155 protein-coding genes, 1 tRNA gene and 5 pseudogenes (2 of these 161 cut by a window edge) are annotated in these 230,686 nt (G+C 42.0%); 74 read left to right on the top strand and 87 right to left on the bottom strand.

The genetic code is table 11. From position 1 onward, the window contains the following. The 6 genes and pseudogenes from AK825_RS07145 to AK825_RS07165 form a co-directional block, all read left to right on the top strand. Positions 1-219, top strand: a pseudogene (locus AK825_RS07145) (IS3 family transposase) (its annotated part extends 783 nt beyond the left edge of the window); the annotation flags it as partial. Positions 220-384: 165 nt separating this feature from the next. Next, complete coding sequence (locus AK825_RS07150; RefSeq protein ID WP_068035803.1) at positions 385-2,001, top strand: NAD(P)/FAD-dependent oxidoreductase; 1,617 nt, start codon at positions 385-387, stop codon at positions 1,999-2,001. A gap of 713 nt (positions 2,002-2,714) precedes the next feature. Further along, positions 2,715-3,186: pseudogene (locus AK825_RS07155) on the top strand (DDE-type integrase/transposase/recombinase); the annotation flags it as partial. Positions 3,187-3,735: 549 nt separating this feature from the next. Next, positions 3,736-10,875 carry a SpvB/TcaC N-terminal domain-containing protein gene (locus AK825_RS07160; protein ID WP_068035807.1) on the top strand — a complete coding sequence of 2,380 codons (7,140 nt, stop codon included), beginning with the start codon at positions 3,736-3,738 and terminating at the stop codon, positions 10,873-10,875. 469 nt (positions 10,876-11,344) lie between these two features. Beyond that, positions 11,345-11,533 (top strand): annotated as a pseudogene (locus AK825_RS15030) (ribosomal protein L7/L12); the annotation flags it as partial. Between the two features lie 2,109 nt (positions 11,534-13,642). Next, positions 13,643-20,578: a neuraminidase-like domain-containing protein gene (locus AK825_RS07165; protein ID WP_346243090.1), complete on the top strand. Its 6,936-nt coding sequence runs from the start codon at positions 13,643-13,645 to the stop codon at positions 20,576-20,578. A gap of 356 nt (positions 20,579-20,934) precedes the next feature. Here the strand turns inward: AK825_RS07165 and AK825_RS07170 are convergent. The 5 genes and pseudogenes from AK825_RS07170 to cadR form a co-directional block, all read right to left on the bottom strand. Beyond that, a pseudogene (locus tag AK825_RS07170) lies at positions 20,935-21,208 on the bottom strand (transposase); the annotation flags it as partial. 123 nt (positions 21,209-21,331) lie between these two features. Beyond that, positions 21,332-22,030 (bottom strand): VIT family protein, encoded by a 699-nt coding sequence (locus AK825_RS07175; RefSeq protein WP_068035813.1) that lies wholly within the window; start codon positions 22,028-22,030, stop codon positions 21,332-21,334. 80 nt (positions 22,031-22,110) lie between these two features. Then, positions 22,111-22,443 carry a hypothetical protein gene (locus AK825_RS14885; protein ID WP_227514030.1) on the bottom strand — a complete coding sequence of 111 codons (333 nt, stop codon included), beginning with the start codon at positions 22,441-22,443 and terminating at the stop codon, positions 22,111-22,113. 51 nt (positions 22,444-22,494) lie between these two features. Then, the gene (locus tag AK825_RS14890) at positions 22,495-22,758 is read right to left on the bottom strand and encodes a hypothetical protein (protein WP_227514031.1); all 264 of its coding nucleotides are present in this window, start codon (positions 22,756-22,758) and stop codon (positions 22,495-22,497) included. Positions 22,759-23,061: 303 nt separating this feature from the next. Continuing rightward, positions 23,062-23,469 (bottom strand): Cd(II)/Pb(II)-responsive transcriptional regulator, encoded by a 408-nt coding sequence (cadR, locus tag AK825_RS07185; protein ID WP_203226531.1) that lies wholly within the window; start codon positions 23,467-23,469, stop codon positions 23,062-23,064. A gap of 159 nt (positions 23,470-23,628) precedes the next feature. Between cadR and AK825_RS07190 the strand changes: the two genes are divergently transcribed. Continuing rightward, complete coding sequence (locus AK825_RS07190; RefSeq protein WP_068039150.1) at positions 23,629-25,776, top strand: heavy metal translocating P-type ATPase; 2,148 nt, start codon at positions 23,629-23,631, stop codon at positions 25,774-25,776. A 94-nt stretch (positions 25,777-25,870) separates the two neighbouring features. Here the strand turns inward: AK825_RS07190 and AK825_RS14575 are convergent, their stop codons facing one another. The 4 genes from AK825_RS14575 to AK825_RS07210 form a co-directional block, all read right to left on the bottom strand. Beyond that, entirely contained in the window at positions 25,871-26,353 is a 483-nt protein-coding gene (locus tag AK825_RS14575) for a RidA family protein (RefSeq protein WP_082787197.1), read from the bottom strand. A gap of 41 nt (positions 26,354-26,394) precedes the next feature. Then, positions 26,395-26,470: transfer RNA gene (locus AK825_RS07200), tRNA-Arg, on the bottom strand. Between the two features lie 73 nt (positions 26,471-26,543). Then, complete coding sequence (locus AK825_RS07205) at positions 26,544-27,251, bottom strand: hypothetical protein (protein ID WP_227514032.1); 708 nt, start codon at positions 27,249-27,251, stop codon at positions 26,544-26,546. A gap of 201 nt (positions 27,252-27,452) precedes the next feature. After that, a complete protein-coding gene (locus AK825_RS07210) occupies positions 27,453-27,968 on the bottom strand; it encodes a hypothetical protein (RefSeq protein WP_068035821.1) in 516 nt (171 codons plus the stop codon). 593 nt (positions 27,969-28,561) lie between these two features. Between AK825_RS07210 and AK825_RS07215 the strand changes: the two genes are divergently transcribed. The 3 genes from AK825_RS07215 (at position 28,562) to recD (ending at position 40,033) form a co-directional block, all read left to right on the top strand. Continuing rightward, a complete protein-coding gene (locus AK825_RS07215) occupies positions 28,562-33,079 on the top strand; it encodes an exodeoxyribonuclease V subunit gamma (protein WP_068035822.1) in 4,518 nt (1,505 codons plus the stop codon). 74 nt (positions 33,080-33,153) lie between these two features. After that, positions 33,154-37,725 carry a UvrD-helicase domain-containing protein gene (locus AK825_RS07220; protein ID WP_068035824.1) on the top strand — a complete coding sequence of 1,524 codons (4,572 nt, stop codon included), beginning with the start codon at positions 33,154-33,156 and terminating at the stop codon, positions 37,723-37,725. An 88-nt stretch (positions 37,726-37,813) separates the two neighbouring features. Further along, positions 37,814-40,033, top strand: a complete 2,220-nt coding sequence (gene recD, locus AK825_RS07225) for an exodeoxyribonuclease V subunit alpha (protein WP_203226463.1) — start codon at positions 37,814-37,816, stop codon at positions 40,031-40,033. A 74-nt stretch (positions 40,034-40,107) separates the two neighbouring features. Here the strand turns inward: recD and AK825_RS07230 are convergent, their stop codons facing one another. Beyond that, a complete protein-coding gene (locus AK825_RS07230) occupies positions 40,108-40,671 on the bottom strand; it encodes a hypoxanthine-guanine phosphoribosyltransferase (RefSeq protein WP_068035828.1) in 564 nt (187 codons plus the stop codon). A gap of 111 nt (positions 40,672-40,782) precedes the next feature. Then, on the bottom strand, positions 40,783-41,451 hold the full coding sequence (locus tag AK825_RS07235; protein ID WP_068035830.1) for a hypothetical protein: 669 nt from the start codon (positions 41,449-41,451) through the stop codon (positions 40,783-40,785). Positions 41,452-41,954: 503 nt separating this feature from the next. Here AK825_RS07235 and AK825_RS07240 point away from each other — a divergent pair. From AK825_RS07240 to AK825_RS07250, 3 genes are all read left to right on the top strand, one after another. Beyond that, positions 41,955-43,634, top strand: a complete 1,680-nt coding sequence (locus AK825_RS07240) for a carbon starvation protein A (RefSeq protein WP_068035832.1) — start codon at positions 41,955-41,957, stop codon at positions 43,632-43,634. Positions 43,635-43,787: 153 nt separating this feature from the next. Then, a complete protein-coding gene (locus AK825_RS07245) occupies positions 43,788-44,063 on the top strand; it encodes a cory-CC-star protein (protein ID WP_068035834.1) in 276 nt (91 codons plus the stop codon). Positions 44,064-44,146: 83 nt separating this feature from the next. After that, a complete protein-coding gene (locus AK825_RS07250) occupies positions 44,147-45,175 on the top strand; it encodes an ArsA family ATPase (protein WP_068035835.1) in 1,029 nt (342 codons plus the stop codon). 117 nt (positions 45,176-45,292) lie between these two features. Here AK825_RS07250 and AK825_RS07255 read toward each other — a convergent pair whose 3' ends face one another. The 4 genes from AK825_RS07255 to AK825_RS07270 form a co-directional block, all read right to left on the bottom strand. After that, positions 45,293-46,960, bottom strand: a complete 1,668-nt coding sequence (locus tag AK825_RS07255; RefSeq protein ID WP_068035837.1) for a DUF3482 domain-containing protein — start codon at positions 46,958-46,960, stop codon at positions 45,293-45,295. A 21-nt stretch (positions 46,961-46,981) separates the two neighbouring features. Then, complete coding sequence (locus AK825_RS07260; RefSeq protein WP_068035839.1) at positions 46,982-47,179, bottom strand: hypothetical protein; 198 nt, start codon at positions 47,177-47,179, stop codon at positions 46,982-46,984. 146 nt (positions 47,180-47,325) lie between these two features. Continuing rightward, complete coding sequence (locus AK825_RS07265; RefSeq protein ID WP_082787198.1) at positions 47,326-48,309, bottom strand: sterol desaturase family protein; 984 nt, start codon at positions 48,307-48,309, stop codon at positions 47,326-47,328. Between the two features lie 224 nt (positions 48,310-48,533). Beyond that, positions 48,534-49,934, bottom strand: coding sequence for a DUF2868 domain-containing protein (locus AK825_RS07270; RefSeq protein ID WP_068035841.1), 1,401 nt, complete (start codon positions 49,932-49,934; stop codon positions 48,534-48,536). A gap of 301 nt (positions 49,935-50,235) precedes the next feature. Here AK825_RS07270 and AK825_RS07275 point away from each other — a divergent pair, with 301 nt between their 5' ends. Beyond that, positions 50,236-50,991: an SDR family oxidoreductase gene (locus AK825_RS07275; protein ID WP_068035843.1), complete on the top strand. Its 756-nt coding sequence runs from the start codon at positions 50,236-50,238 to the stop codon at positions 50,989-50,991. 117 nt (positions 50,992-51,108) lie between these two features. Here AK825_RS07275 and AK825_RS07280 read toward each other — a convergent pair whose 3' ends face one another. The 5 genes from AK825_RS07280 to prpF all read right to left on the bottom strand — a co-directional run bounded on the left by AK825_RS07280 (position 51,109) and on the right by prpF (position 57,205). Continuing rightward, on the bottom strand, positions 51,109-52,608 hold the full coding sequence (locus tag AK825_RS07280) for a bifunctional 2-methylcitrate dehydratase/aconitate hydratase (protein ID WP_068035846.1): 1,500 nt from the start codon (positions 52,606-52,608) through the stop codon (positions 51,109-51,111). A gap of 210 nt (positions 52,609-52,818) precedes the next feature. Next, positions 52,819-53,418, bottom strand: coding sequence for a GNAT family N-acetyltransferase (locus AK825_RS07285; RefSeq protein WP_068035848.1), 600 nt, complete (start codon positions 53,416-53,418; stop codon positions 52,819-52,821). Positions 53,419-53,430: 12 nt separating this feature from the next. Beyond that, positions 53,431-53,823, bottom strand: a complete 393-nt coding sequence (locus AK825_RS07290; protein WP_068035849.1) for a hypothetical protein — start codon at positions 53,821-53,823, stop codon at positions 53,431-53,433. A gap of 154 nt (positions 53,824-53,977) precedes the next feature. Further along, a complete protein-coding gene (locus AK825_RS07295) occupies positions 53,978-55,825 on the bottom strand; it encodes an ABC transporter ATP-binding protein (RefSeq protein ID WP_068035852.1) in 1,848 nt (615 codons plus the stop codon). A 132-nt stretch (positions 55,826-55,957) separates the two neighbouring features. Beyond that, positions 55,958-57,205: a 2-methylaconitate cis-trans isomerase PrpF gene (prpF, locus tag AK825_RS07300; protein WP_068035854.1), complete on the bottom strand. Its 1,248-nt coding sequence runs from the start codon at positions 57,203-57,205 to the stop codon at positions 55,958-55,960. A gap of 100 nt (positions 57,206-57,305) precedes the next feature. Between prpF and AK825_RS07305 the strand changes: the two genes are divergently transcribed. After that, positions 57,306-57,527, top strand: a complete 222-nt coding sequence (locus AK825_RS07305; protein WP_068035855.1) for a hypothetical protein — start codon at positions 57,306-57,308, stop codon at positions 57,525-57,527. Positions 57,528-57,544: 17 nt separating this feature from the next. Beyond that, complete coding sequence (locus AK825_RS07310; RefSeq protein WP_068035857.1) at positions 57,545-57,835, top strand: type II toxin-antitoxin system RelE/ParE family toxin; 291 nt, start codon at positions 57,545-57,547, stop codon at positions 57,833-57,835. A 110-nt stretch (positions 57,836-57,945) separates the two neighbouring features. Here the strand turns inward: AK825_RS07310 and acnD are convergent, their stop codons facing one another. The 5 genes from acnD to AK825_RS07335 form a co-directional block, all read right to left on the bottom strand. Then, positions 57,946-60,579, bottom strand: coding sequence for a Fe/S-dependent 2-methylisocitrate dehydratase AcnD (gene acnD / locus AK825_RS07315; RefSeq protein WP_068039156.1), 2,634 nt, complete (start codon positions 60,577-60,579; stop codon positions 57,946-57,948). A gap of 254 nt (positions 60,580-60,833) precedes the next feature. Continuing rightward, complete coding sequence (gene prpC / locus AK825_RS07320) at positions 60,834-61,961, bottom strand: 2-methylcitrate synthase (RefSeq protein ID WP_068035859.1); 1,128 nt, start codon at positions 61,959-61,961, stop codon at positions 60,834-60,836. 106 nt (positions 61,962-62,067) lie between these two features. Then, complete coding sequence (prpB, locus tag AK825_RS07325) at positions 62,068-62,961, bottom strand: methylisocitrate lyase (RefSeq protein ID WP_068035862.1); 894 nt, start codon at positions 62,959-62,961, stop codon at positions 62,068-62,070. 508 nt (positions 62,962-63,469) lie between these two features. Then, on the bottom strand, positions 63,470-64,756 hold the full coding sequence (locus AK825_RS07330; protein WP_068035864.1) for a divalent metal cation transporter: 1,287 nt from the start codon (positions 64,754-64,756) through the stop codon (positions 63,470-63,472). A gap of 309 nt (positions 64,757-65,065) precedes the next feature. Then, positions 65,066-66,046: a LysR family transcriptional regulator gene (locus AK825_RS07335; RefSeq protein ID WP_068035866.1), complete on the bottom strand. Its 981-nt coding sequence runs from the start codon at positions 66,044-66,046 to the stop codon at positions 65,066-65,068. A gap of 228 nt (positions 66,047-66,274) precedes the next feature. Here AK825_RS07335 and AK825_RS07340 point away from each other — a divergent pair, with 228 nt between their 5' ends. Beyond that, a complete protein-coding gene (locus AK825_RS07340) occupies positions 66,275-67,231 on the top strand; it encodes a hypothetical protein (RefSeq protein WP_068035868.1) in 957 nt (318 codons plus the stop codon). A 576-nt stretch (positions 67,232-67,807) separates the two neighbouring features. Further along, positions 67,808-71,038, top strand: coding sequence for an ESPR-type extended signal peptide-containing protein (locus tag AK825_RS07345; RefSeq protein ID WP_068035870.1), 3,231 nt, complete (start codon positions 67,808-67,810; stop codon positions 71,036-71,038). Positions 71,039-71,324: 286 nt separating this feature from the next. Here the strand turns inward: AK825_RS07345 and AK825_RS07350 are convergent, their stop codons facing one another. Further along, positions 71,325-71,759: a hypothetical protein gene (locus AK825_RS07350; protein WP_227514033.1), complete on the bottom strand. Its 435-nt coding sequence runs from the start codon at positions 71,757-71,759 to the stop codon at positions 71,325-71,327. A 206-nt stretch (positions 71,760-71,965) separates the two neighbouring features. Between AK825_RS07350 and AK825_RS07355 the strand changes: the two genes are divergently transcribed. Next, a complete protein-coding gene (locus AK825_RS07355; RefSeq protein ID WP_068035873.1) occupies positions 71,966-72,640 on the top strand; it encodes a hypothetical protein in 675 nt (224 codons plus the stop codon). A 178-nt stretch (positions 72,641-72,818) separates the two neighbouring features. On the opposite strand, the gene AK825_RS07360 is transcribed toward AK825_RS07355, so the two are convergent. Continuing rightward, entirely contained in the window at positions 72,819-73,562 is a 744-nt protein-coding gene (locus tag AK825_RS07360) for a M90 family metallopeptidase (RefSeq protein WP_068035875.1), read from the bottom strand. Positions 73,563-73,663: 101 nt separating this feature from the next. After that, on the bottom strand, positions 73,664-74,014 hold the full coding sequence (locus AK825_RS07365; protein ID WP_149038754.1) for a hypothetical protein: 351 nt from the start codon (positions 74,012-74,014) through the stop codon (positions 73,664-73,666). 179 nt (positions 74,015-74,193) lie between these two features. On the opposite strand from AK825_RS07365, the gene AK825_RS07370 reads away from it, so the two are divergent. Together AK825_RS07370 and AK825_RS07375 are read left to right on the top strand one after the other, a co-directional pair. Further along, entirely contained in the window at positions 74,194-74,952 is a 759-nt protein-coding gene (locus AK825_RS07370; protein ID WP_068035880.1) for a 5-oxoprolinase subunit PxpA, read from the top strand. A gap of 80 nt (positions 74,953-75,032) precedes the next feature. After that, positions 75,033-76,517, top strand: coding sequence for an amidase family protein (locus AK825_RS07375; protein WP_203226464.1), 1,485 nt, complete (start codon positions 75,033-75,035; stop codon positions 76,515-76,517). Positions 76,518-76,728: 211 nt separating this feature from the next. Here the strand turns inward: AK825_RS07375 and rhuM are convergent, their stop codons facing one another. Continuing rightward, positions 76,729-77,736, bottom strand: a complete 1,008-nt coding sequence (gene rhuM, locus AK825_RS07380) for a RhuM family protein (RefSeq protein ID WP_264753618.1) — start codon at positions 77,734-77,736, stop codon at positions 76,729-76,731. 297 nt (positions 77,737-78,033) lie between these two features. Here rhuM and AK825_RS07385 point away from each other — a divergent pair, with 297 nt between their 5' ends. From AK825_RS07385 to AK825_RS07395, 3 genes are all read left to right on the top strand, one after another. Further along, on the top strand, positions 78,034-80,379 hold the full coding sequence (locus tag AK825_RS07385) for a circularly permuted type 2 ATP-grasp protein (RefSeq protein WP_082787200.1): 2,346 nt from the start codon (positions 78,034-78,036) through the stop codon (positions 80,377-80,379). Positions 80,380-80,463: 84 nt separating this feature from the next. Continuing rightward, entirely contained in the window at positions 80,464-81,249 is a 786-nt protein-coding gene (locus tag AK825_RS07390) for a transglutaminase family protein (protein WP_068035885.1), read from the top strand. A 40-nt stretch (positions 81,250-81,289) separates the two neighbouring features. Beyond that, the gene (locus AK825_RS07395) at positions 81,290-82,030 is read left to right on the top strand and encodes a peptidase (RefSeq protein WP_068035887.1); all 741 of its coding nucleotides are present in this window, start codon (positions 81,290-81,292) and stop codon (positions 82,028-82,030) included. 54 nt (positions 82,031-82,084) lie between these two features. Here AK825_RS07395 and uvrA read toward each other — a convergent pair whose 3' ends face one another. From uvrA to AK825_RS07435, 8 genes are all read right to left on the bottom strand, one after another. Next, positions 82,085-84,655, bottom strand: a complete 2,571-nt coding sequence (uvrA, locus tag AK825_RS07400; RefSeq protein ID WP_068035889.1) for an excinuclease ABC subunit UvrA — start codon at positions 84,653-84,655, stop codon at positions 82,085-82,087. 272 nt (positions 84,656-84,927) lie between these two features. Next, positions 84,928-86,172, bottom strand: a complete 1,245-nt coding sequence (locus tag AK825_RS07405; protein WP_068035891.1) for a DUF819 family protein — start codon at positions 86,170-86,172, stop codon at positions 84,928-84,930. 220 nt (positions 86,173-86,392) lie between these two features. Continuing rightward, the gene (locus AK825_RS07410) at positions 86,393-87,451 is read right to left on the bottom strand and encodes a 2Fe-2S iron-sulfur cluster binding domain-containing protein (RefSeq protein ID WP_068035893.1); all 1,059 of its coding nucleotides are present in this window, start codon (positions 87,449-87,451) and stop codon (positions 86,393-86,395) included. A 72-nt stretch (positions 87,452-87,523) separates the two neighbouring features. Further along, positions 87,524-87,886: a phenol hydroxylase subunit P4 gene (locus AK825_RS07415; protein ID WP_068035895.1), complete on the bottom strand. Its 363-nt coding sequence runs from the start codon at positions 87,884-87,886 to the stop codon at positions 87,524-87,526. A 32-nt stretch (positions 87,887-87,918) separates the two neighbouring features. Next, the gene (locus AK825_RS07420) at positions 87,919-89,436 is read right to left on the bottom strand and encodes an aromatic/alkene/methane monooxygenase hydroxylase/oxygenase subunit alpha (protein WP_068035897.1); all 1,518 of its coding nucleotides are present in this window, start codon (positions 89,434-89,436) and stop codon (positions 87,919-87,921) included. A 59-nt stretch (positions 89,437-89,495) separates the two neighbouring features. Next, a complete protein-coding gene (locus AK825_RS07425; RefSeq protein WP_068035900.1) occupies positions 89,496-89,765 on the bottom strand; it encodes an MmoB/DmpM family protein in 270 nt (89 codons plus the stop codon). 47 nt (positions 89,766-89,812) lie between these two features. Continuing rightward, entirely contained in the window at positions 89,813-90,823 is a 1,011-nt protein-coding gene (locus AK825_RS07430; protein WP_068035901.1) for an aromatic/alkene monooxygenase hydroxylase subunit beta, read from the bottom strand. A gap of 70 nt (positions 90,824-90,893) precedes the next feature. After that, a complete protein-coding gene (locus AK825_RS07435; protein ID WP_068035903.1) occupies positions 90,894-91,193 on the bottom strand; it encodes a phenol hydroxylase subunit in 300 nt (99 codons plus the stop codon). Between the two features lie 445 nt (positions 91,194-91,638). On the opposite strand from AK825_RS07435, the gene AK825_RS07440 reads away from it, so the two are divergent. Then, positions 91,639-93,483, top strand: coding sequence for a sigma-54-dependent Fis family transcriptional regulator (locus AK825_RS07440; RefSeq protein WP_082787201.1), 1,845 nt, complete (start codon positions 91,639-91,641; stop codon positions 93,481-93,483). A 142-nt stretch (positions 93,484-93,625) separates the two neighbouring features. Here AK825_RS07440 and AK825_RS07445 read toward each other — a convergent pair whose 3' ends face one another. From AK825_RS07445 to yghU, 3 genes are all read right to left on the bottom strand, one after another. Then, positions 93,626-95,305: a DEAD/DEAH box helicase gene (locus tag AK825_RS07445; RefSeq protein WP_068035907.1), complete on the bottom strand. Its 1,680-nt coding sequence runs from the start codon at positions 95,303-95,305 to the stop codon at positions 93,626-93,628. Between the two features lie 577 nt (positions 95,306-95,882). Continuing rightward, complete coding sequence (locus AK825_RS07450; protein WP_068035909.1) at positions 95,883-97,103, bottom strand: DUF1176 domain-containing protein; 1,221 nt, start codon at positions 97,101-97,103, stop codon at positions 95,883-95,885. Positions 97,104-97,393: 290 nt separating this feature from the next. Continuing rightward, positions 97,394-98,248, bottom strand: coding sequence for a glutathione-dependent disulfide-bond oxidoreductase (yghU, locus tag AK825_RS07455; protein WP_068035910.1), 855 nt, complete (start codon positions 98,246-98,248; stop codon positions 97,394-97,396). A gap of 343 nt (positions 98,249-98,591) precedes the next feature. Between yghU and AK825_RS07460 the strand changes: the two genes are divergently transcribed. Continuing rightward, positions 98,592-99,968: a DHA2 family efflux MFS transporter permease subunit gene (locus AK825_RS07460; RefSeq protein ID WP_068035912.1), complete on the top strand. Its 1,377-nt coding sequence runs from the start codon at positions 98,592-98,594 to the stop codon at positions 99,966-99,968. A gap of 177 nt (positions 99,969-100,145) precedes the next feature. Here AK825_RS07460 and bfr (AK825_RS07465) read toward each other — a convergent pair whose 3' ends face one another. The 3 genes from bfr (AK825_RS07465) to AK825_RS07475 form a co-directional block, all read right to left on the bottom strand. Further along, positions 100,146-100,628 carry a bacterioferritin gene (gene bfr, locus AK825_RS07465; protein WP_068035914.1) on the bottom strand — a complete coding sequence of 161 codons (483 nt, stop codon included), beginning with the start codon at positions 100,626-100,628 and terminating at the stop codon, positions 100,146-100,148. A gap of 72 nt (positions 100,629-100,700) precedes the next feature. After that, positions 100,701-101,189, bottom strand: a complete 489-nt coding sequence (gene bfr, locus AK825_RS07470; protein ID WP_068035916.1) for a bacterioferritin — start codon at positions 101,187-101,189, stop codon at positions 100,701-100,703. A 407-nt stretch (positions 101,190-101,596) separates the two neighbouring features. Then, positions 101,597-101,788 (bottom strand): (2Fe-2S)-binding protein, encoded by a 192-nt coding sequence (locus tag AK825_RS07475; RefSeq protein ID WP_068035918.1) that lies wholly within the window; start codon positions 101,786-101,788, stop codon positions 101,597-101,599. 622 nt (positions 101,789-102,410) lie between these two features. Between AK825_RS07475 and AK825_RS07480 the strand changes: the two genes are divergently transcribed. After that, positions 102,411-102,722 carry a metalloregulator ArsR/SmtB family transcription factor gene (locus AK825_RS07480; protein ID WP_068035920.1) on the top strand — a complete coding sequence of 104 codons (312 nt, stop codon included), beginning with the start codon at positions 102,411-102,413 and terminating at the stop codon, positions 102,720-102,722. Between the two features lie 90 nt (positions 102,723-102,812). Here AK825_RS07480 and cysA read toward each other — a convergent pair whose 3' ends face one another. The 5 genes from cysA to AK825_RS07505 all read right to left on the bottom strand — a co-directional run bounded on the left by cysA (position 102,813) and on the right by AK825_RS07505 (position 108,203). Beyond that, positions 102,813-103,535 (bottom strand): sulfate ABC transporter ATP-binding protein, encoded by a 723-nt coding sequence (cysA, locus tag AK825_RS07485; protein ID WP_082785668.1) that lies wholly within the window; start codon positions 103,533-103,535, stop codon positions 102,813-102,815. Between the two features lie 30 nt (positions 103,536-103,565). Beyond that, entirely contained in the window at positions 103,566-104,504 is a 939-nt protein-coding gene (gene cysW, locus AK825_RS07490) for a sulfate ABC transporter permease subunit CysW (RefSeq protein ID WP_068035924.1), read from the bottom strand. 1 nt (position 104,505) lies between these two features. Further along, complete coding sequence (gene cysT, locus AK825_RS07495) at positions 104,506-105,390, bottom strand: sulfate ABC transporter permease subunit CysT (RefSeq protein WP_068035926.1); 885 nt, start codon at positions 105,388-105,390, stop codon at positions 104,506-104,508. A gap of 258 nt (positions 105,391-105,648) precedes the next feature. Next, on the bottom strand, positions 105,649-106,752 hold the full coding sequence (locus tag AK825_RS07500) for a sulfate ABC transporter substrate-binding protein (RefSeq protein WP_068039166.1): 1,104 nt from the start codon (positions 106,750-106,752) through the stop codon (positions 105,649-105,651). A gap of 311 nt (positions 106,753-107,063) precedes the next feature. Beyond that, on the bottom strand, positions 107,064-108,203 hold the full coding sequence (locus tag AK825_RS07505) for a sulfate ABC transporter substrate-binding protein (RefSeq protein ID WP_082787202.1): 1,140 nt from the start codon (positions 108,201-108,203) through the stop codon (positions 107,064-107,066). 344 nt (positions 108,204-108,547) lie between these two features. Between AK825_RS07505 and AK825_RS07510 the strand changes: the two genes are divergently transcribed. Continuing rightward, positions 108,548-109,066, top strand: coding sequence for a hypothetical protein (locus tag AK825_RS07510; protein ID WP_068035927.1), 519 nt, complete (start codon positions 108,548-108,550; stop codon positions 109,064-109,066). Between the two features lie 267 nt (positions 109,067-109,333). Here the strand turns inward: AK825_RS07510 and sat are convergent, their stop codons facing one another. After that, complete coding sequence (sat, locus tag AK825_RS07515) at positions 109,334-110,587, bottom strand: sulfate adenylyltransferase (RefSeq protein ID WP_068035929.1); 1,254 nt, start codon at positions 110,585-110,587, stop codon at positions 109,334-109,336. A gap of 258 nt (positions 110,588-110,845) precedes the next feature. On the opposite strand from sat, the gene AK825_RS07520 reads away from it, so the two are divergent. The 10 genes from AK825_RS07520 (at position 110,846) to AK825_RS07560 (ending at position 124,253) form a co-directional block, all read left to right on the top strand. Beyond that, on the top strand, positions 110,846-112,537 hold the full coding sequence (locus tag AK825_RS07520; RefSeq protein ID WP_068035931.1) for a nitrite/sulfite reductase: 1,692 nt from the start codon (positions 110,846-110,848) through the stop codon (positions 112,535-112,537). Then, positions 112,530-113,132, top strand: a complete 603-nt coding sequence (locus AK825_RS07525) for a DUF934 domain-containing protein (RefSeq protein ID WP_068035933.1) — start codon at positions 112,530-112,532, stop codon at positions 113,130-113,132. Before AK825_RS07520 ends, AK825_RS07525 begins: the two co-directional genes overlap by 8 nt. A 73-nt stretch (positions 113,133-113,205) precedes the next feature. Next, positions 113,206-113,844, top strand: a complete 639-nt coding sequence (locus AK825_RS07530) for a phosphoadenosine phosphosulfate reductase family protein (protein WP_068035935.1) — start codon at positions 113,206-113,208, stop codon at positions 113,842-113,844. Between the two features lie 63 nt (positions 113,845-113,907). Then, positions 113,908-114,060 (top strand): hypothetical protein, encoded by a 153-nt coding sequence (locus tag AK825_RS14760; protein ID WP_158511268.1) that lies wholly within the window; start codon positions 113,908-113,910, stop codon positions 114,058-114,060. A gap of 15 nt (positions 114,061-114,075) precedes the next feature. Continuing rightward, on the top strand, positions 114,076-115,671 hold the full coding sequence (cysG, locus tag AK825_RS07535; protein ID WP_068035937.1) for a siroheme synthase CysG: 1,596 nt from the start codon (positions 114,076-114,078) through the stop codon (positions 115,669-115,671). 120 nt (positions 115,672-115,791) lie between these two features. Next, positions 115,792-116,286, top strand: coding sequence for a hypothetical protein (locus tag AK825_RS07540; RefSeq protein WP_068035939.1), 495 nt, complete (start codon positions 115,792-115,794; stop codon positions 116,284-116,286). A 540-nt stretch (positions 116,287-116,826) separates the two neighbouring features. Further along, positions 116,827-117,372, top strand: coding sequence for a DUF3841 domain-containing protein (locus AK825_RS07545; RefSeq protein WP_068035941.1), 546 nt, complete (start codon positions 116,827-116,829; stop codon positions 117,370-117,372). A 132-nt stretch (positions 117,373-117,504) separates the two neighbouring features. Next, a complete protein-coding gene (locus AK825_RS07550) occupies positions 117,505-119,085 on the top strand; it encodes an exonuclease SbcCD subunit D C-terminal domain-containing protein (protein ID WP_068035943.1) in 1,581 nt (526 codons plus the stop codon). An 83-nt stretch (positions 119,086-119,168) separates the two neighbouring features. Further along, on the top strand, positions 119,169-123,119 hold the full coding sequence (locus AK825_RS07555) for an AAA family ATPase (RefSeq protein ID WP_068035945.1): 3,951 nt from the start codon (positions 119,169-119,171) through the stop codon (positions 123,117-123,119). A gap of 54 nt (positions 123,120-123,173) precedes the next feature. Then, positions 123,174-124,253 (top strand): WG repeat-containing protein, encoded by a 1,080-nt coding sequence (locus AK825_RS07560; RefSeq protein ID WP_068035947.1) that lies wholly within the window; start codon positions 123,174-123,176, stop codon positions 124,251-124,253. A 167-nt stretch (positions 124,254-124,420) separates the two neighbouring features. Here AK825_RS07560 and AK825_RS07565 read toward each other — a convergent pair whose 3' ends face one another. Next, positions 124,421-129,301 (bottom strand): NAD-glutamate dehydrogenase, encoded by a 4,881-nt coding sequence (locus tag AK825_RS07565; RefSeq protein ID WP_068035949.1) that lies wholly within the window; start codon positions 129,299-129,301, stop codon positions 124,421-124,423. Between the two features lie 551 nt (positions 129,302-129,852). On the opposite strand from AK825_RS07565, the gene purD reads away from it, so the two are divergent. Both purD and AK825_RS07575 read left to right on the top strand, forming a co-directional pair. Beyond that, a complete protein-coding gene (gene purD, locus AK825_RS07570) occupies positions 129,853-131,205 on the top strand; it encodes a phosphoribosylamine--glycine ligase (protein ID WP_068039174.1) in 1,353 nt (450 codons plus the stop codon). Positions 131,206-131,583: 378 nt separating this feature from the next. Then, positions 131,584-132,978 (top strand): AarF/ABC1/UbiB kinase family protein, encoded by a 1,395-nt coding sequence (locus tag AK825_RS07575; RefSeq protein WP_068035950.1) that lies wholly within the window; start codon positions 131,584-131,586, stop codon positions 132,976-132,978. Between the two features lie 152 nt (positions 132,979-133,130). Here AK825_RS07575 and AK825_RS07580 read toward each other — a convergent pair whose 3' ends face one another. Then, a complete protein-coding gene (locus AK825_RS07580) occupies positions 133,131-133,829 on the bottom strand; it encodes a DUF938 domain-containing protein (protein ID WP_068035951.1) in 699 nt (232 codons plus the stop codon). A 245-nt stretch (positions 133,830-134,074) separates the two neighbouring features. Between AK825_RS07580 and AK825_RS07585 the strand changes: the two genes are divergently transcribed. Together AK825_RS07585 and AK825_RS07590 are read left to right on the top strand one after the other, a co-directional pair. Then, positions 134,075-134,266, top strand: a complete 192-nt coding sequence (locus tag AK825_RS07585; RefSeq protein WP_068035953.1) for a DNA gyrase inhibitor YacG — start codon at positions 134,075-134,077, stop codon at positions 134,264-134,266. Between the two features lie 81 nt (positions 134,267-134,347). Then, entirely contained in the window at positions 134,348-135,529 is a 1,182-nt protein-coding gene (locus tag AK825_RS07590; RefSeq protein WP_068035955.1) for an aspartate aminotransferase family protein, read from the top strand. A gap of 108 nt (positions 135,530-135,637) precedes the next feature. On the opposite strand, the gene AK825_RS07595 is transcribed toward AK825_RS07590, so the two are convergent. The 5 genes from AK825_RS07595 to AK825_RS07615 form a co-directional block, all read right to left on the bottom strand. After that, positions 135,638-136,537: a LysR family transcriptional regulator gene (locus AK825_RS07595; protein WP_068035957.1), complete on the bottom strand. Its 900-nt coding sequence runs from the start codon at positions 136,535-136,537 to the stop codon at positions 135,638-135,640. A 396-nt stretch (positions 136,538-136,933) separates the two neighbouring features. Further along, positions 136,934-139,027: a DNA polymerase III subunit gamma/tau gene (gene dnaX / locus AK825_RS07600; protein WP_068035958.1), complete on the bottom strand. Its 2,094-nt coding sequence runs from the start codon at positions 139,025-139,027 to the stop codon at positions 136,934-136,936. Between the two features lie 171 nt (positions 139,028-139,198). Then, the gene (gene lysS, locus AK825_RS07605; RefSeq protein WP_068035960.1) at positions 139,199-140,734 is read right to left on the bottom strand and encodes a lysine--tRNA ligase; all 1,536 of its coding nucleotides are present in this window, start codon (positions 140,732-140,734) and stop codon (positions 139,199-139,201) included. Positions 140,735-140,856: 122 nt separating this feature from the next. Continuing rightward, entirely contained in the window at positions 140,857-141,945 is a 1,089-nt protein-coding gene (gene prfA, locus AK825_RS07610; protein ID WP_068035963.1) for a peptide chain release factor 1, read from the bottom strand. Positions 141,946-142,152: 207 nt separating this feature from the next. Next, positions 142,153-143,298: a beta-ketoacyl-ACP synthase III gene (locus AK825_RS07615; RefSeq protein WP_068035965.1), complete on the bottom strand. Its 1,146-nt coding sequence runs from the start codon at positions 143,296-143,298 to the stop codon at positions 142,153-142,155. 268 nt (positions 143,299-143,566) lie between these two features. On the opposite strand from AK825_RS07615, the gene pnuC reads away from it, so the two are divergent. The 5 genes from pnuC to creD all read left to right on the top strand — a co-directional run bounded on the left by pnuC (position 143,567) and on the right by creD (position 148,496). Next, a complete protein-coding gene (gene pnuC / locus AK825_RS07620; protein WP_068035967.1) occupies positions 143,567-144,277 on the top strand; it encodes a nicotinamide riboside transporter PnuC in 711 nt (236 codons plus the stop codon). After that, positions 144,228-144,854, top strand: coding sequence for an ATP-binding protein (locus tag AK825_RS07625; protein ID WP_068035969.1), 627 nt, complete (start codon positions 144,228-144,230; stop codon positions 144,852-144,854). Before pnuC ends, AK825_RS07625 begins: the two co-directional genes overlap by 50 nt. Before the next feature lie 99 nt (positions 144,855-144,953). Further along, complete coding sequence (locus tag AK825_RS07630; RefSeq protein WP_068035971.1) at positions 144,954-145,892, top strand: DMT family transporter; 939 nt, start codon at positions 144,954-144,956, stop codon at positions 145,890-145,892. 155 nt (positions 145,893-146,047) lie between these two features. Further along, on the top strand, positions 146,048-146,419 hold the full coding sequence (locus tag AK825_RS07635; RefSeq protein WP_068035973.1) for an MliC family protein: 372 nt from the start codon (positions 146,048-146,050) through the stop codon (positions 146,417-146,419). 364 nt (positions 146,420-146,783) lie between these two features. After that, the gene (gene creD / locus AK825_RS07640; RefSeq protein ID WP_068035975.1) at positions 146,784-148,496 is read left to right on the top strand and encodes a cell envelope integrity protein CreD; all 1,713 of its coding nucleotides are present in this window, start codon (positions 146,784-146,786) and stop codon (positions 148,494-148,496) included. Positions 148,497-148,631: 135 nt separating this feature from the next. On the opposite strand, the gene AK825_RS07645 is transcribed toward creD, so the two are convergent. Then, positions 148,632-149,231, bottom strand: a complete 600-nt coding sequence (locus AK825_RS07645; RefSeq protein ID WP_068035978.1) for a class I SAM-dependent methyltransferase — start codon at positions 149,229-149,231, stop codon at positions 148,632-148,634. A 401-nt stretch (positions 149,232-149,632) separates the two neighbouring features. On the opposite strand from AK825_RS07645, the pseudogene AK825_RS07650 reads away from it, so the two are divergent. Then, positions 149,633-150,226: pseudogene (locus AK825_RS07650) on the top strand (cytochrome b). Between the two features lie 554 nt (positions 150,227-150,780). On the opposite strand, the gene hrpA reads toward AK825_RS07650, so the two are convergent. From hrpA to AK825_RS07705, 11 genes are all read right to left on the bottom strand, one after another. Then, entirely contained in the window at positions 150,781-155,064 is a 4,284-nt protein-coding gene (gene hrpA / locus AK825_RS07655; protein ID WP_227514034.1) for an ATP-dependent RNA helicase HrpA, read from the bottom strand. 233 nt (positions 155,065-155,297) lie between these two features. Next, entirely contained in the window at positions 155,298-155,615 is a 318-nt protein-coding gene (locus AK825_RS07660) for a hypothetical protein (RefSeq protein WP_068035980.1), read from the bottom strand. 1 nt (position 155,616) lies between these two features. Then, the gene (locus AK825_RS07665; protein ID WP_068035982.1) at positions 155,617-156,210 is read right to left on the bottom strand and encodes a DUF1543 domain-containing protein; all 594 of its coding nucleotides are present in this window, start codon (positions 156,208-156,210) and stop codon (positions 155,617-155,619) included. A gap of 77 nt (positions 156,211-156,287) precedes the next feature. Next, positions 156,288-157,718 (bottom strand): guanine deaminase, encoded by a 1,431-nt coding sequence (gene guaD, locus AK825_RS07670; RefSeq protein WP_082787205.1) that lies wholly within the window; start codon positions 157,716-157,718, stop codon positions 156,288-156,290. Positions 157,719-157,812: 94 nt separating this feature from the next. Then, positions 157,813-158,934: an XdhC family protein gene (locus AK825_RS07675; RefSeq protein WP_068035984.1), complete on the bottom strand. Its 1,122-nt coding sequence runs from the start codon at positions 158,932-158,934 to the stop codon at positions 157,813-157,815. Then, positions 158,927-161,515, bottom strand: coding sequence for a xanthine dehydrogenase molybdopterin binding subunit (gene xdhB, locus AK825_RS07680; protein WP_068035986.1), 2,589 nt, complete (start codon positions 161,513-161,515; stop codon positions 158,927-158,929). Before xdhB ends, AK825_RS07675 begins: the two co-directional genes overlap by 8 nt. Next, complete coding sequence (locus AK825_RS07685; RefSeq protein WP_068035988.1) at positions 161,512-163,278, bottom strand: FAD binding domain-containing protein; 1,767 nt, start codon at positions 163,276-163,278, stop codon at positions 161,512-161,514. The genes xdhB and AK825_RS07685 overlap by 4 nt, the downstream gene beginning before the upstream one ends. A gap of 305 nt (positions 163,279-163,583) precedes the next feature. Further along, a complete protein-coding gene (locus AK825_RS07690) occupies positions 163,584-164,945 on the bottom strand; it encodes a nucleobase:cation symporter-2 family protein (RefSeq protein WP_068035990.1) in 1,362 nt (453 codons plus the stop codon). Positions 164,946-165,380: 435 nt separating this feature from the next. Beyond that, positions 165,381-166,070, bottom strand: coding sequence for a 1-pyrroline-5-carboxylate dehydrogenase (locus AK825_RS07695; RefSeq protein WP_068035993.1), 690 nt, complete (start codon positions 166,068-166,070; stop codon positions 165,381-165,383). A gap of 11 nt (positions 166,071-166,081) precedes the next feature. Next, on the bottom strand, positions 166,082-169,366 hold the full coding sequence (gene putA / locus AK825_RS07700; RefSeq protein WP_068035996.1) for a bifunctional proline dehydrogenase/L-glutamate gamma-semialdehyde dehydrogenase PutA: 3,285 nt from the start codon (positions 169,364-169,366) through the stop codon (positions 166,082-166,084). 926 nt (positions 169,367-170,292) lie between these two features. Next, on the bottom strand, positions 170,293-171,588 hold the full coding sequence (locus AK825_RS07705; RefSeq protein WP_068035998.1) for an NCS2 family permease: 1,296 nt from the start codon (positions 171,586-171,588) through the stop codon (positions 170,293-170,295). Positions 171,589-172,114: 526 nt separating this feature from the next. Here AK825_RS07705 and tolQ point away from each other — a divergent pair. From tolQ to AK825_RS07725, 4 genes are all read left to right on the top strand, one after another. Beyond that, the gene (gene tolQ, locus AK825_RS07710) at positions 172,115-172,852 is read left to right on the top strand and encodes a protein TolQ (protein ID WP_068036000.1); all 738 of its coding nucleotides are present in this window, start codon (positions 172,115-172,117) and stop codon (positions 172,850-172,852) included. Next, complete coding sequence (tolR, locus tag AK825_RS07715) at positions 172,849-173,307, top strand: protein TolR (RefSeq protein ID WP_068036002.1); 459 nt, start codon at positions 172,849-172,851, stop codon at positions 173,305-173,307. Before tolQ ends, tolR begins: the two co-directional genes overlap by 4 nt. A gap of 92 nt (positions 173,308-173,399) precedes the next feature. Then, positions 173,400-174,416 carry a cell envelope integrity protein TolA gene (locus AK825_RS07720; RefSeq protein ID WP_227514035.1) on the top strand — a complete coding sequence of 339 codons (1,017 nt, stop codon included), beginning with the start codon at positions 173,400-173,402 and terminating at the stop codon, positions 174,414-174,416. A gap of 136 nt (positions 174,417-174,552) precedes the next feature. Next, positions 174,553-175,845, top strand: a complete 1,293-nt coding sequence (locus AK825_RS07725) for a PD40 domain-containing protein (protein ID WP_068036006.1) — start codon at positions 174,553-174,555, stop codon at positions 175,843-175,845. A gap of 80 nt (positions 175,846-175,925) precedes the next feature. Here the strand turns inward: AK825_RS07725 and AK825_RS07730 are convergent, their stop codons facing one another. From AK825_RS07730 to AK825_RS07760, 7 genes are all read right to left on the bottom strand, one after another. Then, positions 175,926-176,585 carry a cytochrome c gene (locus AK825_RS07730; RefSeq protein WP_149038793.1) on the bottom strand — a complete coding sequence of 220 codons (660 nt, stop codon included), beginning with the start codon at positions 176,583-176,585 and terminating at the stop codon, positions 175,926-175,928. A gap of 58 nt (positions 176,586-176,643) precedes the next feature. Then, positions 176,644-178,245, bottom strand: a complete 1,602-nt coding sequence (locus AK825_RS07735; RefSeq protein ID WP_068036008.1) for a flavin monoamine oxidase family protein — start codon at positions 178,243-178,245, stop codon at positions 176,644-176,646. An 81-nt stretch (positions 178,246-178,326) separates the two neighbouring features. Further along, a complete protein-coding gene (locus tag AK825_RS07740) occupies positions 178,327-179,655 on the bottom strand; it encodes a cytochrome c (RefSeq protein WP_068036010.1) in 1,329 nt (442 codons plus the stop codon). A gap of 323 nt (positions 179,656-179,978) precedes the next feature. Next, the gene (locus AK825_RS07745; RefSeq protein WP_227514036.1) at positions 179,979-180,593 is read right to left on the bottom strand and encodes a cytochrome c; all 615 of its coding nucleotides are present in this window, start codon (positions 180,591-180,593) and stop codon (positions 179,979-179,981) included. 56 nt (positions 180,594-180,649) lie between these two features. Beyond that, entirely contained in the window at positions 180,650-182,251 is a 1,602-nt protein-coding gene (locus AK825_RS07750) for a flavin monoamine oxidase family protein (protein ID WP_068036012.1), read from the bottom strand. 200 nt (positions 182,252-182,451) lie between these two features. Beyond that, positions 182,452-183,891 (bottom strand): cytochrome c, encoded by a 1,440-nt coding sequence (locus tag AK825_RS07755; protein WP_068036014.1) that lies wholly within the window; start codon positions 183,889-183,891, stop codon positions 182,452-182,454. Between the two features lie 1,002 nt (positions 183,892-184,893). Further along, positions 184,894-185,502, bottom strand: a complete 609-nt coding sequence (locus tag AK825_RS07760; RefSeq protein WP_068036016.1) for a flavodoxin family protein — start codon at positions 185,500-185,502, stop codon at positions 184,894-184,896. Between the two features lie 642 nt (positions 185,503-186,144). Between AK825_RS07760 and AK825_RS07765 the strand changes: the two genes are divergently transcribed. Then, positions 186,145-187,404, top strand: a complete 1,260-nt coding sequence (locus tag AK825_RS07765; RefSeq protein ID WP_068036018.1) for a YeeE/YedE family protein — start codon at positions 186,145-186,147, stop codon at positions 187,402-187,404. Between the two features lie 98 nt (positions 187,405-187,502). Here the strand turns inward: AK825_RS07765 and pgeF are convergent, their stop codons facing one another. Together pgeF and AK825_RS07775 are read right to left on the bottom strand one after the other, a co-directional pair. After that, positions 187,503-188,447: a peptidoglycan editing factor PgeF gene (gene pgeF / locus AK825_RS07770; protein WP_068036020.1), complete on the bottom strand. Its 945-nt coding sequence runs from the start codon at positions 188,445-188,447 to the stop codon at positions 187,503-187,505. Positions 188,448-188,450: 3 nt separating this feature from the next. Next, the gene (locus AK825_RS07775) at positions 188,451-189,647 is read right to left on the bottom strand and encodes an RluA family pseudouridine synthase (RefSeq protein WP_082787280.1); all 1,197 of its coding nucleotides are present in this window, start codon (positions 189,645-189,647) and stop codon (positions 188,451-188,453) included. A gap of 697 nt (positions 189,648-190,344) precedes the next feature. On the opposite strand from AK825_RS07775, the gene AK825_RS07780 reads away from it, so the two are divergent. The 3 genes from AK825_RS07780 (at position 190,345) to rpoD (ending at position 196,361) form a co-directional block, all read left to right on the top strand. Further along, positions 190,345-191,523 carry an outer membrane protein assembly factor BamD gene (locus AK825_RS07780; protein ID WP_068036023.1) on the top strand — a complete coding sequence of 393 codons (1,179 nt, stop codon included), beginning with the start codon at positions 190,345-190,347 and terminating at the stop codon, positions 191,521-191,523. Between the two features lie 307 nt (positions 191,524-191,830). After that, on the top strand, positions 191,831-194,044 hold the full coding sequence (locus AK825_RS07785; RefSeq protein WP_068036025.1) for a CHC2 zinc finger domain-containing protein: 2,214 nt from the start codon (positions 191,831-191,833) through the stop codon (positions 194,042-194,044). 418 nt (positions 194,045-194,462) lie between these two features. Further along, complete coding sequence (gene rpoD, locus AK825_RS07790; RefSeq protein ID WP_068036027.1) at positions 194,463-196,361, top strand: RNA polymerase sigma factor RpoD; 1,899 nt, start codon at positions 194,463-194,465, stop codon at positions 196,359-196,361. Positions 196,362-197,189: 828 nt separating this feature from the next. On the opposite strand, the gene AK825_RS07795 is transcribed toward rpoD, so the two are convergent. Genes AK825_RS07795 through AK825_RS07805 form a run of 3 tightly spaced genes read right to left on the bottom strand, consistent with a single transcriptional unit; the run spans position 197,190 to position 200,264 of the window. Continuing rightward, positions 197,190-197,735 carry a DUF3124 domain-containing protein gene (locus AK825_RS07795; RefSeq protein ID WP_068036028.1) on the bottom strand — a complete coding sequence of 182 codons (546 nt, stop codon included), beginning with the start codon at positions 197,733-197,735 and terminating at the stop codon, positions 197,190-197,192. Positions 197,736-197,753: 18 nt separating this feature from the next. Then, positions 197,754-198,455 carry a TrkA family potassium uptake protein gene (locus AK825_RS07800; RefSeq protein WP_068036030.1) on the bottom strand — a complete coding sequence of 234 codons (702 nt, stop codon included), beginning with the start codon at positions 198,453-198,455 and terminating at the stop codon, positions 197,754-197,756. Positions 198,456-198,503: 48 nt separating this feature from the next. Beyond that, positions 198,504-200,264: a potassium transporter TrkG gene (locus AK825_RS07805; RefSeq protein WP_068036032.1), complete on the bottom strand. Its 1,761-nt coding sequence runs from the start codon at positions 200,262-200,264 to the stop codon at positions 198,504-198,506. 411 nt (positions 200,265-200,675) lie between these two features. Here AK825_RS07805 and ampC point away from each other — a divergent pair, with 411 nt between their 5' ends. Then, complete coding sequence (ampC, locus tag AK825_RS07810; RefSeq protein WP_068036033.1) at positions 200,676-201,851, top strand: class C beta-lactamase; 1,176 nt, start codon at positions 200,676-200,678, stop codon at positions 201,849-201,851. A gap of 90 nt (positions 201,852-201,941) precedes the next feature. Here ampC and AK825_RS07815 read toward each other — a convergent pair whose 3' ends face one another. Then, complete coding sequence (locus tag AK825_RS07815) at positions 201,942-202,775, bottom strand: hypothetical protein (RefSeq protein ID WP_068036035.1); 834 nt, start codon at positions 202,773-202,775, stop codon at positions 201,942-201,944. A gap of 114 nt (positions 202,776-202,889) precedes the next feature. Then, positions 202,890-203,816: a bestrophin family ion channel gene (locus tag AK825_RS07820; RefSeq protein ID WP_068036037.1), complete on the bottom strand. Its 927-nt coding sequence runs from the start codon at positions 203,814-203,816 to the stop codon at positions 202,890-202,892. A gap of 477 nt (positions 203,817-204,293) precedes the next feature. On the opposite strand from AK825_RS07820, the gene AK825_RS07825 reads away from it, so the two are divergent. The 9 genes from AK825_RS07825 to yfaE all read left to right on the top strand — a co-directional run bounded on the left by AK825_RS07825 (position 204,294) and on the right by yfaE (position 212,164). After that, positions 204,294-204,674 carry a DUF493 domain-containing protein gene (locus AK825_RS07825; protein WP_082787206.1) on the top strand — a complete coding sequence of 127 codons (381 nt, stop codon included), beginning with the start codon at positions 204,294-204,296 and terminating at the stop codon, positions 204,672-204,674. A 516-nt stretch (positions 204,675-205,190) separates the two neighbouring features. Beyond that, positions 205,191-207,467, top strand: a complete 2,277-nt coding sequence (gene nrdA, locus AK825_RS07830; protein ID WP_068036039.1) for a class 1a ribonucleoside-diphosphate reductase subunit alpha — start codon at positions 205,191-205,193, stop codon at positions 207,465-207,467. Positions 207,468-207,573: 106 nt separating this feature from the next. Continuing rightward, entirely contained in the window at positions 207,574-208,131 is a 558-nt protein-coding gene (locus tag AK825_RS07835; protein ID WP_068036041.1) for a hypothetical protein, read from the top strand. A 241-nt stretch (positions 208,132-208,372) separates the two neighbouring features. Continuing rightward, entirely contained in the window at positions 208,373-208,723 is a 351-nt protein-coding gene (locus AK825_RS07840; RefSeq protein ID WP_068036043.1) for a hypothetical protein, read from the top strand. A gap of 733 nt (positions 208,724-209,456) precedes the next feature. Next, positions 209,457-209,708, top strand: coding sequence for a type II toxin-antitoxin system Phd/YefM family antitoxin (locus AK825_RS07845; protein WP_068036045.1), 252 nt, complete (start codon positions 209,457-209,459; stop codon positions 209,706-209,708). Next, positions 209,698-209,985, top strand: coding sequence for a type II toxin-antitoxin system mRNA interferase toxin, RelE/StbE family (locus AK825_RS07850; protein ID WP_068036048.1), 288 nt, complete (start codon positions 209,698-209,700; stop codon positions 209,983-209,985). Before AK825_RS07845 ends, AK825_RS07850 begins: the two co-directional genes overlap by 11 nt. A 38-nt stretch (positions 209,986-210,023) precedes the next feature. Beyond that, a complete protein-coding gene (locus AK825_RS07855; RefSeq protein ID WP_068039194.1) occupies positions 210,024-210,404 on the top strand; it encodes a hypothetical protein in 381 nt (126 codons plus the stop codon). Positions 210,405-210,516: 112 nt separating this feature from the next. Then, complete coding sequence (gene nrdB / locus AK825_RS07860; protein WP_068036050.1) at positions 210,517-211,650, top strand: class Ia ribonucleoside-diphosphate reductase subunit beta; 1,134 nt, start codon at positions 210,517-210,519, stop codon at positions 211,648-211,650. A gap of 247 nt (positions 211,651-211,897) precedes the next feature. Then, positions 211,898-212,164: a class I ribonucleotide reductase maintenance protein YfaE gene (yfaE, locus tag AK825_RS07865; RefSeq protein WP_068036052.1), complete on the top strand. Its 267-nt coding sequence runs from the start codon at positions 211,898-211,900 to the stop codon at positions 212,162-212,164. A 101-nt stretch (positions 212,165-212,265) separates the two neighbouring features. Here yfaE and AK825_RS07870 read toward each other — a convergent pair whose 3' ends face one another. Beyond that, positions 212,266-213,612, bottom strand: a complete 1,347-nt coding sequence (locus AK825_RS07870) for a trypsin-like peptidase domain-containing protein (protein WP_068036054.1) — start codon at positions 213,610-213,612, stop codon at positions 212,266-212,268. A gap of 348 nt (positions 213,613-213,960) precedes the next feature. Here AK825_RS07870 and AK825_RS07875 point away from each other — a divergent pair, with 348 nt between their 5' ends. Beyond that, positions 213,961-214,803, top strand: a complete 843-nt coding sequence (locus AK825_RS07875) for a Nif3-like dinuclear metal center hexameric protein (protein ID WP_068036055.1) — start codon at positions 213,961-213,963, stop codon at positions 214,801-214,803. A gap of 1,001 nt (positions 214,804-215,804) precedes the next feature. Next, positions 215,805-217,010 carry a transglycosylase SLT domain-containing protein gene (locus AK825_RS07880; RefSeq protein WP_068036057.1) on the top strand — a complete coding sequence of 402 codons (1,206 nt, stop codon included), beginning with the start codon at positions 215,805-215,807 and terminating at the stop codon, positions 217,008-217,010. Positions 217,011-217,132: 122 nt separating this feature from the next. Here the strand turns inward: AK825_RS07880 and AK825_RS07885 are convergent, their stop codons facing one another. From AK825_RS07885 to AK825_RS07895, 3 genes are all read right to left on the bottom strand, one after another. Next, positions 217,133-220,129: a LysM peptidoglycan-binding domain-containing protein gene (locus AK825_RS07885; protein ID WP_068036059.1), complete on the bottom strand. Its 2,997-nt coding sequence runs from the start codon at positions 220,127-220,129 to the stop codon at positions 217,133-217,135. Between the two features lie 331 nt (positions 220,130-220,460). Next, positions 220,461-220,955 (bottom strand): hypothetical protein, encoded by a 495-nt coding sequence (locus AK825_RS07890; RefSeq protein ID WP_068036061.1) that lies wholly within the window; start codon positions 220,953-220,955, stop codon positions 220,461-220,463. 364 nt (positions 220,956-221,319) lie between these two features. Beyond that, positions 221,320-222,624, bottom strand: coding sequence for a hemolysin family protein (locus tag AK825_RS07895; RefSeq protein WP_227514037.1), 1,305 nt, complete (start codon positions 222,622-222,624; stop codon positions 221,320-221,322). Between the two features lie 512 nt (positions 222,625-223,136). Between AK825_RS07895 and yajC the strand changes: the two genes are divergently transcribed. The 6 genes from yajC to AK825_RS07925 all read left to right on the top strand — a co-directional run bounded on the left by yajC (position 223,137) and on the right by AK825_RS07925 (position 229,746). After that, positions 223,137-223,415, top strand: coding sequence for a preprotein translocase subunit YajC (yajC, locus tag AK825_RS07900; RefSeq protein ID WP_068036063.1), 279 nt, complete (start codon positions 223,137-223,139; stop codon positions 223,413-223,415). Between the two features lie 345 nt (positions 223,416-223,760). Next, positions 223,761-225,638, top strand: a complete 1,878-nt coding sequence (gene secD / locus AK825_RS07905) for a protein translocase subunit SecD (protein ID WP_068036066.1) — start codon at positions 223,761-223,763, stop codon at positions 225,636-225,638. A 9-nt stretch (positions 225,639-225,647) separates the two neighbouring features. Further along, on the top strand, positions 225,648-226,925 hold the full coding sequence (gene secF / locus AK825_RS07910; RefSeq protein ID WP_068036068.1) for a protein translocase subunit SecF: 1,278 nt from the start codon (positions 225,648-225,650) through the stop codon (positions 226,923-226,925). 209 nt (positions 226,926-227,134) lie between these two features. Further along, a complete protein-coding gene (locus AK825_RS07915; protein WP_068036070.1) occupies positions 227,135-228,535 on the top strand; it encodes an MATE family efflux transporter in 1,401 nt (466 codons plus the stop codon). Between the two features lie 217 nt (positions 228,536-228,752). After that, positions 228,753-229,394, top strand: coding sequence for an AzlC family ABC transporter permease (locus AK825_RS07920; protein WP_227514154.1), 642 nt, complete (start codon positions 228,753-228,755; stop codon positions 229,392-229,394). Further along, positions 229,387-229,746 carry an AzlD domain-containing protein gene (locus AK825_RS07925; RefSeq protein WP_068036074.1) on the top strand — a complete coding sequence of 120 codons (360 nt, stop codon included), beginning with the start codon at positions 229,387-229,389 and terminating at the stop codon, positions 229,744-229,746. The genes AK825_RS07920 and AK825_RS07925 overlap by 8 nt, the downstream gene beginning before the upstream one ends. A gap of 111 nt (positions 229,747-229,857) precedes the next feature. Here AK825_RS07925 and purF read toward each other — a convergent pair whose 3' ends face one another. Next, positions 229,858-230,686 carry the 3' portion of an amidophosphoribosyltransferase gene (gene purF / locus AK825_RS07930; RefSeq protein WP_068036077.1) on the bottom strand. Its footprint extends 707 nt past the window's final position, so only the last 829 of its 1,536 coding nucleotides appear in the window; its start codon lies beyond the right edge, outside the window — the gene reads right to left on this strand; the stop codon is at positions 229,858-229,860.

The following is a 230,686-nucleotide window of genomic DNA, read 5'->3' on the forward strand; positions in this document are numbered from 1 at the left end:
GAGATTATGTATTACCAAGACTATAAAAAAAGGTTTACAGCGATCAACGAGATTACACAATATATCGAGCTTGAGTACAATGAGGGGCGATTAGCAAAGCACTGCTTTGCAGCAACGCAAGACAAGAGCTATGCTCGCAGTGGGACTAGAATTCAAAAGGGTTTGGGTTATAGATCGCCAAGACAAGTGTGGTTTGATTATTATCGTCAGGTTGCGTGACTAAAATCCCCAAGTTTAATTGTACGGATTTGACGGCAGGGGTCATTTTCAAACTACAATACAAATCCGTAAATTTACCCTGCATAAGTAAAATATTTATTCGCTTATTTGTATCAGTACCAGTAAAATGCGAGACTGTTTTCTACACTAGTTTATGAGTAACCAATGATACGTTTAACTGAAATTAAATTGCCATTAAATCATGCACCTGAAGATCTAACTACTGCTATAATGACAAAACTTAAAATTTCTGCTGAGCAAATGGCTTCATTTGTGATGTTTAAACGTGGTTATGATGCTCGTAATAAAAGAAATATCCAATTAATTTATACGCTAGACATCACACTTACCGACTTGGATTTAACCAATGATTTACTGGTTCAATTTGAGTCAGACAACCATGTTAAAGCAACACCAGACACAAGCTATAACTATGTTGGCCAAGCGCCAGAGAATTTAACTGAGCGTCCTGTTGTTATTGGTTTTGGTCCTTGTGGTTTATTAGCAGGACTCACCCTTGCTCAAATGGGTTTTAAACCTATCATTATTGAACGTGGTAATGAAGTAAGACAACGCACCAAAGACACCTTTGGCTTTTGGCGTCAACGTAAATTAAACACAGAATCAAACGTACAATTCGGTGAAGGCGGAGCAGGTACCTTTTCCGACGGTAAATTATATAGCCAAGTGAAAGATCCAAATCATTATGGCCGTAAAGTAATGACAGAATTTGTTAAAGCCGGCGCACCAGAGGAAATTTTATTTGTTAGTAAACCGCACATAGGTACTTATAAGTTAGTCAGCATGGTAGAAAAAATGCGTGCCGAGATCATAGAACTCGGTGGTGAAGTCCGTTTTGCTACTCGCGTAGACGACTTGCATATAACTGACTCAAAAGTAACTGGCGTGACACTTAATAGTGGCGAAACCTTAAAAACTAACCATGTTGTTCTTGCTGTTGGTCATAGCGCCCGAGACACTTTTGAAATGATCCATGATAAAGGCGTGTATGTTGAAGCAAAACCTTTCTCGATTGGTTTTAGGATTGAACATAAACAGTCAACCATAGACCAAGCACGCTTTGGTGACAATGCTGGAAACGAAATACTTGGCGCTGCGGATTACAAACTGGTTCATCACTGTAAAAATGGTCGTTCTGTTTATAGCTTCTGTATGTGTCCAGGCGGAACCGTTGTTGCCGCAACATCAGAAGAAGGCCGTGTTGTCACTAACGGCATGAGCCAATATTCAAGAAACGAACGTAACGCCAACAGTGCTATTGTTGTAGGCATCGACCCAGAGCGAGATTACCCAAACCACCCTCTTGCTGGTATCGACTTACAAAGAAAACTAGAAACCTTAGCGTTTGAATTAGGCGGCAAAGACTACAATGCACCAGCGCAAACCATTGGCGACTTCTTAAAAGGTAAACCAAATTCAGAATTAGGTGATGTTAACCCGTCTTACACACCGGGCATTACCTTAACCGACTTAAGCAAAGCACTACCTGATTTTGCCGTAGATGCCATACGTGAAGCCATTCCAGCGTTTAATAAAAAAATCCAAGGATTTTCATCTGACGACGGTTTACTAACTGGCGTAGAAACCAGAACATCGTCACCAATCAGCATTAAACGCAATAAAGAATTCCAAAGTATTAACACCAAAGGCTTATTCCCAGCAGGCGAGGGTGCTGGCTATGCAGGTGGTATATTATCAGCAGGGATTGATGGCATTAAAGTGGCCGAAGCCGTGGCAAAATCGATGTTGAACATAGAGTAAGAGTGGCTAAACCCGGATATTAAAATGCTTAACTAGATAAAAATATGTGATCGATAAAGCCCTTCAAGCTATGAAATATAAAGCTTGAAAGGCTTTTTTGTGTTTTTAGGGTGGTGGACTACTCTTGTTGACCTATGCTGTCAAACCTGTAGACATTCACTTGGTAGATTTTAGTTACGCAGCCTGATGCTGAAAGCTAACCCACATCTTTCTTGGCAATAGATAACCTAAACCCTTTTGAATTCTCGTCTCACTGCGAGTACAGCTCTTGCCTTGCGTCGCTGCAAAGCAGTGCTTTGCTAATCGCTCCTCATGTAGTACAGCTCAAACCCCGATTTTCACAAAGACACCTGACAAATCTTATTATTAGCAATTTGTGGTGTAAGACTTATATAAATAGGCTTAGATAAATTATCAATATAGTGTGTTCATATTTTGGTTAGTGATTATTATATCTATAAATACTATTTATAGACCCGTAATATTATATAGTCAGAGAACTACTAAACGGCTACGGCGTTACCCTCCCTAGATGTACTATTTGTACAATCTGCAGTCGGCTGCCTTGTACCCGTTTTAGACTTCTTTGACTATAGGTAGTCACATCTAATAATTTTTAAATATATGTATATAAGTTGATTCTGCAAAAGCTCATTATTTCAAAACTACCTTGCCAGCTATACCATCCATTCGATAGTTTTTAATATCCCTGCGATAACTACACTAAAGAGCTGGTTGGCTATGCCATCAATAAGTATATGACAGCAGACTTAGTCTGTCGTGCACTCAATATGGCAATTAAGCATAGACAACTCAGTCAAGAGCTGATTTGGCATTCTGACAGAAGCGGTCAGTACTATAGCCATGAGTATCATCAAACAGTATAAGTTTACAGGCTCAATGAGTGGTAAAGGCAATTGTTTCGACAACGCTCCGATAGAAAGATTCTGGGGCATATTGAAGAATGAGTGGGTGTATCACCAAGACTATGAAACAAGATCTGGAGCCATCAACGATATCATTAAGTATATTGAGCTTGAGTACAATGAGGGGCGATTAGCAAAGCACTGCTTTGCAGCGACGCAAGGCAAGAGCTGTACTCGCAGTGGGACTAGAATTCAAAAAGATTTGGGTTATAGATCGCCAAGACAAGTGTGGTTTGATTATTATCGTCAGGTTGCGTGACTAAAATCCCCAAGTTTAAAGTGCGGCCTGTCAGAATTCAAAATATGACCTTAAGTCGTCAATAAATAAAGGCTTTATTGGTTTGATTAATGAAAATACCGTAAGTAGCAAAATTCATGAATTGTATTTCACCTTTTGCAACCTTTGCAAAAACTCTGTAAATGTAACTATTTCCTAAAATAATACAATGAGCGATAAATTAGATAACAACATCTGGTTCTGAGTCTTTAAGGTGGTTGATGACTATAACCACGAGGTGTTAGGTATTAATATTAGTATTAGTATGAATATACTGTTGTTAAGAGTGATTTGTTACCTTAATCAATTAGCCGATTGGCATTGCTATCCACAACAAATTCGCTTAGATAACGTCAGTGCTTTTACGTTACATATCTTTAGTAACTGGACAGCTAAAATAGCTAAAATAGCTAAAATAGCTAAAGGACATAAGGAATAAGTAGTTATGCTAAATTCTTACATAAGTAACAGTACATAGGGTATATTGGACATATAAGATAGATTAATCTCTGATTTAGTGGGGAGTTAATAATGTCTGATATAAGTTCAAACATATCGTTGCCAAAAGGTGGAGGTGCTATAGCTGGCTTGGGGGAGACCTTCTCACCAGATCTTTTTACCGGAACGGGTAACTTCTCAGTACCCATCGACATTCCTCCAGGCCGGAATGGCTTTCAACCTCAACTAAGCCTTGTTTACAGCACTGGTAATGGTATCAGTCCCTTTGGCTTAGGGTGGCAGCTCACTATTCCGGGTGTTAGCAGAAAAACGAGCAAAGGTATTCCTCGTTATTTGGGTGAAGATACTTTCATTCTCTCAGGTGCTGAAGACCTTGTTCCCATTCAAAAAGATAAGGGCGTTACTCAATATAGACCTCGTACTGAAGGGCTATTTGCCAAAATATTTAGACATTTAGATGCAAACAATGATTATTGGCAAGTGCGTAGCAAAGAAGGGTTAACCAGTTATTATGGAAATGAAAAATCAAGAAAATCTGATGCTGCGACTATTGCAGACCCACAAAATAACAATAATATTTTTGTATGGAAATTAACTAATACTGTAGACACATTTGGTAATCAAATACGCTATAAGTATTTTGATGACTCTGATGAAGATTATACTCAAAGCTACTTGCATGAGATTCTTTACCTAAATTATGGGGAAGACTCTAATAATAAAAATCCGAAATTTCTCATAACCATTCGTTTCAGTTATGAAGATTTGCCAGAACAAAAAAGTATTTATCCCTCATCAGATCATCGGGCAGGCTTTGAGGTTCGCACCGCTAAACGCTGCTCTTCGATAGAAGTTTACAGCAATCCCGATGCACTACCTCAAGATAAGCTCACAACAAGCCAACTCACCCGAAGTTACCATTTCAAGTACATAGATCAATTAAGTTTAGAACAACAACAAGCCCAAAAAATAAAACCTCCGCAAAACGGCCTTTCTTATTTGTATCAAATCGAAGTCATAGGACATGACAACGATCAAACAGAAATATTGCCTGCCCCTCAATTTAGTTACAGCACTTTTGAGCCAGAACAGCGCAAGTTTACAGCGTTAGATAACCAAAACCTGCCTACACAGTCTCTGACTGATGCTGATTTAGAGCTGGTCGATTTATTTGGTAATGGATTACCCGACTTATTAGAGACAAAAGGCGTAATCCGCTACTGGCGTAACCTCGGTAATGGTAAGTTTGATATACCACGCATAATGAAAGAAGCGCCTATAGGCTTTAATCTTTCTACTGCTGGCGTACAATTATTAGATGCTAATGGTGATGGTAGACCTGATTTGATGGTCAGTAACCACCAAATGAATGGCTATTTCTCCAGTGAAGCCGGTGCATTATGGGATCGTCATTCGTTCCAACCCTATCGCACAGCCCCTTCCTTTAGCTTACAAGACCCACAAGTTAAACTGATTGACCTGAATGGCGATGGCATTACCGACGCAATTCGAAGTGGGAGCCGTTTTGAATTGTTTTATAACGACCCAGACAATGGCTGGTCTGAAACCCAACAAATCCCGCGAAAAGATTTGAAATATTTTCCTAATGTCAATTTCGCCGACCAACGCGTTAAATGGGCAGATATGTCTGGCGATGGACTAACCGACATTGTGCTGGTCCATGATGGCAATATCGAATACTGGCCATATCAAGGTTATGGACAATGGGGCAAGCGTGTGCATATGCATAATAGTCCTAGATTCCCCTACGGCTATGATCCACAACGACTCTATCTTGGCGATATTGATGGCAGTGGTAATGCGGATTTGATTTATGTCGATCATGGCAAAGTGACACTTTGGCTTAATCAGGCAGGAAAAGGTTGGAGTGATGCATTAATAGTTAATGGCACGCCACCTGTTACTCATCCTGCAGCAATTAGAGTGGTTGATTTGTACGGGAGCGGTGTGAGTGGCTTATTGTGGACGGATAACAAAAGCGGAACAGGTCACCATTATTATTTTCTTGATTTCACGGGTGGCGTAAAGCCTTATTTACTCAATGCGATGGATAGCCGGCTCGGTGCTTTAACTCGTGTCTACTATGAGTCCTCTATTCGTTTCTATCTTGAGGATGAAAAGCGGGTCGATACCCGTTGGCAGAGCACCTTACCATTCCCTGTTCAGGTGGTGAGCCGGGTAGAAACAATTGATTTTATCTCCCAAAGCAAACTGACCACTGAATACAGCTATCACCACGGCTATTGGGATGGCAAAGAGAGAGAGTTCCGTGGTTTTGGCCGCGTTGACCAACGGGATACGGAAAGTTTTGACAATTACCACCAATATACTACCGACAGCCAACTATCCTTTCTTGATATTGATTATACCTACTTTTCAGCGCCCACAGAAACGCGTAACTGGTTTCATCAAGGCCCTGTGCGTAAAAAAGAGGGACACTGGAGTAGCTCTGATTTTAGACACGAATATTGGGCAGGGGATCCTGGGCAACTAGACGGACTATACGATCAAGAAAGCTTTCTAAAAACGTTACAACCACAAGACAGACGTGATGCTATACGTACCCTGAGAGGGACTTTACTGCGCTCAGAGACTTATGCGCTGGATGGCAGCGTAAGAGAAACCATTCCCTACACCGTTTCAGAATCTGCCTTTGAGCTTAAAGAAATAGCGGTTCCTACCCAAGTTAAGTCCAATAGACAACGCATATATTTTCCTTTCTCTGTAGCCAGTCGAATCACACAGTGGGAGCGCGGTGATGAGCCGATGACCCAATTTAGCTTCACTAGCCATTACAATGACTATGGTCAACCGCAAAGAAGCTGGCAAGTTGCCTGTCCAAAAGGCTGGATAGATAAGTTCAGTCAGACAGAAAATTACCTTGCTACCTTTGTTCAAAGCTCTTTTGCACAACGTGATGACGAGCAAATTTATATCGTAGACCGACTCGCTGAATCTAAGCGTTATGAGTTATTAATACCAACGTCGCAGACCCTTCTCCAAATTAAACAGGCCGTTGAGAACGAACAGATTAATAAACAGCTAATCGGTCATTCTCTTAATTTTTATGATGGTAATAAATATACCGGCTTGGCATTGGGGGAAATTGGTGAACATGGCGTACTTTCACGTAGTGAATCCTTGGTATTAACGCAAGAGATTCTTAATCATATTTATGATAATCAAATACCCGATGTTTTTGCCAAAAATGGACAGCCTAATTGGTCTAGTGAATATCCGCAACAATTTGTCGATAGCCTGCCTGTGGATAGCTCTCATGATGCGACACGTCCAGACCTAGCTATTACACCGCTTGCATATGGCTTTGCCGATGGATTAACGCCACCCTATACCCATGGTTACTACGCAGCTGGGCAGCGTCAGGAAATAAACGCCCGTGGCATGGTGACCACTAGTGTCAATCCTTTCGGGAGTAAATCGCATATTGAATATGATCAATATGACTTTTTTCCTATCAAGGCAACTAACCCTAGAGGACTTACTATTCAGGCAGAGTATGATTACCGTACTTTGCAAATTGCCTTAATGATTGATGCCAATGGTAATCAAAGCCAAGCAAGCTATTCACCGTTGGGAATGTTACAAAGCATACAAGTTAACGCTAAAGCAGGGGAAAATATCGGCGACCGAGTAGAACAACCTAGCATACGGTATCGATATGATTTTAATGCTTTTGTTGATAGTCAAAAACAGGGGCAAAACCCACAACCAGTGTATGTGCACACCCTGCAGCGGACTGAAGATGCATGGCAGTTAATTGATGAAGAGAACGACAAAAGAGCGGCAGCAAATCTAGCAGAAATGACAGAATCAGAAATCACTGATTTTTTCGATAACGAAGAAGATAAATACCCCGAACGCTTTATACAAATGCGTGAGTATAGTGATGGTTTTGGTAGACAGATACAAACACGTGTACAAGCGGCCGAAACTCGTTTTGGCGATAATAATTTCGGTCATAGCGGATTACCTGCCAATCAATCCGATGAACAAATAACAAAGCAGATAGTAACGGGCACAGTAAATAGAGCCAAATCACAACCTAATGTCATTGTTAGTGGCTGGCAAACCTTTAATAATAAAGGCAGTGTAGTAGAGCAATACGAACCTTTTTATCATGTAGGTTGGGATTATTTAGATAGAAACGAGCATCAAGCTCAAAATGACAAACACGGCAAAGCCGCCAAAATGTTCTATGACCCTAGAGGTCAAGTGATTCGCACCCTTAATCCAGATGGCTCAGAACAGAGAGTGATTTACGGTATTCCTAAACGATTAGACAGTCCGGAAGACTTCATTCCCAGCCCTTGGCAAGCTTATACTTATGATGCCAATGATAATGCAGGGCGAACCCATTTTAACGAAAGTCAGAACTATCAAAACCACTGGGATACGCCAGCACATATTGAACTAGATGCCTTAGGCAGAACCATCAAAGTAGTAGAACGATTAAAAAGTAGTAATGACCCAGTTGATTGGATAGTTACAAAATCGCGTTACGATATTCTGGGCAATCTACTGGAAGTGACCGATGCATTGGGTCGTATTGCATTCAAATACAGCTATTCACTTATACCAGAATCGTCGCCGCTGCGTATCGACAGTATCGATGCTGGAATACGTCAAATAATCACCGACGCCGTAGGGCAAGAAGTTGAACGTAGAGATAGCAAAGGCGCACTGGTCTTACAAAGTTACGATTTGCTGCTGCGTCCGAAATACTTCTGGGCGCGTAATACCGAGCAAGGAGATATTACCCTGCGCCAGCGTAATCACTATGGGGATGATAACGTAGCTGATTTTGATGTCGCTAAGATAAGTAACACTTTAGGGCAATTAACCAAACACTATGATGAAGCCGGTAGCGTGAGTACGTCAGGTTTTGACTTTAAAGGTAATCCGCTAGATAGCACCCGACAAGTCATTGCTGAACAGCATCTTCTAAGCCCTTATGATAGCGCTGCCAATAATAACTGGGACATAAAGCCCTTCCAGGTAAATTGGCAAGCACCAGCTGGCACTAGTGAACAAGACTACGCAACCAGTCTATTAAACCCCTTTCAATACACCAGTAGCTCACGTTTTGATGCGCTCAACCGTGCAACAGAGATTGTCTATCCAGAAGATGTGACAGGCAAACGCGCCAAACTAATCCCATATTACAATCGCTCAGGCGCCCTAGAAAGTGTGGCGCTAGATAATGAGACTTATGTAGAACGCATTGCCTACAATGCCAAAGGGCAGAGAGTTTTGATTGCCTATGGTAATGGCACTCTAACCCGCTATAGCTATGATAATAATACTTTTCGCTTAAATCGTTTGCGCACAGAGCACTTCGATGTAAATATTCATGCATCAAATTCCTCGGCCTATAAACCAACAGGTAAAGTGCTACAAGACTTTGCTTACCAATATGACCTCAATGGCAATATTCTAAAAATAGCAGATCGCTCACCTGAATGTGGCGTGCATAATCCAGCACTAAACATCGACGAGCTCGATAGACTCTTTCAATATGATCCATTATCAAGACTAACCTCTGCAACGGGTAGAGAAAGTGACAGGTCATTATCTACCCCAGATGGCCCTGAATTACCCCACCATAATGACGTTACAAAGACGCGTGCTTATACCCAAAGCTATCAGTATGACAAAATGGGCAATATGCAATTATTGAAGCATACCCATGTCACTAATAGAGGTAATGTAGTTAGCAACAGAGACTCTACTGTTGAAGCGAATAATAACCGACTTGAGCAAGTCAGTTTTAGCGGAACGGAATTTTCTTATGCTTATGATGTCAATGGCAATATGATAAGCGAAGGATTAGCTCGTCATTTTGAATGGAATCATAGTGATCAGCTGACAGTGTTTAGAACCCAAACAGGCTATAGTGAGCCCAGCATCCATGCCCAGTATCTATATGATGCTTCAGGGCTGCGTGTGATGAAACTGGTACGCAAACAAGGTGGTGGCTGGGAAAGCCGAGTTTATATCGGTGAGCTGTTTGAGCATTTTCGCTGGGATAATTCAGGCGCTAGCCCAAAAGCGAATAATGTCTTGCATATCATGGATAATCAACAGCGGATTGCATTAGTGAGAAAAGGAGACGCTCATCAAAACGATGCTGGGCCAGCCGTACAATTTCATCTAAGCGATCATTTGGGAAGCAGTAATCTGGTACTGGATGATGCTGGGGAAATGATAAATCGGGAAGAGCATTATCCCTACGGTGAAACCAGCTTTGGTAGTTTTGCTCGCAAGCGCTATCGGTTTACTGGTAAAGAGCGGGATGAGGAGAGTGGTTTAAATTATCATGCTGCACGGTATTATTCTACTTCTACAGTTAAATGGATTTCCTGTGATCCTATTGGGATTGTCGGTGGAGTTAACCTTTATCTATATGCCGAATGTCAACCTATTGATAAAATTGATACCTCTGGCTATCAGAGTACTGAGCCTGAGGGTAATAACCAAGAAAAACCTGCTGATTGGATTGTATACTCTAATATTGTAATTAGCTACATAGGAATTTATGGGGCAACGGCTATCGGATGGGAGCAAGCAGCGGCCAATGTGAAACATTTTTTAGGAAATACAGGAAATGAAATACAAATTAATGTTGATCAACTAATTAAAGATGTTCCAAGTGCTAGAGAAAGCTTTATCGAGCAATGGTCTGAATTAAGAGAAAAAGCAATTGAGCTATTTTCTGAAAAGAAAGGTGATCTCGATAAACTACTACCAGATAATCGTGAGTTTAAGGTTGATTTAGAAACAAAAAAAAGTACATTTTTTGCAAGTAAGTCTGAAAATAGTGACTGGTTTTATGCGATGGGTAATCATCAAACTTGGGTGACAGCAACATTTACTTTTAAATATAGTTCTGACACTAAAGGATATTTGTTGTTTGAAGAGGCTACTTATAATATTTCTGACAGATATGATTGGCATGAAGATAAGGGAGTTAATTATTTTGGCATCAGATGGTCAGATAAGGAAATGTTAATTATAGAGAATGCTGATAAAGCTAAGCCATTTTATATAGCAGGTTCAAGTGGTATCTATTCAAATAAAAGTGATCCAAACAAAAAAGATCAGTCTTCTATGATTAAGGAAGCACCAATAAAATATAAGGTTTTCGATTGGAGTAAAATAGATATGCCATAAAAAATAATGAAATAGGTTAGATTCAATCGATATCAAAACTGTGTAAAACAGACAATTATAATGAAAGGATAATGATAAAAAATAATAAAGAGGTTTATCAATTAAATAAAAGTGGTAATAATAGCTCTTGTAAGAGGGGGTGTTGTTAATTATAAATATTATTAATAGTTTATACAAGAATTAAACGTAATAGAAATTAATCAAGGTCATTAAACATAACCAAAGGATTGGGACTATGGCTAATTTATATGATGTATCTATTAAACGCGTACCATTATCAGCGCAAAAATTTGTCACTGATGTTTTAAAGGTAATTCTAGGACCAGACGCTGCTAATAAAATCAATACACTACTAGATATTGGTGGTTTTGTATTAGGTGGCTTAAATGAACAGGCAGCCGATGTGTTTGCTACTAAGTTACGAGAAGCAGGAGCAACGGTTTCTATAGAGCTTAGCAATACAATTCTAGACTTATTCAGGGTTCGTTTGATTTCTTTTGGTGAGCAAAAACTACAAGTCATAAAACAAGTCAGAGATATTACTGGACTGGGCTTAAAAGAAGCCAAAGTACTGGTTGAGAACAATGGCGTCGTCAAAGATAATTTAGATAAACCCTCTGCGGTGAAAGTCCACCAAAGGTTGTCTAGTGTCGGCGCTACCGTGGTTATTGAAGCTATGTCAGGCACTGATAGTGATGAAGATCCTGAAAAACCCGAACCTGTTGAAGACGATAGCTACTTAGTAAAAGGTAAAGTTAGTCTTGCCAATGGAGAGCCGGCTAGCAGCTTGCTGGTTCGAGCTTATGATAAGGACTTACGCAGTGAGCAACACCTAGGCGAGGCATCGACATTAGAGACGGGTGAATATGCTATCTCATATAAACAAGAGCAGTTTTCTCGCAGTGAAAAAAATAATGCCGATCTATTATTGCGAGTGTTCAACGAAGTCGGTGTAGAGCTAGCTCTAAAAACAAAAACTAAAGATGAACCAGATATATTCTTTAATAGTCCTAAAAAGATGGATATTGACCTACAGATAGAAGAATCGGCAGCCGTTGAAGCCTCAGAATATGATCGTCTCGAAGTATTCCTAAATCCTGCGTTGGATGGTGCAGTACTAGCAGAACTGTCTCTTCAAGATATCAATTTCCTGTTACATGAAACCGAAATAAATGAATTCTCCGATGAATTCCCTGCTAGTGCTAACAGCATTCACTTTATAGCCCAAAGCGAAAAAAATTCCCACGAAACAAATATACCAGTAGCAGCCTTCTATGGTTGGGCGCGTATGGGGTTTGGGCTGGTGCGTGATCATTCTACTGAACAGCCAACTTTAAATTTAGATACCTTACTGGAACAATCTGATAAATATCTAAAAGATGCATTAGAACAAGCAATAGCAAAAACTATTATCCCAGCATGGTTAACAGAGCAAATTGATTCAATATTGAGTCAACTGCAACGTTTACGTGACGAAAAAACACAACAAGAAAAAGACCATTGGATACCACATGAAATAAAAGGAGTGTTAATAGATGCGGCAAGCGCTGAACCACTGGTAGGTTTTTTAATAAATGCTAAATCTTCTGATGAAGACAGCTCGCTGAATTTGCAAGGAAGCATCACTAATGGGCAGGGTGAATTCATCCTCACTTATGCATTGCCTCCAGAGTCAACACTTTCAACGCTGTCATTAGTTTTGAATATTAAAACTCCCAATGGTGATGAGCTTGATAAACAAGAGGTAAGCTTGCCAGTAGAGCAAAAAGAAGCTATTACAATAAAGATAACTGTCCCTGTTCCAATAGAGCCCGGCGAAGCGTTACAGCTAACGGCATTACCCATAACGTTTTCCAATGACTTAACTACTTTTTTGAAAAAGAATAGCCTGACCAATATCGCTGAGCTGCGTAAGCTTGGGAATCTTGAAACTGTAAAAGGATTGCCAGAAACACTGCGTGCAAGCAATGAAATCAAACAATTACAAGCACAGGTTGATTTGTCTTTACTATCTACTGACTTAAAGCCTACAGAACAGATTAAACAAAATCAGTTGTTAATAGACAAAGGTTTTACTAGTTTTTCTGCGATTGCTGATATGCCTGTAGAACAGTTTGTATCAGTCATAGGTAATGATGGTATTGTTTCACCAGCGATACAGCATGCACAAGCGCGCTATCTAGATTTTCAATTGGCAAATGCCTATCTTGATATTAAAACAGGTGGTACGAATAACTCAGAAGAGCTTCAACAAGACTCAGCATTAAGCTGCCAATGTGAAGACTGTGTATCGGCACTAAGTCCAGGTGCATATCTAACAGATTTGATAGGCTATGTAACTTCGAACGTCACTCAAGCAAGCGGCACTGCCATTACGCTTGACTTTTTGGTGGATAACTTTCATCAACCTTTATCCAAACTGCCAATTAATTGTGCAGCAACAAAAACCCAATTAAGACAAGTTAGAATTGCCTGTGAAGTACTCCTTGCTGCTATAGATACCTCTCAATTAAATTTTGTGATTACTGACGAGCGCGTCGCTAAATATCGTCAGGCAGCCTACCAGTCATTGCTTAGAAATATAGGTACTTCCCAGTTTGACCTTGATAGAGCATCATCAGATGCCGATATCGAAGCCATTGCCAATCGTCTAGGTATTGACCCTAAGTATGTAAAAGAATTACAGCTGCAATCGGGTGCTCACCAAATTTTAGCTAATGCGTTATCAGAGTATAATTTAGAGCGGATTTTTGGTTTGCCAGCTTATATGGAAACGTACATTGATATAGATATTCCACGGGTACGCTTACTTGATCCATTAAGGTTTTTAAAAGCAGAGCAAAAACGCCCTGAGCTTTATGACTGGCGATTAGAGCATCTAAAAAAACAATGGAAAGAAATAGATTTTCCTGAAAGTCCGTTGTCACAAAACACACCGATTATTGATCCTGATGTGATCGGGCCTGATGATTTTCGTCATCCTGACGAGCTGAATACTGCTTTTGAGCTTTGGAAAACGAGGCGTGAATGGGTTGATGAACAGATTGCCCGTATTCATAGCAAGGTTATTTCCGATTCCAATAAACCCAATGGTCTAGCGGCTGCTATTGCAGAAATTACTGTGCCCACGACGCTCGATAATCTGATTGCTCAACAAGCCCTATTGGCAAACGATGCAAAGATTATCGAGGATGCAACATTTACTCAATGGCTCAGCGAAAGACAGTTAAGCGTTGAGGCGTTAAATGAGCTGGCAAGATTCGCAACCGATGTAAAAGCAGGTAAAGAATACAATGAGGAGGAATGGCAAACCTATTCAACCAGTGCTACCAATATAATTGTCAATAGTGTAAAAAGAGTTGCTTATAACAGCTGGGTATTAGAAGAGGCTAATATTGGCTTGAATATGACGACATTTTGGCCGTCTTTGACGGAACCGCAAGAAGGAGCATGGTCGCTATTTTTGGAAAGTGAAAAACCACTGCTTGATCCTGAAAACATTGAACCAAAACAGCTGCCAGACGGTAAGTTTGCGCTCACGGCACGCACATTATGGAATGAGCGCCGAATACAGTTGGATAACAAGCAAAAAGAATATGCTGATATTTTGAAATCAAAAACGGCAGGTGGGTTAGACGTGATTATGATAGATGCCTTTGGTACAGTACCTGATATTGAAGATATCAATACCAAGCTCAACAGTTTAGATCAGGCTGAGCAGTCAGAGGCAAAAGCGCAAATACTAGCATTAAATTTGCATCAAGAAAGCTTCATCACACTGATAGCTGCTAGTTTGATTTTAAACGATGACCATCAAACATTATCTGATACGGTGCAAAATAATCTATCTGTCGCTCTAGTTTCTGCATATAAATTCAATTTCTTATATGAAAGTTGGCTGCTAGAAGAAGCCAGTTTGCCATATTGGCAGTCGCTTAAAGCGCGTCTACCAAAATGGCGGGCAAGTCAGTCACAAAGACAACAATGGCAACAAACATTAAAGCAGGCAAGTACGCCGCCATTAATTGACCCTGATGTGATCTCTGGTGATGTGTTACTCGAGCCTGTCATTGGGAACTTTTCTTATGATACTTGGCGCTCACGTATAAAGCTAATTGATGTAGAGCTAAATACTATCCGTGACAGCATAGAGCAAGGCGGCAATGTTACCGATGATGTGATTAAGCCAGATGCTATAGAAGATTTATTTAGTGAAGAAAAATATCTAGGTGTTTCTCATCAAGACCTGATAGTACTTAGCCAGCTGGAAGAAGTGGGGATAGCCATTACGAGCCGGCTACAGCAAATATCGCTGGCAAGAGAGGCCTATTTGTTTTTGCTGGATATTGCTAAACGTATAGAAAAAGGATTTAAAGTATTAGCTGGTACACGTGAAAATATGTATGCCATTCTTTTGCAAATCTGGAAAATAAAACAGTTTGCCACATGGAGAAAAGAAGAGAAGAGCAGGCTTTCACTTAGCCCTGAGTTTTTTAAATATCCTACACAGCGTCCTACATTCACAACGCAACAAGAGGCACAAAAATGGCGTATTGATACACGTAGACAACGCGAGTGGTATAGAACGCTAAAAGCAAGAATTGATCAACAAGAGGTGCTTGCATCTAGTCTTAAGTCTATGGTTTCTGAGGTAGAAGAGCAAACGCTTCCTGAATTAAGAGATGCCTTAATTGAGATTGTTGATGACACCAATGATGCATTTAATATTAAAGCAGAAAAGCTCACCAAGCGCTTTCTTATAGATCTGCAACAAAGTGGCTGCCAGATGACCACACGCGTCGGCATGGCGCTGGAAGTCTTACAAACCTTAGTATTCTCAATTAGGTCAGGCAAGATTGATATTGCCGATGTTGAGCTGAAACTAAGCTCAAAGCAGTTTGAACAAGAATGGAGATGGATGGGTTCTTATGCCACTTGGAAAGCGGCGATGGGCGTATTTCTGTATCCTGAGCAGATTTTGTATCCTTCTTTACGAAAAGAGCAAACATCTGAATTTAGACGGTTAACGAGTAATACCTCGAATCAGCTTTCTCCTAAAGATGCTTGTAAAATAAGTGAAGCTTATTATGAGTATCTTAAAGACATTAGTGCTTTAGAAGTTAAGGCAACCTGTTGGGGAAGTACTTCGATTAAAAGCAAACAAGAATGTTTTACAGAAAATATTTCGAAACAAAAAGATAAAGACCTACTTTATCTTTTTGGAATTAATAATGAGACCAAACGATGTTACTGGTCGGCATTCGACTTGAAGGCGCAAGCGGGTGCTGCTTTAGCTGCTGCACTTTTATTGGATGTAAAAAAACAAACATTTCAGTCTTCTTGGCAGCCCTTACCTATTGGTGATGCCAATGTGACTGATATAGTAGGTTCAACTACCTTTAAGAATAAAATGTATGTGGTTTTAAGAATTATTGTTAAAGAAAAAGATAAACTAGGTTCTCTACTGTATGACCTCGAAACAAACACATGGAGTGAGTTGGTTGAGTTGGAAATTCCTAGTAGCCCCAGAGGCGCTTCGTTTACCATGGTGCAACAGGACCTTACGCATAATGAGCCCCAACCGCCTACTATATGCTGCTTGGCTTTAACTGACTCAAAAAAGTTTTTTTCTTATAAGTTTTCTGGAAGCGCTGGCTATATTTACTATAAGGAAAATATCGATAACCAATATTCATCTATATTATATTCAAATACCTTAACTAAAGAAAATACTTGGGTAAATAATAAATGGACAATTATTACTTATCTCGATCATCCTGTTTATCGGACAAATTACATTGTTGGAGAAAAGTCAAAGATTACTTCTGCTGTCCAATATAAAAATGGTTTATTGGTTTCGGTAAATATTGAAAATATTTATCAATCAAGTATAGGTTCTAACTCTAGTTTTCAAGGATATATATATGGCGTAAAAGGGTCAAGTTTAACTATAGGTTTGAACTTGTTTTCTAATCAAAGTAGTGGTTTAGATAATTACCTAACAATAAAGTCTTCAATTAAATCTAAGAGCTCATACCTTAATGATGTTACAGGACATTCTGAAAAATCTATTAATGAATTAAAAAATGAAATAGTTTCACTTGAGAAAAAGAAAGACAATATTCTTTCAGAAGATGATTATACTAAATGGTTATCAGGAAGAAATGGGCCCGGTTTGTATCCCATTAGTGCGTTACGCGTTGATTCTAGCAAAAAAAATGTAATTAGGCTTCATGTGTTTAGTACGTATAGTCTATCTTATGATGTTAAAGACCTACCAGATTCAGATGAAAAGTTAAATAATTTTGCTTCAAGTTTCAATGTGTTTCTTCCAGAGAAAAAACTTTTGACAAGCTCTCAAAACAATAAAAAAATCTCACTAGCTACACATAATGGTAAACCACTACTCAATTATAGTTATGACATCGTGTACAATATTGAAGTAGATACAAATTACTTTAGGCCAGTATATTCCATTATAAGTAGTAGGACTAATACTGGGCTACTAAATGTAGTTTTCAAACTTAATATAGCTCCTAGCCTACAATCAAACCCCATTCAAATCAGTACCAAAACAAATATTGAGAGCCAGGAATATAGACGAAATTGGATACACGAAAATAGCGTCTCGAACGACTATGCAAATAGAAGGTATTTGGATGAAGCGTATTATTATTTACCTGTTTGGATCGCTGAACAACTCTCTCGCTCTGGTCACTATAAAGAAGCATTAGAGTGGTACAGGCTGGTATTTGACTATACGTCTACTATTAATCGTAGAATCTCATGGGTTCTTCAGCAGGAAGACCAGCTTGATTATAATTATGATAGGAAAAATGAATGGCCAGTGCAATTAAATCCTCATGCATTTGCCCAAAACAGAAAAAATACATATACCCACTTTACAGTACAATCAATTATCCGTTGCTTGCTTGATTATGCAGACGCTGAGTTTACCTATGATACAAGCGAAAGCGTAGCGCGAGCTAGAAACCTCTATAATACTGCATTAGAATTAATCGAGTCAGAACTGCCTGTTCAACCTGAAAATAAGTGCTTAGCACTAATTGAGTCGCTCAAATATACGGTCGAAGATATAACTTTACAGCCTTATTACGATTATCTTAAATCAAGGCTGGGCCAGCTTGATTCAACAGAGGTATTAAAAAACACACTGGTAGAAGTGCGTAATAAGCTGAACAACAACTTCTCTGAAGAGAAAAGATTATCTAATGCTTTAGATGTCATACAAATGGCGTTGGGCGAGCGAAAAGCATCCTTAACTGCCACAGAGATTATAACTAAATCTTTGCTAACCAAGCAAAATTTTAGCCGAACACTGTTTGCCGATTTAAATATATCTACTAACTTCTCTAAAACTGGTCGCTTATTGTCAAAATTAACCAGTTCAAACCCAAATATAACGGATAACAATAGTGGTGGAGATGAAACGGTTGAGATAGCTGATTTTAGCGAAATAGTAATAGGGTATTCCCCGCGCTTATCCTATGAGTTCTGCATCCCCAATAACCCAACAGTTAAATTTCTCTTGCTAAGAGCCAAGCTTAATTTATTTAAAATCCGTAATTGTATGAATATTGCGGGAATGCATCGGGAGCTTGAACCATACTCAGCGCCAATAGACGTAGAAAGTGCATTGCCAAGTGTGGGAGCTGGAGGGCAGATAAATCTGGCAGGCGTGACGAGAATTAGACCCACACAATACCGTTATCCAGTATTGGTTGATCGGGCGAAGCAATTGACTCACTTGGCACAGCAAACGGAAGCTTCATTCTTTAGTACTCTGCAATCGTTAGACCAAGAAAAATACACCTTATTTAAGGCGCGGCAGGACGTCGAGTTATCAAAAGAAGGCGTAAAATTACAAAAATTACGTGTGCGTGAGTCGGAGAATGGTCTTGGCTTAGCTGAGTTGCAGCTAGAGCGAACTTCTATTTTAGCTGAGACCTATGCTGAATGGTCGAGCGAAGATATGCTTGAACAAGAAAAATCATTGATACAAGCATACAGAGATATAAGCCTAGTTCAAAACAATTTGGCTGCAGCTGGATTTTTATCTGACTATGCTAACTCTATAGTTGTAGCAGCAACAGCTGATGGAGCATTAGCTAAGTTGGCAGCCACGGCTTCTTTATTAGTTAATTATGCTGCTGGTGTAGCAAAGTTAACGATACAACAAGAGCTAAATAAGAACCAAAAACGTATAAGCATACTCTCGCAGGAAGTCAGCATTGCACTACGTAACCGCGAATACGAACTACAGTATCAATTGGCAGAACAAGATTTAGAGATAGGTAATCAACAGATTAAACTAGCCAATGACCGTGTTCAGATTACCGAACAAGAACAATCTATAGCCGAAATTCAGTCAGAACAAGCCAGCGATACCGTCATTTTCTTACAAGAGAAATTTACTAATGTAGAGCTCTATAACTGGATGAGTGGTGTATTGGAGGGTATCTTCCGTTATTACCTGCAACAGGCGGCTGCTATGTCAAAACTGGCTGAAATACAGCTGGCGTTTGAGAGACAAGAGCCTTTATTCGGTGTCATTAAAGATGACTATTATGAATTGCCTAATTTCGATGGTAATAATTCGGCAAGTAGTGATTCTATTACGGTTGATAGACGAGGGCTGACAGGTTCGGCCAGATTATTAAGAGATATTACCAAGCTTGATCAATATGCTTTTACTACAGATCAGCGCAAACAACAACTCAGTGTTAGCTTTTCATTATCACAACTTGACCCTTTTGCCTTCCAGCAGTTTAAACAAACGGGTATCTTAAATTTTGATACATCAGGTAAAGTGTTTGACCGACGTTTTCCCGGGCAGTATCTACGTCTGATCAAACAAGTCAGAATCTCGGTAATCGCGCTAGTTCCTCCTGTGCGAGGTATCAGTGCTACCTTGACTTCTAGCGGTATATCTCGCGTAGTAATAGCCGGTGATGTATTCCAAACTGTTGTTATTCGCCGAGATCCGGAGTCAATTGCCTTCTCCAATCCTATTGGCGCATCAGGTGTATTTGAATTGAGTCCTAATCCTGAAATGTTGTTGCCCTTTGAAGGCAATGGGGTGGATACTAGATGGGAATTTCGTTTACCAAAAGCTTCCAATCCAATGGATTTCAATACCATTGCTGATGTGTTATTAACTATTGAATATACGGCTTTGCATGATAGAACTTATCAGCAACAAGTACAGAAAGAGCTGGACACGTATACTAGCTTCGATAGAGCTTTCAGCTTCCGCCAAGAATTCTCTGATGCATGGTATGACCTACATAACCCAGAGCAAACTGACACTCCTATGAGCGTGAGTTTTGAGACGACATTGGCTGACTTTCCCTCCAACATTAATGAGCTAATCATTAGCAATGTATTAATGTATTTTATCGCTGACGGTGACTTGCCTAGTGTCTTCGCAGCTAAGCTGTTCTTTGCTCAACATCAAGATAGCAATACATCAGGAGGCGAAGCATTACCGATTGATGGGGTAATCCGCTCAAATACGAACGGAACAAACTGGGCTTCAATAGGCGGGAGCGTACCAAAAGGGAAGTGGCAGTTGGAGCTGCCTAATATCCCCGTTATTAAACAACTATTTGAAGATGAAAAAATTAGTGATATTTTGCTGGTTTTAACTTGTGAGGGTGAGCTACCTGACTACCCCGTGTAAGTGGCTTCGGAAATTTTAATGCTATACAGGTATTTATAAAGTTACCTTCTATGAGCTATTAAAATTTATGATGAAGCTTGAAAAGAACATAATTAAGTCTGGTGGTTCAAATGTATTCAATGTACTCAACGTATAAGAGTTTCTCTTACTGGCTCTGATGTATTAACGTGAATACCGAACACTGTCCTATGTTGTCAATCCCGTACACATTAACTTGGGAGGTTTTAGTTACGCAGCCTGACGATAATAATCAAACCATATCTGTCTGGCGTCTTATAGCCTAAATCCTTCTGAATCCTAGTCTCACTGCGAGCATAGCTCTCATCTTGCGTAGGGGCGAAGCAGTGCTTCGCTTTACCCCTTTTCATTTAATATCTCTCGTTCATCTTCGGCCACTTTAAGTTGTCGCTTAAGCTGTTTTATCTCTTCAAGCGCAGTTGCTAATTGTGGGTCATATTGCTCAGTACCTTTGAGCTTGCCTTCATTCACTTTGTTTTGCCAATTAGATAACGTTTGCATCGCTATTCCTAGCTGCCGAGCAGTTGCACTCAAGTTACCATTGTTGTCTGCAATTTTTTTAACCGCTTCTGCTTTGAATTCCGTGCTGTAAGTTCTAATTTTCTTAGTCATGGTAAACTCCTCATCGAGTCGTTAGTTTACCAAGTTTACTTATACGGTTTCTTCAGCATAGCTCAAAGCTTAAAAAACCCCCATTATTACCATAAACGAACTTTATAGTAAAGAAGACCGGAGCTAAACGCTTACGCCAAACAACCCGCCAATAAATGAGGTTGCTAGCATTGCCAATACACCCCATATTACCACCCGAGCAGTAGCAGGAATAATAGGAGCGCCGCCCAAGCGTGCTGATACTACACCAAGCAAAATTAAGCCCACAATGGTCAACGAGGCCAACGACCATACTAATGTCTCTGCTGGCAATAGTAGAATACCAATAACGGGTACTATGGCGCCTACTATGAATGAGATGGCAGAGGCAACGGAGGCTTGAAGCGGCTTTGCTGCACTTATGTCAGTCAAACCTATCTCATCACGCGCATGTGCCTCAAGGGCATCGTGCTCAGTTAAAGCCACGGCAACTTGATGGGCTAAGTTTTGCTCAAGTCCACGCTGCTCATAAATTTTTGTTAGCTCAAGAAGCTCTCGCTCAGAATTATGCGTCAATTCATGTTGCTCTTTTTCCAAGTCAGCTTTTTCAATGTCTGCCTGCGATGATACTGAAATGTACTCACCCGCTGCCATTGACAAGGCACCCGCAGTCAACGACGCAAGTCCTGTCAGTAGTAAAGTTTGGCTATTTGCGTTTGCAGCAGCAATACCAACCAGTAAGCTGGCGGTAGAAATTAATCCATCATTTGCACCTAACACTGCTGCTCTGAGCCATTGGCTACGGTTGCTTAAATGCACTTCATCATGAATAGAAAGAGACATAAATAACCTCAAAAATAACTAAGCAAGAATAATGAACCAAAAATACTATAGTATAGTTTACCTTGTAAATTGCTCAGAGATTAGCTAACTTGCCTTAAGGCATATAATCGATAGGCAATCAGTAAAAACACCACTGTCTGACTACCCGCATAAAACAATAATAGCGCTAGCAGTCGGCTATCAGAGCCCACCATAAACACATGAATACAAATGCCCATATAAGCTAAAAAGGTTAAAAAATGCAACCATCGCCATGCTGATTGACCCATGTATTTTTTAAGGTAGAAGCTAAACGCGCTGATGAATAAAAACCAAAATCCCAATTGTTCTAATGCGACACCGATACGGTCAGTCTGAAACCCAAGGGGTAATAATACCTGCCAAATATTAAGATTTATATAATTATCAGTCAATAGAATAACCGCATGAAAAGTAGAAAAGCCTACTGCGAGCAAGCTTAAATATTAATGTAATGCAAATACTTTTGTAGCATTAAAATACCGACATAGGCGCGTACTGAGCAACAAACCAAAAACAACTGCCAACCAAAATAAAGCATAGGCAATCACACCACTTGCGTGTGATGAGTACCAAAAATGCTTATCTGTGGTCATAAGGATTTGCGATAGGCTTTCTCCCCACAACGAAAGAGCATAGACACTACCGACTATGCCAGCACTTAAAATAAATACTGTCCATAGCGCCTGCACAATGGGTGATTCTGACAAGGATATCTCAAACCCTTACTTGCTTCGTTTTAGACGGTTGTAAAAAGGGTACACTTGCGTCGTTGGTTATATCATTATGATTGTTTTGGCCCATCATTACACCTCGCTTAATAGTCAGTTTATTTACTGACAATAACACGCTCTTAAGCTAAGCTTAGAGGGCAATAAAAATTTGAGTAATAAAAGACAATATTCGATGGAGGGTATAAAGAGTCAGAGTTTGCGTCGCCAAAATTTGTCAATTTGAATTGAATGAGATCATTTTATTACTATTAAACTTTGAGTAAAATAGATGATAGTCTATCAACCATGATGGCAAGAATTATCGGCAAGCGCATGTAATATCCCGCATGATTCAGCTGGGGCTTCGCTTGCACATTTTTGCCGCAAAACAAGCAGATGCTGTTTTAATTGCGCCAATTCTTCCATACGTATTTTGACTGCCTTAATATGCTCATCTAATAGCACATTGACCTCACCGCAGTTCTCATCAGGTTTATCCCTATACTGAAGCAGGGTTCGTACTTCATCCAAAGTCATATCGAGCGTACGACAGTGTAGGATAAATTGCAGACGTTCAATATGCCCCTCATTATATAAACGATAGTTGCCTTGGCTGCGTAAAGGCTCTGGTAATAACTTTTCTTTCTCATAATAGCGAATAGTTTCGACCGTCGCACCTGTACGTGTGGCAAGCTCGCCAATTTTGATAAGCACTTTTATCTCCTCAAATAATGGTCTCTATCATCTAAAACAATAAAGTAACTATAAGGTTAGATGACAAAAGAATCAAACTGATTTTTTGTCAAAACCCTTGACCCTGAAGCCACTACAGGGTTCATAATACCTTTAATAAGAGGATAAATGATTATGCAATATCATATTGAAGGTATGGACTGTGCCAGTTGTGTTGGCAAAATTGAGCGGGCGCTAATACGTATGCCCGGTGTCTCTGACGTTCAGCTGAACTTTGCAACCCAAAAACTAGAGCTAATCCTAGCGCCTGATACGAATACTGAGATCAAAGATATCGAAAAAACCATTAAGCGCCTAGGGTTTGGGGTGTCAGCTTTAACTGATCAAGAAAATGAGGTAGGCATTGAGGGTAGTCAAGCAGCGGTAGACGATCTGCGCTGGTGGCAAACCATAAAGGGCAGGCAGGTCATTGGTACTGGGCTTTTAATGAGCGCAGCATATGTGTTGTCTTTGATCTTCCCTGAATATGGTGCATGGGCTTTTATTGCCGCTGTGGCTATCGGTGTCCTACCATTTGCTCGCAAAGCTTTTGCACTGGCGTCAGCAGGTTCGCCTTTTTCAATTGAAATGCTCATGTCTATCGCTGCTATTGGCGCCCTTATCATTGGTGAAGCTGAAGAAGCGGCTGCCGTGGTCTTTTTATTCTCAGTTGGTGAGCTGTTAGAGAGCGTCGCCGCTGATCGTGCTCGCGCAGGCATCAAAGCTTTATCATCGCTAGTACCAAAGACTGCCATCTTATTGGATGCGCAAGGACAACAACGTCAGGTGGCAGCGACTTCACTACAGGTTAACGATAAAGTTCTCGTGCGTCCTGGTGATAGAGTCTCTGCTGATGGTGTGATTATTCAAGGTATATCTAGCCTTGATGAGTCACTTGTGACTGGAGAATCTGTTCCTGTTGCCAAGACAATAGACGATGACGTCTTTGCTGGATCCATCAACGTTGATGGCGTACTACAAGTACGCGTGGAAAAAACGGCTGCGGATAATACGATTGCACGTATTATTGAGCTGGTGGAGCAGGCGCAAGCGTCCAAAGCACCGACCGCCCGTTTTATTGAAGCCTTTAGCCACTACTATACGCCTATAGTGATGGTACTTGCTGCTCTGGTTATTATCATTCCACCGCTGCTGATGGGAGGAGAGTGGGCGACATGGCTGTATCGTGGTTTGGCGCTATTACTGATTGCCTGTCCTTGTGCCCTAGTACTATCAACACCCGCCGCTATTGCCTCAGGTTTGGCTGTTGGCGCGCGTCATGGACTGCTTATCAAAGGTGGTAATGTTATGGAGTTGGTGGGTCAAGTGAGTACCGTCGCTTTTGATAAAACGGGCACCTTGACCGAAGGCAAACCACGGGTAACCGATGTTATTGGCTTTACAATAGCGCATACAGATGCTGAGGGTGAAGACAAGTTATTGGCCCTATTTGCGAGTGTAGATTCCGCTTCTAGTCATCCTCTTGCTCAAGCTATTGTGGATCATGCCAAAGCAGCTAAGGTGAATATACCTGATGCCTCTAATGCTTCTGCTACTGCGGGTAAAGCAGTTTATGCAACTGTCGCTGGACGTACTTTATCCATTGGCTCATCAGTCTACGTCGCTGAGAAAGTTGTGTTGTCACCTGAGCAACAGGTTCAAATTGAGACGCTACAAAATGATGGTAAGACGGTTTCTATTTTGTTCGATGAGCAAACGGGTGAGGCACTAGGATTGGTGGCTCTACGTGATGAGCTGCGAGAGGATGCACAGCAAGCCATTGCACAGCTTAACAATATGAACGTGCGCTCTGTCATGCTCACAGGTGATAATAGCCGTACGGCAAAAGCGCTTGCCAGTCAGTTAGATATAGAATGGAAGGCTGAGCTGTTACCTGAGGACAAGCTGCGTCTACTCAGCGAGATGCAAGAGAACAGTAAAATAGCGATGATTGGTGATGGTATCAATGACGCACCCGCTTTGGCAACGGCAGATGTTGGCGTTGCGATGGGCAGTGGCACGGATGTGGCTATCGAAACGGCTGATATTGCACTATTAAAAAGCCGCGTGATGGACGTTGCTAACCTTATTGCTTTATCTCGCGCCACAATGAGAAATATTCATCAAAACGTCATATTTGCATTGGGCTTAAAAGGTATATTTCTGATAACGACTGTGCTCGGCATTACAGGACTTTGGATTGCCGTATTGGCTGATACCGGCGCTACTGTGCTAGTAACGCTAAATGCCTTGCGTTTACTGCGTTTTAAAGGAGTTAGCTGATTGGTAACTTGCCCTAAAAATAAGTAAATAACTCTAAATGTATATCGAGTATAGACAAGGTTAAGCTTATCTTTGCTCGATATACCTTAAAAATTTACTTTCTAGCTGAACACTCTAGTTCTACACTTGCCCCAAGTATGAGTGGTTCATCGGTGCCAAGTAAAGTGCCTTCAGGATAAGGTTCACTTAACCCCGCTGCGTAAGCTTCATTAAATTCACCGAACTTACTTAAGTCCGCTAGCATTGCCGTACAATTCACAAGGTCTGTCTTTTGATAGCCATATTTGACCAACAGCGCATTCACATTATCTAAAGCTTGTTTGGTCTCAGCCTTTATACCGCCTTCAACAAGCTTGCCATCTTTTAAACCAATCTGCCCTGATAGATATAGCGTGTCGCCTAAGCGTACTGCAGAAGAAAAAGGGTATCGACTACTACGTCCATAGAAGATAGGAGTAAGCGTTGATTCTTCTTTAGTGTCAGCAGCTACTAGTATCGCTTTTTTTGTAAAGGTTCTGGTGACGGTGTCATTGATATTTGCATTTGCTTGAGTTGCGGTAAATGCAAACAGAAGTATAAGGCTTACGAGGTAATATGGGTTGTTGTATTATATTGATATGGTGCGCCCACCAAGACTCGAACTCGGATCGATCGCTTAGGAGGCAACTGCTCTATCCTGTTGAGCTATAGGCGCATTATGGAGTGCCATTGTAAAAAAAAGCATGTATAAAAGCAATCAGCAAAAGATAAATAAACACGGTTTGTAGCTACTTTCCGTTACTGAGGGCATCGGCAACCTGTATAGAGCTTTCATTTGATGCTGATTTGGAGCGTGATGTTGGGTTAAATAAGTCATGTAGATTATTTCTATAACCTTCAATATTCTCATAATCATGCTGTTTCAAAATATCTTGTCCCACACTAGATAGCAAGAAATTGCGGAAACTCGTCGCAGCAGGGTTTTCCGTTAAGATAACCCCGTCGACTGCTTTAGAGTCTCTCAGCGCATAACTAAATGATGCTAAATTACGCGCTTCCTTATTATCGTTTGGAGATGGCGCCTTAGCGTTTTCATCGTCATTATCTATAGCTTGATTAGTAGCTGTATGGTCAGCATTAATTGAGTTTTTATTACGCTCAGCTTGAGACTCTTTAAGCAAGGCTTGTAGAGGTGCTAAGCGCTCTTTAGAGATTTTATCATTAGCCATAATGATGTCAGTATTAAAAATAAGTTCTGAGCTTTTATTGACACCATTATCATCAGAAGTACTTGTATTTGGTAAAGTCAGCAGTTTATTAGCATTTACATAAAGCGTAAATATTTGCACCGTAGGATAGCGTGATTCAAAACGAGCAATGACATCATCCAAAGGTGATTGCAGTTTATCTTCTGCTTGTACGTACAAGATAGCAGTATTGACTGTTTCTGGATCATCCTCATTAACAGTAGATGTTTCCCCATTTGTACTTGCCATTATCGGGAGAGGGTCCATATTTTTCCGATTACTACTCCATAGCCAAGCAAAAATACCAATTATAATAACGAGTAGTAATAAAATTAGCCCAGCTAATAGTAGCTTGTAGTCTTTCATAGGTTACAGCTCATCTTTTGTTTTGAGATATTGTTTGAATTGTTTTAGTGTTTTTTCTTTTTTAATGTTGTCTCGATTTTTTACTTAATGCCGATGATGCAATACCTCATTGGTTAAATCCGCTAGCATATCGTCAAAAATACCATCTTCGGCAACAGGTGGCGTTATAGGCTTTGTCTTTTCTGCGTTATTTACAGTGCTGGTGGCCTCATTGTCATTGCCCAAAGACTGAACCGCTGAGATTGGCTCTTCTGTGGTTGATTGATGAGCAGCCAGCGGTGATTTACCATCATGAAGCAAAGAACTTAACCATTCAAAGCCATGAATTTCCCACCAACCCTCAAATCGAGGCAATGTACTTCCACGTACAGCCTCAGGTAGATTTAGGGTGCGTAGTTTTTGTGCCAATATAGGATCAGTAATGGCTTGATGACGACTGAGATAAAGCGATTTGACGTCGCCATTGTAAGGCTGCCGACGTTGCCAAGCGGCATGGTCAATTTTCATACGTGGTAATTGCCACAGTTCACCGCGAAAATAAACGACATAAAGGCGTTTTTCGGGATGAACAAAGATAGCATCAATGGGACGCATTGGCATAATACGTAATTATCTCGTTTTTGAGGTTAAAAGTTTTTAGATGTTGGATGAAGATGTTATCTCAATCATCATTAGTTATAGTAGAATCGCAATTTTCTAGTTTCAGATGATCAAGCTAGTTATCAATATTAACAAAAAACGCGACATCATTTGTCGCAAGCTATTATGCATTTGAGTAATAAACTAGTAAATAGCGAGTATCAGTGGCACACTATTCGCAGTACATTAGCTCGAAACTTACAACTACAGGTGCTGACGTTTGACAAGTCATATTACATTAAAGTCAGCAGTAGTTCACAATCAAATGCAGCTATCTTAGCAGAAATATATAACTGGCACGATAGCTAAACATAGATTAGTGGGTATTGCTCTTTGTACTTATGATTGCTTTATGTTCTAAGAGCCGTGATGTTAAGACAGCGTTTGTTTTATCTGTTTAAACTTTATTACTTTATATGGTATTAAATTGTCTATATTTATGTCCTTTTAAACTTTTCTAACCGACTAGAACTTCTTATAACGTCATTGTTGTATCGCTGTTATTATTGCGAGCAGTTTTTATTATTTGTCTTATTTTAATTAGATTATTGTCTATGTTTACGATTATTCAGTCCCACCGTACCGAGCTTTTGGTTGAACAGTTATTAACAGCTTATAAGTCCAAAAACCAACCTGTTTTTGAGAAGTTTGTGGTCATTGTGCCGTCCATGGTACTTGGTGATTGGCTAGATAAGTCTATTGCAAGCCAAGCGGGTATCAGCACCTTAGTGACGACGACATTTTGGGGGCAGTATCAGTGGACATTGATGCAGGATGTGTTGAGCCGTCACAATGCCTATTTGTTAGAGCAAGACCCTGATGCGGTAACCCTAAATGTGCCTGAGGTGGCAGTGTTGTCACCAACGGTGATGCAGTGGCGCTTATTTGGGTATTTGACCTACTATCAAGAGGCAATTGTCGCTGATGAAAAACACCCAGTTCATCCATTACTGGCATCTTTGATTGATGAGCCACAAGAGAAGATTCAGCAGAACAATGCTCAACAAGACAATGTACGACAGGATAAAGCGCAACAAGATGCGCGTATTTGGCAGCTAGCAAGTGATTTGGCAAGGGTATTTAACCGCTATTTGACCCATCGTGAGGACTGGTTAGATCTGTGGTCACACAATAAGCCGCTTAATGTGGATGCGCTGATAGCAGATAAGGATGCACTATCTCTGCGCTTTGATAAGTATGCACGCGGCACCCCTGAGTGGTTGGTGGCGCATTATGAAGAGTTAGAGATCGCGCAGCGTTTCTTGTGGTCGCATTTGTTTGCCGATGTGCATCAGCACCGTGTGGCGCTTGAAGATACGTTTTGGTCAGCCTTAAAGGACAACAAGGCGAATGAGCGTGCTCAGTTGCCCAAAGTACTGCGCATTTTTACCATTCAGCAATTGCCGCAAACTGAGCTCGACTTTTTGCAGCGCTTGTCACAATACATGGATATCACACTACTGCACTACAACCCCTCCAAGCTATTTTGGGCAGATATTGTTGATAAGTCGTGGCTACAGCGTCAGCAAATTATTAACCCTGAAAGTGTGTTTTTGCGTGATTATGGTCACAGTTTGCTATCGCGTTTGGGTAAGCAATCACGCGATACCTTTGCCATGCTCGCTAATTTATCGGGTAATGAGCAATACCAAGATGCACTCGTCGAGTGGCAGGACATCTTTAATGAGGGCAATGATGGCTTGAGCGACGAGTTCGGTATTGATTTTGATGACAGTGCGCAACAGGTGCAAGATAGCCCAAGCTTATTAAGGCGTTTGCAAAATGATGTGTTGATGCTAGACGAGAAGTCTACCCAGCAAGCTACCGCAGCAAAAGTCTCGCAAGCAGTCAGCAAACAACTAGAGACAGGCTCTGATCAAGACGAGAAAGAGACGGCGTGGTATGACGATGAAGTATTAGAGAATAAACGCTTTGAGAAGGAGCGTTTTTGGGCAATATCTGCGCAAGATAATAGCCTAAGCATTCATTCATGCCATAGTTTACAGCGTCAACTTGAGGTGCTGCGTATCATGATTGGGCGCTGGTTGAATGAACCATTAACACCTGGTGAGAAAAAACGCCATATATCCGATATTGTCGTGTTGCTACCCGATGTTGAGCGTCACCATGCGCTGATCAGCTCTATTTTCGTCAGCGGTAAAGGTCAAGACGGTTTAACCCTGCCAGCAAAGGTGACTGGCGTTGTCGATGCGGATATTCGTCAGCTATGGGAAGCTATTATTGGTTTTTATAAGCTGTTAGGCAGTCATAGTGCCCGCTTTGAAGCGGCAGAAGTTTTGGACTGGCTGATGCTGCCACCGCTGTATGAAAGTTTTGGCTTAACCCATGACCAAATGAGCCGGGGCTGTGATTTACTGGTAGAGGCAGGCTTTATCCGCGGCTTTGATGAATGGCATCTTAAACAAACCCTAGATAGCAACGACTATGACTACCGATTTACCTTTGCTCAAGCGCTAGATAGATTAACCTTGGGTCTGGTGATGCCAGAGGCCAGTTTGAGCGATTGCTTATATCCTTTGGCACAGGAAGATTGGCCAAGCACTGCCTTGCCAGAGATGAGTTTGCCGCTACCGCAAGTGAGCCTAAATGATGCGATGATTATTGAAGCGCTTTGTCGTATTTATGCCGGTTTGACTGCTCGCCGTGATGATCATACACAAAAACTAAAAGCGGAAGATTGGCTCGATCAGATTGAGAAACAAGTCATTCATCGCTACTTTGGTGATGTCGATCAAACCCGTACGATGCGCGCCATCTATAATGCGATGAATGGCTTTAAGTCAAGCCTGAGGGCCAATCGTCACTATAGACAGTACGCCAGTAGCGATAGTGTCAGTAATGCTAACAAAAAAGAAGTAGAGCAAAGGCTGGCAGGCGTTGAGCAGTTGCCATTAAAGCTGAGTTTTATGTTGGACAGTATCGAGGCGGAGCTTGAGAGTCAGCAGGTCAGTGCCGAGCCGACTGGGGTGATTACCTTTGGTCGATTTGGTGCGTTAAGAAACGTGCCTTTTGATTTGGTGGTGATGCTCAATATGGATCTCTCTGAATTCCCTGGGCGTGATCTTGATAATCGATATGATTTGATGAAAGCCACCAATTCCCGCCGCGGTGATAGAGTCAGTGAAGATGATGATAATGGTGCATTTTTAGACGCATTGCTGTGTGCGCGCAGTGCTTGCTGGATATTTTATAACGGTCAAAGTCTGACAGACACCCACGAGCACCTGCCAGCCAACCCAGTCAGTGAGCTATTACAGTTTTTGCAAGGTGAGGTGCAATGGCAGGTAAACTCGCTTGAAGCATTAGACACATTGCCTGAGAGTGTTGACTCTACCACCGAAAGCCTTAAACGTTATTTACCTAAATTGATTAAGCAGTGGCTGGTGACTGAGCATCCAGCACTGCCGTTTCATGAGAGTTTGTTTGAAACAGATATTGAAGACGCAGATGTTTCTGAGCAAGCGTCTGACACTGCTAAGCCTAATTTGAATGAAAGCGCAGCTATCCACACTGAAAATAATATTCAAGACAACAGACTTATTGATAATGCAGATGAGTTAGATGTTCTTTTAAATACAGCCATGCGCAAAACCAAGCTTGCACAAAAACGTCAGTTTCCGCCTGCGCCGCTTTGGCAAGCGGTGTTTCATACCTTAAAGGGCAGAGCATTTAGTGAGCATGCAGAACTGGTTGGCTTGCCTACCAAAGCACAGTACGAATCAATCGCTCAGCTGCTTGGTCAATCTCTAGGTCAGTTAGGACAAGTAGACAATCAAACCTTAGCTACATTGGCTGAGATGTTGTCACTAGAAGCGACAGCTGTATCCAGTGATTCTGCTGATATAGATGATGCTACTAAAAGGTCTCTTGCCGATACCGTATTTAACATTGGGGAGATAGACGTTGAAGGGGTATTGGCGTATCAAGTGCGTCATCCGGCCAAGGCATTTTTGCGTACTCAAAAGGTGCACGTGGTGCAGGGCGAGGAAGCGATGGCACATCAAGAGCCGCTATTCCTAGATAATCTGACGACTTATCAGATTAAAGAGTATTTGATTAATGAGTTGGCGAGCGATGCAGCCAATAACAGTACCGACAGCACAGCCACGCAAGACAGCCCAATTCTAATGTATCAAAAAATAATGCCAGCAGGTGTGGCGCGCCAAACGACCTTGCCCAATCAACAACAAAAACTGCAACAGCAATGTCAGGAATTTAAAGAGCAGCTAATTGCTAATGGCTTGGATGATACCCAGATATTGGAGGAGAGTGATATAGGCGGTTTGCAGCTACTGACCCCAACCACCGAGCACCCCGTTCAGCTAGCGCTAGCATCCGTGCTAAGTCATGCTGATAGTGAAATATGGCACAAGCTATTACCTAAAATGGTTAAGATAAAAGGCTCAGTACCAACATCAGTGCTAATAGGTGCTAATAACAATCGCTCTAATCTACAGGCTGGCATGTCCTATGCCGAGCAATCCTCCAAGCAGTGGTTAAACATACTACCCAATTCTGCTAGCCCTAAGCATTTAATCAAGTTTTGGTTGTCGCATCTGTATTGGCAAGTTGCTAGACGCACAACTGCCGAGCAGGTAGCACTAAATGATGGCGTAAGTATTTGGCGTTTTAATAAGCCCAGCTCACAAGTCAAAAAGTATGAAAAAACAACCGCCTTTAAGCTAAGCCCTATTGTGTATGAAGATGCCGTAGCCGAGCTAATAAAATGGGCGATGTTTGGCAAGCTAGTCGGTCAAGTGCCGATTACCTTATTGCCAGAATATGCGCTCAGTTATCTTGATAAGTGTGCAAAAGCGGCAGAGAGTGAAGATGAGAGCGGCAGCTATTGGCCAAAACGCGCAGATTTCTCAGATTGGCTAAGACCTAACTATCATGTAGACACGGTATACGATACCTGCTCGCAGCATACTATTTGGCAATATGTACTGCGTGATCAAGACGCCTTTAAAGCCCTATCAGCAGCGTTAACGACGTTAGCACAGCCGCTGTATGAGCCGATGTTTACTGCCCTACAAGGTTTAGATAGTTAGCTGGCTAGTTGGTTATTCAAAACGGTTCGTTTTTTGCCCTTTGGCTTAATTAATAATAAAAAGTGTACGCCCATATGACAGAATTTACCGCCACCACTAACATGATGGACATTTCTACCCAGCCACACTCATCTGATGAGTACCTGAGTGAATCGCCTCACTCATTTGATACATATCAGGGTATGACTGACAGTGAGTGTATGGATGACGACATGACTAAGCCTAAGAATAAGGCGGATGTGATACCAGCGGTTGATGTTGCATTGACGGGTCGGCATCTTATCGAAGCGTCAGCCGGTACGGGTAAAACGTGGACACTAACTGGCATTGTACTGCGTCTGTTGATTGAAGCACGGCGTGCGCCAGAGCAAATTATCGCGACGACCTTTACCCGCGCCGCTGCAGCTGAGATGCGTCAGCGCATTCATGATCGTTTGGTGGATTTTTATCAGCTGCTGCAATGGGTGAATAGCCTGAGTGCTGACCCCGCTAATAAAGAGAGTTTGTATCCGCATATACTACAGGTGACACCTGATAGTGATAGTGATAAGGATAAGCAAGCAGTCAATAGCTCAAATACGGATTCAAACGCTGAAACAGATGTTGATGAACTAAATCAAGACGTTGTTTATAACAACGTTCATGACAAAAAAGCCGCTGCTGAAAAGCGCGCACAAGCAAAAAAAGATCGTGAGGATTGGCTGATCGCTCAGGCTAAATATGTGCGCTTAGATGACATCATGCAAGACCCTATTAATCTGCATTTGGTCGGCTACTTGCTTGATCATGTATACAGCTATCCAATGACAGAGGCCATTCGACGCACGGCGCTGGTATTAACCACCTTGGATAAGCTGTTTGTCGGCACCCTTGATAGTTTGGCGCAAAAATGGTTGAAGGAGTACAGTAGCGAGACCGGTCATCAGCAAGGCATGGCTATTATTGAAGACAGCAGTATTGAGCAAGTGACTGACAGTATTGTTCATGATGAGCTGCGTCAGTTTCAAAGTAGGCTGTATCATGAGCAGCCTAAATTGTATGCATTGATGGATCAGCAAGGTAAGCTGACGGCGGTTGGCGATCATAAAAGTTATGTGACTCGGTCGCTGAATTTTATCTCTGCGCCGATTAATGAGGTTGTGAGCAGTGATTTTTCTTTTGAGGGTTATGAGCGGCTTATCCGCAGTATCATTGAGCGCAGTGACGAGCTTGATGCTTTCTTTAAGCCTGACGGCGAATATTATGAAGTTCCCAAAGGACAATTGCAGAATAACAGAGAGTCTTGGCCGAAAATAATTCAAGTGTTAGAAGAGTCTGGTCCCGCCGCTTACAAGTTTATATCAGACACAAAAACTTATACTGGGAAGTTAATCGAAGCTTTTGAGAAGACTGATGATATAGGCAAACAGTTCTACAAGCCAAAAGACGGTGAAAGAGTTAATTTAATATTTAATGAGTTGCAGGTGGTTCGTGACTTTAAACGGTATATTGAAGAAAGTAAAAAGCTCGATGAATACATAGTTAGCGTCTTGGCTAGTCTAAATCGCCATATTGTGCTTGCGGTACGTGACAGGCTACCCGTTATATTAGAAGAGCGCGGTGAAACTACCTTTAGCTTGCAGATGGTACGTTTGAACCAAGCATTAACGGGTCGGCAAGGAGAGAAGCTGGCGCGTTATATTCGTCATCACTATCCAGTGGCATTGATTGATGAGTCGCAAGACATCAATGGCGAGCAAGCCATTATGATTGAAAGTATCTATCTGCCGAAGCGTAAACGTAAACCGTCGGCCAATGACAAACAGGCTACTAATAAAGCCAACCATGAGTTTTTATTATTGGTTGGTGATCCTAAACAGGCCATTTATGGGTTTCGCGGCGGTGATGTCGCCAACTACAATTATATGAAAGCCCAGTTTGACAAAAGCAGCCTTTGGACGCTTGATATTAACCGTCGTTCAAACGCCAGTGTGATTAATGCCCTAAACTGCTGGTTTGGTATGCCTGCGCCAGTGACTAATGAGAATAGGCTCGCACAGTTAGGTAGTGGTATTTATTATCAACACATTAAAGCACATAAAGAAGAAAATCAGCTGTCTTGGTTTAATGAGCCAGACATACTAAACAGTGACCTAAACAGCGACTTAGTAAATGACGTGCTCTCTGCTCAGCCAGTGAGTGTGTTGCACCTGCCTTATGATAAAGACAAAGAGCTTGAGTACGATGAGCATGAAATCACAGCGCGTCATATTGCGACCTTACTCAGCAGTGGTCAGACATTAAAAGGCAAACCGATTCAGCCGAGTGATATCGGCGTGCTGGCACGTGCCAAAAAAGATTTAAAACGGGTTGAAGACGAGCTAGTAAAACTCAATGTGCCGACCTTGACCACCAGTGATGTCAGTATCTTTGAAACCGTCATGGCAGAAGATTTGGCAGCGCTGCTGAGTGCCATGCTATACCCGTATCGTTATGACATGATTAATCGGGTGCTGACCAGTCATCTATATGGTCTGAGTATCAAGAATGTCAAAGCCATGATGACTGACCATGAGTTAGGGGCTGTAGATTTAAATAGCGTTAATACAAAAGCCATTGATAATCAGAAAAGCTATCAAGACTTTATTAGCTATTTAAAAGAAGGCACACAGCGTTGGCAGCACTTTGGCATATTATCGGCCATGCATTACTTGTTAGATCAAAGCCCTATGCAGCCGCAAGGCGTTTGGCAAGCATTAGCAGCGCATCCAGAAGGCGATCGTCATATTATGGATTTGCGTCATGTGATGGATATCTTAGCGCAGTATGGTATCGGCATGGGAGAATACGAGCTACTAGCCTGGTTTAGACAAAATATAGATACCGCGCCTAGCAGTGATTGGGCCAAGCAGTATCCGCTACCGACAGAGTCTGGCGTGCAGCTGATGACCATTCATAAATCAAAAGGGTTAGAATTTCCCATTGTTTATGTGCTGGGTATGGGAGATGCCAGTAGGAAGTCAGGTAATAAAGAAGAATATGGATTATATCTCTATAATGCGCAACAAAACCCTACTCAACAAGATCAGTCAGAACTAAATCAGCAACCGACAGGCAATCAGCGCCGATTCTCTCCTGTACAAGGCTCTGTGACCACAGAGGGCTACTATACCGATATTGAGACGCAGGAGGGTTTTGATGAGATGCGCCGGCTTGGTTATGTGGCATTTACTCGCGCCAGTGAGCAGCTTTATGTGGTGCTGCGAGATCCCCATAACAAAACAGGGTTTGAATTAAAACCGGTGTTCTACTGGTTTGATTCACCAGAGCCAAAGTTTGAATTGCCAGATAGACTCAAAGGTACCATAGGCATGATTAGAGGGCATAAGGTCAATGAGTTCTATAACGGTAATTGTGCTACCGCTAAAGCAGGCGCATTAGCGGATAATAGAACGCCAGATTTTATGAAGCCCAAAACCGAACCTATTAAGTATGATGATTTTTCAGAAGTTATGAAAATTAATTACTTTTATGGTTGGGCTAAGACCAGTTTTACCGCTTTAGCCCGTCAACTAGACGAATCAACGCAGACAATGGCTATCATGGATGAGCGTATTGATGATGCGATAGATATTGATATGACCGAAACTTCGGTTTCAGTTGTGCCATCACTGAATAATAATGAGTTTGTTGAGCAAGTCGATGAGTTAAGTCTCAAGCTAGAGGATGATATTCGTTTTACTTTTGTGAAAGGTGCCAATGCTGGTACATTTCTGCATGAGATATTTGAAAAAATTGATTTTAACAATAAATCGCAGTGGTCTCAGGTTATCGATAGAGCCATCAGTAGCTATCAGCTGCCACTGGTGTATAGTAGTGCCGAAACCCAAAGTCGTCGATTACAAGCGAAGAAGCAAGAGCAAGGTGATGAGGGTTCATTAAACACTGATTCATTGGATTCGGACTCGATAGATGCTAGCAAGCATGAAGCTCTCATTGGCTGGATTGAAGAGGTGCTACATACGCCGCTATTAGCATCCAATCAACCGTTACGCTCTATTGATGCAAGTCAGAGGTTCGCTGAATTAGAGTTCAATATGGGGCTGTCAGAGCGTTTTAAAGCACAAGATATTAATAGACTCTTTCAACAGTACCTGCCTAATGAAACCGATAAACACGTCAATCTTGTTCCGCAAAACAAAGCGCATTTGTATCGTTATTTGCGTGGTGAAATCGATTTGGTGTATGAGCATGCTGGCAAGTATTACGTCGTCGATTATAAGAGTAATTTTTTAGGAAATAGCCTAAGCAATTATGACGAAACAACTCTCAAGCAAGCAATGTCCAAAGCAGGGTATTGGTTACAAGCAGCGATTTATCAGGTGGCGTTGCATCGATTCTTATCGATGAGGATTAATGACTATGCAGGCAATGAAGATAAGTATTTGGGCGCGGTGGAGTATGTTTTTTTACGGGGCGTATATGATCCAGCTGCCTCGTTAGCTATTGAAGCAGAAGATGCTAATACGCTTGACGGTAGCAACTTAATGCACAGTAATTCAATAAAGCATAAATCAATAAGCAGTGCCCGCTATGGATTGGTGACTTGGGACATTCCTATTGATTTTATTAAAGCCCTAGATGCATTGTTTGGCATGCCAAGTTAGCAGGCTATACAAAATGAATTAGATAATAAATTTGATGCATAGAAATTACTATAGCGATCAATCATATAAATATAGAGAAACACATACCATGAATAATAATAAGAGCAGGGCTGCTATTAGCCTACAAGAAAGCTGGGCCAGCAATATCAGTGATTATATTTTGCTGCGTCGTCAGCAAACGCATTTCGCGTATAGCGTGACCGATGCCAAGCCTAATACTGATACTGATACTGAGAGCGTAAAAATAGATAAAACACCAGATAGTGGCTTATTTACGGCTTTATTCACTATGTTGGCGACGCATTTAGAAGAGGGACATACTGTACTCACCATTGAGGAAACTGAGCATGAGGTGCCGCTGAGCGGTCAAATCAATGGCGAGCTGGTGACACTATATGCTTGGCAACAGCAGCTGTTAGAGATGCTAGCAATGCCGATTATTGCCTTGATTGACACTCAAATAGAGGTTCAATCAGAGGCCGATATTACAGCTGAGGTATCGATATTTTTATTGCTAGAGACTTTGTTTGCTAAGCAAGACCAGCTATGGGCGCAGCTGGCACTCAGTAATCATGAAAAAGAGATGTTGGTTAAGCGGCTGGATACAGTTGAATTGTTATGTAAGTTATTAAAAGATAACGACTTATCGACTTTTACTAAGTTAATCGATGAGCACACTTTGTTCGCTAGCGTTAACGATAACGTCAGTAATAATGAGAATAAAAATAGCCTAAGCAAAAATAATCAACCTATCATTTATCAGCTTATCAATAACAAAGAGGCTGATAAACAACATACGACCATCACGTTTTGGTTACACCGAGCTTGGCAAGCAGAGTTTAACTTAGCAGAGCGCATCAACACTATTTTAGACCAGCAGGTAACACCGCTAGAGATAGCAATACCCAAAAACCTTCACGAACATCAGATAAAGGCAATTAATGTCGCTAATAACAATGCTTTTAGCATTATTACTGGTGGTCCAGGCACGGGGAAGACCTACACCGTTGCTCAACTAGTGATTGCGCTGCAACAGGCGACGAAGAGTGGGGGAGATGCGTCTGAAAGCATTAGGTTCAGCACTGACAGTGCCAGTTTGGCATTAGCAGCACCAACTGGTAAAGCTGCACAGCGTATGCAAGAGTCTCTGCAGGCAGCGTTAGACGCAGCGAATGTTGAATTACAGTTGCAAGAAGCAAAAACTATTCATCGCTTGTTAGGTATTGGTCGGACGGGCAGACCGCGTTACGATGCTAACAATCCACTTGGCGAAGAGATTATCATCGTCGATGAGGCATCGATGCTAGGGGTTGAGCTGGCGAACTATCTTGTGAGTGCGGTAAAGCCTAGCGCAAGGCTTATATTGTTAGGAGATGCGAACCAGTTAGCCGCAGTAGATGCAGGGGCTGTATTGGCTGACTTGTGCCGCATACCGCAGTTACAACCCATTCATGCAGAGCTAACAGAGAGTCGTCGATTTACAGCAGACTCGGGTATCGGTAAGCTTGCTTATCAAATCAACAAGGCAGAGACAGATACTCACGCTATTTGGCAGTTGTTAAAACATGATAAGGCACTGAGCTTTCAATATGTAAGTAACATCAATACCTTGCAAACAGAAGCTTCTCTAGATAATAAGATAGAAAATAGCCTAAGCAAAAAAACGAGTATTTCAAACCTCACTTTAAATTACCATCCCTACCTGAATGAAATTAAATCATTGCTGACAAATCAAATAGAAAAATCCATGCCAGAATCAGTTAAGGATAGCATCACTGCATTAATGGAAACCTTTAATCAGTTCAGGGTATTAACTGCCGGACATAATGGCGAGTGGGGCGACCATTATATTAATAATTACTTTACTCAATGGCACCTTACTGAGCTTAAGCTACCACTGGGTCAAAACACGTGGTTTCATGGTCGTCCCGTTATGGTTCTTCAAAACAACTATGAGCTAGGCTTGTTTAATGGCGATATTGGTTTTTGTTTGCAAACTGGTGATGAGCGTAGTCGACTCGAAGTGTTTTTTGAAAATAAAAAGCAGGGGATAGCCGTCAATCTGCTTAATGAAGAGGTGATTGCCACCGCCTATGCGATGACCATTCACAAATCGCAAGGGTCTGAGTTTGATCATGTGGCCATTACTTTTGATAATAGTCATGCAAGATTGCTGAGCAAAGAGCTTATTTATACCGCTGTGACCCGTGCCAAAGAAAAAGTAACCATATATAGTACGAAATCTGCTTTGGAAAAGGCCGTCCAGACACCCACTGAGCGCCATACGGGTTTGGCATTACAGTTTTAATTGCCCCTGACTACAATCAAAGCAATAAAAAAGCATCCAGTGGGTGCTTTTTTATTGTTCAAACCAAAGAATGACTAAATTTTGTCTTCTTTAATAGCATAGATGCCAGGCAGATGGCGCAAGTAACCATGAAAGTCCATACCACAGCCATAAACATAACGGTCTGCGACATTAATACCAACAAAATCAACGTCAAAGTCTGCAACCTTGCGATCATGTTCTTTATTGAGTAATACACAAGATTCAATAGTTAGCGGTTTTTCTTTACCTAACTCTTCTACGATAGCTTTTAAGGTAATACCTTCGTCAAAAATATCATCAATCAGTAATACGTGCTCGCCTTCAAGGCTAACATCAGGTTTGAATTTCCAATCAAGCTCATTGGTGCCTTCATTATCACGATAGCGTGAAGCATGAATATAATGCATACGATGATAGAAGGTTAAATGAGTCAGCAGCTGACCGGCTGGAATGAGTCCGCCATTCATAACAACCATAACGATTGGATTAAGACCAGCATAATGTAGGTTAAGTTGAGCGGCAAGGCGCTCATAGGCCGCGGCTACTTCGATACTACTAATGAGGCATTCTGAGTTGCGCAGGGTTTTTTCAATTTCTTGATTACTGATTTGGGTCATGAGTTGCGCCTTCGAGGAAAAGTGCTGCTTATTTTAGCAAGTTTTAGTGAATTTGCCCAACGGGATATTACTTTAAAGCAAAAATATTGGTTTATTTTTATAGTTATCTGATCAGTCAGCCATCTTTATAAGAAAAGGACGGTAAAAACGAGCCAAACGATTTAATCCAGCATCAGGTAACTGCGGCAATAGTTTGTTTAGGGCCATACCCATACCCTTATCGATACCTACTTTGGCAACTGGAATAGATTTGCGTTTGATCATACCAAGCTTGAGCGTTTCAGTGAATTTACTAATGAAATGATTAAGTGCTTCTTCATTCATAGTTTCAAGCGCAATTTTAAATTGACTCTTATCAACATTGTCAGGCGTAACCGCATCAAAACCTTCGATAATAGTAGCAGCAGAAGCTTTAGGTAGTTCAAACCCAACACGGCGAACGCCTTCATTATCAATGAACATAGTCTCGTTCTTCAAAAAATTAAAGCTTGGCATGATGTCTTCGTTTTTATCTTTACCAAGTAGTACGTTGAGTAGAGTCTCTGTCGCGCGCTCAATCGTATTTACAATCTTTCGCATGGATGCTTGGCGATCCGGATTTGGAATTACATCTATCAAGCTCACCAATAGATTCTCATTTAGCTCGCGGGCGATTTGCTGAGTGAGGTCATTGCGATAAGGATAGTAATCCACTTGTTCACCTGAAGTGATAATACGTTCAGCCTCATCAATCATATCATTCAATTTATCTGATGGTACAAATCCAAAATAGTATGTCATTTTATTCCTTATAGATACTTAATAGGATAGATAACTAATAAGTGTTTAATAAATACTTATTATCATATCCGGCGTCAGTATAGCCAAATTATCTGCGTGAAAACATCTTAAACCAATAAAATAATAGGTCGACGTCTGCATCCATTGACTATGTGCATAATTGGTGAAAATAGGGTATGGGTGTGAAAATATCAACAATGTATTTTAACAATTATTGATACCTATACAGTATTAGGGCTACGTTTACACTACTCAATAATGGACATTAGACGTTACATTTTATGTCGGATGGATTAAACTTAATGCGTTATATCCATATTTTAACATTCAATATTTCTTTATGTTTTACGTCAAAGCCGTCTTTATTTAATACAGTCTTAACGAAAAACATAATAATTACTTCCTGCCAGCATTAACTAGCTCACTAAGGCAACAATGGAATGAAAAAAGGACAAGAGGAGGTGTAAATTTCACCATCCTCGCCTTATCTAAGGAGAGATAAGATGAATAGCGCTATTGTATTATTATTTGGGATTGCCGCAATGCTTTGCGGATATTTGTTTTATTCAAAATTTATCGCGACCAAGATCTTGGCGTTAGATAATAGTCGTCCCACGCCAGCCCATACGATGAAAGATGGGATAGATTATGTACCTACCAATAAATATGTATTATGGGGACATCATTTCACCTCTGTAGCAGGTGCTGCGCCAATTATCGGTCCTGCCATCGCAGTCATTTGGGGCTGGGTGCCAGCTGTGCTTTGGGTGGTATTCGGAACGATCTTTATGGCTGGTGTTCATGATATGTCCGCTATATGGGCGAGTATGCGTAATCGTGGTCAGTCTATCGGCTCTATCGCTGGTACGGTCATGGGCACACGCGTACGTAGTCTGATGATGGTTGTTATATTTTTATTATTACTAATGGTCAACGCTGTATTTGGTGTCGCTATTGCTAATATGCTTATCAAAACGCCATCAGCGGTATTACCAGTATGGGGAGCATTAATTGTTGCCTTCATCATTGGTCAATGTATTTATCGCTATCAAATGAGCTTGGGTTGGGTGTCAGTAATTGGGGTTGTTGCTCTTTACGGTCTGATTTATCTTGGCCCTATGTTCCCAGTCGTATTACCTGAGACTATTTTTGGACTACCTGATAATGCTGTCTGGATTATTATTCTATTTACCTATGCTGCAATTGCTTCGCTACTACCAGTATGGATGCTATTGCAACCACGTGACTATATCAATGGCTTGCAGCTATTCGTCGGTTTGATTCTATTGTACGCGGCCATCTTTATCTCAACGCCTAACATTGTCGCGCCAGCAATCAATACTGACTTACCGATAGGCACACCGTCAATAATGCCATTATTATTTGTGACTATTGCTTGTGGTGCTATTTCAGGATTCCATGGCTTGGTCGCGACAGGTACAACTTCTAAGCAAATTGACAAAGAAGAAGATGTACGTTTTGTTGGTTACTTTGGTGCACTTGGCGAAGGGATGTTGGCATTAGGCGCCATTCTTGCTGCTACTGCAGGTTTTGCGACCCTTGGTGATTGGCAAGCAGTTTATCAAAAATTCGGTGACGGCTCGGTTGGAGCATTCATTGATGGCGGCGCGGCGATACTCAATGCTGGTGTCGGTATCGATATGGTATTGTCACAGACGATGCTTACGGTAATGGCAGCACTATTTGCCGGGACAACAATGGATACTGGTGTTCGTCTGCAACGTTACATTTTCCAAGAGTTTGGTGAGTTCTATAACCTTCCAATTTTAAGTAAAAGCGTGGTCGCTACCTTGCTAGCAGTTGGATCCTGTCTATTATTGGCATTTGGTGCGGGCGGTATTGGCGGTGAAGGCGGCATGATTATTTGGCCACTATTTGGTACTACTAACCAGTTGATGGCGGCATTAACACTGATGATCGTAACCGTTATCTTATTACGTAAAGGCAAACCGGTTTGGTATACCTTAGCGCCTTTATCGTTCTTATTAGTTATGACGGTTTTTGCATTGTTAATCCAGCTTAAAACTTTCTATACCGATGGCAATTGGTTGCTCATTATTATGGATATCGTCATCATGATTGCAACGATTTTGGTTACTTTTGAGAGCTTTTCGGTACTGCGCCGTGAATGGTCGCAGCATAAAGGTAAAAATGAGACTTAATTAAATTTGAAATATTTGAGCAGAACAAAACGCTAGCAATTGCTGGCGTTTTTATATTGTGGGATATTATATTGTAGGGTGTGGTTAGCTCAGCGTAATCCACCACTTAATGATATTATCTAATAGGTGAGTTCTTAAAATTAAGGCAAAACTATGGACGATATAAAAAATGACAATCCTTTATGGCAAAGATTCCTAGCAGGGCTTAATGAGTTCTACCATGCTCCATATCGGCAAACAATGGCACGCGCTGCACGCGATGAAGAAGATTTATTTATGCTAATGATGTTCGCGGAGAGCCTCGGCATTGATAACCCAGCCAGCTTTTATACACTTGAGCTACAACCGTTGTTTTTAGAAAATTTCCATGAATGGCATACACGAATGGGTATGGAGAAATGCCCCTTTGATCATGTCGGCTGTTGCTAGTTGGGTGACTAATTAGATGGTTAGAAATAACTATAAATAATAACTATAAGAAAAAACATACAAACAGAAAATGGGAAAGGATTATGGCCTTACAACCTTTAAATGCATTGGTCACCCAGCTAGCTGCTCAACCGATTATATTTGTTGGTGGTAAAGGCGGTGTTGGTAAAACAACGACAGCCGCCGCACTTGCCAGCCATTATGCTACTCAGCAAAAAAAGACACTCATTATCTCCACTGATCCAGCGCATAGTTTGGGTGATGTATTAAATGTAGCGCTCAGTAATGAGAAGACAGCAATTACCCCTTACCTTGATGCGCTTGAGCTCAATCCGGATATTATCGTTGATAACCATTTTGCACAGGTCGAACGTACCATTAAGGGTTATGCCAATCCTGACATGATGCCCAAGATTCGTGAGCATCTGCGTCTGTCAAAATCTGCACCAGGAGCACAAGAGGCGGCCATGCTCGAGTCAATGTGTCAGCATTTGGTGGCGGCAGCGGATGTTGACGCGGATAAAAGGTACGAGCATATAATCTTTGATACCGCTCCAACTGGGCATACCTTACGTTTATTAGTATTGCCAGAGATGATGGGAGCGTGGACGGATGGATTATTAGCCCAGCAGCGGCGGCAGTCTAAGTTACGCTCGGCAGCAACGAGCTTGGATTTAGATAACAACAATTATAAAGACAATGATAAAAACGACGTCTCGAATCCATTTGCCAAACAAAAACCGGATCGATGGGAACAGGCAGTATCTGTACTAGAGAAACGCAAGCAGCTGTTTCGTGAGGCAGGGTTGTTACTCCATGACCGCAAGCAAACGGCCATTGTATTGGTAATGACTGCTGATGTATTGCCATTGGCTGAAACTAAGCGCGCCATCCAGCAGTTAGAGGAAACCAAACTCACGCCAGCGGCAATCGTGGTCAATCAGCTGATAACGCCTACGCAAACCGATGAGTTTTGGCGAAAACGTGCAGACAGACAACAAGGATTGATGAAAGAGATAGAAAGTAATTTTACAAACTATCCGATATATCCCATTTATTTACAGCAGACAGACGTACGCGGTAGTGAAGCTTTGAGTGAGTTATTGAGTTAAATTTGACTCTCAACTTAGTATGGACTTTCGTAGGGTGCATTCCACCATGCACCCTCATAATTTGATAGGTGATTAGAAAGCACCCTACGCTCTAGAGAGAGTCATCAATTAAAACCGTTAACCACGGTCAAGATTATGCGCCTGCAATTTACTTGAAAGTGACCATGCCGCATCAATACGCAAACTTTCCGCCTGCTCAGACTTACCACTACTGAGTGATGACCATTGCGGTTTGCCACGGGCTTTTTTTAGCTCGCTTGGCAGTTTATGAGTAGGCCAAGGGGTAATCGGGTTTCTTTCATCATCAGCAAGTTCATTATCGTTAGCAGTCGTCATTTGCCCTTTTACATACAGGAGCTGCGTCGCATCAGTTGCAGCGTGACCACGATGACGCACGGCAACCAGTAAGTCCATAGCACGGGTAGCAAGGAGGGTGAGGGTAGCGGGATCGATATACAAACGCTTCACACCGGATAATTTGTCCGCGATACTACCCGTATTAGATAACAGGCCGCCTGCAATACCACCTATCGCGGCACCCAATCCTAAAGTCGTACCTAACGCTGCCGCATCAATACCCAATCCCAATAACGCGCCAGCCGCCGCACCAGAAGTCGTACGAATACCATAACTTTTGAGCAATTCAGGATCAAATGGATCTTGTTGATAGGCTTGCAACTCAAGCGGAGTCGCTGCCACAGCATTATCATAAAACTTATAAAGATTTAACAATTTATGCTGCATGCTACGCTCGCTTTGGCGAACGGCTTCTTGCATCTGCTGTAACACCGGCATCGGATCATCATCTTCATTAATCTCTTGAACGAAGGCGGCGACATTTAATAAAAAATCCGCAATGATGATATTGGCCTCATCGTACAGACGTGCCCAGTTTTCAGTCCGGCGCTCCATCAATTTCTCAAGCATTTCAGCATGAGTAAGCATAGTGGCTAAATTCTGCCAAAGTCGCATTTCATCGGCAAATTCAAAAGCCACAGAGTCAAAACGGGTGGATATATGCAAATTACGACGTGCCAGCATAGTTTGCCATTCATCAATATTGGCATCTTGGCTATCAGTAAAGTTAAATACGGGCATAACTGGAATGGCAGCCCACGACAAAATGGTTAATTCGTCTTTATACTTACCGAGCACAGGCTCACGCGCATCGACCACATAAATGGCCATATCACTCGCCAGCAGTTGGCGAATAACTTTCGCTTCTTGGCTATAGTCTTCGTTACTACTTAGGGCATCACCGCCTTGTGCAATGTCTGTTGCCAAAAATTGCTGTAAGCGTTCAATACCATCACGGCGACTGGCAGTATTATCCTCGAGCCAATCCATCAGACCAGACGCATCTTCCAATCCCGGCGTATCGTACAAGGTGACCAGCACTTCGCCCGTTTGGTTATCCGTTAGTTGAGCGCGCTCCACATGGCGGGTAGTCGCCGCCTCATTTTTGACCTCACCAAAATAGACATCACGTAGCAAGGTGCGCAGTATGGAGGTCTTACCTGTATTGGTATGACCAACGACTGCCAATTTTAATGGCTCGTCACTGGCGATTGTAGTTTTACTGGTTGTTTTTGCAGCGTCTGTTGGTGACGTTGATAAAATCGATGAATCGATTAGACTACTATCCGTAGTCAGTTGATCAGTATTACTCACACTCTGTTCTTTACTGATATCAATAGGTTTGCTAGACGAATTAGACGCATCATAAGCCTTATCCGCAAAAAGGCTCTTCGGCTGACTGTCAGAATTATTATTGTTATTATTCATGATAGGGTCTTATATTAAATGTTATTGGTCGATTGCGGCTTTCAGTTGTCGGATAACGGCACTTAGTAACATCTCATCAATCTCAGTTAGCTCGTTCAGTCCGTAATCATAAGTTTTTAAGATCATTGCTTTTTGATCTCGAGTAAGATGCAGTGTAATATCACCATCTTTTATTATTCCTCGATAGTCTTCTAGCGTTACTTTTTTATCATTTTTCATGTCCAACCTCCTCTTGACTGTCGATCAGGCAAATACTGTATAAAAAATCACTCTTTTTCATACAGATACATCCTCATCTATAAGCCATTGTAACCAAACGCCATTATATGGTCTATATAAGCGATGTTATTGCTAATCAGTCAGTTTTAAGCGGCACTAGGTGGACGAAACAACACTTTCAACTTGTTCTTTAATCCTCTAGCACGGAAGAAGCGTTGCCACATACGATAAAAGACGCCAAATATTAGGCTAATAATATTATCGTGACTGGCTTCACCTACTGCGCCATATTTCACTGGGTTATTAACCGTATCTTCTTCTACGTAAGTGCCAAACCAACGATCAAAAAGTATAATAACGCCACCATAGTTTTGGTCGATATAGTCGCCATTGGTACCATGATGCGCACGGTGGTTGGAGGGAGTATCAAAAATATATTCAACCCACCTAGGGAATTTACCGACCGTTTCAGTATGAATAAAGAATTGATAAATCAGATCAAGCGCGTAGAAGAAGAAAACCCACACCGGATGGACGCCAAGTAGCATCAGCGGGACAAAGAATAACCACCAGCCTGTGATTGAGTACAATAAACTTTGGCGCATAGCCGTTGATAAGTTCATTTGATCGTCGGAGTGATGTACCACATGCGCTGACCAAAACCAGTTGACACAATGTGAGCTACGATGGAACCAGTAATAGCAGAACTCGACCGCGACAAATATAGGAATGGCCGTTAGCCATGTGACTTCAATCGTAAACAAGCGATATTGATATAACCACAAGCAAATAGGCAGCACGACAAGTGCTTGAATAATCAGCTCAAAGCCTAAATAAGAGCCACCTAAGCTAAAGTTGGTCATGGCACGACGCCAACCAAAGGCAGAACCACGCCCACGCTTAGATTGATAAAACCATTCCGCTAAAAACAGTAAGGAAAACGGTCCACCTGCCAGCGGCAATAGCCACTCTTGCCAATGTGCAGGTAAGATACTCGCCAGCATGGGCTGCCAAGACTCAGGTGCGATGGCTAAGATACTCTGATTGAGTGTCTCTTTGTAAGCATCTAAGGTCTGCCCGTACTTGCCTAAACTTATTAGACCGTTACTACTATTATCTGTCATTGCCATAACATCCTACCGCATATCTACCATTGTGGTCATCCTTGACTCTTTAATATAAGCTTGACGCCTTACAAAATCAGCATAGCTTATGAACGCATGCGTCATCTGCAGTCGGTCTTATATAAAAATGATATAGGATAGGGCTGCTGGTATGGATTTTTTGCAGCATCTGTCTACGCAGGCACAGTAAGCAAAGAAAATTTATATCAATAGCACCTCATAATGAACCACTATGAATGATTCTCTACCAAGCCAATATTACGTGCGGATAATGCCGTTTGCCATTGTTGATAACGGATAGCCTGAGGAGATTTTAGATCAGTAGCCACTACAGATGTTGAGATATTATTGATATCGGCGCTATCCGTTCTGTCATTATTTAACAATTGAACGATAAGGCCGTGTTTTGCATGAGTAGCAATGCGGTCAAGCTTGCGCAGGGTGCCGCGATCAGGCAATGCTTGGCTATGAATACCTAGCAATACTTGTACTGGATTTTTATCTAAATAAGTTGTTAGGCGATCCATATCATCACGATCGTCAACGATACCGAAATTTTCAACCTCACTATCACTATTAGTATCGTTAAGACCTACTTGCCACCAATGATCCTGCTCTGATGGATACTCAAGTAGTGCAACCAGCTTTTTGCCAGCACTAACGCTCGCCTTTGGTGCTACCGGTGCTGGCGCTTCATTGAAGTCATCGGCATCTACTACTTGACGCTGCCAAAAGTTAATAATCTTTTGATAATAGGGGAGTTTGATATCCAAGCGCATTTTTTTGCGGCGAAACATTAGCGCACAAAATGCCCAAGCGATCGCACGCGGGACGATACCATACATAATTAGGCTACCAATTAACAAGCCTGCCCATTGCCGCGCGACAGATAATGGCATAGCATCTGTTACGAGTCGGCTCTGCACAATAGCAGCATTGTCCGGCACATCAAAACCAACCATACTTGGTAGCCAGCCAAGCACTTGGGTCAAGCTAATCAGCGCCTGATCTGATAATAACGTCGACTCCCAGCTAAAACTATACTGACGTACAATCAATAGAAAAATGATCGCAAACATCATTCCTGTCAACGTTGCCAGCCACAATTGATGACTAAACCGACCTAGATACCAGCGCATCCCGCTATGCTGCAATTGACGCTCGTACAATTCCACTGCCGCCTTGGTGACATCGTCCTTACCGCGTATCAGATAACTAGGACTAACAAAGTTTGCAAACCAACTGGGAGACTGGCGACCTTGATTAATCAGCGTCATCACTAGCCAGCCACCGAGCATAAGTGTATGAAAACCCAGCAGACAAACCAACACATAGAAGAAATTAACAACATTGGTCTGCAATAAAGTAAACAAGCCCAAAAATCCTGACACGCACCACACGACACTCATGACTATCATGATGCCTTTGATACGGCCGTCAATTTTCCCTAACACCCGTGCAAGATTGCCATTGCTGTCGATACGCGAAGCTCGACGATGTAGCTTTTGAATCGGCTTACCGTCTTCTACCTGTAGTTTTTCAGTCACCAATAAAGGATCAGTTGTGAAGACATGCTGCTGAGTCTCAAGCGTACGTACCAGCTCAGTTAATTGGTCTTGGGGTGATAGCATGGTGGGGAGATATCCGTGTCAGTAAAACAAACATTAGGTCATTTAAATGAATAGTTATTCAAGCGTATTGTAGCGTATTTGGCAAGATTATTATTTAGCATTAAGCAGACTTAATCTATACGTATTTGATCACAAATAGATAATATCTGTGCCTTGGAACATATCGACCTTTGCCTGTGCTTAGCTATTAATAAATTGTCTCTAATTATCTGCCATACAGTATGCTATGTTAAAGATAACAATAGCGTTCATACTGAATTAAGTTAAAGAAGAATAATGAAATTGAAAAGGAAGATGCCATATGGACAATAAAACCTATCTTATCATCGGCGGGACTGGGGGCATTGGTCAAGCGATGGTCAGACAGCTGGTACAAGCGACTGCTAATGAAAAAAGCAGCATTAAAGTCTTTGCCACTTACCATAGAAGCGTTCCCGACTTTGAAGCGGATAATCTACATTGGTTACAAATGGATGTCAGCGATGAGAACAGTATCAAACAAGCTGCCGACGATATTAAGCAGCAGAGCACGCATCTTGATTGGGTGATTAACTGTGTGGGGCTGCTACATACTGAAAAATCACAGCCTGAGAAAGCACTTCGGCAAGTTGAAACGGAATTTTTCTTACAAAATATGCAAATCAATGCGTTAGCAGGATTACTGATAGCCAAGCATATCAGGCCGCTACTTGCTAAAGCAGAACGCAGTGCTGATAAACCTGCAATATTCGCGACCATATCAGCGCGTGTGGGCAGCATTAGTGACAATCAGCTGGGCGGCTGGTATAGCTATAGAATGAGTAAGGCTGCGCTAAATATGGGTATGAAAAACCTAAGCATAGAATGGGGACGCTCATTAAAAGACGTGTGTATAGTGGTCATGCAGCCGGGAACGGTCAACACGCAACTGTCTGCACCATTTCAGGGTAATGTCGCTGATGGTCAACTATTCTCGCCAGCCTATAGTGCAGAATGTCTATTGGAGGTGCTGTCAAACATGACTGCTGCCCAATCTGGTAGTTTTGTCGACTGGGCAGGGGAGTCAATCCCGTGGTAAAGTAGAACTTGAAAAAGTAAATTATTAAAATAAAAAAAGGGTGTGTCATGATTCAATCAATGACACACCCTTTTGGGTTATAGAAGTCTAATCCATAAAAACTCAATTAATCATCGTCTAATTAATGACAAATAAGTCCATAAATTCATTAACGGGCATCTGCTCTAATTGAGCTTGGTCATCGCACAGCTCAATGATTTCGTCACAACGACTTTCGATAAAGCGGGTAGCCAGACTGGATCGAAACTTCGCTTCTAACACAGGGATGCCTTCTTCACGGCGGCGTTTATGACCAATAGGATATTCAACAGCGACTTTGTCGGTACTGCTGCCATCTTTAAAGAAGATTTGAATCGCATTGGCAATAGAGCGCTTGCTTGGGTCATGATAGTCTGCTGAGTAGCGCTCGTCCTCTTCTACCACCATTTTGCTACGTAGCTCATCAATTGATAGATGTTGCTCATGATAGTCGTCTTCATAGTTTTCTGCCATGAGATCGCCAGTTAGTAAAGGCACAGCGACCATATATTGCAGACAGTGGTCACGATCTGCAGGATTGGCAAGCGCGCCTTCTTTTGAGATAATTCGAATCGCCGAGTCATGGGTGGTGAGTACGATTTTCTCAATATCATCGATTCTATCTTCGATGCGTGGATGCAGAATGACTGCTGCTTCACAGGCAGTTTGTGCATGGAATTCAGCAGGGAAACTTATCTTAAATAAAATATTTTCCATCACATAAGTGCCAAAGTCACGCTGAAAGGTAAAGCGACGCTCATCTTCAGGTTTGAGTGCTAAGTCTTTATTGGTATGGCTAAATAGCACATCATAAAACCCCCATTGCGGGGCAGTTAACGCGCCAGGTATTCCCATCTCGCCACGACGAGTAATGTCTACCAAGCGCACAGCACGGCTAGTTGCGTCACCTGCCGCCCACGACTTACGGCTACCAGCATTGGGTGCATGGCGATAGGTGCGTAGCGCTTGACCATCAACAAGTGCTTGTGAAATAGCCGCCATGATACGCTCGCGTGGCAGGTCATATAATTTGGCGACGACAGCTGTTGATGCTAATTTGACTAGGAACACATGATCCAGACCAACGCGGTTAAATGAGTTCTCAAGTGCTATTACACCCTGAATTTCATGCGCCATAATCATAGATTCAAGCACATCTCTCATGGTAAGTGCTGCGCGACCTTGGCTGACGTGTTGCTGACTGATATAGTCTGCTACTGCTAAAATACCGCCTAAGTTGTCTGAGGGATGTCCCCATTCGGCAGCAAGCCACGTATCATTATAATCAAGCCAGCGCACCATACAGCCAATATCAAAAGCGGCTTTGATGGGGTCTAATCGATGGGAAGTACCGGGGACGCGCGCGCCATTAGGCGTAATCTGATCAGCGCAATCGGGTCCTAGGTGTTTGGTACATTCAGGGAAGCGCAGTGCAAGTAAACCACAACCAAGCGTATCCATCAGACAGTAGCGTGCGGTATTCCACGCATCAGCGCTATTTGGGGAGTCATCATCAATAGAGTAGTTGAGAACATAATCGGCGATTTTTTGAATCTCGTCGTCATATTCTGGACGGACATTGCTTTCTACATTAGACATAGTCGTTACCTCTTCCTTAAGTTAGCTACTTTTTTGACCATTGACCGTTTACCACGACCACCGTTTTCACGATCATAGTCATGACTCAAAAGTAGCATACTCAATAGGTAACAACAGTGACATAGTGTAAAAGAACTTTGTAGTTTGAGCCCTTGTAATCTAAGGTTTTATTGTGAGGTTAATAACATACGACTTATCATATAAATATATTTAAGTCATCAAATAGATTAAGCCTGCAATGAACATAAGGCTCAATATCAACAGTAAAAAACTCAAAAGTTTGGTCGCAAAACCTGACCCTTCTGAGCCACCTAGCTTCAGGTTCTTTGCTTTAGACTTTTTAATAATCGGCAAAACCATATCAACATGTTCGAGACCGTCTGTAAGATAAAACTCACTTGCACGCACGAACCCTAAAGATTCATAGAAGTTGAGTAAATAGGTCTGTGCTGAGATTGCAATGGGTTTTTTACCGTATTTTTTACGGCAGTGCTTAATGGCATGCGTCATGATTTGGCGCGCCAAGCCCTCACCTCTATACTTCGGTAATACTAATACTCTGCCGATTCTAGGCATTGGCAGAGTATTAGTAGCTGAGGTACTAGATTCAGGTGCAATAATGCGACAGTAACCAACCAGTGCTTCATCTTTATGCGCGACAAGATGTAGGCAGTCAAAATCCACCTCATCCATATCTTGATAAGCGCAGTTTTGCTCGACGACGAATATCTGCGAGCGCGCTTTTAGAATATGATAAAGATCAACTGAAGTTAGCTCGTCAAAGGTTTTTATAGAAAATTGACAGGTCATAGTTAATGGTTCTTAATGATTTAGACGCTTTTGATTTACTTTTACAGTGGTGGCATAAGGACTAATACCTTTATCCATAATTTTAATGGCTTCTTCATCGATATCATTATCAAAGTTATTAAAAGCATTGTGATGTCCTAACATAAAGCTTTGACAGTTGCTTATCCACTTATTTACTAAGGTTGTTTGTGATGACATAATTTGCGAATTTATGTTACTAATAGAGTCTACAAAAGCTTTTTGTTTTTCTTCAACCATAGTGAATATCTCTTTCTGTTGCAATTTAGCATTCATAGGAGAGGTAGCAAGCAGCCAAATTCTAGAGGCCATAATTTGTGGAATAGCGACACACATCGTCATAGTCTTTTGTTGAAGCTTTAATGCATTTGCTGAGTTAGTTAACATTTTGATCCCAATTAAAAAGTAAGGGTAAAGGTAGTAAATGAGCCAGTATCTTAGATATGGTAGTCATCAACGCTAGGTAACTAATCAAATATTTCGTTTAAAATTTATATATTTAAGAGAGATATAACTAAAAATAATCCACTATTATATATACTTAACCCTTTAGTGTTTGACTAATTTTGTCCAAGTTCAAGCTATCAGACATGGCACTAAATATCTCAAAGTACTTACCACGTTTCTCATACAGCTCTTCATGTGTGCCCGTCTCAACCACTTGACCATTTTCTATGACCACTAGATCATCGGCATCGATAATTTGGGCAATATTGTGCGAGACCATAATCACTGTGCGATCTCTTTTAATCAGATCTAAGCTCTTTTTAACTTGTTGACTGGCAATTGCATCCAGACTGGCCGTTGGTTCGTCTAAAAATACAATTGGCGGATCTTTTAGAAACATCCTTGCCAAAGCGATACGCTGCTGCTGACCACCGGATAGGGATTTTGCCGTACTCTCATAACCGTGAGCCAGCTTTATAACTTGCTCATGAATAGAGGCTTTTTTAGCAGCGACAATAATATCCTCATCGGTCGCGTCCATATTGCCATAACGGATATTTTCACTGATAGTGCCTGAAAAAATATGATTGCTTTGTAACACCAAACCGATGCGCTGGCGTAATTCATGGGTATCACAATCGGCTAAATTATGACCATCCAAGTATATCGTGCCAGCATCTGGCTCATAAAATTTCACCAATAAATTAATAATGGTGCTTTTACCTGCACCGCTTAAACCAACTAGCGCAGTAATACGATTTGGTTTAATGGTGAAGCTGACATCTTTTAGCGCCTGCGTGCCATTAGGATAAGTAAAATCGACATTTTTGAGCTCGATATGACCTTTTAAATTTTTACTGCTCATCCCATTGACATTTTCGACTTGCTCATCATCTTCTAAGATTTCGAAAAATCCTTCGGCATAAGTCAGCGCATTGTTAATTTGGTCATAAATGCGATGTAACTGGCGAATAGGGGCAGCGACGTTTTGAAATAGCATCACATGGAATAAAATCATACCGATGGTCATCTGACCATTCAAGACAAAGTAAGCAGTAAGCAGGATGATAACCACCACCCCAATCTGTTCAATAAAGGTCTTAACCGCATCATAAATAAAACCAATGCTACGAATTCTAAGCTGATTGTCGGTCATCTCTTTTTGAATCTTTAAGTGCTTCTCAGCCTCAATAGATTCACGCACAAAAGATTTGACCACGCTGATCGAATTAATTAATGAAATAACAAGGCCGCTCTTAGCTTCTCTAAAGCCGCGCATCTGCCTGCGAAAGCCTTGTAAGCGCCGCGCTTGCTTTTGACTGATAAAAAAGTAAATGGGTATGATAATAAGACCGACCAAACCAATCCAAAAGTTGGTCGAAAACATGATAATGAGTGAGACAATAGCGCTGGCAAACAAGGGCAGCATATCGATGAAGAAATTTTGCACTAAGCTTGTGAGACTGCTTACCCCATAATCAATACGGGTTTGTAGCTTACCACTATCATTTTCACTACTGGTATAAAACGCCATACGATAGGTTAGGATGCGCTCAATGATGCGCTGGGATAAATCGCGTGATAGATTGATACGAATCTTTTCACCAAAGAAGCGTTGGCCAAAAGAGATAAATATTGACAGTATCTCTTTTGTCAGTAAAACGACGCTGATGATACCTAACATGCGCAGACCAGCCTCCCAAGGCTCGGCAAGGGTGGCGATTTCGGTCAAGGTATCGACAGTGTAGCGCAGTACAAACGCATTGACCTGTGCGGTAAAAGAGCCAAGCACCGTCAACACCAACGTAGCAATGATTAATATTCGATAAGGCTTAGCAAATACCGCCAGCTTTTTAAGAATATCCCATAGCAAAGCTCTCCGTTCTTTTTTTTCGACCGGAGGCTTTTTATCTAATTGTACGCGGCGTGGAGGAGTACTCATAATATGAAGATGCTATCTAATTTCAGTTAAATCCCTACGGTTAAGGGTTTCGTTTATTCGTATTGGTTTTTATATACCTTATAAATCGATAGCTATTATAAAGACTTTAATCAGCATCCCAAAATCTGTTAACTAAAAACTATCACTTGGTACAAAAACTTCACCAACCATAATACGACGAGCAGAGCGGCTCATTGAGACTTTTTTGGCTTGCCAGCGTCCATCGACTTGTTCAGTTTTTCCGCCAACTAACAATGTGCCAGAAGGATGCCCAAAACGCACTTCACCTAATTGTTTTTCAGATTGGCCAGCGCTCGCTGCTTGATTAACGAGTGTACCTTGCGTGGTCGCTGCGGCGGCAATAGCAACTGCTGCTGTGCCCATCATCGCATGATGTAGTTGCCCCATACTCATTGCTCTTACCACTAAATCAATATCTGCTGCGTTAACTTCTTTACCACTGGACGCGGTATAACTTTGTGCAGCGCCAACCCAAGCAATTTTAGGAATATGCTGACTTGCCTGTGCCTCAGAAACATCTTTAAATAAGCCCATCGCAACCCCGCCCTTGGCACGGATTTTCTCAAGTTTAGCTAAGGTTTCGCTATCGCTATTGATATCGCCCTGCAGCTCAGTACCAGTAAAGCCCAAATCTTTTGCTTTCATAAATATGGTTGGGATACCGGCGCTAATAAAAGTGGCTTTAACGCTATCAGTTTCTAAACCACAACCAGACACATCAAAGTCGTCGACTAGATTGCCAGTAGGGAACATATCACTAGAAGAGTCGACTGGGTCGATAAATTCAATTTTGACTTCGGCGGCTGGGAAGGTCACACCATCTAATTCAAAATTGCCCGTTTCTTGGACTTGTACCTTACCTTGCTCATCCATGTATACAGGCACATGGGCGATAATGGTTTTACCAATATTCTCTTGCCAAATGCGGACTTCGCAGATGCCAGTACCATTTTCGGCACTTTCCGCTACTTTATTCGCATCAACCAAGCCCATATTAATCGCACAAGCACCAACTGCGGCAGTTAAATTACCGCAGTTACCTGCCCAATCAATCATAGGTTTGGCAATATTAACTTGTCCAAAGAGATAATTAACATCATGGTCTGCTTGCTTAGCCTTAGACAAAATCACCGTCTTTGACGTGCTAGAGCTACCATTACCTAAACCGTCGATTTGCTTACCATAGGGATCAGGGCTACCGATCACACGCAATAGGAAATTATCTCGCGACGCGCCAGCAACTTGGCAGCGCTCAGGTAAGTCGGATAGTTTAAAGAAGGTGCCTTTTGAAGTGCCGCCGCGCATATAGGTAGCAGGGACGGAGTGTTGTGGGGCGAATTTTGTTTTTGATTGGGTCATTGTTTATTCCTTATATCGGCTTATTAGAGTGAGGGTCGTTAATATACTATTTTTGTGGTAAAATACCACAAAGGTTAATATTTTGAATATGGAGAAAATTATGTCTACCGCAAGCATACGTCTTAATAAAGTGTTAGTTGATAAAGCCTATGCGATCTCAAAAGCACAACATCGTACCCCGCCAAAGCAAATAGAACATTGGGCAACCATAGGACAAATTATGGAAGATAATCCTGACCTATCCTATGAATTTGTTCGTCAGCTGTTGATTGCACAAGCAGAAGTCGATGCTGGTATGGTTGAACCTTACGAATTTGGATAGTTTATTTTGGACAAATAATGACTCAGTCTTTAAGTGTTATTCAATCACATAGTTTTAAAAAAGCAGTTAAGAAATTACATAAAAATCAGAAAGCCGACCTAGATGATGCTGTACGTGCCATCATCGATAATCCTAATTTGGGCGTGCAGAAGGTGGGTGACTTATCGTCCGTACGTGTCTATAAGTTTAAAATGCTAAAACAGTTAACATTATTGGCCTATCAGATTGACGATGGTCAGCTTGTTCTCACTTTATTAATGATTGGCACACATGAGAATTTTTATCGTGATGTTAAATTAGTGCTCTGATCATTATATAGTGCCAGTGTCATTATTTTCATACCCAAATATTAAAAAACCGATGCCATATAGACAGTCTATACAACATCGGTTCTTTAATTACTTAAAAGTCATAATGTTTACGCAATATCTAACGTGCCATCGATAAACTCTTTGGCAAAGCGCTGTAACATACCGCCTGCGTTATACATTTTGACTTCATCAGCCGTATCCAAACGGCAAATGATAGGGGTTTCAGTTTTGCTGCCGTCGGCACGATTAATAACCAATGTCATTAAACCGCCAGCAGACACTTCGCCAGTCACATCAAAGGTCTCTGAACCATCGATTTTTAGCGTATGGCGAGTCGTACCTTCTTCGAACTGTAAAGGTAGCGCGCCCATACCCACTAAGTTTTGACGATGGATACGTTCAAAGTCTTCAGCGACTACGGCTTCCACGCCAGCCAAACGGACACCTTTAGCAGCCCAGTCGCGGCTTGAGCCTTGACCGTAACCATCACCAGCGATGATGATAAGTGGCTGTTCACGATTCATGTAAGTCTCAATCGCTTCCCACATACGCATAACTTGACCTTGTGGTTCAACTCTGGCGTATGAGCCTTGGATAATTTCGCCATCATCGTCACGTACCATTTCATTCAGTAGTTTAGGGTTGGCAAAAGTAGCACGTTGGGCAGTCAAATGGTCACCGCGATGCGTTGCATAAGAGTTGTAGTCTTCTGCAGGTAAACCCATCGTATCAAGGTACTCACCAGCAGCTGAGTCACCCAAAATCGCATTAGACGGTGACATATGGTCGGTGGTAATGTTATCACCCAATACAGCAAGTGGGCGCAAACCAGTTAAGGCGTTTTTCTTGGCCATTTTGCCTTCCCAATACGGCGGACGACGGATATAAGTAGTCATCTCACGCCAGTTATATAATGGGCTTAACGCTTTACCGGTGTCTTTTTTGGCTTCATCAAACATCGGGATATACACAGCGTTGAATTGCTCAGGCTTTACAGCTTTGGCAACGATGGCATCGACTTCTTCGTCATCAAACCAGATGTCTTTTAGATAAACGTCGTTACCGTTTTGATCCTTACCTAACGAATCCTTTTCGATATCAAAGCGAATGTTACCCGCGATGGCATAAGCGATAACCAGTGGTGGAGACGCTAAGAAGGCTTGTTTGGCGTATGGGTGGATACGACCGTCAAAGTTACGGTTACCAGATAGTACTGCTGTACTGAATAGGTCGCGGTCGATGATTTCTTTTTCGATCTCAGGGTCAAGCGCGCCACTCATGCCATTACAAGTTGTACAAGCAAAACCAACCACATCAAAGCCTATTTTTTGCAGATCAGGCATAAGTCCAGCTTCTTCTAGGTACATTTTTACCGTTTTAGAGCCTGGAGCTAATGATGATTTTACCCAAGGTTTGCGTAGTAGGCCTTTAGCATTAGCATTACGGGCGACAAGGCCAGCAGCAACCATATTGCGAGGGTTAGAGGTATTGGTACAGCTGGTAATGGCCGCGATAATTACTGCGCCATCTGGCATCAAGCCATCTTCTGGTTCAGGAAGCTTGTCACCTTCACCGTGGGCAATACCTTTAGCAACCAAATCCGTGGTTGAAACGCGAGCATGCGGACGTGAAGGGCCTGCCATATTACGTACGACTGCTGATAAGTCAAATTCAAGCACACGGTCGTAAACGGCATTTTCCATACCATCTGCCCATAGACCTGTCTGCTTAGCGTACTGCTCAACCAATTTAATTTGAGCTTCACTACGACCCGTTAGGCGTAAATAGTCGATGGTTTGTTCATCGATATAGAACATCGCAGCAGTCGCGCCATATTCAGGCGTCATATTGGAGATAGATGCACGGTCACCAACACTTAATTGACGAGCACCTTCACCGAAGAATTCAATATAAGTAGAGACCACGCCTGCATCACGCAAGAACTCGGTCATTGCCAATACCAAATCGGTACCGGTAATGCCTTTTTGCAGTTTGCCCGTTAACTTGACACCAACATAATCAGGTAGGCGCATATAAGATGGGTTACCTAGCATCACGCTTTCGGCTTCAAGGCCACCAACACCGATTGAGATAACACCTAACGCATCAACCATTGGTGTATGACTATCGGTACCGACTAAAGTATCGGCAAAGGCAACTTCTTCACCCGCTTTATTGTGTACGACTTGGACGACTGGCGACATTTTTTCTAGGTTAATTTGGTGCATGATGCCGTTACCAGGTGGTACGACGTTCACGTTATCAAAGGCATACTGGCACCAGTTGATAAAGTGGAAACGGTCATCGTTACGGCGCTCTTCGATAGCGCGGTTCTTCTCAAAAGCGTTTTCTTCAAAGCCTGCATGCTCGACCGCAAGCGAATGATCAACAATCAATTGTGTTGGTACGATAGGGTTCACTTTGGATGGGTCACCGCCTTGCTCAGCGATAGCATCACGTAGACCTGCCAAATCAACAAAAGCGGTCTGACCTAAAATATCATGACAAACGACGCGAGCAGGGTACCATGGAAAATCTAGGTCTTGCTTACCTTCGATATGCTGCTTAAGTGCATCGGTTAACTCTTCTGGCGGGCAACGGCGAACCAAGTTTTCACACAGCACTTTTGAGCAGAATGGTAGCTTGTCATACGCACCAGCTTCAATGCTCTCAATCGCTTCACGGGTGTCAAAGTAATACAAGTCAGTGCCGGGTAATGGCTTTTTAAATTGTTCATTCATCGGTTGTACTAAAGCGTTGTCCATAAGTCACCTTTGGCTGTTAGCTGGTTTAGATTAAAATCAAAAAAGTCATTCTTTTAGCAAAGTCGTTCTCAATGATGAGATTAGGCTTTGCTAAAAAAACGTTATTGAGAGAATAAGGTTAAGATTATTAAGAAAATAAAATTTAACTGCTAAGCATAAATATATTCACGACTTAGCAGTTAAACACGTTATCTAGCATAAGAGCTTATACTAGATAACTAACTGATATATTAACGCTCGCTCATCGCTGGTACTGAACGCAAGTCTTCACCGATATATTCCGCACTTGGGCGAATGATACGGTTGTTAGCACGTTGCTCAAATACGTGTGCGGCCCAGCCAGTTAGACGTGAACATACAAAAATTGGCGTGAACAGTTTGGTTGGGATACCCATAAAGTGATAGGCAGAGGCATGGAAGAAATCAGCATTACAGAACAGTTTCTTTTCGCGCCACATTACTTCTTCACAGCGTACTGATACTGGGTATAGCACCTCATCACCAACATCGGTAGCCAATTTTTCAGCCCAGCCTTTAATGACGACGTTACGTGGATCTGATTCGCTATAGATAGCATGACCAAAGCCCATAATCTTATCTTTACGTGCCAGCATGCCCATCATCTCTTCTTCAGCTTCATCAGGTGAGCTAAAGCCTTCAATCATATCCATAGCCGCCTCATTAGCGCCGCCATGCAAATGACCGCGCAATGAGCCAATCGCGCCAGTAATACAAGAATGGATATCTGACAGAGTCGATGCACAGACGCGCGCGGTAAAGGTTGAGGCGTTAAACTCGTGCTCTGCGTACAAGATTAAGGAGACGTTCATAACCTTAGTATGCAACTCGTTTGGTTTTTCACCTTTAAGTAAGTGTAAGAAATGCCCACCAATCGTTTCATCATCAGTTTCAGTCTCGATGCGCACGTTATCATGCGTGAAGCGATACCAATAGTTGATAATCGATGGGAACACTGCCAGCATGCGATCTGTTTGGTCGTTTTCTTGCGAAAAGTCAGTTTCAGTCTCAAGGTTACCGAGCATAGAACAACCGGTACGCAATACATCCATCGGATGCGCATCGCTTGGAATACGCTCAAGCACATCTTTCAATGCTTGTGGTAGACCGCGTAGTTTTTTCAGTTTGGCTTGGTAGGCATCAAGCTCACTTTGGGTTGGCAAGTTGCCATAAAGTAGCAAGTAGGCCACTTCTTCAAAAATGCATTTATCAGCCAACTCTGACACGTCATAACCGCGATAGGTCAAACCTGAGCCTGATTTTCCGACCGTTGATAGAGCTGTTTTACCTGCGACTTGACCGCGTAGACCTGCGCCTGAAAGTTCTTTCTGTGCTGCCATGATTAAATTCCTTTTGTTGGTAGCTTTTTTGGGTGGGACGATAGTAAAAATGAATAAATAAAATCAAATTCTAATGATTTTATTTATGTCTTAATTGACTTATGTCTTACTTGTTGTCGGCAAATAATTTATCTAGTGTTTGCTCAAACTCATGATAGTTTAAGAAATCATAGAGCTCCATACGCGTCTGCATGGTATCAACGACTTTTTCTTGCGTACCATCAGACAAGATATGCTGATAAACGTTCAGCGCAGCTTTGTTCATTGCACGGAAGGCTGATAATGGATATAACACCATGTCTACGCCAACACCATGTAATTGCTCTGTGGTGTATAGGTCAGTTTGACCAAACTCAGTCATGTTTGCTAGTACTGGAATATCCAGTACATCCGTAAACTTACGGTACATCTCGATATCTGTTAATGCTTCAGCAAAGATCATATCAGCACCCGCTTCTTGGAAGGCAACAGCACGCTCAACGGCAGCATCAAGCCCTTCAACAGATAGGGCATCGGTACGCGCCATTATTACAAAGTCACTGTCAGTTTTGGCATCAAGAGCGGCTTTTAGACGATCAACCATCTCAGAGATACTAACAATTTCTTTATTAGGGCGATGGCCACAGCGCTTTTGGGCGACTTGGTCTTCGATATGTACCGCTGCAACTCCTGCTTTTTCCATTTTTCTAACGGTTTGGCTAATGTTGAATGCGCCACCAAAGCCGGTATCAATATCGACAAGCAATGGTGTATCAACCGCATCGGTAATACGGCGCGCATCTTCTAGAACATTATCAAGGCTGGTCATACCTAAGTCTGGGAGACCAAATGAGGCGTTCGCTACACCAGCACCAGAAAGATATAATGCTTGATGACCGACTTGGGTTGCCATCATTGCTGTATAAGCGTTAATAGTACCGACTATCTGTAGCGGTTGGTTATTGTCATTATTTTGTTTCATGGCATTGCGAAAACGCGCGCCAGCTGATGATGAAGTCATTCGAGAATCCTTGCGTGGAGGGTTAGTCTTACTGTAGGGATAGTTAGATACTAACTATTATTTTTTCTTTCGTTTTTATATACTTAGTTAGATGTTCAGTTCAGCATTGTTCATTCTTAACCAGAACATCCGTTGCTATAACGAATTTTTATTAACTTAGAGTATACGCAATTATCCCTAGTTTGAAAGAGGTTATTACCAGTAGTATATTAGCCTAGATTAATATATATTGTAGAAATATTAATATTATTCATATTTTGAATGATGATATCCAAATTCTAATGATATATTCACTTTACTATGCATATCAATAAACATAGTTGTTTTAATGCGGGTTAGGTTGTCATATTTAGTTACATTTATAATGGCCGATAAGCAGCGATACCAATACAGAAGAAGATCGAGCATATTATTAATTTTATCTTTTTGACAATAGAAAAAGCCCTGATAGCTAGTAGCTAAGAGGGCTTTTGGTTTTTTATTGCTTAATTAGGCTTTTGATAAGATTTTAGCCAAGCAGACCAGCAAGGTTAGCTAAGAATAACAGGGCGACGCCGCCTAAGAAAAGTAAGCTTGTAATCGAATAAGCATTCATACCTGGTGATAGTTTTTGATGGTTTTTTACTAAAGAATAGTTCAACCAACCAAAAATAGGCGCTGATACAAAGGCGGATATCATAGCGAACTTCAACATAGCACCTAACTGTCCAGTAAAGAAAGTGATAATAACCAAACCCCCACCAATCGCATAAGTCGTCCAAAAAGCAATCTGCTTTTTATTAATCTCGCTCTCACCTTTTATTAACCGCCAGCACTCAGCATTGGCACGGCCATAACCATCTGCACAGGTAATGGTAGTACCAAACATGCACATAAAGGCGACGAAAGCGACTAGCAGTCTTGACCACTCACCAATCGTGGCTGTATACATATTAATTAGCTGATCAATATAAGCAACCCCTGCGGTTTGAATCTCTTGACCAGAGCCATACTGAACGAAAACACCTAACGATAAAAAAAATAACGCTAAAACAGCAGAAACCAAAAAGCCCACATTAAAATCAAGCAAACCTTGTTTATGAGTGGTGTTATCCGCTTTTCTCTTTGCAGATGTCCACATTGAGGTAATGGCAGCAAATTCAAGCGGCGCTGGCATCCAGCCCATGAGAGCCACAATAAATCCTAGAGTCGCTAAATTCCAAGGGGAGGCGGCGACAAAGTCAGGGGTCATCACCGTTGGCTTGCCAGCAGCAATAATGACCGCTAATACGGTTGCACTGACCAGAGCAATCATAATCCATTTAGTCACCCCATCGAGCAACTTATAGTGACCGGCAATCAGAAAGAACCAGCAAACAGCAACGATGATAATAGCCAAGCCAATACTGGACAGTCCTACAGAAGCGGGCAGCATAAAGCCCAATATCACTGCCGCAAGTAGGGTCACTGCACCTGTACTAATCACTGCGGATAGGATAGATAAAACAAAGTAGATCCATAGATACGCTTTTGAGCGCTTAGCATAACCAGCAATTAAACTCTCGCCAGTATCGTAGACATAATCTGTGCCAAAGCGAAAGAAAGGATACTTAAAGACGTTGGCTAAAATAATCATGATCGCTAACTGCCAGCCGTATATAGCGCCCGCCTGCGTTGATGAAATTAAATGCGAGCCACCAATGGCAGCAGTCGCCATCAAAATTCCTGGTCCAAAGATACGCCAGCTAAAGCCTTCTTGTTGAGCGTTAGCGCTACCGTCAGCTGTACTTGGATTATTGAGTTGTTGAGTGGTCATGAATACCTCGAAATGGTTAAAACGGCAAATTATCACTTACCTGTGTCAGCTTGCCAATGATCAGTAGAAAATCGTTCTATCTCGGGCAGGCCAAAATATAAAACGATTCATATCGTATCGACTTTAGCACACCAATGCTCTTCAGGATAATGATTATTCTAGTTATTATTACTATTTGTTTGCATCGCCATTCTTGATAGTTATCATAATAAATAACTAATATCAAGCATTAGCATTAATTATTTTTTGGCGATTCTTTATACCACAATATGCAGCCGATATCTGATAATTTCAGACTATTCTTATAATTTACAGCTTTGACACAAATTTTTGCTGCCGATAAGTAATTCCGCGCCGCTCATAGACATGATAAATTGCGGTGAGCAGATTGGGTATCTTTGGGTGTACAAAATCTTTGAGAGTGTGTAGGTAAATAGGGGAGGTAACATTCTCATGAATCAAGCGCTGATAACTGATTTGTTCAGTACGTACTGTTTTGAGGCTGGCAGGCACTAAAGTAATACCCTCACCAGCAGCTACCAGACCAAGTGCTACTTGCAAATCGCTGACCTCAGTCGTCATTAGTGGCGTGATACCGTATTGCGCAAACAAGTGTAGTAAAGGTTCGGTAACAGGCTCATTATCTGGCGTGCCGTTTTTTCTGGTTTTTAAGGTGGTAGCAGTAGTAGACATTGGCAAATGAGTTTGGTGATATAGAATCAAACGGTTATTCGCCAAATCAATCAGACGTTGTTCCTTGGTATGAGCAAGTGGGTGCGCTTTGGGCAATGCCACTAAATAGCGTTCATGGCGCAATAAAATCTGCTGTATCCACGCATCTTGATGAGCAAAGCGCCCAAAGCCGATGTCAATTTCACCTGATTTAAGCGCTTCAACTTGCTGGTAGGAGCTGATGTCTTTTAGATTAACCTCAATATCAGGACTCTGTTGTTTCAAAGACGCAATAATTTCGGGTAAATGTCCGTAGAGCACTGACGGTACAAAACCAATATTAAGTGCTGTACTTGGCGCTGATAAACGCTGGGTCATACTGGTAATAGTATTGAGCTCTGTTAATACGGCACTGACTTTGTCATAAAAGAATTGACCGGCTTCCGTTAATTGTAGGGGACGATGATAGCGATCAACCAATATCACATCCATATCAGTCTCAAGTTGCTTGAGCTGCCGACTAAGACTAGGCTGCGATAAGCCCGTTATCTCAGCTGCCGCACTAAAGCTTTTTAGATCAGCGATAGCAATAAAGGCATTAAGCTGCTTTAAATCCATGGTTTATAGTCCTATCACAGTCGCTTTATTTTTTGTCTTTAATTAGGTGCATAGTGTTATCTGTAAGGCTGGCATAGATTTTGCTACTTCGGCACCAAATTAATACTAGCAAACCAAATTATGCTTCAAAACTATTAATTAGCTAGCAAGACATTAATCAGATATCAGCATCATAACGTAATTCTAGCGGTCATTTAAGAATAATGACATAACTTGGTTTATTATCATATGAATGATTTAGATAACTATAATATAGAAAACAATATCTTAGACAATATCTTAGACAATAATAAATCAGATATCGAAGGAGATTTATCTAAAAGTAATTATACGAAAACCAATAATAATAAAACCAGCGATATTTATGAGCGCTTTATTAATCGAGTTCAAAGCATCAATGGCTTTGGTTCTAATGACAAAACTGACGAGAATAATCAGACCAGTCTCGATGACACATCTGTATACGAGCCTTTAAGTGATGAAGAGCTGCAGTTTGTTATAAGCCCTGAACAAACATTAGATATCCAAGAAACAAGTACTATTACATCTAACAATGAAGATAACGCAATGGAGCTGTCTTTAGAAGATAGTGATACGTTTGACGATGCCATATTAGTGTCAGCCACTGAGTCTAGTATAGACTCAGATGCTAAAAAGGTAGGTGTATTAAAAGGCAGGCAAGTCGGAAGTCTAAAGCTACTGATAATTGGTATTGTCTGCGGCTTATTACTCAGCGTACTTACTGCCATACTGTTAAACGCTACTGGCATTTTTGCGACCTTGAACGATTACCTAACTTCAAACAATTCGCAAAAAACAGAAACAAGTACAAGTGTGTCAACTGCCAGTGCTGAGCCAGCAAATAATGATGAGACAGTAGTTGAAGCCAATGATGTAAGTCTTGATAGTCTAAGTACAGAGGACTTGAGTTTGGATAATCGTAATGAGATAGTCGCTGAGGAAAAATCAATAGATGGAGATGAAAACGTTAAGTCTGAGTCAATTAATGACCCAAAACAAAATACGTCATCAAAAACAATCACAAAAAGTCCAGCACCCAAAAAAAATACTGAAAGCAAAGCTGAAAATATTAAGACTGATAACGCTAAAACTGAAACGGTCATTAGTTATGAAGATTTTGCAAAAGAGGCGCAGAGCACTTTATATCGAGAAGCCAACAACTAATCATTGAAAACTATAGTTAAGTTATAAGCGTTTAAAATAATTTATTGTAAACAATAACTTACGATCTATAGTTAAAATATTTTCAAAAAAATAAAATTAATGCTATTTATTTATAAAAAAATAAGAAAGTAGATTAATAAAATACCAAATGTAAACAAAATAATTTAAATGAACTTTTGTAATTAAATTTATTTTTTTAATAAACAACTACTTTTGTCTAAAAAACGACTTATGATTAGAAGACAGATAGCCATAAGTTGGTAACGCCCAAAGCTGACGAGAATGCTAGTTTATTAGGATTAAACACGCCCCGATATTGAATGATAATCATTTAATATCGGGGCGTGTTTTTTTATATGTACGTTATATTTTAAATGACTGTAGAAACACCCTGTATTTAATAAGAAAATAGTTTTTAATTTATCGAATGAATAGAAAATTGTTCATTAGTATGTTTATTATGTTTTTTTTGTAGAAATTAGTAATAAATAATTACGCTATATTTACATTCTGTATGCTTGCAAATACATCCGCTTTAACGAATACTAAATATTCTTTTAAGCTAAGGAGCAAGCTATGAATAAAATATTTAAAAAAGTTTGGAATAAGTCATTGGGATGCGTAGTCGTCGTATCTGAGAATGCAAAAAGTGCTGGCAAGACTAATGGTACTACTGGCAGTATTAGCCAAACGACTAGTCCATCTATTCATACATCCAACAATTCAACTAATTATCAAATGCTTACCTTAAAGACTTTAGTGCTTAGTATGGCGGCTATTAGCGCTACTGTCTGGGCAGATACTGGTTTCAATAATACAGACCCTAGTTTCAATGATTTAGATAAAAACAGTAGTGATGTGGACTTGGATGAAAATCCAATTCCTTTGTTCGGTACTGAAGTCGGTTTTGACAATGATGCATGGGGTAGATTTAGTAGTGCTGTAGGTAGTAGTAATAAGGCATCAGGTGATGAAAGCAATGCTATAGGTGGTAGCAATAAAGCATGGGGTTATGACAGCAGTGCAATAGGTAGTAATAATACAGCAACGACTTATGGGACCAATGCCCTAGGTAGTAACAATACTGCATCGGGAGAATATAGCAGTGCAATAGGTAGTAATAATACAGCGACGAATTTTTTGAACAATGCCCTAGGTAGTAATAATACTGCATCAGGAGAATATAGCAGTGCAGTGGGTGCTCATAATGAAGCTTCGGGTGAAAATAGTAGTGCGGTGGGTTTTGAAAACGAAGCAGCAGGACTTAATAGTAGTGCATTAGGTAATAGTAATAGAGCAGTAGGTGAAGAAAACAGCACTGCAGTGGGTTATAACAATACTGCAAGTGGTATGTTCAATAGCAGTGCAATAGGTTTCAGTAACGAAGCACAAGAGGAAAATAGCAGTGCAGTAGGCTATAGCAATCGTGCAGCAGGTTATTTTAGCAGTGCCGTAGGTAGTAACAACAATGCATCAGGTGATTGGAGCAGTGCCGTAGGTCATAACAATGATGCAACAGGTCCCATGAGTAGTGCTATAGGTGATAGCAATACAGCAACGACTTATGGGACCGTTGCACTAGGTAGTGGCAATACAGCATCGGAGGAATATAGCAGTGCAGTGGGTAATGGTAATAGCGCAGAGGGCGGTTGGAGCAATGCGCTAGGTCGTGCTAATCGTACATCTGGTTTTTATAGCAGTGCAGTGGGTAACGAGAATACTGCTTCAGGTGAAAATAGTAGTGCCGTAGGTTATACAAATGAATCATCAGGACTTAATAGTAGTGCGGTAGGTTCTCAAAATACCGCATCGGGTGAAAACACTAATGCAGTAGGTCTTAATAATACTGCAAGCGGTCCATTAAGTAATGCCTTAGGTAATGGTAATACTGCATCGGGTAATAGCAGTAGTGCGATGGGTTTCAGTAATAAAGCATCATTTACAAATAGTAGTGCAGTGGGTAATAACAATACCGCATCAGGTAGGTTTAGCAGTGCGCTGGGGTATAACAATACCGCATCGAATAGATACAGCAGTGCAGTGGGTGCTAATAATGAGGCATCGGAGGAACGTAGCAGTGCGGTGGGTGTCAATAATAAAGCATTAGGCACTGAGAGCAATGCGCTAGGTTTTCTTAATAGTGCACAGGGGGATAGTAGCAGTGCAGTAGGTGCTTTTAATGAAGCATCGGATTATGGAAGTAGTGCGATAGGTTTCAATAATGAAGCATCGGATGACTTTGGCAATGCAATAGGAGCTGCTAATAAGGCATCAGCACGTAATAGCAGTGCGATAGGTGTTAGTAATACAGCACTGGGTATCGATAGCAGTGCGCTGGGTCGCGCCAATACGGCATCGGGTATTATTAGCAGTGCAGTAGGTGTTTCCAATGAAGCTTCAGGTACTGCTAGTAGTGCTATAGGTCGTGCTAATACCGCATCAGGTGGAAATAGTAGTGCGCTGGGTTTTGCTAACGTAGCGCTGGGTACTAATAGTAGTGCGCTGGGTTCTGAAAATAGAGCAGAGGGCACTAATAGCAGTGCGATGGGCCGTAGTAATACTGCATCCGGTAACTTTAGCACCGCAATGGGACGTAGTAATACGGCATCAAGCGGCTACAGCAGTGCAGTAGGCTTCAATAATATTGCCTCAGGTGGAAGTAGTAGTGCAGTAGGTCGTTCCAATACTGTATCAGGTAATGAAAGTAGTGCGGTAGGTTATAGAAATGTCGCATCGGGTAGTTTTAGTAATGTGTTTGGAAGCAACAGCCAAGCCACAGCAGCACGTGCGACCGCTATTGGTCATGACTCTCTTGCAAATGAGACGAATACCATTTCAGTGGGTCGTGCAGGTGCAGAAAAACGCATTACCAACGTTGCTGATCCACTAAATGCGTATGATGCCGTGAATAAACGTTATGTTGATGACCAGATATTGGTTATACAACAGACCTTTACAGCAGTGCGTGCGCAGCCTAAATTCATTGAAGATGATAGCGATATGGCTGTAGCAACATTTGCTATTGGCAATAACGCAAGAATGATGTCTGTCAGTCTTAATGATGTAGATACCAATAACTTCTCAGTACAAGGTCAAGGCGAGCAATCTATTGCCATTGGTGATGGTGCAGAAGCCAGCGGTGTACAAGCAATTAGTATAGGTACAGGTAATAAGGTGACTGGAAATCATTCTGGTGCGATTGGTGATCCAAGTGTCGTCAGTGGCAATAACAGTTACAGTGTTGGTAACGACAATAATGTGTCTGGCGATAATACTTTTGTGCTAGGCAACAATGTCAATACTTCAGCTCAAAATGTGGTGGTATTGGGTAATGACTCTAGCTCTGATCGTGACAATACGGTGTCGGTTGGTTCTGCTACTAGCCAACGTCAAATCATCAATGTCGCTGCTGGTACCGCTGATACTGATGCCGTAAATGTGAGTCAACTACAAGCTGAAAAAACGAACGCTATCGAAACGGCCAATGCATATACCGATACTGGTATAGCGACTTTGAATAATACATTCCAAAGTTATGAATACGAAAATGACAGACGTTTTCGGGAGGTTGATGAGCGTTTTGATCGTCAAGGAGCTATGAGTGCCGCGATGTTAAATATGGCCACGAGTACATCAGGACTATCAGGTAAAAATCGTATTGGCGTAGGCGCAGGTTTTCAGGGGTCTGAGCAAGCAGTTTCAGTCGGCTATCAACGTGTCATCCATCCCAATGCTAGCGTTAGTGTTGGTGGCGCTTTTACCAAAGACGAAACCTCTGGTGGTGTAGGTTTGGGTTATAGCTGGTAAGGATTAATTAGGCACAAACAAGGGATATTTATTTATCCCTTGTTTTTTTATAAACATTAACTGCCATCACAGTTTAATATAAAACAGTCTGTATCATGAAGTTATTGCTACATAGACTTCATTTAACATAATATACATTATGCGAAAACAAACCAATGGTCTTAAGAGCTGAGCGCATAATGTTTTATCTAGTACTATTTGCAAATCTTGCCATTCATTTCTATAAAAATTTTTTCAATACTTAAAATTCTACATTATTTATATCAGTATTTAATATCGATACCAGCTAACGACAGTTTTTAAGTAAATGTTCTCTTAAAGATGTGCCGTCCTCATCTAAGATTACATCTGCCACTTGGCAAGCCGCTTTATTATCGATGCTATCACACGACAACTCATAATAAACATCATTGCCTTGCGCTAAGCTGACTTGAACCAATCCTGTTGTGGTCACTGAAAACTTCTTATCTTGTGCATAGTCAGGATCTTGGGAACTCCACAACACGTCATAACCAATATGACAGGACACTTGCTCTTTATCAAAGTAATCTTGCTCAAGCTGCATTGCTTCCTGTAGCTCTTGACTGCCATATTGTTGCAGCACAACCGGATAATCTTGACCTTGATTATTCACATCCTGCTGGTACATTTTGGCAATAGTATTAACTTTCATGGCAAAAACCATCTGTAACGGCTCTGTTAGATTAGCGACAGCCGTCATAGCAGAAAACCCTATTATTAACATTATTATAGAAAATATCGTTTTTTGCATGGTGTCCTCCATGAACTATGACATTTTAAGTGTTAAATTCATTAAAACACATATAAACTATCATTTGACTGCATAATTGTTTAGTATTTATATTAGTTTAATTCCACTCTAATTCCATTTTTATTCAAGCAGTAAGCTACGATAAGGATATTGTTATGATGCCGTCATCTTGTTTGCATATCTCTCAGTCTTATCTTTATAAACTATCAATCGCTGCATGTTTTACTTCAATACTGATTGCCACTGGTTGCCAATCTTCTGCCGAGTCCAGCACGACCGCTTCCAATCAACCAAATGGCAACTCATCGACACCAGTTGTCTCAGATATCAGTCAACAAACCCTTAGGCAGCAAGCGTTACGTATACAACGTGCACTCGCTAATAATGATTTTGCAAGAATCACCAATGATATCCATCCAACACGTGGCATTCGCTTCTCAATGTACGCCTATGTGCGTCCTGAAGCTGATAAAGTCTTTAGTCGTGAGCAATATGCAAAGTATCTACAGCAGTCCAAAATTCGCTTCACTTGGGGCGAACTTGACGGTACTGGTGACCTATTGGTGACTCCATTACCAGAATATTTAAATACTTGGGTTGCGGCGCAAGAATATAATAATAGCGCCATCAGTATCAATGAATTCCGCCAAACAGGTGGTATGATTAATAACTTAAGAGATGTCTATCAAAACTCAGATGTGGTTGAGTTCTATTATAAAGGGTCAGATGTATACGATGGCATGGACTGGCGCATCATGCGTTTAGTGTTTGATGACTATCAAGGCAAGCGCTATCTGGTGGCCATTATTAATGATCGGTGGACAGTTTAAGTAAAACATAAGCATATGATTTGATAGTTAAATTTCATTGAAAAAGGGCGATGCGTCATATGTGATGCACTGCCCTTTTCGTTTATAATTATCCGATATCCGATATCTGATGCGCTGGGCGCACCCTACAAAAATTTTTGTTTCTTGTTATGACTATATGCTCATATTTTGATATAAATCACATTGGCGTCTGGCGAAAGAATTTCACCATAATCTCATAAATATCAGGATAAGCGTCTACCAGCTTTTGCGGAGTCTCAAAAAACACCTCACTAAGTACCGCAAAAAATTCCGCTGGATTAGTCGCACCATAACGATCGAGTCCTGACTTGCGATGGGTTTGAAAGTCTTCAAAATCACGGCTCATAATCTTTGTCCACCGCTCGGGATCCATATCAGGTTGTAGTGGTGGAAAGCCATTGGCGCGACCATTGAGCATATCGAGCTTATGCACGAACTCGTGAATGACAACATTGTGACCATCACGCTCGCCTGAGTGCTTGGCATCTTTCCATGACAGTATCACAGGCCCGTGCTGCCAGGCCTCACCACTACGATGTTGAGTTCCCTCATGAACGATGCCGTACTCATCCACGGTAGTAGTTTCGCTTTTATACGAACCAGGATAGATGATGACTGACGACCAGCCAGTGTACCATTCAAGGCCTAAGTTTAAGATAGGTAGACAAGCTTGTAAGGCAATAGATTTCCTAACAGCATCGGTAATCTCAAAGCCTTGAGCGCCGTTAATAGATTTGTCGTCCAAAAACAATGTCGCCAGCTCAAACAAACGAGACATCTCATCCTTGTTTAGCCTATCAAGTATGACAATACGCTCGGCAGCTTGCATCCAATCCGCATCAGTAAATTCACTGTTGTCCAATATATGCTGCTCGCGCCAGTCTTTTATCATGCTAAACATATTGGCTTTCCTTAATATTTCCAGTAATGAAACTACTATTTCTAGTCATGGTATAAGTTAATGGCTAAATGACATTAATGACTTAAATAGTATCTATCGCGTCAATCGAAACTGTTATTAGTGATAAGAGCTAAGTTACCCTCACCGTTCTTTTCCATATAGTGCTGACCATAACGAATAAACTCAATATAATTATTAGATAAAGGTTGGATATTGCTCTTATCTAACTCTTCTTTATAATCCGCTATCGAGCCTTGTATCCATTCCCCTTCATTGGTACTGCTAAATGCATATGCTGAACTACACATTACTACCGTATTGCACTTGATTGTATTGGCTTCATTTTTAAGTTCTTTCAGAGAGTTAATGACATAGGCCTGAATACGTTTGGGTTTAATCGGCTCGTAGCTCGAATCAATGAGGAGTATCTCAAGTTTTAGATGCGCCATCATATAGCTTACTATCAGTAGCTCAAAGCTATGTATGCACTGCAGTGAATATTGCTAAACTTAATCTTATATTGTTATACTCAAATCGTTCATATTTATTAATGTTACTGTACAAGAATTAAAAATATTAATATAGCTCTTTAATTGCCATAAATGTGAATGTATTCCTAGGGAGAGGTTCAATGACACTAACGATCGATCTGAATTCAGATATGGGAGAAGGGTTTGGTGCTTGGTCGGTTGGCGACGGGGTCGATCCCGACATTATGCCATTTATCAGCTCCGCCAATATTGCAGCAGGCTTTCATGCTGGAGACCCTTCCATCATGATTGAGACGTTGCGTTTGGCATCGCGCCATGGAGTATGCATTGGTGTACATCCAGGATTTCGTGATTTGGTAGGATTCGGACGTCGCCATATTTCGGCGCCCGCCGATGAACTGGTGAATGACGCTCTGTACCAACTGGGTGCTCTGCGTGAACTTGCTCACCTTGAAGGCCTCAAGATGCATCATTTCAAACTGCATGGCGCGTTATTCATGCATGCAGCACGAGATAAGGAGTTTGCCGAAAAGCTAACATCTGCTCTGGCAATTGTCGCTCCTGACTTATATATTTATTGCCTAGCCGACTCAGCCATTGATAATGCGGCAAAAAGCGTTGGGTTACAGAGAATTCATGAGTTTTACGCGGATCGTGATTACGACGATGAAGGAAACATTGTATTCGTGCGCAAGGTCAATCGCCTTGATCCTGAGATGGTGGCAAAAAAAGTGTTACTTGCCTGCCAAGACAACGAGGTAGAGGCGGTTAGCGGCAAACTAATAAAGGTTAAATTCGACTCTATATGCATTCACAGCGATACTCCGGGTGCCCTTTCGTTGATTAAGGCTGTACGAATAGCTCTTGATAACGCCGGTATCAAGGTAGCGGCTCCTTAACTCAACTATTATTTCAGTTGAGCGCTTGAACGAGTGCAATAAGTGCAATAAAAACAACGATAATTTCAAGGAAGATAATTATGAGAAATTTTGAAATTGAAGAATTGACTATCACTGATATGCAGACGCATCTCAAAAATGGATCGCTAACTGTACGTGGTTTGGTTGAAGCGTACCTTGAACGAATCGAAACAATTGATAGATCTGGTCCTACTCTAAATTCTATCATTACTATTAATCCAATCGCGCTGGATGAAGCCGATCGCCTTGACTCACATTTCGCAAAGACAGGCGAATTTGTTGGTGCATTACACGGCGTGCCGGTGCTAGTAAAAGATCAGATAGAAACCAAGGATATGATGACTACCTTTGGTTCGATAGCTCAGGACGGCTATCATCCGAAGGACGATGCAACCGTTATCAAAAAGCTGAAAGCAGCAGGCGCCATTATCCTTGCCAAGACAGTATTGCCAGATTTTGCAACATCATGGTTCGGATTCTGCTCAAAACAGGGCGAAACAAAGAATCCATATGTTTTGTCACATGATCCAGGTGGCTCCAGTAGTGGCACAGCTGCTGGGATCGCTGCGAACCTAGGGCTAGTCGGAGTAGGCGAAGATACCGGTGGATCTATACGCTTGCCAGCCAGTTTTACAAATCTTGTTGGTGTCCGTGTCACACCAGGCCTGATAAGTCGTGACGGCACATCACCCCTTGTGGTGTTTCAGGACACAGCAGGACCGATGGCGCGTACTGTTACGGATGCTGCACTCCTTCTGGATGCGATGGTGGGCTATGATCCAGCCGATGAATATACTACCGCAGCGAGTATTGCCAATCATCAAGGCAGCTACGCGGATGCGATGGATATTAACAGTCTCAAAAATGCGCGTCTGGGAGTTGTGCGCAACGCTTATGGACCAAACGATAATACTGAATCGGCAGAAGTTAATCAGATTATTGACTCAGCACTTGAACAAGCAAAGAGCGCTGGCGCTGTACTAATTGACGTTGAAATTCCAGATATGATGGAACACATTACTGAAACCTCCTTGTATGGTTCACACTCGCGGCATGACATTAATGAATTTTTAGCCTCACGTGAAAACATGCCAACCAAAAGCCTTGAAGAAATCAAAGAAAACGGTACGTTCCACCCAGTGCTGGATCTTTTGATTGATATCTTTGAAGGACCGGTAAATCCAGAAGATGAGCCTGACTATTTTCGAAAGCTTGCCGCTCGTGATAAGTTCCAGCGCTTAGTTGCTGGAATCGTTGCGAAAAACAACTTGGATGCGTTAGTGTTTCCCTGCATTCAAATTCTTCCGCCATCAAAACAGGATATCCGTGACGGCAAGCATCAAGTACTAACGTTCCCAACCAATACTTTGATTGCTTCGCAGACTTGGATGCCATCGATTTGCCTACCTGCTGGATTCAGTGAAAATGGCTTACCCGTGGGTATGGAGCTGGTTGTTTTGCCATATCACGAGCCAGATTTGTTCCGACTAGGTTACGCATTTGAACAGGCCAATAATGTGCGTCGTACCCCTAAATACTTATGATTTTTTTAATTTCGAGATTCGCCTTAACGGCTAAAATTATAGGCGTTAAGGCGATAAAAATAGATACCTTTGGTGCGTGCCAGCACTTCCGCTAATGTATCACTGTTGACACCTGTATTGATAACACCCCAACCGTTGAACTCGCTAAGTATCACTGTATAAGCAGTCTCGGGATATAAAAACTAAGTTTTACTTTGCTAAGCTTCATTTCTTAACCCTCTAGCGACAACATATTCATAATAAGCTTAATCAACGTCTCTTTTTGATTGGGGTCAGATTCAGCGACCAGTAACGTTAATGCCGCAAGACCAGTATTGTTAATGACCATGTCACCCTTGTCATTGAGCAATCGATTATTACGATGCAAAAAATCCACGAACAAAAAAGCACCGCTGCGTTTATTGCCATCGGTAAATGGATGGTTCTTGACCATAAAATACAATAAGTGCGCCGCTTTACTCTCTATAGTCGGATAAGCAGGCTCGCCGAATACGGTTTGCTGTAAATTACCTAGCACACTATCCAGACCGTCACCGCGAGGCTTGGCAAATAGCTCAGTCGCCTCTCCCCTTGCTATAAGCTGTGACTTTAGATTGTTCAAATTTGCCATAGCGTCATCGGTACTAGGCAGTACCCCGCCATCCTGCCCTGCTGGATCATCGAGCAACCCTTCATCATAGCGTTGTAGCCATAAAAATGTCTGCGTATAACGGCTGATAATCTCAATCAAGCCGCGCCCTTCATCAGTATTTAGGTCAGGGCTTTTTGCTGTTTTTTCAATCAAGCGCAAAGCTTGTTGTAATTCGCTTGAGTTTTTATCAAGTCGTTGTTGATTAAGAGTGTAACCTTGTACTAAATATTCGCGTAAGCGCTGGGTTGCCCAAATGCGAAACTGGGTGCCGCGCTGTGACTTTACCCGATAGCCAACTGAGATAATAACGTCAAGATTGTAGTGCTCAACCTGATAAGTTTTACCATCTGCAGCAGTTGTCGCAAATTTTGCGACAACTGCTTCTTTATCTAACTCCCTCTCTTTAAATACATTATTAATATGCTTACCTAATGTTTTTATATCACGATCAAAAAGCGATGATAGCTGCTGTCGATTAAGCCATACACTTTCATTTTCAAGATGCACTTGGATTTCAGCTTGTCCATCCGAACTCTCATATATCTCTATGGTTGAAGTGTTGGTGTTCATAGTATCGATAATGTTCATTCTATTCCTTCTTTAATCTTCAGTTACTATACGTATTGAACTTTTGTTTACTAATATAGATAGCATAACTGTAATGTATAACACTAGATTTATTTTAAAAATCAGCTCTATATTTGTGTCTTATCGTAGCTCTGGCAACCTTAAAATATCAAACACTTATTGTGCAGTGGCTTATAGACACGGTATAGTGAATATAAGACATAGGCTATATATTGGACGTATTGCCATACCAGTCTGCCTATCATAGCCAGTCTACTTATCATAACAATAACTTTACCAAGGATGCGTGAGGTATTTATGAATAAAGAAGAGACTCAGTCCCAAGCCCAAAACCAATCTCAAAACCAAAACGACGGAAATGCTGAAAACCAAAATCAGACGCAAGCATCAACAGCTAGCAAACTTGCTATCAAGCCCAGTTCTGCAAACACTACAAAAGATGTAGCAACGGAGTCTAAAGAAAAACCAAAATGCTTCGATGAATTAAAGAGCAGTAAAGACCAGTACCGTCCGGTAGCACAGGCAGTTGGTGACTGGTTAGATGATATCAGTATTGATGGTCTCAATCATTTAAATGAGCAAGCAGAAAATATCTTTTACCGAAAAGGCGTTACTTTCACCGTCTATAGCGATGCCAAAAACATCGAACGGATGATCCCATTTGATATTATCCCACGCATCATTGCTGCAAGTGAGTGGCAACAGATTGAAGCTGGTTGTAAGCAGCGTATTACCGCTTTAAATGCTTTTTTGCACGACATTTATCACGATCAAGCTATCATGAAAGAAGGTATCGTCCCTGATGCTTATGTCTATGCTAGCGGTTGCTATGAGCCATGGATGATGGGTATTGAGCTAGATAAACCTATCTACTCACACATCAGTGGTATTGACCTTATACGTGATGAGAGCGGCCGATTTTGCGTATTGGAGGACAACCTACGCACGCCCTCTGGTGTCTCTTATATGCTTGAGAGCCGCAATATATCAGAGACACTGCTGTCCGATTTGTTTGCGCATACTCCGATTTTAGGCGTTAGCGATTACCCGCAACGCCTAAAAGCCTGTCTTGCCAGCTCAACGAGCAAATACGACCCACAAATTGTCATATTGACGCCTGGGCGCTTTAATAGTGCTTATTATGAGCATGCATTTTTGGCACATGAGATGAATGTGCCCTTAGTACATGGTTATGATTTGGTGGTTGAGGATAGCAAAGTCTATATGCAAGGCATTCGCGGTAAAGTACAAGTTGATATCATTTATCGCCGTATCGACGACCCTTATATCGACCCATTAGCATTTCGCTCAGACTCTATCTTAGGCGTGTCAGGGCTAATGAGTGCCTACCGCGCAGGCAATGTGGTGGTCGTCAATGCCCCAGGCACTGGCGTCGCTGATGACAAGAGCTTATACCCGTTCGTACCCGATATGATTGAGTTTTACCTAGGCGAGAAGCCTCTCTTGCCTAATATCGAAACCTTTCAATGCCGCAAACCTGATGAATTAGAATATGTGCTGAGCAACTTAGACAAACTGGTCGTCAAAGAAACACAAGGTTCTGGTGGTTACGGGATGCTTATTGGACCGACCTCCACCAAGCAAGAAATTAGCGACTATCGTAAGCGTCTGCTTGACAACCCTGCAGGATTTATCGCTCAGCCGACTATCTCACTGTCTACCAACCCTACCGCTGTAAGCGACGGTATCGCACCGCGTCATATTGATTTGCGCCCCTTTATCCTCAGTCATGGCGACGGTTCTGTGGACATTGTCCCTGGCGGCTTAACCCGCGTGGCAATGGTAGAAGGCTCATTAGTCGTCAACTCATCTCAAGGCGGCGGCATTAAGGATACATGGGTCATTGACGATAGCAATTTGAAATCGTCAGCCAAGCACGACGCCAATCAAACAGCTAAAGGCGATAGCCAAGCTAACGCTTATCATGCAAATTACTATAATCCTGCGCAGCCGCTCGAAGCTGGATATGAGAGCTTCGATGATGCACCTATGATATTACTCCTGTCTACCGCCAATCATCTGATCTGGCTCGGTAGATATAGCGAGCGGCTCTATTGTTACGACAATATCATGAAGCATCTGATCAAGGGCGATCTGAAAAAGTCACAACTAAAGCATTTAATTAGCTGCCTAGACTTTGAAGCTGATCCTGAGGATTCATCAAAAGCTATCACTGCGCAAATGCTACGGGACTTGGCACAAAATAAAATTCCTAACGTGGTTCAGTCTATCGAAACCAATGTACAAGAGGCCAAAGGCGTTATTGGTGAAGATGCTGCAGAGCTGTATAACTTAATCAAACGTCTATCAGGTGCAGGCACTTATCGAGCGGCCACATTGCAGCTACACGCCTGCAACGCGGCTATGGCACAAGAGCATCCAACCGTGACCTGTTTTTGGCAATTGGGACGCTTATTTGAGCGGCTCGAACGCGCAGTACTGTTAGACGAAGATGCAACAGAAATCAGTCTTGAATTTAAATATTGGATTAGTGAATTACCAGAGAATACACGCTGGCGTGAACTTACACGCTTGACCAATCAGATGATTAAGTCAAAGCAACTGTGCGACTTTAAGCTCATCAGCCGAGAGTTCAGTATTATCCTTCAGCAAGGGGTCTGATACGGCAAGCTTTTGCTTAATCACTATCATTAGCAAATGAGCGTCCAGATAATCAAGACAGTAGATAAAACAAAGGATGACGTTATGAAACTTCAAATCAGCCATCAGACCAACTACTATTATGGCGAGCTGGCCCAGCGCAGCGTACAGTATATCCGTATGACACCGATGCAACTGCCGCATCAAATCATTCATCAGTGGGATGTCATGCTACCCAAGGTTGCCACCAGTCAAAAGGACGGCTTTGGCAACGACTGGCTCACGCTTAGTCGTAACGAAGCGCATAATAATCTACAGATGCAGGCATCAGGCATCGTTGAGATTAATACCGATACTGAGCGACTAGAGGATATGGATAACGTCCCCTACCTGCTCTTTACGGTTCAAAGCCCCTTGACCAAGTGCTCAGAGGCAATGCGTACATTTGCAGCGCCTTATCTGAAAAACCCGACGCATGACAGTTTAAAAGCGATGGCGGCTGAGCTCTTAACGAAGATGCCCTATATAAAAGATACTACCCATGTTGGTACAACCGCAGCTGAAGCCTTTGCAATCGGCGCTGGCGTGTGCCAAGACCATACCCATGTGTTTGTGGGCTGCTGCCGTGATCAGCACATACCGGCGCGTTATGTATCGGGCTATTTGTATGACGATACTGAGAACCACATGGCAAGTCATGCTTGGGCTGAGGTATGGCTGGACGGCTACTGGTATACCTTTGATATCTCAAATCAGCTGTTTCAGCCAAGCTCTCATGTATATATCGCTATTGGTCGCGATTACTTAGACGCAGCTCCTGTGCGCGGTGTACGCATGGGTGGCGGTTATGAGAATCTATACAGTCAAGTACTAGTAACACGCTTATCGTAGCGGCAGATTTTATTCAATTTATATTTATTAGGAATATCTCATGACTTATTGTGCGGCTATCCGCCTCAAAGAAGGGATGGTTTTTGCCAGTGACACCCGTACCAATGCAGGCGTGGACCACATATCAACCTTTAGAAAGCTGTATCAATATGGCGTTGAGAGTGAGCGTTTTATGGTGCTACAAACAGCTGGTAGCCTTGCGACCTCGCAGGCTGTATTCAACAAATTACAGAGCGATATTAATTTGCGCTCCGAGCACAGCTTACATGCTGTCTCTTCATTATTTGACGGCGCGCAAATGGTTGGTGAGTGTATGCGTAACGTCATGACCAATGCACAAAGAGTTGCTAATGATAATAGTAGCGGCACTTTTACCAGCTCGTTTTTATTAGGTGGTCAAATAAAGGGGCAACCGCCCGAGCTATATATGATTTATCCTGAAGGCAACTGTATTAGAGCCACTCAAGATACGCCATTTTTCCAGCTTGGTGAAAGCAAATATGGCAAACCCATCCTTGATCGATCAGTGAAATACGATACTGGGGTTAATCATGCTGCTCAAGCATTAATGCTGTCGTTTGATTCAACCATTCACTCCAACCTGTCTGTCGGTATGCCAATAGACTTTGTGATTTACCAAAATGATAGTCTCACGCTACCAAAAGGTCGCCGTATCGAGGAAGACGACGAATACTTTAAAACCATTAGTCGCCAGTGGTTAGAAGCGCTGCGTAATACGTTAGTTGAATTACCTGCCTGCCCTGATAATTATTGGGAGTAAAGGGCTTTCTCAATGTTGAGCTTGATTTGATTGAAGTTACTCTGGAAACTCTCACTACATCAATAAAAAAGGCGCAGTTCGGCTGGTCTTTGATTTTGCCACTTCATCAGGTGTGCCTTGAGCGACTATCTGTCCGCCCTCATCCCCTGCCCCTGGCCCGATATCAATAATCCAGTCGCTATTACTGGCCACTTGCATATCGTGCTCAACCATAATGACCGTATTACCTGCATCGACGAGTCCATTTAATTGTGTCATCAGCATCGATACGTCTGCTGGATGGAGACCAGTGGTCGGTTCATCCAGTATATAGAGTGTATCGCCTCGTTGCGTACGCTGCAGCTCAGTTGCTAGCTTAATGCGCTGGGCTTCACCACCTGATAGCTCAGTCGCCGGCTGACCCAAACGCAGATAACCGAGCCCGACTTGGAGTAATGCAGCTAGTGCACGCAAAATAGACGCCTCATCGGCAAAGAACTCATAAGCCGCTTCCACCGTTAAATTTAACACTTCAGCGATGTTTTTATCTCGATACGTGATTTCAAGCGTGTCATCATCATAGCGTTGACCATGACAAACTTGGCAAGGTGCGTAGACACTAGGCAGGAACAACAGCTCAACGCTGACAAAACCTAAACCTTCACAATTGGGGCAACGGCCTTTGACCGTGTTAAATGAAAAGCGACCCGCATCATAACCGCGCGCTTTTGCCTGCTCAGTTGCCGCGAATAATTTACGGACATTATCAAAGAGGCCAGTATAGGTCGCAAGGTTTGAGCGCGGTGTACGACCAATGGCTTTTTGATTGATATTAATAAGACGACTGACTTTGTCCATGCCAGCAATGATTTTGCCATTCGTTACCGTCTCAAACTCTTGCTCAAGCAGATCCGCTTCGCCCGTTGGAGCATCCACGTGCGCTTTTTGTCCTAAAGCCTCATTGACCAGCTCAACCAACGCCTGACTCACAAGACTTGATTTACCCGAGCCAGATACGCCAGTGACGCTAGTCATAACGCCTAGCGGAAACTTAACGCTTAACCCTTGGATATTATTGCGTTCAACATCAGCCAGCTTTAGCCACGCTGTTGGCTGTCTTAGTAACGGTGTAGATAGCTGATTTGTCGTTGAATCCCCCAAATCAGTATCAGTATCAGTAAATAGATATTGAGCCGTTTGTGAGTGAGCGACATTACGCAACCCCTCTATAGGACCGCTGTATACAATCTCACCACCATGCGTGCCAGCCTTTGGCCCAACATCTACTACCCAATCAGCATGCCGGATGACACTGACATCGTGTTCAACGACAAACACTGAATTACCAGCGGCGATGAGTTCATCCAATGCCCTCAATAGCGCCTGTGTATCAGCAGGATGCAAACCCGCGGATGGCTCATCAAGTACATATACCACGCCAAACAGCTGCGAGCGTATTTGGGTCGCCAGACGCAAGCGTTGTAGCTCACCTGGCGACAAAGTCGGTGTCGTACGTTCAAGTGATAAGTAGCCCAATCCCAGTCTCGTTAATGCCTCGACACGAGTGAGAATATCACTGGCGATACGCTGAGCAACAATGGCTTTTTCGCGGTTTGGTGTCTCATTAACGACCTTGGTGCGAGCCGTCTTTTCAAGTTTAAGCGCTAGCTCGGTTAAAGTTAGTTGCGATAGCTCACCAATATCCAGACCTGCAAACTTAACCGATAGAGACTCTTTTTTTAGCTTCTTCCCATGGCACTCAGGACACTCAGATATTTGCATAAATTGCGAAACGCGCTTTTTGGTGCGCGGGCTTTGGGTATTGGCAAACGAGTGTAATATGAAGTTTTTTGCACTGGTAAAGGTGCCCATATAGTTTGGCTTTTCACCGTTCTCTATCGCTGCACGAGTTTGCTCAATATTATATTCAGGATAGACAGGCATCGTTGGCGTCTCATCGGTAAATAAAATCCAGTCGCGAGTTTTCTTTGGTAGTTTATTCCAAGGGGTGTCGATATCGTAGCCAAGCGTCGTCAATATACGACTGAGGTTTTGACCTTGCCAAGCTGGCGGCCATGCAGAAATAGCACGCTCACGAATGCTCTTAGTCGCATCAGGCACCATCAGCTCTTCGGTGACTTCAAACACACGACCAATACCCGAGCACGTTGGGCACGCCCCTTCTGGCGTATTAGGCGAAAACGCATCGGCGTATAGTATCTCTTGATCTGCTGGGTACTCGCCAGCTCGTGAGTACAGCATACGCAGGCCGTTCGATACGGTCGTGACACTACCAACGGATGAGCGTACGGACGGCGTACCTCGTTGCTGCTGTAATGCAACCGCAGGTGGCAACCCTTCTATCGCATCGACATCCGGCTCATCAACTTGATCTATCAAACGCCGCGCATAAGGCGACACAGAATCAAGATAACGGCGTTGTGACTCAGCAAATAAAGTGCCAAAGGCTAAGGATGATTTACCGGAACCTGATATCCCCGTAAAGACTACTAGCACATTACGCGGTAAATCAACATTGATGTTTTTTAAATTATGGACACGGGCGCCTCTGACTTTAATTTGATTCTGATTATGCACATGACTGTTAAAACTGTCGGAAATTTTATTTTTATTAGAATTAGCCATAAAGTTATCATTCCTCGCAAATCGTTTTTCTCATAAGAGACGTAGTGAGATATCTATAAATACAGACAGATACCTATTTGAAGAAAGGTTAACACGTACCTATCGATAGCTATGGATAGGCTTACGTATTAATAGCATAGATAGACAAAACGATAACTTAAACAATCAGCAGTTGTTAGTAGCGCTCGGTAATTAATGAGCCAAAAAAAGACCGCCTAAAGGCGGGTCTTGTTTTCTATAAGTAATCTAATATCCGAAATAGGAAAACACTCTCACCCCACCACCAGCCGCATCATCTGCGTACTGATATAGCCGCCAAAGGTTCCAACCGCATAGCCAAGAATACCCAAGAACACCCCAACTGGCGCAAGCGATGGATGAAATGCCGTAGCGACAATCGGTGCTGAGGACGCGCCGCCAGTATTGGCATTGGAGCCGACTGCTAAAAAGAAAAATGGCGCACGAATGAGTCTAGCGACCGCAAAAATAATCACGACGTGAATACTCATCCATAGTAGACCAATGAGCAATAAACGCCATTGTGAGACGATGCCGGCTAGATTGATTTGCATACCGATAGCAGCAATTAATACAAAGATAAATACCGTACCGATTTTTGATGCCCCAACATGGTCGAGCCTGCGGACCTTGGTAAAAGAAAAGATGACACCTATCAAGGTAATAATGACCACCATCCAAAAGAATGAGCTGGCAAAGCTGTATTGTACCGCCCAACTATAGGGCGCAAAGAAGCCTGCTATCTGCCCGCCGATAAAGTGTGCCACCCCTACCATGGCAAAGCATAAGCCGAACATTACCATTAAGTCATTCAGTGTCGCTGGACGTGCATGATCGCGCTCATAGCTCTCAACCGCTGCGATGACTTTATCAATACTACTACTATCAGCCCTTAATAGACGATCTATCTTATCGCTGTGCTTGGCCATGACCAAGATAGCCAATAGCCATAATGAAGCATTGGTCGTATCAACCAAGATCATCATCCCAAATAAGTCATCGCTGACACCAAACAGCTCCTTCATTGCTGCCTGGTTAGCCGCACCGCCAATCCAGCTACCCGCCACTGCTGAAAATCCGCGCCACAGGGTATCATCGGTAAACATACTGGGCGATATCCACTTAGCCACACCTAAGCTAATCGGACCACTGATAACAATGGCAATACTGGCTGCAAAAAACATAGCAATTGCTTTCCAGCCCAGTCCTAGTATCTTAGGGACATCCATCGACAAGGTCATCAATAGCAAACTTGCTGGCAACAAGTAGGTAGCCGTAAAACCATAAATCTGCGAGCCAATACCATCAGCGAAAACGCCTAAGCTATTCAGCGTCGCCGGTATAAAGCAGCATAGTACGATACCCGGCAATACGGCATAAAAGCGTCGCCAAAATTTACCAGGCAGCCCTTGGGTATAAAATACTAAGCCGATAATTGCCATGATGATGCCAAACGCTAATGGCAGACTATCAATTGCTAAACTTGAGATGGCGGGCATTAAAAGGCTCCGGAGTGTGCTAGTTAGTCAAAGTTCGTCAGTATAGACAAGGCGAAAAACAGGTGCAAGCTGGTATTTATTTAGGGTGTGCTGAACACTCCTTAATATCCACCTAAATATACCAGTAAGCAAACGCAAAAAAGCCAGATAAAAAGTATCTGGCTCATTAAAAAACATCAAACTATTTTAGAAGGCTATAGTTCTATCAGGTAAGTAACGATTATATTCTTTTGAACAAAGCGGAGCGACTTGATTCCTCACTGCCATCAGCCGCAGTCAAAAAGCGTTCCATATGAATATCGCGTTCGAATAGTCGTGCTTGCATCAGCGTAGTAATAGTAGAGTCTATCATTGGCGGTGGTCCACACAGATAAGCCTTGTGCCCTGAGCACTTACCATCAAAGTGCTGGTTAACCGCATCATTTACATAGCCTTTGAACCCCGTCCACTCTCCCAGTGTATCTTCAGCACTTAAAGCTGGAATATAGTGAAAATTTTCATTATCTTTTGCTAATTGTTCAAATTTCTCTCGATGGTATAGTTCAGGGATATTCCTTGCTCCCTGAAACAAATAAATCTGCCGCCTATCGCCCTGCTCCAAAAGATCTAAAATCATAGATTCAGGACTAGATAATCCAGACCCGCCAGCCACAAAAATCACATCTTGGTTATCGCTGTTTCGGACAAAAAACTGACCATAAGGACCTGATAAAGAAATTTCATCACCGACAGACAGGTCATTATGTAGCCAAGATGTACCTTTTCCATCAGGTACCAATCGTACATGTAGCTCAATTACATTCGGTTGCGATGGAGGATTAGCAATAGAAAAAGCTCGAGTACCAACATCAGGGATGTCCAGATTGATATACTGACCTGCTTGAAACTGTATATCTTCATCCAACTGCAAGCGAACGCCCAATATAGTAGGTGATAACGAATTCCTCTCAATGACCGTTGCCGTATAGTCTTGCACAGGATATCCTAAAAAATCAGGATCGACATCGATATCGGCCTCAATCACCAAATCAGATTCAGGATAACAGCAACAAGCCAGCACTTTGCCCTCGTCACGCTCAACTTCCATGAGTGCAAAGGTAGACGCCTCTCCAAGGTCAACAAAACCCTCAAGTACCTGAACTTTACAAGTCCCACAAGTGCCATGACCACAAGCAAAAGGTAACCACACTCCTTGTCGCAAAGCGGCCTGTAATAATGTTTGACCGTCTTCAACTTCTATAACATCGCCAGTCGGCTCAATAGTCACTTCATAAGACATAGCGCTCTCCATTGCAGTATTTGTTAAAAACCATTATCAGGGTTATTGTTAATTGACTTTTCCTAAGCCAATTTATACACCAGTCCCTCTCCAACCATTTAAACCCGGTGTTTTAAAGCGTAACAATGACTTATGATCAAAGCCAATCTCTGCTAGTGTTTGCTCATCCGACGGTGTGACCATCTCTCCATTTAAATTCCATTGCACCTCATCCCATTTGATATGTTCAAAGTCAGGATGCTGATCAAAACCTTCAGTCAGAACACCAGCCTTGAAATCTTTAAAGGTCATGGTTGGCGGTAATGGAAAAGACTTGGCAGAACAGAACAGCAAATGCTCATCCCAACCGATAAAGACTAAAATATTACCACCAAAGTTGGCTTGTTTATCCATAACGTCACCCGTGTACTCAGGGCGGATTGCTTGAACTGCCATAAAAATCTCCTTATCAATATTTTTTGGTTAAATTAAGCCACACCTTTCCATTTTTTCCAGTTAGCTTCATCAACAGAACCTTTAAAATCCATATTGTCGGCACCGATATTCATGCGATAGTATTCAGTGAGAATATCGTCCAGCTCTGGGCCACCGCAGTTGCCTTGCAAGATTTGATGTACGGGTAGCCATGCCTGTACGTATTTTTCAGGTTCATCATTGAAAATATCTTGACAGCCGTCTGAACACATGTGGTAACGCTCGTCGTTATAGACAGTACTGCGATAACTGAACTGACCTGGATCATCATTCATCTCCGTAAAGGTCATTGGCACTTGGCAAATCTGACATAACTGCGGCAAGCCTTTGCTATAAAAGCGTTTGCCTTCTGCTTCAAGTTTTTTGGCCAGCTCCCAACGAGGGCGATAATACTTGTCAAAAGTATCTGGATATTTTTCACTGAGCCAATTAAGTTCTTCATCGGTTGGGATCCAAGTATGGAATCCAGAAGCATGACCAAAGTTATAAAATATCCACCAAGCCTGATGCGATATGTGTTCTTTTTCCTTTTCAATCACTTCGACATATTTTGGTGGGCGGATACCGTAGCGAGCTAAATCATCGAATAACGCCCCGCCAGCATCTTCAAAGTAGACCTCCCAAGCCTCTTTCCATGACATAACTTTGTTTGGCAGCATATAATCCATCATCATGCCAACGATGGACAGTAGACGCGTGCCACGCCAAAACCACTTATCAATCCACTTTTGCACGATAGGAAGGTTATCTTCGTGCTGCTCAAGTAAAAACTTGATGATTTCAAGTCCAAGCGTCATATGACGTGCTTCATCTGATTGAGCACTAAAACCAAAAGTCACCGTTGCCATGTCGCCGTTGTGCGCAGCTCCAGACATAAAAGGTACAAACAGTAAATTAGTGAGTACGTATTCAAACGAGAACGAAATCGCAAGTAAAAACTCAAAAGGCCCTGCTGAGCGCGCATCTTCAAAAAACGACTTGGGAACAGATAGATACCAGACACGGTCATGCATATGACTCCAGTCTTGGAAACCGTTAAAGTACTTATTAAAATGGCTCATGGCATGAATCTGAGTTTGGACATGACGTAGCTCATCAATAGACTGCATTTGACAGGCGATACGTGCACCAATACCACTAAACTGACGACCAACGTTAGCGTAGCCTTGGTATGCTTGATACTCTAGTGGCGTAACGGCTGTCAAAAATAGCTTGATGGCATTCAAATAGCGAGGATCTGAGATATTCATTTGACCGTTGTTTTGAGAAAAAGCATCAAAAATAGCATATAGCTTTTTTTCCTTTTCAGCTTGATACTTCCAATAAGTATCCATCGTCAAACGGAAAGGATCTTCCCATTTTGACCAGTCTGTAATTTTTATACCTTCAAAATCTTCGTGAGGAAAAGCTTCTTTTCTGTCTTCGTATGAAAAGTCCCAGTCAAGATCACGGGTTAAGAGACGGTATTTCTCTTTTAGGTTGAGCTTTTTGGCGTTTTTTGTAGTAGTCATGGTCTGCTCCTTGTTAGATACGGGATTATCAATCCTTGATAATATTTTGATTTTAGGTATTACTGATGCCAACTTAAGGTCAGCGAGTCTTCTTCTTCTTCGACATTACCGCCTAATGTTACTAAGCTTAACTGTAGCTCTTGAATCTCCCACTCACGACCAAGTTTTTCTTCGACTGTCGCGCGGTTAACAACAAGCTCGTTCTCACACTCCATACGAATCATAGCTGGCTGGTAAATGACAGTGACTTTCGGGTTGTCTTCTTCTACTGCTTGGACGATATAGCGTGACATATCGTTGTCTTGCAGCGCTAGATATACTTTTGACATAACAGTTCCTTAAATGATGAAATATAACTTAGTGTATTTAGATAAATTTATGCTGCTGTTACAGTACTTAACCCTACGGTCTTACAGCGTTTGGCCAATTGGGCTTGAATATCTGCTACCACAATTACCGCTTGCTCTGCACCGGACAGCTTCTCAATCAAAGGCTGATACGCTACTAATACTTTATCCAACCATTTATCCAGCCATTGCTGGCAGTGCGCTTTATTATCTTCACTCTCAGCCACGATGATTTTGATGACACTATTACTCCAGCCTGTCAGGTCTTTGAAGCAATCTTGCATAAACTCAGTAAGCATCGCGATATCGCGACCATTATGCTCGACTAACCAATTATCCAAGTGCTGATAATGGACGACATGAATAACGGTATCCATAACAAGAGACTGCGCAATAAACAGCTCAAACCAATCTTTTACCACTAATGTATTCTCACAAAGCGCACGAACACCTTGCCACGCCGTATCGTTCATCCAATACGCTTTGCCTTGCTGCAATGAATCGCTAGAGTTGCCATCGATTAACAGCCCAATTCGCGATAAATATTGCGCCATACCTAGTCTGTCCATACCTGCATATAAACAAGCTTGGGTAATAGCAGTACCATAACCATAAGCTGCGCCGTACATAAAGTTTAGATTGGCCGTTTGCTCAACGTGGCGTAGCGGTATCAAACCAAACGTAACGGTTTCTAGCACTTCTTCACTTAGATTGTTCAAAAGATCGCGTTTTTCAAAAAATTTATAATTGCTTTCTGCTGTATCTTGCAGGCGGGCACGGTTTTGAACATAAGCCCCATAGTAAAACTGGCGTGGATCTTTTAAGTCATACCAATCCGTCATTTGAATGACAGAGTAAGTTTTGTCATTCAGAGTCTTATCAGGATTCCAAAGGGGCTTATAATGAAAGTTTGTGGTCCCCTGAGCGTCATAAGTCGCTTCTTGATAACGAGTAGCAGGCTTCTCACCAAATCTCCGAGAGATATTAGCAAAGGTATGACGAATGGGTTCAAGGCTGGAGGTTTTGATTTCTAAAGACATATTCAGTTATCCTTAATAAATATAAATAGAATCATACGGGTAATTGGGGTGATGGTTATTGCCATTATGACTAGGAGCTTCTAGCTTCAGAATGGTTATTACCTACTAACGTAGACTTGGTGCCATAACGCCATTTGTCCTCCTCTTCATCATTGAAATGCATTTGTTCAGCTGTCATGGTGATGACATTATTGTTGACACAAAATGCTGCAAAACTTGCGGGAGGTAGCACCAGTTCAACGAACAAACTTGAATCTCCAATCGCGAAGTCAAACATGACAAATTTGGCATCCGGTGCACTTCTGACCCGAACATACTTAGGGAGATCATTAAAAGATGGGGGATTTGATTGAGGGGTGTGTGAATTCATCCTAAATTCCTTATTTGGCGTCCTGCCATTGTGTTCAAGTGATTTACTATTAAAGTGACTTACTACTATGATCAGTGAAAGCAATTACCTCAAAGACCTTTCATTGCTAATTTAGACATTACAAGTTGCATGCCAACCACGATTCTTATTTTTTAAGTTACTGAATTTAAAAGTATTTAATTTTTATTTTCAGATATTTTCTATTTAAAAACGTTTTTATTATCATCATTAATTCAGCATTTGCTGAAAATTTATTCTTGGTTTTCATGAAATAATGAAGTCATTTCGCTAACTACGCAGGGTTGTAATGCATCTGATTGCAGAGCAAGCAATATATTTGGATTAAGGTAATTGCGTGATTTGAGTATATGTGTGATTATAAATAGCAACGAATATTCGTCTAAGGATAGACATCACCCAGCCACTGGCAAGGATTGCGTCTGACATGTCAAAGCACTCTCATAGTAATAATTATCAAACCTCTGAAAACCCCAACATTCTCACCCCCTCGCCTATATCACATAGGTCACATAGCCATTCTCTACTTGAGCCGTTGGAGAAAAATGAACAACAAAGCGTAAAAGAACAGGATTTCTCTAAAAGCATTGAAGACTTATTAACCCATCTTGAATTCGATGTGCATGCAGGCAAAATATGGTTTGGTGGTCAACGTATGCTACTCAATCATGCCCATGCATTATGGCGTCTGCGCGAAGAGCTGAACCTGACGCTTGGCTCTGATATCACACAGCGGCTTTTTTTTCGTTATGGGTACTTTGCTGGCGTGGAAGATGCTGAAATCAGTAAAAAACTACGCCCAGATGGTAGCTGGAAAGAAGTCTTCCTCTCTGGACCACAATTGCACACCATTCGTGGCATGGTAAAAGTCGTCCCTGATGAGATGACTGTCGATTTTGATAGTGGTAAATTTTTTGCAAGCTTTGATTGGTATAACTCATTTGAAGTGGCTTATCATAAAAAGTTCAATGGTCTATCAGAGACGCCCGTATGTTTTAGCTCGCTTGGTTATGCTAGCGGTTATACCAGCTATTTTTTCGGACGGCAGATCGCTTTTAAAGAAGTGCAATGCGCAGCGATGGGGTTTGATCATTGCCGTATAGAAGGTAGACCATTAGAAGAATGGGAGGAAGATACTGATTTGCAAAAGTTTTTTAATACTGAGCGTCTAAACACTGAGTTGTTTGAGCGTCGAAGTAATTTTGATGAAGTTAAAAGACAAAACCCTAATACACGAATAAAGCCTGAAGGTTTTTTTTCTGCCATTGGTGAGTCACCCTCTTTTAAGAAAGCGACCGCGTTGACAAGAAAGGTAGCTAAGACTAAAGCGACGGTATTATTACAAGGAGAAACTGGCGTTGGTAAAGAAGTTTTTGCCCAAGCGCTCCACGAAGCCAGTGATCGCAATGAAAACCCATTTATCGCCATAAACTGTGCTAGCATTCCTACAGATCTCGTCGAATCTGAGCTCTTCGGAGTTGAAAAAGGCGCATTTACTGGCGCTGTGCAAACTCGGCAAGGTAAGATTGAAGTGGCAAGTTCAGGGACACTATTTTTAGACGAGGTGGTTGAGCTTTCTCATCGGGCGCAGGCAGCTTTATTAAGGGTGTTGCAAGAAGGTGTGCTCAATCGTGTAGGTAGTCATATTAACATCTCAGTTGATGTCCGAGTGATTGTGGCAACTAATGAAGATTTACAGACAGCGGTTACTCAAGGTAGGTTTCGCCAAGACTTATATTATCGTTTAAGTACTTTTCCCATTCATATCCCGCCCCTACGCGAGCGTAAGCAAGACATTTTGTTATTAGCCAAATTCTTTTTGCAAAAATATGCCGCGATGTACAACAAGAACATTCAAGGTTTTACCGATCAGGCGCGTGAATACCTCAATCTACACACATGGCCGGGCAACGTTCGTGAGCTCCAAAACGTCACTGAGCGTGCAGTCATTCTTAATGAAGATCACCACTTAATCGATGCAGCTGATTTATTATTATCTAATATACAAGACAGACATAAACAAAACTCACAAAAACTCAAAATATCTGCCGATAGTGGTAGCTTACAGCTCGCTGATGACAGCAGGGTTAATGAGGCGCTTGAAACCTTATTCCATGAAGGTTTCGATTTAGAAAATTTCAACGATAAGCTTATTCATGCAGCTTTGAATCAATGCGAGGGTAATGTATCTAAAGCCGCCCGCTTGCTGAATATTAGCCGTGCCAAACTTGACTACCGACTCAGCAAGTCTAGTGATAATAGGACGCCTTAATATAATATTATAAATAAGTAAAACCAGACGAACACAAAAAAGCCAGATAACGAGTATCTGGCTTTTTGATATTCTATAAATAACGTTGTTTTACGCTGTTAAATCAAACCCAGTAGAGTTGCTATAGCAGCTAAACGCACTCTTATGATGAAGTGTTACCACGGTTGCCACTGTTCGGACGACCTTGACCACGGCTATCAGAACGACCTGCTGGGCGACCTTGGCTGCCACTTGGACGACCGCGACCAGTTGCTGCACGCTCACCGCGTGGAACACCAGTGCTATCACCACGGCTAGGACCACCAGTACGTTTACCTTGATATGGCTTGCCACCTGAACGCTCATTTGGCTTACCAGATGAATCACGTGGCTTACCTTGATAACCGCTGTCATTGCTTGCGCGTTGACCAGTCGGTGCGCTATCGCTTGAGCGACCACGGCCTTGACCACCACCGCTAGACTTACCAGCATAGCCACCACCTGAACGACCACGACCTTGGCCTTGACCACCGCCGCCGTTAGAGCGTCCGCGACCACGGCCACGACCATTACCTTTGTTTTCGCTAGGAACATAAGTTTTCTTAGGCTCCATGCCTTCGATAACTGATACTTCCATTTTACGATCTAAATAACGGTTGATAGCGTTTAGCTGTGGACGATCATCCATGCTACATAAGCTGATAGCAACACCCGTACGACCGGCACGACCACAACGACCGATACGATGCACGTAATCTTCTGTTTGACGTGGTAAGTCGTAGTTGATCACGTGTGATAGGGCTGGCACGTCAAGACCACGAGCAGCAACGTCAGTTGCTACTAAGATTTTACATTTACCATTACGTAAGTCTTGAACGATACGGTTACGTTTGCTTTGTGGCAAGTCACCATGTAAGAAGCTGGCTTTATGGCCTTGCTCTTGTAGAGATTTGGCTAATTTTTCAGTGCTACGTTTGGTTGCCGCAAAGATAATGATTTGTTCCATTTCAGGCTGGCAAACGATTTTATCAAGCAAACGATTTTTGTGATCAAAATCATCACAGTAATACACGTTTTCTTCGATATGAGCTGATTCAACTTTGATTGAAACACGCTCAGGGTTTTTAGTGAAGCTAGCAGCAATTTTACCTACTGGGCCATCCCAAGTCGCTGAACACATGATGGTTTGGCGATTGTCAGGAGCAGCTTTTAAGATATCGTTGATATCATCAGCAAAACCCATGTCTAGCATACGGTCAGCTTCATCAAGTACTAATACTTCAAGGCTTGATAAATCAACGCGACCAGCATTGATATGGTCAAGTAAACGACCAGGAGTCGCAACAATTACTTGAACGCCTTTTTTCAAAGCAGTGATCTGACCATTGTACGGTGCACCGCCTACTAATGGCACACAGAATAAGCCGCGCATGTCTTTAGAGTACGTACGGACGCTGTCATGTACTTGCTGAGCAAGTTCACGCGTTGGCGTTAGGATAAGGGCTTTAGTTAATTTGTCAAAGCTAGTCGCACGGCTTAAACGATCAAGTACTGGAATAACGAATGCCGCTGTTTTACCACTACCAGTTTGCGCTGACAATAATAAGTCGCGACCTGCTAGAGCAAAAGGAATGGCTTGTGCTTGAATAGGTGTTGGGTTGGTATAACCACTGCGATCAAGCGCGGTCAAAATCGGCTTGGCAATATTAAGGTCAGTAAAGGTTACTTGATCTTCATCAGTCGCGTCAGTAGTAGCCGCTTGATTGTTATTATCAATATTTGGGGTATCAGTGTTTTCGATGATGCCGTTTTCAGCGGCGATTGCAGATAAGATATCAGTCATGAGAATCCTTGGTAAGTATAAGTTGCTGTAAATTCAGCAAGCTTGATGCATACCACTGATAACCGTTCACCACGCTGCCTTTATTAAAGAATTACCGGACCACATAAAAGTGTCGATAATCAGAAGCCAAGTCATTAAAACTTAGAGCCTCTACAATAAATGCGTTCGTGCTGTCTGACGTATTTTGGTGGTAGTGCCGAGTGTCTTATCCTTGTTTGATATCAGCGCATTATCATTGCTTTGTCCAAAGCAGATAAAGGCGAATAACAACCAATCTAAACCATATTTATGATTCAGTAGATAAGATATGAGTCAAAAATAACTGATCTTTCTATTAAATGTTATTTAAGTACACAAAATCATCGGCAACAATTACTTACGGTCAATCCTAGACCCAAAATCGCAGGCGATGTTATCAATCTCATAATTCACGAAAGTCTAAGCTAACGTGGCGACGCAGTATAGCATAATGAATCCGCTATCAGTACTTATTTTTTAATTTTTTATCAAAAGAACGGTATCTGTAGGTCAAAAATAAGTTTTTGAACCTATAAGGCTTTGAACCTATAAAATTAAACTATTGTGATTTATTTACTTCAGATACATAGGTTGGTAGCTGCCATGCACCGCCTATTTCAATCATGCGACACATTCCTGTGCTACTTTCATGGCTTTTTACAAAACTTTTACCTGTCCATATCCAGTCAGTTTTGTATAAACAGTCACCAATACCGCGTCCTTTTTGAACTGAACTTATTTTACCACTATCATAGTTAGTCGCCTCGGTAGTCACCAACACCGGATTATAAGGTTTGGTATCGTTTATTACCCACATCCCAGTTCCTGCATTGTAGGCACCCATCCAGCAGTTATGCTGTACTAGCAGCTGTGATCCATTCAAACGGTTGATACGCCAAGAAGACTTATCCATCAAATTTGGGCAATCAGTATTCACGTCTGGTATCGTATCTTTCATCAACGCTGACAGCTGTGATGTTTTCATGCTAAATTTTTTCTTACTGCTTGAGGTGGCTTTTGCATTTGGCACGACTAAGCGAAGCTGCGGTGCGGCTTTAGGTGCTAATACGCTGCTATTAGATTTGCTAGCACCATCGGCGCTAATGAAGGCACTTGATGTTCCCACTCGCCCTTGTGCTTCATCTGCTTTTAGCATGACAGCCGTTGCACCTTTGTCAGACAACTCCCAGCGCGAATTACGCATTACAAGCTCAATCTTACTAGACTTGGTCAATGCTTCAAGCAGAGCTGCAACCTGTGTCGAAGTTAAGTCCGCATCGCCAGCTACCGTTGAGAATGGCTTGGTTTCCCCCAAGTCTTTATCATCAATAAACAGTGACATACGATGACGACTACCCAGCTGTAGCAAGGCTTTCGTAGAGCTCTCTTTAGCACCGCCAAGTTTGATTTTCCCAACTACGTTGGCATCACTGCCAGCACGACGAACTAATAATACAGAAACAGGGAAATCGCTGTTGTTTTCAGCTTGGTAGCCTGCCAGCCGACAAGTGCGCGTATTGTCACACGCCACTTGCCAATCCTGATGAGTTAGTTCAGTGGCGCTACTTATTGGACTTATTGCGATGGCGCTAGCGGCTACGAATGCCGACAATACTATTTTATTTTTAGCAAAAATACTTTTTAAAGATGTGCTGTTTAGCGCTTTATCACGAGAAATATCAAGCATCCAAGCCAGTTTATTGTTGTTGTTATTAAACTTAGCACTACTATTGCCCGCAGACATAGATGACTGCCTAGGCTCATTATGTAAACCTTTCATAACTCTCACTCATCAATAGAGGAAATATAAACACTGAATCCTAATGACTACAGCGACTCGTCATCTTAACCCACCGACGTTTCTGTCTGTTGTACTAATGTATCATTATGTAAATAAACAAGCAAACAACTTTCAAACGGCTATGACATTTAGTTTGAATGATCTCCATAAAAATGGCTGCTTAGCGCAATGCTAAACAGCCTTTCAACTTTTATTATAAATAGCTATCGCAAAAAGCTATTAAGAAAATTCTAATCAAATAAAATACACGTTAAAAAATTGCCATGAATTCAAGAAATTGGTTGTAATGGTAAGTCGATAGCCCTTTTCACTGCAGGGCGTTCAACAATTAATTTTGCCCAACGTTGCACATGTGGATAGCTATCGACTTGTAAAAACTCAGCAGCATCATAGAGTTTGCCTAATACAAGCTGGCCGTACCAAGACCAAATAAGCATGTCTGCTATGTTGTAATCTTTTTCGTCATTGCCGCACATATATACTCGGTTTTTTAAATGGCTATCAAGTACGTCAAGCTGACGTTTGGTCTCCATCGTATAACGGTTGATTGGGTACTCCATTGGTTCGGGAGCATAAGCATAAAAATGTCCAAAGCCGCCACCTAAGAAAGGCGCACTACCCATTTGCCACATTACCCAAGAAAGACATTCTGCCCGCGCTGCTCCTTGTTCCATTGGCACAAATTTGCCAAACTTTTCGGCTAAGTACATCAAGATAGCCCCAGACTCAAAAATAGCGATAGGCTCGCCAGCATCGTTACTAGAATAATCAACCAAGGCTGGTATTTTAGAGTTAGGATTCATAGCGACAAAGTCAGAGCCAAACTGATCACCTGCAGAGATATCAATCTTATAGGCATCATACTCGGCACCCTTTATATTAAGCTCAGCCAACTCTTCTAAGATTATATTTACTTTGACACCATTTGGCGTATTTAATGAGTACAGCTGGAACGGTGCATCGCCCACTGGTAGTTTTTGTTCATGACGCACGCCTGCTGTCGGGCGATTAGTGCTAGCAAACTTACCACCGTTGTCTTTATCCTGCACCCAAACTTTTGGCGGTACATATGTATCGTTTTGCTTATTAGAATGATTGCTAGATTTATTATTATCATGACTCATAACATATCCTTAGTTTGTATTTATCGACTCATATTTATAGCATTATCATACTTTTACTAACGTTGCTTACTTATATTTTTTGCTTAAGTAGCTAGTGAAGCTTTACTATAGCGGGAACTAGCCTCTATATTAAAGCTCTCTCTTGTAAGCAACATCTTGCTTTAAACGGCACTATTTACACGCTTATAGTCATTAGGTTTTATGAGTTAGCTAATGATAAACCGTTACCTTGAGTCACTTTTATTATCATCTGCTCTTTCTTATACTACTCGGCTTGCATAGCGAACTGGTTGCAAACAAATCATTTTGCTTATTTTATACTGGGATATCTAATGAGATTGACATGGTAACGCTGACCCCGACGCAAGAGAAATACCTACCGTATGTACTGGCAGTAGCGTTATTCATGCAAATCTTAGACGCTACCATCTTGAATACTTCATTGCCGCAAATGGCCCAAGCGCTGGGTGAATCGCCTCTAAAAATGCAATGGGCCGTCATCAGTTATGCGCTTACTCTAGCTATCTTTATCCCTATCAGTGGCTTCTTAGCGGACAAATATGGGACGCGTCGAATATTCTTATCGGCCATTATCATTTTTTGTATCGGCTCGCTATTGTGTGCGGCCTCGCCTACTTTAGACGTTTTGATTGGATCTCGAATTGTACAAGGTATCGGCGGTGCAATGATGACCCCGGTTGCTCGCTTAATTTTAGTCAAATCCTATCCACGTAATAAGTTATTGACGGTAATGAACTTTGCCGTCATACCCGCGTTAGTGGCGCCCTTAGTCGGACCACTATTGGGTGGTTACATAGTACAATACGCTAGCTGGCATTGGATATTTTTGATTAACATTCCTATGGGTATGGTCGGCTTTGTATTAGCCAAAAAGCTTGTACCTGCACTCTTTGAAGATACCAAACGTCTAGATTGGACAGGTTTCTTATTATTTGCTGCAGCAGCATGCGGGTTTACACTTGCTGTCGAGTTTGGATCACAAGCCGATCGTGGGCTCTATGGTTTACTGATGGCTCTAGTCTCAACCCTACTGATAGGTGCCTATATTTGGCATGCGAAACGTAAAGAGTCACCGATATTTCCTTTGAGCTTGTTTAGCATCCGCACCTTTCGTATTGGTATTACTGGCAACTTGTTTACGCGCCTCGGTATTAGCGCTGTACCATTTTTGCTACCTCTGCTGCTACAAGTAGTGTTTGAATACTCTCCTTCACAGGCAGGCTGGTTACTTGCACCTATCGCAGTTGGTGCGATAGGTATCAAGCCATGGGTTAGTAAAATCATTCAGCGTTATAGCTACCGTACTGTATTGGTTTACAATACCTTCTTAATGGGCACGCTAATTATCATCTTGGCGCAGTTCAGCGACTCATCACAGTGGCCATGGTTTATACCGGTTTTGACACTAATGGGTGCAAGTAATTCAATGCAATTTAGTGCCATGAATACTATTACGATTGGTGATTTACAGGGTGCGCAGACTAGTAGCGGCAATAGCCTCATGGCAGTAAACCAGCAATTGGCAATCAGTTTTGGCATTGCCTTTGGTGCAGCAGTTCTCAATTTATTAAGAGAGCGGTTAGAGCTTGATATCTTGATGGCATTTCAGACGACTTACTGGGTGCTAGGGATTCTAACGATACTTTCGGGGTTGTATTTTTTACGACTCAAATTTGAAGATGGTCGAGGCTTATATTAAGAATAGATTCGTTACAGCAGAGTCAGATCAAAACGTGATAATCCTAAACACAAAAAAGCCAACATACTTTATAAAAAATATGCTGGCAAGTTTGATTAAATTGGCACAATCGAATACATCTAGTTTATTAATTTGAAGACAAGTTTGTTTTAATGCATTTTCTGACCCTATAGCGTTCTAAGGTGTTGCATCGTCATCCATTTGTGACTGGATATAGTTTTGCACACCAACCGCTTTAATTAAGTCTTCTTGGGTCTCGAGCCAATCCTCGTATTCTTCGTTACCATCTTTGAGCGTTACTAATAACTGGCGTGACACGTAATCGCGATGCGTCTCGCATAATGCAATAGCATCAGTAATGATGTCAAATTTTTGCTTTTCTAAACGTAGATTACAGTCAATAATCTCTGGTACGTCTTCGCCAATAAGGATTTTGCCCAAATCTTGTAGATTTGGTAATCCACCTAACAACAAAATTCGTGCAATCAAATCATCCGACCACTTCATCTCAGCAATTGACTGCTTATAAAATGCATCGTTTAGCGCTTCAAGCCCCCAATGACGTGCTACACGAGCATGCAAGAAATACTGATTGATCGCGATAAGTGATTGACCAAGCACCTTGTTTAATGAACGAATAACCTCTTTATCACCTTTCATAATCTCTCTCTCCCTTGTATATCTCTTATAGAACCAATTTTCGATGTTGACTAACTATCAGTTTTATTATAATTAGGCAAGATTGGGTGATACTTCGGCCATTTGACTCTGGAGGTAATTTGGTAGACTAATCATATCGATAAGACGTAACTGCTGCTCTAGCCAATGCGCATGATCTTCCTCAGTATCCTTGAGTTGCTCGACCAGCATATCGCGAGTGACGTAATCACGCTCTTCTTCACACATAGCGATACCATTTTTGAGATGCTCTTGAACTTGATACTCTAAATCAAGATCAAACTGCAGCATTTCTGGCACTGTCTTACCGATGTGGATATCATCAACAGACATTTTCGGTGTCCCGCTCAGCATTAAAATACGGCGGATAATCGCTTGTGCATGCAGAGTTTCATCTTCCATCTCATGATGAATACGTTCATACAGCTTGCCATAATGCCATTCAGCATACATCTCTGAATGAATAAAATATTGGTCACGAGCGGCCAACTCACCGCCTAATAAAAAATTTAAATAATCAATAACTTTTTGGCTGCCTATCATAACATCTGCTCCTATTTTTAAACTTATATAGCTTTTTACTTACCTTAAACCCACACTTTTAACACAATAATGATAGTTTTTTTGAACTACTTAGTAATATTTATATTTAAGGGGCTTCTGACAATGTCTTACAGATATAGTAGCATACACGCAAAACGTGACTTGTAACGTTGTGAACTAAGAATAAGATGCCAGTTGAGAATAATAATTAAATAGAGTTATTTGATTATTAGCTAAGGAAAGAAAGTTGAGTAAAAAGGTTGCTATTCATCATAGAAACTACTACAAATCATGGAAAAATCACCATTCATGTACCTCTTATATTGTATAAATGCGAGATTTCTTCAATATAACTATCACTAACCTAACACATGCTATATTCATTTATGGCATGACAATTGCACTATTTAAACTGCATAAGCCAGTAATTCAAGCTTAGCATGATGCTCGTTTAGATAGTCATTGACCATAGGTTCACAGCATCCACAACAAGTAGCAACATCAAGGGAATCTTTCAAACCCTCAAGGGTATCGATTCCTGAAGCAATAGCTGCTTGAATTTGCTTCTCTTTTACATCGTTACAGATACATACGTACATTTAGTTGCTCCTATCTTTATAACTGGTTGATACTCTTTATAATAACGATAACTATTACCATTTACAATGATTGTTGCAATAATTGTCAGTCTTATGTGCTTAACTTAAAGATATTAACCTATCTATTTTTAATACAAAAAAACAAGTTCGCAAAGATCATAATATAAAAGAATATATTTATATATCCGTAAATATGCATATATTTGTGATAAACGGTGTTAAAATGGCGACAAACGGATGAATAAAGAATATTTTTATATAACTTGATGTATTTATTGTGTTATTATTGATTTCAGTTGTTATAATGTTTTTTATTGTCTACTTATTATATTGTATTTGTGTAGATATGTGAACGAATAGCAGATGTTCGACAGTGGCTCAATAGGACAATTATTGGCTGAAAGCTACAAAGGTCGTCCCTACAAAATTAACGAAATAACATTAACGAAACTACGCTTTGTCTTGTTTACTGGATGAATGCTTTTTACTGAATTGATTAGATAATAAGTTATCAAGTGCTATTAGATAATGGATTATCTATTTTACTAACTACTTAACTGTTCTCTTATTAGGATGATTAAAATTCATAAGTAAGCGTGACAATATATTTGGAATATACTCTATGTCTGATAATACTTTTGCTATGCAGCCTCTTGACTTATTTAAAGTACTATCTGATCCGACTCGTTTGAAGTTGTTTCAGATTCTATTTAACAAAGAGTCACGTTGCGTATGTGAATTGGTAGATTTGCTTGACCAGCCGCAACCGACCGTATCGCGTCACCTGAATCACTTAAAGAAGCTGGGAATTCTGAGCTGTTCGCGCGAAGGTACATGGATGTGGTATGAGGTAGCAGATGACTTACCAGAATGGTGCCAAGATATTTTAGAGATTACTTACAAGACTCTGATGAACCAGCCAGAAATTAGTTAACAGCTTAGCTTTATACTATTCTTTGCGCATAAAAAGAGACCTACATTAAATTAATGTAGGTCTCTTTTTATGCTTGAGTAATACGTCTGATTACACCAAATCTAAGAAATCACTAACAAAGGCGTTAGCTGGATGATGGATTAGCTCTTCTGATGTCCCTACCTGCTCTACATGACCATGATTCATTACCACAATTTCATCTGACACTGCACGTGCTTCTTCTTGATCATGAGTCACCATGATGCTAGTAATACCCAAATCGTGATGAATATCTTTTAGCCAAGTACGTAGCTCTTTACGTACCTTGGCATCAAGCGCACCAAACGGCTCGTCAAGTAATAATAATTTAGGCTTTACTGCAAGTGCCCGTGCCAGCGCAATCCTCTGACGCTGACCGCCTGATAACTGATGCGGATAGGCATTTGCCAGTTGCGGCAATTGCACCAAGTCTAATAGCTCTGCAACGCGCTTATTGATATCGGCCTTACTAGGTCGTTCGTTCTTTGGCAATAAAGTCAGTCCAAATGCTATATTGTCAGCGATATTTTTGTGTCGAAATAGCGCATAGTGTTGAAACATAAAACCAATATGGCGTTTTTGCACAGGCGTATTAGTCACATCCAGCTCATCAAATAATATTTGTCCCGAGTCCGCATATTCAAGACCCGCGATAATACGCAGTAAGGTCGTTTTACCGCAGCCTGACGGGCCAAGCAAAGTAGTCAGCTTACCAGTCGGTACAGTGATATTAATGTTGTCTAAAGCGGTAAAGTTACCAAAATTTTTATTAACGTTACGAATCTCGATGCTCATATCTGTATCTCTTTTATGATTCTTTTTATATTAGGCTTTGTTGTCGTCGACACTACTTATCACAGTCGCATTGGCACTAACCGGTAGTTCAGGCGCGCTAACCAACCTTTCGGACTTGGCAAATTTACGCTCCTGTAGCTTAGTCATCACTTGTTGTATCAGCAGCGTCACTAAAGCAAGTGCAGCAAGTAAGCTTGATAACGCAAAGGCGGCAGTGAAGTTATAATCGTTATAAGCAACCTCAACCAATAGCGGCATAGTATTGGTCTCACCGCGAATATGACCCGATACCACACTCACAGCACCAAACTCGCCCATTGCTCGGGCATTAGTCAAAATCAAACCATACAGCAATGCCCATTTGATATTTGGTAATGTTACATGCCAAAAAGTCTGCCAGCCAGTGGCGCCCAATGTAAGCGCTGCTTGCTCCTCAGAGTCGCCTTGCGTTTGCATCAGCGGTATCAGCTCACGTGCCACGAATGGAAAAGTGACAAATAATGTCGCTAATACAATACCAGGAACAGCATAAATGACCTGAAAGCCCATACTCTCAAGCCAGCCACCAACGGTAGAGTTGAGTCCGAATAGCAATACAAACATCAAACCTGCAACGACCGGTGACACTGAAAAAGGTAAATCAAGCAAAGTGGTGACCAGCTGCTTACCTTTAAATTGATAACGGGTGACTAACCATGCAATTGCGATGCCCATCACCATATTGATTGGTAATACGATACCAGCAGTAATTAACGTGAGCTTAATAGCTTGTAAGGCTTCTGGATCGACAAGCGATGCTATATACAACTGCCAGCCATCCTTGAAAGCTTCATAAAATACAGCTAGTAGTGGCACGACCAGCATGATCACCATGAACAAGACGGCAATAGCGATAAAGGTACGTCGTATCCATGGAGTATCTTTGGTTGCAGGATTGCTTTGATAATCATAACTATTAGCTATTTGCATCTTAGCGAGCTCCTACACGGCGCGACAGTTTCCACTGTACGATATTAATGGTCAATAAAATCACAAATGAAATCAACAGCATAAATAATGCCACTGCCGAAGCGCCTTGAATATCAAATTGCTCAAGCTTACTGATAATAATAAGCGGTAAAATCTCAGATTGCATTGGAATATTACCCGCGATAAAAATCACCGAGCCATACTCACCAGTAGCACGAGCAAACATCATACCTGCACCCATCAGTAGTGCCGGTAGCAGTTCTGGTAAAATAACTTTGCGAAAGGTAGTAAAGCGATTCGCGCCTAATACCGCAGCAGCCTCTTCAAATTCAACTGACAACTCTGCTAATACTGGCTGCACGGCACGGACAATAAACGGAAAACTAACCACGACTAAGGCGAGCCAAATACCTATAGGTGTAAAAGCTACCTGTATGTCGAACTTCTCAAACCACTGGCCAATTAGACCATTAGGTGCATAAAGAGTAGCAAGAGAAATACCTGTCACTGCGGTCGGTAGTGCAAATGGCAAATCTACTAAGGCATTAATCATTGACTTGCCCCAAAATTCATAACGTACCAACACCCACGCAACTAGCGTACCAAATACCATATTGGTCAACATCGCCAAGAAGGACATCCATAGGCTCAGCTTAATGGCAGCAGTTACTTGTGGCTGAGTAATAGTCTCCCAAAACCCAGTCCAGCCCATTTGTGTCGTGGTATAAGCCATCATTGCAAATGGAAGTACCACCAATAGTGATAAGCTAAAGACGGTAATGCCCATGCTCAGACCGAAACCTGGCAGCACATTGCGTTGACGCAAACGTGTCAGCCAACCTTTTTTATTAAGGGGTTTACTGGCAGAAGGTGTTTTTGCACTCATATTGATGTCCTATTGTCTAACTAATAGTACTTAGCGATAGTACTTAGTGACAGTACTTAGCAATGGCACTTATCGTAACGACCACGTTATATCAAATCTATTATTAGTCTGCTTACGGTATAAAGGACATAGCGCGGGCGGCCATGTCCTTTATATGATTGAACGCTAATCGACGAATTGCTTTGTTAGAAGCTACTGTACTTTCTAAGTCATACTTTTTAGCTAAGTAGCAGTTTTTTACAATGCCGTACTAGCTAGCTACTGTGGCGCATTAATGGCTAGCTGATCGAATACCCCACCATCGCTGAAGTAAGTACCCATGATCTCATCCCATGTGCCAAATGCATCGTTAGGGCGGAAAGTTTCAACTGGTGGTAGTTTGTCACCGTTTTTATCGAGGACGCTTTTCACACTAGGACGTAAATAGAGGTCAGCGGCCAATTGCTGAGCAGGCTCGCTCCATAAATAATCAAGATATGCTTTTGCCGCGTCAGTCGTGCCTTTTTTGTCAGTCACCGATTTAACGATCGCAACAGGGCTCTCTGATTTGATAGAGTATTTAGGATAAACGATATCAACTTGACCAGCACCAAAGTCAGTAGCGGCAAGGTTAGCTTCGTTCTCAAAGGTTACCAAGACATCACCGATGCCGCGCTGAACGAAAGTCGTCGTCGCTGCACGTCCGCCATTCTCGTAGACTTTGACGTTCTTAAGCATGTCTTTTACGTAATTTTTGGCAGGAGTCTCTTCATTATTAAAGGCATGTAAACCATAACCATAAGCCCCTAAAAATGCATAGCGGCCATTACCGGTCACTTTTGGGTTGGCCATGACAATCTCAACGCCGTCTTTGGTTAAATCTTCCCAATCATTAATGCCTTTGGGATTGTCTTTACGTACTAAGAATACGATGGTGCTGGTAAAAGGTACGGCGTTATCAGGGAATTTGCTTTCCCAATCTGCTTCAACCAAGCCTTTTTTCTCAAGCAGCTCGATATCTGAGCCTTGGTTCATGGTAGCGACATCTGCTTGCAGACCGTTGGCAACAGACAATGCCTGTTTACTTGAGCCACCATGTGACTGCTTAATTAGGATATTACTGTTTGGATTTTCAGCTTTATAATGCTCAACGAACAACGGGTTATAGCCTTTATAAAAATCACGTGCTACATCATAAGAGACGTTTAGCAGCTCAATATCCTGACCCTCTGTGGTCGCTGCGGTGCCATCAGCATTAGTAGTAGTGTCTGCCTGCTCATTATTACTACAGCCAGCGATTCCAAGTGTGAGGGCAACGCCTGCGATACTTAAGACGCTAAGCGCTTTATTTTTATGTTGATAGCCTGCCGCGTAAGATGTCATAAATGCCTCAAAGATGTTTGTTATGTAATGCAAGTATGCTAACAGTGCCAGCTTATTATGTTTAATGACTAATATGCGTATGTTATTGCCAAAATGGAATAACATACGCATCTAGTAAATCCACAAATATTTTAATTATTAGGACTTGCTGTGATAGATAACTATAAAGCCAAAGCTATCAATTATTTAGGTTTCATATGCTAGCAGGCACGTTGCACATTTTATAAATATGGAGCGCAATAATTCTCCAGCTGGGTACCAATATCTAGTTACTTATATGACACTTTATAACTGTTTTGTAATGGTGAGGCTTACTGCTCTGCCCGTGCCAACTGATCAAAAACTCCGCCATCGACAAAGAATTTATCCATAATTTGCTCCCATGACCCAAAGACGGCTATTGGCTCAAAAGTATTGATATCAGGTAGGGTATCTTTATGCGCGGAAAGGACAGCTTTATCACTGGGACGTAGATACATCTGCGCCATTAATTCCTGTGCAGGCTTATCCCATAAACCTTTTAGGTAAGTGTTTGCTGCATCTGCATTACCATTTTTTTCAGTAACGGTATTGACCACAGCGACTGGATTATTGATGGTAATAGAGTAGCTTGGATAAATAAGCTCAGTCTGCCCTTTAGCGTATTTTTTGGTGACTAAATGCGCCTCATTTTCCGTAGTAATCAGTACATCCCCTAGCCCGCGCTGGGTAAAGCTGGTCGTTGCGGCACGTGCGCCATTGTCATAAGTAACCACGTTTGCCAGTACCTTTTTAATAAAGTCATCAGTCTTAGCTGGACTTTGTACGCTTTCTTTAAATTGATGCAGTCCATAGCCATATGCTCCTAAAAAGGCATAGCGAGCGGTACCACTTGTTTTTGGGTTTGGCATTACTACATCAACATCATTACGCGCTAGATCTTGCCAATCTTGAATATTTTTTGGATTACCATCGCGCACCAATAACACCATGGTACTGGTATAAGGGACGGCATTGTTTGGTAATGCTTGCTGCCAATTAGTGCCCACCAAGCCTTTTTCGACCAGTAAATTCATGTCAGTCGCTTGGTTTAGGGTCACCACATCCGCTTGTAAGCCATTAGCGACAGATAGCGCTTGTTTGCTGGAGCCACCGTGCGACTGGTTGATGTTCACTTTACTATTTGGATGTTTAACCTGATAAGCACTACTAAATAGCGTATTGTATTCTTTATAAAAATCGCGTGACACATCATAAGAGACATTCAAAAGGCTAATGTTTTTCGCATCGCCTGCTGATTTTTCTGCATCGTTTTGAGTCGCCTGTGTCGGGCTACAGCCTGTCACTAATATCAGCGCTGTAAATACGCTACCTATCATTAAAGTACGCGGCAGCATATTTTTCTGAGCGCCCGTGACATTATGTTTGCTACGAGACGATAAGGTGTTGATAGTTTCGGTAATCAGTTGCATGGTAGTTCTCTGCAGAATTGGAGAATTGAATGAGGGTTTATTTTTATTAAAGTATTAAGTGGAGCAGATATAGATAAGAATTATGTGAGGATTGAAGCTATGCTAGCAGCTTGTTTGTTGAGCGCTTAGTGACATTTAGGCTTATCGAGTGATGAACTTGGCATAAGTAAGCGGTTTAACGGTTCTATAGTAGGTAAGTTTACGTAACGTTTATCCTATAAGGCGATGAGAGAGTTCTGTTATAGACTGTGGCATACTCTAATTATCAAGCGCAAACTATTAAGCGCACAGTCACGGCCTACCATATGTCGTCTACCATCTATTAATACCAAGGAGTCCCCTCTATGATTAACTACCAACGCCAGCGCTCATTATTTTCTGTTGCAGCACTGTTTTTTGCTACCACTGCCTTCGCTACCGTAACGGGTTGTAGCTACAGTAATGATGCACATGCTGAACGCGTAGCGAAGAGTGCTACCGTTATTCAAACGCCTGCTGTACAAAAGGTCGTTGGTGATTATGCTTCTTCAGGTTATGACAAACGGGCGCAAGGTAATGATTGGGTGGGAGTTATGGTACGGGCAGATGACAGCGACCAGATTAATATCAAAGTACGCGCTCGTAGCGATGTTAAAAAACCAACCTGCCATTTTGATGGTCAGGCGACTTTGATGGGTCAAGATAAAGCGCACGGCGTTATCTTTCAAACGACCGTTAATGACAGTATGGCTTTTTTTCAATTTAAAGATGGTCAGCTAACTATTGATAGTCAAGATAAGTACGCACTGAATCAATTTTGTTCTGGTGGCGGTACGCTAGTTGGCGACTATAAGAAGCTTTCGAGTAATTTAGAGCTAACCTAAACGCATTATTTTTAAATGTTTGGTCTTCAGGTATAAAAAAATCATGCATAAAAAAAGTGGTAGATTTTGGGTCTACCACCTTTTTTATACACACTCTTTTTTATATATAGTCGATACTAAATAAAATAGATACACTGCATGAATTCGCTAGACTGGTACAAATTTTTCTTGCGTGCTGTGCCTGCGCAGACAGAGGCTGCAAAAAATTTATCCCAGTCTCGCTGTATCTTTTTTATTTTGCAATTTTATCAACGATAAAAATACTACCTATACCGCAGATGCACCAGTCAATTTGACCTCAGCACGTTCCTCTTTTGCGATACCGGCATAGTAATCACGTAAAATCTGTAATACTTCTGGACGGCTAAAGTTCTCTGGCACGTCCTCATCTTCTGATAATGCCTTACGTAGCTTAGTACCTGATACTTTGACATGCTCAGACGCTTCATGCGGGCAAGTTTTATCTGAAGCCATGGCATTACAAGCATTACACCAGAACGTCCAGCCAATTTTTAGCGGCTGAGTAATGAGGTCGTCTTTACCAACATATTCAAAGATAGTCTGCGCATCAAACGCACCATAGTAATCACCGACACCAGCATGGTCACGGCCAACAATCAGATGACTACAACCGTAGTTTTGACGGAATACGGCATGCAATAGCGCCTCACGTGGTCCGGCATAACGCATATCGAGCGGATAGCCTGCCTGAATAACAGTATCTTGTCTAAAGTAATTATCAATCAAGGTTTTGATGGCTTCTTGACGCACATCAGCTGGGATATCACCTGGCTTTAATGCCCCTAGCAATGAATGAATCAACACCCCATCGCAGATTTCAATGGCAATCTTGGCAAGGTATTCGTGTGAGCGATGCATTGGATTACGCGTTTGGAAGGCGGCGACTGTTTTCCAGCCCTTGGCATCTAAAATCTCACGTGTCTCAGCAGGGGTTTTATAAATCTCTGGATATAAGGTTGGGAACTCGCCTTCGCTTAGCACTTCGACGCTACCTGCAATGTTTACTTCACCTTGGTTTAGTACTTGCTGTACGCCCGGATGTTCGCTATCAGTGGTGGTAAAGACTTGCTGACACTCATATTCTTTATCGATGGTATAAGTCTCTTCTACCGTCAAGATGCCCATGATTTCGCCATCTTGGGCGACTAACGCGACTTTATCACCTTGATTTAGGCTATCGGCGGTTACTTTAGGCGCTGATAAAGTAATAGGAATTGGCCAAAATAAGCCAGCATTGTCACCACTTTGCAAGCGCATATCCTCAACCACCCCTTGCCAATCCGCTTGGTTCATAAAACCATTCAATGGGGTAAAACCGCCAATACCCAACATAATCAAATCTCCACGCTCACGTGAGCTCAGAGTAATCGTCGGTAAGGTGCTGGCAAGTTTCAATGCTTGCTTGCGAGCATCACCTTTTAATAGTAACGGCTTAAGATCGCTGCTACCGTGCGGCGGAACAAGTTTTGATGATTGTTGATTATGGGCTGTAGATGTCATATTGATTTAGAGCCTTTATAGGTAGTGATAAAATAAGTAGTAATAAATTTGATAAACATAGGCTACCTAACTTTCTTTATGAAAATTTATGCTGTGTTTGGATATGGATATGACTTAAAGGAATTTATGTTTAAAGGCGTAAACTTATATGATAGTGAAATTACATTGTTTGCACCGCGATTAGCCATAAGATTTATCACACACGCAAATCATTTTCGTTGCTGCTTTTAAGACTAAAAACAAAATTGAGATTACGTCATGTATCAATATAATTACGCTGACCAGACCTTGGTAGAGGAACGAGTCGCCCAATTTCGCGACCAAACCGAGCGGTTTTTGGCAGGCGAGCTGCCAGAAGAGCAATTTTTGCCGCTGCGTTTGCAGAACGGCCTCTATATCCAACGTTATGCGCCGATGTTGCGTATTGCCATTCCTTACGGGTTACTTGCCAGCTATCAGTTGCGTAAATTGGCTGAGATTACTCGTAAATATGACAAAGGCTACGGGCACTTTACTACCCGTACCAATATTCAGCTGAATTGGCCAAAGCTAGAAGATGTGCCAGATATCTTGGCGGAGCTGGCCTCGGTACAGATGCACTCAATACAAACTTCTGGTAACTGTATTCGTAATACCACCACCGATCCTTATGCCGGTATTCATCAAAATGAGATTGCCGATCCGCGTCCTTACTGCGAAATCATTCGCCAGTGGTCGACCTTTCATCCTGAGTTTGCTTTTTTACCACGTAAATTTAAGATTGCTGTTATCGGCACCGATGAGGACCGTGCAGCGACACAAGTACACGATGTTGGTTTGCACTTGAAGAAAAATGAAGATGGCGAGCTTGGCTTTGAAGTCCTAGTCGGCGGCGGTCTTGGTCGTATCCCAGTCCTTGGTAAAGTTATCAATAAGTTTTTGCCACGTCAGCATCTGCTTAGCTATTTAGACGCTATATTGCGTGTCTATAACCTGCATGGTCGGCGTGATAAAGGTAGCAAGTACAAATCACGTATCAAAATCTTGGTCGATACCTTAGGCGGTCCTGCGTTTGCTAAATTGGTCGATGCCGAGTGGGAAGCGCATACCAAAGACGGGCCGCTGACGCTGACTGATGCAAACTTTGAGACTGCTACCAGCTTCTTTAGTGAGCCTGATTATGTAGCCTTTGATGCGCTACAAGCACAGTCCGATCTACAGCAGCAATTAAGCGCTGATAAAGACTTTGCCAATTGGTATAACCAAAATACCGTGGCACATAAAGTTGCCGGTTATCGGGCGGTGGTAATTTCTCTCAAAGCAGGCTTGGTCGATGGCAAGTATGTACCATCTGGTGATGTCAGCGAATCGCAGATGGATGCGCTTGCTGACCTTTCTGACAAGTATAGCTTTGGTGAGCTGCGCGGCACGTATCAGCAAAATCTGGTATTCGCTGACGTGCAAACCAACCAGTTGTACGAGCTATGGCAACAGCTGGCTAAGCTACATTTAGCTCGCGCCAATATCAATACTTTAACCGACATGATCGTCTGCCCTGGTTGGGATTATTGCTCGCTAGCCAATGCCACCACGCACAACATCGCCGAACAAATCGAGAAGCAGTTTAGCGATCTTGATTACCTGTATGATCTTGGCGATATCCGCCTAAATATGTCCGGCTGTATCAATGCCTGCGCGCACCATCATACCGGTGATATCGGTATCTTAGGTGTCGATAAAAAGGGTGAAAACTGGTATCAAATCAGCCTCGGCGGCAACTCGAGTAATGATGCCAAACTTGGCAAAATACTAGGCCGATCCGTACCTACTGAAGCGGTTGCTGACACTATTCAAAAGATCGTTGACGTTTATGTCGATCTGCGTGCTACCACCGATAATGATGTTGAAAGCTTTGGCGAATTGGTCGAGCGCGTCGGCATTGATCCCTTTAAGGAGAAGGTCTATGGCTAATCACCACATTTTGGATAGTCACGGCGTCGATATTAGCCATAAAGATAGCTGGCATGCGTTAACCACTGATACGTTACCAGATGGTATTGCCTCGATAGACCTCACGTTACTTGAGCTGCTGCAAAGACAGGAAAAACCTGACGTCCTAGTACCACTCGCTGATTTATTGGACGGTTCAGGGGCGCTGGCAAGTGGTTTGGTCAAAGAGGTGTATGAGCTGATCGTTCAGCATAGTAGCCGTCTTGGATTATGGGTGACCGCTGATACGGATGCGAATGCATTGACCGCGCTCAAGGAGCTATTATTAAAGCAGGCACTCATCGTCATTCATGTCCCCAAATTCGCTGATGGACGCAACTTTAGCTTCGCTCAAACGCTACGACAAATTGGCTATCAAGGTGAGATTCGTGTCGCTGGTGAGTTTGGCCGTGATCAAATTGCGTATCTATTACGCGTAGGTGTTGACAGCTTTGTGCTCAGTGAGCATGACATGCAACCAGACTCTAAATTTAGTATTGACCAAGCGTTTACTGCCCTTGCTAGCAGTTATGACGGTCGCAACGCCGCCGACTTACCGATGTTTGCGGGTGCTTAGTTTTTGTTAATCATTCATTTATTAATTTTTTTCTAAATCCTTTGTTAAATCAATCTCATTTAAGGAACGTATTATGAGCCAGTTACACCCAAATTTAGATATCGACCAAGCTAACCAAGACCTGCAAGGCAAATCACCAGAAGAAATCGTGGCATGGGCACTGACACAAGCTAAAAACCCAATTATCACCACTAACTTCCGTCCTTATGAGTCAGCTATCTTGCATTTGGTCGCTAAGCAGCGCCCTGACATTACGGTACTGTGGGTAGATTCAGGCTATAACACCGATGCCACTTATCAATTTGCCAATAAAGTTATCCGTGATTTAAACTTAAACGTCATCACTTATATTCCTAAGCAAACGGCCGCCTATCGTGACGCAACGATGAATGGTATCCCAGGCATAGATAATCCGCAGCATGATGAATTCACGGATCAAGTAAAACTTGAGCCATTTCGCCGCGCATTAGATGAACTGAAGCCTGACGTGTGGTTTAACGCCATTCGTAAAGATCAAACGGAATTCCGTCAAGGTCTTGATGTACTCAGCCTATCAAAAGATGGTGTGTTAAAAGTTGCGCCATTATTTGAAAAAACAGACGCTGATTTAGATGTGTATCTTGAAGAGCATAATTTGCCAAATGAGTTTGATTATTTTGATCCGACTAAAGTAGAAGAAAGCCGTGAGTGTGGTTTGCATACGCAGTTGTAGTCAAGCGTTGCAATGACCCATGATGTTAAAACCCCTCTTACACTTACGTAAGAGGGGTTTTTTATGATAAATATTTTCCTAATTACTCTCTTCCCTATTCCCTTTCCTGTCAAAACACGCCTTTATCATGACAAAAACGAATATGCTAATGCCAATTCACTACGTGAGCGCATGCCTGTGATACCTCATAATGGTGGCATATCTTACATTGAATGAATAATTGGTGATGCTATGAACACCTTTCCGCTATTTTTTAAATTAGAAGACCGCAAAGTGCTAATCGTTGGTGGCGGTGATGTCGCGCTACGTAAAGCTGACTTGCTCAGCCGCGCTGGTGCTGCTATCACGATTCTTGCGCCAAGTATCAGTGCTGAAATACAAGCTTTACTCTCAGATAGTAAGCACGAACTCATTTATGAAAACTACAATAAAGCTTACATGACCGGTGCGCGCGTTATTATCGCTGCAACGGATGATGAAACCCTCAATCATCAGATTCACGCTGATGCGAGCGATCTTAATATTCCGGTAAATGTGGTTGATACCCCGCATTTATGCGACTTTATCTTTCCAGCCATTGTCGATCGCAATCCCATTGTGATTGGTATCTCATCTAACGGTAAAGCGCCGGTGCTGGCACGTTTACTGCGTGCACGTCTTGAAACTTTAATTCCGCAAGGCTATGGCAAACTGGCCAAGCTTGCTGGTGAGTTTCGCCATGAGGTAAAAACAAAAATTCCAACCCTTACCGGACGTCGCCAGTTTTGGGAACGCGCCTTTGAAGGAAAAGTCAGTCAGCTGATGTTTGCCGGTAATGAAAAGGAAGCGGCTGCCCAATTGCAAGCCGATTTAGATAACACTGCATCCGCTATCAATGAAAAAGATACAGCAGATAATACATCTACAGAATCCCAAACCGTAAAAAATATAATGGGCGAAGTTTATATCGTTGGTGCAGGACCCGGTGATCCAGAACTGCTCACCTTTAAGGCGCTGCGTCTTATGCAGCAAGCCGATATTGTCTATTATGATGCGCTAGTATCACCGCAAGTATTGGATCTATGCCGCCGCGATGCCGATAAAGTATTTGTCGGTAAAAAGCGTAGCAACCATGCGGTAGCTCAGCTTGGTATCAATGAGCTGTTGGTCAATAGTGCAAAAGAAGGTCGACGCGTCGTTCGTCTAAAAGGTGGCGATCCCTTTATCTTTGGACGTGGCGGTGAAGAAATTGAAAGCTTACGTGCGCATGGTGTACCTTATCAAGTCGTACCCGGTATTACCGCTGCTAACGCTGCCGCCAGTTATGCTGGTATTCCGCTGACTCACCGTGACCACTCACAATCAGTGCGTTTCGTCACTGGGTTTTTAAAGGCTGGTGCGCCCAATAGCAACTTTAAGAGCTTTTTAAACACTGATGAGACCGTGGTGTTTTATATGGGGCTGCACTCGCTGCCGCGCTTGACGACAGGCTTGATTGACGCTGGGCGTAGTAGCGACACCCCAATTGCCATTGTCTCTAATGCTAGTATGCCCAATCAACAAGTATTAACAGGTACGCTTGCCAATATTGTTGAATTGCAAGAACAAAACCAGTTGCCCACGCCTGCTCTGCTGATTATGGGAGATGTGGTTGCACTGCATCATGATTTGGCTTGGTATCATGTAGACAATGAGCAAAAAAACCAAAATACTGCTACAGATGACAATTGGTTACGTGGTGGCAAAGCGGCAGCGACCAAAAACCCTACTAGCCAGCAAGCACATGCGCTATCGATGGTCGCTAATTTGGCGACCGCTGATGATGTGGAGCAACTGGTAATTGGCTAAGTGTTATTAAGGTCAAGCTACTATCGAGATTGTCGATTCACTACCAAAATACTTTTCCTCAATACATATTGCACATGAAATATCCGTTACTATTCCATCAGTGCCATGAGGTTATTAAACATGATAAATAGATATTTATTCCTAATTCCTATCTTAGTTCTATTTCAATTTGGTTGCACTAATCAAATAGTAAATAATACTTCTAACCCAGTGATAAGAACGAAAAATTCACTCGATCTCTTCTCTTATTATAATGAAAGTAATAATGTTCAACTAACTGCATTATTATCAGGTAAATTTACAATGAAGAATGGCTGTCTTCTATTTGGCGATGAAGATGGTTATATAACTCCAGTGTTTGATACGAAAGCTAGTAATATCAAGGTTGACTTAGATTCAAAGACTGTAATCTTAAATGCAACAGCAGTTCCATTTGATACAGAAGTTTACGCAGGAGGCGGTTTTATTGATAAGAAAAATCTTCCTCCACTTCAAACTACTGGTAATGAAAAATGCTTAACGGATAGAGTAGCAACTATACATTCTATTGAAGTCCTAACGCCTGAATTGGGTAGAAAATTCTTGCTTGATTGGGACGATAAGCCTAAGCCGTAATGAAATTTAGTATTAATAATTAGTGTTAATAAAGAGTTGGTTTTTGGGGTTGATTAACTGTGAGAGGATGCGCAAGCCAAGCATTAGAAAATTCACAAAATGTTCGTAACAAGCCAGAATGCATCAATACTCTAAGCAATCTCTAATAGAGATTTCTGTAACCCTTACTCTGTAGTTCTTTTCTTCTCAACTATCTTTATAAGCTTACTATGAATGGATGATGCATCCGCAGGTGAATTGGCGACTGTTGTATTCTTGATAAGCAAGGTGTACTCGTAATGTGGCTCATAATCAAAACCTTCTATAATAATTCATCATCTACGTGACCACTCCTAAATACCGCTATTCGACTTGATCTATTCTGCTTTGCTAAGAGGTTTATAAGCACAGCAAACCACCGCAATTCTTGCTAGAATAATCGCTGTCTTTTATTCATCATTAAGCTCAACTATGTCCACACCTACCGATACTAAGTTCATGCCTACTAAACCTAAACATACCTAAAAAGAATTACTGTTATCACTATTGTGAGCGCTGAAAATGAAGTTTTGGTCTATTAGAACCCTTGAAGAATTAGAGATTCTATTAAGTGGTCAGCCATTAAGAACCGACCCTGATAAAGTAGATAAGGACCGTAAAGAGGCTTATCAGTGGATTTCAAAGCAGTCAAGTAAAAAGGTGATACCCCCGCAAGGTGTTGAGTATCCTATTTGGCTATGGCGATATTGGGAAGGTAAACAAAGAGCGAAGCCCGACTTAAGAGCTGGCGGGCATGTTGAGAGAGGATGCAAAGCGGTTAGGATTGAGTTAGAAATACCCTCTCATAAAGTACTACTCAGTGACTTTGACGGCTGGCATGCTGTACTAAACAATCACCACTTCTGTGAAACTGATGCAGAGTATAATTATTATGAACAGTATGAAAATCAGGAAGATAATGAGAATTTACTAAGAAAAAGCAAGGAAGCCACTTGGCTTAAGATTTTTTCGATAGAAAATCTGCCAGAGGATTGGGCCGTACAGGGCATTACTTGGGAAATTCTGCCTGAATATATGGTTAATTATAAAATCTTTACAGGTCGTTAATGTAGGGCGCACCCTAATAAAGAGTCAGTAGTCAAAAGCGAGACTGGTAAATTATCATTTATGGTATGATTATTTAACTCTAAATCACTTATTGATTAAGCCATCCTCTATTTACGCGTTGTAATATCCTCTATGTCAAAGTCTACCGAATTGTCTGCCATCTCTAAACCCTTAACTATTTTACACACCTCAGATTGGCATTTGGGGCGTAGGCTTTATGGGCGCATGCGTTATGAAGAATTTGAAGCGTTTTTAAGTTGGCTACAGGATGCTATTAGCACGCAGAAAGTCGATGTCCTTATTGTCGCGGGTGATATCTTTGATACCATGACCCCGAGTAACAGAGCGCAGGCGCTGTATTATGAATTTTTGGGCAAAGTTTCAAAATCATGTTGCCAGCATATCGTCATCGTCGCGGGTAACCATGACTCCCCTACTTTTTTGGACGCACCAAGCAATGTATTGAAATTCTTAAATGTTCACGTCATTGGCACTGCTTGTGAAGACTTAAACGATGAAGTCTTGGTGTTAGACGATGCAGACGGCACACCGCATTGTATTATCGCCGCAGTCCCTTATTTGCGCGACCGTGACGTGCGTAGCAGTAGCGCCGGCGAGTCTGCGGATAATAAAGATGCCAATGTCATCAAAGGCATTCGTGCCCATTATGATAAAGTCGCTAGTATTGCCAAAGCGAAGCAGGCTAAATTAGTCGAAGTGCACCAGCGTCACATTCCTATCATCGCTACAGGGCATCTATTCGCAGCAGGTGGTACGACTACTGAAGATGATGGTGTGCGTGAGCTTTATGTCGGCTCACTTGGCAAGATCTCTGCTGATATGTTCGATGAAAGCTTTGACTATGTGGCACTTGGGCATTTGCATGTTCCGCAGCGTGTCGGTGGTCGTGAGAGCATTCGCTATTCGGGTTCGCCTATTGCAATGGGTTTCGGTGAAGCCAAGCAACAAAAACAAGTATTGCTGGTACAGTTTGGCGCAGTGGAAAATGATTTTAGCGATCAAAAACCAGCATCAAATAGTACATCTGAAAGCAATATGCCTAAGCTTACTAATACAGTGACCAAGATTGAACAATCGGTAGAAAAAGCCGCTAAAAAAGTAGCAAGTCGGTCAACTGGCTTTATAGATGACTTGTTTGGCTTTGATGACACAGCAGAAAGCGAAGAGAATACGCAAAAAGCCTTTGAAGGATCAATTTCTAATCAGATAGACGCTATACAGAGTAATGATTCCACAAATAACTCTATTGCATCCTCTAACCTATTACATCATAACGAATCACAGCAGATGCAGGTTATTTCCCTACCCATCCCAAAATTTCAAAAATTGGCGCAAATATCAGGCGACCTAGCTACTATTTCAGAAACCATTAGATCTATTGATCCAACTGAGTCCATTTGGTTAGAGGTTGTTTATACTGGAAATGAGATTGTAAGTGGGCTAAAAGAACAAATTAATCAGATGGTAGAAAACTTGTCGCTTGAAGTACTGATAACAAAAAATGCCAGCTCCTATAATAAAGTACTTAACCAACAGCAGATCTCTGAGACGCTACAAGACTTAAATGAGGAGGAAGTATTTGAGCGCTGCTTAATTGCTCACAATATTCCTGATGAGCAAAAATCATCCTTACGTGACGCCTATGATCAAATCGTTTATAACCTGCGTCATGAAGATACTCAGGCCGAATAACAGCAGCGCATTTTAGATGCTAGTCAAGAACTTCTGGTCACCACTCTCTTTATAACTACTCTATATAAAAATAAGACCTGCCCATGCGACTGATAGAACTACGACTTAAAAATTTGAACTCCTTAAAAGGCGAATGGCACATTGATTTTAGTGACCCCGCTTTTCTGAATGAAGGGATTTTTGCCATTACTGGGCAGACGGGCGCTGGCAAGACCACCATCTTGGATGCGATTTGCTTAGCACTTTATAGTCAGACGCCAAGATTGGGTGATATTACCGGCTCAACGAACGAGATCATGACCCAAGGTACGGGTGAATGCTCGGCAGAAGTTATCATCGAGATTGATGCCAAACGCTATCAATGCTACTGGTACCAGCATCGCGCTCACAAAAAAGCCAAGGGTAACTTATTACCGATTAGACACGAGATTAGCGAGGTTAAAACCGGTAAGATTTTAGAAGAGAAAAAGTCTAAGACTTCCGCCTACATTCAAGACCTTATCGGCATGGATTTTAATCAATTTACCCGCTCCATCATGCTAGCACAGGGCAGTTTTGCCGCGTTTTTAAAGTCAGATATTGGCGATAGAGCGGCGATTTTAGAAAAAATAACCGGTACTGCTATCTATGCCAAAATATCGCTAAACGTCCATGAAAAGAAACGCTTTGAGGAAGAAGTGCTTGGCAAGATACAAGCGGGCGTTAGTAGCTTGTCGTTATTAAGTCTTGAAGATGAAAAGTTACTGGCAGCAGATTTGGAAAGCCTTAATCAACAGCAGAGCAAGCAGCGACAAACTTTCAAAATCCTGAGCGAGCAGATGCAGTGGCTCGATAATGTACAGCAGCTACAGCAAAACTTATCGGTTTTCCAGGCTAATTTTGCAGCAGCACGGCAGATACAAACAGACTTTACTCCAGAAGCGCAGCGCCTAGATATTGCTAATAAAGCGCTAGAGATTGATAGCCAATTTCGAGAGCTGATTTATAGCCGAGAGTTGGTCAAGCGGTTGGGTTTCGAGCAGCAAAATTTGCTCAGTAAGATTCCATCTCAGCAAGAAGCGCTTGCACAAGCCACGACCCATTTAAACAATATCAATACCATTGAAAAGCAAGCCACGGACAATCTGCAAGCCACTTTGCCTATTATTGCCAAGACACGCGAGTTGGATGCTGAGATAAAACAGCAATCCCATTCTTTAGCAGATGATGATCAACGTAAAAATGTATTAGTCAATAATACGCAACGGTTACGTCAAGAAATAGACAACCACAAACAAACAGAACAAGAGACCAAAGCTAAGCTTAGCGGTATAGAAAAGTATTTTAGCGATTATCAAGAGCTAAATGATCTTGATACAGATATGGCGACCTTTGATAGCAGCTGTAGCCGATTAAAGGCGCTGCTAGAAGATAATGTCAGCTTAGCGGCGGATAAGCTTGCGCATGACAATCAATCCAGCCAGCTACAAGCTCATTTCGATAAATTATCTAAGCAATATGACATACATAAGTTATTAATAACTGAGCAACGTAAGCAACTTGCCAGCTTACAACAGCAGCAAGCCGCACTTATTAAAAAACAATCGCTTGTTAGTATGCGCGGCGAGCAAGAGCAAGTGGATCAGATCAGCGGTCAGATTGCGCAAGCCAGCTTTAAGTTACAGCAGCTGTCTGAACTTGCTAACCAAATCAAAAAGACCAACCTCTCGCTACCTACGCTAAACAAGGAGTTAATATCTTTAGAAGGACTGATTGCCAATCAGCAGTCAGATATTCAAGATGCTAAGATTAAAAAACAAGAAAAGCAAGAGCATCTGAATTTACTACAAAAGGTCGCTAAGCTTGAAGACTACATAGCAGAACTAGAAGATGGATCGCCCTGCCCGTTATGCGGCGCGCATGAGCATCCTTATGGTAAGCATCATCCGTTATTAGACAGTAATAATATCAATGACAATGTCGAGCAAAAACAGTCGTCCACAATAAAACAGACTAAGACGCAACAAACTCAGCAGCAAATAGCTGAACTAGAAACCATTATTGATAACCTTGAGCAGGCTTTATCAACATACAATATCGAATATGCTACAAAGAAAGAAACGCTTAACAACCAGCAACAACAGCTAGTGCCACTACATCAGCAATCCGAAATATTACATGGTGATATTCAGGAGTACATAGCCTCACTATTTGAGTCTGAAAAAAATTACTCTGAATCGATTGTGGCGATTATCAATACTCTTAATCAGATAAACGATGATATTAATGCGACCATCACGAATATAGATCATAGCTTATCCTTATTAGACACCGCCAAACATGACCTAACTGAACATAAACAGTCTCTTAAAACCATAGTTGTCGAATATGAAAACCTAACTGAAAGTGCTGCAAAGCTCAGTACTGCCATCGAAACCGATGAAAAGCAGCAACAAGCACTTAGTCACGACATTAACAATCTAACCACTGATATTAAGCTTAACTCGCAGAAGCTTGATGGTATAAAAGATAAGATTGCTGCTAATTTCTCAGAGTTGGCGCCCCTGATGACCACCGTTTCATCTCTAACGCATAAATACCCAACGGATAAATATAAAGAGCACTTAACTACAGCGCTCAATGCGGCAGACTTATCTGACGCACTTAAACAGCTGCATAACAGTTTTGATAAGCAAACGGTAATGGACAGCGCAGACTATGACTACCATATTGAAAAATTACGTCAACAGCGCAGCGCTTTAAACCAGTTAAAACGACAGTTTAACGATCGGAAAGACAGCCAGCAGCAGCTAACCAATACCTTAAGCAGTTTGACCGCGCAGATTGAAACCAAGCAAATACAGCTTAGCAATGATGAAACAGCGCTCAAAGAGCTAGAGCGCTTAATTGCTCATAAAACCAAGGCTATCGAACAATTAAAGCAAGATAGAAAAGAGCTTTTTGCTGATAAAAATACGGACAATGAAGAAAATCAATTACGCAGTACGGTTGACGCAGCTAAAACCAAACAAGTAGTAGCACAGAGGCAGCTAGATTCTGTAGAGCAAGCATTAGAGCAATTAAAGATTAGAGAGGAGCAGCTAGACACAGAGCTACAGTCGGCGACTACCACACTGAATACGCAGCAAAGCATCTTTTCTGATTTACTCGCAGAGTCACAGTTCGTCAATGAAGCTGCTTTTGTGAGTGCCCGCCTGCCTAAAGAAGAGCGCGAAGCACTACATACACGTAAATTAGCGATTGATAATGCATTGCATCAAGCTAAGTTGCAGTTAGATAGCACCCAGCAAGCGTTAGAACAAAAACTTGCCAACCCTATGACAGATGAAAGCCAAGAAACGCTTGCAAGCCAGCATCAGCAAATACAAATAGATATCGACGAGTTAAGTCAAAAAATCGGTGCGATTGACCAAAAGCTCAAGGATAACGACAACCAAAAAGGCGAACAAGCTGCAAAGCTCTTTGCGATTGATGAGCAAAAACAAAAACTACAAGTTTGGCAGCAGCTACATACGTTAATCGGTTCGGCTGATGGTAAAAAATATCGTACCTTTGCCCAAGGCTTAACGTTTGAGGTCATGATTAGTCATGCCAATACGCAACTGCAAAAAATGAGTGACCGCTATTTGCTCATTCATGATGACAGCAATCCGCTTGAGCTCAATGTCATCGACAACTATCAAGGCGGCGATATTCGTAGTACCAAAAACCTCTCTGGCGGCGAAGGCTTTATTATCAGTCTGGCACTGGCACTTGGGCTATCACAAATGGCCAGTCACAATATCCGCGTCGACTCGCTATTTTTAGACGAAGGCTTTGGCACGCTTGATGAAGAGTCACTTGATATTGCACTCGATACCTTAACCAGCTTACAACAAGAAGGTAAATTGATCGGTATCATCTCGCACGTACAGGCGTTAAAAGACCGTATCCTCACCCAAATAAAGGTCGAAAAACTGTCTGGCGGCTTTAGCCAAATCAGTGGTCAAGGCTGTCGCCGAGTTGTCAATGCTACCGATGAAAAAGCCTCGTAAATTAAGACAGCAGTTAAGGCAGTTAATAAAAAGTATGATAATAAGGAAATAGCGATGACTAACAAATTAGCACTCTTAACATGGGTATCTATTTTATCTGTTGGTGCGGTTAGTGCTATGACCCCTGCCCACGCTACCATCAGCTGTGCCGGTTACTTACCCAATAGCTATTTTGAGCGTATCGAGAATAATGAAGCATTCGCTGGCAAGCTGGTCAAAAAAGGCGATGGTATGCAGCAGCTACAAGACCTAGACAGCAATGTCATCATAGACAATCTCACCAATGCTTATATATTGATGGATAAGTATCTATTAGCGCAGCGTCAGATTAATAATGGTAAAGAACACGGTAGTAAATATGGTGTCGTCAATGCCGCTGGCAAGATTATCGTGCCTTTTAAGTATGATGAAATTCAAACGGAGCCTGATATTGCGACCAGCTTTATCGTCAGTATTAACACCTCAGACAATGCTAGCAATGCCACTAAACAAGGCATCATCAATCGTCATGGTGACTGGGTTTACCCGCTAGCAGATGTTCGTATTCAGCACGCACACTACGATTCTGATTATGACCAAGATTATTTTATAGTAGCTAAAAATAGAGGACTAACAGGACTGCTCGATGATAGAGGTTACTGGGCAATTATGCCGCAGTATGATGCGATCTATCCGTTAAATGCCTGTACAGGCGAGCCTTTATATTTACAAGTAAGTCTGCAAAATAAGACCGCGCTTATTGACCAAAATAACGATGTAATCCTTCCACTGGCAGCCAACCAACATATTGAGTTGTTTAATAGTTATGGCGATGTGCCGTTATTTCTGCGCAGTACTCTGATCGACGGCAGTAACGCAGAAGGCATGAGCGAAGATATTCAAGACGATATCGAGAGCGCCCAAATTATTGATTCTAACGGTAAGTTAATTCTCTCTTCAGATACAGCTATTAGAAAACTGTTATATCACCAACTTTATACTTATAAGCAGGCTGGCAAGATTGGTCTACTTAACGATAAAGGCAATGTCGTATTAGAACCTCAATTTGATAGCTATCGTGATGATGCGGATAAAGTCTGGCTTGAAAAAAATGGCGAGATGATACATTTAAATACATTGCTTGAATTGGACTAAGCGCTTATTTTCTCAGCTTTCCTATTTTTTAATTGTAATGAGTACCTGCCCTACACAATAAAAAACCCCACCGTTAATCCATAACGGTGGGGTTTTATTTTTAAAACATCTGCTGATTTAAGCAATTTTATTAAGCAGCCTACATTATGTAGTCTGTACTTAGAGCTTTACTTAGTAGCCAAGCCGCTAAGCTCACTCATCAGCACTGACAATGTTGATAAACCAACCTGCCCATCTTCATCTTCACTATAGAGCTCATCGAGCTTGTGCATCTCTGTCTCAACAGATGCTAGCTGATCGAGATGACGTGAACGCCACTCGCTAAAGGCTTGCTTGGCATCTGGCTTCGATAATACTGCATCCATTAATAGACGCAAGCTACGTGATAGCTCATTTACTAAGGCATGACGCGCACGGCGATCCCAGTAGTCATGCTGCGGTAAAGTGGCGATATTATCCATCATCCAATCTAACTGCAAGACGTGATACGCCTCGAAGTATAATGTTGCAATTTCATCGACAGGACGTTCATATTGTTCAGCCAGTAACGCCGCATCAAGCGCATCAACGTGGTAAGGCAGCATAGCAAACATTGTCGCATCACTCTCCGACAGATCCTCTTGCATCAAGCTGGTGGCATCTTCTTGCAAGTACTCTGCAAATTGCTGTTCAATGAACCCGCCAGATTTAGTCAATTTCTCAACACTTTCTCTAAAGCGGCTAATCATATCAGCGACTTGCAAATCTTGCCCAAAGGCATTGATAAACCAGACAACACCTTGCTCAAGCGCATCGCGTAGACGTAGCTCAAGGTTTAACAATAGCGTTGCATCGACCTGATTATCTAACGCTTCAAGCGTTTTCCATGCTATTGACACATTAAAGACATCACGGCTAATCGCATAACCACGAACAATGGTTGCCAGCGACTGGTCTGTTTCCTCATAAAGACGGAATAGAGCCTCAATACCTAAGCGGTTAACCACACTATTAGTCAGATAAGTACTGATAATCTCGCGATGCAAGCGGTGCTCAGTCATCTCATCAAAGAAACGTGAGGCCAGCTCATCAGGGAAGTACTTACGTAACTCATTAACGAAGTACGGATCATCTGGCAAATCGGACAACAACAAGTTGTCATACACCCACATTTTGCCATAAGCCATGACGACTGCTAGCTCAGGATTGGTCAGGCCAGTAGTTGCTTTTTGACGTTTGGCAATTTCTTCGTCCGATGGTAAATACTCAATCGCGCGATCCAGACGCCCTTCACCCTCTAACATCTGAATGAAACGCTGATGATCACTTAAGTTAGCTGCTGCACGAATGTGACTAAGCTCAATCGCTTGTGGTTGTAGATAGTTTTGGCGCAATACTAATTCTGCAACGGTATCGGTCATGCTCTCAAGCAATTCATTGCGCTGTTTTAAGGTCATATCACCTTGCTCAACGACTTTACCAAGTAAGATTTTGATATTGACTTCATGATCTGAGCAGTTAACGCCACCTGAGTTGTCAATAGCATCGGTATAAATACGTCCGCCCGTTTGTGCATATTCGATACGACCTTGTTGAGTAAAGCCTAAGTTACCACCTTCACCAACGACCGCTGCACGTAGCTCATTACCATTGATACGTAACGCATCGGTAGCACGGTCACCGACATCAGCATGACTTTCATTTTCGCTTTTCACATAAGTACCGATACCACCATTCCAAATAAGATCAACAGGCGATTTCATTAGGGCAGTGATTAACTCATTAGGCGCTAGATTATCTTCACTAATATCGAACAGCTCTTTCATCTCAGCACTGATAGCGATGCTTTTATCTTGGCGTGAGTACACACCGCCACCTTGACTGATGAGCGACTTTTCGTAGTCGTCCCACGTCGAACGAGGCATTTCAAACAAACGCTCGCGCTCTGCATAAGAAGCAGCGGTATCCGGATTAGGATCAATAAAGATATGTAGATGGTTAAAGGCAGCGACTAGCTTGGTATGAGTAGATCTCAGCATACCATTACCAAATACATCACCGCTCATGTCACCGATACCGACTACGGTAAAGTCATCACGGTTTTGAATGTCCATACCGCGCATACGGAAGTGACGCTTGACCGATTCCCAACCACCGCGTGCCGTAATGCCCATCGCTTTATGGTCATAGCCAACTGAGCCGCCTGAAGCAAAGGCATCGTCAAGCCAGAAGTTATATTCAGCAGACAAAGCATTAGCAATATCAGAAAAACTTGCCGTGCCTTTATCGGCTGCCACTACCAAGTACGGATCATCTTCATCATGACGCACGGTGTTGGCTGGCGGGACAATTTTTCCATCAACGATATTATCAGTGACATCTAACATACCGCGTAAGAATGTCTGATAACAGGCGATACCTTCGGCTTGGAACGCTTCACGACCATCTGCCATGGTTTTAGTTTTGACAATAAAGCCGCCTTTTGAACCAACAGGGACAATTACTGCGTTTTTGACCATCTGTGCTTTGACTAAGCCCAATACTTCAGTACGGAAATCTTCCATGCGATCTGACCAGCGCAGACCACCACGGGCAACTTTACCGCCTCGCAGATGCACTGCTTCAACGCGCGGTGAATAAACAAATATCTCAAACATGGGCTTAGGCTTGGGCAGATTTGGAATATCTGCTGCCAAAAACTTAAACGATAGGCGATCTTTACGCTGACCATCGGTATCGGTTTGATAGAAGTTGGTACGCACCATGGCATTAATCAAATCTAAGTACCAACGCAAGATACGATCTTCATCTAGACTATCTACATCTGCCAATGCCGCTATAATTTTCTGTTGAATCTGAGTGGTTTTTTCTCTACGTTCATCTTCATTATACTTAGGATTCATGCGCGCATCGAACAGACTACCTAAAGCCACACTGATAGCACTATTTTTTACCACAGTTTGCTGTATATAAGCACTAGAGAAAGGCGCTTTTGCTTGTATCATATAGCGTGATAATGCACGCAGCACGACCACATCATAAGTATCTAGCTTAGTAATTAGTACTAGCTCGTTAAAGGAGTCACTCTCAACGCGTCCTGCCCAAATTTGCTTCAGACTGTCTTCAAACTGACCACGAACCACTTGCATATTGACCGTATCGACGTTTTCTAAGATTAGCTCATATTCTTGCATCCAAATCGGCTGATCTGGCAGATCAAACTCGTAAGTTTGTGCTGAGATAACCGACACCCCAAAGTTTTCAAGAATCGGCAACACTTTAGACAAAATAACTGGTTGCTCACGTCCATACAGTTTCAAATGCAACTGGTTGCCCGCGTCTCCTGTTGACTGATATAAATGCCAAATCATTGGCTGCTCATTGGTCAAGCTAGCCAGACGTTTGGTATCTTCAACCGCTGTACGAGCATCGAAACGCTCTTCATAAGCAGCTGGGATATAGTTTAAGAAGCGACGTGTTAAGGAGTTAGCTTGTTGCTCACCAACATTATCAAGCAGCATTTGCTGGTAATGATCAGTCCATGACTCCATAAGTGCTGATAATTCAGCCTCAAGCGCAGCGTTATCTACATTATTGACTTGACCTGGTACCGTACGGACATGCACATGCACGCGAGCATGTTCAGACTCATTGAATTCAGTAGTAAAGCCAGATGATGTACCGCCATAAGCATCTTTTAGTACTTGCTGTACTTCAATGCGCAATTCGGTATTGAATTTGTCACGTGGAATGTAAACCAGACACGACACAAAACGTTGATAATGGTCAATACGGCTAAATAAGCGCAGACTCTTTTTATCTTGTAATTGGCTAATACCAGAGACGATAGGATATAACTCTTCGACGCTGGCTTGAAATAAGTCATCGCGTGGTAAAGTATTGATGACATGCATCATTTTATAATAAGCATGGCCTGCACGTGGCAAGTCAGCCATTGCCATGATTTTATTAGCTTTTTCACGTAATAGCGGGATTTGTTGAACCGTAAGCTGATACGCTTGTGAGGTAAGTAGACCGATAAAACGATACTCACCTACCAATCTACCATTGTCATCAAATTTATGAATACCCAAAAAGTCCATATATACTGGACGATGAATAGGTGACACTCGACTTGACTTAGACAGCATTAGTACACGCGGCTCAGTCAAAAGTTGCTTAAGCTCTTTAGGCAGTCTGTAAAAGCTTTCAGATAGCTTATCTTCTTCGGCGCCGCGTAATAGACCAAGACCACTATTACCGATTGCAAACAAGTCTAGGTCCGCGTTTTTATTGACACCACCTTGTTTACTATCGTCAGTTGTATCAGTGACGTCAATATAGTTGCCACCTTCAAGGCGATATTCACGATAGCCTAAAAAGATAAAATGATCGTCTAATATCCAGTCTAAGAACGCTTGAATTTCTTGCTGAGAGTAAAAGACCTCAGGTAGTGGTTTTTGCGCCAGCTCAGCCTTAATATCAGTCAGACGCGAGCGCATCTCTTTCCAATCACCAACTACAGTATCAAGCGTATCAACCTTGTCTAAAAGTATTTGATGTAGCGCCTCTAACTCATCATTATCTTGGTAGGCAATCTCACAGTGAATTAGTGACATATGAGAAGTTGCGCTTTCATGGGCGCTATCGACGTGGGTAAGATTACCGTCTTCGTCACGCTTAACACTAATGATCGTATTATAAGTACGATGGACATCAATACCTTGTGCTTCAAGGCTCATCAGCATTGTATCTACCAAAAACGGACGGTCATACGCCACCATTTGGATAATAGTATGTGAGCTATGAAAATGCTGCTCTTCAGCAATTGGGTTAAAGACGGCCAATTGTGGCTTACTACCCTCATAGGCTTTTAGTAGCGTAAAATGGTGTAGTGCCATACCTGCCAAATCTGTATCATCGATGACATCTGCAGTCTCATGATGGAGCGGTCGATAATAGCTGTTAATAAAATGATCAAGTAGTGATTTATCCTTTTGCACATAACTGGTGGCAATATCACTTATCTGGCCAATACGCTCTTTTGTGATACCAAGAGAGTTGGGCATAGTATCCGTCCTTTTTATAAATTTGATTTTTTAGATTAATATTAATTACTTTTAATGGTATCTATTAGCGAATATTTACGATGGTATGTTAGCTTGAGATCGATTTGAGCTAAAAACACTGAATCGATCAAACCACTGACGTTTTTACCTTAGAACCCATTTCTTACGATAAGCTAGGTCTTAAAGATCCTTGGCTCAGCTATCTATCGCTAATCTATTGGATTGTAACGCACCTATCAACATAGCTAAAGTGTAAAAAAATATTTCATGAATATTTATTGTCTTAATAACCTTTATTCATAAGATAATTGTCTATTATATCGTCAATTCAACCCTAATAACCTTTAAATATTCATTTATCCAAATAGTCTACGCCATTGATAAGCAATTGTTCAACAAATTTTCATTGTATTATTTTTATAGTGTATTGAGTGTGGCTGGCAAGTGGATACTCATGGCAATAGGTACGACTTTTTTGTTAGAATACGGCAGTATGTTTGACAGTGCTTTACTGATTCGCTATTAACGCTTAATTAAGGGCAAGACGTATGATGAATATTTTGGTGATTGGCTCAGGTGGTCGCGAACACGCATTGGCTTGGCAGTGTGCCAAAGATGAGAATGTGCAGCACATCTATGTCGCACCTGGTAATGCAGGCTCTGCTTTAGAACCTAAATGCCAAAATGTTATCTTAGAAGCGACTAACAATGACGCTAGTGAACACAGTGCTGTCATAGAGTTTTGCCAGAATAATGCTATTGATATGGTCATCGTTGGTCCTGAAGCCCCATTAGTTGCTGGTATTGTTGATGCTTGCCGTGGGGCTGGTATTCAAGCATGGGGGCCGACTGCATATTGTGCACAACTAGAAGGTTCAAAAACCTTCGCCAAAGAATTTATGGCACAAAACAGTATTCCTACGGCTGCCTACCAAGGCTTTACGGATGCCGCAGCTGCCAAAGCCTATATTGATGAACAAGGTGCACCAATTGTCATCAAAGCCGATGGACTTGCCGCTGGTAAAGGCGTTATCGTTGCTGAAACTATTGAACAAGCACATGAAGCCATCGATGATATGCTGGCGGACAATAAATTTGGAGACGCCGGTAGCCGTGTGGTAATCGAGCAATTTTTGCAAGGTGAAGAAGCCAGTTTTATCTGTATGATTGATGGTAATAACATCTTACCAATGGCAACTAGCCAAGATCATAAGCGTGCGTTTGAAGGTGATACAGGTCCAAACACGGGCGGTATGGGAGCATATTCTCCAGCACCAGTCGTTACTCAAGATGTCCACGATAAAGTCATGGCGCAAGTCATTCAGCCAGTGGTCGACGCAATGAATGCTGCCGGTCACCCTTATACTGGATTCTTGTATGCAGGCCTCATGATCGATGAAGCAGGAGATCCTTATGTCATTGAATTTAACTGCCGTTTTGGTGATCCAGAGACGCAGCCTATTTTGATGCGTTTGCAGTCGTCGATGGTAGATCTAGTTGCACAAGGACTAGCAGGTCAACTACCTAGTGATGCTAAATGGGATACCCGCCCTGCTCTTGGTATCGTGGTTGCTTCAAAAGGCTATCCTGAAAGCTCGTCAAAGGGTGACGTGATCGCTGGCTTGCCAGAATTAGATGCTAATAATAATAATCCGGTAAAAGTATTCCATGCTGGCACAGCGTTTTCTCATGATAGCAATACAGATGCTGCACATAGCGACAATACTGGAAACACCAAAGAAGTTATCACTAACGGTGGACGTGTATTGTGTGTGACTGCTTTAGCAGATAGCATTTTGGACGCTCAGCAAGCTGCATTAGCAGTGACGGCTGCGATCAGTTTTGATGGTGCGCATTATCGCCGTGATATTGGTCATCATGCTATTGCACGTGAACAGTCTTAATATAAATCATGCTTTAGACAATGTTTTTGATGCTCTGTTAAGCTGTAGAGTTCCAACCCCAGTCTAAGTACAAGCTGGGGTGATTTTAGTGCTTCTAATGAGTTAAACTCTCAATAATGGCATTTTCAATTCAGTACTAATTTCTTAGTATTCAGCTTGCTGTAATAGTACGAAAAAAATAATATTACAGCAAGTACGACACCTTTAATTCGTGAGCACTAGTTTTATAAAATCACTTTTATTAGCATTATTAATGTAACACCATCATTCGTGCTATGACCTACGGGTCAGTACGATTTTGTATGCTAACCTTGCATCTCACTTGTATTGTTAGTCTTAAACCCGCAAATCAGTACAACCTGATGAATGGTTATATTTATGGCACATGATCCGTCTAGACCTTCTAATAATAAGCAATCAATCGATAGCCTAAAAACTTCTGGGTTTGAACGTCGATTATCGATTGCCAAGACTTCCCTAAATATTGGTCGCCGCTGGGCAGGCAATAGTATGTCTGGTATGTTTTTGGATAAGCAGGCACGCTCGAAGCGTAATCAAGTATTTATGGAGGCGCAGGCAAATTATGTCGCAGAGGAACTAGGTAAACTCAAAGGCTCAGTAGTTAAAATTGGCCAGATGCTAGCAATGTATGGTGAGCATATATTACCGCCTGAGATTACTCGGGCGCTACAAACACTTAACGACGATACCGCTACTCTTACTTGGCCAAAAATAGAACAAACTTTACAGCATATCTTAGGAGATAAGCTCAGCGAACTTGAGGTTGACTCCGTTCCTATTGGCACAGCTTCCCTCGCCCAAGTCCACCGTGCAACGGTACTAGAAACGGGTGAGCAAGTGGTGCTGAAAATTCAGTACCCAGGGGTGGCCGACGCTATTAACTCCGATCTTGCACTATTTAAGCGTTTATTGAAAGTAAGCAATATCGTTCCGCAAACACGGGCACTTGATACATGGTTTGAAGAGATACGTGACCTGCTCCATCATGAAGTTGACTATGATGCAGAGGCGGCAACGACAGAACGCTTTTATGAGCGCTTAGTCGATGATCCTCGTTATGTGGTACCTAAGATTAATCGTAAATACTCAAGTAAGCGTTTACTCTGCATGACTTATGAGCCTGGGGTTTCCGTTACCTCTGAAACCCTGCAACTAGTGCCGCATGAACGACGCAATGCTATTGGTCAAGCAGCAATAGAGATCATGATGCAAGAGATTTTTGTCTGGGGTGAGATGCAGACGGATCCAAATTTTGGCAACTATTTAGTACGTATCAGCGATAATGTTGATGAGCCAGATAAACTGATATTATTGGATTTTGGCGCTATCCGTCAGTTTGATAATACCCTACTTACCATTGCTCGTAGCCTATTACGCGCAGGCTATCATCATGACCATCAAGCAATGATGGAAGGTATGACAGGCTATGAATTTTTTAATACGATGAGCGATAAAGTGCGAGCAGATATTGCATCGTTATTCCTACTTGCTACAGAGCCATTCAGTCATCCTGATGCTAATCCTGATATCCCTGCAGATTGTTTAGATGAGCAAAAGCGTTATATTTGGGCTAATAGCAAATTACATTCGCGTATCTCAGCGAGTGCTACTCGTGCCATTCAATCATTTGAATTTAACCTACCTCCTAAAGAGTTTATGTTTATTAGCCGTAAGTTTATCGGTGCTTATACGTTTTTGACAGTAATAAACGCTTATACTGACTCCGAAAAGTTGGTAAAACCTTTTCTATAAATAGCTAGGTAGATGCTAAATTTTGGAAACCGCTTCTTTTGGAGCGGTTTTTTTATTATTTGATTTTATTTGCTTAGGCTATTTTATATGGCTTATATTTTAGGGTTGTTGAGTAACTTTTATCGTTTATGTTTTAATCATTTCCACTTAGGCTATTTTTTATCGTTAACGCTATCTTCCTCTGCAAACCAATTATCAAACCTAGTTTTATAACCTTCAGGCTTGGTCATTGTTAACTGCCAGCATGTCTCTCCACGAGCCAAGTACTTCACCTCAAAGTGCGTACGCTGGCTATCAGATAGCACCTTATGACGCCTGTTTGGCAATTGCCAAATACTTAATGCTTGCTGTTCTGCATTATCCATATAAGATTCTATATTAGTCGCTAAAATGACTTCACCACCTACTTGCAAGCGTGATAATAAAAATTCAAAAAATGGCATATTCAGCCATTGCTGATTAGGATTGTGTTGTTCAGGGTTTGGATATAGCAGATAGATACTTGCAAGACTATCAGGAGGGATAGCGTGTACAGTCCAAGCGATAGCATCAGCATGAATTGGAGTTAGGTTGTCCAGCAGCTGTTGATTAAATAGTTTGGTAAAAGCTTCAAACTTATTACGTGTGCGCTCAATAGCAATCAAATGCTTTTCAGAATGTACTGCTGCGAAACTTAACGCATGCTTGCCCTTCCCTGCGCCAATCTCCAATATTAATGGCAACTTATCGCCATCATCTTTATTAGCTGTATTTTGGATAACCTCTGGAATAAAAAAGTCGCGCGGGGCTGAGAGCTTTTCTGGTTGGAATACACGTACTTGCTTGTGTGAAAGCGTTTGCTCATGATTCATCAGTTGTCCTTACTTTGTTCGTTGTAATTTTTGATAAAGTGTCAATTTAAATAAAGGTCTGATTATACTGCAGACTAAATAGAGGTATTATTGTTATAACCTATACGATGCTACAGAAATATCACTAAAGTTAGTTTGATATACCCTGCTCTATATTTGTCTTTTTTTGACCGCGTGCTATTATAACGGCTCTTGTTCACTGATCATACTTTCCTTCATAACCATGAGGCTAACCTCACTTCATTATGACGCAATCTACCCCCAACTCCACACCCAAAACTTACCCATGTCCATGTTGCGGCACTAAAACTGCTTGGCAAGACAATAAGTTTAAGCCCTTTTGTAGTGAGCGCTGTAAGCTTATTGACCTTGGCGCTTGGGCGAATGAAGATTATAGCTTGCCTGCTGAGTCTACGCCATTTTCTGATGAATTTTAACTTGTTGTGATCCGTATATAGTGCCATATTATATGGCTCGTTTTGAGTAACTCATTACCTTAATAATCCAAGGATGTCTGCATGTCAGCTACTTATCTGATGCCTACCTATAATCGTCAGCCGATCAGCTTTACCCATGGTTCAGGGAGCTGGCTATATACCAAAGATGATACTCCGTATTTAGATGCGCTCACTGGCATCGCAGTATGCGGTTTAGGGCATTGCCATCCACAAGTGACTAATGCTATTCAACAGCAAGCAGCTACCTTAGTTCATACCAGTAATTTATTTGGTATTGACTGGCAAGAGCGCGCGGGAGAAGCGCTTTGTGTTGCTGCGCAAATGGATAGTGTGTTTTTTGCCAATAGTGGTGCCGAAGCTAACGAAGCTGCACTAAAACTTGCAAGGTTATATGCTCACCAGCAAGGCTTCAAGCGTCCAAAAGTCATCGTCATGGAGCAATCATTCCACGGTCGTACTTTATTATCATTATCAGCGACCGCCAATCCTAAAGCGCGTGAAGGGTTTTTTACTTTAGATGATGACTTTATCCGTGTGCCGTTTGGTGACATTGCAGCTATCAAGCAAGCCGCTCAAGATCACGATGATATTTGTGCAATATTCGTAGAGCCTATTCAAGGTGAAGGCGGCCTTAATACTGCAGCTAATGGCTTTACCTATCTGGAAGAGCTACAAGCGGAATGTGACGCACACAACTGGCTCTTTATGATCGATGAAGTACAGACCGGTAACGGCCGCACGGGCAAATACTTTGCTTATCAACATAGTAACGCCCGCCCTGATGTATTGACTACCGCTAAAGGCCTTGGTAATGGTTTTCCAGTCGGGGCGTGTATGGTACGCGGACGTGCTAATGGCTTGTTTGGTGCAGGTAGTCATGGCTCTACCTATGGCGGTACACCGCTTGCAAGTCGCGTAGTACACAGCGTCTATGATGTGTTAACAAATAGCGGCATAATGGAAAACGCGGTAACCGAAGGTCAGTTTATTCGTAAAAGCATAACAGACGAATTGCAACAGTATGGCGTCAGTAGCCGCGGTGCTGGAATGATGATAGGTATTGCTTTGCCTGATACCATGGACTGTAGTCAGCTGGTTGACCATGCACGCGATGAGCAAAAACTAATCATCAATGTCACTGGTGGTCATGTTGTGCGCTTATTACCGCCATTAAATATAAGCCGTATTGAAAGCCGGCAAGTCGTTGAGCGTTTGATTAATCTATTCAAACCGTTATTTTAAACAATACTTTTTGCAGTTGTAACTCAATTTTAGTTACGAAAGAGCCCTTAAATCAATATTAATTTAAGGGCTCTTTTTACGTTTTTTTAACTTAGACTACATTAACCATTAACAAGCATGAAAATATTTTTTCAACACTTCTAAACAGCGAGTAATCTTTGCAGGTTGCTGTTCACGGTTTAAGGTGACTGCATATAATACAAAGCTCGGTAATTGATAGCCGGTTAATACTTCGACCAAATCACCGCTTTCTAACTCTTTTCTAACATCCATCTCCATCATCCTAACCAAACCATGACCCTCTTTAGCCAAGGTAGTAGCCATAAAGACATTATTAGTATGGATACGGGATTTCATCTTTGTACGTGTTTTCTTACCTGTTTCAGTCTGGGTAAGATCGACTTGATTAGAATCTTTCATGATATCAATACAAATCAGCTGATGTTCAGCGAGATCTTTGGGGCTCGTAAGCTTTTTATGCTGACGCAGATACTGGGGTGAAGCAATAAGCACTTGTCGCACATCTGTCAGCGGATGGCTACTCAACGTAGAGTCATTAATCGTTGGACTCATACGTATCGCAATATCAATACGCTCATCAATCATATCGATATAATGATTGTCTGCCAGATAAGTAATACTTAAGTCATCGTGCGCAGCCATCCATGTAGATAAAGCTGGCAAAATATGATTTACGCCAAGTTCTGGTGTAGTAGCAATACGCAAACTACCCGCTAACTCATCGCGCAACTGATTGACTTTAATTCTACCTTGCTCTGCAGCACTAACCACATCTCTTGCTGCTTCATAAAAACTTTCACCAGCTTCGGTCAAGCTTAGCTTACGAGTAGAGCGATGCAATAACACCACACCTAACTCATTTTCTAATGACCGAATTTGCTGACTAACTGCGCTAGTTGTGATACCAAGCTCACGAGCTGATCCACTAAAAGAGCCATGTCCGACCACACTGGCAAACACGGCCATACCGCGTAAATTATCTAACATACTCTCACCTGATAAATTTTCTAATTTTTAATATAACTTAATCAGTATAGCTGATTTTATATATTTTTCATATTACCATACGTCAGTATGATTAATTATTGGTATATAAAAATATCAACAACATCAATATCTTGGTGTTTGACTATGATAATTTGTTGTTAGACAATATTACTCAACTGTTGCTTTAATCATTGAAATTTTCAAAAAAAAATTTAGTTGACTGTTTAATATAAATTAACATTCTACTCGATAGATAATTTAAGCATATATATGAAAGTTAAACATGAACATCGAGTATGTTTAAAATATTAATGTCTAATAATTGAGTAAAAAATAACATATCAAATCAGCATATCATGCTGATAAAATTATTTACTGAAAAATATATGTTGGATGTTAGATCAGCTTAACTTTACCCATTTTTCCTTCACCACGAGACAATAAATACTGCATGACAGGCGACTCAAGTAGCATGGTTTCCGCAACTGAGGTCGCTTGCTCAACCCGTTGGCGCTGACGACGTTCAGGCGTTTTATTCTCATCCTGCATCACACTATTGTCTACCTGTAAGCTGATATCCGCCTCTGGGAATTGTTGCTGGAGCTTGGTAGCCAGCTCTTGAAAAGTTGCTTGTAAATGCTTGCTATCGACACCGGTCACAAATATTGCTTCGCCATTGCAACTACCTGTCATCATACCTTGACGAGCAAGTGCCAGCTCATCTTGAGCAAGATTGCCAGCCTCACGAGCTTCTTGTAACCAATAGTCCCACTTCTCTGGCGTCCATTCTCCCATGAGCTCTTGCACTGGACAACGTAGTAAAGTACGTGGGTCATCAGATTGTGAGATTAACTGAGAATCATTTCGACTCGGCTCAGCAATTGGTTCAGGCTCAGCAATTGGTTCAGGCTCAGCAATTGGTTCAGGCTCAGCAATTGGTTCAGGCTCAGCAATTGGTTCAGGCTCAGCAATTGGTTCAGGCTCAGCAATTGGTTCAGGCTCAGCAATTGGTTCAGGCTCAGCAATTGGTTCAGGCTCAGCAATTGGTTCAGGCTCTACGCTATCGTTAATTGATGACTCATAAGCTTGAGGCAAGTTAGAAAAATTATCTATAACAATATTAGTATCAGCCATTTTGATAGACTGATTAATATTGGCTGTATCTGTTGCAAATGCACTTTCTGAGAAGTGAGCTTCATTGCCCGTCATCTTATTAGCACTTTGCTCAACACTATTATTAACTTCTTCATTAATAGCAACTTGCTCATGAACATTACTGACATTATCAAGATTATAAGGTTGCGGTTCGTGCAATGATGCAACATGACCTATAGGTTCTGATATATCTGTTGAGCCAGTTGACTCAATAGAATGAGACTTTAAGACTTCATCAACAGGTAATGGGCGAAACGCTAATAGACGTAAGATACACATTTCAAGTGCTTGCATTGGCGTACTAGCAAGCTTGATACCTTCGCGTGCTTGTACTACGATTTCATAATACAACTGCAAAACATCAGGACTAATATGTTGGGCAAGTGCATTAATATCTTGTGCTTGCGCTTCATTTACATTTAAAGCAACTTCCGGTAATAGCTGCGTCAAGGCTAATTGATGCAATAGTTCAGCGAGTCCATCAAACATGCTAGTGGCATCGACCATTTGCGCGCGCATCTGCTCAATATGAGCGGCAACTGCAGACTTATCATGGTTGTAAATATCAGTAATCAAGCTTACCAAATCAGCGGCATCGATTAAGCCAAGCATAGCATTAACTGTAACATCATCAAGCGCACCTTGACCAAAGGCAATCGCCTGATCGGTAAGAGACAGCGCATCACGTACGGAGCCTTTTGCAGCACTTGCCAGCTGCCAAAGTGCAGGCTGCGTATAGGCAACTTGTTCTTGAGTCAAAACGTTTGCTAAATGCTCACTAAGCAATGTCTGCGGCAAAGGACGCAGCACAAACTGTAAACAGCGCGAGATAATAGTAATCGGCAGTTTTTGCGGATCGGTGGTCGCAAGTAGAAACTTAACGTGCTCAGGCGGCTCTTCTAAGGTTTTGAGTAGCGCATTAAAGCTGTGCGTAGACAGCATATGCACTTCATCAATAAGGTACACTTTATAGCGGCCTTGGCTTGGCGCATAAGGAACATTATCAAGTAGCTCACGTGTGTCTTCAACTTTGGTACGCGAGGCTGCATCAATCTCAATTAGATCGATAAAACGACCTTGATCGATGGCGACACAATTATCACAAACACCGCAAGGCGTACTGGTCACGCCAGTATCACAGTTCAAACACTTAGACAAAATACGAGCAATCGTGGTTTTACCAACGCCACGTGTCCCAGTAAACAGATAAGCATGATGCAGACGATTATAATCAATCGCGTTAATCAACGCTTGCGAGACGTGCGTTTGCCCAATTAACTCATGGAAGTTTTTGGGGCGGTATTTACGCGCTAGAACTTGATATTGCTGCGACATAGCTATCCATTGTGCCAAGTGGTTAGAATTCTTATTTTGAGTATGCTTTTTTGAGTGCTTATTATAGCAAAAAGCCAGCGCATTCGTCTGGCTTCTTGCTGGTTCAAAAATGACTTAACGTCCGCTCAATAATCAATTGTAACTAAAAATTGATTAAAGAGCGATTGATCACTAGTCGTTTTTGCGGCGCATATGTGGAAATAAAATCACATCACGGATGCTGGCAGAGTCAGTGAATAGCATGACTAAACGATCGATACCGATACCCTCGCCTGCCGTTGGTGGTAAACCGTAAGACAAGGCTTCAATATACTCTTCATCAAAATGCATCGCTTCTACATCGCCAGCGTCCTTTTCAGCGACTTGACCACGGAAACGTTCTGCCTGATCAGCAGGATCATTAAGCTCACTAAAGCCATTAGCCAATTCACGACCACCAATAAATAGCTCAAAACGATCGGTAATTTCAGGATTATCATCGTTGCGACGTGCTAACGGTGAAGTCTCAGCAGGATATTCAGTAATAAAGGTTGGCTGACGTAATTGATGCTCAGCCGTCTCTTCGAAGATAATAGTAATTAGTTTACCAATACCAAAGACGTCTTTTACTGGTTGCTTAAGCGTGTTCGCCACATAATCCGCTAAGTAATCACGGTCATTAATACGCGACATATCAAAACCTTCAGCATATTGCGCAATAGCATCTGACATTGATAGACGTGCAAATGGCGCTTGTAGACTGATACTTTCTTCTTGATAAGTAATTTCAGTAGTGCCTAAAATGTCCATCGCCAGCTTATTAAATAGACGCTCGGTTAAATCCATCAAATCATGATAATCAGCATAGGCCTGATAAAACTCAATCATGGTGAATTCAGGATTATGGCGCGTGGATACACCTTCGTTACGGAAGCTGCGGTTAATCTCAAATACTTTTTCAAAACCACCAACGACCAAGCGTTTTAGGTAAAGCTCAGGAGCGATACGTAGATACAACGGCATATCTAGCGCATTGTGATGCGTCACAAATGGACGCGCAACGGCACCACCTGGGATAGGATGCATCATCGGCGTCTCGACTTCCATGAAGCGCTCATTCAACATAAACTGACGAATGCCGCTGATCACTTGACTGCGAATCACAAACGTATCACGAGTCGTCTCATTGGTCATCAAATCAAGATGACGATTGCGATAACGCGCTTCTATGTCAGCTAAGCCATGAAACTTATTTGGCATTGGGCGTAGTGATTTGGTCAGTAAATTAAACTCTTCAATATGCACATATAAATCGCCTTTACCTGAGCGACCAATATAGCCTGATACGCCAACGATATCGCCTAAGTCTAACGACTTGATGCTCGCGAGCGTCTCTGTATCCAACTCTTTACGTGCTACATATAACTGAATACGACCAGTCATATCTTGAATGACAATAAATGCCCCGCGGTTCAGCATGACGCGCCCAGCCACATTGACCTGTGTTTTTTCACCTTTAGCAGCGTTATCTTCAATCTCTTGCTTTGATACGCCTTCAAAGGCTGCTTGCAAGTCTTGCGCATAATCAGTGCGTTTAAACTGATTTGGATAAGGCTGTTTACCTGAAGCGCTAATATCATCTAGCTTAGCTTGTAGCTGAAGGATAAGCTCATTCGCTTCTTCTAAAGTTGGGGCTTGGTCTTGGTTTGGGTTGTTGGGCTTTGACATAACACTCTCAAAATTGTTGGATAATTAAATGCACACATTAAAATAATAAATTTATCTTGATGACGAGCTGCTGATTATCATGATAATGGCTGGTAGATTTATTTTACTAGCTACTTATTTTCTTACTCACCGCCGATACTGGCCATCAAGTCCGCTTGATGCTCACGTAATAGTGAGTCTAGAATCTCATCCAAATCACCTTCCATAATTGAATCAAGCTTATATAAAGTCAGATTGATACGATGGTCAGTCATACGCCCTTGCGGAAAGTTATAGGTACGGATACGCTCTGAGCGATCACCACTACCGACTAAGTCACGACGGATAGAATCTGCTACATCGACTTGCGCTTGAACTTTAGCTTGTTGAATTTTAGAAATCAGCATTTTCATAGCATGAGCACGGTTTTTATGCTGACTGCGTTCTTGCTGACACTCTACCACGGTACCGGTAGGAATGTGAGTTAAGCGTACGGCTGAGTCAGTAGTGTTAACGTGCTGACCACCTGCGCCACTGGAGCGAAACGTATCCATTTTTAGATCTGCAGGATTGATATCAACGCTGTCATCGATTTCAACTTCTGGCATTACTGCAACGGTACAAGCTGAGGTATGTACACGGCCTTGACTTTCAGTCTCGGGTACACGCTGCACACGGTGAGCGCCTGATTCAAACTTTAGACGACCATATACACTGTTGCCTGACACACGACTGATAATTTCTTTATAGCCGCCATGCTCACCTTCATTAGCTGACAGCACTTCCACCGTCCAGCCTTGAGTTTGCGCGTACTTTTGGTACATGCGGAACAAATCACCAGAGAATATTGCCGCTTCATCACCGCCTGTACCCGCTCGAATCTCTAGAAATGCTGGTACTTTATCATTGGGATCTTTTGGCAGCATCATGACGTTGAGCGCCTCTTCCATCTCTACGATGGTATTTCGGGCGTTATCAATCTCATCCTGCATCATCTCTTTCATTTCAGGGTCTGAGGCGTCCGCTAGCATACTTTCCGCATCAGCTTGATCGGCTTCTGCACGGCCATAATTCAACCACAAAGTAGTGATTTCCATCAAGTCACTGTGTTCAACCGACAGCTCACGGAATTTATTATTATCGCTGATAACACCAGGATCGGACAATAAAGCGGTAACCTCTTCATAGCGGTCTACCATCTGGTCTAAGCGCAAGCGCAAGGATTCTTTCATAAAAGGGCTTTTTCAAATGAGGGAAATAAGATGGCGATTATAGCAAATTTTTGCAGTGAAATTAAAACCACTGCGTAAACTTAAGCTTTATACCGATAAATAGCGCTAAATTTGCCCAAAATATAAATTTTAAACCATAAAAAATAGCCAAGATTGCTCTTGGCTATTTTATTTACTATAAGATTTGACAGTCAAAAAAGACTGTTTTTAAACCTTACGTACTATTACCGAACCAATAGAATAACCTGCCCCAAACGAGCAAATCACGCCTAAATCGCCAGATTTCAAATCATCTTTATGACGGTGAAAGACCACCATCGGGCTTGATGAGCTAGTATTAGCAAATTCAGCGATAACGCTTGGTACGATAGCTTTATCCGCCTCTTTGCCCATTACCGTACGCAAGATAAGATCGAGCATATTAGCATTGGCTTGGTGTAGCCACATCATTTTGACTTCACTTGGCTCAAAATCATTCTCTTGTAGATGCTGGAGTATAATTTCCGAGACTTTCGGGCAGACTTCACGAAATACCTTGCGACCATTTTGTAAGAACAGCTTATCCGTTACTGGCTCTTTGATATCAGGGTACATTTGCGTTTCAGCCGCCAAGAACTCTGAGCGATCCATAAAGCCGTATTCGTTTTTGATATTAGTTGAGAATTCAGTAAATAGTTTACTGCTTAAAATCTCATAGCCTTTAGGCGTGTCCAATTCTTCTACAATACAAGCAGTTGCGACATCACCAAAAATAAAGTGACTGTCACGGTTGCGCCAGTTTAAATGTGCAGAGGTAATCTCAACGTTAACCACAGCGACACGTTTAGCGAGACCAGATGCAATAGAACCATGTGCTTGTGATAGTCCGAAAGTCGCGGCACTACAGGCAACGTTCATGTCATAAGCATAGCCGCCAACCATCCCAATCTCTTTTTGAATCTCGATAGCCACCGCAGGATAAGTACGCTGGAAGTTTGAGCAGGCAAGTATGATACCGTCTAAATCATTGGCTTTAAGCCCTGCATCAGCAAGCGCATCTTTGAGGGCTGCCGCACCCATTTCGGCCATAATAGACAGCTCTTCGCCCAGATTACGATAAGCGATGACTGGTGCCATGATTTCAGGATTTAAAATACCGGCTTTTTCCATCACATAACGTGATTTAATGCCCGATACTTTTTCAATGAATTCGGCTGATGAATGTTGAAGTGCAGGAATAGTGTCATTGGCTATCTCGTCAGCATGTTGCTCGTTATAATTGTCAACATACTGGTTAAATGACTCTACTAGCTCTTCATTACTGATGCTAAAGGGTGGTATATACAGGCCAGTGCCGGTGATACAAGTCGTCATGATAAGCTTCCTTGTCTACTACTATTTGGCTTATGAATAAGCGTAAAAAAAGAGAAAATAGCGCAAGTCTAATTTCGGTGAATAACTGTAAACTTAAAATCGATGTCTTTATTATGCCTGAATATTATTATTTTTCTAATACTTTGTTACAAATAATCAATTTCACGTCAATAATTGGCAAAGGCTGACGTCATCGATGCCTAGCTACTATATAATTAACCTCAATAAAAAGTATTCAATTTTGTCAAAACAATAGCTAGGGAACATAATGGAAGATCTTCTTAATTGGTTATTCGGACAGTACGCCGACTATCCTACACTCTTTATTATACTCGAAATCATTGGCGTTATATTTGGAGTGGCAAGCGTGTTACTTGCCCGCAAGCTCAGTGTACTGGTCTTCCCTATTGGCCTGGTTAGTACTGCTATTTTTGTGTATTTGCTATGGGAATGGCAGCTATTCGGCGACATGTTTATAAATGCTTATTACACCGTGATGGGCTTATATGGCTGGTTCAATTGGTCAAAAAACAAAGAAGCAGTTAGTGAGAGCAATAAAGGTGCTAGTGAAGACGAAATAAGTATTGAGCATATTCAATCAAGTGATATGCCAATCATGGCACTATTAACGGTTGGGACAGTAGCCTTTGTGGCGCTGGTTTATTATTTCCGTCCCGTGATTAACAATAACTTTAGCTTCGATGGCGCAGTACTAGGGATGCATTTATTTACTTGGGTTGATTATACCGATATGCTGACCACCGCGCTGTTCTTAATGGCCATGTGGCTGATGGCAAGCCGTAAGATAGAACATTGGCTGCTATGGATAGTCGCTGATGCTATTTCAGTTCCGTTATATTTCTATAAAGGCCTTACCTTTACCGCACTACAATACGTAGTGTTCACTCTCATCGCAGTTTGGGCATATTATGAATGGCAACGACGCTACCGCATTCAATCTCACGCAGCATACGTATAAATCGGTCATCAAGGTTGCCATCTTAGGTGCAGAAAGCACTGGTAAGACTACTTTATCTCGTGATTTGGCAGCATATTTTGGTAGCCCTTGGGTGCCAGAGTATATGCGTATTTATTTGCAGGAGAAATGGGATAACGAGCAAGTGACATGCACTTGGGACGATTTGTTACCAATTGCCCAAGGTCAAATTGATCTGGAAAATAAACTCACCCAGCAAGCGGCTCAAAACCTGCAACCTAGCCGAAACCCCAATCCCAACCCTGAAACTCAAAAATATCTATTCTGTGATACCAGTTTGTTTGAGCTAATGGTTTACTCTAATTGGTATTATGGTGACTGTCCTGATGCACTCACACAGGCAGCACTGTCACATCATTACGATTTAATACTGCTAACAGCAGTAGATATTCCTTGGGTCGCTGATGACTTGCGAGACAGTCCGTATCAACGTGATGAGATAAGCGCTTATTTCGAAAGTCAGTTAAATTGTCATGAGAAAAACTTTAAGCGAGTTGGCGGTGATAGAGGAGAACGAGTTCGTCAAGTTATAGGATGGTTAAAGGAATTAGATAGTTAATATATTAATGCTTAGGCTATTTTATTAACAATTAATTTATGTTGATAGTCATCAGTCCTGCTATCACCACACTCAAACTATCGTTTATTAGGAATTTTTTTGAAAGCTACGTTATACACGATTATTGCTCTAATAGCCTTTGCCGCAAACTCTCTGCTTTGTAGGATGGCGTTAGCTGAAGGCTATATTGATCCTTGGAATTTTACTATTATTCGCCTATTAGGTGGTGCTGTTTGCCTTGCAATAATCATGAGCGTGCATACACGCAAGCTAAAACATAAACACACTGTTAATAGTAATAATACCAATACCGCAGCTATCGCAATTTTAGAAGATCCTATTTTGCAAGACAAGGGCAGCTGGTTCAGCAGTATAAGCTTGGTGGTTTACGCGCTTTGCTTTTCGCTCGCCTATGTGGAGCTTGATACTGGCACTGGCGCGCTTATTTTATTTGCAGCGGTCCAGTTCACGATGATTGGCTGGGGCATCTACCAAAAAGAGCAATTAAGTACAGTGCAATGGGCGGCTCTTTTTATAGCCTTTACAGGTTTTGTTTACTTGATGCTGCCTTCAGCGGCAGTGCCTTCGCTTTTTGGGGCAGTGATTATGGCAATGAGCGGCATTGCATGGGGAATTTACAGTATACGCGGCAAAGCCTGTGTATCCCCTCTTCGCGCTACTGGTTTTAACTTTATCAGAAGCCTTGTCGCGCTTCCCCTATTGTTATTGATAGGAATGAGTTATCTAGCAGATGTTAGTACAGAGGGTGTCATATTAGCGGGCGTATCAGGAGCAATCACCTCTGCCGTTGGCTACAGTCTTTGGTATGTAGCGATGCCGTTGTTAAAAAGTACCCAAGCAGCTGTTGTGCAGTTCTGTGTGCCAGTACTGGCAGCAATACTAGGTGTGGTGTTTTTGTCTGAACAATTAACCCTGCGATTTATTATTGCCAGTGTGGTTATTCTAGGTGCTGTCTCGGTGTTTGTTTTAAACAAGAAAAAACCTAAACTCTCTATTCAAATAAAAACCAGTGAATAGTCGCTCGCATTAATGAAAAAAACCGTTTAGGCAATACCTTGAAACACTTTGAATACCATATTAATGGTAAACAACAACGCGAAAAAAAACGCTATATTGTAATATACTGCTTTACATCTCAAACGATAAATTCACTAACATTATTGAGGACCATAATGAAAAAATTATTAGCTGTAGCACCTTTCGCAGTATTATTATCAGCCTGTGCAACTAACGCACCAACTGTTACAACACCGACTACCAATGCTCAACAAGTCGTTCAAACATTTACTTGTGAAGACGATGGCATCATTACTGCTACTTATGCAGCGAATGGTCAAGCTGCAGACTTAAACGTTACTCTGCCTAAAGTTGGCTTGAGCAATGCAAAAATCACAATGAAACAAGCTGTATCGGGTTCTGGCGCTCGTTATGTCAACGATGTTAATCCTAAAACGACTTACGATTGGCAGACTAAAGCTGATTTTGGCATCATGACTGTAAAATCTGATAACGGTCAACAATATCAAGTTAATTGTAATATTTAATTAATAATAACAATCGTAGTTATTATAAATAGCCATTAGGAAAAGCCCGCGCAATGTATTACGCGGGCTTTTTTGCGCATTACTTATAACGTTTTGATGACACTTTTTCAACAGCGCTTTATAGCAGCTCTGTTTAATAAAGGAACGAATGCCGACGTTAAAAATATGGCGAAATTTCCTTTATTAAAAGCTGTATTTTTATTTCAAACAATGATGACATGCAACCATGTATTAACAAAGCTTATATTTCCATAAACTTTCCATCTAATCTACATATGTTCTCTCTATACCCTCTCTATGATGTTATCTAATCCATTGACAATATTAGTAGCCGTCGATTCAAACATCATTTAGAGGAATGCGCATGCAAAAAACACTGCTTAATAAACTGTATATCATCGTTGGCCTTTGCATAATCTTCGCTGTTGGTCTGACTATGTTTCGCACTGTGATCTCCGAACGACAACATTATGCAGATATCGTCGTAGCAGAAGAGATTGCCGAGCAGCACGTCAATCCGCAAGAGGTTATTACCCCATTTATCGCTATTCCGACCACTGTAACACCAGAATGCTTAATAGATTCAGAAAACGCTACTAAATGTAAGCCGTCCTATTCAGCCATTGAAACTATCTTTGCGACTCAAACGCAGGCCATAGAAAATCTTAAGGTCAGTACCGACACCTATCAGCGCGGGGTTTATCATGCTACCAGCTACGATGGTAATATAAAATTTGACCAAAACTATGCGTTAGGCCAATACGTTAAGGATTTAAACTATACACCTAGTATCGACCTTAATGCTAATGAAACCCAAGCATCGTTAAATACAGAATTGAATACTGATAAATTACAACCAAAACAGACGGTTTTTCATTGGAACGAAGCCAAGCTAATTATTCCAGTGTCAGACTTACGCGGCGTTGCCATAACACCAACGGTAACCATTAATAACAAGCAAATCAAAGCGACTTACCCGAAAACACCTATGATAAAAGGCTTAACGTACGTTGAAGTTCCTGTTCCTCAAGACATTTTAAATTCTCAAGATATGATAAAGCCATCAAATAACGGTAATTTGGTTGGGCGAAATGGAACAGGTGACATTGGTGATAACTTAGCCAGTCAAAGCTTATCCATTAGCCCTGATAACTCGCAAACTTCTAATCTAAGTAACGATGCTGCTAATGCTGTAGTTAGTAGTACTGAAACTGTCATTAGTGAAGCTGACAAAGCTAGCAAAACTGATGCGCTTAAAACTGGAATGATTAAAATTATAATCGACCTGCCTTTATCCGGCATTAGCAGCCTAAATACGGTACCGACTGGGCAAAGCTTTACGTTAGCCATGCAAAGCAACTGGCATGCACCAAATTTCATTGGAAAAGCGCTGCCAAATATGAAAAACTTTACCTCCAATGGCTTTGAAGCCAACTGGCAAAATGAATATTTGACTGTTGCCAACAATCAACGCCTATCACAATGTTTAAGCACACCTAACAATCAATGTAGCGTCATAAGTAAAGCGGGTAATCCTTTAGGTATTGATGATGTAGTATTGGTAGAAGAAGGCGCAGCAACTTCTAGGAGTGCCAATAGTACCCATCTAAACAGCTTTGGCGTAAGTTTTGCTGAGCCTAATGATGTCTATCTGCAAACTGAGCGTACCTTAAAGTATGCATTGCTATTAATATTGGTCTCGTTCGGTACTTTCTTCTTATTCGAAGTGATTAAATCTAGCCGCATCCATCCTATACAGTACTTATTGGTCGGCTGCGCCCTATTAGTCTTTTATGTCTTATTGCTGCCGTTAGCTGAGCAAATCGCCTTTTGGAAAGCTTACGCAATTGCAGCGACTGCTTGTGTCGGCCTGATCGGTTGGTACACCTACTATGTGCTCAATGGGGTAAAACGAGCCCTTATTTTTACCACGATACTAACAGGACTATACGCCGCCTTTTATCGCATCTTGACGGTAGAGGATTTAAACTTGCTGCTTGGTGCAGTATTCTGCTTCGTTGTACTCGCCAGCGTGATGGTCTTGACTCGTAAAATTGACTGGTATCAAGTCACTTAACTATCATCAAAAAATGACCAATAAATAACGATCAAAAACATTTATAAAAAATGAATAAAAAAGAGCAAAGGTAGCCTTATGTTACCTTTGCTCTTTTTCTTTTATAGATGTATTTATAGATGTTTTCTGGCAATTTTACTTTCTTCTACCAACATATTGTACGACAGCACTTAAACCTTGATGATGTTTGCCTTCTGAAATCATGCGCTGTTTTTCAACGCCAATAATTTCTTCTAGCTCAGCCAATTCTGTCTGCAAATTTTCTAGTGAATTAAAACGTTCCTTTTGCGCAGCAGGTGGTCCGCCGACGGCTTCCATATCAAGTTGCTGCTCAGTATAAGCCTCGACAATGAATATGCCATTTGGTTTTAGTGCTGGTGCAATCTGCGCATTAACGTACTGACGAACAGTTTTAGGCATATGCGCCCAAATAGAGACAATCCCATCCCACTCTCCTACCCCAAATTGATAATCGGCTAAGTCAGCTATTTGAGTGATGATTTCAACGCCCCGCTCACTAGCCAGTTTCAAGGCTTTATTTAAACCCACATCGGATAAATCCATGGCAGTCACTTGATAGCCTTGCTCAGCTAAAAATACCGCGTTCCTACCTTCGCCTTCTGCCAAACACAGTACTCGTCCACCTGCTGGTATGTGCTGGAACTGCTCTTCCAAAAAATCATTTGGTTCTGTACCAAAAGCAAAGCCTGGTTCGCTGTAGCGTTCGTTCCACATATCGTTTTCCTTTTCTATTTTATTTAGCATTCTAATTATTATAGTTATATTACCGTGGGTACAACTTCATGGAAACTGTAATTTCGAAGATAAAAATACTCACATTTATAACAGTCATAATTAATCTAGAAATAATTATGCATTGATTAACCTACGCTTGCTAAGCGTAATAGCAATGTAAGAAAAATATAATTAAAAGCATGTTATAACAGTGGAAATAAAACTTTAAATTAAGTTTTTCTTAATATAACCTACCGTACTATTAGACGAACTACATTAATATCAACTCATACTGGTTAAACGTGAGCTATTGAGTACGTAGTTTAACGTGAAATAAAAACACCTGATTTCAGAGGCATTTTTACAACCTTTCAGAATATTTATAAATTTTAGAGGAATTTATGAGTTTAAAAAATACCAGTTATAACTACGGTACTATAGCAAAATGCTTGCATTGGGGATCGGCTTTATTATTCTTAGGTGCTTATGCTAGCGTTTATTTTCGCCATTGGTTTACGGTAGATGATACGCCTATTAACTGGACGGCGCTTCAGCTACATTTATCTTTCGGTGTGAGTATTGCCGTTTTAGTGGTGCTGCGTATTATCTGGCGTATCATGAACCGTACCCCAGACGAAGAACCTGGCACTAAGATGGAACATCTCGCAGCCCATGCTGGACATTTCGCTTTATATGCGGTCTTGATCATTATGCCAGTTACAGGCTATTTAGGTTCTAAAGTGAATACGGAATTTTATTTCTTGTTTGATATTCCGATGTTTGAGAGCACTTCATTGTTCTGATCTGTCATCCGTGATGGGATGGGTATCAGCTATGAGGCATTTGAAGCACCGTTAGATTTCCTTCATAAACAAGTATTCGGTAAATGGTTGGCTTGGATGCTCGTCGTAGGACACATTTTGGCAGCTTTATATCATCACTATGTGAAAAAAGATCGGACGCTTATTAAGATGACGACTGGTGGTGAAGGATGACATTCTGATAGAGTTATGTTGATAAAGTAAAATCCACAACTTTAATTGGTCGTGGGTTTTTTATTGAGTTGTCTAAAGTTCGCGTAGGGTGCGCCTAGCGCACCGATAAGAAGTATATCGCATGAAATTGGTGCGTGAGAGACACCCTACGCGCATTTAGTTTTTAGTTGAAAGCACACTAACCACGATTGATATTTGCAAAATCATAGCTTTACAGCTAGCCGTGATTGAAGCGGTAGCTTGGTGAACTGTGGGGCATACAGCGCCTTGCACGTCAGAAAATCACAGATTTTCTCTTGCGTTGGGGCAAAGCGGTGCTTTGCTTTATCCCGCCTCAGGTCGCTCAAATGTTGGAACGCTACTGTGTTTAGGCGCTGTGCCCCATACATCATCAACTACAAGCAAAAAGCGCGATTGGCTCCAAAGACTTATAAAATATCAAAATCGGCGGGTTAAGCTTCCACTAACCCACTTCAAAATCCACTTTAAGGCCAACTCTAACGAAAGCTTCCTAGCGCAAGAGAAAATCTATGATTTTCTAGCAATGCAATTTTTTAACGCATCTCATCCCACATCTTACTTAGACGCTTCGGCGATACCGCCATACGAGTTTTCATTGGTTGGGCAAATAGCTGAATGCGATACTCCTCGACCATCCAGCGGTACTCACTGATGGCCGTATCACTAGCACGATTGCTCAATCGCTCCATGTGTAAGTCCAGTGCATAAACGCCATCGAGATCAGCTTCAAGATTGTGCTCAAGGCGTTCGATACGAATTTCCAGCGCCTCTAGATAGCGCGGATACTGCTGCCAATGGCTATAATCCATCCGGTAGACAAAGTTGGCTAGATGCAAATCCTCTAACTGGTCTTCGATATCATCGATAGATTCGCCAAATACTTCACGGTCGAGCATCAGCAGACTCTGACGAATACGTTGCCAGCGGGTATAGACGTTTTTGAGGGTTTTGATGACACTTTGACCGGTTAATAAGAAGTTGCTTAATACCACATCGAGCGTTTGGCTATATTCCTCAGGGGTAAACGGCAGCTCTTCGCTCAGTCCAACCGCGATATCATCCGCGCTCTCAGGTAGATCGGCGCTATGATCGAATAAGACATAATGCTCTTCAAGTGCCGCATCTAGTGTGGCATCGATGACGATGGTTTTTAACTTTTCCATATCACCCAGCGGTGCAAATGCCAATTTAAATATCTTATCGACTTGACTGGTCAGCTGTTTTTTCTTGGCGCCAAGCTTACCTTTGATTAATGTCAAGACCCCGATACGGTGTGCCTGCAATGCGGCATTCACATCGGTGTATTGATGAATTGACACCGCCTCACCGGCTTCATAAGCTACGAGTGCAGCAAACTGCTTCATCACCACGCCTGCGCTATGATGGTTTTTGCTAAAGGCAAAATGCTCAGGGAAATCCGTATGCGCGCCTTGCTGCTCATTCACGGCTTGTCTGGTCTCAGGAGCATGACGAATTTGTAGCGTTTGCAGATCACGACCCTTTTCGATAATGCGGTTCTTGTCATCGACCACGCAGATTTGCGGCTGCAAATAGCGATCAATGCTAGACGGATCAAACTTATCAGGCGTGACTGACATAATGCCGCGACGATTTAGCGCTTGGCAAAGCTGCTTAAGCAATCCTTGTCCGCCCTCTGGCTGTAGCTCATCAAACAAGCTATCAGCAGTGTCGGGAATCGGTACGATTTGGCGGCGGATGTCTTTGGGTAGAGATTTAAGCAATTGCAATACCAGCTCATAGCGCCAACCGGGTACGCCCCACAATAGCTCAATGGCATCTAGCTGCGGTAACGCAACGAGTGGCACTCGAATGGTCACGCCATCATCATCGCTGGCAGGGTCAAAGATATAACGTAGCGGCAGTTTTAAATCGCCCAACTGCCAGATTTCTGGGAAGTCACCTGTGGTCGGCGCTTGACTATTGAGCACGTCATCATCAGTAAAGAATAAATATTTGCTATCATTCTTCTCTACCTCTGCGCGCCAATCTTCAAAAGCTTTACGACTGGCAACATGCTCAGGAATCTTTTTATCATAGAACTGGTATAGCGTCTCTTCATCAACGAGCAAATCACGGCGACGCAATTTATCTTCAATGCGTTCAATGTCCGCAATTTTGTCCATATTGTGCTGTAAAAACGGCGCTTGGCGACCAAAGTTACCCGTGACCAGACCATCACGTATAAAGATTTCTCGTGACTCAATCAGATTGACTTGCTCATAGTTGGTCAGCTGCTTACTGATAATAATCAGCCCAAACAGACTAATCTGCGCGTAAGCTTTGACACGTCCCGTCTTCTTCGACCAATGCGGCTCAAAGTAGTGATACTTTAATAAGTTACCTGCCGCTGAAATAATCCATTCTGGTTCAATTTTGGCAACAGTACGCATAAATACTTGCGAGGTTTCGACCACTTCAAAGGCCATGACCCAAGGCGGTACTTGTTTGAACACGGTACTGGCTGGGAAGATTTTGGCCTTTTGCTGGCGAGCAGCAAGATATTCACCGCGATTTTCGGTCTTATGAGCAATCGTAGATAATAAACCTGTTAATAACGCGCGATGCAAATTGGCATATTTAACCGCTTTAAGTTCTTCATCTTCAATCGCGGTAGGGTCGCTAGTCGTATTTTCCAAAAAAGCCTTTTTATCACTCCCTTTATCTGCCTCTTTCACATCAGTCAGCTTAAGCTCAGTGACCATTTGCACCAATTGACGATGGGTTTGACTCCATTCACGTACACGCGGGAAGCTCAAATAGTTTTTCTTCGTAAACTGCTTACGCTGATTACCAGACAGCTTATTGCCATCCTCGTCTTTTTCAAACAGTGCTTTCCACAGACTTAAATAGAATAAAAAGTCAGAGTCATCTTGACGAAATTCTGCATGCTTTTGATCCGCTTGCTGACGCTTATTGGCTGGACGTTCACGCGGATCTTGCACGGCAAGGGCAGCTACAACGATAAGCATTTCTCGAATACAGTCAAAGTCAGAACCAGCAACCAGCATACGCGCCAGCCTTGGATCGATCGGCATACGTGCCATCTTTTGACCAGTAGGCGTCAGACTTAAATGATCGAGACCTTTTTTTGGTTTTGGCTTGTTGGTTTGCTTCGTAGAAGTTGCTTCATCTTTAGACGTAATCGCACCTAACTCATCGAGCAATTTATGCCCATCAGTGACCAAGCGGCTATCAGGTGGCTCAATAAAAGCGAAATCATCAACACTACCTAAGCGCAGGTTGGCCATCTGTAGAATAACTGACGCTAAGTTAGTACGTAGAATTTCAGGTTCCGTAAATTCAGGACGACCAGTGAAGTCCTCTTCACTATACAGACGAATACAAACACCTGGCGCGACACGACCGCAACGCCCTTTACGCTGATTGGCAGCGGCTTGCGAGATGGCTTCAATCGGTAAACGCTGTACGCGCGAGCGATAAGAATAACGCGAAATCCGCGCAAATCCTAAGTCAATGACATAGCGAATACCGGGTACGGTCAGCGCAGTCTCAGCAACGTTGGTGGCGATAACGATACGCCGACCGCGGCCTGAGGGTTGAAAAATACGCTGCTGCTCTTCATAAGTCTGCCGTGCAAATAGTGACAGTACTTCGGTGTGCTTGGGTCCATGACGTTCAAGCACCTCTTGGAGCTCACGAATCTCTGCTTCAGTGGCGGCAAATATTAAGATATCCGCTTGGTCAGCATGACCTTTATTTTGTGCATCGCTAAAGCATTCTTCGACTGCGGCAACCACCGCACGTGGTAGATTCTCTTCAAAGTCGTCATAGCTGTCATCATCCGAGCTGTTCACTGGTTCATCAGTGAGCGGACGGTAACGAACTTCCACTGGAAAACTACGGCCTTCAACATTAAAAATCGGTGCAGGGATGTTGCGCTTGAGCTTATTATCATAACGGCTAAAGTATTCGCTAAAACGCTTGGTATCAAGCGTTGCTGAGGTAATAATGACTTTTAAATCGGGACGTTTGGGCAGTAGCTTTTTAAGATAGCCCATAATAAAGTCAATGTTTAAGCTACGCTCATGCGCTTCATCAATAATGATGGTGTCGTATTTACTCAAAAATCGATCATGGCCCAATTCAGCCAGCAAAATACCATCAGTCATAAGCTTAACGACAGATTGCGCCGTACCTTGCTCATTAAAGCGAATTTTAAAACTGACCGTATTACCAAGCTGCTCGCCCAATTCTTCAGCGATACGGTTTGCCACACTACGGGCTGCTAGTCGCCTTGGTTGGGTATGCCCTATCTGTCCAGTAATACCGCGCCCTGCCAACATTGCCAATTTCGGCAATTGCGTTGTTTTACCAGAGCCAGTCTCCCCTGCGACGATAATGACTTGGTTATCGATAATAGCCTGAATTAAGTCATCACCACGTTGGCTAACGGGCAGATCAAGATTTAACTTAGCAGGTAAATTTTCAGGAATACTATCCATACGTGCCTGCACCGCTTGCTGTGAGCGGGTTTTAATTTTGTCATACTGCGCACGTTTTTTAGCTAGCTCATCAACTGCTTTATTATCAGAATCGCTACTGGCTTTCTTATTGTTAGCAACAGCAGCACGCGCCAGCTCACGCTCTAAGCGACTTAAATAGTAACTGTCTTTTGCCAGCACTGGTAAATCAGTAGCAATATCAGCTTGAAAAGACGCTTTATCACTGTTTACTGTAATATTTGAATTTTCGTTATTTAAGCTTATAGAGTTATTTGTTTCGCTAGCTGTGTTTTCAATAAGGATTTCTGAGACACTCTTAGAAGTATGGGGCATATTTACTTAGGCTATTTATTATTTGAAAGTAGTTAGATTATGGAGGTAGTTTGGGTGTGATTCAAGTTGGTTGTAGTGTTTGCTTCGCAACTGCAAAGTCTTTTACCTATTTTCAAAACGCTTATTCAGAAATTCTTCAAGCTCATCAGTCATATCATTAAATTTAATCAGCAATGCCTGTTTGAGAATCATCCAATACGGCTTAAAACTATAAAAACAGCTAGATAGCCAACTCAATCACTACTAGTATAAACAGTCTGTTGACTAGTAGCAGCTCCCGTAAAGAAAGTCTGCAATTTTTGCAGTGGCACTCTAGGAAAAGGTAGGTGTAGCGACAGTATTAACCTCTCAAACGCTACTATCTCATCAACCAATGCCTTCGCAATGTCAGGTTGAATCTGTGAATTTTCATAAAGATTATCAATCAACCAAGTTAATTGCGGAAAATTGGCATTATTATGAACCTGATAAAGGGTGGGCAATAGATCATCAGAAATTTGGCCACGCGTTTTGCGAATCATGCCGTTTTTGTAGTACATATTTAGAGCCATACTAGAGTAACTTCCTTAAGTTTTTAACACTGAGATAACCAACGTACTCTTTATCATCTTCAGCATTTGCAAGCTCATGGTTATCATGAGTAATAGGTTCAATTAAAATCTGTACGTTTGAGACAAGGTCGTTGACGTTATAAATATCATCAATATCTACCTCAAACTTATCATCGATATGCGAGGCTGCGTTGAAAGGTGAGTCTTTATCTTTGTAAGTGAACTGTTTGTAAAATTCACTTTGTTTTGCTTGTTTAATGGCATCCGTCTGATTGGTAGCAACGATAAGTAGCTTGTGATGAAATTCCTCAAAACTGCCCTGCTGATAGCCGCCTAAATTGATAAAGAACAATTTTAAACCGTTGGCATTCTCTATTTGGCTGCTTGATTTGACCAATTTGATACTATAATTATCAACCTTGCTAATAGCTCGATACGAATCAATATGCCATTTATTTTTTACTTCTGGCCAATGGCTGTTGATGTCTGCTATCAACTCGCTGACTTGGTTAGCAACTCCAAAGAAAATATCATGCTGCTCAATTACCCGACCCTTAGGGCGAGCGCCTAGTTGAATCATGAATAATGTTAGCATAGAGAACTGCCTTATAGATGAACAACTTTGTAGGTAAAATAATTTTTGAAAAGAATAAACGTTAAGTTGCTTTAAATTTAAGATGACCCCGATTTATAACGACTCACCCCAGCAATAATCGTCTCCTCAATTACCCTATCATCGCCGAGCATCATCAATACAAATAGTTGTTCTTCAAGTGTTTTAGTCTGCGCCATACGTCTCTCCAACAAAGGCGTTCCTGCCATATCTATCACGACAAAATCAGCTTCCTTATTAGGCATAAAGTTACCGATTTTATCATCTAGCATCAGCGACTGCGCATTGCCCAAGGTAATTTGATATAACCCTTGATGAGCGGACAGTTGGTTGTTCTGTAGCTGCTGAACTTTATAGGCTTCTGACAAGGTGACGAGCATCGATAAACTGGTTCCCGCCCCTACATCAGTGGCAATACTGACGCCGGTATAGCTTAATGTTTTAGGCAAATCAAATAATCCACTACCTAAAAATAGGTTGGACGTTGGACAGTGCGCTATTTGCGTACCAGTTGCGCGTAGCCTTTCGTATTCTGGAGTCTCCAGATAGATACCATGTGCCAAAGTGGTGTATCGACCGAGCAGTCCCATATCCTCGTAAACATCTAAGTAGCCTTTATGTTTGGGATAGAGCTTACGTACAAAAGCAACCTCATCACGGTTTTCTGCCAGATGTGTTTGTAGATAAACATTATCATAGCTGGCATAGAGCTCGCCTGCTAATTGCAGCTGTGTTGGCGTTGAAGTAATAGCAAACCTTGGGGTAATCGCCACATGTTGGCGTCCACGACCATGCCAATTATTAATAATGTCTTGCGTGTCTCGAATGCTCTGTTCAGCAGGCACACACAGATGCTCAGGGGCGTTTTGATCCATCAACACATTACCCGTAATCATGCGAGTATTAAGCCTGTGGCTTTCAGTAAAAAAGGCTTCTGCGGACTGAGGATGACTAGTAGAAAACACCATGGCACTGGTCGTGCCATTGGCGAGCAACTGATTTAAAAAGAATTGCGCGGTATCATGGGCAACCTTTGGATCACCAAAATTGGCTTCAGTGACAAAAGTATAATTATTAAGCCAGTCAAGTAGCTGCTCACCGTAAGCCGCAATCATATCTATCTGCGGATAGTGCACGTGGGTATCGATGAAACCCGGCATAATCAGCTTATCTCGATAGTCATGGATTTTTACTGGTTCTTGACCATTAGTTTGAGCATAACTTGCTAACATTGCCTCGCTACTACCATAGTCTACAATGCAGCCTGTTACATCATCGACAACCAACGCACCATTAGCAATATACTCAGGATAGACGTTCACGCCCGCAATAACTGGTAATAGCGTTATGCTTTTATCAATGGTTGCTGTATTTGGATAATTAGAAGATGTTGAGTTGGGTTTTTCAGCATGCGCACGCTCAGCCACTTGATTCAGATCATCTTCGGTAAGATAGTGCAGGAGCTGCGCTTGATAAATGTGTAGAGCCATTGGTAAATCTCCCGTCACTTGGTCATACCAAACGTTTTGGTTAGAATTTAATAGTAGAGGTAGAAATCAGTATTGATGGTCTATCACTTATGGATTATTTTTGATGATAATGCTGCAAAATTTGCGCAGTGATAGATACGGCAACGGCCATAGGTTCTTTACCACCGATTGGTAGTCCTATGGGCATAGTTAGTTGATCGACTATCTGCTTATCATAACCACGTTGCAGCAGACGATTTTTAAAACGCTCTGCTTTAGTTGCCGAGGCAATACAACCGATATAAGGCATAGATATTTTTGAATAGTCATTATCTAGATCGTTACCTAAATCATCATTATCGAGATTAGTTGCTAAACGGTTTGCCTCTGAACTAGCATCCAAAGCGGTACGTACAAGCTCAAAATCAAGACTATGATCATGGGTCATAACCAAAATAAAACGCTGACCGCTTTGTTCAAGAAATGGCTCAATAAACGGGCGAATGAAATCAACAGGATCATCGTCAATATGCGGACGGATATGGGCAGGAAGATTATAAAGCTTAGGCTGATTTAAGCTTGGCTGGGTTTCTAGTGTTTGAGTTAAGCCTTCTGTTTTAATAGATTTATTTGGCAAATTAGAATTTTCTAATAAATAACGCTCAAACATCTCAGGGCGACTATCTACCCAATCGACTTGGCAAGGTAGCTCTGCCAGTATCGTCATCAACGCTGCTGCCACATGCCCTGCTCCAAATACCAATATCGACATCGGTGGCGTCACGTTGAAACATTCAAACATAACGGTGACACTACCACCGCAGCACTGCGCCAACTTTGCGCCTAGCGGATAATGCTTGGTATAAACAGTATCGCGTCTTACCACTTTAGATGGCGTCGAATCACTGTCGTTATCGTTATCATTGTCATTGTCGATACTCTTATTGACACCTTTATCTCTTTTAGAAGTTTTTGGTATGGTTGTATCTATCTCACCATTTAGCAATTGCCGTGCTGTCGCAACAACATCATGCTCAAGACCGCCGCCACCGAGCGTATCGCAACAGTTATCATGGGTGACCACCATTTTCGCCTGTAGCGCTCGGGGCGCAGAACCATTGACCGCAACGACAGTCGCCAACACGTGCGCAGATCCTTGCTGCTGATATTGTGCTAGACCATCATACCAACGTACTGGTACTGGTATTGGCACTGGTGGCAATAATGAATTATTCACTGTGCGTAGGCTCACTATGTGCAGGGCCTCTTGAACCCGCTACGTTAGGATGCTCTATCGCTTCTGGCTGATCGTCGACTGTCTGACCTTCGACCTCTGGCGGATCGATATCTTCGGCATGCGGCACGAGTTGTGGCTTAACTTTATCATCGTCAATACCGCAGTCGTCCTCCTCATCTTTAGTCAAACTATCAAGCGCATCAAAGTTTACATTCGTGTCAATTTCCCACGCCTCGCCTTGCATGCGCATCACCGCTTTTAATACCGCCTCTGGGGTCGCGGGCATCGTAAGCTCTGGGTTTTTCTTATAATCATTCAAGCTTGCAACTGCATTATTGATCGCACACCAAACGCTAGCTGCCAGCATAAAAGGTGGCTCGCCAACTGCTTTAGAGTTATAAATGGTTTGCTCTTCATTTTTACGATCGTACAGTTTAACTTTAAATTGTTTTGGCAAATCATGTGACGTTGGAATCTTATAATTGGCAGGACTATTAGATGCTAGCGTGCCCTTTTTATCCCAAGTAAGCTCCTCCGTTGTGAGCCAACCCATGCCTTGCACAAAGCCGCCTTCAATCTGTCCAATATCAATAGCAGGATTAATCGACTGCCCTGCATCATGCAGGATATCGCAGCGCAACACTTGATACTCACCAGTTAACGTATCTATTTCAACTTCAGAACACGCAGCACCTAAAGCAAAGTAAAAGAAAGGTCGACCCCACGCTTTAGAGCGGTCGTAAAATATCTTTGGCGTTTTATAATAGCCAGTAGAAGATAGGCTAACGCGGTGCTGATACGCTAACTGCACCATTTCAGCAAAAGTAAAATCTTCCTTATCACCAATATAGACATGATTGCGCTCAAAACGTATGTCTTCTTGCGCCACTTCAAAATACTCAGCGGCAAACTCGACGATACGTGCTTTGATGGTTAAACAAGCGTTTTGCGCGGCTTTACCATTGATATCGGTGCCTGATGAAGCCGCAGTCGGTGAGGTATTAGGCACTTTGTCGGTACGTGTTGCGGATACTTTTACGGTATCCAAGTCCACGTCAAACTCATTGGCGACGATTTGAGCAATTTTGACAAATAACCCTTGCCCCATCTCTGTCCCACCATGATTAAGGTGGATGCTGCCATCGGTATAAATATGTACCAGAGCGCCTGCTTGATTGAGCGTCTGCACGGTAAACGAGATGCCAAACTTCACAGGCGTTAAGGCAATGCCAAGACGCTTATCGCTGCCTTCTGCTTTGGCTTGCTCATTGGCTTTTATCATCTGCTGACGACGCTGCTTATAATCACAATCTTTTGCCAATGTCTCCATAATCGTTGCCAAATCAAAATGCTCGATCGGCTGTCCATAATGAGTACTTTGGCCATTTTGGTAGAGGTTCATCAAACGCACTTGCAGAGGGTCTTTGCCTAAAGTATAGGCAATATGATCCATCATATATTCGGCAGTCATCAGACCTTGAGGCCCACCAAAACCTCGATAAGCAGTGTTTGACACCGTATGTGTCTTGCAACGATGCCCTGCCACCTGCGCAGCTGGATAATAATAAGCGTTATCACAGTGGAACATCGCTCGATCGACGATAGCATCGGACAAATCTGGCGCATAACCACACAAGCCAGCCAGCTGCATATAGACGCCAAGGATTTGCCCTGACTCGTCAACGCCGACCTCATAACGGTTAGCAAATTCGTGGCGTTTACCGGTCACTACCATATCATCTTGGCGATCCAAGCGCATACTGACAGGTACATTGTGACGCTTGGCAACGATACCGCAAAAGCATGCCCATGCCGCTGCTTGGGTTTCTTTGCCGCCAAAACCGCCGCCCATTCTGCGCACTACTGTATTGACTGCATGAAACGGCAAATCTGTCACCTCAGCGACCAGCTGCTGCACCTCACTCGGATGCTGCGATGAGGTATAAACTTCAAGCCCGCCATCATCACAAGGCACGACATAGGAGACTTGTCCTTCAAGATAAAAGTGCTCTTGTCCCAGCATATGAATATGGCCTGCGATACGCATAGGCGCATTTGCAAGTGCTGCATTGGTATCACCGCGCTGCATAAAGTGACTTGGACGTACAAACTGCTCCTGCTCTAAAGCCTCATCAATACTCAGTATCGCTGATAATGGCTCATATTCTACAACTGCTTTGAGCACTGCCTTTTTTGCGGCACGGTGAGTGGTTGCCACAACCAAAAACAGCGTCTGTCCTACGTATTCTGTGATCTCATCCACCATCAATGGCTCACCGTCGAATACAGCGCCGATATCCGTCTGAGCGGGTAAGTCTTTAAAACTTAAAACATCAATCACCCCGTCAGCTGCTTTAACAGCGCTGAGATCCATACTGGTTACGCGAGCATGGGCGTGACTGCTTTTACCGACTACCAGATGTAAAGTGCCTTGCGGCTTTAGGATATCATCCACATAGGTCGCCGTCCCCATGACGTGACTGATCGCACTATCATGTTTGGCAGAGGTGCCGATTTTGTTTTTAGGCGGACGTACGCGGCGAATACTGTAACTGTCAAATAAGGAAGATTGATGGCTCATGATGATTCTCTCTCAGTTTGCGTCTCTTTTATCAGCTGCTTGCCACACTTCATCAACAAACGTTGTACCACATGCAAGCGATATTCACGACTGGCTCGGACATCCGTTAATGGTGAGACATCCATCGGTAGTGCTTTTGCAGCCTTCTTAAAACTTGCAATCTCGAGGGGCTGGCCTAGGAGTGCTTGCTGGCAATTCTTGGCTAATAATGGTATAGCCGCCATACCGCCCAGACCTATTTTTGCATGGTCAATAGTCATACCCTCTGCCGACAGATCGATTCTTACGGCAACCAAACAAGCAGAAATATCATCTTCATAACGCTTACTAATTTTATGAATAAATAGATGCTGATTATCCTGCATCAGTGGCATATGGATGGCAACAATGTAACTGCCTGCTCGTAGTTTGGTCTTTTTATAATCTAGAAAAAATTCTGATAAAGGTATTATCTCGTCGACATAAGATGTTTTGTTATGTTCATTGCTTTCATCCTTAGCACTGGCATCTTCGCCACCAACATCTATATTATTGGGGCTACAATGACGCAAATGAATGCGTGCCTCTAACGCCAGTAAAATCGGCGGTAAATCTCCTATTGGTGAGGCATTGGCAATATTACCGCCAAGCGTACCCATATTACGTATTTGCGGTGAAGCCGTTCTTGCGAATAGTGCTGCAAAAGCAGGATAGTACTGCTCAAGTATTGGCAGCATTTGCTGATAGGTCATGCCCGCACCAAACGTCAATTCTTGTACTGCTGCTTTATTATCAGTGGAATTATCTAACCCAGACAACGACTTTGAACCAGTCGTTGAGCTAGACTTTGAAGCAGAAAGCGACCATGTTCTTAGCTCATCAATAGCAGACAGCTGAATAATCACTTCATGATCAACCAAGTGCTGCGTAATGCTTAACCCCAAATCCGTACCACCGGCCCAAATTGTTGCACTTGGATATACGGTTAATAGCTGATTAAGCTCATCCACTGTCTTTGGAATGAATAGCTGCCGCGACCCTTCAGCAAGGGCAGGCTCAATAGTTGACGCTTTATTCGAGGTATCCAATGATGCAGTTTTAGGTAACGACTGACTGTTACTCACCATCGCATTCGTAGCTAAGCTTATGGTTAAATCTTTTGCTACCATTTTATCAGCCGCTCTTTGCTGACCAATTTTACCCATCGTCAGTCCTGCTTCGATAATGGGTCGATAACCGGTACATCGACATAGATTTCCTGAAATTGAAGCGACAATATCATCATAATTTAGGTCGTCATAGCTTAAGTTGTCATTAGCTGGCTGACCGTTTGCACTGCCCTGCTTGACATTTTTTTGTTGTTGCATACGATGGTTTTCATACAAATTCGCAAGTGACATCACAAAACCAGGGGTACAAAATCCGCATTGCGAGCCATGACAGTCAACCATCGCCTGCTGTGCAGGATGTAATAGCGCCCGCTCTGGGTGATGTGCTGGATTGTCCGCTAAATAAGAAGCGGTCATTAAATGATGACCATCCATCAGCGACAATAGAGCAATACAGGAGTTGAAGGTATAAAAAGGAGTGCTGTCACTAGAATCGCTTGTCGCATGATTAGGCAAGCGTTGCGCCATAATGGTACAGGCGCCGCAATCCCCACTACCGCAGCCTTCTTTAGTGTCAGTTTGATGTTCGTGCAAGCGCAGATACTCAAGTACCGTCGTATTCGGATTGAGGTGGCTTATCTCATGGCGCTTTCCGTTCAGATAGAAACTAATCATAGCAATACTCGGCTAAAAAATTGGGCTTTGTGAAATTACACAGCTTAAATAGATTGTTAATATAACCACTTGCTAGATGGCGCAAACCAATCAGTCTATATTTAATAGATATCACACAATAACTTCATTTAACAACGTTTTTATTGTCTACATTTTGGGCGTTATATAATCAATTTACTTTGACAATATTACGGCATGGCTGATAGGAATTTTTGCAGCATCTGTCTGCGTAGGCACAGCAAGCAAGGAAATTTTTATCAGCCTCACGTGTATATAAAACACATAACACCTTTATTTGATATGGGCTATATATCATCCTCTTGGGTGTCCACTGGTAAAAATAAACTTAATGAAATCGCAGTAATAGCGCCTATTGCTACAGGCGATATCAGCACGTTACGTATCAATTCAGGCAATTGTGATAATACCTCAGGTACCATAGATACACCGATGCCCATCCCCACGGAGGTAGCGATAATCAACATATCACGGCGGTCAAGCTTGGCGCTAGCTAATACTTTAATACCAGCCACCGCTACTGTCCCGAACATCACCAACGTTGCGCCGCCAAGTACCGGCTGAGGCATGGTTTGCAATATAGCGCCAAAGATAGGAAATAATCCGATGATAATCATCAGGGCAGCAATGTAGATACCGACATGACGACTGGCGACGCCAGTCAGTGCAATGACGCCATTGTTTTGGCTAAAGGTGGTCGACGGCATGCTATTTAACGTAGCAGCAATCATAGAATTTACCCCATCTGCCAATACACCGCCTTGGATTCGATTAAGGTAAATAGGGCCTTTGACAGGTTCTTTAGAAACCACAGCGTTGGCTGTTAGATCACCAGTAGTCTCAAGGGCGCTAACACAATATAGAATGGCTATAGGAATGAAAGCGGCAATATCAAACTGGAAACCAAACCTAAATGGGATGGGAACAGTAATAAAACCAACATTGTTCAAGGAAGAAAAATCTAGCCTACCCATAAAAAAGGCTGCTAACATTCCCAAAATTAAAGCAATGACAATGGAGGAAAGTCTTAATAATGGGTTTTTTGAGCGGTTGAATACAATCACTGACACCAGTACAACCATACCTAAAAACAGGTTTTGCAAACTGCCAAAGTCCTCTGCACCAAAGCCACCTGCAATATCAGTCATGGCGACTTCAATCAGCGGAACACCAATAAGAATAATAATAGTGCCAGTAACCACAGGGGTAAATATTCTTTTTAATTTGTGAATAAAGCGGCTAAGAACAACCTCAACAAAGGCAGCGCAAAAACTAACCCCAAAGATGGTAGCCAAAATATCTTCTGGCGAACCACCACGGCCTTTTACAATCAGTCCAGCAGCGATAATAGCAGTCAAAAAAGCAAAGCTAGTACCTTGTAAACTGAGCATGCCAGCACCTATAGGGCCTATTTTTTTACATTGGATATAAGTGCCAATCCCAGAGGAGATTAGAGCGCAGCTGATTAGATAGGGAACGTAATCACCCAAACCTAAGGTTCCGGCGACAATCAAGGTGGGAGTGACAATAGCGACGATACTAGCTAGTAGATGTTGTAAAGCGGCGAAACTTGCCGGCCAGAAGCTTGGCTTGTCATTGAGTTGATACATCAACTCGGAGTTTTTTTGGGATTCTAACGATTTAGACATTGTTAATCATCCTTGATTAATATGGTCTTAAGTCTACTAACAATCCTTGTTAATAGGTTTAGGTTGCCTCGCTAATTACTTTATTCTGGTTTCGTTTAAGCATTTTAATTTTAGTGACAACGTTAATTTAAAAGATGACTATTTAGTCAGGTTTTATTTATAGTATCACTACTATTGTTTGCCTACAAGCTATAAAACATAGCTTCATAAGATTTTTAAAACATAGTTTCGTAAGATGTTGAAAGTTCATCTCCTAAGACCTAAGGCACTTTGGAGCTGACCATAAAAAAAACGGTTAACGCTTATTTTTCAAGAGTTTTAAAGCCCTTGTAAATAAACATTAACCGTCATTTAAATAACGCTAAGCAATTTCTAAATACTTAGCGAGTAACTATTTGATTTTTATTACGTTACTTTTTATTATGTCCTAGGTTATTATGTCCCAAGCTCAAGCAAGCTTGCATTACCACCGATAGCAGTCGTATTGATGGTTAGCACACGTTCAGTGACAAAACGGTACAAATAATCTGGCGTGAGCATATCGGATAAGCCCTCCATATCTGTCACTGCAATCACTTGCGTCAAGATACCGTCAGTATTAGCCAATGTCTGACTAATCTCTTGTACTTCAGCATGACTGCCTGCAACCGCTACTTGTGCGAGACGATCGATGTGTAGCAAGGTAATCGTTTGTGAGTCATTTGCGACACTTAACACATCATCACTGATACCTGTATCATAGAGCACTTTCGCCGCTTCCGCACACATCTCTTCTTGGCTTGGGCAATGCAATATTACCTCATTACCCGTTAGCAATGCTGCGATAAGCTGCCCCAGTACCGCCATCGTTTTGGCTGATTCGCCACCAACAACCATCGTCTTACCGCGAGCCGTCACATACAAGTCGTTGGACTCGCCAGTAGCGCCTGTCATGCGGTGCACTTCGTCAAGACTTGGTGCAGCGCTCAATAGATGATTGAATAAGCGACGCGCTTTATTGGCATCACCGGTGAACAATGCCAGCTTGGGAATAGCAGCTTCAAGATAAGTAGCACGCTGCACTGCGCCAAGTAGTCGCCAAGCTTCACAAACTTGGGCATGATTTTTTTTAAATTCAGTCGCCATGTTGCTACTCCTTATGCGAGTTCTGTTTGAGTGGTTGATGTTGTATTATTTGCTGTATTTGATGTTTTAGAGCTTAGTTGTTCAGAGCCTAGTTTGTCAGCACTTAGCTGTTCAGAACTTAGTTTCATCAAACGTGCGACATAATGTGGGCCACCTGCTTTTGGACCCGTGCCTGATAGGCCACAACCACCGAAAGGTTGGACGTTGACCACAGCACCAATCTGATTACGGTTGATGTAAGTATTACCTACGACAGTACGGCGCTCAATATGCTCGACGATATTTTCAATACGGCTATGAATACCTAAGGTTAAACCAAAGCCTGTTGCATTAATGGCATCGATAAGCTGATCTAAGTCACGCGCGTTGTAACGTAGTACATGCAATATCGGGCCAAAGTGCTCGCCACCGATAACGTCGATGGTTTGTACCTCAATCGCTGTTGGCAATACAAAGGTAGATTGCTCTTCACTGACCACTGAACTGGCACTCATAGGCGTTTGCGCCAAGATAGTCGCTGTCGGTTCAGACTTCATACGCTCAATATGACTCTCAAGTCCTTGCTTGGCATCTGCGTCAATCACTGGACCGACATCTGTAGCGACGTAAGTTGGATTTCCTACGACCAGCTCTGCCATATGACCTTGGAGCAACTCAATCAAGCCATCTGCCACGTCTTCTTGTACGCATAGAATACGACATGCTGAACAGCGCTGTCCTGCCGAGCCAAATGCTGACAATACTGCATCCCTAACCACCTGTTCAGGCAATGCCGTGGAATCGACGATCATGGCATTTTGACCACCAGTTTCAGCGATCAAAATTGGTAGCTCGCCACTCGTTTGCGCATGATCATTTAGGCTTTGGTTAATACGCTGCGCTGTTTGCGTTGAGCCAGTAAAGATCACGCCAGATATATTATCCGCTGCTGTCAAGGCCCCGCCTACTTCGCCAGCACCAGTGACAAACTGCAACGCTTCTGCTGGTACGCCAGCTTGATACATCAGCTGTGCACCAAAATGAGCGATTAAGCTGGTTTGTTCAGCAGGCTTTGCCACGACGGTATTACCCGCTGCTAGTGCAGCAACGATCTGACCTGTGTAAATCGCTAGTGGGAAGTTCCACGGACTGATACATATAAATGTGCCACGTGCCTTATAAACTTGGCGTGATTGCTTGCCAGCTAAGTCTGTAAACTCGTGAGTGACATCATTTAGGCGCTCAGCCTCATCAGCATAAAAACGGCAAAAATCAACCGCCTCTTTAATCTCATCAATGCTGTCTTGCGTGGTTTTACCCGCTTCAATTTGACATAGCGCCATTAACTCAGCGTAGTTCTCTTCATATAAATCGGCAGTTTTGCGTAAGATAGCTGCACGCTCAGATGCAGATACTGCTTGCCACTTCACTTGCCCAGCCACAGCAACGTCGATTGCTTGACGAGCTAATTCAGCATTGGCATATTGTACTTCACCAGCAACAACTTCATGGTTCCAAGGCGCACGTACTGTATGGCTATCGAGCTGATGCGCTGCACCATCCACTTCATATGCGCTAACTGCTTGACCATTGATGATAGGTGCCGCTGACCATGTTTTGTGCAAATGACTATCGATAGCTGTTTTGAGCGGATACCACTGCGACTCTACAAATATATTAGGCCCAAAGCTAGCACGGCGCGTGCCATAGATATCCAATGGTAACGGAATCTCTGGATTATGCAGATTATCATTGGCCAGTAGCTTGTCGTACGGGTGCACCGTTAGCTTATCAATCGGATAAGATTTATCTAATAACTGATGTACAAATGAGCTATTCGCACCATTTTCAAGCAAGCGGCGTACTAGATATGGCAGTAAGTCTTCATGCGCGCCAACGGGTGCATAGATACGTACAGGAATATTGTAAGATTGCAAGATATGGTCATAGAGTGCATCCCCCATACCATGTAGACGCTGGAACTCAAAGTCTCTATGCGTACTCATGGTCATCACTGATGCCAAAGTATGGGCGTTATGAGTAGCAAACTGCGGCCAAATTAGACCACGTAGATGATCTGATAGTAAGAAGCGAGCACAAGCAAGATATGCGGTATCCGTGCCTTCTTTACGTGTCCAGACTGGATAGCCTGACAAGCCTTTTTGCTGCGCAAGCTTAATTTCTGTATCCCAATAAGCGCCTTTGACTAGACGTAGTGGGATACGGTCACCAACTTCTGTAGCCAAGCGCGCAAGCCATGCAAATATCGCAATAGCCCGCTTTGAGTAACCTTGAACGACTAGCCCTAGGCCATCCCAGCCAGCGGTTAATGAATCACGATACAGCGATTCAAATAATTTGAGAGAAATCTCTAAACGATCCGCTTCTTCGGCATCAATACTGATATCGACATTGACTTCACGAGCGGCTTCAATGAGTAATAAGCAGCGCTGACGTAATAGCCCTAAAACCTGCGCTTCTTGCGTCGCTTCATAGCGTGGATGCAAGGCAGACAGCTTGATAGATACGGACGGCTTAGGCATACCTTCTTTGACTTTAACATCAGCAGTAGATTTAATCGCATGCAGATAGTCATTGAAGTATTTTTCGGCATCCTTATGGGTAATGGCTGCTTCGCCTAACATATCGAACGAATAGGTATAGCCTTTATTACGGTAAGGTTGGCTGTTTTTATTAGCGTCCTCAATAGTCTCGCCCAATACAAACTGATGCCCCATAATGCGCATGGCTTTTTGCATCGCACCGCGAATCATCGGCTCGCCCATCTTTTTAGTCATGCGATCCAAAAACCCAGATGCTGTGGTACTACTATCAATACTTACCACACGACCGGTCATCATCATGCCCCAAGTCGAAGCATTGACCATAAAACCATTGTCATCTTTGAGATGTTTTTTCCAATCCGCCACGCTCATCTTGTCACGGATTAACGCATCAGCCGTATAGTTATCTGGCACCCGAATCAATGCTTCAGCCAAGCTCATTAGCAAGATACCTTCTTGGGTATCAAGGCTATACTCGAGCAACAATGAATCTACCATCTTGATAGCTTTACCGTCATTACGCACATACTCAACCAGCTTGCGCGTCTGCTCGCTAGCATCATCTCGCTCTTTATCACTAGGCTTAGCTAGTGGTAGCAACTTGGTCAACCAGCGGTCTTCATCGACACTATATAACGGTGAAATACGCGCATACAGGTCATCTGCCGACTGAGTAATATACTCAGGTGCAAGCAAATCGATAGGATCAAATAAAATAGGCTCTTTGGGTGTAAACTGGTCTATTGGGTTCATACCAACTCCATAACTATCGTTAAAAAAACCATAATAAATGGTGCGTGTGGACTCTTAATGACTTAAACATTTAGGATAAAGCGATTAAACATTCAGCCAAATAGCGGCAACAAATACCTATCAATGATAGCTACTTATAAGAGACCAAACAACGCCATCACAAAACGAGCAAATCCAGCATAAGCTGGAGAGGGTTAAGTAGGTCGTTCGATTGTTAAAAAATACTACGTTAACAATTCAAAGGCAACAACGAACAGTTAAGCGGCATTAGTGCCTTCTTCTTGTTTGTAGTGAAAGGAGTGCAATCGACAATTAATGGCTTTAATATGAAATTAATGAACCCAAAATTGCGATCTTATATGACGCTAATTCACTGTAAGAAAAACCTCTACGGCGTTGATTGAGGTGATGCGCTTAACTCCGCCATATTATCATGAAATAATTTTTCAAACTAACATTATCGGTCATTTATATTAATAAATATATCATTTAAAAACAAATAGATAGCAGCACAAAGTTCTTGAAGCTATTTAATTTATGGTTTTTTGTTTGCTATTAACTATTAAGCACTATTTCTAACTGTAATAATTACGAATTTCTCGCCAAAAAATACCCTAGGGCTTGTCCTCATTTTGATAACGGTAATAAAAATGAGATAGGTTTTTGTCAATCAAAGGAAATTTTGCAGAGAATATGAACATATTGTCTAGAAATTTTCAAAGAGTGACGGAAATATAGCCATTTTTAGCCCATTAGAGGTTCACTCGTTCAGATTGAGGACACGCCCTAGCCTCTAACCAAAAAACCCTCTTTATCAAAGAAAGATAAAGAGGGTTTAGGAGTGGGTAATGCTGTCTAGCTGTCTGTAAATACACTTCTTAGAAACATAGCACTTATTAATAAGAGCTTATAAATAACCTAAAAAACTATAGCCATATAATCTTGGCAAGTAAGATTATCGTTAGCACCCATACTGCGATAGTCACTTCATTAAGTTTGCCAGCTATTAACTTCACCGCAGTAAAGGTAATAAAACCAAGCGCAATACCATCAGCGATAGAGTATGTTAATGGAGTGAACAAAAGAACGACGACAACGGGCGCTGCATCCGTTAAATCGCCCCAGTTGATATCTTTTAGCGTACCTAGCATCAGCACAGCTACATAAAAGATAGCACCAGCGGTAGCATAAGCTGGAATCATACCAGCCAGCGGTGCAAAGAAAGTACTTAATAGAAACAACACCCCGACCGTCACTGCCATGAGTCCCGTGCGACCACCTGCTGCAATACCCGCGACACTTTCAACATAGCTCGTAGTCGATGAAGTTCCGAGCATCGCACCGGTAACCGTCGCTGTAGAATCCGCTAGCAGTGCTTTGCCCATATTAGGGATCTTACCGTCTTTATCAATTAAGTTGGCTTGGCTCGTAGTAGCCACTAGCGTACCGGCGGTATCGAACAAATCAACAAATAGGAAAGCAAAAATGACACTGATCATGCTCACGTCAAACGCACCAGCAATATCAAGCTGCATAAGTGTGGGTGCAATGGATGGTGGTGTGGACATAACACCAGTGAACTCAGTATGACCTGCCAACAGACTAATCAAAGCGACCAGTAAAATACCAATCGTTACCGCTCCAGGGATTTTTTTGTAAGATAGACCGATAATAACGAAAAAGCCTATAGCAGCCATCATTGGTCCAAATGACGTCATATCACCGAGGGTAACCAAGGTTGCATCTTGCCCAACGATGACACCAGAGCTTTGTAGCGCAATAAATGCTAAAAATGCACCGATACCTGCAATAACACCCTGTTTCAGAGCCATTGGAATAGAATTTATAATCCATTCCCGAATCTTAAATAAGCTTAAAAGTATAAATATACAACCCGATAAGAATACAGCACCGAGCGCAGTTTGCCATGCATGGCCCATACCCAAAACCACGCCATAGGTAAAGAAGGCGTTAAGACCCATGCCCGGTGCTAAGGCGACAGGCAGGCGGGCATAGATGCCCATTATAAAACAGCCTATCGCAGCGGCTAGACAGGTAGCAACGAACACTGCCCCCTTATCCATACCGGCTTCTGCCAATATGTTAGGGTTGACAAAGATAATGTAAGCCATCGTCAAAAAGGTCGTTATACCAGCAACAATTTCCGTTTTGATCGTGGTATTGTCACCATTAATTCCAAAATAGCGCTCAAGTGCATTCATAAGGGTCGATTCCGACTGGCCAGTGAAAAGAACAGGTTTGATGGTGTTTAAAATATAGTGCCTAAAGTAAATATGACGTCAGCAAAGGAATTGCGACGTCATTATCAAAAGGCAGTGGTAACAAAGCGCAACATTCTAGAGAAATTAGCGCACAAATTCAATCATTACCCATGCCTTACGCGTCCAAAACCAAAACTAAATTCTATTTATAAACAATAGTACACGGTAAGAACGTATTATCAAACAACAAATTAAAAATCTGTCTACTGACCATTTAACATATTAATAATGACCTTTTAAGCATTTAGCAGTAAACTAGGGGGTTGAAATATTGTTACGGCAAATATCACACTTGGATTGAGCGGTTATTTTCATAATAAGTGATTGAAATTAATATGAAAATACATGATATTTGATCATACATAATAAGTATTAAATTATCGTTTTTATTGTAGTTCCTTAAGGTTATCTGGCTTCAGCATCATTATTTTAGTCAGTTATTGTTAATTACCAGTGAGTCTGTTACATGCCTGAATCATTAAACATTATAGATCTTATTACTCAAGCCAGCCTGCTCGTGCAGATTGTGATGGGACTATTGCTACTAGCATCTTTGGTTAGTTGGGTCATTATTTTTCGCTTAAGCGCTCGTCTTGGCACGGCCAAAAACTTCGATGAGCAGTTTGAGACTTGGTTTTGGTCGGGCGAAGATTTGGCCAAGCTGTACCAAGGTGTTCAAGGCTCTCCTGAGCGTCAAGGCCTTGAGCAGATTTTTTATGTTGGTTTTTCTGAATACTTAAGAATGCACAAAAAACGCCAACCTAAAGATGACATTATTGATGGCGTTGAGCGTAAGCTGCGGGTTGGACTTGGTCGTCAGCAACAGTTGCTTGAGTCAGGAATCACTACCCTTGCCAGCATTGGTTCGGTAGCGCCTTATGTTGGTTTATTTGGAACGGTCTGGGGTATCATGAATGCCTTTTTAGGTCTTTCACAAACGGAACAAGCTACACTTGCCTCCGTAGCTCCCGGTATTGCCGAAGCGCTTATTGCTACTGCAATGGGGCTGTTTGCTGCTATTCCAGCCGTGCTAGCGTATAACCATTTCACTGCAAAATCAGGCCAGCTTTATGAGTCGCGTGCACTATTTTGCGATGAGATGACGGGTATGTTACAGCGTGAGACCAGTAGCCAAAATGCACTGCATAAAGAGAATAAAATTACTGAGACTATAATTGGCGCAGGTCAGGTGACAGGGCTATGAAACCAAACCCCTATAGCCGCAAGAAAAAAGCGCTCAACGCTGAAATGAATGTCGTACCTTATATCGACGTTATGCTGGTGTTATTGGTGATATTTATGGTGACAACACCGATGCTGACGACAGGGGTCGATGTTGATTTGCCAAAAGAGCAGACCAATGCAATGAGTCAAAATCAGCTACCTGTTATCGTATCGTTAACAAGTAGCGGTGAGATTTTTATCAGTTATGAGAACAATATAGACATGCCTATCAGTGAGCCAGAACTGATTAATACTTTATCCAATTTACAGTCGCAAAATAGCAACGCTGGCGTGCAACCGCTTCAGGTAATGATTAATGCAGATCAGAATAACCAATATGGTTCAATTATGACCTTAATGGCAAACTTGCAGCAGGCAGGTATTCAAAAAGTAGGACTATTAACAGGTGCTCCCCTGCCCACACCTACGTTATAATAGCCTTAACTAAAAAATCTACTGTACTCTGCACACACTTGCCTCTATATACGCTTAGTTTAACAAAGCAGACAATCTGATGAAACACGTCAATGAGTATCAAAACCATGAATAATGCTCCTGCCGTTTATGTCCCAACTCCGCCAGAAGGTAATGGGCTGACACTGCCCATGATATTGAGCTTGTTGGCACATGGCATTGTGCTTGGAATACTGATCTATACCTACCAATCGCCCGAATTAGAAACCGTGGGTAATATTGAAACTACCATGGTCACACCGGGAGAGTTGGCTGAAATGCAAGGGCAGATATTAGCCAATCGTGCAGCGATGCAAGCAGCTAGTAGTAGTGATGGCAGTGCAGTTGCCATTGAACAAATGAATGCAAATAGCAGTAGCAATGCCAGCCAAACAAACGTACCACCAAACACCCAAAGAGAGTCTATATTTACTCGCTCTGATGACCCAGCTGATCGTCCAGTATTAATGAGTCAAGAGCAGCATCAGCGACGTACTGAGCAAATGCAAGAGTATGAGCGTAATATAGCTGAATTGGCAGCGCAGCTAGATGAGTCAGCGTTAGCAGAGCTTAATGAGGTTGAACAACAGAAACAAAATGAGCTTGATGCTGAGCGCGCTCGACTGAAATCATTTCGAAATACAGAGAACAATCCACCCAAAATCAAACGCCCTAATAATACACAGTCCAATTTAGAGATAGATACTGGTCACTCAAGTAGTGCTGGCAAGAATTTTAGCTTATCCGATGGACAGTCAACGGTATCTGGAAGTACCACTACCTCAGGGCAATCAGCTGGTAGTAATAGCAATGCGTCAGGTGGGAGTCGCGGTGCGAGCAATAGTGAGATTATTAACTTAATCAGACGCAATTATAACCCACCCATAGCGGCTAAGGGTTCAACCCAACGTGCGACGTTAACGATAACAGTCAATAGCAATGGTGATGTGGTCAATGTCTCTGTTTCAGGCTCTGATCCAGCTGTAAACGAAGCTGCTAAACAAGCAGTACTGAGTACCCGTAATTTACCGATTGATACTGACGACCCTAAATATCCTACCTTTACGGTACAGTTCAAGGGCAGTAATTGATAACATAGCAAACTCCTAGTTTATTGCCAATTTCATCTTAAAAAACTTGCGTCAGTTGTGATATTGTCTTACCGTGATACTCAATTAAAGTATATAAAAAACGATTACCACCTTATTCTAGGAGCTAAATTCAGTCATGCGTACTCACAAAAAACTTTTGATTACTTTACTTGCCAGTGCCTCAAGCCTACTTGTTGCTCCTAGCTTATACGCTGCCCCTGTCGTACTAGAATTAGATTATGAGATTCCAGTACAACAAAATCAGGTCGCTTTTGTGCCTTTCGCTGGTGATTCTGTGCTATCGCCCATTATCTTAAACGACTTGAGTAGAACTGAGCTCAACGTTACTAGCAAAAATTTACCGCAGCAACCGCGTAGTAGTAGCGAGCTCGCTGGGACATTACCAGTATGGCAAAGCTTAGGTATTCCTTATCTAGTAGTCGGTAGCACCCGTACCAATCGCGGTAAAATCGAGACTAACTATGAAGTGATTGATGTCAAATCTGGTCGCGTGCTTCAAGGTAAGCAAAGCTTAAGTGCGGATAACAATCAAGAAAGTTTGCGTTATGCAGCGCACGTTATCGCGGATAAAGTTTATGAGCTTGTTACTGGCACGCCGGGTGACTTCTCAGGGCGTATTGCTTATATTGAAGAGACTGGACGCGGCAAAGATAAGATATCTCGCTTAAAAGTCATGGACGCCGATGGTGAAAACGCTAGAACCATCACTGAAGTCACAGGCTCAATATTTTCGCCAGCATGGTCACCTGATGCTTCGCGTATTGCCTATACAGTACAGCGCGACAAATCCTATCCATTAATTTATGTACAAAATGTGAGTGGCGGCGCGGCCACTGTTGTTACTCCATATAAAGGCAGTAACCTAAGCCCATCTTTCTCCCCTGACGGTAGTAAAATACTATTCTCCAGCAGTTTTGAAGGTAGTGCTGATATTTATGAGATGAGCGCAGGTGGTGGCAACCTTAAAAAGCTGACAAACTGGCCAAGCAGTGAAGTGCAACCAAATTATGCGCCGGATGGTAAGTCTTTTGTATTTGTTTCTGATAGAGCAGGCTTTAATAAGCCACAAATTTATCGCTATGAGTTTGGCTCAGGTCGGACAACCAAAGTATCTAGTAGTGGTTATGCAACCAGTCCGCAGTTTAGTAGTGACGGCACGCAAATTGCCTTTTTGAGTGGGCGCTCAGCTGCAATTATGAACAGTAACGGTGCAGTGACTGCTAATTTGGGTAATACCGGTATTGATGAGGCTCCAAGCTTCTCACCTAATGGTAAGCGTGTGGTATATGCCTCAACTCAAGGCGGGAAAGGCGTATTAACCATTAAGTCATTAAATGGTGGTGAGTCATTCGGTAAGTCTGGTCAAGGCATTATCCGCTCACCGGTATGGTCAGCCAGCCCGCAATAATTTTATTACTTCGTAACGTTTTAAAAAAAAGCATCTGATAACTTATTTATCAGACGCTTTTTTTGTTTATGATAACAAGCTTACTCACTAGGATCCGCACCCGGTGGAAATTCATGGCGTAATTGGACAACGTTAGCCGCAGTGACCGTATCCGTAAATTTATTCAGATCGCTATGCACGTATTGAGTCACAGCCGCTATTTGCTCATCATTCATCATACTATGAAAGGATGGCATACCGCGCAAACCATTCATCACAACGCTAATGATATAGTATTTTGATTGCATCTTACTATTATTGGCTAGCGGCGGATAGTAGCCTGCCCCTTGCGCACCTTCGCCTTTTTGCATATGACAACCCGCGCAGGAGTCCTCATAGAGCTTTTTACCATTCATCGTAAAAAAGCCTGTTTTACCTTGTGAGCTACCTTCAAATTTTGCGAGCCATTTTTGTAAGTTGGCATCATTCTGCATCTTTGGTATCGAGCTAACATTGACGATATTCATAGGCGGGCGGGCAAGCGCTGCTTTCGACATATACACCCCACCCCATGCGCCATTATTACGGCTAGCCTGATTGTCAAATATCACTGGTGCTGATTGTTGACTGGCAATAGTAGTCGCCTTTTCTTTAGTATACGAACTACAGGCTGACAAGGTAGCTGCACCTCCGATAACTAAGATGATTGCCGTTCTACACAACTTGAGCGGACGAGATGGTTCAATTGGGTGTAATCTCATCATATCCATGACTGCTCCTAAGTTCATTATAGTCATCCTTGCTTAATCGTTACCCTTATTAGCCGAGATTTTTTGCTTTTTGATGTAACCGCTTAGCTGTATCCATACCGGATAATATTGCGCCTTCCTGCCAAGCTGGAATGTGTGAGCAATGCTCCCCTGCCAGCACGATTCGATGATCAATACTGCAAAGCGTATCGTAATACTGCTCACGGCTAGATTCACTCCAAAGCCCATAGCAACCGAGCGACCATGGGATACGATGCCACGCGACCGAAGTACCTGAGCGGAACTCTTTGGTATATTGTGGATGTATGTATTTACCATACTCTAATGCCGCATTAATTCGTTCTTTTGGTGTTAGAGAATTAAACTTATAGGAAGCTTCTCCAAACCCATAAGCTCCCAGTAGTACGCCTGAACCAGTAGTAAACAAGTCTTGTGAAGGATAAGATATTTGCGAGATAGGCATATCAGTATAAGTGATACCGCCATATATCCATTCATCCTCCTCCCAAAAGCGGCGCTTGAATTCTAAACCTACTTTATAAGAGCTGTCATAAGGGACGGCTGCCATCGCTTGCTTCATTGGTGCTGAGACATTGATATCAATTTGGGTTAATACTGATAGTGGAATATTACAAATACACCAATCTGCACGTACAGTTTTGGTTTCACTATCGATGTTATTACTATCGACATAATCAACGGTTACACCAGTCTCGTCTTGATAAACTTTGGTGACTTTGGCATTGAACTTAATCATATCGCGGCATTCACGCGTGAACGCATCACCGATTTTTCCCATACCGCCAACGGGCTGAAACATCGCTGGTTGATGCACATAAACGGTGTAGTTGGCATAGATATCTGACCACATTCCCGAATTTAATAATTTGTCCATTGGTATCGGAGCCGAGGGCTTGGCATCAGGCATCAGCCCGCCCCCTGGATACACACTATAGCCGCGATGTTTGCTGGTCTCATGGCTTTTGACATAGCGATAATTATTATCAAGAACACCCCAACCTTTTAAACCTTCTAATAGTTTTTCTTTGTCTTCTTTATTAACGGTATTATTAAGGCCACCAGTATTAACCGCTTTGGATAATAACTCCGAGACATAACCGCGAATGTCACTTTGCACCTCTCCTAAACGCTGCGGTGCACCATTAAAATGATTGGTACGATGCAAATAAGCACGGTCATTGGTTTGAATAAAAGGCTGTAATGCGACTCCAAACTTTTTACAATAATGGAATACGGCATAGTGATGTACGGGCAATCGCCACGGGCCACCATTAAAGTAATTGCCCTTTTGAAAGTCACAAGTAACCTCAGCTCCACCCAACTCTGTATATTTATCACCGCTGTTTAGTGTCCAACTGCGTCCACCGCCACGATTTTGATACTCAAGAACAGTCACTTTATAGCCCACTTTACGTAACTCATAAGCCGCAGTGAGACCACCCAAGCCTGCCCCAAGGATAACGATACTTGCTCCAGCAGGCGCGCCCTTGAGATTCATTTCTTGCTTAAAGCTAGATTCAGACGCAAAGCCCAGCGTGGTCATCGCCTGATACATGGCTGTTGCTCCAGCAGTTTTGCCAATCATTGACAGCAGTTGCCGCCGTGTGGGTGATTGAAGCATATCGTTCATTATATTGTCCTTGTAATAAAGCAGGCCTGCATAGCATTAGATACTGATAAGCGTTTTTGTGATCTGTCTTGATGCTTACACTTACTTCAGTATGCGTTTAACATCAGTGGCGCTAACATCGCTGTTTGGCAGTCCACCGAAACTAACTCGCACATAATTGGCGATACTGGCAATTTGAGCATGAGTTAATTCTTTTGAAAAACCTGGCATCTTCGGCGCTGTATTTAGTGCGCCTTTAGCCCCATATGCAATGACATTAATCAGCGCATCTGGCTTAGCACGGCGAATGCTGGTTAGTCCTACGATAGAGGCATAACGTGCATCAGGCTGGGCGTAACCATCGACACCATGACAACTGGCGCAAACAGCAAGATACAATGCTTTTGACGAGCTGCTATTAGCGTTGATACTGGTATTGGCTTTTGCTTGCGCTAAATAGTCTTTTTGCTCAAGTAAGTTGTAAGTAATAGAGTCACTGGCTGGACGTGGCAAACGTGAGACATGCACTGGTATTAAGTAATCATCGGTCTTGATGGCCGGTATTACCTTTAGATAATCGGCGATTGCTATCAAGTCTTCATCGGTTAAATAGCGAGTACTGTGCGCGACTGCCTCACCCATTGGCCCACCAGCATACGCACGTTTATCAAGCTTTCCAGTACGTAAATAAATACTAATGTCTTGCTCACTCCAGCGACCAATCCCGCTATCGTTGTCAGGCGTAATGTTTGGTGCATACCATTTACCAAGCAGCGCACCAGATAAATACTTGTCTTTATTAAGACCCTGAGTAAGGTTGCGTGGTGTATGACATGTGCCACAGTGCTCTAAATTATTGACTAGATATTCACCACGTTGCTGCGTTTGGGTAAGACCTTGACGGTTTTCAGTAGAAGGTACGTTGATGACGTTCCAAGCTAACATCAAACTGCGAATATTTAACGGAAATGGTAATTTAGTGGTTTTTTCAGGTGGTTTATCAACGACTGGTACAGTTTGAAAATAAGCAAATAATGCACTGATATCGTCATCAGTCATCCCATGATAGGACGGATATGGCATGGCAGGATAAAGCTGGTAACCCGGTGCACGTCCCTTGCGCAGAGCTTTTGTAAAATCAGCTTCGGTATAATTGCCAATGCCATAACGTTTAGAAGGTGTGATGTTGGTCGAATAAATATTGCCGATAGGCGTTTCAATCGCTACGCCGCCACTATAGTCTTCACGATGACAAGCCATACAGTCAGCGGTACGCGCAACATAAGCACCGCGATTAGCGAGAGGACTATTTGCTGGGCTAACATTGGGTAAAGTTGCACTAGGAATAGGAAGGCTTATCTCTTTAGCCATCAAAGTGCTAAAGGCCATACTAAATGCAAGTGCTGACAACAGCACAGAAAACGGCTTCATAATAAACATCCTTGTATGTCGCCTATATAATGTTTAGCAAATAACGTTGAGGCAACTCTACTAAAATAAAACTATTTCACTGAAATTGCTTGCTTAATTATCTATCAAGCACGTTTTTTTACAAAGACTCAGGAATAAAACATCTGAAGGAATAGATGCATTTTAAGCCGTTTTTAATAGCTATCACCTCTAATATTTAGCCTAATTCTAGTAATAGCCAGCAACAAAAAAGCGTCCAATAATATTACTGGACGCTTTTTTGTTGAGCTTTTTATTGATTACTATTGTTAGTTATTACCTAAGTAAGATTAATTATGACAAACTTATTCGCTTGGATCATAACCTGGTGGGTTGGCATGCCTTAGCTGTGCCACATCTTTAGCAGTAACGGTCTGCTTAAAACCATTTAGATCATTGACCACATATTGAGTAACAGCTGCCATTTGCTCATCGTTCATCATCATATGGAATGACGGCATTCCGCGAAAGCCATTAATCAATATGTCAATAATGTAATATTTCGACTGCATTTTACTGTTATCTGCTAGCGGTGGGTAATAGCCCGCCCCATAAGCGCCCTGACCTTCATGCATATGACAGCCTGCACAAGAGTCGTGATATAGCTTGGCGCCATTGGTAGTAATAAAGGCATTTGAACCTTCAAACTTGGTTTCCCACTCTGCAATACTTGGATCGTTTTCCATGCTCGGCAGTGAGCTGTCATCAACGATGTTGATATTGGGCGCTCTTAATTCATCACGAGTCATATACACGCCGCCCCAAGCCCCAGTATTACGACTGGCTTGATTATCAGCCGGTTGCACAGTGTCTTGTTTACTAGCCAGTGTCTCTACATCATCTGCTTGTTGGCTACAGCCTAACAATACTGCAGTGCTTATCCCACTAAGCAACATCATATTGAGCATTCTGGATGTCATGTTTTTTATGCTTATATTGTCCATGATAGCCTCTGAATTTATTATAGTTATCAACATTAACCAAGCATTTTTGCTTTTTGGTGTAAGCGATTGGCTGCATCAATGCCAGATAGAATAGCGCCCTCCTGCCATGCAGGAATGTGTGAGCAGTGCTCACCTGCCAGTACAATACGGTTGTCAATACTACACAACTGATCATAATACTGCTCACGGCTTGACTCACTCCAGATACCATAACAACCTAATGTCCATGGGATACGGTGCCACACCACTGACGTTCCTGCGCGGAACTCTTTTGGATACTGTGGATGAATGTATTTACCATAAGCAAGTGCAACATTGATACGCTCTTTTGGGGTTAGCGTGTTGAACTTATAAGAAGTTGGGCCAAAGCCATATGCGCCTAGTAACACCCCTGTTCCCGTTTTAAACATGTCTTCTGAAGGGTAAGCGATTTGCGTGATAGGCATATCAGTATAGGTCAAGCCGCCAAAGATCCACTCGTCTTCTTCCCAAAAACGGCGGTTGAACTCTAGGCCAACTTTATAAGAGGTGTCATAAGGTACGGCAGCCATTGCCTTTTTCATAGGCTTTGAGACGTTGATATCAATTTGAGTCAATACGGTCAACGGAATATTACAAACACACCAATCAGCACGTATAGTCTTGGTTGCCCCATCTGGACTGTTACTATCGACATAATTGACAGTGACGCCACTTTCATCTTGATGAATCTTGGTGACTTTGGCATTAAACTCAATCATATCGCGGCACTCGCGAGTGAAAGCATCGCCGATTTTACCCATACCGCCTACTGGCTGGAACATCGTTGGTTGATGGCCATAAGTCATATGATTGCTATAGATATCTGACCACATGCCAGAATCTAATATCTCACTGATAGGTAGAGGCTTTGAGGGTTTTTCGTTTGGCATCAAACCACCACCAGGGAAAACGCTAAAACCACGATGTTTAGTAGTCTCATTGCTGGCTCTATAGCGATAGTCTTTGTCTAGCACACCCCAGCCTTTTAGGCCTTCAAGTAACTTCTCTTTATCCTCAGTATTCACCGAACGATCAAGACCTCCGACGTTAACGGCCTTTGATAGCAGCTCGGCTACGTTACCTTGTATATCGTTTTTTACATCGCCTAAGCGCTGCGGCACACCGCCAAAGTGAGTAGAGCGATGCAAATAAGCACGGTCATTGGTTTGAACAAAGGGTTGCATCTCAACGCCAAACTTTTTGCAATAGTGAAATACTGCATAATGGTGACTTGGCAAACGCCATGGTCCGCCGTTAAAGTAGTTACCTTCTTCAAAATCACAGGTAACCTCTTCACCGCCAAGCTCAGTATATTTATCGCCGCTATTAAGCGTCCAGCTGCGTCCACCACCGCGGTTTTGGAACTCGAGTACCTTGACATCATAACCTGCTTTACGCAGCTCATAGGCAGCAGTAAGGCCGCCAAGACCTGCACCAAGGATGACGATGCTAGCACCGGGAGGCGCACCTTGAAGATCCATAGATTCTTTAAAACTAGATTCAGAAGCGAATCCTAAAGTGGTCATTGCTTGATACATCGCAGTTGCGCCCGCTGTTTTACCGATCATCGAGAGCAGTTGGCGCCGCGTTGGTGATTGAGGCATGTCATTCATAATAATGTCCTTAAGTAGACTGTCGTGCGTGACGGTGTGGCAGTAGGCACTTCTCTTATTATTAGTTTGGCTTATACGCTCTGTATCTTATGCCAAGCTCTATTCCTCTGCCGTCTTGCACTTAATCTATGTCTTGTAATAAGCGTCTCATACGCATTTATAAGATTACTTGCTTGGTTGTCTGAACAAATCAATTCCAATTATCTGTGGCGCCTAGAACGTATAATCGTCCGAATAATAAATATAATAATGACGATAGCTACGATGATGCCTATTATCGCAAGCAGGCCTGCATACTTAATTAAAAAAGGTTGCTCAGGTTCTGATGCTATTACTTTATCGACATCAGCGGCACTTACATTACTGCTAGCAAGACTGCCAAAGTTCACGCGTACATAATTGGTAATACCAGCAATTTGCTGACTGCTTAACTCTTCTGAAAATCCAGGCATTTTAGGACTGGTATTGGTTGCGCCATTAATACCATGAAGAATAACGTTGATTAGACCATCTGGATTATTACGTCGGATACTACTTAGACCGACAATAGGTGCATAACGGGCATCGGGCTGACCATAACCATCGACCCCATGACAGCTACCACAAGCAGCAAGGTATAACGCTTCGGGCGAATTACTACCGCCACTAACATCCGCTTTAGCCTGTGCCAAATAATCTTTTTGAGCAAGAAGATCATGAGTGATTGATTCATTAATCGGGGTTGGTAAACGTGATGCATCGACCGGATGAATTTTATCATCTGTTCGGACAGCGGGTACGGCTTTAAGATAAGAGGCAATTGCATTCAAATCTGCATCTTTTAGATAGCGAGTGCTGTGCGCAACCACTTCACCCATCGGACCGCCAGCAAAGACCCGTTGATCCAGCTCACCTGTACGCAAATAGGTGATGATATCTTGCTCACTCCAATTACCTATCCCACTCGATTTATCAGGGGTGATATTTGGTGCGTACCAAGTGCCAAGTTGTGCACCTGACAGATAATTATCTTTATCAAAACCCATGGTACTGTTACGCGGCGTATGACAAGTGCCACAATGAGCAAGGTTATTTACTAAGTACTCGCCGCGTTGCTGCGTTTGCGTTAGCCCCTCACGATTTTCTGTAGAAGGTATGTTAATCGCGTTCCAACCTAACATTAAGGTACGAAAGTTAAACGGAAAAGGTAAATCTGTTTTGTACTCAGGAGCTTCATCAACGACTGGTACGGTCTGCAGATAAGCAAATAGCGCACTGACATCTTCATCTTTCATGCCGTTATAAGATGGATATGGCATGGCAGGATAAATCATGTGGTCGGGAGCACGGCCTTGCTGGAGCGCTTTTTTTAGATCCGCTTCGGTATAGTTGCCGATACCATAGCGTTTTGACGGGGTAATATTGGTCGCGTAAATATCACCCATTGGAGTTTCAATTGCGACACCCCCCGTATAGTCCTCGCCATGGCAAGCCATACAGTCAGCAGCACGTGCAATATAAGCACCGCGGTTGACTAAATCGCTATTGGCAGGGCTTACATTAGGCAAGCTTGCACTTGGAGTGTTAACTCCTTCAGCCATCACGGTGCTGGAAGTGAAACCAATAATAAGCATCGATAACATTATAGAAAGTGGCTTCATAATATCCTCATATAGCTGGCATATAGTGGCTGGAAAAATTAAGGCTGCTTAATAAAAAAGAATTAGAAAAAGGTAGTCAACAGTTTTCAAAACTAACAGTCCGGTTCTATTCTGCCTTATTATTGTGATTAGTCCTGTATAGACTTTCAGTGTTGGTATTGGTGTTGGTTACTCGTTTATGAATAGCTATTTCCATTAATTATTACAGTTATATGTCAAGTAATTTATATTTACCCTCTTAAGGTAAAACTATTTCGCTATTATTGCTTAAATATTAACCTATTTAACTCATTTTTTTACAAAAATTAAAATTTACCATTGACACATCAACTTTGACAAAATTTTCAAAATAATTAATCATATAATATTTAATAATTATCTAATAAAGGCTTTAAAAACATCTACTAAGCTTAAGTACAGTTCATTATTTTATTAAAACGATATTTAATAGTTGCATGAAAACTCACTACTTTATTCGCTTAGGCTAATTTATACAGATAGTATTGTATACATAACATATACAAATGCTGAGACAGATTTTTTAATGTAAATATATAACTCACAAATAAATAATTTATACAACATAAAAAATCAGCTGTTTTCTGTTGAAGTAAATTTGATATTTTTGAAAATAAACGACACTAAGCAAAAGTATACTATTGCTTAATAATAGGTTTTGGTTATTATGTAAGCTATTTGAGTACTACAAAAGGTATGCTGAGAATTACTATGAAATCGTTCAATTTTTCCTGCGTGCTTTTAATCATGACGCTACTTACTGGCTGCCAAGCCATTCAGTTTTTTGATAGTCCTATTCCTGTCACCTCTAACCCTAACTTAGTCAATGTTAATTCGGTTGATAATCCGTTCAATCAATAGCAATCAATATAAACAGCGCCCATTAAAAAAGCAGACATCAATATTGACGTCTGCTTTTTTATCATTATTTAATATTCGCTACTTTATACGTAATGAATATTAACTTACTATATTTTAATCAGCTTAACATGCTGGCTGATGCTTGATTATGGTCTTTGCCAAATGATCACCAAACCAAATAGCAGTATCAATATCACCTTTGCCTGGAGTTTCCTCTGGTGGTCCATCAAGCGACTGAGTCATCAAACCTAAGAAGCTTGATAGTCGGTTTAAATCATTTTCACCATGACCTGTCGGCATAAGTGGTAGCCCAATCCAGTTCATGCCATGCTGCATAGCATATAATGAAATCTGCTGTAATACTGCCAATTTGTCACCACTTAGACCACCTGAGTTAGCAAAAGCGGCTGCCCACTTACCTTCCCATTTTCGATGGTACCAACGCTTGGAGGTCTCATCCATAAAGGTTTTAAATTCAGCCGTGACACTGCCCATATATACCGCACTACCAAAAACGAGCAAATCTGCCTGATCCAAAAAATCCCAGTCAACGTCATGAACATCGACAGCTTTAGCTTGCGCCTCTGGTAATTGTTGGCGTGCACCCTCGACTATCGCTTCAGCTACGCGCTTGGTATGACCATAATTACTATGATAGATAACCGCTATCGATACAGTTGGCAGGTTATCAGTATTGGAAGATTGCAAAGACGGTGCTACAGATGTATTCATACGAACTCTAATAATGGGTAATAAATAATTAATTGAATAGTTAAAAGTTAATACTTTAAAACTTCATGAAGTATGATTAATAACAATTTGAGCGGCGCACGATAATCAGTGCCATTTGGCTCATTGCTGCACTTTGCATTGTTTAGCAGCAGTAAAGGCCACCCTCATGATCTATATGTTGATAAAGCACACTAAATAATATGCGCCAAGCTTCAGTAAATTCAAGCATATCAATATTAGATGCGTCTTGGTTAGCACTTAATTTATTAGCGCACACTTTTTTTATTAGTGCACACTCTAGCGAGATTTGACAGATTATCAACCAATCTTATGTAAGTAATCAATATTAGTCTGCATAAGCTACGAGCCAGCTCCTGTTATAGTAAAAAGCGATGATAACAAACGAGCTGATTCAAATATATGTTATTCCATATTATTATATGCTAATTCTTATTCTTCTAGTGCCTTCCTGTTTACTTTAATGCTAATAAGACTATGATGTAGCGCTGATTCGTTACTCATTGTAGAACTTCAACAAGTTCTATAAATCGACATAGAATCCACACTTCTACATCCAATATTCCTAAAAATCCTTATAAAAATAACATCCGATCAAATGCATCGGAGAAGGAAGCTATTACTTTGAATACTATCACTAGAGTTCAGTCGGTAAACGACACAAAAGATCCTATTGTAAGAGAGAGTCTTGCTTTAAATGCACCGCAGAAAATATTAATAGCGGGAGGCGCAGTTGCAGGTCTGCTGCTGCTTATTCATTTACTTGATACCCAACACATCTCCCAATCATTGCTCCTTGGCATTGGTCTTTTGCTAGGTTATACCCTCTTTCATGCTCGCTTTGGTTTTACCTCCGCGTTCAGACGTATGATGGCGGTAGGCAATGGGCAGGCAATGCGCTCCCATATGCTGATGTTGGCTATCGCTGTGACGTTGTTTGCGCCAATTCTTGCCTATGGCACCACCATTTTTGGTGGGCCAGTCGCAGGCTATGTCGCACCGTTGGGTGTCAGCTTAGTCGTGGGGGCTTTCGTGTTCGGCATTGGCATGCAACTTGGTGGTGGCTGTGCTTCTGGCACGCTCTACGCGATAGGAGGTGGACGTTCTGTCATGTTCATAACTTTTATCTTCTTCATAGTCGGAGCCACGATTGGTGCTTATCATCTCCCATTTTGGACAGAAGAGATGCCAGCTTATGCACCCTATTCATTAGCTACTTCTACAGGTCTCGGTTATACAGGCGCGTGGCTAGTATCGCTTGCACTATTCGGTTTAATCGCATGGGTAACGTTAATCATTGAGAGAAAAAGAAACGCACCAAAGATGGCATCCGTGCCTTCTGAATCTGGTTGGAAACGGATTTTTCGAGGCTCTTGGCCACTGTTTGCGGCGGCCATTATTCTAGCCCTACTTAATGCATTGACCTTACTAACGCGTGGTCAGCCTTGGGGCATTACTTCAGCCTTTACATTATGGGGTTCTAAAATTGCTAGCGGTTTGGGCGTTGATGTTGCCAGCTGGGGCTATTGGCAAGGGGCTAATGCTGCCGCTCTTGATGCTTCTATCTTTGCAGATTCAACGACTGTACTAAATATCGGTATCATCATTGGCGCATTTATCGCTTCGGCAGCGGGTGGTTTGTTCAAATTTACCCAGATTACTGCAGGTAATTTTGCTGCTTCTGTGATTGGTGGACTGATGATGGGATACGGTGCGCGTCTTGCATTTGGCTGTAATATCGGTGCTTACTTCGGTGGTATCGCTTCTTTTAGTTTGCACGGTTATATTTGGGGCATACTCGCAATGGCAGGGACTTTCTTAGCATTATACTTGCGTCCGCTATTTGGACTGTCAGTACCGAAGTCCAATGATTCTGTGTGCTAATAATAAGTAATCAGATTGAATCGACAATAAAAAATAGCAGGTTTTAGGCTGCTATTTTTTATTTCTATATACCCCAATATTTTTTTCAAGCATTGTACCTAAATGGCTAAACTGCGCACGACAATCAATGCCATTCGCCCTGTAGCTGGCTGCTGCAAATGCGTCTGCCGCCGATAAGAATAATAACGAGGATCAGCATAGCTACAGTCAATATCTGAATCGTTAGAAACACGGATACCTAACGTTTCTAATTGATAGGCAGCAATCTTCGGTAAATCTAGCTTTATCTTATCGCTGCCATCAGTAGAATTGGCTGGTATAGAAAATAGCGCGGCAAAATTATCCAGATGCTCGGTTGATAATGAGTTACTTTCTATACAACCTGCTAATAACTTATCTCGAACTTGGCTACCTACTTCATAGTGCGCTTGGCTAATACTAACGCCAATCCAAGCTATAATCTGCTCTGCCGACTCAAAACGCTCAGCAGTAGTCTTAATAATGCCACACGCCAGCCCTTGCCAGCCAGCATGAATAGCTGCTATCTGTCCACTTGCTGGTTGATATAAGACAATAGGTACGCAATCTGCGGTCATGATAGCTAGACCCAGTTCAGCTTGCTGACTGACTAGCGCATCAGCATCTACCGGACGCATACTCAGCGGACTGACATCAACATCATGAATCTGCTTACCATGAACCTGATTGACCCAGTGTAAGCGTTTGATAGAGGCACGCTGCTGCGTTGCTAATTGCTGGTTGATAGCAGCTAATAGACGCATACGATTATCTAATACTTGTGCAGGGTTATCAGCGACATGCAATCCAAGGTTCAACTCACCATAGCTTGCTTGCTCTGTTTGCAGCATTTTTTGAGATTTCTGATTATACGTCTCAGACTCTGTACTTTTAAAATCAGCACCTTCAAGACCTGGATTTTTAAAATCAGTATCCTCAAAATCAGCCGTTTGCAAGGCTGCTGTCTGAAACACAGTCACATCATCAAGCTGTGCCAGCATCGTCAGGGGAAGTTTGTCTGTCATATCTTATTCGTCATCATAGCCATCACTTAACACTGCCATCAACTTCTGCATATCTTCAGGAATAGGTGTCGTCACTTCGATGTCCTCACCCGTCGTCGGATGAACAAAGCCTAGGGTATAGGCATGTAATGCTTGACGCGGAAAATTACTAATCGCATTGCGCTGAGCCTCTGTCAAGCCTGCTCGTAATTGACGACGACCACCATAGACGCGATCACCCACAATTGGATAGGTAATATGACTTAAGTGCACACGAATCTGATGGGTACGTCCAGTCTCAAGCCCTACATCTAATAGACAATAATTATCATTAAGGGCAGTGACGTTTAACAAATGCGTGACCGCTTCACGCCCAGCTGTCATAACAGTCATCTTGGTACGCTGATTACGATGACGGCCAATCGGTGCATCAATACGACGATGGCGCATCAGGCTTGCTTGATCGCCAGCTACTACACACTGATAATGACGATAAACAGATTTGTCTTTCAACTGTTCCATTAAAGCCATTTGAGCGGGTTTGGTTTTGCCAATAAGCAATAACCCAGAAGTATCTTTATCAATACGATGTACCAGACCTGCACGCGGCAAATGATGCTGCTGCGGATAGTGATACAGTAGCGCGTTGACCAAAGTGCCGGTCTGATTACCAGCGCCAGGATGCACCACCATACCCACAGGCTTATTGATGACCAATACGGCGTCATCTTCATAAACCACTTCAATATCGATATTTTCTGGCTGATCTTCGCTGTGCTGCTGCAGTGTCGTCGAGAGATGTATAACGTCTCCCGCTTTGACGCGTTGCTTAGGCTTTTGCACGCTGCCATTATATAACAAGCTGCCGTCGCTAACCCAGCCCTGGAGCTGCGCACGCGAGAAGTCAGTGAAAACTTGTGAAGCAAGCTTGTCTATACGTAAACCCGCTTCATTTTCAGTAACGGTATAGGTCATATCAATAACTTGCGGTATAGCTTGTCCAGCTATAGAATTATCGTCACCTTGGTCTTCATCATGACTTTCATCATCGTCGTCATCGATTTCTTCATAATCCAGAGTTGACTCATCGTCAAGCAAATTGTCATCAATTAAATCATTGTCAAGTAAGTCGCCATCGTTTAACAATTCATCCTGTACGGATGGTTGTTGCGCTGATAGTTCAGTATCAGGTATCTGTTTCGGTGTTATATTTGTGGTCATAGCATTATTATTCGTAGCAGATTTATAGGTGACAATTTCCATAAATGAAAAAGTCATAAGGAGTAACTTTATAAAGCTATAAAGCCGCAATTCATAGGGTATTAAAATTAGAACCCTAAAAAATCACAATAAAAAGTCGGTTAAATATCGCTATAGTGTAACATGCCAAGAGCCTTTAGCCCTACAGTTGCGAGTACTTATCTATCATCTTCTATCGAGACATATGCCACTAGACGTTCTAACATATAACTCTCTATAATATAACATTGCCGTAATTTACTGTATATTCGGGAATAATAGCAATATTTGTCGTCGCCCATCAAAGTCGCTCATGCTAAACTATTCAAAATTTATCATATGACGCTTTACTGATAAGCATAGACATCAAACTTTGCAACAATAAAAAGGATAACTGTCTATAAATATAGTGCTGATTAATTGTAATTTGACTACAAAATAGCGCACGAAAAAATAGACGAAGGAAACGTTATTCTATAAAGTAATCGTGGTTTTGCTGTATGCTATGCCGCAGCTATGTTCAATTATGAGCAGTTATTTACTTGATACCTTGCTGTTTTATACCTTTGTTGTTTTGCACGTTGTTATCTTATAGCTTGATAGTCAGCTTTTTATCATTAACTTTGTTCTTAGTATGATAGCGCCACCGCTATTATGCGCCTTGTGTCGGAGAAGAAGTATGCGCCCTATTGGCAACACATTTATCAAAATCTCATCAATAACCTTGCTTGCCATAAGTGTAAACTTGGTAGGCTGTCAGACTTTTAAAAACCTGACTAGCAAAGACAGCGATGCGGTCGAAACTGCTGAAAAGTCAGAGCAAGGTTACTATAGTGATGCTATTGCTCAAATCGATAAGGGACGCTATATACAGGCTATCGAAGACCTGACTAATTTACGTACTTTTTATCCTACAGGGCAATATGCTGAGCAAGCACTGCTTGACACAATGTATGCTCAATATGCAAGTGGCAGCTTTGAAACAGCAGCGGCAAGTGCTGATCGATTTATTAGCCTCTACCCTGCTAACCCGCAAGTCAGTTACGCATATTACGTACGCGGTGTGGCCAATATGCAAGGCTCATCTGAAGGTATTAAACTGTTTAAGCTTAATCAGTCTGAACGTGATACTGCCTATTTTCGTATCGCCTTTGCTAACTTCCAAGAGCTTATCAATAAATACCCCAACAGTCCTTATGCGCCCGATGCAGCGCAGCGTATGACTTTTATCTATAATCAATTTGCTCATAGTGAGTTGACTGCTGCTAACTGGTATATCGAACGTAAAGCGCATGTAGCCGCTGTAAATCGTGCCAAATGGGTATTCCAGTATTATCCACTGAGCGAAGCCGTACCAGAAGCGATCGCTATCCTTGCTTACAGCCATCAGCAGTTAGGATTGACGGACTTAGCGAAAGAATATAAAACCCTACTCCAGATCAACTATCCAGAATGGCTTACTAGCGATGGGCGTGTCAGGTTGTCTACCAAGGCTGACCGTTCATGGTTGAATAAACTAACCTTTGGACAGCTTGGTCGTGCCAGCTTAAAAGATACACCGCTTAGCAATGGTGAATATACTGGAGCAACCAAAACTCAAATAGTTCGAGCGGCTACTCAGCTTAGATTGCCAGCTACTAATGCTGCTTCTCCAGTTGCTAGTGGTGCGCCAACTCGTCGCAATACTGGTGTTAATATAGGTTTGGGTTTACCTGAAAATGTGACTGAGCAAGTATCTAGTCAAGGTAGTCCAAGTGCTGCGGCAACAGAAGCCACCGTGAATCCACAAAACATGAATCCAACTCGCAGTACTATGTCACCTACTGATGATACTGTAGATATGGACGATGACAATTAAATTATCTAGGTAATTGTTATACCTTTAAAATAGACTACAACTTACGATAAACCATAGGGCCAACTGTATAGTTGGCCTTACTTTCCTATTGATTTTTTACAAATTCTGCATCTTATATAATGATAGATGAAACGCTAATATTTTGAATTTAGTTATCTATTCATTGCTTAGGCTATTTTATTATTGCTTTAAATACTTATCACTTCTCTCAGCTTTGCTATGGATTTGATTTAACGGTTTAGAATAATACAAAAATAAAAGTGCTAAAATAACGCTTGTCTTATCCTATGGTAAATTATTTTTTCTCATGAGCATTCCTAATCATATTCTTGAACAACTGAACAGCCAAGCTGACTTGATTAGTATTATTGGTCGTCATACGACGCTTAAACGTGCTGGTAGTGAATATAAAGGATGTTGTCCGTTTCATGGTGAAAAGTCACCTTCGTTTTATGTTAATCCACAAAAGAACATTTACCACTGTTTTGGCTGTAGTGTCGGTGGCAATGCCATTAGCTTTTTACGCGACTATGAAAGTCTAACTTTTATTGAAGCGGTGAATGAGTTATCAAAGCAAACTGGCATCGAAGTGCCAAAAGATGACCAGCAAAATGTCAGCTATCAGCGCAACAAACCTAATAGTAAGCCAACAGCCAAGCCAGCATCTAGACCAAATGCCAGGTCAATACAGCAAACACCCTCTACTTCATCACCTACCTCATCGGATATACAATCAACAGCGCTATCTAATGGGCAGTCGTCAGCTGATATCCCGTCTATTTCTTCTGACTCATATGAGTATCAGCAGACTAACGACTATGCAAGTCCGCCCAATTATGACGATGCAAGCTATAGTAGCTCGCTCACAGACAGTCCCTATGATGGCACAAGTTATGACAGTTCAGAGTACAGTGACTACCCGCCTACATGGCCTGCGGATGGTTCAGCATCATTTGATTCCGTAGCATTCCATCCAGTAGATCTGAATGATAATAATGTAAGCGACCAAGACGGTAATCTGTATGAATTACTGGAGCAGATTCAAAAGTTTTATCAGCACAATCTAACCACGCACCCTCATGCCAAACATTATTTTATGACGCGCGGTATTACTGAAGATATCTTTGAGACCTTCGGGCTTGGTTACGCGCCGTTTGGTTGGCAACATCTTGAGCATCAGTTCCCGCAAGACATTGAGGGACTCAAAGCCTTAGGTCTGGTACGCCAATCAGAGTCAGGACGTGATTATGACTTGCTCCGTGATCGAGTCATCTTTCCAATCCGAGACAATCAAGGACGCACTATTGGTTTTGGCGGTCGAGCGTTAGATGATGAAGTTAAGCCCAAATATATTAACTCTTCAGACTCGCCCGTCTTTCATAAGCAGCATGTACTGTATGGCTATTATGAATCAAGACAACAGCGTGCAGACCGCTGGCTAGTGGTCGAAGGCTATATGGATGTGATTGCCCTTTACCAAGCTGGTATTTATGGTGCGGTGGCATCCATGGGCACGGCTATTAATGAAAGCCAAATCTCGCGTCTATTGACCCTTAATCCCACTCTAACATTGAGTTTTGATGGAGATAGCGCTGGGCAAAAAGCCGCTTGGCGCACCCTTGAAGTTGCTCTACCTGTCCTAAGCGACGATAAAGAACTGCGATTTCTATCATTGCCTAATAACCATGATCCTGATACGTTTATCAAGGCTAATGGCGCGGAAGCTATGCGTGAGCAAATCATCAATGCTATGCCGCTATCGCAATACATTTTTGCCTATTTAAGTGAGCGTTATGATTTAGCATTGGCAGAAGGTAAAGCCAAGCTCATGTCACAAGTGCGCACTTTGACTACCTCACTACCTAAAGGCAGTAGTTTTCGTTATCTATTAAATAATGACATTTATCAAAAACTGGGTGGCAAACGTAGCCAAAACGTTGAGGCCAAAGACGCGTTGCTAGATTTTGATGGCGATATGACCATCAGCCAGCAGTTGCAGCTATGTTTTTTATTTCAGCCGCGTATATTCCAAGAAGACCCTATCGAGGCGATTTGGCGACAAGCTGGTATTGATAGTTTAGACTTCCCTGCTCATATCAAACAAAAAGCGCCTGCTGATGCTTTTAGATCATTAGCTTGGGAAGACTTGCAAGATACCGCATTACTCGATGTGGTCAATACCATTAAGCGTTGTTTGGCATATCTACCAACAGATGCCAATGCCGCCGCACACTTTATTATGTCGAATGTACAACCTGTTACTCAAGAGATGTTAAGCCGCAGTTGGGGCGCTTTTTATAAGACACTAACGACTAGAAATATTTTGAGTGTTGATGAGCTGGTCGAAAACTTAGTCATGCAGCTGCTTAAACTTCATATGCAAAAAAAGATGCAGGATCTAATCAAAAACCCAGATCATGTCAGACTTGCCATCGTACGCAAGCAGACACAACTATTAAATGACTGGTTACGTGCGCAGCAAGCAGAACAGTCAGCGCAAATGGCCACTGTTAAATCTTGATTTATTAGCTATTAAGCAGATAGTAGATAGCTAATAAAGAACCAACCCTTTAAAACATTGTACATCGCCCCCATCATTTATGATTATGGCTAGCACACATTTATAATAAGATATAAGTAGCAACTAATTGACTGTACCGTGCTCGATAGCGGTGGTCTGTGTTAAACTATGCGGCTGTGAATATTGACTGTCATTTTAGATACGGTCATATCGCCTTATTTTTTGAGTAGTATTTTTAGTAAGTTTTATTGAGCAATTTTATTGTAGTTTTTTGAGCCTTTATTCATATCAACTCATTTTCGTTATTATTGACATCCCCTACGCCTTTTTGTGATCAATCTATTGATTAGATCCACGCACCCAGCAAGCGATGGCACGTCATATCACGGAAATGTCCGACGCAAGCAAGTGAGTATTTATGAACGATAAGTCAGTTTCTAAGTCCACGTCTCAACTGGCCACCTTAATTCAAATGGGCAAAGAGCAAGGGTATCTTACCTATGCTGAGGTGAATGACCAACTGCCCGACTCCATTACAGAAAGCGATCAGATCGAAGACATTGTCCAGATGCTAACTGACGTCGGTATCAAAATCTTTGAGTCCGCGCCTGATGCTGATGACATCTTGATGAACGATGACTCAAGCGATGACGATATGGCAGCTGACGAAGCAGCGGCAGTATTAGCCTCTGTTGAGACTGAGCCTGGTCGTACTACCGATCCTGTCCGTATGTATATGCGTGAGATGGGTACGGTCGATTTGTTAACGCGTGAGGGCGAAATTGCCATTGCTAAGCGTATCGAAGAAGGTATTCGTGATGTGCAGCATGCCATGGCTTATTGGCCTGGTACAGTACAATTCGTTCTTGATGAATATCAGCGCGTAGTGGATGGTGATAAAAAGCTATCTGACGTCATCACAGGTTTTTTAGACCCTGAAACAGACGAAGATATAGCAGCAGCAAAAGAAGAAAAAGAAAGAGAAAAAGAGAAAATTTTAGTGATGAAGTCAAAAGCTATCGCTAAAGCCGAAAAAGATGACGACGATGATAGCGACGACGTAGATGACGCTGATGCAGATGATGTCGAAGAAGAAACTGGTGGTATCGATCCAGAAGAAGTGCGTCTTCGTCTAGAAGAGATCGAACATCTATTTATCAAAGCCAAACAAGCCTTGCTCGATTATGGTCGTGGCAGTACGCAAGCTGACGAAGCTTATGAGCAACTTGCCAGCCGCTTTATGATGTTGAAGCTTAACAACCGCATGTCAGATCAAGTCATGGCTATCATGCATGACGTCTATGATGACGTACGTAAGCAAGAACGCCAGATTATGCGCTTGGTTATTCGCCGTGGTCGTATGCCGCGTTCTGAATTCCGTAAAACTTTCCCAAGTAATGAAACCAACGTTGATTGGCTCACTGAGCGTCTTAAAGGCAAGCCTGCTTTTGCTGAGACCCTAGAAAAAGTCATTGATGATGTCATTTTATTACAACGTAAAATCCGTGATTACGAGCAAAAGCTCGACATGGAAATCCACGACATGAAAGATGTGGCACGTGGTATGGCGATTGGTGAAGCCAAAGCTCGCCGTGCGAAGAAGGAAATGGTTGAGGCCAACTTACGCTTAGTAATCTCTATTGCTAAAAAATATACTAACCGTGGTTTACAGTTCTTGGATTTGATTCAGGAAGGTAACATCGGTTTAATGAAAGCGGTTGATAAATTTGAATATCGCCGTGGTTATAAGTTCTCGACTTATGCAACATGGTGGATTCGTCAGGCTATCACCCGCTCTATCGCTGACCAAGCACGTACCATTCGTATTCCGGTACACATGATTGAGACCATCAACAAGATAAACCGTGTCTCACGTCAGTTGCTACAAGAGATGGGACGTGAGCCAACGCCTGAGGAATTAGGCGAACGCTTAGAGATGGACGAAGTTAAAGTTCGTAAAGTGCTGAAGATTGCCAAAGAGCCTATCTCAATGGAGACTCCTATCGGTGATGATGAAGATTCGCACTTAGGCGACTTTATTGAAGACTCAACGATTTCAAGTCCTGTTGATGATGCAACATCTGCTGGTCTACGTGAAGCCACTCGTGACGTATTAGGTAACCTAACTGAGCGTGAAGCGCGTGTACTAAAAATGCGTTTCGGTATTGATATGCCAACCGATCATACTTTGGAAGAAGTCGGTAAGCAGTTCGATGTGACTCGTGAGCGTATTCGTCAAATTGAAGCAAAAGCGCTACGTAAGTTACGTCATCCTTCACGTTCTGAGCATTTACGCTCTTTCCTTGAAAACGACTAATTTATATAGGAATTGCTGAACTTATATAAACGTTCTGAAAAGAAAATCAAAAAAGCTGAGCATGTCTCAGCTTTTTTGTGCCTGTTAGATACCATGTGATAACGCTATAGTCCTTTCACTACAAGAGACTCAAGTTAAAAAATCTATCAAAAGTGCACAAGGCCAAAAGCGTGTTTATCACACCATTCGCGGCTATACGGCTTACGTTTACGCATACGTAGTGAGAATGTCGAATTCCAACACCTTTACACACATCCAGCAACTATTAAATGCAAGGAAATGACACTAGGACTTTACCTAGCCTTAACGTTTGAACTTGCACGGCAAGCATATAATGATAATCTTAGCTTGTTAGCGCAAGGCATAGATCCGATAGCTCACCGTGATAATAAACGCATAGAACAAACCAATTCTTTAAACACTACCTTCCAAGATGTTGCTCATTACTGGCTTTGACCTATGCTGTCAATCCCGTAGACACTAACTTGGAAGATTTTAATCAGATAGCTTTATGATAATAATCTATGCTATCGATTTCATAGTCACTAAAGTTATATCTAACATTCGCAGTTCAATGTTTGTATAGCGCATCGAACGTATTCGAGTGATTATGGTAAATAGATTAAGAGATTAGTGTCTCAATCGCTTTCGATGCATTTACTCATTTAATAGAATGGTTATCTTAGGGCATACTTTAAATAAAAAGGATTTGCACTGAGAATGTGATTTTGTATTTTGTATTTTGTATTTTGTATTTTGTATTTTGTATTTTGTATTTTGCTATATATGATAAAGAACAATATACATTTAATACAAAATGATTTTTTATCAGTGCACAACCGGTGTACCTTCTGTACTAAAAGCAAAGCTTTTATTACTGAAGTTACCAATCATAACTGCCTCAATGACTGGTCTCACGGTCTCATCTACACCTTCAACTTCAATTATGAAGTTAGCGCCCGAACCGCCTTTATCTTCTTCTCTTTCGATAATATAGTTCAAGGTTGCCATGGCTGGTAGCTCAATGGTTTCTGTTAAGTATGATTTAACAAGCTCGCCATGTGTCCCGTAATAATCTATTTTATTAATATATAGTGAGTTCTTTAAGGTTGTGTTGCGCACGCTCAAGGTCGCTGACAGTAAAACCTTACGATTGTCTCTATCGGTATAAATGTCTGAATAAATCGGTACATAAAAGGTTTGTTTATAGCCAAACTTGCTGTGATCAACTTTTTTTGAGCCGTTCTCAAGCTCTTTAATAGGATCTTGATGTTCTTCTGAAAACATGACATTTGGGTCTTGTTTAGACGCATCACAGCCGCTCAACAGTAGCAAGCCAGTAATACATAGGACGGATATGCGACATTTATTCATAACGTTACCTTCTATCGATTAGTGTACCTTAACCCCAACACTACGTAAAAACTGATGGATATGTTTGTTCGCCCCGTAGACCACCAGCACATCATCATTCTGTAATATCTGCTCGGGCGTTGCTAGACCTTCGATACTAGGTTTACTTTGGTGACGACCAAAGCTGTCTTCATAGTGCTCATAGCGCATGGTGCTCAGCAGTTTAAGATTAAATTTATGTTCCATTTGTAAAGCCGCAATCGTTTTTCCAATTAAAATATCTGGGATACTAATCTCAACGATACTAAAGTGATCCGTTAAGCTAAACGAGTCGACGAAATAACGTAGCGATAGCCGTTTTGCCCAGCGCATCGCTGATTCTTTTTCGGGATGAAAAATATCATCAACCCCAATCGCTTGGAGGACTTTTTCGTGGAGCGGATTGATACTGCGACTGATTAAATGCTTGGCTTTCAAGGTTTTAAACAGTGCCGTCGCCATCACATTTGCCCCTTGGTCTTCACCAATTGCCACCACGACAATATCAGTATCCATAATCGGTAGACCGTTGACCGTATACTCATCGGTTGCATCCATGCAGATGGTATGGGTGATAACCTCCTTATAAGCTTCAACCTTTTGCATGCTGCTATCGATAGCAATGACCTCATGACCTTGGCTGGTCAGCGCCATACCGAGCGAGGAGCCAAAACTTCCTAAACCTGCAATGATATATTTCATGATACTCCTTGTCATTTATGCCATCGTAAATACAGCAATGGGGCATGATTAGTTAATAGTAATCTCTTCGGTTGGATAACGATAGTTACGTTGATGCCTGTTTTTAAGTAGTGCAACAAAAATAGTTAACATGCCGACGCGCCCAACAAACATAATCACTGAGACCACAAGCTTGCTGAAGGTTGATAAATCAGCGGTTAGGTTTAAGCTGAGACCTACAGTGCTATATGCCGAAAAACATTCAAAAACGACTTTAATCAAATCAAGCTCGGGCTGCTCATAACTAATGAGCGTCACGCCCAGTCCAATGACCAATAATGACAACCACATAATTGAAAATGCACGACGAATAGAGATGTCAGCAATCTCACGTTGGAATACTTCAACTTTGGTCTGACCGCGCGCTAAGCTCAAGGTATTTAAGACTGCAATAGCAAAGGTGCTGGTCTTGATACCACCGCCCGTTGAGTTTGGCGAGGCTCCAATCCACATCAAAAAAATGGTCAGCATAATGGTCGGGAATGCCAGCGCATCCATATCAGCAATATTAAATCCTGCCGTACGCGGAGTCGCTGCCGTAAATAACCCCGTAATGACCTTGCCGTAAACACTGCTATGCTCAGCAAGTATGCCATTGTATTCAAACATCAACACTCCAATCAGCCCGATCAGTAATAAGGCACCAGAAGTAATCAACGTAATACGACTATTAATACTGAGCAGCCATGGCTGATAACCATAACGCGGATCATGAGCATGGAGCGCCCTTTGGGTACGGTGACGTAGATAACGCAGTAAATTGGCAACAATCAAAAACCCCATACCACCAAATAAGAAGGTGGTACTAATGATCAGCTGTAAAGAATAGTTAAAGCGTAGCGACTCATCATATAAGCCAGCACTGAATGTTGAGAATCCAGCATTACAGAAAGCAGAGATGGCATGAAAAACAGAAAAAAACATCCGTTCAGAGAAGTTCATACCAGGTAAATCATAAATACTGATATAAATTAGCATAGCAGCGAGTGCTTCAATGCCAAAGGTGATATATAGAATAGACTTTAAGGTTGACACCATGTCGCCTAAACGCCGTGAAAAGTTCATCTCACTGATACTGAGTTGGGTCTCATAACTGACGCCACCTTTAAAAAAGTAGCTGAAGTAAGTCACAAAGGTCAAGATTCCCAAGCCGCCAATTTGAATCAGCCCTATAATAATCACTTGCCCAAAAGTAGTAAAACGCGTTGCCGTATCTACCACAATCAGCCCTGTGACGCAGACTGCGCTGGTAGCAGTAAATAAGGCATCAACAAAGGATATAGGCTCAGTGGTAGCGTTAGGCATCATCAATAGTAACGATCCAACCAATACCACTGATAAAAAACTTAAGATGAAAAATTGACCAGGGTTTAAAAAGGCACGATTCAGATTAAAGTTATTGTCGGATATTTCACGAATGAAAGTGACAAACACGGCAATCTTAATCGCAATAAATCCATCAACTGGCATCGATAGCCCTGAGCGAGCTAATTCAGTGAAATGTACCGCCAGTAAAACAAAAATAGCCACACTGGCTAGTAAGTCAAAAATCGCTACTTTATTTACAGAGAGGCGCGTCTTTGCGCGTACATAGCGCCAAACCGTTGCGACGAATCCGAGTAAAATGATAATTAAGTAAAAAAGATGAAAAATATGTTGTAGCCAAGATGATAGGGTAAATCCACTATCGACCAATGCAAATCCTATTCCAATAACACTGATAATGACGGCAAAATTATTTAATAAGCGATATGGTAGGGCTGGGTGCATAGCCTAATTCCAGACGAGGAGTAAATAGTATATTTATACTCCTTTTTTCTATTATTAACTAAGATTGGTTTTTAATAATCGTAACTAGCTATAATTTCTATGACAAACCCCTATAAATAAAGTTTGCCTTTATTTATAGGGGTTTGTCATATATTCGATATCAAATGAAATAGATGAGTTTTTTTGGCTTGCTGTGTGTGCCTATGTATGACAATGGTGGTCAGATTTAACGACTAAATAGGCAAATCACCATAGCAACAATCAAAATAGATATTAAAGTTAAAAACTTATAAAAAATGTACAAGAGTATTTGCTATGAGATAAACTGCAAAAAATAGTAATCTTACTGGCTATTAAATCTAGCATGTTTAATACCTACTATATCTACCAGACTGGACGAGTAATTGCACAATGAAAAAATCAGTTCAAACCATTTTAAATCAAGTGAGACTTACCGCTTTAATTGCAGCATCATTGATATCTGCAACAGTACAAGCAGCAGACAGTAATGATCGTCTAAAGATTACTATTGATAAGCAAGCCAAATTACTAATGAAGGAGCATAATATTCCAGGGATGGCTTTCGGCGTTATTATTGATGGCAAATCACATTTTTATTATTATGGTTTGGCTGATAAAAAAGCTGGCAAACCTGTGTCAGAAAACACCATTTTTGAGCTAGGATCTATCAGTAAGACCTTTGCAGCTACCTTAGCCAGTTACTCTGAATTGAATGGCACACTGGCATTAGAAGATACGGCTGACAAATATATTCCTTACCTAAAAAACAGCGCCATTGGCAATACTAGGCTTATAAACTTAGCCACCTATTCGACTGGTGGTCTACCCCTACAAGTTCCTGATGAGGTTGAAAACAATAAGGGGTTACTGCGTTATTATAAGTCTTGGCAGCCTGTCTTTCCTGTAAACTCAAAGCGTCTATATTCCAATGCCAGTATAGGACTGTTTGGTTATATATCAGCACTGAGTATGGACTCTGATTACACACAGCTGATGGAAGAAAAAACACTGCCGTCACTCAATATGCCAAATACCTTTGTCAATGTTCCTAACGACAAAATGGCGGATTATGCGTTTGGTTATAATGCTGCTGGAGAGCCGATAAGAGTTAATCCTGGCATGTTAGACGCCGAAGCCTATGGTATTAAATCCACCATTTCAGATATGACGCATTTCATGGCTGCGAATATGGGGCTGGTGCCGCTGGATAAAGATATCCAGCAAGCGTTAGACAACAATAGAAAGGGTTACTATCAGGCGAGCACTTTTACCCAAGGTTTAGGATGGGAGATGTATCCTTACCCTACTAAGCTGGATACCTTGCTTGAGGGCAATTCAATGGATGTAGTGCTAAAGCCTCAAACCATTACAACCGACAATCATCCAACGCCTGTTTTAAACAACGTATGGGTTAATAAGACAGGTGCTACCAATGGGTTTGGCGGCTATATCGCTTATATTCCTGCTAAAAAATCAGGTATTGTCATTTTGGCAAATAAAAACTATCCAAATACAGATAGAGTCAAAGCAGCATATAAGATTTTAGAAAGTTCGATGACTCATTGATTGAGCATGAGTCACAAAGCAACCTTATGCAAATAGCTTTATAAATTATTGAGAACCCAGCTAAATGCTGGGTTCTTTTACATCTAACTTTTAAGAGCAGCCTTCGACCAGATAAATCGCTTCTGGTATACCAATATCAATACTCTCTACCTGACCTTTTAATAGGTTTTTATTGTCTGCTGTCCATTCAGTCGCCTTAATTTGATAGTCATTAAGCTTTTGACCGCCCTTGATATGATATTCAATCTGTATAGGCAGCTTGTGCCCTTTATCATTAAGCTTAACGTCTTCGTCTTTTAACCACTCTCCTGGTTCATTTTCTTTTATTACTTCAAAATTCACATTAGCAATCAGGTTATAGTAGTCGCCATCAACCGCATATTTATCAACTTCGTAAGCAATGTTATCATTGTGCACTTGCATAACTTCTTCCACTGAATCACCGACGTTAATACTTGTATAAAGTGGCATGGCTGGATCCTGAATAGTGATCACTGCAACCTTGTCATCTATAATCTGATATAGCACAGAGGCACGTTTACCGTACTCTTCATCCACATAATTTAGTTTTTCATTACTGACGTAATAGCATTGTTCGTTATCGCCATCCTCTCTCGTAAGTCCTAAATCACTTAACAGTTTAGGAGTAATAACTTGCCCGAAGCTTAACTTCTGATAACCTGATAGGCTTACCATTGAAGCATTTGTCGGGGTTATATCTTTAGGCGATGTACTATTTGTCTCAATTATATTTTTATCTGTATCACTAGTTTGTGAATTTACATTATTAGAAGCACTATGGTTACCGGATGATAAACTCTGTGAGTCACAGCCAGTTATCAGTTGCATACTACCGACAATAACAGTAAAGAGTAATATGAATTTGGTCATTAAAAAAGGTGACTTTTGATGAAAATTTGACATCGCTACTCTCCTAATATGAGTCTGTTGATACATAATCTCTACTCTATCAGAAGTTCAACTTAACTATTGTAATAAGCTTTTGACAGCACAGTATTTAAAATGTCGAATACCTATCTATTCTAGATAACCGTTTTTGGGAGCGATATCAGGCGGAAGATCGGTCTCTCCCAGTGCTTCTAGTAAGTTGATTTCGATAGTGCGTGACAAAGCAGTCAGTGGCAATTGATTGGCAGCCAAGCCAAAAGGCTCTTCCAACTCTTCACTAAGGACATCTAGACCGAAAAAAGTATAGGCAATTACCGCACAAATTAAAGGGGTCGCCCAGCCTAGTGAGGATACCAAGCCAAAAGGCAACATAAAGCAATACAGGTAGGTAGTACGATGTACTAAGAGCATATAAGCAAATGGCAGCGGCGTGTTATGAATACGCTCACAGGCGGCCAAGACAATCGTCATAGAAGTCAGACGCTCGTCCATGTTTTGTATCATCTGCTCCGATGATAAGCACTGACGCCGACTGTCTCCGAGTTTTTTACCCATCAGGCGCATCAGATAATCGGGCAAGTTCTGCGTCTGGCGCATGCTGGCATGATGTATTGGTTCGACGAAACGCTCGACATCCTCCCAAGGCGAAGTACCACGAAGCCGGTGGCGTACAGCATGAGTAAAAGCAATAGTCAGGTAAATCATAGAACGCTGGGTGTCTCGTCCAGTCTCAACTTCTTCGTCTATAAAAGAAAGCAGTTGGCGAGTTAGGCTGCGGGCATCATAAACTAGCTGACCCCATAAACCGCGAGCTTCCCACCAACGCTGATAGCTTGCATTGTTACGAAAGCCAAGAAACAGCGATAAGGCGATCCCAAGCAAGGTAAAAGGAGCCGTACTATAAGATGGGAATGACAAAGGAAACTCGTGCTGAACAATCGTTATGAGTGTACTAAGCAAGGTGACTAGCAAAATCTGCGGATAGATCTTCGGGATGATTGAGCCGCGAAGGGTAAAGAATATCTTGAGGGCATTGGGTGTTTGCCGGACAATCATGTTAGCTTCCTAGCGAGATGGTCTGTAAGCGCAGTATTAATTATAGGCTGTGTTTCGAGTACAGAGTTGCAAACTATACATTGGCATCATAGTATAGGTAATAATTGATTAAAAGCTCTTAAATAAATGTTTATTAATCGCATCCATTAAAAGTAGTCCAACTGCTCAACATTGTAAAAAATAGCGACAAATCATTGACTACCTGTTTGACTATTCCTATCTCCTCAAAAAAATTGATAGAACAGCGCGCGCGTAAACGCCAACACTTCTGCTACATTAATAATGTATTACCCTAGCCCTCCCAGCACTTGAATAATATCCAAATGCCACTATAAATAGTGAATACAGCTACCGCACATAACAAATGTACTAATCCAAAAATTACATCAACCAAAGAACTGAGCGAGTCTCAGCTTTTTTGATTTTGCGGAAACCAATATTAAAACCAATATTTTCATAAAAAATAAGGATACCATCATGACTGATGACCCAAAAGACACCAGTAATCAAAACCAAGCGCCCAAAAAAGATGTCAAAGTCACTGAGCTAGTCGCCAATGATGGCATCTTAAAAGGCAAAAAAACCGATATTCAAAATCCAGAGCTTTGGGAATTCCCAATGAACTATCCTTTGAGCATTATTGGTCATGAAGGCGAACATGAGAACTTACTCAATGAAGTGAAGCTTATCTTGGGCAGTCAGTTCCCTGATTTTGATTTGGCCTCGATACAAGTCAAACCTTCTAAAACGGGTCGCTTTCATTCGGCAAGAGTCAACCTATACCTAACGGCGGCTGAGCAAGTAAACACGCTTTATGCGTCACTAGACGAAGCCAAAACCGTACGCATGGTGGTATAAACTTGCACGCTATAGATAATTAAAGTCAAGACACGACTTTAACGTTTTAATACCGAAATCGTCACTCATATGGGTGGCGATTTTTTGTGGTCTCAGGTACAATCAGCACCGCTGTTATTGTCTTGATTACCCCTATTATTAGTTGTTAGTTTGTCGAGTAATAAAAATAGAATGGCAAGCGCTTTTTTACAAAAAATTTTATTATTTGAGTCAATCGCGTCTAACCCTTATCCCATCGTCCTTTGCTAAATTTTGGACACACTACAACCTCACAGCAACATAGTTTCACTCTAAAATCAATATAGTATTTTCAAAATTTTCCCGCTATATTGTGCCTACTTACTACTAAACACGCTATATCTAGTGCTCAGTGACTTTATTCATCACTATGAGCTACGGTAAGCTTTTGCCTAAAAAACTTCAGCGACCGTAACACCTTGTTATAACGTAATAAAAAAACTTTGTCAGATTTAATCTACGCAAAGTAAATATCAGCAATTAATAATAGAGGGTAACATGACACATATCGATAAGATTCAAGTGACCAAACGCGACGGACGTTTAGAGCCTATTGATTTAGATAAAATTCACAAGGTTATCGCGTGGGCAGCTCATGATTTAGATAATGTGTCTGTATCACAAGTTGAGCTAAAGTCGCACATTCAGTTCTATGAAGGTATCAAAACTCGTGACATTCACGAAACTATCATCAAGTCTGCTGCTGACCTTATCTCTGAAGATACTCCTGACTATCAATATTTAGCCGCGCGTTTGGCTATCTTCCACCTACGCAAAATCGCTTACAACAGATTTACCCCGCCGCACCTATTTGATCATGTAACTACCCTGACCAATGCCGGCAAATATGACGAGCATATCCTAGCCGATTATAGCCGTGCTGAGTTTGATGAGTTAGAAGAATATATGGATCACTGGCGCGATATGAACTTGGCTTATGCTGCCGTTGAGCAGATGGCTGGTAAATACCTCGTGCAAGATCGCGTCACCAAGACGGTTTACGAGAGCCCGCAGTTCTTATATATGCTCGTCGGTATGTGTCTATTTAGCCGTTATGATAAATCAGAGCGTCTCGACTACGTTAAACGCTTCTATGATGCGACTTCACAATTCAAAATCTCTCTACCAACGCCAATCATGTCTGGTGTGCGTACGCCATCGCGCCAGTTTAGCTCATGCGTCTTGATCGAATGTGGTGATAGCCTAGATTCTATTAATGCTACCACCAGCGCCATCGTACGTTATGTATCACAGCGTGCTGGTATCGGCATCAATGCTGGTCGTATTCGTGCACTTGGTAGCCCTATCCGTGGCGGCGAAGCGCAGCATACGGGTTGTATCCCATTCTACAAATTGTTCCAAACGGCGGTGAAATGCTGCTCACAAGGTGGCGTGCGTGGTGGTGCTGCGACATTATTTTACCCAATATGGCATCTAGAAGTTGAGTCGTTATTGGTACTCAAAAATAACCGCGGCGTCGAAGACAACCGTGTCCGTCATATGGATTACGGCGTACAGTTAAACAAAACGATGTATACCCGCCTCATCAAAGGTCAAGACATCTCGCTATTCTCTCCAGGTGATACCCCTGGCCTGTACGATGCCTTCTTTGAAGATCAAGACAAGTTCGAAGAGCTATACACCAAGTACGAGAATGACCCCAGCATTCGTAGCCGCCAAATCCCAGCGGCAGATTTGTTTAGCTTGATGATGCAAGAGCGCGCTAGCACGGGTCGTATCTATATCCAAAACGTCGACCATTGCAACACTCATAGCCCGTTTGATCCGACGGTCGCTCCGATTCGTCAGTCAAACCTATGCATGGAAATCGCCCTACCGACTAAGCCACTTGATAACATTAATGACGAAGAAGGCGAAATCGCCCTTTGTACGCTATCAGCAGTTAACTTGGGTAAAGTTGAAAACGTCAGCGATATCGAAGAACCGGCTGAGCTCATTGTCCGTGCGCTTGATGCCCTACTCGATTATCAAGACTATCCAGTCAAAGCTGCGCAAAATGGCAGTATGCGCCGTCGTACGCTAGGTGTGGGCGTGATTAACTATGCTTATTACCTTGCCAAGAATGGCGTACGCTATTCAGACGACAGCGCCTTAGGCCTGACCCATCAAACCTTTGAAGCGCTACAGTTCTATCTCTTAAAAGCGTCAAACAAATTGGCCAAAGAGCAAGGCGCGTGCCCTGCCTTTAACGAGACTACCTACTCGCAAGGTATCTTGCCGATTGATACCTATAAAAAAGACTTGGATAAAATCTGCCAAGAGCCGCTACACCTAGATTGGGAAACGCTACGCACTGAGATTACCACTCACGGTCTGCGCAACTCTACCCTAACCGCTTTGATGCCGTCTGAGACTTCTAGTCAGATTGCCAACGCGACTAACGGTATCGAGCCACCACGCGGTCTGGTCTCTATCAAAGCCTCAAAAGATGGCATCTTAAAGCAAGTTGTTCCTGATATCGGTACGCTGAGACATCAGTACGAGCTGCTATGGCAAATGCCAAACAATGACGGTTACCTAAAGCTGGTGGCTGTTATGCAGAAGTTCGTCGATCAAAGTATCTCTGCCAATACCAACTACGATCCAGTTCGTTATGCAGGTGGCCGTGTACCGATGAAGATATTGCTAAAAGATCTGCTAAACGCGTATAAGATGGGTGTGAAGACGTTGTACTACCATAACACGCGTGATGGTGCGAACGATGCCCAAGCGGATATGGAAGATGATTGTGCTGGCGGGGCGTGTAAGATTTAAATTATTAAGGGATGGCGGGTTTGTCTTTTGGAGCTAATCCCGCTGTTCATAATTGATACTGAAACATATTTAATTAAACTTAACTTTATAACTAAAGTATATTTCTATGAAGAAAATTCAGAGTTTAATCTTTATGATTCTTGGTCTACTGATATTTGTTTTTATAATCATAGCTACAGTCTACATAATAAAGTTTATTATCGATATTTTTAAGCAGGTTGATGTTACTGTAGTTGCTGCTTTAATTGCCACTGCAGGCACGATTATAGCAACAGTTTTAACAGTTGTAGTTGGACAAACAATCAGTAAAAATCGAGAAATTGAAGAAGCTCATCGTGAGTTTAAAACCAAGATGTATTCAGAGTTTATTGATTTTACTATAGATTATGTATTTTCACAGACTAGGGAGGATAGGGAATCTGTGAGCCAACAAGAGCTTGAAAATTACTTCATAAAACTTTCTAAAAACTTTACTCTATGGGCATCTCCAGAGGTTATAAAGGCATGGTCTAAATTTCGAAGCCAATCAAGTGACAATGAAAGCTCGAATACATTGTCTAATATTGATGAGGTATATAAAGCAATGAGAAAAGATTTAGGTAACAGTAACTCAGGATTGCAAAGTAAATCTTTAATAAACTTATATCTTAATGAATCTATTTAGCCAATTACTGTAAGCGAACGTAGGTTGGGTGAAGCTTGCGACACCCAACGTTTTAATTGAATTATTTGTTGGTTCTTATCATTCGATACCAACCTATTTTTAAGATGTTGTAGATAAAGCTCCTAACCCAGTATGGGATCATTTACAAATCTGTTGCTGGGCTAAAGCCATAGTCTATGACAAAATTTGTAGCTTATGATTGACTATATTGTATGTATCATCTAATTACTTGAGGTCTAAAATGGTCGCTAAAACATTAACTTTGAAAAATAGAAACTTTACCTTTTCAACTCAAGGGGAAGCTCAAAAATATTATTACGATATAATAAAAAAACTTCATAAAAATAACGATACTCTTTCTGATGGAAAAGATTTCGAAGATTTAAAAGAAATATACTTTTTATACTGTGAATATACAAATTATAAAATTCCTAATAAAATAAAAGCTTTTGAAGGTGTGGAAAATACTGAAAACTACAATACTATTTGTGCTGCCGTTATATTCGATGAAGAAAATAAAGAACTGTTCTCAACTGATAAAGCAATTAAAGAGATTGCAGATAGACAGAAGATTGAGAATGAAAAAGCATAGGCTAGCGTAGGTTGGGTGAAACTTGCGACATCCAACGTTTTAATCGATAACAGAAAATCCTATTTAAAGAATTTCCCTTACGAGCCTAATGAATCAGTGCTTCATTTTCACGGCTTTCAGGTCTCATCCTTCGACACCAACCTACCTTTAGATCGTAGCAGTTGTTGTAGGCTGGGTGGAGCCTGTGACACCAACGTTTTAATTGAATAATTCATTGGGTCTCGTTCCTCGACACCAATCTACCTTTAGATCGTAGCGAGTTTTGTAGGCTGGGTTTTTAACCCAGCATTGTAACTTTGCAAAAGCAAGATGCTGGGTTAAAAACCCAGCCTACGCAAAAACATAGCCAACTTTATAGATTATGTTGGCTCGTGATGTAGGGTGCGTTCCACGCACCAATAGTTTGAAAGTTAAGTTTAACGGCGCTTAAAAAGCACCCTACGAAATAATCATAAATAGCAATATTAGTAAGAAAGATCAGCTCTACCCTAACAAGATTTTTAGCCCCTGAGCGAGGAAATAACGAAGCACTGCTTCGTCCGAGTGCAAGGGAATTTGCATTTTCGCAAATTCCGTAGCGGTATCCCGCTAACGACGATGGCGTTGCAGATACAAGCGGTAGGCGGGATTGGCTACCCAAAATATTTAAATTTAATGCAACAACGAATAAGACCTAATTTTCGTGCTAAAATTAGCCCTATATTTAGAGCTTAATATTAGTGGAGATTAAATTATGCAACCGATATTTGCGACACAGACAGCCAGTATCTCAGAACTAAAGACCAACCCTTCGGCACTGATTAAACGGTCGGACGGTGAATCCATTGCTATTTTAAATCATAACAAACCTGTGGCTTACTTAGTTTCAACAGATATGTATGAGCGCATGATGGAAGCGATGGACGATATGGCATTAAGCCAAACCGTTGACGCACGAATGAATGACGGGCAAGTACCTGTAAAGGTAACGTTGGATGACTTATAATCTTGAGTTTCATCCTTTAGCATTAAAAGAATGGAAAAAGTTAGCGCCCAGTATTCAGCAGCAGTTTAAGAAAAAATTACAGCAGCGCTTATTAAACCCTCGTATTCCTGCTTCAAAACTCTCAGGACATACAGACGCCTATAAAATCAAACTACGCACCATAGGCTATCGTCTGGTTTATACCGTCAAAGATGATGTAGTGGTAGTTTATGTGCTAGCCGTAGGCAAAAGAGAAAACAATAAGGTATATGGAAGCCTTGTGTCGCGCCAACCATAATTGAAACATACAGAATAAAAATGACGGAGGTCATAGACGTGCAATATACCGCAATCATCAAAGACGGTGGTTTGTTTATCCCTAACGTATTTTCCGACTTAAACAATGGAAACGATGGTGGCTCGCACATCGTACAAGTAACAGTAGATATCGAAGATGTACGTCAGCAGTTAAATGGCAGCGAAACCTCAAAGGTAACAGTTGCCAAAAAAAATGTGGCAAAAGCACCAAAAAAACCAGCGTCGAGGCCAGTTAAGAAAGAAGTACAAAGAATACCAGAAGACATTGATTTGGATACGCTGCGCAAGAGTGCTGGCGATGAACTAGAAGGATTAGATGATAGCGAGCTCAGTGAGATATTTAAAGCTTATATGAATGATGGACAAGTACCGACACAGATATCTTTAGAGAATCTTTAATATAGAACTGATAACAGAAAACGCATTTTTGCTAATACTTTTAAAGCCGTATTTTTGAAAGAAGTATTTCAAACTTTAGATTAACAACCGTATAACCTATAAAGGCAGTCCCATGACTTATTCGATTTTTTCTCAAACGCCAAACAATGCCCTAAAAGAGCCGATGTTCTTTGGTCAGCCGGTCAACATTGCCCGCTACGACCAACAAAAGCATCCCATCTTTGAGCAGCTGATTGAAAAGCAGCTATCGTTCTTTTGGCGTCCAGAAGAAGTTGATGTATCAAAAGATCGCATGGACTTTGGTAATTTGTCCTCGCATGAGCAGCATATATTTTTGAGTAACCTCAAATACCAGACCCTACTCGACTCGATTCAAGGTCGTAGCCCAAACGTGGTGCTATTGCCATTAGTATCGATTCCAGAGCTGGAAACTTGGATTGAGACTTGGTCGTTTTCAGAAACTATTCACTCACGCAGCTATACTCATATCATTCGTAATATCGTCAACGATCCAGGCGTTATCTTTGACGACATTATGCAAAACGAGCACATTTTAGAGCGTGCGTCTGACATCGCCAAATACTATGACGACTTGTACCGCAATTCGCAGCTCTATAGCTTGTATGGTCCGGGTACGCACAATATCAACGGTAAAGAAGTCACCGTCGATTTAAAGTCACTCAAAAAGCAGATGTATCTGTGCATTATGGCGGTCAACGTTTTAGAAGCTATTCGCTTTTATGTGTCGTTTGCGTGCTCGTTTGCGTTTGCTGAGCGTAAATTGATGGAAGGTAATGCGAAGATTATTAAGCTTATCGCCCGTGATGAGGCGCTGCATTTAACTGGTACGCAGCATATGCTCAATCTTATGCGTAACGGCAAAGACGATCCAGAGATGGTCGAGATTGCCCATGAGTGCTATGAGGCAAGCATTGAGATTTTCGTCAAAGCGGCAGAGCAAGAAAAAGAATGGGCTAGCTATCTGTTTAAAGATGGCTCGATGATTGGTCTGAACAAAGACATACTTTGCCAGTATATTGAATACATTACTAACTTGCGGATGGAAGCAGTCGGCTTGCCATCAGCGTTCCCGAACTCTAAGTCAAATCCGATTCCGTGGATTAATACATGGCTATCGTCTGATAACGTCCAAGTCGCCCCACAAGAGACGGAAATCAGTTCTTACTTGGTAGGTCAGATTGACTCAGATTTATCAAATAGTGATTTTGATGACTTTGAGCTTTAAAGGCTGGTATTTTAAAGGCTAATGCTCTAAGACTAATATTTTAAATCTAACTTTTAATAGTTTAACTTTGCAACGCTTAACCTTAATAGTTATGGCTTAATCTTAATCCTTTAAGCTTAAGCCATTTTAGTTTTAGTAAGGACTTATTAGGCTGCGTTCGACGCGCTCTAAATGAACACGCCCTAATTAAATAAGGTAACACTCAAAGAAAACTGGGACAATCAAACCAGTTAAAATAGGATCAACTATGACTTGGGTAATGACCAGTAAAAAACAGTTTTATCTGCATGATGATGAAAGTCTGCTCGATGGGCTGCTACGTACAGGACACGATGTCAACTATCAATGCCGCGAGGGCTATTGTGGTAGCTGCCGAGTCAAGCGCATTGCCAGCTCACACTTGGTGGACTATCCATTTGAACCATTAGCCATGATTGAGGATGATGAGATATTGCCTTGCTGTTGCCGTGTGCAAGGCGTGATTTATATCAACCATGAACCTATTGTGAAATAACACCTCATTTATTAAAAGTTAAAATCAATAAAAAGCGCGCTATCTAAATAAGATAGCGCGCTTTTTTATACATGACTGCTTGCTATATATATCTGTCTTGACTATTGGGCAGCAGCATCTTGTTCAAACAACTTTAATAGCTCTTCACGCATACGATTACGCTCTTCTTCCGACATCATAGGCGCATTTGGATCATCGTAATATTGCCGCTCGCCTTGACTATCTGGACTACCTTGACCATTCAACCTGTCATCATGCAAGATTCTTGGCTCTTCAACCTCCACGACTTCTTGGGCAGGACGTTCTTCAAGCAATATCTTAACCTGCTTGTTTTGACCATTGCGCAATACTTGTGCATTTAGCTCAGTCGTTGGTGCTTTACGTGCTACGTATTGAATAAGCTTGTTTGCATCAGTCATCTCGATACCATCAATCGTCAAGATCACATCACCGACTTTTAAACCACTTTTGGCAGCAGGACCTTGAGCGACGACATTCAGGACTTCTACCCCTGTTGAAGTTTCAAGGCGCGTTGGGTCACGTAGTTGCGATTGGATTTCGATACCTAGCCAGCCGCGACTAACTCTACCGTCTTTAATGAGCGCGTTCATGACCTGCTCAACGATAGCGGTTGGAATGGCAAAGCCAATACCCATCGAGCCGCCAGAGCGAGAGAAGATAACGGTGTTGATACCGACTAGCTCACCACGAGCATCGACGAGCGCGCCACCTGAGTTACCTGGATTGATAGCCGCATCTGTCTGAATAAAGTCTTCAAACTTATTAACGCCAAGACCAGTACGACCAGTCGCTGAAATAATCCCTTGAGTGACCGTTTGACCGACCCCAAATGGATTACCAATCGCTAAGGCTAAATCACCAACGCGACTAGGCGCTTCACGAAAACCTAATGGCGTCAGTCCGGTCATATCAACCTTGATAACTGCTAGATCACTATCTGGGTCAGTACCAATAACTTTGGCGCGGCTTTTACGGCCGTCATTGAAGGCAACGGTAATCTCATCCGCTTTTTCAATGACATGAGCATTAGTGACGATATAGCCATCCTCTGACACGATGACACCCGAACCTAGGTTAGTCGGCCCTTGACCTTGCGGTCCGCCATGGAACTCAAAGAAGCGGCGTAAGACTGGATCATCCATATAAGGATGCTCAGCCATCGTTTGGGTAGTATAGATATTTACCACTGACTGCGAGGCTCGCGCCACCGCATTGTGATAAGAAGCGATGGGTGCTGGCTTATCAGAAGTAGGTGCTAACGCTTCCTGCTCAGCAGCCGTCGTCCTTGGTGGCTCCCACGTTGTCTCAGATGGTGCCTTCATACTCATAAACAACCAGACAAACGCTGCGATTATTATCAGCAGTAATATCCAAGGCAACCACTTCCACAGAGTTGCCTTATTGTTGGTGTTTGGGGATGACGACATATATAAACCTCTATAAATTTGATACGGACAGACAGTGATAAATGTGGTGAGAAGATTGCGATTAAATTGTTATTAAGTAGGTGCTGTTAACCGGTTATTAATCGGTTGATAAGCTGCTGTAAATCAGCTATTAATAAGTCAGACACTATCTATTAGACAGGCTCACGTAGGTAAATTATAACTGGCAACACCATAAAATAGTAACGTATCGTGTACCATTTCAGTTATGGGGTTTATCTCCTCATTTACAACATCATGCTAGAATGATTGCCATAAAAACTTGTTTATCAATTACGCTCGCTTGACCAACTGAAATCATTATATCAATTGAAATGATAAGGACACACAATGACCGCGAAAGATATTTTAACTGAACCATCAAATACAGCGATTACCGCACAAGCCTTGACCCAATTTTGCGATGACTATCTATCTGCGAGTGCCTTTAAAGACTATGCACCTAATGGATTGCAAGTAGATGGCGGACAGCCTATCAGACGCATTGTTACAGGCGTTACTGCCTGTGAAGCCTTAATCGATGCTGCAATTGAGGCAAAAGCTGATGCCATCATGGTACATCATGGCTACTTTTGGAAAGGTGAACCTGAGCCTATCACTGGTATGAAAGGTAGACGCATTCGTAAATTGATGCAACACGGTATCTCTATGATTGGCTATCATCTACCCCTTGATGCGCACCCTACCATCGGTAATAATGCCAAGCTCGCTGAGATGCTAGGATTAACCATTACCGAAGCGCTTTATCCTCATGAATCGCACCCTGTCGGCAATATCGCTATCTGTACTCCGCAAAGTGCTGAAACATTAATCCAAACGATTACTCAAGCATTGGGACGCGTCCCTCTACATATTTCAGGTAACTATCACTATTCTGCGAATGACCAATCAGATCAAACCAATGTTACAGCACCAAAAATGATTGAACGTGTGGGTCTCTGCACAGGCGGTGCACAAGATATGATTGAGCAAGCGGCGGCGATGGGCTGTGATGCCTATATCTCTGGTGAAATATCTGAGCGCACTACTCATAGTGCCCGAGAGCTTGGGATTGACTATTTTGCCTGTGGTCATCATGCGACAGAACGAGGCGGCATTCAGGCGTTAGGTAAACTGGTTACTGAGCATTTTGGACTGCCAGTCACATTTATAGACATTGACAATCCCGCATAGCTCTACATGACCAGCATTCTGCACATAATCAGCATTCTAGATAACCAGCTTTTATCAGTGCGAGATATTGACGAGCTCATAATCTTTAACCAGCTCAACCCCTTTAACCTTTGAGAAAATAGACTTTATTCACTTATACGAATATAATGGCTATTTTTGACCGTCTATTCCTTAATTGTTAAGTTTTATCACTCTTTTATTAACTTTACTTGAATAATGGTGTTATAAACCGCATAAAGTTAACTTGCGAAAGAACGTTTTGTCATGAAACTTCCCATTTACTATGGCCTCCGGTTATAACGTTGAGCTAATGAGCGATTATCCGTATATCTATGACAGATTACGGATAACTAGTATTCTCTCAGCTTAACGTTGCAATGATTGTGTACATTAACTTTAAGAAATGACGTGTCATTTGCGCTAAAAACATTTGATACGACAAAACTCATATGGTTAATGATCAACATTGCTGGACATTAGTGTATTAGCAATATGCTGCCTTATCAGTTATTCATAGGCTGCTGAATCTGCTAGTGATAGTACAGTAGAATTAATTTTGGTTAAGATCAATATAGCCGCTTACTTTTACAACAATATTATTACTTATGCATTTGTCTCAATAACTTATTCATGACCTTACCTATGTTCAATATAGTATTTTAGTCATATTTTAGTCCGTTATCGGTAAAGGTGACATAACTGTCATTACCTGTTACCTTTATTTATGCTGCTTAGTTTATGTTACGTCTATAGCTTAAGCATACGGTTTATAAGGCTTTTTATGGGTTTATTATTAAACCTTATATTGAAAGCCTTTATGATAATAATATCTATATTGATACAAGATGCGGTAGTGCTTGTGCTATTAAAGAGCCTATCATCATTTAAGATGCAATCTTATCGTCTATCTGCTGTTTAGTTATTTAGAATAGCTGTTTGGATAGTCATGACGATAATTGCAGCTTTACGGTAAGTAGGATGGCTAAAATCAGGAGACATCCATGCAGCGTATTACTTATCGTGTCAAAGTATCTGCGCAAGGTGCTAAACGCCGTATTTCTTATTTACTGCGTCCTAAGCGCACACTTAGCACCAAAAGTAACATCGTTTCATCCGTTACCCCTACTAAGTCAAACCGTTTTGCCAAGACTAAAAAAATGGCACAAGTATCGAGTATTGCCCTACTCTCTTTACCTGCTGAGAGTCTGACAATGATGGACCCAAAAGTGCCAGCGTATGATCACGTCATGCTGGAGGAGACGCTAACTATCGCAGCTGTCCCTGGAGATAGCACCTATTTTGCGACCGATGGTTTCCAACATGGCTTTGGTTATGATCTGGTACGTAGCTACGCTGATGAGCTGGGAGTCAAGGTTGATCTAAAGGCTTATGCGAGCGAAGAAGCAGCATTGCGAGCGCTAAAATCAGGTAGTGCTGATATGGCATTAACTACTGCTAGCACGCAGCTAAAAAGTCAGCTTAATCTATCGTCGGTCAATGTCAGCTGCGGTTATGATGCTAGCTTGACTAAAAATGGCTTGCATCCAAAAGTCAGCTGGACGTTCAACCAAGCTGATGATCCATTGTCACAAAAGGCCAGTTACTTTTTATGTGATAGCATCAAGCTCGAAAATACGCAAAAGCTTGCAGCATTCTATAATCAGAACTTGCTAAAAGATGCGTACAGTCAAAACCATTTTAAAAAGACTCTGACAGAAAAGCTGCCTGATTATCAGTCTTCTTTTAAAGAGCAAGCGCGTAACTACAATCATGACTGGGAGTTGCTGGTGGCAATGGGTTATCAAGAGTCGCATCTTGATGCCAATGCAGTATCGCCAACAGGTGTACGTGGTTTGATGATGTTAACCAACAATACTGCAAAAGCCATGGGGGTCTCAGATCGTGTAGACCCTTATCAAAGCATCGGCGGTGGCGCTCGTTATCTAGAGCAGATGAAAACTGACTTTGCTGATGTGCCAAAGACCGATCGGATTTGGTTTGCACTCGCTGCTTATAATATGGGTCCTAATGCTATTAAAGGTATTCAGCGCAAACTTAGTGACGCAGGTATTGACGATAAAAACTGGGCGAACGTCTATACCTATCTATCAGAAAATAGAGCCTCAAATAGCCGATATGGTCAAGCGATGCACTACGTAAGTAATATCAGAAGTTATCTTGAAACCATTAAAACTCGTATGGTCTAGGCCTAACCTCTGAGTTGATAAAAGGCGTAAACATAAAAAAAGCTGCTCTTAATAATAAGAGCAGCTTTTTTTGGTTAACATTTTGCCAATAGTACTTACTATTTAGTAAATACTATTTAAAATCAACGATTAGGTACTGTCAAACGCTGACCACGTTGTAACATAGTATCTGCCGAGATTTTATTCATATCAGCAAGCTCTTGAGTTGAGACTCCATATTTACGTGCCAGCCCAATTAGACTATCGCCAGAGCCAACCGTATATCTAACTGTCGCCTTAGGCAATTTGATTGTCTGTCCACGCTGTAACTGAGCATTAGTCGCTAGGTTATTAGTTGCCGCTAAGTCTTCTACTGAAATACCAGAACGGCGCGCTAGAGCGATCAAACCATCACCTGACTGTACTTTGTAATTCTCAGTGTTACCAAGTTTTTTGCCAGTACTGGTGCTACTGCTGCTAGAAGCGGCACTACTACTGTTACTAGAGGTACTGACACTACCGCCACTAGCAGGAATAGTAATAGTGCGACCAAGTATCAAGTTTGAAGTCGTACTCAGACCATTCGCTGAGGCCAAGTCACTGACACCGATATTGTAGCGGCTGGCAACGCCCGTTAAACTATCTCCAGATTGTACTTTATAGCTTATTGGTTGATCATTTAACTGACGATTCACTTCTGCCTTAGATACTGGTACTTTAATCGTCTGACCGCGTTGCAAGCGAGCTCTAGCATCAAAGTTACTATTAACTGCTGCTACTTCTTCTGCACTTACGCCGATGCTATTAGCAATCCCAATTAACGTCTCACCTGACTTTACGGTATAGCGACTAGTAGGGGTTGAGCTGCTAGCACTACTATTTGTACTTGTGCTACTAGAGTTGTTGCTAGCAGAAGTAAAGTCAACACTGGCAGGTATTTTCAACGTCTGACCCACGTATAACGAGTCTGTCGTGCGTATCCCATTGAGGCTAGCTAGAACATCAGTTGAGATATTAAATTGACGTGCTAAGGCAATCAAACCATCACCAGATTTAACTTTATAGTTCTTAGTCGCAGTGGTAGATTTACTAGGCTTAGAAGACGGCGCAGCAGGTGTGCTAGCTGGCGCTGTTACTTTACCGGGTATCAACCATAGCTTCTGCCCTCTCATTAAGTCAGAACGGCTACTTAAATTATTGTAACTTGCTAGCTGTGTCACGGATAAACCAAAACGATTAGCCGTACCGATGAGCGTATCACCCGACTGCACTACATAGCTATCTGGCTGGCTTTCAGTCGTTGTATTAGCACTACTTAGTGGCTCAATAGTCTTCGCATTATACAAATACAGGGTGCTACCAGACAATAACTTTGCTTTGGAATCTATTTGATTCCACTCAGTGATATCGCGCCAGCTTACCCCAGCACGACTAGCAATATTAGATAAGGTATCACCACGTTTTACGGTATAAGTGGTACGTGTGCCTTGAGGTTTTGGCTTACTCACTGGCGTTTTTGCAAAGCTAAGTTTTTTCTCTTCCCCACTCGCTTCTAAGATAGACTGCTGAGTCTGTACCGCTGATAGATTGATATTACCGTCAGCATTGATTACATTGGTTTCAGTCGTTTTAGTTCGAATCTGATTGGCAATGAAATCACGCTCTTCTTTACTAAGAGGCGGCTCTTGAACAATGGTATTATTTTGTGTAATTTGAGCTGAAGTAGTTGGCAAACTATTACTGCTTTGTAGCTCAGCATTAATCTTGCTGGTCTCTTTACTAGTAATAGGTGGTTCATTACGGATAGATGAGTTGCTGTTATATCCAGAGCTACTAGTCGATGTCAGCGTTGGCGAAATATAACTGGTTGTTTGCTGTGGAACGCTAGCAGTAGCAGCATAATCAGCCAAACCGCTACCAGTAGAAGGTAATGATGAGCTGGTGTACGGTTTGCCATTATAGCTTGGCGTCGTAGTGGTACTGCTTGAGCTACTCGTACTGCTTGAAGCAAGTATATTACCTGTACCATTCCCTCTCAACGATATAAGCTTAGCATCAAGGTTGGTATTAACGTCATTAGGAATAATAATACGCTGCGGGCCTGATGAATCGATACGTCCTGACGTTAGCGCAGTATTTAATCTTTCTAGTTCGTCATAACTAACCCCAGTAACTTGGGCTACTTCGGCCAAGCTTACGCCGTAGTTAACTGGCACACTGCGAAAATGCTGACGGTTGGCAATGGCGGGTAAATAAACACCATATTGCTCAGGCTTAGCAACGATTTCGGCAACAGCCAAAAAACGCGGTACATAGTTCATGGTTTCAGTAGGCAGTCTGAGTGACCAGTAGTCAGTTGGTAATCCGTTTGCCGCATTGGCATCAATTGCCCTTTGCACACGACCAGGACCAGCATTGTAAGCGGCTAATGCTAACTCCCAACTACCAAACTGATTATGTAACGCTGTCAAGAAGTCATAAGCTGCACGTGTTGATTCAATGACATCACGACGACCATCGTAGGTGCTACTTTGATTCAGACCATAGATACGACCAGTACTTGGAATAAACTGCCACAAGCCTGCTGCTGCTGCACTACTTGTACCACTTGGATCATAGGAGCTTTCGATGACTGGCAGCAAAGCAAGCTCAGTGGGAATATTACGGCGCTCAGCTTCACGTACCGTATGATAAATATAACGACTTGCACGCGCAGTTAAGCGGTTTAGATAGTCTTGTCTGCTGGTAAACCAACTTTTCTGTCCTTCAATCCGTTGGTTATAGATAGGCTGACCACCATTCATACGATAACCAGCACGCAAGCGATTCCATAAATCACCGTACTGTTGAATAGCAAGTTTGTTATCTTCCACCATCGTCATGTCAGTAGCTTCTAATAAGTCCGCCAACTCATCTAAGCTCTCTGCATCCAAAAATGCAGTCGAGTAATCATCACTTGTGGTTGGCCGAGCAGCTCCAGACTGATTAGCTGGACGCTTAGTCACAACAGGCGAGCTATTGGTAGCGCCTGTACCTTTCACTGCTGACGTATTACTACATGCGCTAATAAGCAAAGTCGACACCGCAAGCGTCAGTGGTAAAGCAATAAATGAGCGGGATTTTAATGACACAGTAGACATGATGATAGAATTTTCCTAACGACAAAAAGTGATAAAAATAAAGTTAATCGACAGTATAGTATGCAATGCAAACCAAAAACTATACTTCTGTAGAAGATTGTCTATAAAATTTAGAATAATACGGTTAGATGTCTTATTTTTGGCTATATTTTTAGCGCTTACTCTTCACTAGTGACGGTAATCACTAGTGACAATAACTGGCTTATTAAACAGTTTTTCAGCCAACGAATGCTAGCCGAATAATTATCTAGCCATTATTCACTCTAATAAATTAACAGCTACTTTAATAAATGATTACTTCAATCAGTAATTAATTTAATTAGCAATTACTTCAATCAATAGTTACCTGTGATACTGCACGTAATAACACAGCGTTCCCAGTAGATAAAGTAAGCGTAACTCTTGATGTGGTCACAAACGAAACGTTTTTGCCGTCTTTTACCCAACTCTCAACCGTCTTAACGTTTGCTTTAGCTTGTGAGCCAGTAGTGACAATGTTATCAACGCTGATATCATAGCGATAGTTTGAAGTTTGATTCCAACTATCTTGCAGTAATTTTAAGTAAGCATTTTTGTCAAGGCTAGTAGATTTTCCTTTTCTAGATAATGAAATCAATGCATCATCAGACACTAGGGTAGCAACTTGGTTGATGCTTTTATTGTTAGCAGCTGATTTCATTGCAGCTGCATAGTTCTGCACCAAGCCTTCACTCATCGTTGCTGCTTGGGCATTAATAGCAACCGTACCAACTACAGCCGCTAGCGTAGCTACGCTAGCACTTTTAATAAATAGAGCTAATAGCCCTTTATTCCATAATCGTTTCATTGTGATCCTTAGCGGTATCTCTTTTATTATCTAGTTTTTGTTAAGTGGCTCTATTCTATTGATATTTTTATAATCGAATGAGCTGTTTGACATATCAACTTTGATATATCGGCATAGTCATTATCTATACTTATTTGACGTCGTACCTGATAAGAAATAATAGGTTGCCATGACAAGCTACACAGTACAGTTAATCCACTACTTAAAGTTAATTTAAGCTTTTTAAGAGGCAGTTTTAGCCTAGCATTAAATCCTCACACCCATGTAACGTCATGTGTAATTATTGCGTGCATACCTGCCTATTCTCCTACTACATATAGCCAATAACTTTTTTCAAAAACTTTCAGTAGCTTATCAATGAGTTTTAAGGTTTCGTATTATCATCTATCGTCTGTTCATCATCGTTAAGCTTCATGCCCAAACGCTCTACTCGTCTGTCCATCATTTGTCGTGCTAATGCTTGCATATCTTCAACACGATCTATCTCATCGACAATCTCAAGCCCTAATAAAGTCTCGAAGACATCCTCTAAAGTCACTAGACCTTTAACCTCACCATATTCGCCTACCGTGATTGCAATATGAATACGGTTTTTTAGCATTAATTCTAATAAATCGAATAGCTTCATTTTTGAGAATACAAAAGTAATCTCGCGTTGAAACTGCGTTAACGGCTTATGCATAGCATGATTGACTTTCGCTAACAACATATCTGTTTTTAATACAAAACCAGTAATATTATCTAGATCACCATCATAAATAGGTAACCGCGAAAAAGTCAGTTTTGGACGATCAGCCAGCACTTCGGCGACTGTTTTGTTTTGCTCAAATGCCAGCATCACCGAACGCGGTGTCATGATATCTTCGACTTTAATCGCGCCAAACGCGAGTAAATTACGAATGATTCGTGATTCTAGTGGATCGATTTGACCTGATTCTTCGCCAATACTAGCAAGAGCTGCAAACTCGCGACGACTAAAGACATGAGTCTCTTTACCGCGCACAAGCAATTTGGTCAAACGCTCTGAGAACCAAATGAGAGGATATAGAAGAAGAATAATACCACGTACAAAGTAAGCAACCATACCGCTTAACTGACGCCAATATACTGTTCCTAGTGTTTTTGGAATAATCTCAGATAAAAACAAGATTGCCAAAGTCATAATCGTAGAAAACAGTCCAAACCAGGCGCTACCAAAGACAATCGTTGCCTGTGCACCAGCGCCAATCGAACCTAATGTGTGTGCTACAGTATTCAACGTCAAAATAGCCGCTAGCGATTGATCAATATTATCAATCTTCAGACGTCTTAGCATATTTGCTTTTTTGGGATTGCTTTCTTCAACATCAGCAATATATGACGGGGTCATACTAAGTAATGCTGACTCTGCTAAGGAGCAGACAAATGACACACCAATGGCAATAGCAACAAAGAATACTAACAGAGCAATACTTGCAGCAGTTGGGGCAGCTATGGCCGAAGCTTCAACAGCCAATGCTGAATGAGGTAAAAAAACCATTGGTACAGCTATCAGCGCTGATAAACCAAATGCGGACTTATTGCTAGGGCATGTGTAATCATGTGTCGTCGGGGGAGGTTCAGCAGACGCTTCTTTACGATAAGCGCGCGGACGACATAGACGAGGTATAAATGAAAAAGTGGTGAACAAGTTAGGTAACCTAAACAAAAAAGAGAATGAAAAAGGATAAAATACAATGAGTTTTATTGCTAGTAAATATAATGACTGGTAGCGGTTAGCTCTCATCTAATAAAAATAGCACTGTGTAATAGAGCTACAAACCAGCTACTATCAGCATCGACAAGAAACATAATCAACAATTTGATATTAGCACCGATGCTTATATTTAACAATAAAATGTCATGCTATCTACCTGTCTAGAAAAAATCCATTATAAATAAAAAGTTGTGCGATTAGCATGGCTATTCATGGTGTTAAACAGATGTAACTTCAATATCTGGTTACGTAATATAGTCTTATATACAGCCGCTTTTATTTTTATAGATAATGCTTTAAAAGGATTGTCGTAATAGATATCGGCTGCTAGTATGCCAGTGCGCCAAGGAAAATACACTCATCCCATGATTAACAGTTACCAAGCTTGGGATTTTTTGTTACTATGCGTTTAATTTTACTATTATCTATAATTTATTGAGAGAGATATGGAAGCATTCGGTCAAATATTATTACCAGTCGCCTTTTTTGCTATTTTTTACTTTTTAGTGATCCGTCCACAGTCTAAACGTACCAAAGAACATCGTGCCATGGTAAATGCTTTGACCGTTGGTAGCGAAGTGATTTTTGCTGGCGGACTTATGGGTCGTATCAAAGGCCTTGAAGGCGACTACGCTATTGTAAGCTTAAACAACAATACCGACATTAAAGTACAGCGCGCTTCTGTTATTTCAGTATTGCCTACAGGTACTATAGAGAGCGTATAAATGTTAATGGTAAAGCTTCACGCCTAACATTCATTATCTTAGTATCAACCAGTATATTGATAAAAATGGCCGTTAACGTTTTACGGTCATTTTCTGCTACTAGATTGTCAAATTAGTTACCTAACTGACTGACGATAGCGGACTTACCTTCTATCGTATATATTACGATTCATAGTGTAGTTGTTTTATGATGCTTAGCTTTACGTTCTCTTATCATAGCGGATGATCTCAATGGTGAATAATTACTCATACTAATTGCGGTAGTTATCCATTGTAATCACGAACGTCCCATCTGCTGACTTGTGGCCTGCGTCGCCAGTACTTTATCAACTTAAAGAAGTGATTATGCAATATCCCGCTTGGAAATACTTACTCATTACCGTCGTGCTGATCATTGCTGGTCTGTATGCTGCTCCCAACCTTTATCCTGATGAACCTGCTGTGCAGATTACTAGTGCTGCAGCGGGTACTCAGCTATCTGAAGGCATTTTGACCGAGTCAGAAAGCCTGCTAAAAGAAGCTGGTATAAGCTACCATGATGGCACTTTTGAGGGCAACAGCGCACTGGTACGCTTAGACAATCCAGTCTCTCAGCTCAAAGCACAAGAAGTCCTAAAGAAAAATCTTAGCGATGATTATGTGGTTGCGCTTAACTTAGCACAAACAACACCGCAGTGGCTCCGTGATATCGGCGCAAAGCCGATGAAGCTGGGTCTAGATCTACGTGGCGGGGTACGTTTCGTTCTAGAAGTGGATATGGACAAAGCCTTAGAGCAGCGTCTGACCAGTGCGAGTCGTGACGTGCGCCGTGAGCTAAGGGCCGAGCGTGTCGCAGTCAAAGGCATTAAAACTGAGGCTCAAGGTATCATATTGCATTTTGCTGATACCGACGCGCGTAACCGTGCGCAAAATGTTTTACAAGGCTCAATGGGGTTGAATTTTAGTTTGCAGTCCTCTATCGATGACCAAGGCCCTGCGCTAATCATGGCATATAACGATGCGACGCTGGATGAGATTAATAGCTATGCAGTTAATCAAAACTTAACGACTCTACGCAACCGTATTGCTGAGCTTGGCGTTACCGAAGCCTTAGTACAGTCACAAGGTGCTAGCCGTATCGTTGTCGAGTTACCTGGTGTACAGGATACCGCTGAAGCCAAACGTGTACTTGGTCGTACTGCAAACCTTGAGTTCCGCCTAGTCGCTAAAGACAGCGAAAACTTCATGGGTGGTATACCTCCTGCTGGTACTGAATCGTTCCCGTTCGAAACGCTTGATGGTCCGCCAGTATTACTAGAGCGTCAAGCTATCGTCACTGGTGATAAGGTCACCAATGCCCAGACCAGTCTTGATGAAAGCGGTCGCCCTGAGGTCAATATCACTTTAGATAGCGCTGGCGGGAAGCTCATGCAAAACGCTACCCGTACTGCTGTTGGTGACCAAATGGCGGTATTGTTTATTGAAAATAAGCAAAGAATCACTTACGAAGAAGACCCTACTACTGGTGAATCTGTCGAAGTACGCACTCCTTATGCTGAGACCAAAGTCATTAACCGCGCTAATATTCAAGCGGTATTAGGCTCATCATTCCGTATTACAGGGCTTGATAGTAATGCTGAAGCTGCTGAGCTTGCACTACTATTACGTTCAGGAGCACTGGCTGCACCGATGTATTTCGTTGAAGAACGGACGATTGGACCTTCATTAGGTCAAGAAAACATTGCTAAAGGTCTGTTTTCTACTCAGGTCGGTTATCTATTAGTATTCGCCTTTATGATTATTTTTTATCGCTTGTTTGGGGTAATTGCCAACGTAGCGCTAGCAGTTAACGTTATTATTATTATCGCGATTATGTCAATTTTAGGCTCATCGCTTACCTTACCGGGTATTGCTGGCGTGGTTTTGACCATCGGTATGGCAGTAGATGCCAACGTACTAATCTTTGAGCGTATCCGAGAGGAGCTGGCAAACGGAGTGCGGCCAAAATCTGCAATCGTGGCAGGCTTCGACCGTGCTTTTAGTAGTATTTTCGATGCCAACATCACCACGTTATTGGTCGCATTTATCTTATTTGCGATCGGTACTGGTCCGATTAAAGGCTTTGCGATTACTTTAGCTATTGGTATCGTCAGCTCGCTGTTTACCGCGATTTTGGTAACACGCGCACTGGTACAAATTGCTTATGGTAAGCGTAAATCTATCAAACGTTTGAGCATCGGCTAGGAGAATAATATGGCGATTGAACAGAATAATCCCCCAAAGAACAATAATACGCCGACATCTAGCAGCTCAGGTGGCGGTGACAATCCTAACGAAAACAATAAACGTCGTCGCCGTAATAAGCCACGTCGTGATGGTAAAGGTAGCAATACCCAAACTAATAACCCTACAACTGCAAAAACTGGCAAAGATAAATCTCGTCGTAGTGGACAAGGCACTAAAGATAATCAGGCATTGAGCACCCAAGCATCTAACGCTGCTGTTGATAACGATCATAACCACCTAATTGATAGTGCTGCTGATGACGCTGCTGTAAAAGAAGGCGGCATTAAAGCGGTTGGTAATCAGCGCATTATTCCATTTATGAAGATAGAAAAGCCTATGGCAATTTTATCTCTATTGATGGTGATTGGTAGTATCATTGCGATTGCTGTGAATGGACTTAACTTAGGTTTAGACTTTACTGGCGGGGTTTCAGCAGACGTGCGTTATGAGCAGCCTGCGGAGCAAGTCGAAGTCGTACAAGCGCTGGCTGATAATGGTTTTGATGATGCTGTCGTACAGTATCTAGGCACCCGTCAAGAGCTATTAGTACGTTTGCCACCACAATCTGATAATATTGACGGACTAAGCGCAAGTCTGACTCAAGCACTAGCCCTACCCAATAATAATGCTGATATCAGTAACGTTAATATTATCGGTAGCCAAGTCGGTAATGAGGTGTACTTAAACTCAGTAATGGCTTTAGTGCTGGCACTGGTTTGTATGCTTGGTTATGTGGCCCTACGCTTCCAATTTAAGCTATCGCTTGGCGCAGTAATGTCATTATTTCATGATGCTATCGTCACCATCGGTGTCTTTGCATTATTCGGCTTTCCATTCGACTTAACCGTATTAGCAGCTATCTTGGCATTGATTGGCTATTCATTGAACGATACTATTGTCGTCTATGACCGTATTCGTGAAAACTTCCGCCGTGTCCGTGGCATCAGTCCTTATCAGACGGTTGATCTGTCATTAACAGAGACCCTGCGTCGTACTATTATGACTATTTCAACGGTATTGTTAGTTGTATTAGCAATGATGTTCTTGGGCGGTGATGGATTGTATTGGTTCTCAGTAGCACTATTCATTGGTCTACTTGCTGGTACTTATTCATCAACCTATATCGCTAGCTCTATCCCTCTTCGAATGGGTCTATCACGCGATGATTTCATCGTTAAAGTGAAGCCTGAGTTTGAGGAAGAGATTGTTACTTTCAATGACCCAAAGATGTTTGAACAAGACTAATCTTAAAAAGTTGTTTGGATAATGCTGACTTTTAACAATAGCAGCATTGTCCTAAACATAACTAAAGCATCGAATAAAAGCACCTATTAGTTAGGTGCTTTTATCTTTATATAATTACCAAATATATCGAATAGTACAAGCTCATCCCGCACCTATGCAATACACTGACGGGTACTATCATCTGTGTTTTATGCACAAGCGATCATTTTATGCCAACGACTACCCCGCCAAAAGCTATGCCACCTATTGATACTCGCTATACGCGCATTATCGCGATTGCCGTTCCAGTATTACTAGCAAACTTAGCGATGCCACTACAAAGCGTGATTGATACGGCTATCGTCGGCAATATGAATGATGCAGCAAAGCTTGCAGGTATGGGGCTAGCGATACAGCTTTTGTCCCTATTACTCGTTAGCTTTAACTTTTTGCAGTATGCGTCTTCTGGTTTATCCGCACAGGCTTTAGGGCAACTTGCTGATAATAACGACTCTATAAACTTGCAGCATAAAGCATCACCGCTCCTGTCTATTTTGCAGCGTGCGCTCTTACTAGCCGTCGTCATTGGTCTAGTGCTCCTACTAGCGAAGCCTTGGCTCATAGATTTTGGCTTGCAAGCGTTGTCAGCCAATCCTGATAGTGGTGCTGCTGCAAAGATTTATCTAGATGTGCGCTTTTGGGGTGTCATAGCTGAGCTAATGAACTTTGCCTTTATTGGCTGGTTTGCAGGGCAAGGTAAGACTCGCTATATGCTCTATCAGCAAGGTTTTATTGCCATCCTTAATATCATTCTGACGCTGTTTTTTGTCTATGGTATGCAGTTGGGAATAGCTGGCGTTGCTCTAGGGACTACTATCGCATTTTGGTCAGGGGTTGTATTAGCGTTATGGCTTAGTCGTCGGAATTTGCAATTGACTTGGATGGCCTTTTTTGAGGTTGATCCACAGCACTTTACTAAAAACAAAATGCTTAGGCTATTCTCGCTAAATAAAGATATTTTTATTCGTACGCTCATTTTAACCTTAAGTTTTGCATGGATTACTCGTCTATCCGCTCAAAGTGGCGATTTGGTTTTGGCAGCCAATGCAATTTTATTGCAAGTATTGAGCATTTCAGCCTTCGCACTTGATGGTGTGGCAGTGTCAGCTGAGACCTTAAGTGGTCAAGCAGCAGGGCGGCGAGATTGGCCGCGCTTTCGTATTATCGTAAAGCGTACAGGAGTGGTCAGCTACGGTCTCGCCTTACTATTAAGCGCGATTTGGTGGCTTGCAATGCCTACCTATCTAGATCTCATGACCAATATTGAAACGGTCTTTACCTTAACCAATGCTTATCAAGGTTATGCGATATTGCTACCACTCATTGGTGTGGGCGCTTATTGGCTCGATGGAATATTTTTTGGTCTAACCGCAGGCCATGTCATTCGTAATGCCGCCTTGATATTAGCCGTTATCTTTTTTCCGCTTAGCTGGCTGCTATATCAGCAGTGGGATATGACGGGTATTTGGCTCAGTGTTTGGTGCTTGTTATTATTACGCATGTTTATTCTCAGTGGCTTTTTATACCATGCACATAGAACAGGTAGCTATGAAAAATTACAGCCAATTTGATAGCCTACAAAAGAGGCCTAATTTGAAAGAAGCTTAGCTTGAAGGAAACATAGCTTGACAGTCATCATTTACGTGAACAAAAATTTGTAACGAAAAAGTCTTTAATAAATAGCAAAGTCAGACAATCTTAGGATATCTCGTGAACACTTACTCTGAACAACATCAAGACTCTACCTATCAGTGGGCAGAGGGCTTCAAAAAAAGCATTCCAGTTGCCATGGGCTACCTACCTGCAGGTATCGCCTTTGGCGTTCTTGCTCAGGTCGCTGGAGTACCAATATGGGCAACTATTATGTTGAGTGTCGTCTTGTACGCAGGCGCTGCACAATACGCTTGTCTACCGATGCTTAGTGCCGGTTTGCCGATTGGTAGTATGGCGACCAACATTGCAGCCATCAACCTACGTCACGTGTTCTATGGGATGCCACTGCTACAGTATTTTCCTACGCACAAAATCGCTAAAGCTTACTGCTTGTTTGCCCTTACTGATGAGACGTTTTCAGTAATGACTAGCTTACCCAATGAGATGCGGCGCGCACTCATACTACCGATAAGTTTGTTTAACCAAAGCTGGTGGGTATTGGCCTCTATTATTGGAGTAATGATAGGCAGCGCTCTTAGCGACTTGGTGCCACACTTAGACTTTGCATTGGTTTGTTTATTTGCAATTTTGGCTTACGAGCAGTTCCAAAGTATTAAACGCTACTTTCCTATCGGTATCGCTGTCATTGCTTTGGCTATCGCCTCATTATTTACTAGCAACTGGCTGTTGTTAGTAGCAATTACCATTTGTATGCTGATGATTTTGGCACGTGGTTTTTGGGTACAGCGTAAAGTAACAGGAGAGACTAATGAATAGCAGCTATTTGATTGCAGCCACTTTCGCTATGGCCGGAGTTACTTTTATTACTCGTGCTATTCCCGCCTTGATACCCAAAAAGCTTCTTGATACGCCTTGGCTGCATCGACTAAATGAGAGCCTACCGCTATCAGTCATGGTGTTATTAATTTTAACTAGCCTCTCATATCAAGACTTATCCGCTAGTACCGGGCTAAATAGCGCACAAGTACAATTATTACTGGCTCAGATTGGTGCATTAGCGCTAGTGCTCATTATGTACCATGTCAGCCGTCAGTTATTGGTAAGCATGGTCGTCGGTATCGCAGCGATTAATGCTCTACTTTGGCTATTAAATAACTTTTTAAGTTAATAGTTTTTTTAAACTAATAACTTCAAATTAGACACAATAAAAAAGGCTGGATTCATAATGAATCCAGCCTTTTGTCTTTAAATATCGTCATCTCTTAAGCTATATAGCTGCTTAAAACTCTTCCACACCCATCATATCGACAGGAGTATCAGCGACAACTTGTACGCCTTTCTTGCCTGTTTTAGCGGTTTCACTACGCTGCTCTTGCAGGTGATCAAGGTAAGCTTCATTGATTTGACCAGTGATATAGCAACCGTTAAATACGGCACAATCAAAGCCTTCCACTCGGCTATGTTTCGTATCTTTTACCGCATCGATAAGATCATCTAAGTCTTGGAAAATCAGACGATCAGCACCGATGATATTACGCACTTCTTCAACACTATGCCCTGAAGCGATAAGCTCGCTACGTACTGGCATATCAATACCATACACGTTAGGGTATTTTACCGGTGGCGCAGCACTGGCGAAAAATACCTTTTTCGCGCCTGCATCACGTGCCATTTGAATGATTTCATGACAAGTAGTACCACGCACAATAGAGTCATCAACCAATAAGACATTTTTGTCTTTAAACTCTAACGGTACTGCGCTAAGCTTTTGGCGTACCGACTTTTTACGTTGCTGCTGACCTGGCATAATAAAGGTACGACCGATGTAGCGGTTTTTCATAAACCCTTCACGGTACTTAATATTCATCTTAAGTGCCAGCTCCATCGCTGACGTACGCGAAGTATCCGGAATTGGAATCACTACATCAATATCGTGATCTTCGCCCCATTCATTAAGGATTTTCTGACCCAGTTTTTCGCCCATACGTAGGCGAGATTTGTAGACAGAGATATTGTCCATAATAGAATCTGGACGCGCAAAATAAACGTATTCAAAAATACAAGGCGTGTACTCTTGTTGCTCTACGCATTGATACGTATGCAGCTTA

The organism is Psychrobacter sp. P11G5 (assembly GCF_001593305.1).
GTDB lineage: Bacteria > Pseudomonadota > Gammaproteobacteria > Pseudomonadales > Moraxellaceae > Psychrobacter.

What these genes read in the sequence shown, in the direction of transcription:
- AK825_RS07840 (WP_068036043.1), top strand. Translation starts at nt 208,373, where the DNA reads ATGGTCGCTAAAACATTAACTTTGAAAAATAGAAACTTTACCTTTTCA.
- AK825_RS07745 (WP_227514036.1), bottom strand. Translation starts at nt 180,593, where the DNA reads ATGACATCCAGAATGCTCAATATGATGTTGCTTAGTGGGATAAGCACT.
- AK825_RS07775 (WP_082787280.1), bottom strand. Translation starts at nt 189,647, where the DNA reads ATGACCACAAATATAACACCGAAACAGATACCTGATACTGAACTATCA.
- AK825_RS07220 (WP_068035824.1), top strand. Translation starts at nt 33,154, where the DNA reads ATGACAGAATTTACCGCCACCACTAACATGATGGACATTTCTACCCAG.
- AK825_RS07740 (WP_068036010.1), bottom strand. Translation starts at nt 179,655, where the DNA reads ATGAAGCCGTTTTCTGTGCTGTTGTCAGCACTTGCATTTAGTATGGCC.
- AK825_RS07335 (WP_068035866.1), bottom strand. Translation starts at nt 66,046, where the DNA reads ATGGATTTAAAGCAGCTTAATGCCTTTATTGCTATCGCTGATCTAAAA.
- creD (WP_068035975.1), top strand. Translation starts at nt 146,784, where the DNA reads ATGCAAAAAACACTGCTTAATAAACTGTATATCATCGTTGGCCTTTGC.
- AK825_RS07750 (WP_068036012.1), bottom strand. Translation starts at nt 182,251, where the DNA reads ATGAATGACATGCCTCAATCACCAACGCGGCGCCAACTGCTCTCGATG.
- AK825_RS07475 (WP_068035918.1), bottom strand. Translation starts at nt 101,788, where the DNA reads ATGTACGTATGTATCTGTAACGATGTAAAAGAGAAGCAAATTCAAGCA.
- ampC (WP_068036033.1), top strand. Translation starts at nt 200,676, where the DNA reads ATGAAAAAATCAGTTCAAACCATTTTAAATCAAGTGAGACTTACCGCT.
- AK825_RS07235 (WP_068035830.1), bottom strand. Translation starts at nt 41,451, where the DNA reads ATGACATACTATTTTGGATTTGTACCATCAGATAAATTGAATGATATG.
- AK825_RS07385 (WP_082787200.1), top strand. Translation starts at nt 78,034, where the DNA reads ATGAATAAAGAAGAGACTCAGTCCCAAGCCCAAAACCAATCTCAAAAC.
- AK825_RS07735 (WP_068036008.1), bottom strand. Translation starts at nt 178,245, where the DNA reads ATGAACGATATGCTTCAATCACCCACACGGCGGCAACTGCTGTCAATG.
- AK825_RS07415 (WP_068035895.1), bottom strand. Translation starts at nt 87,886, where the DNA reads ATGGCAGTTCAAGCAATCCGCCCTGAGTACACGGGTGACGTTATGGAT.
- guaD (WP_082787205.1), bottom strand. Translation starts at nt 157,718, where the DNA reads ATGGCTCTACACATTTATCAAGCGCAGCTCCTGCACTATCTTACCGAA.
- yajC (WP_068036063.1), top strand. Translation starts at nt 223,137, where the DNA reads ATGGAAGCATTCGGTCAAATATTATTACCAGTCGCCTTTTTTGCTATT.
- AK825_RS07815 (WP_068036035.1), bottom strand. Translation starts at nt 202,775, where the DNA reads ATGTCAAATTTTCATCAAAAGTCACCTTTTTTAATGACCAAATTCATA.
- AK825_RS07310 (WP_068035857.1), top strand. Translation starts at nt 57,545, where the DNA reads ATGACTCAGTCTTTAAGTGTTATTCAATCACATAGTTTTAAAAAAGCA.
- AK825_RS07375 (WP_203226464.1), top strand. Translation starts at nt 75,033, where the DNA reads ATGAGAAATTTTGAAATTGAAGAATTGACTATCACTGATATGCAGACG.
- AK825_RS07230 (WP_068035828.1), bottom strand. Translation starts at nt 40,671, where the DNA reads ATGACCCAAATCAGTAATCAAGAAATTGAAAAAACCCTGCGCAACTCA.
- tolQ (WP_068036000.1), top strand. Translation starts at nt 172,115, where the DNA reads ATGCCTGAATCATTAAACATTATAGATCTTATTACTCAAGCCAGCCTG.
- AK825_RS07500 (WP_068039166.1), bottom strand. Translation starts at nt 106,752, where the DNA reads ATGACATCTTACGCGGCAGGCTATCAACATAAAAATAAAGCGCTTAGC.
- pnuC (WP_068035967.1), top strand. Translation starts at nt 143,567, where the DNA reads ATGGAAGATCTTCTTAATTGGTTATTCGGACAGTACGCCGACTATCCT.
- AK825_RS07420 (WP_068035897.1), bottom strand. Translation starts at nt 89,436, where the DNA reads ATGACTACTACAAAAAACGCCAAAAAGCTCAACCTAAAAGAGAAATAC.
- secD (WP_068036066.1), top strand. Translation starts at nt 223,761, where the DNA reads ATGCAATATCCCGCTTGGAAATACTTACTCATTACCGTCGTGCTGATC.
- rpoD (WP_068036027.1), top strand. Translation starts at nt 194,463, where the DNA reads ATGAACGATAAGTCAGTTTCTAAGTCCACGTCTCAACTGGCCACCTTA.
- AK825_RS07510 (WP_068035927.1), top strand. Translation starts at nt 108,548, where the DNA reads ATGATTAACTACCAACGCCAGCGCTCATTATTTTCTGTTGCAGCACTG.
- AK825_RS07915 (WP_068036070.1), top strand. Translation starts at nt 227,135, where the DNA reads ATGCCAACGACTACCCCGCCAAAAGCTATGCCACCTATTGATACTCGC.
- bfr (WP_068035916.1), bottom strand. Translation starts at nt 101,189, where the DNA reads ATGATAGGCAGCCAAAAAGTTATTGATTATTTAAATTTTTTATTAGGC.
- AK825_RS07785 (WP_068036025.1), top strand. Translation starts at nt 191,831, where the DNA reads ATGAGCATTCCTAATCATATTCTTGAACAACTGAACAGCCAAGCTGAC.
- bfr (WP_068035914.1), bottom strand. Translation starts at nt 100,628, where the DNA reads ATGAAAGGTGATAAAGAGGTTATTCGTTCATTAAACAAGGTGCTTGGT.
- AK825_RS07800 (WP_068036030.1), bottom strand. Translation starts at nt 198,455, where the DNA reads ATGAAATATATCATTGCAGGTTTAGGAAGTTTTGGCTCCTCGCTCGGT.
- AK825_RS07920 (WP_227514154.1), top strand. Translation starts at nt 228,753, where the DNA reads ATGGGCTACCTACCTGCAGGTATCGCCTTTGGCGTTCTTGCTCAGGTC.
- AK825_RS07625 (WP_068035969.1), top strand. Translation starts at nt 144,228, where the DNA reads ATGAATGGCAACGACGCTACCGCATTCAATCTCACGCAGCATACGTAT.
- AK825_RS07560 (WP_068035947.1), top strand. Translation starts at nt 123,174, where the DNA reads ATGACTAACAAATTAGCACTCTTAACATGGGTATCTATTTTATCTGTT.
- AK825_RS07870 (WP_068036054.1), bottom strand. Translation starts at nt 213,612, where the DNA reads ATGTCGTCATCCCCAAACACCAACAATAAGGCAACTCTGTGGAAGTGG.
- AK825_RS07595 (WP_068035957.1), bottom strand. Translation starts at nt 136,537, where the DNA reads ATGTTAGATAATTTACGCGGTATGGCCGTGTTTGCCAGTGTGGTCGGA.
- AK825_RS07205 (WP_227514032.1), bottom strand. Translation starts at nt 27,251, where the DNA reads ATGGCAAGTACAAATGGGGAAACATCTACTGTTAATGAGGATGATCCA.
- AK825_RS07755 (WP_068036014.1), bottom strand. Translation starts at nt 183,891, where the DNA reads ATGAAGCCACTTTCTATAATGTTATCGATGCTTATTATTGGTTTCACT.
- pgeF (WP_068036020.1), bottom strand. Translation starts at nt 188,447, where the DNA reads ATGACAGACAAACTTCCCCTGACGATGCTGGCACAGCTTGATGATGTG.
- AK825_RS07690 (WP_068035990.1), bottom strand. Translation starts at nt 164,945, where the DNA reads ATGTCTAAATCGTTAGAATCCCAAAAAAACTCCGAGTTGATGTATCAA.
- AK825_RS07250 (WP_068035835.1), top strand. Translation starts at nt 44,147, where the DNA reads ATGGCCTTACAACCTTTAAATGCATTGGTCACCCAGCTAGCTGCTCAA.
- AK825_RS07330 (WP_068035864.1), bottom strand. Translation starts at nt 64,756, where the DNA reads ATGACCACTCAACAACTCAATAATCCAAGTACAGCTGACGGTAGCGCT.
- prpC (WP_068035859.1), bottom strand. Translation starts at nt 61,961, where the DNA reads ATGGCAGCACAGAAAGAACTTTCAGGCGCAGGTCTACGCGGTCAAGTC.
- nrdB (WP_068036050.1), top strand. Translation starts at nt 210,517, where the DNA reads ATGACTTATTCGATTTTTTCTCAAACGCCAAACAATGCCCTAAAAGAG.
- AK825_RS07290 (WP_068035849.1), bottom strand. Translation starts at nt 53,823, where the DNA reads ATGTTAACTAACTCAGCAAATGCATTAAAGCTTCAACAAAAGACTATG.
- rhuM (WP_264753618.1), bottom strand. Translation starts at nt 77,736, where the DNA reads ATGAACATTATCGATACTATGAACACCAACACTTCAACCATAGAGATA.
- AK825_RS07685 (WP_068035988.1), bottom strand. Translation starts at nt 163,278, where the DNA reads ATGATTAGTTTCTATCTGAACGGAAAGCGCCATGAGATAAGCCACCTC.
- AK825_RS07430 (WP_068035901.1), bottom strand. Translation starts at nt 90,823, where the DNA reads ATGTCTTTAGAAATCAAAACCTCCAGCCTTGAACCCATTCGTCATACC.
- AK825_RS07555 (WP_068035945.1), top strand. Translation starts at nt 119,169, where the DNA reads ATGCGACTGATAGAACTACGACTTAAAAATTTGAACTCCTTAAAAGGC.
- AK825_RS07355 (WP_068035873.1), top strand. Translation starts at nt 71,966, where the DNA reads ATGATGCCGTCATCTTGTTTGCATATCTCTCAGTCTTATCTTTATAAA.
- AK825_RS07445 (WP_068035907.1), bottom strand. Translation starts at nt 95,305, where the DNA reads ATGACTGATATCTTATCTGCAATCGCCGCTGAAAACGGCATCATCGAA.
- AK825_RS07215 (WP_068035822.1), top strand. Translation starts at nt 28,562, where the DNA reads ATGTTTACGATTATTCAGTCCCACCGTACCGAGCTTTTGGTTGAACAG.
- AK825_RS07725 (WP_068036006.1), top strand. Translation starts at nt 174,553, where the DNA reads ATGCGTACTCACAAAAAACTTTTGATTACTTTACTTGCCAGTGCCTCA.
- AK825_RS14760 (WP_158511268.1), top strand. Translation starts at nt 113,908, where the DNA reads ATGATAAATATTTTCCTAATTACTCTCTTCCCTATTCCCTTTCCTGTC.
- AK825_RS07760 (WP_068036016.1), bottom strand. Translation starts at nt 185,502, where the DNA reads ATGAATACATCTGTAGCACCGTCTTTGCAATCTTCCAATACTGATAAC.
- AK825_RS07450 (WP_068035909.1), bottom strand. Translation starts at nt 97,103, where the DNA reads ATGAAAGGTTTACATAATGAGCCTAGGCAGTCATCTATGTCTGCGGGC.
- yghU (WP_068035910.1), bottom strand. Translation starts at nt 98,248, where the DNA reads ATGAGTCATGATAATAATAAATCTAGCAATCATTCTAATAAGCAAAAC.
- xdhB (WP_068035986.1), bottom strand. Translation starts at nt 161,515, where the DNA reads ATGAGCCATCAATCTTCCTTATTTGACAGTTACAGTATTCGCCGCGTA.
- AK825_RS07160 (WP_068035807.1), top strand. Translation starts at nt 3,736, where the DNA reads ATGTCTGATATAAGTTCAAACATATCGTTGCCAAAAGGTGGAGGTGCT.
- cysW (WP_068035924.1), bottom strand. Translation starts at nt 104,504, where the DNA reads ATGCAAATAGCTAATAGTTATGATTATCAAAGCAATCCTGCAACCAAA.
- AK825_RS07280 (WP_068035846.1), bottom strand. Translation starts at nt 52,608, where the DNA reads ATGTCTAATGTAGAAAGCAATGTCCGTCCAGAATATGACGACGAGATT.
- cysT (WP_068035926.1), bottom strand. Translation starts at nt 105,390, where the DNA reads ATGAGTGCAAAAACACCTTCTGCCAGTAAACCCCTTAATAAAAAAGGT.
- uvrA (WP_068035889.1), bottom strand. Translation starts at nt 84,655, where the DNA reads ATGGCTAATTCTAATAAAAATAAAATTTCCGACAGTTTTAACAGTCAT.
- AK825_RS07805 (WP_068036032.1), bottom strand. Translation starts at nt 200,264, where the DNA reads ATGCACCCAGCCCTACCATATCGCTTATTAAATAATTTTGCCGTCATT.
- AK825_RS07660 (WP_068035980.1), bottom strand. Translation starts at nt 155,615, where the DNA reads ATGGCTCTAAATATGTACTACAAAAACGGCATGATTCGCAAAACGCGT.
- AK825_RS07835 (WP_068036041.1), top strand. Translation starts at nt 207,574, where the DNA reads ATGAAGAAAATTCAGAGTTTAATCTTTATGATTCTTGGTCTACTGATA.
- AK825_RS07850 (WP_068036048.1), top strand. Translation starts at nt 209,698, where the DNA reads ATGACTTATAATCTTGAGTTTCATCCTTTAGCATTAAAAGAATGGAAA.
- sat (WP_068035929.1), bottom strand. Translation starts at nt 110,587, where the DNA reads ATGACATCTACAGCCCATAATCAACAATCATCAAAACTTGTTCCGCCG.
- AK825_RS07580 (WP_068035951.1), bottom strand. Translation starts at nt 133,829, where the DNA reads ATGAATCATGAGCAAACGCTTTCACACAAGCAAGTACGTGTATTCCAA.
- AK825_RS07175 (WP_068035813.1), bottom strand. Translation starts at nt 22,030, where the DNA reads ATGTCTCTTTCTATTCATGATGAAGTGCATTTAAGCAACCGTAGCCAA.
- AK825_RS07795 (WP_068036028.1), bottom strand. Translation starts at nt 197,735, where the DNA reads ATGAATAAATGTCGCATATCCGTCCTATGTATTACTGGCTTGCTACTG.
- AK825_RS07590 (WP_068035955.1), top strand. Translation starts at nt 134,348, where the DNA reads ATGTCAGCTACTTATCTGATGCCTACCTATAATCGTCAGCCGATCAGC.
- cysG (WP_068035937.1), top strand. Translation starts at nt 114,076, where the DNA reads ATGAACACCTTTCCGCTATTTTTTAAATTAGAAGACCGCAAAGTGCTA.
- AK825_RS07395 (WP_068035887.1), top strand. Translation starts at nt 81,290, where the DNA reads ATGACTTATTGTGCGGCTATCCGCCTCAAAGAAGGGATGGTTTTTGCC.
- recD (WP_203226463.1), top strand. Translation starts at nt 37,814, where the DNA reads ATGAATAATAATAAGAGCAGGGCTGCTATTAGCCTACAAGAAAGCTGG.
- AK825_RS07540 (WP_068035939.1), top strand. Translation starts at nt 115,792, where the DNA reads ATGATAAATAGATATTTATTCCTAATTCCTATCTTAGTTCTATTTCAA.
- AK825_RS07345 (WP_068035870.1), top strand. Translation starts at nt 67,808, where the DNA reads ATGAATAAAATATTTAAAAAAGTTTGGAATAAGTCATTGGGATGCGTA.
- AK825_RS07890 (WP_068036061.1), bottom strand. Translation starts at nt 220,955, where the DNA reads ATGAAACGATTATGGAATAAAGGGCTATTAGCTCTATTTATTAAAAGT.
- AK825_RS07305 (WP_068035855.1), top strand. Translation starts at nt 57,306, where the DNA reads ATGTCTACCGCAAGCATACGTCTTAATAAAGTGTTAGTTGATAAAGCC.
- AK825_RS07705 (WP_068035998.1), bottom strand. Translation starts at nt 171,588, where the DNA reads ATGAATGCACTTGAGCGCTATTTTGGAATTAATGGTGACAATACCACG.
- AK825_RS07275 (WP_068035843.1), top strand. Translation starts at nt 50,236, where the DNA reads ATGGACAATAAAACCTATCTTATCATCGGCGGGACTGGGGGCATTGGT.
- AK825_RS07260 (WP_068035839.1), bottom strand. Translation starts at nt 47,179, where the DNA reads ATGAAAAATGATAAAAAAGTAACGCTAGAAGACTATCGAGGAATAATA.
- AK825_RS07150 (WP_068035803.1), top strand. Translation starts at nt 385, where the DNA reads ATGATACGTTTAACTGAAATTAAATTGCCATTAAATCATGCACCTGAA.
- putA (WP_068035996.1), bottom strand. Translation starts at nt 169,366, where the DNA reads ATGAACCCAATAGACCAGTTTACACCCAAAGAGCCTATTTTATTTGAT.
- AK825_RS07255 (WP_068035837.1), bottom strand. Translation starts at nt 46,960, where the DNA reads ATGAATAATAACAATAATAATTCTGACAGTCAGCCGAAGAGCCTTTTT.
- dnaX (WP_068035958.1), bottom strand. Translation starts at nt 139,027, where the DNA reads ATGTCGCAGCAATATCAAGTTCTAGCGCGTAAATACCGCCCCAAAAAC.
- AK825_RS07880 (WP_068036057.1), top strand. Translation starts at nt 215,805, where the DNA reads ATGCAGCGTATTACTTATCGTGTCAAAGTATCTGCGCAAGGTGCTAAA.
- AK825_RS07695 (WP_068035993.1), bottom strand. Translation starts at nt 166,070, where the DNA reads ATGGCGACTGAATTTAAAAAAAATCATGCCCAAGTTTGTGAAGCTTGG.
- AK825_RS07270 (WP_068035841.1), bottom strand. Translation starts at nt 49,934, where the DNA reads ATGCTATCACCCCAAGACCAATTAACTGAGCTGGTACGTACGCTTGAG.
- AK825_RS07545 (WP_068035941.1), top strand. Translation starts at nt 116,827, where the DNA reads ATGAAGTTTTGGTCTATTAGAACCCTTGAAGAATTAGAGATTCTATTA.
- AK825_RS07460 (WP_068035912.1), top strand. Translation starts at nt 98,592, where the DNA reads ATGGTAACGCTGACCCCGACGCAAGAGAAATACCTACCGTATGTACTG.
- acnD (WP_068039156.1), bottom strand. Translation starts at nt 60,579, where the DNA reads ATGAATGAACAATTTAAAAAGCCATTACCCGGCACTGACTTGTATTAC.
- AK825_RS07285 (WP_068035848.1), bottom strand. Translation starts at nt 53,418, where the DNA reads ATGACCTGTCAATTTTCTATAAAAACCTTTGACGAGCTAACTTCAGTT.
- AK825_RS07565 (WP_068035949.1), bottom strand. Translation starts at nt 129,301, where the DNA reads ATGCCCAACTCTCTTGGTATCACAAAAGAGCGTATTGGCCAGATAAGT.
- AK825_RS07265 (WP_082787198.1), bottom strand. Translation starts at nt 48,309, where the DNA reads ATGGCAATGACAGATAATAGTAGTAACGGTCTAATAAGTTTAGGCAAG.
- AK825_RS07875 (WP_068036055.1), top strand. Translation starts at nt 213,961, where the DNA reads ATGACCGCGAAAGATATTTTAACTGAACCATCAAATACAGCGATTACC.
- AK825_RS07505 (WP_082787202.1), bottom strand. Translation starts at nt 108,203, where the DNA reads ATGCAACTGATTACCGAAACTATCAACACCTTATCGTCTCGTAGCAAA.
- yfaE (WP_068036052.1), top strand. Translation starts at nt 211,898, where the DNA reads ATGACTTGGGTAATGACCAGTAAAAAACAGTTTTATCTGCATGATGAT.
- AK825_RS07165 (WP_346243090.1), top strand. Translation starts at nt 13,643, where the DNA reads ATGGAAACGTACATTGATATAGATATTCCACGGGTACGCTTACTTGAT.
- nrdA (WP_068036039.1), top strand. Translation starts at nt 205,191, where the DNA reads ATGACACATATCGATAAGATTCAAGTGACCAAACGCGACGGACGTTTA.
- AK825_RS07350 (WP_227514033.1), bottom strand. Translation starts at nt 71,759, where the DNA reads ATGACGGCTGTCGCTAATCTAACAGAGCCGTTACAGATGGTTTTTGCC.
- hrpA (WP_227514034.1), bottom strand. Translation starts at nt 155,064, where the DNA reads ATGCCCCATACTTCTAAGAGTGTCTCAGAAATCCTTATTGAAAACACA.
- AK825_RS07550 (WP_068035943.1), top strand. Translation starts at nt 117,505, where the DNA reads ATGTCAAAGTCTACCGAATTGTCTGCCATCTCTAAACCCTTAACTATT.
- AK825_RS07295 (WP_068035852.1), bottom strand. Translation starts at nt 55,825, where the DNA reads ATGAGTACTCCTCCACGCCGCGTACAATTAGATAAAAAGCCTCCGGTC.
- AK825_RS07405 (WP_068035891.1), bottom strand. Translation starts at nt 86,172, where the DNA reads ATGCCCGCCATCTCAAGTTTAGCAATTGATAGTCTGCCATTAGCGTTT.
- AK825_RS07190 (WP_068039150.1), top strand. Translation starts at nt 23,629, where the DNA reads ATGCAATATCATATTGAAGGTATGGACTGTGCCAGTTGTGTTGGCAAA.
- AK825_RS07365 (WP_149038754.1), bottom strand. Translation starts at nt 74,014, where the DNA reads ATGATGGCGCATCTAAAACTTGAGATACTCCTCATTGATTCGAGCTAC.
- cysA (WP_082785668.1), bottom strand. Translation starts at nt 103,535, where the DNA reads ATGAGCATCGAGATTCGTAACGTTAATAAAAATTTTGGTAACTTTACC.
- tolR (WP_068036002.1), top strand. Translation starts at nt 172,849, where the DNA reads ATGAAACCAAACCCCTATAGCCGCAAGAAAAAAGCGCTCAACGCTGAA.
- secF (WP_068036068.1), top strand. Translation starts at nt 225,648, where the DNA reads ATGGCGATTGAACAGAATAATCCCCCAAAGAACAATAATACGCCGACA.
- AK825_RS07665 (WP_068035982.1), bottom strand. Translation starts at nt 156,210, where the DNA reads ATGCTAACATTATTCATGATTCAACTAGGCGCTCGCCCTAAGGGTCGG.
- prpF (WP_068035854.1), bottom strand. Translation starts at nt 57,205, where the DNA reads ATGACCCAATCAAAAACAAAATTCGCCCCACAACACTCCGTCCCTGCT.
- AK825_RS07530 (WP_068035935.1), top strand. Translation starts at nt 113,206, where the DNA reads ATGAGCCAGTTACACCCAAATTTAGATATCGACCAAGCTAACCAAGAC.
- AK825_RS07390 (WP_068035885.1), top strand. Translation starts at nt 80,464, where the DNA reads ATGAAACTTCAAATCAGCCATCAGACCAACTACTATTATGGCGAGCTG.
- AK825_RS07480 (WP_068035920.1), top strand. Translation starts at nt 102,411, where the DNA reads ATGTCTGATAATACTTTTGCTATGCAGCCTCTTGACTTATTTAAAGTA.
- AK825_RS07360 (WP_068035875.1), bottom strand. Translation starts at nt 73,562, where the DNA reads ATGTTTAGCATGATAAAAGACTGGCGCGAGCAGCATATATTGGACAAC.
- AK825_RS07845 (WP_068036045.1), top strand. Translation starts at nt 209,457, where the DNA reads ATGCAACCGATATTTGCGACACAGACAGCCAGTATCTCAGAACTAAAG.
- AK825_RS07730 (WP_149038793.1), bottom strand. Translation starts at nt 176,585, where the DNA reads ATGAGATTACACCCAATTGAACCATCTCGTCCGCTCAAGTTGTGTAGA.
- AK825_RS07245 (WP_068035834.1), top strand. Translation starts at nt 43,788, where the DNA reads ATGGACGATATAAAAAATGACAATCCTTTATGGCAAAGATTCCTAGCA.
- AK825_RS07885 (WP_068036059.1), bottom strand. Translation starts at nt 220,129, where the DNA reads ATGTCTACTGTGTCATTAAAATCCCGCTCATTTATTGCTTTACCACTG.
- AK825_RS07440 (WP_082787201.1), top strand. Translation starts at nt 91,639, where the DNA reads ATGTCAAAGCACTCTCATAGTAATAATTATCAAACCTCTGAAAACCCC.
- AK825_RS07410 (WP_068035893.1), bottom strand. Translation starts at nt 87,451, where the DNA reads ATGTCTTATGAAGTGACTATTGAGCCGACTGGCGATGTTATAGAAGTT.
- AK825_RS07825 (WP_082787206.1), top strand. Translation starts at nt 204,294, where the DNA reads ATGACTGATGACCCAAAAGACACCAGTAATCAAAACCAAGCGCCCAAA.
- AK825_RS07615 (WP_068035965.1), bottom strand. Translation starts at nt 143,298, where the DNA reads ATGACGACTTGTATCACCGGCACTGGCCTGTATATACCACCCTTTAGC.
- AK825_RS07720 (WP_227514035.1), top strand. Translation starts at nt 173,400, where the DNA reads ATGAGTATCAAAACCATGAATAATGCTCCTGCCGTTTATGTCCCAACT.
- AK825_RS07210 (WP_068035821.1), bottom strand. Translation starts at nt 27,968, where the DNA reads ATGCCAATGCGTCCCATTGATGCTATCTTTGTTCATCCCGAAAAACGC.
- AK825_RS07340 (WP_068035868.1), top strand. Translation starts at nt 66,275, where the DNA reads ATGAATGATTTAGATAACTATAATATAGAAAACAATATCTTAGACAAT.
- purD (WP_068039174.1), top strand. Translation starts at nt 129,853, where the DNA reads ATGAATATTTTGGTGATTGGCTCAGGTGGTCGCGAACACGCATTGGCT.
- AK825_RS07240 (WP_068035832.1), top strand. Translation starts at nt 41,955, where the DNA reads ATGAATAGCGCTATTGTATTATTATTTGGGATTGCCGCAATGCTTTGC.
- AK825_RS07820 (WP_068036037.1), bottom strand. Translation starts at nt 203,816, where the DNA reads ATGATTGTCCGGCAAACACCCAATGCCCTCAAGATATTCTTTACCCTT.
- AK825_RS07635 (WP_068035973.1), top strand. Translation starts at nt 146,048, where the DNA reads ATGAAAAAATTATTAGCTGTAGCACCTTTCGCAGTATTATTATCAGCC.
- AK825_RS07370 (WP_068035880.1), top strand. Translation starts at nt 74,194, where the DNA reads ATGACACTAACGATCGATCTGAATTCAGATATGGGAGAAGGGTTTGGT.
- AK825_RS07575 (WP_068035950.1), top strand. Translation starts at nt 131,584, where the DNA reads ATGGCACATGATCCGTCTAGACCTTCTAATAATAAGCAATCAATCGAT.
- AK825_RS07585 (WP_068035953.1), top strand. Translation starts at nt 134,075, where the DNA reads ATGACGCAATCTACCCCCAACTCCACACCCAAAACTTACCCATGTCCA.
- prfA (WP_068035963.1), bottom strand. Translation starts at nt 141,945, where the DNA reads ATGAAAGAATCCTTGCGCTTGCGCTTAGACCAGATGGTAGACCGCTAT.
- AK825_RS07525 (WP_068035933.1), top strand. Translation starts at nt 112,530, where the DNA reads ATGGCTAATCACCACATTTTGGATAGTCACGGCGTCGATATTAGCCAT.
- prpB (WP_068035862.1), bottom strand. Translation starts at nt 62,961, where the DNA reads ATGACTTCATCATCAGCTGGCGCGCGTTTTCGCAATGCCATGAAACAA.
- AK825_RS07425 (WP_068035900.1), bottom strand. Translation starts at nt 89,765, where the DNA reads ATGTCAAAAGTATATCTAGCGCTGCAAGACAACGATATGTCACGCTAT.
- AK825_RS07645 (WP_068035978.1), bottom strand. Translation starts at nt 149,231, where the DNA reads ATGTGGAACGAACGCTACAGCGAACCAGGCTTTGCTTTTGGTACAGAA.
- AK825_RS07925 (WP_068036074.1), top strand. Translation starts at nt 229,387, where the DNA reads ATGAATAGCAGCTATTTGATTGCAGCCACTTTCGCTATGGCCGGAGTT.
- AK825_RS07520 (WP_068035931.1), top strand. Translation starts at nt 110,846, where the DNA reads ATGTATCAATATAATTACGCTGACCAGACCTTGGTAGAGGAACGAGTC.
- lysS (WP_068035960.1), bottom strand. Translation starts at nt 140,734, where the DNA reads ATGTCAAAGCCCAACAACCCAAACCAAGACCAAGCCCCAACTTTAGAA.
- AK825_RS07435 (WP_068035903.1), bottom strand. Translation starts at nt 91,193, where the DNA reads ATGAATTCACACACCCCTCAATCAAATCCCCCATCTTTTAATGATCTC.
- AK825_RS07780 (WP_068036023.1), top strand. Translation starts at nt 190,345, where the DNA reads ATGCGCCCTATTGGCAACACATTTATCAAAATCTCATCAATAACCTTG.